At 41.6% G+C, this 230,686-nt stretch carries 182 protein-coding genes and 3 pseudogenes (1 of these 185 only partly in view); 72 read left to right on the top strand and 113 right to left on the bottom strand.

Annotated features, from left to right (window positions below):
- Nucleotides 1-5: 5 nt before the first annotated feature.
- The 13 genes from Bovatus_RS01310 to Bovatus_RS01250 all read right to left on the bottom strand — a co-directional run bounded on the left by Bovatus_RS01310 (nucleotide 6) and on the right by Bovatus_RS01250 (nucleotide 13,875).
- Entirely contained in the window at nucleotides 6-2,036 is a 2,031-nt protein-coding gene (locus Bovatus_RS01310) for a tetratricopeptide repeat protein (RefSeq protein ID WP_004297530.1), read from the bottom strand.
- 76 nt (nucleotides 2,037-2,112) lie between these two features.
- A complete protein-coding gene (gene def / locus Bovatus_RS01305; protein ID WP_004297529.1) occupies nucleotides 2,113-2,667 on the bottom strand; it encodes a peptide deformylase in 555 nt (184 codons plus the stop codon).
- A gap of 44 nt (nucleotides 2,668-2,711) precedes the next feature.
- Nucleotides 2,712-3,128 carry a Holliday junction resolvase RuvX gene (gene ruvX / locus Bovatus_RS01300; protein ID WP_004297528.1) on the bottom strand — a complete coding sequence of 139 codons (417 nt, stop codon included), beginning with the start codon at nucleotides 3,126-3,128 and terminating at the stop codon, nucleotides 2,712-2,714.
- 75 nt (nucleotides 3,129-3,203) lie between these two features.
- Nucleotides 3,204-4,343 (bottom strand): OmpA family protein, encoded by a 1,140-nt coding sequence (locus tag Bovatus_RS01295; protein WP_004297527.1) that lies wholly within the window; start codon nucleotides 4,341-4,343, stop codon nucleotides 3,204-3,206.
- Nucleotides 4,344-4,660: 317 nt separating this feature from the next.
- Entirely contained in the window at nucleotides 4,661-5,629 is a 969-nt protein-coding gene (locus tag Bovatus_RS01290; RefSeq protein ID WP_004297526.1) for a PCMD domain-containing protein, read from the bottom strand.
- 25 nt (nucleotides 5,630-5,654) lie between these two features.
- Nucleotides 5,655-6,761: a sulfotransferase family protein gene (locus Bovatus_RS01285; RefSeq protein WP_004297525.1), complete on the bottom strand. Its 1,107-nt coding sequence runs from the start codon at nucleotides 6,759-6,761 to the stop codon at nucleotides 5,655-5,657.
- A gap of 82 nt (nucleotides 6,762-6,843) precedes the next feature.
- Entirely contained in the window at nucleotides 6,844-8,304 is a 1,461-nt protein-coding gene (cysN, locus tag Bovatus_RS01280) for a sulfate adenylyltransferase subunit CysN (RefSeq protein ID WP_004297524.1), read from the bottom strand.
- Between the two features lie 12 nt (nucleotides 8,305-8,316).
- Nucleotides 8,317-9,225: a sulfate adenylyltransferase subunit CysD gene (cysD, locus tag Bovatus_RS01275; RefSeq protein WP_004297523.1), complete on the bottom strand. Its 909-nt coding sequence runs from the start codon at nucleotides 9,223-9,225 to the stop codon at nucleotides 8,317-8,319.
- Between the two features lie 7 nt (nucleotides 9,226-9,232).
- Nucleotides 9,233-9,841: an adenylyl-sulfate kinase gene (gene cysC, locus Bovatus_RS01270; protein WP_004297522.1), complete on the bottom strand. Its 609-nt coding sequence runs from the start codon at nucleotides 9,839-9,841 to the stop codon at nucleotides 9,233-9,235.
- A 12-nt stretch (nucleotides 9,842-9,853) separates the two neighbouring features.
- On the bottom strand, nucleotides 9,854-11,407 hold the full coding sequence (locus tag Bovatus_RS01265) for an SLC13 family permease (RefSeq protein WP_004297521.1): 1,554 nt from the start codon (nucleotides 11,405-11,407) through the stop codon (nucleotides 9,854-9,856).
- A gap of 11 nt (nucleotides 11,408-11,418) precedes the next feature.
- A complete protein-coding gene (cysQ, locus tag Bovatus_RS01260; RefSeq protein WP_004297520.1) occupies nucleotides 11,419-12,243 on the bottom strand; it encodes a 3'(2'),5'-bisphosphate nucleotidase CysQ in 825 nt (274 codons plus the stop codon).
- 251 nt (nucleotides 12,244-12,494) lie between these two features.
- Complete coding sequence (locus tag Bovatus_RS01255; protein ID WP_004313235.1) at nucleotides 12,495-12,989, bottom strand: SPOR domain-containing protein; 495 nt, start codon at nucleotides 12,987-12,989, stop codon at nucleotides 12,495-12,497.
- Between the two features lie 115 nt (nucleotides 12,990-13,104).
- Nucleotides 13,105-13,875, bottom strand: coding sequence for an SDR family oxidoreductase (locus Bovatus_RS01250; RefSeq protein WP_004297514.1), 771 nt, complete (start codon nucleotides 13,873-13,875; stop codon nucleotides 13,105-13,107).
- 200 nt (nucleotides 13,876-14,075) lie between these two features.
- On the opposite strand from Bovatus_RS01250, the gene Bovatus_RS01245 reads away from it, so the two are divergent.
- From Bovatus_RS01245 to Bovatus_RS01235, 3 genes are read left to right on the top strand one after another with little or no spacing between them, the layout of a single operon-like run.
- Nucleotides 14,076-14,285 (top strand): YtxH domain-containing protein, encoded by a 210-nt coding sequence (locus tag Bovatus_RS01245; protein WP_004297513.1) that lies wholly within the window; start codon nucleotides 14,076-14,078, stop codon nucleotides 14,283-14,285.
- A 32-nt stretch (nucleotides 14,286-14,317) separates the two neighbouring features.
- A complete protein-coding gene (locus Bovatus_RS01240) occupies nucleotides 14,318-14,680 on the top strand; it encodes a phage holin family protein (RefSeq protein WP_004297511.1) in 363 nt (120 codons plus the stop codon).
- A gap of 3 nt (nucleotides 14,681-14,683) precedes the next feature.
- A complete protein-coding gene (locus Bovatus_RS01235; protein ID WP_004297510.1) occupies nucleotides 14,684-14,941 on the top strand; it encodes a hypothetical protein in 258 nt (85 codons plus the stop codon).
- A gap of 21 nt (nucleotides 14,942-14,962) precedes the next feature.
- Here the strand turns inward: Bovatus_RS01235 and Bovatus_RS01230 are convergent, their stop codons facing one another.
- From Bovatus_RS01230 to Bovatus_RS01105, 26 genes and pseudogenes are all read right to left on the bottom strand, one after another.
- The gene (locus tag Bovatus_RS01230) at nucleotides 14,963-15,361 is read right to left on the bottom strand and encodes a HEPN domain-containing protein (protein WP_004297509.1); all 399 of its coding nucleotides are present in this window, start codon (nucleotides 15,359-15,361) and stop codon (nucleotides 14,963-14,965) included.
- Nucleotides 15,355-15,672, bottom strand: a complete 318-nt coding sequence (locus tag Bovatus_RS01225; protein WP_004297508.1) for a nucleotidyltransferase domain-containing protein — start codon at nucleotides 15,670-15,672, stop codon at nucleotides 15,355-15,357. Before Bovatus_RS01225 ends, Bovatus_RS01230 begins: the two co-directional genes overlap by 7 nt.
- 360 nt (nucleotides 15,673-16,032) lie before the next feature.
- Nucleotides 16,033-16,458: pseudogene (locus Bovatus_RS01220) on the bottom strand (GDP-mannose 4,6-dehydratase); the annotation flags it as partial.
- Nucleotides 16,459-16,515: 57 nt separating this feature from the next.
- Entirely contained in the window at nucleotides 16,516-17,250 is a 735-nt protein-coding gene (locus tag Bovatus_RS01215; protein WP_004297506.1) for a WecB/TagA/CpsF family glycosyltransferase, read from the bottom strand.
- Between the two features lie 20 nt (nucleotides 17,251-17,270).
- On the bottom strand, nucleotides 17,271-17,825 hold the full coding sequence (locus Bovatus_RS25805; RefSeq protein ID WP_081015853.1) for a glycosyltransferase family 4 protein: 555 nt from the start codon (nucleotides 17,823-17,825) through the stop codon (nucleotides 17,271-17,273).
- Between the two features lie 5 nt (nucleotides 17,826-17,830).
- On the bottom strand, nucleotides 17,831-18,346 hold the full coding sequence (locus tag Bovatus_RS25800; RefSeq protein WP_004297504.1) for a glycosyltransferase family protein: 516 nt from the start codon (nucleotides 18,344-18,346) through the stop codon (nucleotides 17,831-17,833).
- Between the two features lie 2 nt (nucleotides 18,347-18,348).
- Nucleotides 18,349-19,257: a hypothetical protein gene (locus Bovatus_RS01200; protein WP_004297502.1), complete on the bottom strand. Its 909-nt coding sequence runs from the start codon at nucleotides 19,255-19,257 to the stop codon at nucleotides 18,349-18,351.
- Nucleotides 19,258-19,263: 6 nt separating this feature from the next.
- Nucleotides 19,264-20,586, bottom strand: coding sequence for an MBOAT family O-acyltransferase (locus Bovatus_RS01195; protein ID WP_004297501.1), 1,323 nt, complete (start codon nucleotides 20,584-20,586; stop codon nucleotides 19,264-19,266).
- 470 nt (nucleotides 20,587-21,056) lie between these two features.
- Complete coding sequence (locus Bovatus_RS01190) at nucleotides 21,057-22,019, bottom strand: DUF6625 family protein (protein WP_004297500.1); 963 nt, start codon at nucleotides 22,017-22,019, stop codon at nucleotides 21,057-21,059.
- Between the two features lie 16 nt (nucleotides 22,020-22,035).
- Entirely contained in the window at nucleotides 22,036-23,004 is a 969-nt protein-coding gene (locus Bovatus_RS01185; protein ID WP_004297499.1) for a glycosyltransferase family 2 protein, read from the bottom strand.
- Between the two features lies 1 nt (nucleotide 23,005).
- A complete protein-coding gene (locus tag Bovatus_RS01180) occupies nucleotides 23,006-24,172 on the bottom strand; it encodes a glycosyltransferase family 4 protein (protein ID WP_004297498.1) in 1,167 nt (388 codons plus the stop codon).
- Nucleotides 24,173-24,238: 66 nt separating this feature from the next.
- Nucleotides 24,239-25,201 carry an acyltransferase family protein gene (locus Bovatus_RS01175; protein WP_004297497.1) on the bottom strand — a complete coding sequence of 321 codons (963 nt, stop codon included), beginning with the start codon at nucleotides 25,199-25,201 and terminating at the stop codon, nucleotides 24,239-24,241.
- Nucleotides 25,198-26,199 carry an acyltransferase family protein gene (locus tag Bovatus_RS01170; RefSeq protein ID WP_004297496.1) on the bottom strand — a complete coding sequence of 334 codons (1,002 nt, stop codon included), beginning with the start codon at nucleotides 26,197-26,199 and terminating at the stop codon, nucleotides 25,198-25,200. Before Bovatus_RS01170 ends, Bovatus_RS01175 begins: the two co-directional genes overlap by 4 nt.
- Nucleotides 26,177-27,382: an O-antigen ligase family protein gene (locus Bovatus_RS01165; protein ID WP_004297495.1), complete on the bottom strand. Its 1,206-nt coding sequence runs from the start codon at nucleotides 27,380-27,382 to the stop codon at nucleotides 26,177-26,179. Before Bovatus_RS01165 ends, Bovatus_RS01170 begins: the two co-directional genes overlap by 23 nt.
- 108 nt (nucleotides 27,383-27,490) lie before the next feature.
- Nucleotides 27,491-28,600: a glycosyltransferase family 4 protein gene (locus Bovatus_RS01160; RefSeq protein ID WP_004297494.1), complete on the bottom strand. Its 1,110-nt coding sequence runs from the start codon at nucleotides 28,598-28,600 to the stop codon at nucleotides 27,491-27,493.
- A 147-nt stretch (nucleotides 28,601-28,747) separates the two neighbouring features.
- A complete protein-coding gene (locus tag Bovatus_RS01155) occupies nucleotides 28,748-29,431 on the bottom strand; it encodes a glycosyltransferase family protein (protein ID WP_004297493.1) in 684 nt (227 codons plus the stop codon).
- Nucleotides 29,421-30,284 carry a phosphotransferase gene (locus tag Bovatus_RS01150; RefSeq protein WP_004297492.1) on the bottom strand — a complete coding sequence of 288 codons (864 nt, stop codon included), beginning with the start codon at nucleotides 30,282-30,284 and terminating at the stop codon, nucleotides 29,421-29,423. The genes Bovatus_RS01155 and Bovatus_RS01150 overlap by 11 nt, the downstream gene beginning before the upstream one ends.
- Entirely contained in the window at nucleotides 30,274-30,849 is a 576-nt protein-coding gene (locus Bovatus_RS01145) for an HAD family hydrolase (RefSeq protein WP_004297491.1), read from the bottom strand. The genes Bovatus_RS01150 and Bovatus_RS01145 overlap by 11 nt, the downstream gene beginning before the upstream one ends.
- Nucleotides 30,846-31,868, bottom strand: coding sequence for an acyltransferase family protein (locus Bovatus_RS01140; RefSeq protein ID WP_004297490.1), 1,023 nt, complete (start codon nucleotides 31,866-31,868; stop codon nucleotides 30,846-30,848). The genes Bovatus_RS01145 and Bovatus_RS01140 overlap by 4 nt, the downstream gene beginning before the upstream one ends.
- A complete protein-coding gene (locus Bovatus_RS01135; RefSeq protein WP_302850548.1) occupies nucleotides 31,865-32,569 on the bottom strand; it encodes a glycosyltransferase family 2 protein in 705 nt (234 codons plus the stop codon). The genes Bovatus_RS01140 and Bovatus_RS01135 overlap by 4 nt, the downstream gene beginning before the upstream one ends.
- A 39-nt stretch (nucleotides 32,570-32,608) precedes the next feature.
- Nucleotides 32,609-33,601: a putative nucleotide-diphospho-sugar transferase gene (locus Bovatus_RS01130; protein ID WP_052587882.1), complete on the bottom strand. Its 993-nt coding sequence runs from the start codon at nucleotides 33,599-33,601 to the stop codon at nucleotides 32,609-32,611.
- Between the two features lie 249 nt (nucleotides 33,602-33,850).
- Entirely contained in the window at nucleotides 33,851-35,398 is a 1,548-nt protein-coding gene (locus tag Bovatus_RS01125) for a lipopolysaccharide biosynthesis protein (protein WP_004297486.1), read from the bottom strand.
- A gap of 58 nt (nucleotides 35,399-35,456) precedes the next feature.
- A complete protein-coding gene (locus Bovatus_RS01120) occupies nucleotides 35,457-36,770 on the bottom strand; it encodes a UDP-glucose dehydrogenase family protein (RefSeq protein WP_004297485.1) in 1,314 nt (437 codons plus the stop codon).
- A gap of 27 nt (nucleotides 36,771-36,797) precedes the next feature.
- Nucleotides 36,798-39,221, bottom strand: coding sequence for a GumC family protein (locus Bovatus_RS01115; RefSeq protein ID WP_004297484.1), 2,424 nt, complete (start codon nucleotides 39,219-39,221; stop codon nucleotides 36,798-36,800).
- A 9-nt stretch (nucleotides 39,222-39,230) separates the two neighbouring features.
- Nucleotides 39,231-40,043 (bottom strand): polysaccharide biosynthesis/export family protein, encoded by an 813-nt coding sequence (locus Bovatus_RS01110; protein ID WP_081015841.1) that lies wholly within the window; start codon nucleotides 40,041-40,043, stop codon nucleotides 39,231-39,233.
- A gap of 58 nt (nucleotides 40,044-40,101) precedes the next feature.
- Complete coding sequence (locus tag Bovatus_RS01105; protein WP_004297481.1) at nucleotides 40,102-41,508, bottom strand: undecaprenyl-phosphate glucose phosphotransferase; 1,407 nt, start codon at nucleotides 41,506-41,508, stop codon at nucleotides 40,102-40,104.
- 451 nt (nucleotides 41,509-41,959) lie between these two features.
- Here Bovatus_RS01105 and Bovatus_RS01100 point away from each other — a divergent pair, with 451 nt between their 5' ends.
- Both Bovatus_RS01100 and Bovatus_RS01095 read left to right on the top strand, forming a co-directional pair.
- Nucleotides 41,960-42,589: a BT4734/BF3469 family protein gene (locus Bovatus_RS01100; RefSeq protein ID WP_004297477.1), complete on the top strand. Its 630-nt coding sequence runs from the start codon at nucleotides 41,960-41,962 to the stop codon at nucleotides 42,587-42,589.
- Nucleotides 42,590-42,618: 29 nt separating this feature from the next.
- Nucleotides 42,619-44,451, top strand: a complete 1,833-nt coding sequence (locus tag Bovatus_RS01095) for a DUF3987 domain-containing protein (RefSeq protein ID WP_004297476.1) — start codon at nucleotides 42,619-42,621, stop codon at nucleotides 44,449-44,451.
- 133 nt (nucleotides 44,452-44,584) lie between these two features.
- On the opposite strand, the gene Bovatus_RS01090 is transcribed toward Bovatus_RS01095, so the two are convergent.
- Complete coding sequence (locus Bovatus_RS01090; protein WP_004297475.1) at nucleotides 44,585-44,803, bottom strand: DUF4248 domain-containing protein; 219 nt, start codon at nucleotides 44,801-44,803, stop codon at nucleotides 44,585-44,587.
- 220 nt (nucleotides 44,804-45,023) lie between these two features.
- On the opposite strand from Bovatus_RS01090, the gene Bovatus_RS01085 reads away from it, so the two are divergent.
- The 3 genes from Bovatus_RS01085 to Bovatus_RS01080 are packed head-to-tail and all read left to right on the top strand — an operon-like array spanning nucleotide 45,024 to nucleotide 46,090.
- A complete protein-coding gene (locus Bovatus_RS01085; RefSeq protein WP_004297474.1) occupies nucleotides 45,024-45,512 on the top strand; it encodes an HU family DNA-binding protein in 489 nt (162 codons plus the stop codon).
- Between the two features lie 40 nt (nucleotides 45,513-45,552).
- Entirely contained in the window at nucleotides 45,553-45,660 is a 108-nt protein-coding gene (locus Bovatus_RS25385; RefSeq protein ID WP_004297473.1) for a smalltalk protein, read from the top strand.
- Between the two features lie 4 nt (nucleotides 45,661-45,664).
- Nucleotides 45,665-46,090, top strand: a complete 426-nt coding sequence (locus Bovatus_RS01080) for an N-acetylmuramoyl-L-alanine amidase (protein WP_004297471.1) — start codon at nucleotides 45,665-45,667, stop codon at nucleotides 46,088-46,090.
- Here the strand turns inward: Bovatus_RS01080 and Bovatus_RS01075 are convergent.
- The 4 genes from Bovatus_RS01075 to Bovatus_RS01060 all read right to left on the bottom strand — a co-directional run bounded on the left by Bovatus_RS01075 (nucleotide 46,083) and on the right by Bovatus_RS01060 (nucleotide 49,811).
- Entirely contained in the window at nucleotides 46,083-46,832 is a 750-nt protein-coding gene (locus Bovatus_RS01075) for a polysaccharide biosynthesis/export family protein (protein ID WP_004297470.1), read from the bottom strand. The genes Bovatus_RS01080 and Bovatus_RS01075 overlap by 8 nt on opposite strands.
- 27 nt (nucleotides 46,833-46,859) lie before the next feature.
- The gene (locus Bovatus_RS01070) at nucleotides 46,860-47,438 is read right to left on the bottom strand and encodes a UpxY family transcription antiterminator (RefSeq protein WP_004297469.1); all 579 of its coding nucleotides are present in this window, start codon (nucleotides 47,436-47,438) and stop codon (nucleotides 46,860-46,862) included.
- Nucleotides 47,439-47,772: 334 nt separating this feature from the next.
- Nucleotides 47,773-48,738 carry a tyrosine-type DNA invertase cluster 3b gene (locus tag Bovatus_RS01065; RefSeq protein ID WP_052587881.1) on the bottom strand — a complete coding sequence of 322 codons (966 nt, stop codon included), beginning with the start codon at nucleotides 48,736-48,738 and terminating at the stop codon, nucleotides 47,773-47,775.
- 101 nt (nucleotides 48,739-48,839) lie between these two features.
- Nucleotides 48,840-49,811 carry a type I phosphomannose isomerase catalytic subunit gene (locus Bovatus_RS01060; protein ID WP_004297466.1) on the bottom strand — a complete coding sequence of 324 codons (972 nt, stop codon included), beginning with the start codon at nucleotides 49,809-49,811 and terminating at the stop codon, nucleotides 48,840-48,842.
- A 259-nt stretch (nucleotides 49,812-50,070) separates the two neighbouring features.
- Between Bovatus_RS01060 and Bovatus_RS01055 the strand changes: the two genes are divergently transcribed.
- The 3 genes from Bovatus_RS01055 to galK are packed head-to-tail and all read left to right on the top strand — an operon-like array spanning nucleotide 50,071 to nucleotide 53,763.
- The gene (locus Bovatus_RS01055) at nucleotides 50,071-51,168 is read left to right on the top strand and encodes an aldose epimerase family protein (protein ID WP_004297465.1); all 1,098 of its coding nucleotides are present in this window, start codon (nucleotides 50,071-50,073) and stop codon (nucleotides 51,166-51,168) included.
- Nucleotides 51,169-51,220: 52 nt separating this feature from the next.
- Complete coding sequence (locus tag Bovatus_RS01050; RefSeq protein ID WP_004297464.1) at nucleotides 51,221-52,561, top strand: MFS transporter; 1,341 nt, start codon at nucleotides 51,221-51,223, stop codon at nucleotides 52,559-52,561.
- A gap of 47 nt (nucleotides 52,562-52,608) precedes the next feature.
- Entirely contained in the window at nucleotides 52,609-53,763 is a 1,155-nt protein-coding gene (galK, locus tag Bovatus_RS01045; RefSeq protein WP_004297463.1) for a galactokinase, read from the top strand.
- Between the two features lie 119 nt (nucleotides 53,764-53,882).
- Here galK and Bovatus_RS01040 read toward each other — a convergent pair whose 3' ends face one another.
- Nucleotides 53,883-55,865, bottom strand: coding sequence for an alpha-L-arabinofuranosidase C-terminal domain-containing protein (locus Bovatus_RS01040; RefSeq protein ID WP_004297462.1), 1,983 nt, complete (start codon nucleotides 55,863-55,865; stop codon nucleotides 53,883-53,885).
- A 375-nt stretch (nucleotides 55,866-56,240) separates the two neighbouring features.
- On the opposite strand from Bovatus_RS01040, the gene Bovatus_RS01035 reads away from it, so the two are divergent.
- The 12 genes from Bovatus_RS01035 to Bovatus_RS00980 all read left to right on the top strand — a co-directional run bounded on the left by Bovatus_RS01035 (nucleotide 56,241) and on the right by Bovatus_RS00980 (nucleotide 73,078).
- Nucleotides 56,241-57,380, top strand: coding sequence for an aldose epimerase family protein (locus tag Bovatus_RS01035; RefSeq protein ID WP_004297460.1), 1,140 nt, complete (start codon nucleotides 56,241-56,243; stop codon nucleotides 57,378-57,380).
- 25 nt (nucleotides 57,381-57,405) lie between these two features.
- Nucleotides 57,406-59,100 carry a sodium:solute symporter gene (locus tag Bovatus_RS01030; RefSeq protein WP_004297459.1) on the top strand — a complete coding sequence of 565 codons (1,695 nt, stop codon included), beginning with the start codon at nucleotides 57,406-57,408 and terminating at the stop codon, nucleotides 59,098-59,100.
- Nucleotides 59,101-59,236: 136 nt separating this feature from the next.
- On the top strand, nucleotides 59,237-59,953 hold the full coding sequence (locus tag Bovatus_RS01025; protein WP_050554628.1) for an NUDIX hydrolase: 717 nt from the start codon (nucleotides 59,237-59,239) through the stop codon (nucleotides 59,951-59,953).
- A 5-nt stretch (nucleotides 59,954-59,958) separates the two neighbouring features.
- Nucleotides 59,959-60,642 (top strand): L-ribulose-5-phosphate 4-epimerase, encoded by a 684-nt coding sequence (locus Bovatus_RS01020; RefSeq protein ID WP_004297457.1) that lies wholly within the window; start codon nucleotides 59,959-59,961, stop codon nucleotides 60,640-60,642.
- A gap of 41 nt (nucleotides 60,643-60,683) precedes the next feature.
- Nucleotides 60,684-62,210: an L-arabinose isomerase gene (gene araA, locus Bovatus_RS01015; protein WP_004297456.1), complete on the top strand. Its 1,527-nt coding sequence runs from the start codon at nucleotides 60,684-60,686 to the stop codon at nucleotides 62,208-62,210.
- A 102-nt stretch (nucleotides 62,211-62,312) separates the two neighbouring features.
- Complete coding sequence (locus Bovatus_RS01010) at nucleotides 62,313-63,908, top strand: xylulokinase (protein ID WP_004297455.1); 1,596 nt, start codon at nucleotides 62,313-62,315, stop codon at nucleotides 63,906-63,908.
- 141 nt (nucleotides 63,909-64,049) lie between these two features.
- Nucleotides 64,050-66,452 (top strand): beta-L-arabinofuranosidase, encoded by a 2,403-nt coding sequence (locus tag Bovatus_RS01005; protein WP_004297453.1) that lies wholly within the window; start codon nucleotides 64,050-64,052, stop codon nucleotides 66,450-66,452.
- A 131-nt stretch (nucleotides 66,453-66,583) separates the two neighbouring features.
- Entirely contained in the window at nucleotides 66,584-68,128 is a 1,545-nt protein-coding gene (locus tag Bovatus_RS01000; protein ID WP_004297450.1) for an intracellular exo-alpha-L-arabinofuranosidase, read from the top strand.
- A 142-nt stretch (nucleotides 68,129-68,270) separates the two neighbouring features.
- Complete coding sequence (locus tag Bovatus_RS00995) at nucleotides 68,271-70,280, top strand: transketolase family protein (RefSeq protein WP_004297449.1); 2,010 nt, start codon at nucleotides 68,271-68,273, stop codon at nucleotides 70,278-70,280.
- The gene (gene rpiB, locus Bovatus_RS00990) at nucleotides 70,280-70,714 is read left to right on the top strand and encodes a ribose 5-phosphate isomerase B (protein ID WP_004297448.1); all 435 of its coding nucleotides are present in this window, start codon (nucleotides 70,280-70,282) and stop codon (nucleotides 70,712-70,714) included. The genes Bovatus_RS00995 and rpiB overlap by 1 nt, the downstream gene beginning before the upstream one ends.
- 683 nt (nucleotides 70,715-71,397) lie before the next feature.
- Complete coding sequence (locus tag Bovatus_RS00985) at nucleotides 71,398-72,408, top strand: methylcobamide--CoM methyltransferase (protein ID WP_004297447.1); 1,011 nt, start codon at nucleotides 71,398-71,400, stop codon at nucleotides 72,406-72,408.
- A complete protein-coding gene (locus tag Bovatus_RS00980) occupies nucleotides 72,401-73,078 on the top strand; it encodes a vitamin B12 dependent-methionine synthase activation domain-containing protein (RefSeq protein WP_004297446.1) in 678 nt (225 codons plus the stop codon). Before Bovatus_RS00985 ends, Bovatus_RS00980 begins: the two co-directional genes overlap by 8 nt.
- Before the next feature lie 84 nt (nucleotides 73,079-73,162).
- On the opposite strand, the gene Bovatus_RS00975 is transcribed toward Bovatus_RS00980, so the two are convergent.
- From Bovatus_RS00975 to Bovatus_RS00950, 6 genes are all read right to left on the bottom strand, one after another.
- Nucleotides 73,163-74,164: an IS110 family transposase gene (locus Bovatus_RS00975; protein ID WP_004297445.1), complete on the bottom strand. Its 1,002-nt coding sequence runs from the start codon at nucleotides 74,162-74,164 to the stop codon at nucleotides 73,163-73,165.
- A 310-nt stretch (nucleotides 74,165-74,474) separates the two neighbouring features.
- On the bottom strand, nucleotides 74,475-76,046 hold the full coding sequence (locus Bovatus_RS00970; RefSeq protein WP_004297444.1) for a sodium:solute symporter: 1,572 nt from the start codon (nucleotides 76,044-76,046) through the stop codon (nucleotides 74,475-74,477).
- Between the two features lie 133 nt (nucleotides 76,047-76,179).
- Nucleotides 76,180-77,985: a corrinoid protein gene (locus Bovatus_RS00965; RefSeq protein ID WP_004297443.1), complete on the bottom strand. Its 1,806-nt coding sequence runs from the start codon at nucleotides 77,983-77,985 to the stop codon at nucleotides 76,180-76,182.
- Nucleotide 77,986: 1 nt separating this feature from the next.
- Nucleotides 77,987-80,266: a glycoside hydrolase family 31 protein gene (locus Bovatus_RS00960; protein WP_004297442.1), complete on the bottom strand. Its 2,280-nt coding sequence runs from the start codon at nucleotides 80,264-80,266 to the stop codon at nucleotides 77,987-77,989.
- A 152-nt stretch (nucleotides 80,267-80,418) separates the two neighbouring features.
- Nucleotides 80,419-82,278: a right-handed parallel beta-helix repeat-containing protein gene (locus tag Bovatus_RS00955; protein WP_004297441.1), complete on the bottom strand. Its 1,860-nt coding sequence runs from the start codon at nucleotides 82,276-82,278 to the stop codon at nucleotides 80,419-80,421.
- A gap of 111 nt (nucleotides 82,279-82,389) precedes the next feature.
- Nucleotides 82,390-82,869, bottom strand: coding sequence for a DUF456 domain-containing protein (locus tag Bovatus_RS00950; RefSeq protein WP_004297440.1), 480 nt, complete (start codon nucleotides 82,867-82,869; stop codon nucleotides 82,390-82,392).
- Nucleotides 82,870-83,121: 252 nt separating this feature from the next.
- On the opposite strand from Bovatus_RS00950, the gene Bovatus_RS00945 reads away from it, so the two are divergent.
- Together Bovatus_RS00945 and Bovatus_RS00940 are read left to right on the top strand one after the other, a co-directional pair.
- Complete coding sequence (locus Bovatus_RS00945; RefSeq protein ID WP_004319306.1) at nucleotides 83,122-84,879, top strand: AAA family ATPase; 1,758 nt, start codon at nucleotides 83,122-83,124, stop codon at nucleotides 84,877-84,879.
- 171 nt (nucleotides 84,880-85,050) lie between these two features.
- Nucleotides 85,051-85,488, top strand: coding sequence for a DUF6078 family protein (locus Bovatus_RS00940; RefSeq protein WP_004319314.1), 438 nt, complete (start codon nucleotides 85,051-85,053; stop codon nucleotides 85,486-85,488).
- Nucleotides 85,489-85,879: 391 nt separating this feature from the next.
- Here Bovatus_RS00940 and Bovatus_RS00935 read toward each other — a convergent pair.
- Nucleotides 85,880-86,053 (bottom strand): annotated as a pseudogene (locus tag Bovatus_RS00935) (DapH/DapD/GlmU-related protein); the annotation flags it as partial.
- Nucleotides 86,054-86,223: 170 nt separating this feature from the next.
- Here Bovatus_RS00935 and Bovatus_RS00930 point away from each other — a divergent pair.
- From Bovatus_RS00930 to Bovatus_RS00920, 3 genes are all read left to right on the top strand, one after another.
- Nucleotides 86,224-86,451: a DUF3791 domain-containing protein gene (locus Bovatus_RS00930; protein ID WP_004297431.1), complete on the top strand. Its 228-nt coding sequence runs from the start codon at nucleotides 86,224-86,226 to the stop codon at nucleotides 86,449-86,451.
- A complete protein-coding gene (locus Bovatus_RS00925; RefSeq protein ID WP_004297430.1) occupies nucleotides 86,448-86,861 on the top strand; it encodes a DUF3990 domain-containing protein in 414 nt (137 codons plus the stop codon). The genes Bovatus_RS00930 and Bovatus_RS00925 overlap by 4 nt, the downstream gene beginning before the upstream one ends.
- Nucleotides 86,862-86,923: 62 nt before the next feature.
- Nucleotides 86,924-87,145 (top strand): hypothetical protein, encoded by a 222-nt coding sequence (locus Bovatus_RS00920; RefSeq protein ID WP_004297428.1) that lies wholly within the window; start codon nucleotides 86,924-86,926, stop codon nucleotides 87,143-87,145.
- A 63-nt stretch (nucleotides 87,146-87,208) separates the two neighbouring features.
- Here the strand turns inward: Bovatus_RS00920 and Bovatus_RS25795 are convergent, their stop codons facing one another.
- From Bovatus_RS25795 to Bovatus_RS00890, 6 genes are all read right to left on the bottom strand, one after another.
- The gene (locus tag Bovatus_RS25795; RefSeq protein WP_004297427.1) at nucleotides 87,209-91,579 is read right to left on the bottom strand and encodes a GH92 family glycosyl hydrolase; all 4,371 of its coding nucleotides are present in this window, start codon (nucleotides 91,577-91,579) and stop codon (nucleotides 87,209-87,211) included.
- A gap of 123 nt (nucleotides 91,580-91,702) precedes the next feature.
- Nucleotides 91,703-93,409, bottom strand: a complete 1,707-nt coding sequence (locus tag Bovatus_RS00910; RefSeq protein ID WP_052587880.1) for a DUF4979 domain-containing protein — start codon at nucleotides 93,407-93,409, stop codon at nucleotides 91,703-91,705.
- Nucleotides 93,410-93,440: 31 nt separating this feature from the next.
- Nucleotides 93,441-95,258, bottom strand: coding sequence for a RagB/SusD family nutrient uptake outer membrane protein (locus Bovatus_RS00905; protein WP_004297425.1), 1,818 nt, complete (start codon nucleotides 95,256-95,258; stop codon nucleotides 93,441-93,443).
- A gap of 12 nt (nucleotides 95,259-95,270) precedes the next feature.
- Complete coding sequence (locus Bovatus_RS00900) at nucleotides 95,271-98,420, bottom strand: TonB-dependent receptor (RefSeq protein WP_224440798.1); 3,150 nt, start codon at nucleotides 98,418-98,420, stop codon at nucleotides 95,271-95,273.
- A 335-nt stretch (nucleotides 98,421-98,755) separates the two neighbouring features.
- Complete coding sequence (locus Bovatus_RS00895; protein WP_004297423.1) at nucleotides 98,756-99,733, bottom strand: FecR family protein; 978 nt, start codon at nucleotides 99,731-99,733, stop codon at nucleotides 98,756-98,758.
- 127 nt (nucleotides 99,734-99,860) lie between these two features.
- Nucleotides 99,861-100,409 carry an RNA polymerase sigma-70 factor gene (locus tag Bovatus_RS00890; protein WP_004297421.1) on the bottom strand — a complete coding sequence of 183 codons (549 nt, stop codon included), beginning with the start codon at nucleotides 100,407-100,409 and terminating at the stop codon, nucleotides 99,861-99,863.
- A 256-nt stretch (nucleotides 100,410-100,665) separates the two neighbouring features.
- Here Bovatus_RS00890 and Bovatus_RS00885 point away from each other — a divergent pair, with 256 nt between their 5' ends.
- From Bovatus_RS00885 to Bovatus_RS00790, 21 genes and pseudogenes are all read left to right on the top strand, one after another.
- Nucleotides 100,666-100,947, top strand: a complete 282-nt coding sequence (locus Bovatus_RS00885) for a tetratricopeptide repeat protein (protein WP_004297420.1) — start codon at nucleotides 100,666-100,668, stop codon at nucleotides 100,945-100,947.
- A 54-nt stretch (nucleotides 100,948-101,001) separates the two neighbouring features.
- Nucleotides 101,002-101,229, top strand: coding sequence for a 4Fe-4S dicluster domain-containing protein (locus Bovatus_RS00880; RefSeq protein WP_004297419.1), 228 nt, complete (start codon nucleotides 101,002-101,004; stop codon nucleotides 101,227-101,229).
- 11 nt (nucleotides 101,230-101,240) lie between these two features.
- Nucleotides 101,241-102,323, top strand: a complete 1,083-nt coding sequence (locus Bovatus_RS00875) for a 3-methyl-2-oxobutanoate dehydrogenase subunit VorB (protein WP_004297418.1) — start codon at nucleotides 101,241-101,243, stop codon at nucleotides 102,321-102,323.
- A 7-nt stretch (nucleotides 102,324-102,330) separates the two neighbouring features.
- A complete protein-coding gene (locus Bovatus_RS25120) occupies nucleotides 102,331-102,504 on the top strand; it encodes a hypothetical protein (protein WP_004297417.1) in 174 nt (57 codons plus the stop codon).
- 12 nt (nucleotides 102,505-102,516) lie between these two features.
- A complete protein-coding gene (locus Bovatus_RS00870; RefSeq protein ID WP_004297416.1) occupies nucleotides 102,517-103,281 on the top strand; it encodes a thiamine pyrophosphate-dependent enzyme in 765 nt (254 codons plus the stop codon).
- 20 nt (nucleotides 103,282-103,301) lie between these two features.
- The gene (locus Bovatus_RS00865; protein WP_004297415.1) at nucleotides 103,302-103,844 is read left to right on the top strand and encodes a 2-oxoacid:acceptor oxidoreductase family protein; all 543 of its coding nucleotides are present in this window, start codon (nucleotides 103,302-103,304) and stop codon (nucleotides 103,842-103,844) included.
- Nucleotides 103,845-103,964: 120 nt separating this feature from the next.
- Nucleotides 103,965-106,016, top strand: coding sequence for a putative porin (locus Bovatus_RS00860; RefSeq protein ID WP_004297414.1), 2,052 nt, complete (start codon nucleotides 103,965-103,967; stop codon nucleotides 106,014-106,016).
- Nucleotides 106,017-106,033: 17 nt separating this feature from the next.
- Nucleotides 106,034-106,873 (top strand): transporter substrate-binding domain-containing protein, encoded by an 840-nt coding sequence (locus tag Bovatus_RS00855; RefSeq protein WP_004297413.1) that lies wholly within the window; start codon nucleotides 106,034-106,036, stop codon nucleotides 106,871-106,873.
- Nucleotides 106,860-111,095 (top strand): hybrid sensor histidine kinase/response regulator transcription factor, encoded by a 4,236-nt coding sequence (locus Bovatus_RS00850; protein ID WP_004297412.1) that lies wholly within the window; start codon nucleotides 106,860-106,862, stop codon nucleotides 111,093-111,095. Before Bovatus_RS00855 ends, Bovatus_RS00850 begins: the two co-directional genes overlap by 14 nt.
- A gap of 166 nt (nucleotides 111,096-111,261) precedes the next feature.
- Nucleotides 111,262-112,521, top strand: coding sequence for a glycoside hydrolase family 88 protein (locus tag Bovatus_RS00845; protein ID WP_004297411.1), 1,260 nt, complete (start codon nucleotides 111,262-111,264; stop codon nucleotides 112,519-112,521).
- Between the two features lie 64 nt (nucleotides 112,522-112,585).
- Nucleotides 112,586-115,075: a glycoside hydrolase family 2 TIM barrel-domain containing protein gene (locus tag Bovatus_RS00840; protein WP_004297410.1), complete on the top strand. Its 2,490-nt coding sequence runs from the start codon at nucleotides 112,586-112,588 to the stop codon at nucleotides 115,073-115,075.
- Nucleotides 115,076-115,109: 34 nt separating this feature from the next.
- Nucleotides 115,110-116,279, top strand: a pseudogene (locus Bovatus_RS00835) (alginate lyase family protein).
- Between the two features lie 19 nt (nucleotides 116,280-116,298).
- Nucleotides 116,299-117,501 carry an alginate lyase family protein gene (locus tag Bovatus_RS00830; protein WP_004297406.1) on the top strand — a complete coding sequence of 401 codons (1,203 nt, stop codon included), beginning with the start codon at nucleotides 116,299-116,301 and terminating at the stop codon, nucleotides 117,499-117,501.
- A 23-nt stretch (nucleotides 117,502-117,524) separates the two neighbouring features.
- Nucleotides 117,525-120,641, top strand: a complete 3,117-nt coding sequence (locus Bovatus_RS00825; protein WP_004319325.1) for a SusC/RagA family TonB-linked outer membrane protein — start codon at nucleotides 117,525-117,527, stop codon at nucleotides 120,639-120,641.
- Between the two features lie 20 nt (nucleotides 120,642-120,661).
- The gene (locus Bovatus_RS00820; RefSeq protein WP_004297404.1) at nucleotides 120,662-122,143 is read left to right on the top strand and encodes a RagB/SusD family nutrient uptake outer membrane protein; all 1,482 of its coding nucleotides are present in this window, start codon (nucleotides 120,662-120,664) and stop codon (nucleotides 122,141-122,143) included.
- Between the two features lie 19 nt (nucleotides 122,144-122,162).
- A complete protein-coding gene (locus Bovatus_RS00815) occupies nucleotides 122,163-123,677 on the top strand; it encodes an IPT/TIG domain-containing protein (RefSeq protein WP_004297403.1) in 1,515 nt (504 codons plus the stop codon).
- Nucleotides 123,678-123,692: 15 nt separating this feature from the next.
- Nucleotides 123,693-125,117: a hypothetical protein gene (locus tag Bovatus_RS00810; protein ID WP_004297402.1), complete on the top strand. Its 1,425-nt coding sequence runs from the start codon at nucleotides 123,693-123,695 to the stop codon at nucleotides 125,115-125,117.
- A gap of 41 nt (nucleotides 125,118-125,158) precedes the next feature.
- Nucleotides 125,159-126,382, top strand: a complete 1,224-nt coding sequence (locus tag Bovatus_RS00805; protein WP_004297401.1) for an alginate lyase family protein — start codon at nucleotides 125,159-125,161, stop codon at nucleotides 126,380-126,382.
- Between the two features lie 457 nt (nucleotides 126,383-126,839).
- Nucleotides 126,840-127,826, top strand: coding sequence for a Gfo/Idh/MocA family protein (locus tag Bovatus_RS00800; RefSeq protein WP_004297399.1), 987 nt, complete (start codon nucleotides 126,840-126,842; stop codon nucleotides 127,824-127,826).
- 155 nt (nucleotides 127,827-127,981) lie between these two features.
- Nucleotides 127,982-128,452, top strand: coding sequence for a nucleoside deaminase (locus Bovatus_RS00795; RefSeq protein ID WP_004297398.1), 471 nt, complete (start codon nucleotides 127,982-127,984; stop codon nucleotides 128,450-128,452).
- A 40-nt stretch (nucleotides 128,453-128,492) separates the two neighbouring features.
- Complete coding sequence (locus Bovatus_RS00790) at nucleotides 128,493-129,299, top strand: fimbrillin family protein (protein WP_004297397.1); 807 nt, start codon at nucleotides 128,493-128,495, stop codon at nucleotides 129,297-129,299.
- Between the two features lie 120 nt (nucleotides 129,300-129,419).
- Here Bovatus_RS00790 and Bovatus_RS00785 read toward each other — a convergent pair whose 3' ends face one another.
- Both Bovatus_RS00785 and Bovatus_RS00780 read right to left on the bottom strand, forming a co-directional pair.
- On the bottom strand, nucleotides 129,420-131,015 hold the full coding sequence (locus Bovatus_RS00785) for a hypothetical protein (RefSeq protein ID WP_004319328.1): 1,596 nt from the start codon (nucleotides 131,013-131,015) through the stop codon (nucleotides 129,420-129,422).
- Between the two features lie 25 nt (nucleotides 131,016-131,040).
- Nucleotides 131,041-132,387 carry a hypothetical protein gene (locus tag Bovatus_RS00780; protein ID WP_004297394.1) on the bottom strand — a complete coding sequence of 449 codons (1,347 nt, stop codon included), beginning with the start codon at nucleotides 132,385-132,387 and terminating at the stop codon, nucleotides 131,041-131,043.
- 152 nt (nucleotides 132,388-132,539) lie between these two features.
- Here Bovatus_RS00780 and prmA point away from each other — a divergent pair, with 152 nt between their 5' ends.
- Nucleotides 132,540-133,388, top strand: coding sequence for a 50S ribosomal protein L11 methyltransferase (gene prmA, locus Bovatus_RS00775; protein ID WP_004297393.1), 849 nt, complete (start codon nucleotides 132,540-132,542; stop codon nucleotides 133,386-133,388).
- 136 nt (nucleotides 133,389-133,524) lie between these two features.
- Here the strand turns inward: prmA and Bovatus_RS00770 are convergent, their stop codons facing one another.
- The 11 genes from Bovatus_RS00770 to Bovatus_RS00720 all read right to left on the bottom strand — a co-directional run bounded on the left by Bovatus_RS00770 (nucleotide 133,525) and on the right by Bovatus_RS00720 (nucleotide 150,162).
- Nucleotides 133,525-134,031 carry a flavodoxin gene (locus Bovatus_RS00770; RefSeq protein WP_004297392.1) on the bottom strand — a complete coding sequence of 169 codons (507 nt, stop codon included), beginning with the start codon at nucleotides 134,029-134,031 and terminating at the stop codon, nucleotides 133,525-133,527.
- Nucleotides 134,032-134,043: 12 nt separating this feature from the next.
- The gene (locus Bovatus_RS00765) at nucleotides 134,044-136,080 is read right to left on the bottom strand and encodes an alpha-ketoacid dehydrogenase subunit alpha/beta (RefSeq protein ID WP_004319330.1); all 2,037 of its coding nucleotides are present in this window, start codon (nucleotides 136,078-136,080) and stop codon (nucleotides 134,044-134,046) included.
- A gap of 37 nt (nucleotides 136,081-136,117) precedes the next feature.
- A complete protein-coding gene (locus Bovatus_RS00760; protein WP_004297390.1) occupies nucleotides 136,118-137,431 on the bottom strand; it encodes a dihydrolipoamide acetyltransferase family protein in 1,314 nt (437 codons plus the stop codon).
- A gap of 108 nt (nucleotides 137,432-137,539) precedes the next feature.
- Nucleotides 137,540-138,262 carry a lipoate--protein ligase family protein gene (locus Bovatus_RS00755; RefSeq protein WP_004297389.1) on the bottom strand — a complete coding sequence of 241 codons (723 nt, stop codon included), beginning with the start codon at nucleotides 138,260-138,262 and terminating at the stop codon, nucleotides 137,540-137,542.
- A 19-nt stretch (nucleotides 138,263-138,281) separates the two neighbouring features.
- Complete coding sequence (gene lpdA / locus Bovatus_RS00750) at nucleotides 138,282-139,625, bottom strand: dihydrolipoyl dehydrogenase (RefSeq protein WP_004297388.1); 1,344 nt, start codon at nucleotides 139,623-139,625, stop codon at nucleotides 138,282-138,284.
- A gap of 74 nt (nucleotides 139,626-139,699) precedes the next feature.
- Nucleotides 139,700-140,593, bottom strand: coding sequence for a glycoside hydrolase family 25 protein (locus Bovatus_RS00745; protein ID WP_004297385.1), 894 nt, complete (start codon nucleotides 140,591-140,593; stop codon nucleotides 139,700-139,702).
- A 154-nt stretch (nucleotides 140,594-140,747) separates the two neighbouring features.
- Entirely contained in the window at nucleotides 140,748-142,394 is a 1,647-nt protein-coding gene (locus Bovatus_RS00740; protein WP_004297384.1) for a diphosphate--fructose-6-phosphate 1-phosphotransferase, read from the bottom strand.
- 207 nt (nucleotides 142,395-142,601) lie between these two features.
- Complete coding sequence (locus Bovatus_RS00735) at nucleotides 142,602-144,263, bottom strand: IS1182-like element ISBf3 family transposase (protein ID WP_004296258.1); 1,662 nt, start codon at nucleotides 144,261-144,263, stop codon at nucleotides 142,602-142,604.
- A gap of 155 nt (nucleotides 144,264-144,418) precedes the next feature.
- The gene (locus tag Bovatus_RS00730) at nucleotides 144,419-145,798 is read right to left on the bottom strand and encodes an efflux transporter outer membrane subunit (protein ID WP_004297381.1); all 1,380 of its coding nucleotides are present in this window, start codon (nucleotides 145,796-145,798) and stop codon (nucleotides 144,419-144,421) included.
- Nucleotides 145,798-148,902, bottom strand: a complete 3,105-nt coding sequence (locus Bovatus_RS00725) for an efflux RND transporter permease subunit (protein WP_004297380.1) — start codon at nucleotides 148,900-148,902, stop codon at nucleotides 145,798-145,800. The genes Bovatus_RS00730 and Bovatus_RS00725 overlap by 1 nt, the downstream gene beginning before the upstream one ends.
- Nucleotides 148,903-148,905: 3 nt before the next feature.
- Complete coding sequence (locus tag Bovatus_RS00720) at nucleotides 148,906-150,162, bottom strand: efflux RND transporter periplasmic adaptor subunit (protein ID WP_004297379.1); 1,257 nt, start codon at nucleotides 150,160-150,162, stop codon at nucleotides 148,906-148,908.
- Nucleotides 150,163-150,434: 272 nt separating this feature from the next.
- On the opposite strand from Bovatus_RS00720, the gene Bovatus_RS00715 reads away from it, so the two are divergent.
- The gene (locus tag Bovatus_RS00715; protein ID WP_004297378.1) at nucleotides 150,435-152,651 is read left to right on the top strand and encodes a patatin-like phospholipase family protein; all 2,217 of its coding nucleotides are present in this window, start codon (nucleotides 150,435-150,437) and stop codon (nucleotides 152,649-152,651) included.
- Nucleotides 152,652-153,005: 354 nt separating this feature from the next.
- On the opposite strand, the gene Bovatus_RS00710 is transcribed toward Bovatus_RS00715, so the two are convergent.
- The 4 genes from Bovatus_RS00710 to Bovatus_RS00695 form a co-directional block, all read right to left on the bottom strand.
- Nucleotides 153,006-154,469 carry a carboxypeptidase-like regulatory domain-containing protein gene (locus Bovatus_RS00710; RefSeq protein WP_004297377.1) on the bottom strand — a complete coding sequence of 488 codons (1,464 nt, stop codon included), beginning with the start codon at nucleotides 154,467-154,469 and terminating at the stop codon, nucleotides 153,006-153,008.
- A gap of 46 nt (nucleotides 154,470-154,515) precedes the next feature.
- Nucleotides 154,516-155,733 carry a hypothetical protein gene (locus Bovatus_RS00705; RefSeq protein WP_004297376.1) on the bottom strand — a complete coding sequence of 406 codons (1,218 nt, stop codon included), beginning with the start codon at nucleotides 155,731-155,733 and terminating at the stop codon, nucleotides 154,516-154,518.
- A 6-nt stretch (nucleotides 155,734-155,739) separates the two neighbouring features.
- Entirely contained in the window at nucleotides 155,740-156,489 is a 750-nt protein-coding gene (locus Bovatus_RS00700; RefSeq protein WP_004297375.1) for a YjbH domain-containing protein, read from the bottom strand.
- Nucleotides 156,490-156,903: 414 nt separating this feature from the next.
- Complete coding sequence (locus Bovatus_RS00695) at nucleotides 156,904-157,857, bottom strand: tyrosine-type DNA invertase cluster 3b (RefSeq protein ID WP_004312018.1); 954 nt, start codon at nucleotides 157,855-157,857, stop codon at nucleotides 156,904-156,906.
- Between the two features lie 860 nt (nucleotides 157,858-158,717).
- Here Bovatus_RS00695 and Bovatus_RS00690 point away from each other — a divergent pair.
- The 8 genes from Bovatus_RS00690 to Bovatus_RS00655 all read left to right on the top strand — a co-directional run bounded on the left by Bovatus_RS00690 (nucleotide 158,718) and on the right by Bovatus_RS00655 (nucleotide 168,258).
- Entirely contained in the window at nucleotides 158,718-158,987 is a 270-nt protein-coding gene (locus Bovatus_RS00690; protein WP_004306027.1) for a hypothetical protein, read from the top strand.
- A gap of 7 nt (nucleotides 158,988-158,994) precedes the next feature.
- The gene (locus tag Bovatus_RS00685; protein ID WP_004297371.1) at nucleotides 158,995-159,549 is read left to right on the top strand and encodes a 1-acyl-sn-glycerol-3-phosphate acyltransferase; all 555 of its coding nucleotides are present in this window, start codon (nucleotides 158,995-158,997) and stop codon (nucleotides 159,547-159,549) included.
- A gap of 101 nt (nucleotides 159,550-159,650) precedes the next feature.
- Nucleotides 159,651-160,427 carry an amidohydrolase gene (locus Bovatus_RS00680; RefSeq protein WP_004297370.1) on the top strand — a complete coding sequence of 259 codons (777 nt, stop codon included), beginning with the start codon at nucleotides 159,651-159,653 and terminating at the stop codon, nucleotides 160,425-160,427.
- A gap of 148 nt (nucleotides 160,428-160,575) precedes the next feature.
- Entirely contained in the window at nucleotides 160,576-162,567 is a 1,992-nt protein-coding gene (locus tag Bovatus_RS00675; RefSeq protein ID WP_004297369.1) for a glucosamine-6-phosphate deaminase, read from the top strand.
- 194 nt (nucleotides 162,568-162,761) lie between these two features.
- Nucleotides 162,762-165,671, top strand: a complete 2,910-nt coding sequence (locus Bovatus_RS00670; RefSeq protein ID WP_004297367.1) for a golvesin C-terminal-like domain-containing protein — start codon at nucleotides 162,762-162,764, stop codon at nucleotides 165,669-165,671.
- Nucleotides 165,672-165,750: 79 nt separating this feature from the next.
- Nucleotides 165,751-166,068, top strand: coding sequence for a hypothetical protein (locus Bovatus_RS00665; protein WP_004297365.1), 318 nt, complete (start codon nucleotides 165,751-165,753; stop codon nucleotides 166,066-166,068).
- Nucleotides 166,068-166,292 (top strand): sulfurtransferase TusA family protein, encoded by a 225-nt coding sequence (locus tag Bovatus_RS00660; RefSeq protein ID WP_004297364.1) that lies wholly within the window; start codon nucleotides 166,068-166,070, stop codon nucleotides 166,290-166,292. Before Bovatus_RS00665 ends, Bovatus_RS00660 begins: the two co-directional genes overlap by 1 nt.
- A 106-nt stretch (nucleotides 166,293-166,398) precedes the next feature.
- Nucleotides 166,399-168,258 carry a YgiQ family radical SAM protein gene (locus Bovatus_RS00655; protein WP_004297363.1) on the top strand — a complete coding sequence of 620 codons (1,860 nt, stop codon included), beginning with the start codon at nucleotides 166,399-166,401 and terminating at the stop codon, nucleotides 168,256-168,258.
- Nucleotides 168,259-168,262: 4 nt separating this feature from the next.
- Here the strand turns inward: Bovatus_RS00655 and Bovatus_RS00650 are convergent, their stop codons facing one another.
- The 3 genes from Bovatus_RS00650 to mfd form a co-directional block, all read right to left on the bottom strand.
- Nucleotides 168,263-168,559 (bottom strand): type II toxin-antitoxin system RelE/ParE family toxin, encoded by a 297-nt coding sequence (locus Bovatus_RS00650; protein WP_004297362.1) that lies wholly within the window; start codon nucleotides 168,557-168,559, stop codon nucleotides 168,263-168,265.
- A complete protein-coding gene (locus Bovatus_RS00645) occupies nucleotides 168,547-168,759 on the bottom strand; it encodes a hypothetical protein (protein ID WP_004297361.1) in 213 nt (70 codons plus the stop codon). The genes Bovatus_RS00650 and Bovatus_RS00645 overlap by 13 nt, the downstream gene beginning before the upstream one ends.
- Before the next feature lie 110 nt (nucleotides 168,760-168,869).
- Nucleotides 168,870-172,232 (bottom strand): transcription-repair coupling factor, encoded by a 3,363-nt coding sequence (mfd, locus tag Bovatus_RS00640; RefSeq protein ID WP_004297360.1) that lies wholly within the window; start codon nucleotides 172,230-172,232, stop codon nucleotides 168,870-168,872.
- 186 nt (nucleotides 172,233-172,418) lie between these two features.
- On the opposite strand from mfd, the gene Bovatus_RS00635 reads away from it, so the two are divergent.
- The 5 genes from Bovatus_RS00635 to Bovatus_RS25915 all read left to right on the top strand — a co-directional run bounded on the left by Bovatus_RS00635 (nucleotide 172,419) and on the right by Bovatus_RS25915 (nucleotide 176,592).
- Complete coding sequence (locus tag Bovatus_RS00635) at nucleotides 172,419-173,162, top strand: polyprenol monophosphomannose synthase (RefSeq protein WP_004297358.1); 744 nt, start codon at nucleotides 172,419-172,421, stop codon at nucleotides 173,160-173,162.
- On the top strand, nucleotides 173,159-174,496 hold the full coding sequence (locus Bovatus_RS00630; RefSeq protein WP_004297357.1) for a dihydroorotase: 1,338 nt from the start codon (nucleotides 173,159-173,161) through the stop codon (nucleotides 174,494-174,496). Before Bovatus_RS00635 ends, Bovatus_RS00630 begins: the two co-directional genes overlap by 4 nt.
- A gap of 25 nt (nucleotides 174,497-174,521) precedes the next feature.
- Nucleotides 174,522-175,430: a vitamin B12 dependent-methionine synthase activation domain-containing protein gene (locus Bovatus_RS00625; RefSeq protein WP_004297356.1), complete on the top strand. Its 909-nt coding sequence runs from the start codon at nucleotides 174,522-174,524 to the stop codon at nucleotides 175,428-175,430.
- Nucleotides 175,431-175,498: 68 nt separating this feature from the next.
- On the top strand, nucleotides 175,499-176,011 hold the full coding sequence (locus Bovatus_RS00620; RefSeq protein ID WP_004297355.1) for an RNA polymerase sigma factor: 513 nt from the start codon (nucleotides 175,499-175,501) through the stop codon (nucleotides 176,009-176,011).
- A 5-nt stretch (nucleotides 176,012-176,016) separates the two neighbouring features.
- Nucleotides 176,017-176,592, top strand: coding sequence for a hypothetical protein (locus Bovatus_RS25915; RefSeq protein ID WP_004297353.1), 576 nt, complete (start codon nucleotides 176,017-176,019; stop codon nucleotides 176,590-176,592).
- 45 nt (nucleotides 176,593-176,637) lie between these two features.
- Here Bovatus_RS25915 and Bovatus_RS00610 read toward each other — a convergent pair whose 3' ends face one another.
- Together Bovatus_RS00610 and Bovatus_RS00605 are read right to left on the bottom strand one after the other, a co-directional pair.
- Nucleotides 176,638-179,505: an AAA family ATPase gene (locus Bovatus_RS00610; RefSeq protein ID WP_004297352.1), complete on the bottom strand. Its 2,868-nt coding sequence runs from the start codon at nucleotides 179,503-179,505 to the stop codon at nucleotides 176,638-176,640.
- Nucleotides 179,502-180,755 carry an exonuclease SbcCD subunit D gene (locus Bovatus_RS00605; RefSeq protein WP_004297351.1) on the bottom strand — a complete coding sequence of 418 codons (1,254 nt, stop codon included), beginning with the start codon at nucleotides 180,753-180,755 and terminating at the stop codon, nucleotides 179,502-179,504. The genes Bovatus_RS00610 and Bovatus_RS00605 overlap by 4 nt, the downstream gene beginning before the upstream one ends.
- Before the next feature lie 120 nt (nucleotides 180,756-180,875).
- Here Bovatus_RS00605 and Bovatus_RS00600 point away from each other — a divergent pair, with 120 nt between their 5' ends.
- Entirely contained in the window at nucleotides 180,876-181,634 is a 759-nt protein-coding gene (locus Bovatus_RS00600; protein ID WP_004297350.1) for a lysophospholipid acyltransferase family protein, read from the top strand.
- Nucleotides 181,635-181,732: 98 nt separating this feature from the next.
- Here the strand turns inward: Bovatus_RS00600 and Bovatus_RS00595 are convergent, their stop codons facing one another.
- The 4 genes from Bovatus_RS00595 to Bovatus_RS00580 form a co-directional block, all read right to left on the bottom strand.
- Nucleotides 181,733-182,209, bottom strand: coding sequence for a hypothetical protein (locus Bovatus_RS00595; protein WP_004306016.1), 477 nt, complete (start codon nucleotides 182,207-182,209; stop codon nucleotides 181,733-181,735).
- A 165-nt stretch (nucleotides 182,210-182,374) separates the two neighbouring features.
- Complete coding sequence (locus Bovatus_RS00590) at nucleotides 182,375-183,724, bottom strand: hypothetical protein (protein WP_004297347.1); 1,350 nt, start codon at nucleotides 183,722-183,724, stop codon at nucleotides 182,375-182,377.
- A complete protein-coding gene (locus tag Bovatus_RS00585) occupies nucleotides 183,699-184,013 on the bottom strand; it encodes a hypothetical protein (protein ID WP_004312028.1) in 315 nt (104 codons plus the stop codon). Before Bovatus_RS00585 ends, Bovatus_RS00590 begins: the two co-directional genes overlap by 26 nt.
- 159 nt (nucleotides 184,014-184,172) lie before the next feature.
- Nucleotides 184,173-184,907 (bottom strand): DUF4369 domain-containing protein, encoded by a 735-nt coding sequence (locus Bovatus_RS00580; RefSeq protein WP_004297344.1) that lies wholly within the window; start codon nucleotides 184,905-184,907, stop codon nucleotides 184,173-184,175.
- 157 nt (nucleotides 184,908-185,064) lie between these two features.
- On the opposite strand from Bovatus_RS00580, the gene Bovatus_RS00575 reads away from it, so the two are divergent.
- Genes Bovatus_RS00575 through Bovatus_RS00565 form a run of 3 tightly spaced genes read left to right on the top strand, consistent with a single transcriptional unit; the run spans nucleotide 185,065 to nucleotide 190,658 of the window.
- The gene (locus Bovatus_RS00575; RefSeq protein ID WP_004297342.1) at nucleotides 185,065-186,309 is read left to right on the top strand and encodes an anaerobic sulfatase-maturation protein; all 1,245 of its coding nucleotides are present in this window, start codon (nucleotides 185,065-185,067) and stop codon (nucleotides 186,307-186,309) included.
- Nucleotides 186,310-186,341: 32 nt separating this feature from the next.
- On the top strand, nucleotides 186,342-188,501 hold the full coding sequence (locus Bovatus_RS00570) for a S46 family peptidase (protein WP_004297341.1): 2,160 nt from the start codon (nucleotides 186,342-186,344) through the stop codon (nucleotides 188,499-188,501).
- Complete coding sequence (locus Bovatus_RS00565; protein ID WP_004297340.1) at nucleotides 188,502-190,658, top strand: S46 family peptidase; 2,157 nt, start codon at nucleotides 188,502-188,504, stop codon at nucleotides 190,656-190,658.
- Nucleotides 190,659-190,744: 86 nt separating this feature from the next.
- Here Bovatus_RS00565 and Bovatus_RS00560 read toward each other — a convergent pair whose 3' ends face one another.
- Entirely contained in the window at nucleotides 190,745-190,927 is a 183-nt protein-coding gene (locus Bovatus_RS00560; protein WP_004297339.1) for a type II toxin-antitoxin system HicB family antitoxin, read from the bottom strand.
- Complete coding sequence (locus tag Bovatus_RS00555) at nucleotides 190,924-192,051, bottom strand: glycosyltransferase family protein (RefSeq protein WP_004297338.1); 1,128 nt, start codon at nucleotides 192,049-192,051, stop codon at nucleotides 190,924-190,926. The genes Bovatus_RS00560 and Bovatus_RS00555 overlap by 4 nt, the downstream gene beginning before the upstream one ends.
- A 168-nt stretch (nucleotides 192,052-192,219) precedes the next feature.
- Between Bovatus_RS00555 and trxA the strand changes: the two genes are divergently transcribed.
- Together trxA and Bovatus_RS00545 are read left to right on the top strand one after the other, a co-directional pair.
- A complete protein-coding gene (gene trxA / locus Bovatus_RS00550; protein ID WP_004297336.1) occupies nucleotides 192,220-192,519 on the top strand; it encodes a thioredoxin in 300 nt (99 codons plus the stop codon).
- Between the two features lie 17 nt (nucleotides 192,520-192,536).
- Entirely contained in the window at nucleotides 192,537-193,001 is a 465-nt protein-coding gene (locus tag Bovatus_RS00545; protein ID WP_004297335.1) for a thioredoxin domain-containing protein, read from the top strand.
- Between the two features lie 109 nt (nucleotides 193,002-193,110).
- On the opposite strand, the gene Bovatus_RS00540 is transcribed toward Bovatus_RS00545, so the two are convergent.
- The 12 genes from Bovatus_RS00540 to Bovatus_RS00485 form a co-directional block, all read right to left on the bottom strand.
- Nucleotides 193,111-193,746: a SagB/ThcOx family dehydrogenase gene (locus Bovatus_RS00540; RefSeq protein ID WP_004306006.1), complete on the bottom strand. Its 636-nt coding sequence runs from the start codon at nucleotides 193,744-193,746 to the stop codon at nucleotides 193,111-193,113.
- Nucleotides 193,747-193,840: 94 nt separating this feature from the next.
- Nucleotides 193,841-194,401: an NADH peroxidase gene (locus Bovatus_RS00535; protein WP_004297333.1), complete on the bottom strand. Its 561-nt coding sequence runs from the start codon at nucleotides 194,399-194,401 to the stop codon at nucleotides 193,841-193,843.
- 22 nt (nucleotides 194,402-194,423) lie between these two features.
- Complete coding sequence (locus Bovatus_RS00530; protein ID WP_004297332.1) at nucleotides 194,424-194,852, bottom strand: Fur family transcriptional regulator; 429 nt, start codon at nucleotides 194,850-194,852, stop codon at nucleotides 194,424-194,426.
- Nucleotides 194,853-195,055: 203 nt separating this feature from the next.
- Entirely contained in the window at nucleotides 195,056-195,550 is a 495-nt protein-coding gene (locus tag Bovatus_RS00525; protein ID WP_224440799.1) for a lipocalin family protein, read from the bottom strand.
- Nucleotides 195,551-195,571: 21 nt separating this feature from the next.
- On the bottom strand, nucleotides 195,572-196,330 hold the full coding sequence (locus Bovatus_RS00520) for a DUF1573 domain-containing protein (protein ID WP_004297329.1): 759 nt from the start codon (nucleotides 196,328-196,330) through the stop codon (nucleotides 195,572-195,574).
- 8 nt (nucleotides 196,331-196,338) lie between these two features.
- A complete protein-coding gene (locus Bovatus_RS00515) occupies nucleotides 196,339-198,408 on the bottom strand; it encodes a S8 family peptidase (protein WP_004297328.1) in 2,070 nt (689 codons plus the stop codon).
- A gap of 11 nt (nucleotides 198,409-198,419) precedes the next feature.
- Complete coding sequence (locus tag Bovatus_RS00510; RefSeq protein WP_004319524.1) at nucleotides 198,420-200,129, bottom strand: BACON domain-containing protein; 1,710 nt, start codon at nucleotides 200,127-200,129, stop codon at nucleotides 198,420-198,422.
- Nucleotides 200,130-200,159: 30 nt separating this feature from the next.
- A complete protein-coding gene (locus tag Bovatus_RS00505) occupies nucleotides 200,160-202,814 on the bottom strand; it encodes a DUF4458 domain-containing protein (RefSeq protein ID WP_004296897.1) in 2,655 nt (884 codons plus the stop codon).
- A 17-nt stretch (nucleotides 202,815-202,831) separates the two neighbouring features.
- A complete protein-coding gene (locus Bovatus_RS00500; protein ID WP_004296898.1) occupies nucleotides 202,832-204,394 on the bottom strand; it encodes a DUF5003 domain-containing protein in 1,563 nt (520 codons plus the stop codon).
- 19 nt (nucleotides 204,395-204,413) lie between these two features.
- Nucleotides 204,414-205,304: a DUF4984 domain-containing protein gene (locus Bovatus_RS00495; RefSeq protein WP_004296899.1), complete on the bottom strand. Its 891-nt coding sequence runs from the start codon at nucleotides 205,302-205,304 to the stop codon at nucleotides 204,414-204,416.
- Nucleotides 205,305-205,329: 25 nt separating this feature from the next.
- Nucleotides 205,330-206,850: a RagB/SusD family nutrient uptake outer membrane protein gene (locus Bovatus_RS00490; RefSeq protein ID WP_004296900.1), complete on the bottom strand. Its 1,521-nt coding sequence runs from the start codon at nucleotides 206,848-206,850 to the stop codon at nucleotides 205,330-205,332.
- A gap of 12 nt (nucleotides 206,851-206,862) precedes the next feature.
- Nucleotides 206,863-209,796 carry a SusC/RagA family TonB-linked outer membrane protein gene (locus Bovatus_RS00485; RefSeq protein ID WP_004296901.1) on the bottom strand — a complete coding sequence of 978 codons (2,934 nt, stop codon included), beginning with the start codon at nucleotides 209,794-209,796 and terminating at the stop codon, nucleotides 206,863-206,865.
- A 646-nt stretch (nucleotides 209,797-210,442) separates the two neighbouring features.
- Here Bovatus_RS00485 and Bovatus_RS00480 point away from each other — a divergent pair.
- The gene (locus tag Bovatus_RS00480) at nucleotides 210,443-212,368 is read left to right on the top strand and encodes an NAD(+) synthase (protein ID WP_004296903.1); all 1,926 of its coding nucleotides are present in this window, start codon (nucleotides 210,443-210,445) and stop codon (nucleotides 212,366-212,368) included.
- 117 nt (nucleotides 212,369-212,485) lie between these two features.
- Here the strand turns inward: Bovatus_RS00480 and Bovatus_RS00475 are convergent, their stop codons facing one another.
- From Bovatus_RS00475 to Bovatus_RS00440, 8 genes are all read right to left on the bottom strand, one after another.
- Nucleotides 212,486-213,046, bottom strand: coding sequence for a dual specificity protein phosphatase family protein (locus tag Bovatus_RS00475; protein WP_032852123.1), 561 nt, complete (start codon nucleotides 213,044-213,046; stop codon nucleotides 212,486-212,488).
- 29 nt (nucleotides 213,047-213,075) lie between these two features.
- Nucleotides 213,076-214,200 (bottom strand): bifunctional histidinol-phosphatase/imidazoleglycerol-phosphate dehydratase HisB, encoded by a 1,125-nt coding sequence (gene hisB / locus Bovatus_RS00470; RefSeq protein WP_004296905.1) that lies wholly within the window; start codon nucleotides 214,198-214,200, stop codon nucleotides 213,076-213,078.
- A 3-nt stretch (nucleotides 214,201-214,203) separates the two neighbouring features.
- Complete coding sequence (hisC, locus tag Bovatus_RS00465) at nucleotides 214,204-215,301, bottom strand: histidinol-phosphate transaminase (RefSeq protein ID WP_004296906.1); 1,098 nt, start codon at nucleotides 215,299-215,301, stop codon at nucleotides 214,204-214,206.
- Nucleotides 215,261-216,550 carry a histidinol dehydrogenase gene (gene hisD, locus Bovatus_RS00460; RefSeq protein ID WP_004296907.1) on the bottom strand — a complete coding sequence of 430 codons (1,290 nt, stop codon included), beginning with the start codon at nucleotides 216,548-216,550 and terminating at the stop codon, nucleotides 215,261-215,263. The genes hisC and hisD overlap by 41 nt, the downstream gene beginning before the upstream one ends.
- A gap of 41 nt (nucleotides 216,551-216,591) precedes the next feature.
- Nucleotides 216,592-217,443 (bottom strand): ATP phosphoribosyltransferase, encoded by an 852-nt coding sequence (hisG, locus tag Bovatus_RS00455; RefSeq protein ID WP_004296908.1) that lies wholly within the window; start codon nucleotides 217,441-217,443, stop codon nucleotides 216,592-216,594.
- 258 nt (nucleotides 217,444-217,701) lie between these two features.
- A complete protein-coding gene (locus tag Bovatus_RS00450) occupies nucleotides 217,702-218,193 on the bottom strand; it encodes a PaaI family thioesterase (protein WP_004296910.1) in 492 nt (163 codons plus the stop codon).
- 73 nt (nucleotides 218,194-218,266) lie between these two features.
- Complete coding sequence (locus Bovatus_RS00445) at nucleotides 218,267-220,171, bottom strand: fimbrillin family protein (RefSeq protein WP_032843764.1); 1,905 nt, start codon at nucleotides 220,169-220,171, stop codon at nucleotides 218,267-218,269.
- A 306-nt stretch (nucleotides 220,172-220,477) separates the two neighbouring features.
- Nucleotides 220,478-221,134: a DUF2490 domain-containing protein gene (locus Bovatus_RS00440; RefSeq protein WP_004296912.1), complete on the bottom strand. Its 657-nt coding sequence runs from the start codon at nucleotides 221,132-221,134 to the stop codon at nucleotides 220,478-220,480.
- Between the two features lie 154 nt (nucleotides 221,135-221,288).
- On the opposite strand from Bovatus_RS00440, the gene Bovatus_RS00435 reads away from it, so the two are divergent.
- Entirely contained in the window at nucleotides 221,289-222,854 is a 1,566-nt protein-coding gene (locus Bovatus_RS00435) for an ATP-binding protein (RefSeq protein WP_004296913.1), read from the top strand.
- A 132-nt stretch (nucleotides 222,855-222,986) separates the two neighbouring features.
- On the opposite strand, the gene Bovatus_RS00430 is transcribed toward Bovatus_RS00435, so the two are convergent.
- The 7 genes in view from Bovatus_RS00430 to Bovatus_RS00400 are tightly spaced (at most 27 nt apart) and all read right to left on the bottom strand, a layout consistent with a single transcriptional unit that may run on beyond the window.
- Entirely contained in the window at nucleotides 222,987-224,363 is a 1,377-nt protein-coding gene (locus Bovatus_RS00430) for an MFS transporter (RefSeq protein ID WP_004319539.1), read from the bottom strand.
- A gap of 12 nt (nucleotides 224,364-224,375) precedes the next feature.
- Nucleotides 224,376-225,275 (bottom strand): glycerophosphodiester phosphodiesterase family protein, encoded by a 900-nt coding sequence (locus tag Bovatus_RS00425; RefSeq protein WP_004319541.1) that lies wholly within the window; start codon nucleotides 225,273-225,275, stop codon nucleotides 224,376-224,378.
- A gap of 20 nt (nucleotides 225,276-225,295) precedes the next feature.
- Nucleotides 225,296-226,354 carry an MBL fold metallo-hydrolase gene (locus Bovatus_RS00420; protein WP_004319543.1) on the bottom strand — a complete coding sequence of 353 codons (1,059 nt, stop codon included), beginning with the start codon at nucleotides 226,352-226,354 and terminating at the stop codon, nucleotides 225,296-225,298.
- Nucleotide 226,355: 1 nt separating this feature from the next.
- Nucleotides 226,356-227,237 carry a sugar phosphate isomerase/epimerase family protein gene (locus Bovatus_RS00415; protein ID WP_004296918.1) on the bottom strand — a complete coding sequence of 294 codons (882 nt, stop codon included), beginning with the start codon at nucleotides 227,235-227,237 and terminating at the stop codon, nucleotides 226,356-226,358.
- 6 nt (nucleotides 227,238-227,243) lie between these two features.
- Nucleotides 227,244-229,208, bottom strand: coding sequence for an outer membrane protein assembly factor BamB family protein (locus Bovatus_RS00410; protein WP_004296919.1), 1,965 nt, complete (start codon nucleotides 229,206-229,208; stop codon nucleotides 227,244-227,246).
- 27 nt (nucleotides 229,209-229,235) lie between these two features.
- The gene (locus tag Bovatus_RS00405; protein ID WP_004296920.1) at nucleotides 229,236-230,627 is read right to left on the bottom strand and encodes a RagB/SusD family nutrient uptake outer membrane protein; all 1,392 of its coding nucleotides are present in this window, start codon (nucleotides 230,625-230,627) and stop codon (nucleotides 229,236-229,238) included.
- A 23-nt stretch (nucleotides 230,628-230,650) separates the two neighbouring features.
- Nucleotides 230,651-230,686: the final stretch of a TonB-dependent receptor gene (locus Bovatus_RS00400; protein ID WP_004296921.1), read on the bottom strand. 3,408 nt of this gene lie beyond the right edge of the window; 36 of the gene's 3,444 nt are visible here — the last part of the coding sequence; its start codon lies off the right edge, out of view; its stop codon occupies nucleotides 230,651-230,653.

The raw sequence follows: 230,686 nt of genomic DNA, 5'->3' as shown, positions 1-230,686 counted from the left end.
AAATGTTATTCCGATTGATCTGTAAAACGTTTGATAACATTATAAGCAGAAACAATCCCCAACTCACCGGCTTTACTCAAATCTGAAATACCCAGCTTATTATTTCCTAAGAAAATATGAGTCAGTCCACGGTTGAAATAAGCATCCGCAAAATCAGGATTTAGCTCGATCGCCTTATCGTAGTCGATAATTGCGGCACGGTAATCTTTCAACATGGCAGAAACATTAGCACGATTATAATATGCGTATACAAAGTCCGGAGCCAGATTAATCACCTTATCCAAGTCTTTTCTGACCACTTCATAATCTACTGCGGTAATCTCTTTACGCTTATTATCACCCGGAACAACATCTGTTTCGACAGCTTGTTCAGCCTTCTGATACTCCAACTGTTTACAACGGATCAGCGCACGCATAAAATATGCCGGGAAGAAATCACCATCCAGCAAGATCGTCTGGGTCAAATCGGAAACCGCACTCGAGAAGTCCTGCACCAGATAAAAATCAATCGCACGGGCAAAACGTTTCGAAGCATTCTTGTCATCTTCCACAATCGCCGATGTGTGCGTATCAATCAAGGCAAAATGCACCTTCACCTGTTCTTCCGTCAGCGGAGCTTCCATATTTGTGATACGAAGACGTTTCGGAAGTATACCCGTACGGTTCAAGTCTTCAATATATTTGTGGAAGTTCACCGAACGTTTCACGTCACTCATCTTCTCATAATAAGTCAAAGCGAACATCGGTTCCAGCGTTATATTTACGTTCTTATCCTGCACACGACCCCGATAATCACTTGTATAGCGTTGTTCGGCTTCAGAATCATCCGCAATCACTATCTTACGATAGTTATTCATATTCTTATCGGATTTCTTACGGGTCTTCTCTCCGCCTTCCTCATCATTTTCCTTATCCTTGTTCTGTGCTACATCCTTATTCGTCACACCGTTCTGCTTGTCGATCTGCGCCTTCATGACTTTAAATTCATCCTGCTCCGCACCCTTCTTATCTCCAATCTTTCTGCGAGCTTCCGAACGTTGATAATATCCAGCCAGGAAGTTCGGATACTGATTGATAACAGTTGTGTAATCTTGTATAGCTCCGCGATAATCACCCGTTTGCGCACGAAGCAAACCACGGTTAAAGACAGCCATCATATTATCCGGCTCCATCTTGATAACAAAGTCGAAGTCTTCGATAGCCCGGTTATCATCTCCTACCTGTGCACGTAACAATCCGCGATTATAATGACCGATAAAGTTATTCGGGTCAATATCCAATGCCAGATCATAATCGCTCATGGCACCTCTTAAATTATTCTGATGAAAACGTGCCAATGCACGGTTTATATAATTTCCTGCATTCTTAGCACTCAACGGAATAGCACGGTTGAAATCCGCTTCCGCTTCCGCATACTTAGCCTGTTGTAATTTAACAATCGCTCTTGCAGCCCAAGCATCCGGATCATATTTATCCAGTTCAAGCGCCTTATTGAAGTCATTCAAGGCAGCAATTGTATCTTTCTGTTGCAAAGACACCTCCCCCCTCATCAAATAAGCACGGGTATAACGTGGAGACACCTTCAACAAACTTTCCAAATCCTCTTTCGCAGCATCATAATCCTTCTTCTGGATATGAGATAATGTCAGATTATGCCATAAGGTAATATTCTCCGGATCATAATGCAACGCTTTCTTATAATCCTCAATCGCTCCATCAAATTTATTCTGACGAATCCTTGCCAAACCACGAATCTGATAAGCACCCACCACAAATGGATTACGCTGGATAGCTGCATCACAGTCTGCTTCAGCACCCTGAAAATCCTCCAGATTCAGTTTGGCCAATGCCCTGAAGAAATAAGGTTCATACAGATAAGGCTTAGCGTTAATAACCTGGTTAAAATACTGAATAGAAAGTACATAGTCCTCAAAATAAAGAGCGTTTCGGGCAATAGTCATCACCCGATCCGTATTTATTTGAGCACACACCAGCGTTGGGAACAGTAATAAAACTGTTAAGATTCTTTTTACCATTGATATTTTATGCTTGTAAACGAAGCAAAAATAATGCTTTTCGCTTACTTAACAGGGATATAAACGTTTTTTATCTTTATTTCACCTGTTTCATCTTATATGAACTGCGTGCTTTTCCCTTCAACATCGTATTCAGCTTTCCTTTAATCATCTGCTTACGAAGCGGTGAGATATGGTCAATGAACATCTTACCATCCAAATGATCGAACTCATGTTGCATCACCCGAGCCAGATAACCTTCCACCTCTTCTTCATGCTCCACAAAATTCTCGTCCATATATTTCACGCGAATTTTATCACCCCTTTTCACTGTTTCGTGAATACCGGGAAGGCTTAAGCATCCCTCTTCCATACTCACTTCTTCACCCCCTACTTCCAGAATGTGGGGATTGATATAAGCCTTATTAAAGTCTTTAAATTCAGGATATTCCTCCGAAAGCGGATCCAATGTAATCGTAACCACGCGAATAGGCAAACCGATCTGTGGAGCAGCCAATCCTACGCCGTCCGCATGTACCATTGTTTCGAACATGTTCTCAATCAACTCTTTCAGATTCGGATAATCCGGTGTTATGTCCTCTGCAACCTTTCTCAATACAGGTTGACCATATACATAAATAGGTAAAATCATACTTTTATACTCTACTAAAAAATTAAGTTATTCTATGTCCTATACTAAAAACGTTTACTCTCCAAATATGTTTGCAAAATAATAGTAGCACTTATTTCGTCCACCAATGCCTTGTTTTGGCGGTCTTTTTTCTTCAACCCTGCCTCCAGCATAGTACGGTGTGCAAGAACAGAAGTGAAACGTTCATCCACATATTCGACCGGAAGATCCGGATAGCGCTTTTTCAGCGAACGAACAAAAGGCTCTATATTCTTCATATTCTCCGAAAGCTCATTATTCATTTGCTTGGGCAATCCAATAATAATCCGTTCCACCGGTTCCTTAGCTATATATTCACCGATAAAGTTCAGAAGTTCATGCGTAGGCACCGTCGTCAATCCATTTGCAATCAGCTGCATTGTATCGCTCACAGCTATCCCAGTACGCTTTCTACCATAATCTATTGCTACTATTCTGCTCATGGGGTACAAAAATACAAAAAAAGACGCTTCCCGTGAAAGGAAACGTCTCTTTTATTCTATTATTTCAAATGTATATTATTCTTCAACAATAGCTACACGGCTTAACTTAGCATCATCATAGAACATGTTGCCTACACCACCCTTGTAATCAACCTTCAATTGAGAAGCAGGAACACCGAATTCATTAACCATCAGGTCACGAACAGCTTCAGCTCTCTTCTTACTCAACTTCATGTTGTATTCAGCAGAACCAGTACCCTTATCAGCATATCCTGTTATAGTAAATACTTTATCAGTTGCTTTGATGCCCTTAGCCATAGCTTCGATATTCATGTATTCTCTCTTGCTGATGTTACTCTTTCCAATATTGAATACAACAACCAGACGTGGAACGAATCCAGCTTCTTTCTTAACGATCACTTCAGGTTTCTTGTTACGAGCTTCAACCAAGTCACGTTTCAAAGATTCGTTTTCACCCTTCAAAGCGTTCACTCTGTCTCTCATGTCGTTCAACTGGCTTTCCGGAACCATTGGTACAGTAGGAACAGCATCCCAACCACGTTTCTTAAACTTGTAAGTAACACCTACAGTCAAACCAGCCAATCCTTCAGGACCTGAATTACCGAATGAGCCTTTCATCAAAAGTCCACGCAATTCAACGTTAAGATCCAAAGCAGAAGACAGACGGAAACGGTTGATTAAACCGGCATTGATACCCAGTTCGTCATAACCTGCGCCTTTTCCTGAATGTACGAATCCAGCTCCTACATAAGGAATGAATGAATACAGACGATCTTCTCTATAACCACAAATCATATTGGAAAGATTCAGCATTACATCTCCATGGAAGTTCATCACATTCCACTTTTCTTTGTAGTAGCCATTAGAATACTGTCCTCCGTCTACAAGCGGACCATTAGCATTAGGAGTAGCACCTTTAGCCTGAAGACCGTTGTAAGCTACACGTAATCCGATACCTGGAGTAAACCATTTACCTACAGCAATGTCAAGTGCCGGAGCAAGACGTTTTCCGAAGTCAGCTTTACCATCATTGTCGCCAAAATACATTTGCGCACCAACGCCACCACTAATAAACCAATTAGCACCAAAGCGGTTAGTTTCCACTCTATAACTCTTTGCTGCATTTTCTTTTTCTTGTGCAGGCAGACATACAGAGACTGCTGCCAATAAAATAAACAATAAACCCTTTTTCATCTCAATTTATTTTAGTAAATAATATATTTCAATTGTCTTACAGGCTAAATACACAACCCAAATGTTCCACACCTGATTAAGAGACAATAAACGTCATCCTTTCTTCTAAAATTAGTGCAAATATAGATATTTAATATAACACAAACAAAAAAACACGTAAATTTTCATTCATTCATAGAATTTTATAGAGCGATAAAAGTGTAATATAACTTCAGAAGGCATCTGAAGGGGGTTGTTGTGGAAGAATTAAAACAAAAAAAATAGCCAGTGATGAAATTAGATCACTGACTATTTCTATTCTTTGTCTATATGCTTTGTTAATATACCAGTTTTACATTGTCAATCCACAGAGTATTTCCCGGAGAACCGATATAGGCTCCTCCATGACTGGACGTGAACTGAAGACACATATGAGTCGGAACATCATTTTCATTTCCCCAGGCCACTTCATGAATAGGCACGCTTTCACCCTTACTGTTCACCGTATAACTTTCAGTCGCCTGCAAACGCATCATGTGCGACTTATATTCCGGACGATTCGTGATGTCACCGTACATAATCTCATAGGTCGCATTATTTTTCCAGTCCGTAGAATGATAGTAATAAGTCACCATAGTCCCTATCCGTTTTGCATACACATTTCCATTGGCATCTTCCCAACGTTTTTGCAGAAGCAGAATAGCTGCCGGATAATCTTTTCCGGGAACATCCGTAATCTTACTGAAACCGGTAGCGCGAATACGATTCTCCCGGTCGGACATCTTCACTTTATAGTCAAACTGAAGAGCCACCGGCTTTTTGGTAAACGGAATACCGGTCTGCAACATTTTCTGTGGATTTTTAGTACCCTTAATCGGTTCATGCACCGAACCGGTAAAGACAGAGCCAGCCGCCAACACCGTAATATTAACCAGTCCCAACACTTTCACACTCTCCATGCGCGTATCCAAACGGGCGCAATATCCATCTCCCCGCTTCTCCGGGAATACCGAAGTATTAGTTTTCGTAATACCGGCAACTTTCGCCATCACATTTGAAGTAGCCCAAGGCGATCCGCCCATATTCTTATAAACCTGATCCCCCTTAATTACCGTTGTCGGCCCTATCGCATATACATTCTTTGTATTCCCACCGATAATACTCGACTCCTTTATCTGACGGTCCACCCATTGATCCATGTCCCCAAAAGGAAGCATTTCAACTTTATGTTGCGCCATCAAAGACAAGGAAGAAATAAATGCAACGAAACCTGTCATCAACAGGCGATGAACGTTTTTCTGAATCATCAATACTTTTCCTTTCTTTTTCTTCTTATAAATTATAATCCCATTGTTTCAAAGCAAAATCCCAATTCTCTTCTACCAAACGAATCGTACGGTCATCATATTTATACTTATTCTTCTTATATCCCTTCTTTCCGCCCACATATTTTTCTATATCACTACGTGCTTCGGCAAATCCGGGGATAGAAAGAGACTGATAAATATTCTCCGTCATTCCCATCGCATCCGCTTCAAAATCTTCAAATTTCACTTCCATCAAGTTCCCTTCCGGAATAAATTTCTTATCCGATTCATACTTATGATAAAGTTTTGCATAAATAGAAATGATATTTTCCTCTAATTGTTCATTGCTGACATCCTGTAATTTCAACGGCTGAATCGTATTGGTAAAGAAACTGCGTGTAGATTCAAACACGGTATACGGGTTACGCATCAGGTAGATAAACTTAGCATTAGGGAACATCTTCACCAGTTCCTTCACCCTTCCGGTATGCGGAGGATTCTTGCTAAGGAATTGAGTTCCCTGGGTATTCCACAAAGAAATCTTAATCAACTTCGTGAATACCTCTTCAAACACCTTCAATTCGGCATCCGTTATATCATCAAACAAAAGATACTTATCGGCATACTCCTGCTGATATTTCGGCAAGAACCAGAAATTATAATATGTATAAGGCATCATGTTCGACAAAGCAAACTCCTCTTCCTGGGGAAGATCCACTGCCAGTTCCATATTATCCGTCGGACGCTTATCCGGCATCAGCCAACTCATATTCTTTTTGAAGAAAGGCTGTCCCCACATCATCAGATGAGGAAATACAGTCTGATAAGTAGTGTTATACCCAAAATGCTTGTCACAAGAGAACACATTATGTACAAATGTAGTTCCACTTCGCCAGTGTCCCAAAATGAACACCGGATCATGCTCCAACGGCTGATTAGCCAGCAACTTCTCGTAACGCCTGTCTTGTAATGACGCCAGTGGAGAAAGCAATCGGCACACAGCCTTCGTCAATCGGTATTTACCTTTGTAGGCTGCATCAATTTCACGCCCGGCGGTGATAGCCTTGAATGTCTTCCAGTCGGCACCTACCAATGTATTAATCGGAAGTTTATTAAATTCGAGTAATCCCACTTTATTAATTCGAAATTAAAAATTAAAAATTAAAGACGACAGGATACTGTCATTTTCAGTTTTCAATTTATTATTAAACAATCTATTTTATTAGTCGCACTGCAAGACCCTGACGTTCCAGTTCCTTCACAACTTTCTCTACCGCTTCATAATGTTCCGGAGCAATTCCCAGTTTTGCCATATCCAATACCGGAATATCCTCCGTGTCACTCATATCTTTCATTTCCACGCGGTCAATAATCATACCTACTGCCGAAGTATTATTAGTGATCGGGTCAATCAGTATAAATGAGCCACAAGATTTATTCTTCTTATAAGGATCAAAGAACAATTCCTTAGCCGTAGTCAGCACCACACGGGCAATCTGATTCAACTGCAAAGGCAACGTTTCTTTAGTCAGCTGACCATTCTCCAGAGACAGATGCTCCATCGTATTCACGTCCACCTTATACTTTATCGTATCAATACGCGTACGGCTCAAATTGGTAGTCTGCTTAATAAAGAAGGACTTATTTACATCCATCGGTTCTTCATCCATCCAGACCATCATCGCATCAAAGTTACGATCCACCGTCGGCAGATTGTCAGGATGCACCAACATTTCGCCGCGCGACACGTCAATCTCATCCTCCAATGTCAAGGTCACAGACTGCGGTGGGAAAGCGTAATCCAATTCCCCGTCATAAGTCACGATGCTCTTCACCTTAGATGTTTTTCCAGAAGGAAGTGCCATCACCGTATCGCCCTTGCGAACAATACCTGATGCAACTTTACCACAGAATCCCCTGAAATCCAGATTCGGACGAAGCACATACTGAACCGGGAAACGGAAATCCGTAAAATTATGGTCATTGTCAATATGAACCGTTTCAAGAAAATCGAGCAAAGAAATGCCCTTGTACCACGGAGTACGTTCAGACTTATCCACTACATTATCCCCATCCAATGCAGAAAGCGGAATACAGTTGACGTCAGGAATACCTAATGGAGCAACAAACTTCTTATAGTCAGCCACAATCTCGTTAAAACGCTCTTCCGAGAAATCCACCAGGTCCATCTTATTGACAGCCAATACCACATGTTTGATTCCCAACAAAGACACCAGGAAAGTGTGGCGACGAGTCTGGGTAATCACTCCGGTACGGGCATCCACCAGGATAATAGCCAAGTTAGCCGTAGATCCTCCGGTAATCATATTACGGGTATACTGTTCGTGTCCCGGAGTATCCGCGATGATAAACTTACGGCCATTAGTAGAAAAATAACGATAAGCCACGTCAATCGTAATACCCTGTTCACGTTCAGCCTTCAAACCATCCAGTAATAACGCATAATCAATATGCTCGCCTGCATTTCCTACACGCTTACTATCACGTTCCAGTGCATCCAGTTGATCCTCATACAATTTCTTACTGTCAAACAACAAGCGTCCGATCAACGTAGATTTTCCATCATCTACCGAACCCGCAGTCAACAATCTCAACAAGTCTTTCTGTTCATCCTTGTCCAGAAAAGCTTTTATATCTAATTTATTATCTGCCATTACTAGTTACAATTAAAAGTATCCTTCACGTTTCTTTTGTTCCATACTACCCTCCTGGTCAAAGTCAATCACACGGGTAGTACGTTCACTTTTCGTCGTAGTCATCATTTCCTCCACAATCTCTTCAATCGTAGCAGCTCCACTTTCCACCGCCCCAGTCAGAGGCCAGCAGCCCAACGTACGAAAACGAACCATCTTCATTTCAATCTGGTCACGGTATTTTTCAGGCAAACGGTCATCATCCGCCATAATAATATTGCCATCTAAATTAATCACCGGACGCTCCTTAGCATAATACAGCGGAACGATCGGAATATTCTCCAAGCGAATATACTGCCAAATATCCAATTCAGTCCAGTTGCTAATCGGAAATACGCGGATACTTTCCCCTTTATGTACGCGGGCATTATAAATATCCCACAATTCAGGACGCTGATTCTTCGGGTCCCATTGGTGAAACTTATCCCGGAAAGAGAAAATACGTTCCTTCGCACGTGACTTCTCCTCGTCACGACGAGCACCACCAAATGCAGCATCAAACTTATACTTATCCAACGCATGAAGCAAAGCCTGCGTCTTCATCAAGTCCGTATGCACCTTACTTCCATGCGTAAAAGGTCCTACCCCTGCATGAAAAGCCTCCATATTACTTTCAACGATCAGATTCCATCCGTACTTCTTCGCATATTCATCACGAAACTGAATCATCTCCTTGAACTTCCATTTCGAATCGATATGCATCAACGGGAATGGCACTTTACCCGGATAAAACGCTTTTTCAGCCAAGCGTACCATTACCGAAGAATCCTTTCCGATACTGTAAAGCATCACCGGATTCTCAAATTCCGCCGCCACCTCGCGGATGATATGAATAGACTCGGCTTCGAGCTCCTTCAAGTGGCTTAATTTATATTCTTCCATATTTATTTCATTTTATACACTTCACTTTTGGCAAAACAAGCTCCAACAAACGGTTCACCGACTCCTCCAAAGTCAATTTGGAAGTATCCAGTGACAAAGCCGGGTGTTCGGGAACCTCGAAAGGTGCGGAAATTCCTGTAAAATTCTGAATTTCCCCTTTCCGTGCCTTCGCATACAATCCTTTCACATCACGTTTCTCACATTCCTCCAACGGAGTACTAACGAAAACCTCCAGGAAATCATCCTTACCAATAATGTTTGCAGCCATTTCGCGAATATCATTATTAGGGCTGATAAATGCAGCAATCGTAATGATACCACTATCCAAGAACAGCTTAGACACTTCCGCTATGCGACGGATATTTTCCACCCGGTCCGTTTCAGAGAATCCCAGGTTATTATTAATTCCACTACGGATATTATCCCCATCCAGGATACGACAAAGCAATCCACGCTTATGAAGCTCACGTTCTAATGCGATGGCAATCGTGCTCTTTCCGGAACCACTCAATCCGGTAAACCAGATCATCACACTGTGTTGCCCCAAAAGCTCTTCTTTGTCCTGCCGCGTCATCATGCGGTCAAATATCGGATATATATGGTTCTTTTCTTCCATTTACAATTTTATTTAAAAGTTCCAGATCAACGGAACCAGAATAATAGAGATTAAGAAAGTGATAATATTAAGCGGCAACCCGATACGTACAAAATCCGTAAACTTATAGTTACCGATACCTTGCACAATCAAATTTGTCTGATAACCAATCGGTGTCGAGAAGCTGGCAGATGCAGCCATACAGATTACCACAAAGAAAGGCGTAGGGCTCACTCCTAATTGGGCAGAGATTGACAGTGCCAAAGGAAACGCCAAAGCCGCTGCCGCATTATTAGTAATCAATTCCGTAAACAAGTTCGTGATAATAAATACCATTGCAAGCAACACATGTGGGCCGTAATCATCACTCAATCCGATAATAAACTTCGCAACGCTATCCGCCACGCCGGAGTTCACCATCGCCTTACTGATAGCAAAGGCACAGGCAATCGTAATCAGAATATCCCACGAAATATATTTAGTATATTTACGGGCAGGGAACAGATTCGTCCATGCCATAATAATAGTAGTAATAGACACAAAGAAAAACATATCCAACTTGATATCCGGAAACATCTCCTTCGTTACCGGAAGCTCCCCTACCGTTGCACCCACAATCATCAGCACCAGCAACAACAAAGCAAACCAACGCTTCTTCTTCCCGCTAGTATCCGGTTCATTCCCGTTTGTCAACAAGACAAACACAGAAGATTCCCCCCACGTCGGGATAAAAGTATCATCAGCCATCACAACAAGCGTATCCCCTTCATGAAGTACCACATCGTCCAAGTTAGTGACGAAGCGCTGTCCGTTACGTGTCTTGATCTCTTTTACCTCTGCACCATAATGACGTTGGAAATTAAAATCCTTCAGTTTTTTATTGATACCGGGAAAACGGGCACCCAAAACAGCCTCTACCCGATGCAACTTCTCCCCTTCTTCTACTTCTTCATCCGGCACAGCCGTATCCGGACGTGCATCCGGCAAAAGACGTTTGGAGAAAAGAAATATATAAATGATTCCGGCAATAGCTATAAAAATACCCACCTTTCCGAGCTCGAACATAGAAAAGCCTTCAAATCCGGCCTCCAATATCATACCGTGCACCACCAGATTGGTAGAAGTACCGATCAAGGTACAGATACCTCCCAAAATAGTCACATAAGAAAGAGGAATCAAAAACTTCGTAGCCGGGAGATTCACCGACTTAGCCCAATGCTTGATAATCGGGGCAAAAATAACCACAACAGGCGTATTATTCAGAAAGGCAGAAATAAATGCCACCGAAGGTAAGATACGCAACTGTGCCTTAAATACTGTCGTCTTTCCTTGCGGAAGCAACTTCTTAATCACTTGTCCCAATGTGCCCGACTGGCGAATACCCTCACTCACCAGAAACAGCAGAGCAACGGTAATCATCCCTTTATTACTAAACCCTTCCAGCATCTCCTTAGGAGTCAGAATGCCGGCACACAGAAACAAAACCACTACCGAAAAAAGTATCATGCCCGGACGCATCTTATCTGCTATCAAAGCCGCTACCATTCCTAATAGGGATAATAGTACAAATACAATTTCAAATGTCATATAAACATTATTTAGTGTTCTCTTTTTGGCTCAACGATAAACCACGGATTCAATAAATCCCCCTTATTATATCGTAGAGGTTCTTCCTTTCCAGCCTGATATACTTCCATCCCCGCGGCACGAGCTATCGCATGCCCGGCAGCCGTATCCCACTCCATCGTCGGAGCGAAACGCGGATATACATCAGCCTTACCTTCAGCAACCAGACAGATTTTAATAGAACTTCCGCTCGAAATCAACTCCACACTGCCGTGTTTCTTCTTCAAATCTGCAATATATGATTCTGTTTCAGGCGACAGGTGCGAACGGGAAGCAACCACGATCAGATGATCGTGCACCTCCTTCAAAGGTATCCGTTCCGACTTCCCAATCAGCTGCCCCAATGCCACGCCGTCATCTTCCAAACTGACAATACCGGAACATTTATAAGCCCCCTCACCTTCGATCCCGAAATAAAGTTCTTTTTTAACAGGCACATAAATAACACCGAACACAGGTACAGAGTTCTGCACCAAAGCGATATTTACCGTAAATTCTCCATTGCGCTTAATAAACTCCTTCGTTCCATCCAGCGGATCTACAATCCATAAAGTATCCCATCCTCGACGGATCTCATACCCTAAATGCTTCCCTTCTTCACTAAGAACAGGAAAAGGAGTATCGTTCAGAATAGCCACAATCGCTTCATGCGCTTTTCTGTCTGCTATAGTTAGCGGAGAGTTGTCAGCCTTCCTCTCTATTTCAAAGTCCGATGCCGGATCATTATAAATAGAAAGAATCTTTCCACCTGCTTTTAGAGCCGCGTCGATAGCAGCCATTACATATTTTTGTTCCATTCAATCTCTAAATTAATGCCCTATTCACATTCAGGCAAAACATCCTCCAAATTAAGAGTTGACAAAAGTAAAAACTTTCTTTGCTATAAAAGTTTCCCCACTATCATTTATAACTTCTTTTAGTAGAAAGATAAAAATATCTAAACGAAAAAGCCACTCATTTTCAATAAAAAAGCAGTAACTTCCCAGTTACCGCCTTCTTATTCGGAAAAAAACGTTCGTTCTTTCCAATATATATTACCAAAAAGAAATCAATATACACGATACAGCAACCAAGCACCCTGGAAATCCGAACGGTTCGGGTATTTAGCCTTGAATGCGTCGCGAGCTTCAGCAGCAGCAGCCTTATCAGCAAATGAATTTACGATAACACGATACATTGCCTTGTCAGCATTAAATGCAATAGTAGAGTGATATCCTTGTCCATCCAACCAATCTTTCAGGCCTTCAGCATTCGCTTTCACACCAAAGCTACCTGCTACGATGCTATAATCTTTCAAACCCTCGTTGCCGGAAACCACTGTAACCTTCTCCTGACGAACGCCGGATGTATCTGCCACCTTAGTAGTTGTCACAGGAGCTGCAACCACCGGAGTTACCTCTACCGGAGCTTCCACCTGCGGTTCTGCCAATTCTTGCTGTTTTGCTTTCTCGTAAGCTTTTTTATAGGCACTTTCGCTGGATTTACAAGATGCAAATGCTAGCACCAAGCATACTCCCATTCCTAATACGACTAATTTTTTCATATTCCTATACGCTGTTTTAATTAATAATTCAATATTCTCGTCTATTATATTTAGTTTCGGGCAACAAAATAATAGAAATTTTATCATCCGGCAAAGAAATCCGTCAAAAAAACGTCTATTCCGTCTTCTTCTTATACGAAATAGTGCCTGTTGCCTGATAAGTAGGCATCAAAAGCACCTCCGCAATCTGAATATGTGCAGGAGCTGACGCGGCAAAATAAACCGTTTCCGCAATGTCATCTCCCGTCAACGGACGAATCCCTTTATAAAAATTATCGGCAGCTTCCTTATCCCCCCGATAACGCACCACTGTAAAGTTTGTCTCCACCATTCCCGGTTTGATATTTGTCACTCTCAACGGAGTGTCCACCAAATCGATCCGGAGACCGTCCGAAAGAGCCTTCACGGCAGCTTTCGTTGCGCAATACACGCTTCCACCCGGATAAGCGGCATCCCCCGCAATAGATCCTATGTTAATAATATGTCCGCGTCCACGTTCCACCATACCGGGCACCACCAAACGCGTCATAGCCAGCAATCCCCTTATATTCGTATCGATCATGATATCCCATTCATCCAGGCTACCTTCGAATTCCTTATCCACACCAATCACCAGTCCGGCGTTGTTCACCAACACATCAATCGCCTTCCATTCTTCGGGCAATGATTCCAAAGAGGCGGCAGCCAATTTCCGGTCGCGCACATCAAAAGGCAATGTATAAACCCGGACACCATGCGTCGCTTCCAGTTCAGTTTTCAGTTCTTCCAGTTTCGATACGGTACGGGCATTCAGAATCAGGTTCCATCCCTCCTTCGCAAATTTACGGGCACAACCTTCGCCAATTCCGCTACTGGCACCGGTTATAAAAACAATTTTAGCTTCCATTATGTTTTGATTTACAATATTCGAAAACAAAAGTACGCCTTAACCTTCAAAGGTTAGCTACGAAAGTCAGTTAAATAAGATTAAACCATAAAAGAAAAAAAGAATTATAAAACGTAGCAAAAAAATTCAGTTTTCACGAACAACCTTTTCATAAAAATGTTATATTTGTTGTATCATAATCATTTTAAACATTATACATTATGAAAGGATTGAATGTTTTAGCAGCTTTTCTGGGTGGTGCAGCCGTAGGCGCAGCCCTTGGTATTTTATTTGCTCCTGAAAAAGGAGAAGACACCCGTCACAAAATCGCAGAGATTCTTCGCAAAAAGGGAATCAAGCTGAATCGCAGCGAAATGGAAACTCTCGTTGATGAGATCGCTGCCGAGATGAAGGGAGAAATAGCAGAATAAGTGAGTAACCAAAGACTAAAAACAGAGCGACCATGTTTGCAGACGATAAAAGTATTGAGAATTTTCAGCAGTTGTTTTTCGAGTTCAAGAAATATCTGGAGCTTCAAAAAGAATATACCAAATTAGAATTGACGGAGAAGTTAACCATACTTTTTTCCACGTTAATTATGATATTAGTACTTATTATCCTTGGCATGGTTGCCCTGTTTTATCTGCTTTTTGCTCTTGCTTATATATTGGAGCCTTTAGTGGGCGGTCTGATGTCGAGTTTCGCCATCATAGCAGGCATCAATGTTGTTCTCATCGCCCTGGTTATTATTTTCCGCAAGCAGCTCATCATTTCTCCGATGGTGAACTTCCTCGCTAATTTATTTTTAACTGATTCAAATAAATAAATTATGAATGCGCAGACCCCGCAGAAATTTACATTAGAAGAGATTGCCGAACGTAAAAAGAAGCTTTTAAATGAGATCCATGCTCAAAAAAAAGCCATGACAGCTACTACACGCGAAATATTTGCCCCACTTGCTCCGGCAACCAACAAGGCGGATGCACTCATGCGTTCGTTCAATACCGGTATGGCTGTATTTGATGGCGTAGTGATGGGAATCAAGATTATGCGGAAGATACGGGCGTATTTTAGAAATTTGAGATAAAATAAGGGACTTCACTGTACCCTACTTAAAAGTCAACAAATCCTCCATTTTAGAAATAAACATTACAGTTTTATCAATAAGAGGAAGAATTTCTTCTTCTGTTGCGTCATACATATCATCATAATCACCCGATTGACGCATTTCAAACAACCGAGAAAACAAACGTCCATATTCTTTTTCCAATAATCCCTTGGTTACAAATTGAGCACCAATCAGATGGATAACTCCACTATGAGAACGTGCTGTTATTCCTTTATCCAACAACAGAGCAGAAGCCATATGAAAAGCAGCATAGTAAAGTCTATTTCCAGCTAAACTCCAAAAGCCCAATTTGATGACTTCCTTCGCTTCATTCAAACTTTCGTGAGACTTTTGTCTACGATAATTTACAATTGCTATTTTTTCCTCAGCACTTAACATAAGTCAATCCCCTCCCGTTCCACATTCTTATAAAATGGTGAAAAACTTCTTTCCATCCAGTCTTTAAAAGTATAAAGAATGGGGTGAATTTGTACATCAATATTCCATCCAAGTTCAAAAAAAGGATAAGAAATATAATCATGGTCATCTAATTCGACTTTATCTTTATTCAGTAAAATAAGAATATCCCAATCCGAATCCTCCTTAGCATCTCCACGAGCCTGTGATCCGAATAAAATAACTTTAGCGCCAGATGGTATTGTCTTAGCTATTGTTTCTTTGATCAATCGTAATATCTCTTCTTTTTGCATATTGAATACAATAAATAGTATCTTTACTACAAAGATAGCAAGTAAATCCGAAAATATATAATCAAATCTGATTATTTTTAATCAATAAGCATGCTATTAAAAAACAATATATCAACGATCTTCACAGACAGTTGATATATTTAGAATACATATCAGCATTTTGCCAATACGAGGGGACAGATCAGGAATATACCGCTGTATTTTTCCCAACCTGCAGAATGTAGGGGATTCATGTGTGTAGCATGAAGTTAGGGACCTACATATTTCGTTATTATTATATGCTATTTAGACTTGTATATACCTTCGTAATAGCTCTCATAAGCACCACTGGTGATAGTATCCATCCGTTCTTGATTATCCAGTCACAATAGTCGGCACACTATAAGTATCGTGAAAAGCGCGTACAAAGTGATCACTACCTGCTTTCGAAGCCGAGTAGGGCGACTCTGGTCTCTTTGAAGTTCAAAGAATATTCGTACGAGCAAAAGTAAACGGATCTCTGATACTACGGTCCACGTGACTTTCGGCAGCTAAATGAATGACTCCATCTACATGATATTGCGTGAAAATTTTCAGCATCATCTCAAAGTCACAAATATCTGCTTTTACAAAAGTGTAGTTTGGTTTATTCTCTATATCTTTCAGGTTAGTCAAATTCCCCGCATAAGTCAAATTATCCAAGTTAATAATATGGTAATCGGGATACTTGTTCACAAATAAACGTACCACATGGCTACCAATAAATCCGGCACCACCAGTAATAATAATATTTCTTCGAAAGTCCATATTCGATAATTAAAAATCAGCAATAAATAATGCCATTACTGGTTAAAGCCATGCCTCTCACCCCATTATATAACCATATTTTTCTTTACATATATTCCATAAAAACAACACATTACCCACCAGATATCTACGCCACATCCTTTTAGGTTCTTTTATCAGTCGGTAAAGCCATTCCAACGAATGTTGCTGCCACCATAACGGAGCCCGTTCAGTAGTACCTGCAAAGAAGTCGAACACTGCCCCTATAGTGCCCACATGGCAATGGATATTCAGTTTTTGCCAATTACTATAAATCCATTTTTCCTGCTTGGGAGCAGTCATGCCAATCCACAACAAATCTGGATTTGCCTCATTGATAGCCGCCACAATAGCTGCATTATCTTCCTGTGAAAATTCCGGCTTATAGGGAGGTGAATAAGTCACTACTTCTAGGTTCGGATAGTCTACTGCTGCACGTTGTTTTATCAATGCCAACACTTTCTCCGAACTACCCATAAACATACATCGCCCGCCTTTCTCATTAAGGCGATTCATTTCAAAAACAAAGAGATCCCAACCGGCTATTCGTTCCCGTGGTTGGCTTTGCATCTTTAACCATTTACAAACTTTTACAATACTTGCTCCGTCAGGGATAAGTACATCTCCTTTTATTAGCGCCTCGGCAAAAAGCGAATCCTTCAGTGCAGTGTTGTATGAGTGCGCATTTATGGTATTTATTAGGAGTTTACCCTGCGGCAATGTTTTTAATTCGTCTACGTTCTCTACAATAGGAAGTTCTTTCAACTTGATCATATGAATATCTACTCTAAATATTATACCAATTTCTTAAGAATGTCACACATACGTTCCTCAAAACGTTGCAGCGTGAACTCACATTCAAATTTCATCCTACCTTTGCGCCCCATCTCACGACACAGATCACGATGTTCCATACAATAAGCCACCTTCTCGGCCAAAGCCAATGCATCCTTCATGGGAACAATATATCCTGTCTCACCTTCATCAATAATATCCACTATTCCCCCTTCATGACTAGCAATGCAAGCCACACCATGTTGCATTGCTTCCAGCAAAACCAAAGGGAAACACTCATTGTAAGTAGGAAGTATAAAAAGGTCTGCCTGCATCCAGTACATCTCCTTATCATTACCATACTTCGCACCATGTGCAACCACTACATCCTCTAATCTATGCTTCTGCAAATAGGCGGCAAACTCCTCCTCGCCAATATCACTCCATTTTCCTACGAAATTGCACACAAAATCATATCCTCTATCTTTCAATATATGGCACGCATCTAGTAGCGTCCACACCCCTTTCTCCAACATCATGTTCGAGAGAAAGAAAATATTAAACCTGCTATCCATCCTCATTAGTTTATGTCAGGAATACCATTCGGACAAATCAGTACATTCTGCCTATCCACATATTTCTCCACATCCTTGTAGAGTGCTTCGGATAGTAGTATCACCTTCACCCCTTTAAAAAGCCGTGGATATATCCACCTATTAGGCCAGTGGTCTTGAAATATCCTCACTCCCTGATTATGAAAATGGATCACCACCTTACACCCCATCCCCTTCAACATTTGCACAATAACAAACTCTTTATAGAGTGCAATTCCGTGTGAATTTGGCGTAACATATACCAACAGTATTTTCATCTGTTTCACCATTTTACGTATAGATTTCAGCATTTCCAAAAACGAAATTAGCTTCTTCAGTCCAACTTTACCGATATCCTTAATATCCTTGGCAGTGGCCAGATTGATATAATGGCAGTCGAAAGTCTCATTTATCATTTTACTATCATGAATATATTTCCCCATCATGGCCGCGCCATGTACAGGCGGTGGCATATGAAGAATAAAAAGAATGGACGGTTTCATTATTAATTGAAATTATTTTTGAGTAGATGTGCTATTTCACGACTGAATTTATCTGCACCTGTAGAATTTAAATGGTCTGTGGTATGAAACAATTTCTGATTATCATAGGCAGCTTGATTCAAGAAAGAATAATAAGGTATATTATTTCGCTTGCATAGCGAGTCAGTAATAGCTAATGACTTCGTCTCCACCACATCGGCATACATAGGTGAAGTCACCATGGTAAGCATTATTTGCTTTGTTTTACACACCTCTATAATGTGTACCATTGCCTCCACTTTACGGTTGTCAATCGCAATACTATTTATATATTCCTTTTTCTCCTCTTTCCAAAATCCCTCTAAAGGCTGAAAACCATTCGCATGGAATATCCCACAATCTTTCAAATTCTTCACCATTTTAAAGAATTTCGAGTTATAAGGATAAATATTCGACCAACACTTGTACTTTTCCCAAGGACTCTTCATACTAATTACCTCTTGCCAAGAAGCATGATGTTGATAAGGCAACAATCCTGATAAGCGATCATAATCCCCTTCACCTACTGCCATGTCATAAGGTGTCACCTCTAATATAATCGCCTTCGGTGTATATCTATCCAACATTAGGTCCAACTGCGCCCGTTGATACACAAGAAAACAACCACTGCGTCCTGCATTATAGCAACTCATATCTAAAGAATCCTGCAATATCTCCGGATTGTAATGGTTACGAGCACGTGACGACCCTAATATTACCAAGTTTGCTGTTTGCTCATCCAACGCTTTAGTCGTATAATAAAAATCCTCACCCTTTTGGTTGAAATACATCCATTTCAAACTATACCCTATTCCTCTGTCTGCCACTAGTAACAGAACAAATAGCAAGAGTGCCTTACCTATATATCTTATACCCTGTTTACTTATATCCATTGTTGTTTAGAATTGAAAGTAGATAAACTGTCCACCATCAAAGACTCCTACACTTAGAATTATCATTGATAGAACCACATACGAAGCAAAGCGAATAGTTATCGAGTCATTCTCTAGTAACGGATGCTTTCCATTCTTCTCTTCAAGCATATCACACCCCATCAACACACCTACCCCCATCGTGCCATAGAGTAACACAGAAAGGTCGGGTTTATAAAGAACTCCTGCTGGTAGTACCATCTTGCTAATAGCTAATAATGCATCCTCCAATGTATGTGCTTTGAAAAAAGTCCATGTAACTGTCATTAGTACAAAAGTCAGTAAGATATTAAAAGCCTTTAGCCATATACTATCCTTTCTCAATCCACAACACAAACGCGTCTGTTCTTTGATAGGATTTATTACATTACCTATCACTTGAAAGAGCCCATTCAATCCACCCCAGATCACGAAGGTCCAGTTAGCTCCATGCCACAACCCACTCACTACAAAAGTTATCATTAGATTCATCCTTGTACGCCACTTGCTGCAACGGCTACCCCCCAAAGGAATATAGAGGTAATCCCTAAACCAAGTAGAAAGTGAAATATGCCACCTCCGCCAAAAGTCTTGTACGCTAGTTGCCATATAAGGTCGTGCAAAGTTCACAATCAATCGAAATCCCATAATACGTGCACACCCTAAAGCAATAAAAGAGTATCCAGCAAAGTCACAATAAATCTGAAAAGTGAAAAGCACAGCAGCTACTAATATCGACCCCCCTGTATGATGTGCTATGTTGCCAAACACAGCATCTGTATATAAAGCCAACCTATCCGCTACCACAACCTTCATAAAATAGCCCCACAACATCCAGCGTAATCCAGTAGTAATATCCTCTCTATTAAGATAGTGCTTTACCTTAAACTGCGGCAACAACTCCTTGCCTCTCCCAATAGGGCCAGCTGCAATTTGCGGAAAAAAAGAGATAAACAGTGCATATGTGCAAAAATTCCTCTCTACCATAATCTGCCGCCTGTAAACATCTATCATATATCCACACGCTTGAAAAGTGTAGAAAGAGATACCTACTGGTAATAGCAACTCTAAATGTGGCACTTCCATTCGAATACCCATCAGCGAAAATAGTCCCCAAAGCGAATCATTCAGAAAGTTGAGATATTTAAAAATAAATAATCCTGAAAAGCAAAGCAAAAGTGTACTAGCTAAGACAACCCTTCTTAGTTTATCATTCTCACTCTCACAAAACTTTTGAAGTATCTGTGCTCCTACATAACTTACCAAAGTGACAAATACAAGAAACAAGCTATACGTAGGACTCCAATTCATATAAAAGAAGTAGCTCACTACGAGTAAATATCCCTGTCTTATCTTATGTGGTAAAAGAAAAAGAATGTTGCTACTATTGGAAAGAATAGTAGAAAAGAGAAACTATTATAAAGCATTGGGAATAATAGATATTATTAATTTTTAATTTACATATCGCGTCATCAAAGAGTACGATATATTTCAGTGTTCAAACGCCATTCACAAATAGCACATAAAGAAAAATAGCCTATAAATCATCTATTTAGCACAACAACTATCGATTATTAAAGAAAATATCAAAATAAGGAACACTGTATAATATATACATGTCTATATTTCTAAAGAGTAACAATTAGTATAATTCATGAAATCCCTATTTCAGCAGTTATAAAGAATCTACTAATTAATATAAAAGCACATAAAAAACACATATAATATTTAACAGACATTCATGATAATAACATTTCAAACGAAACATATTCTATTACTGATTAGCCTGCTCTATCAATCTTCCTCCTCATACATTGAATTAGATTTCTATCCGCACGGTTTCCCCATAACCTATTGTACAGCCTATCCTTAAAGTTCTTCCATTTGAAGCTATTTCGCCAATATGCCCAAAAAATTCCTTTACCGACATGTTTAACAATCAAGTCTAATGTGATCGGCTCCATATTTATAAATTGATTGGGTACAATCAAAAAAGATTGAGGTATACCATTACAGGCTATTTCAATGGGGCGTTTCAAAAAGTGAATATATGCATATTCATTAGATACTATTTTATTTTCATATAAAGAATATCGCATAATACGTCCTTCTTCATAAGTAAACACACTCATCCTATTTCCTAGCTTATCATTAAGTACTTTCAACTCTTTCAACCTAGGCATGAAATCTAAAATAGGAAACGGATAAATCTTCTTTCCATGCTTTTCAAAAAGATAAGGGAACGCGTCTTCATCAAAAAATAAAGGACGATTAGTAGAGAAAGCTATTTTATATGCATCATTTTCCTTATATAACATCCTGTTTTCTTCCGTATTGCGGACTAATGATAAGTGACCAAATTTTCCTATTTTATCGTAACAACTCCAATCAGAAGGGATGAACTTCATAATATCTCCAAACAACATATCACAATCACTAAATCCCCAAAAATCATATCCTTCCAAATAATTTTGAAAAATTTCTCCGTATGCAGGCCTAAAATTACAAAACCGATAAGGAGTCTCCAATGATATTTTGAAATCATAAAGCAACTGAATTTCTTCACGAAGATGCACAAATGTATCATAGACAACCTTTACATTTTGAGGATAATTATATTTTGTCTTATCATCGGTTATTACAAGGAAGTCGATCGTATTATTGTAAGCGCATGATTGCAACCAAAATGTAAATAGTGAATCAAATTTCCCAAAGTAGGGAAGTATAATTATAACTTTAGGCATATTTATCTTCTATATTTTATCTATGATACTCTCTCCATCGCAACATATAAGCAAGACACCACCAAGTAAAAGCTGTATATTTAGCAATATTCATAAGTATACCTATTTTATCTTTTGGAAAGTGTTCTCCATAACATAACGCTTCTTTTCTTCCCAAACTAAAACGACCTGTAATTACATGACTATATACTAATACTCTAGATACTCTACCACGAACTTTTATATAGTTTTTCGCATCAACTTCGGTTATTCTTTTAATGATACGCTTCTCAAAATCAGCCATATCTGGTGATTTGCGTGCACGCTCAATATCCTTCTTCACATGTCCCTGCTTTTGTGTCACAATGCCACCATCACTTACATAAAGGATTTTAGGAATGAATCCCCACTTACCAAATGTTGATAAATAGAGCCAATATTCATAATCTTCTGTAATACGTAAGTCACGGCGCATTCCACCCGAAGCTTTCGCAACATCAGTTCGTATAGTAGTAGAGCATGTACCTGGCACACAGTGTTCCGCCCAATATGTAAAGAAATCATCTATAACAAAAGCCGAAATTTTCGAGTTATCATTGACGAAAGCAGGACAATAGCAAGGTGGATTACCAAACGAAATGGATTTACACCCGACCGATACAGCTACACATCTCACATGTTCTTCTAGAAACTGTACCGTTTGTTCTATATAGCCATCATTCCAATAATCATCAGCATCAATAAAAGCTACATATTTGCCTTTTGCTAACTCCATGCCTTTGTTTCGTGCAGCTGCAGGTCCTGCATTTGATTGTTGATGCAACACAATATTCCTTTCTGGTCTAGCTTTAATAACCTCTACCGAATTATCTGTACTACCATCATCCACCAATATCACTTCATAGGAATATTGTGTAGTTTGGATAAAGATAGAATTCAAGCAACGTTCTAACAATGGAACGGCATTATAAACAGGAATAATTATCGACAAATCAATCTGTAACATTTCATTTATTGTTTCTATTTAATACTTCCACGCAAGCAGCATAAATGTTATTAGCTGTTCGTTCATGATTATAATACTTCTCTATTTTTCTAGAATATTCTCCATACTTCTGTAAATCAACTCGGTGAAACGTATCCAATGCCTCAATAACCGTTTCTTGCTTTAACGGATCAAATAGCTTACCATTTTCACCTTCATGCACTAATTCCGGATAACATCCATTATAAATGGAGCAAGCAATCGGCAACCCACAAGCCATTGCTTCTGGCACCACTAAACTCCAATTATCTTCTAATGTTGGAATGATAAAAACATCGGATATTGCATAATACTTATATATATTATCATAATCAATACCATTTGTAAAATGGATACTAACTTCATCTCCAAATTTATCTACAAAACTATTATACAAGTCACCACCGCCGACAATTAATAAATTATCCTGATTATATTTTCGAATGTGTTTCTTCCAAGCATTTAAAAGATATATTACCCCCTTACGTTCAATAAGCTGCCCTACGTATATATAAACGATTCCACTATTATTTATATTTAATTTATTTCTAAAAGTAATACATTCTTCCACGGACATACTCTGTATAGCACTAACTAAGCCTTCACTATCTGCAGACATTCCTCCAACAAACAAATTATCTTTTTTTATCTTCATCTCATCAAAAAGATACTCTTTAGTAAGTTTTCCATTGCACAGATATCCAGAAACAAATTGATCCACTAATTTTCGATATATCATTCTCCATTTTGGACAGGATCTTTCTGTATGCTTAGTTCTTTCATATTCTATTAATAGAGGTTTTCTATGAAAAAAAACATACCGTACAGCTTGTGGAGTCCATTGAAAAAATCCTTCAGCAATCACAATATCTGCATCTATCTTTTTTATTCGTTTATATAATCCTTTTGTGATGGGAAAAGACATCCATTTATTAGACATTCCTTCTTTTTCTCCAAAGATTATTCTTTTCTCACCTTCAAAGCAGATCGCATTAACCCCAATGGCTTCTTGTATTTTTAGACAAATACGTTCCGATACACGTTTTTTAGAAAACAGTATATAAAAGTTTCCATCCGTCAATTCATATAATCGTTTATAAACAGGTATTCGATAATCTAAAAAAGACGGATTAACCCAAAGAATTTTCATTATTATACTATTAATATATTATAAACACTAATCCAATTATCTATACAAACATACTTATATTTCAGTCTATACATTCATTTTTATATCACTCCAGGATCTTGGGAGAAATATACTCCTCATTTTTTTTCGCTTGACTACCCATTTTACCAACCACAAGGATATTAACAAGGTTACCACAAGTCCAATCATCCCTCCCCAAAAATTATCTGGAAAAATTAAATAGGATATATTTGCCAGAAAGATATGTATCATATAAATACCCAAAGAGTTATCACCCAGTAATTTTAGCCAACGAAAATTCAAATAAGGTGCTATCCACAACAATCCCAGAAAAAAACATATAGGTAATAATTTATAAGAGTAAGACAAAAACGAATAATCTAGCCAATAATCTACTGAAAGCAATACAAAAAGAAATGCTCCTAAATATTTCATTCTTACAGATAAACGATTTACATAAAAAGAAAGCACACCGAAACCAAAATAGTAGATAGCTAGACCAATACCAAATGGTATTATACCTTTAAAATAATGGAACTGTGACCACGATAAACTCCAGGTAATCAAAGACAATACAGTCAATAATCTATAAAAATATTTGTATTTATTAGTAAACAAATATAGTATGTAAAAAGAACAATAAGTTGGAAGAAACCATGGAAATATAAAACCAAAGTTTTTTAGTAAAGGAGTTTGCGTTCCATTAACAAAAGCCCATACATGGCTCCAATCCCAATTAAACTCATGATTTACCACACTAGATATTACATAGCAAGCAATGCATATCCAAAAATATGGAATCCAGTTCCGTACCACTATATCACATAGACGTTTCACTGTTATCTCCTTTTTTATATCATAAAAAAATGGTAGAATAAAAAAACATATAACATGAAACAGATAAAGATAGTCAGCTCCTTTATTATCAGTTGAGCATAACACCTTATTATGCCCTATTACGATAAGAATTATCAATACACCTTTAATAACAGATGAAGTATCTCTATCTATATACAAATTCTGATTCATAATCTTCCGCCTGTTACAAGGTTATAGGTGACTAACGAAGTTTTAGCCCATAATTTTCCTATAACAATAATAATAAACATAGTTATAAGAGGTAATAAAATATAAGATAATAATGCCATCACATCATTTTCAAAGAATAAGGCACCTAATCCCTGTTTCATAACTTTTATCAAATACAAATGCATTACATAAATCAAAAAAGAATAACTAGACAATGTCAATAACTTCTCACTTTGTTTAGCTGTAAGCAAATTAACCAACTGCCAAAAAATGACCAAACCTAATATTGTATTAATCTTATGCAGATAAGTATTCTCAATAGGGATAAATCCGAATGAATATAACACCCACAAAAAAGCATATCCCATGATCATCTTGTAGGGCATTTGCATTTCCACTATTTTCTCATATTTTTGCAAAACTCCACCAAGAAAGAAAAAGAGCACACTTTCTGTTGAAATCCAATTGCCATCACTTGGCATCCAAAAATAAAATGACAACAGTACTATAATTAAATATAACCAACTCTTATTACACAAAAAAATCCATCCATATAAAGGCACTAATAGCATTAGTGTCATTAAATCCCTCACATACCACAATGGTCCATACCAATTACTCATAAATAACTGCTGAACACAATTAACTATTGAATCTCCTACTTGAGCCCGATTATACAAGCACAGTATCCCCCCTCCCACTATATTCCAAAAGATGAATGGAATTAATAATGTCTTCGCTTTTTTCTTAAGCATTTTGAAGTAATTATTTTTTTCGTAATAAGAAATCCGAAAAAAGAAAAAGCCTGATATGATAAAAAAATAAGGTACTGCTATCTCTGTCAACAGAGAGACGCCATCCTCAACAAACCCACTTATTCCGTGACCTGTCCATGAATTGAAAAAAGCTAAATAATTTAGGGAATGTCGGTATACCACCATCATGGTACATAATAAGCTTGCAATTTTAATCTTGCTACTCAACTCCATATCTATCATAATAATTCACTCTTGAATAAGTAAAGGATAATACAACTAAAGAGAAATAGATCACTGTAATAGAGCAAGCCTTGCCTGACAGAAAACCATAAGAATATCCATTGAGAATTGCACAACATGTCGCTGCAAAGATGCCTAAATATCCACACTTCATTCTTCTTTTAAAAGAATATAGTATAGTAGAAAGAAATTGAAATCCTAAAAAAGCGCATCCGATTATTCCCAAACTGCCATAAATTCCTAAATAATTATTGTGGGCATCACTTGCCATAAATCCTGTATTCGTTACAGCACGCTCAATACAAGCATATCCCCAACCAAGAAAAGGTTTTTGAGCAGCTAAATTCAATAAAACATCCCATAAAGCTTGCCTACCTGAAGCACTTGATACCGTTTCCAACGATTTACCAGGCATCACAAGGAACATTAATGTAGTAAGCAGATCTTGATTTAAATAAAGAAAAATACCTAAAGAAAAAAGTAATAACGAATAGAATACCTTTCTCGAAAAAAACAAAGCAATGGCAAAGCCACAAATTGCAGATACATTCGCACCACTACTAGTACTTATTACTAATACAATTAATGAAATAACAATAGTCCACTTTAAAAGAAATTTCCGCTCTTTATCCGGACGCTTCATAGCTAACAATTCTGCTATACAATAAGAAAAACACAAAGCTGCCGCTGAGCCACTTTGCAAAAAATGAAAAAACAAACTAAATCCTTCTAGAAAACGGACAGTAATAACCTCAAAAAGCATTGTAAAGACAGCAATCATTAAGAAGGACTTTTCCATTGTTTTAAAATCACGGAACTGCCCAAATACCCAAATCAAAACAAGAAGTAATGCCAAGTTCTGAAATGAAAGAAAAAAAGCGAATGTAGGTATCAAGGCCCAAGCCGTGCTGATAAGTGCATAAGTATATAGATACAACACTGATTGGATTGGTAAATTTGTTCTGTTATAAGCTATTGATATTAGATTCTTCCGATAGCTGATGGTTAAAAAAAACATTCCAAATAACGTTACTACTTGTAAAGTCTTCGCTAATCCTCCTCCATCAGCAGAGATAAAATCTACTCGATATAGCCACAAAATAAAGAGTATTAAAAGCCACCTATATTTACTCTTCAGAGCTATAAAGAATGCTTTCCATAAGGCTTTTAGAAAGTTTATCATCTAATTTATCGTTTGAAATACATTATAAAGCTAAAAATTCAAATAGCATATAAACCTAACAAATTATTGTTTGCTGTTTAAAGTATTGACACAAAATTACAAAATCGTTCACCGATTCATTTCTGTTAGTATTCTATCTACTACGACTTCCCATTTAAAGTTTTTCTCAACAAACTTCTGTCCCTTTAATCCCATCTCTTTTAATCTATATTTATCAGAGAGCGCATCTTTAAGAAGCCCTGCTAATTCATTGGGATTATCATTTTCACATAGGAATCCCCACTCTCCATAACCAGAAAACTCTGGAAATGCAAATCTATTTAACCCTACTATAGGAGATTTATTAGCTAATCCTTCTAAATATGTTATTCCATTAGGTTCACGAATTGCCGGCATCACATATAATGTAGATTCTTGAAAAAGCTTGACTGTAGTCTCACGAGGTTGATTATAATAACAAGTTACTCCCTCTATTCCATCACCTACATCTGTTCCCACCACTGCCAACTCTACATTCTTTATATCTTGGTAAAGTATCTTAAATGCATCCAGCAATAGATACAAACCTTTATACTCTTCTAAACCTTTACGAAGAACTATCAATAGCAAATTTCTAGAATAATCTTTTTCACCTATATAGGGCGTTAAGTTTACACCAAAATGCACATTAATGACCTTATCTGATGGAATTTGCAATTTATCAATAATACTCTGTCTTGTCCATTCATTTTGCGTAAAAATAAAATCACACCTATTATATTGCTCTTTCAGGTTCTCATTATATTGTTTCAAAAAACTTTTTACTCCCCATTTTTTTCTTTTATAGTAAGGTACTACATCAGCCAAGTAAATATCAGTATAATAAGCAAACTTTGCAAAATTTCTCATTGAATTTGTAATACAAAGATCACCACTACAAAAAAGAACGTAGTCATACTTATTAGATAAACATTTTATTTTCTTATTAATTGTACGTTTGCCTAAACAATATAATAACGGATCGCAAATCGCTCCCCATGTGAAAAAGAATTTGCTATATACTACGCAATACAAACTAAAAATTGGCTTAAAAATACTCCAATCCAAAATATCTATATTAAGTGAAGGTATATTAGTAAAAGCGTCGTATAAATTTCGGGGAGTTCCAGACCATAATATGGGATCTTTTACGTTTCCTCTTCCTGCTATGCAAATGCGCATATTCTTTTTTTTATCCATAAAACGATTTAAAGAATTCTATCACATATAATTACAAATTAACACACTTTCACTACTAATACCATCACCTATAAAAAATAATATAAAATACATAAATGATTAAGCGAGTATACTATCAATTAGTGTTCAGACAATAAATATCTTGTCTCAACAATTCTGGTTTCTAATATTAAAATCAATGTAACTTTTTGCTATAATAGGACGGAAGATATTACCCTGTAAAAGCATTTTATAGATGATGTGCGATAAATATAAAGTATCGTTACCCCTTAATGACTCAAAGCATTGACAGTAATCATCTGTACTTTCGAACACATATGCCCCAGCACAAAAATAATGGCTAATGATGCGCTTTTCAATGATATTGGTAACGTAAGACATATCGTCTACTGCTACATAGCTTTTATGTTGTGGGTCTACCCAATCCAGCTTCTCTAAAGGATAAACGGCCACACTATTTTCAGGCAGAACTTCACCCTCAAGATAACAATCAGCATCTTTCACCATAAAGCAGCCAGATATTCCGACTAGCTTAATAGTTTCATATACTGTTGCAGGTTGTGAATATGTATGATGCTCTAACTCCACTACCATAGCTTTTTCCAAACCTAATCGCTTAAACTGTGTCTCCAACAATTCTTTAAGAAAATAACGTTCACTATGTTTACGAAGAATAGTGAAATAAATATGGCTAAATATGGTTAAATCAATGCCCATGATAGCTCTTACACACCTCATTAGTCCTTCTTGAGTAAACAAAAATTCTTCAGGAATCTGTTTCTTATACTCCTTTTTGTTAGCGGCGATGGGTACAATCAAACTAAAACTCATACAATATAGATTTAATGACTTGCTTCAAATAAACGATAACTTGTTCCTCTTTGGCATATTGCAAAATACGCCAAAAATTCATCAACTGAAAAGGCTTATAGTAGGTACGGAACCAATCGTACTGTTCGAAATGAGCAGTAATGTCACGATCTATCTTTTCAGAAATTATATTCAACCTAGTTTGATCATACTCATGAATATACATTAGCTGTGACCACATATAGGCAGAGTCCTGACGTACCTTAACAATATCCATCAAAGGAGACTCTATAAACGAATCCAAAAAGTCTATCAAATAGTAGTTGTTGCCATTAAATAAAATATTGGAAAAAGTTAAATCACCATGACATATACCTATCGGAATCTTTATGCATTCTATCTTCTCAAATATTTGTAAGGAACTTTCAAATAATTCCTTTGTATCCTCATCACTGCATAATACAGAATTAATAATCAGTTTTTCGCCTACACTTTTAAATTTTTCGAGCAGCACTTGCTTATCTACTACTTGCATAGTTGACTCTTTTAATTCTTTTTCAATAAAGAGAATTAATGCTTTAATGAAATAGGAAATCTGTTCAAATCCTGCCGATTCAAAATAACCTATAAAGTTCTTCGAATAGATATATTCCATTTTCACAGATACTTTATTTTTCGACCTATCCACACAAAATATTTGCGGAATACGGGTATGTTGATACTCATACATGGAAGCCAGCCGCTGTTTTTCTGCTTGCTTTACCAAACGATCTAAATATTTAGGATCTTCGGAACATTTGTAAATAAAGAGTTTTTTACCTTCACGTACAATGTCTATATTACACCCCGAATGTCCCTTCACTTCAATTTCCATAAAATTCAGGATTAATCTTTATATATTTTAAACCAGCTTTCTCCGCCGCCCGAAAGCCGACCTCCGAATCTTCAAAAACTAGTGCTTGCGAAGCATCAACATGTGCCACCTCTAAAGCCTTGATATAAATATCTGGCGCAGGTTTTCCTCTTGCTACATCTACTCCACTTAAGATAAAATCAAAAAAGTCAGCAATTCCTAAATAGCGAAGCACATTAAGTAAATTTATGTTATGCGCAGTAGACGCAATAGCTATTTGTATACCCGACTGCTTGCATGACTTGAGAAAGTGTATCAACGCTAAATTCGGTTTCAATCTGTCAAAATAATGAGGATACACCTGCATTTTTTTTTCTTTAATACGATGACACACAGAAGAATCAGTAATACCAGCCTTCTCCATAAAAACTTCAAAACGCAAACCAAAACATTGCCGATAGAAGTCTACATGTAACTGTAGTCCACATGATACAAAGGCTTCTTGGTAAGCACACAAGTTGGCTTCAAAAGTATCTACAAGTGTACCATCGAAGTCAGTAATTATAAGTTTTATTTCTTCATTCATGATTTCTTTTTACCAATTAAAACTGGAGTAAATCGATTGAGGAGATAAGCGAATACACCACCCATTACAAACTGAAGAATAACTTTCAGAAAGGGAGACATCACCATAGAGGTAACCAATTCTAGCCTGTGCAAATTCCAACCCCATACGACCTCTGTAGCAAATAATGTGAATGTATTATTTGAAAGAAACTCTACTATTTTATTCCTTCCTATCTGTAGACTTAGATAAAAACTCACAAACAAGGATCCCACGATACCTACTAGTGACAAAAAAAATGTCTGATAAGATAGCCATATCGATGCACTATAATTGTGCCATCTCAAAATAGGATGGACAAATAAAAACAACAAAGCACCTAAAGCCACAAACAGAATTTGATAATAAATATTTATTCTACTATATTTTTCTTTGTGTGCAATGTAATATTGTGCACATATATTACCTAAGAGGAAATAAATACAAATTATGTAATAACGTTGAAAGTTCCAAGGCAACTCTTTAGGGAAAAAATATCCCCACACCGAACCCAATAACGGAACAAAAAACAAAAAAATCAGAAAATGATTATAACACCATGCTATCACTTTATCGGGTATAACCCTTACAGTAAGTGTACTCAACAATAAAGAGAATACAAACCATATACTTCCGTTATCACAAACTGACAAACCACGAACTACATCTTTAACAGGCACTAACACAAACACCTCTAAAAACGACCACATATCTGTATAATTGCAATGAGATATATTACGTGGGACATAGAGAGTTATATATGAGAAAAGTATAAAAAATAACGATGGAATAATCAAACCATCACGTAATTTACACAATTGTTCCCGCCATGGCATCTTCTTAAACAAGAACCCTGACACAAAGAAAAATAAGGGCATATGAAATGCATAAATTATATCTTGACATTCTCCTCCTATTGCACTTTTAGAATGACCTAAAAACACTAATACAATGGCTATAGCCTTACAATAGTCTATAAATATTAATCTTTCTCTTGTCATAAATATCTACCTAACTCCTCGGGAGTCCCATAAGAATAATACTCTTCTATCTCTGCTAATTGTACAGTCTCACCTTTTTGAAGTAGATAATTATACAACAACGATACATAAAACTCTGATTTGCTAAAATTCACTTCATTTAATAAATGATAAGCAGCTGATAAGAATCCTTCGGCTTTGGAGAAAAAATATGCTCCGCATAGCGCATGATTCGAAATAACCTCCTTCTCTGCTGTTCTCAACACATTATTGTTCTCATCTATTTGTGCATAACTGTATTTAGACATGTTCGATTGAAAAGAAACCAACGCACCTCCATCTACCTCTTCTATCGTCTTAGATAGTATCTCTTTAATTATAGCGACAAAATTTAGACTACGAAATTCTAAATCGCAATCCATCACAATAATGGCATCATCTTTATCAATACCTTGTTCAGCTAGCAGACATGTCTCTACTGCCCCCCTCGTAGTCTTCAAAACAGAGTATACATTAGCTACTGGTAAGTAATCTCTTATCATTTTATCAATATCATACTTATCAATATGCTCCTGACGAACAATAAAAGAGTATTTCATTTCTATATCACTTATATCCAAACTGTTAATAGCTCTTATAAAGAGGGGGTCACCATGAAGTTGTATCAAAGGCTTAGGTACCATCCATCCTTCTTTCAGGAAGCGGGATCCTTCGCCAGCCATGGGCATAATAATGTGTAAAGGTCTCATTTTACGATCTGATTATTTTAAGTTACTTTTAATATTACCTAAGTATTTAAGCATATTATTCAACAATCGAAACATACCCGGATATCGCCGATAGAGTTTTTTAATAACACGATATACATGTGTATAAAGCAAATCAGCCTCCGCACCTGCTACGATTTGCGTACGAGAGTTACAAACTCTCTTTGCGTCGGCAAGCAACTGATGCGTACGCTTACTAATAGCCCCCAACTCTTTCACCTCACGAAAAATATCACTATCTTCTAACACATAGATATAATCATCCTTACTTTTCAACCGTGAGGTAGCAAAATAATGCACCAGTTTTGCATCAGGCAAATAGAAAATACCACGTTCTAATATTTGACAGTTCCAAACGCCATTCAAAGGCACAATGGGATGGTTTAACAAGTGATTGGCCATTGCCAATGGAGGCTGATCATGATGCCGATGTAGTACTGTCACTGACTTTAGCCAGCATTCATGCCACATTTGATAGAATTGATGTGCAGTTGGTGTATCTTTTACATAAACAGCACCACTATTATAGTTATACTTATCGTTTTCATTATAACTCCACCCAAGCTGTTGGGCTATAGCGTGTAAACCACTTACACCTGGAAAATGATTCAAATCTATATGAAACTCTGGCACTACACCAATTTCCATTTCCATGTTGTCTAACTCATCTAAGGTATCAGTTACGACAGTATCAGTATCAATAAAAAGAAAATCTCCAACCACATGTTGCCGAGCTTTAGTCTTAATATATCGTGAACGCTGCACAGGTGTATATTCAATAGGTACATCTACCACCTTTATTTCGGTTACTAACTCACAAAACTTATTGCGCTTACCAACTAGTGAACGTTCTGTGTTATCATCCATCAACACCACTACATATGCTGTTGGATTATGAAGTCGTAAGGAATAAACTGAGAGCCAAGCTTGCTCCAAATAAAGGTCCTTCTCGTCACTTACCAATACATAAACGATTTTTGTTTTCATAAAAATATTTATTTGCCAATCATCCACTTATATTGGGGATGACACAGTCATTTTATACAGATAGAAATAAATACAAACAACGTAAAAGTCATAGTATATGTATATCACTATTAGAGAGGCATTGATATCGATTAATGGGTAGATAGATAACTCTAAAACAGGTTCTTGTATTTAAATAAAATATGACATTCCACCTACTGACAGTGTTTATAATACTTGTATCTAATAAGATTTTCAAAATTGACTATTTTAGCCAATTTTTCCAGGCAGTGGCCTATTGATTAATTGCTTTAACTTACTATTTAAGATATTACGCTCGTTCGAATTCAAACCAAAGATATAAATCAAGATAACAGTTATAACAAACGAAACAATTGCTGTAACAAAGAAATTTAGAAATGAAGTATCAAAACAATCTCTCACATATTGAGAAACAATAAAGCTAGCAAAAGCAATCAACACATTCCGGAGTACAATCGAAAATGAGAAAAACTTTAAGCTATATGCTGGAATCATTTTTTTTAAGATAATGAATCTAGCAAAAAGAGCTATTAATGTAATTAAAATAGTAGGATACATAGCTGTATAAGGAGCCCCACCCAATTTTAGAATTAAATAAGCACAAGGAAGTTCACACAACATAATTACACAAATCATAATTTGAAAAACTTTAATTTTCCCTGTCGCCTGAAGAGCTGTCACAATAGGATTTGCCATAGCTCCAATAAGAGAAGATATCATCACCAACCTAAGAAAAAGTCCTGTATACTCTGGAACACTACCTAGCCATATTTTTAATAAGTAGTCGATATTTATAAAAAATGGTATTGTAATTATAGATAATAAAAAAAACGAAAATCGACTACCTGTATAGACAAGTTTAACAGATTGTTCTGTTTTACCACTAGCATACTGTTTAGTAATTTGAGGATTTAAAGCCATGATAAAATTGCCTGCAAAATTACTAATAATACCATTTACTTGTTGAGCTATACCCCTTGCTGCATTAAGTGTTGTACCATAAAATAAATTCAATATAATATTTGACCCTTGATCTCTAAAAGTAAATCCAAAGTTGCCAATAATACTCCAACTGGTGAAAGCGAACATTTCTCTAAATAGTCTTTTATCCCCAATTACTGTTGTTCGGGATTCTTCAAAGTTATGCCTACAATATAACACATATATACAACTAGTTATAGTCGAAGTACATAACATTAAAATTGAATAGGTAATAAGCTTGTCTATCAGAACTATCAACAATACATAAACAATTAACAGCTTCAAGATCGCCTCTAATATACTAACATAGGCAAAAGCTTTCATTCGTTCATGAGCTACAATACAAGCATTAAATGGTACACTAACAATAGTTAATAAAAAGATACCGATAGAGCACTGATAAACCCAATTAGCAGCAATCATTCTATCTGCATTTATATTCAACTGAGTGTTCACAAACCATAAGCCAATAGTTTCTCCAATAATTAATATAATAACTGCCAACGTGCAATGTGCTATAATAGATGTCGCAAATACTTTTTTAAGTTTCTGGATATTGTTACAGCCTAATTCATAAGAAATAAAACGCTGAGAAGCACCTACCATCGCAGAGTTAAGAAAAGATAACATAGATACAATTCCTCCTACAAGGTTATAAATGCCATAATCTTCAACCCCCAACGTTTGGAGAATAACTCTACTTGTATATAATCCAATGATAATAACAACTATCATTCGTAAATATAAAAATAAAGTATTCTTAGCTATACGCTTATTATTAGAACTATTACTCATTTAAAATAATTATAAGATATAAAATCTACATTGTACTTGCAGATATTAAATGAAAAAATTATTTCTCCCCAATCCGAGTATAAACAAATCCCATCTCCTCCAGCTCCACACGATTCCAAATATTACGCCCATCTACAATATACTTACCGTTCATAACCTTCTGAATAACGTTCCACGTAGGCAGACGGAACTGGCGCCATTCAGTCATCAACAACAAAGCTTCAGCACCAACTGCACAATCGTAAAGGTTTTCAGTATAAATCACTACATCACCAATGCGACGCTTACACTCGGGCATTGCAATAGGGTCAAACACACGGACAGTTGCCCCGTTCTTCAGTAGTTTGTCTATTACTACTAAAGCTGGAGCTTCACGCATATCATCGGTTTCCGGCTTGAAAGCCAAGCCAAGCAAAGCAATAGTCTTTCCTTTTACATCACCCATCAAGATGGTAAGTTTATCGTAGACAATACTCTTCTGACGCTCGTTCACACGCTCTACAGCTTCAATCACCTCCATATGATAGTTGTTATCAATTCCAGTATGTACCAGAGCCTTTACATCTTTAGGAAAACAGCTACCACCGTACCCACAGCCTGCATATAAGAACTTTTGGCCAATACGTCCATCGGTTCCAATACCCCGACGCACATGATCTACGTTAGCCCCTACCCTTTCACATAGATTAGCTATGTCATTCATAAAGCTAATACGGGTAGCAAGCATAGCATTAGCTGCATACTTGGTCATCTCTGCGCTAGGAATATCCATAAAGATAACACGGAAATTTTGAAGTAAGAAAGGCTGATAGAGCTTAGTCATTACTTCCTTTGCTTTCTCGCTCTCCGTACCCACCACCACACGATCTGGACTCATAAAATCTTTGATAGCCGCACCTTCTTTTAAAAATTCAGGATTACTAGCTACATCGAAGAGTACATCTACTCCACGTTTGTTTAACTCCTCTTGAATAGCAGCTTTTACTTTTTGAGCAGTACCTACAGGTACTGTTGATTTAGTTACCAGAATGGTATACTTATTGATATTTTGTCCAAACTGACGAGCTACAGCAAGCACATATTTCAAGTCGGCACTACCATCTTCATCTGGCGGAGTTCCTACTGCAGAAAAAACGACTTCCACATTATCTAAAACATCTGTCAAATCCGTTGTAAATTTGAGTCGTCCATAGCTAACATTGCGTTTTACCAATTCCTCCAATCCTGGCTCATAGATAGGCATTTCACCTGCTTTCAGTTTATTAATTTTATTTGTGTCTACATCCACACAAGTTACAGTGGCACCCATTTCGGCAAAACAAGTACCAGACACCAAGCCAACATAGCCTGTGCCTACGATCGCTATATTCATATATTGTTATTGTTAAGTACTTACTTTTTATTCTTCCTTTACTTTATATTCCCCATAGCCATAACCATAGCCATAACGCTTACCATAGCCATAGTACTTGCCATATTTACCATAACCATAGTAATAGCCATACTTCTTTTTTTGAAGATCAAGACCATTAATAACGGTACAGATATTGGGAAGCTTATTATCAGCAGCCAACTCATTAATCAAGGTAAACTCTGCTTTCCGAGTATAATCAGCACGACATACATAAACGGATAAGTCAGCTACACGCCCTACAAGCAAAGTATCAGTCACCATACCAGCAGGGGCAGTATCCAAAATCACATAATCAAAGTTATTTTTCAATGTTTCAATCGCTTTATCTAAACCATCACGAGCCAGTAATTCCGTAGGATTAGGTGGTACTGTTCCACCAGGAAGAATATATAAATTCTTACTAACATCCGAAGGCTGAACGAAATCCATTAGATTCTTCTCCGGATTTGACAGGTATTGGGTAATTCCTTGCTCCTTTCGGGGGATATTAAAAATCTTATTCAAACCGGGTTTACGAATATCAAGCCCTACAATTACTACCCTCTTTCCTAATAAAGATAGACTAATCGCAAGATTTGAAGAAATAAAAGACTTACCTTCACCACTAACTGTCGAAGTCACCAGAATTACTTTCTGACCATTTTCAAGTATAAACTGTAGATTAGTACGGACATTACGAAAAGTTTCACTCATTAGAGTATTCTGATTCTCAAACACTGCAATAGAGCCTGTTTTTTCATCAGTCAAAGGTACATCACCGACAATAGGTAGACTCGTTAATTTCTCAACATCACCACGCCCTTCTATTTTGAACTTAGTCAGACCAAGTAAGAAAATAACACCAATAGGCAATCCCACTCCTACCACTAAAGCAATCATATAAATCATTTTAGGCTTTGGGGAAACCGGTCCACCTTCAGCTGCCGGCTCATCAATAATCTTAGCATTATTGGCAGTAGCAGCTAAAGTGATAGCATTCTCCTCACGTTTCTGCAAAAGCATCAGATAAAGTCCAGCCTTAATTTCTTGTTGACGCGCAATACTCACATATTGACGTTCTTGTCCCGGCGCATCACTGATACGGCGAGAAAAACGACTTGCTTCACGATCCAAATCAGCCTTCACAATAAGCAAACCTTGTAAAGTCCCATCAATAGCAGCTCGTACATTCGCCTTCATAGCACGAATACTCGTATCCAGATTTACAACCATCGGATTACTCTCCGTAGAAGTACGAAGTAAACGTTTGCGTTCAATAATCAACTCATTGTAACGATCAATTTGAATAGTTAAACCATTATCAGATAAACCAATATTACTAGGTAACACCTCATAGTCATTCGATGGATTATTTATATATTTACTGAGATCACGAACCAAGTTAATCTGTGTACCATTTTCTACACGTTTTTTTTCATATTCAGCATTTCCTTCAACTGCTAATTGAGCATCACTACCAATATTAGTTAAACCTGCATTTCTCTTAAATGATTCCAATTTATCCTCCGTACTTCCAAGTTCTTCATCAATAATCTTAATACGTTCATTGATAAATTCCTTTGTTTTTTCTGCAACTTCATTCTTATCATTATTCGTATTCCGATTATACATTTCCATTAACTTATTGATAAAGTCCTGTCCACGTTGTATATTCGTATCCATCAGAGAAACAACAGCGACAGAAGTCGTTTTAGAAGTAGGTTCTATATTTAATGCCCACTGATAGACTTTTGCCACTCTAAACGGCTGACTGATTATAGCATTAATATTTCGTACTACACCTTGTCCTTCAATCTTCCCATTCGACAAAGAATCTTTCAGTGTAAACCCAAATGTACCGACATCTGTTGGTAGCACTGCCGGAAGTTTTTCAAAATGTTCACTATATTCATTCAAACCTACTTTCAAATTGACTTCCAAATTACCTTCAGGAGTCAGTTTCATATCAACCAAAGCATCACTCGGCAGTTTATCCGCTTCCTGCGCCGTTAGATTAACGATTACTGGAGAAGTTTTATAAAGTTCCTTTTTAGGAAACTCATCCTCATCATAATAAGTAATATAAAGTTCGAGATTATTAATAACTTCTTTCAATATTGTCTTTGAACGTAGTACTTCTATCTCGTTATCAATACTCTGCGCAGAAGTAATCATTCCACCTAATCCCAAACTTTCTATATCAGCAGCATTTCCGCTCCCATTCTTTTTATCATCTTTAATCATGATAGAAGCAGAAACTTGATACACAGGAGTCTGAAAATGTAAATACATCCAAGCACCAACCAAACAAACTAAAACGGAAGCTACAAACCAAGGCCAATGAATTATATACTTAAAGAGAAGTTCTTGATAATTTACTTTTTCTTCATCTAGTTCATTCATATTATTATCGTACAATTTTTCTTTCATTATTGATCACTATTTTAATAAAATTACCAATATATTTGCTAGTGAAACCAGAATAGAAGTACTAGACAGCCATAATCCCGTATTGGTTCCTATATCCGAATTCTTAGCCTTAGTCTTATTAGGTGTCACATAAATTATATCATTCTGTTGTAGCTGATAATAAGGAGACAGTACCGTTTCAGCCTTATTCAAGTCCATAGTAATAATTTCCTGCTTGTTATCTTGCCCTGTCCGGATTAATTTCACATTATCACGCATACCATAAATGGTCAAATCACCTGCCATTGCAAGAGCTTCCAACAAATTAATCTTCTCGTTAGAGACTACAAAGCTGCCTGGCTTGTTGACCTCTCCCAATACCGAAATCCGATAATTAACAATACGCACAGTTACAAGCGGTGCCTCTTTCAAATAAACCTTCAACTTATCTATAATCAAGTTTTCTATCTCCAGTTTAGTCAATCCACCTACATGAATCTCACCCAATACTGGAAAGTTGATATTCCCCTGATTATCTACCAAATATTGCTGTAGAGCAGATGATGCAGTTCCTTGTCCTACCGTCTTTCCCTCTATTCCACTAGCAGTACCCGAATTTTCCAGATTGAAAGGTGCAGCCAGTTCCGGAGTAGAACAAGACACGGCAATCGTCAACAAATCCTTTGGCATTACCTTCACACCTGTCTGAAGAACACTCTGTTCTGTATCATTCACAAAAGCCGTATCCTGCAAATAAGGCACTTTCTTATATGATTGGCAGGACACCAGCAAAAAAGCAAGTAACGCACCCAAAGTCAATCGTTTCAATTTTCTCATAACCACCTACTCATGTAATTTTACAACTATTGATTTAATTTTTACTCAATTTCCAATTCCTCACCTAATAAGCCTCTTTATCCCCACGGATTACGTTATACACAGTCTTATACATGATATATAAGTCCAATATGAACGTCCAATGCTCAATATACCAGATGTCACGTTGCACACGTCCTTCCATCTGCCAAAGCTCCTTCGTTTCTCCACGAAAACCTGTCACCTGCGCCCACCCTGTAATACCCGGTTTAACAAAATGACGAACCATATATTTATTTATCAAATGGGAATATTCTTCTGTGTGCTTCAACATGTGCGGACGGGGACCCACTAAAGACATATCCCCTTTCAGTACATTAATAAATTGAGGAAGTTCATCCACATTCGTCTTACGAATCAGATCACCGATTCGGGTTTTACGAGGATCATGTTCTGTAGCCTGAAGTGTATCACATTGAGCATTCACCCGCATCGAACGAAACTTATAGCACCAAAATTCACGACCATCCTCACCGCTTCGTTTCTGTTTGAAAAAGACAGGTCCAGGAGAACTTATCTTTATAGCCAGTCCCACAATGATATATATAATCGGGAAAAGGGTACAAAGGAACAGTAGCGAGCAAATAATATCAAAGCCACGTTTCACAATACGATTTTCCAATAACTCAAGCGGCTCACGACGGATAGAAAGTACCGGAACATTACCTAACATTTCAAAATACATTCTCCGTTTCAGATAGTTCCGGACATTGGGAACGCTGAAAAAACGAATCAGATGATTCTCACAATAGTTGATAATCGGCACAATTTCAGCACTACGGGCGGAAGGAAGACTACAATAGAGCTGATCTACCTTTCCTGCATTACGGGTCAAATAATCAACAGCTTCGCACGGCTGTCCCAAATATGCTATATTCATAGGATAGCGGTCCGATGGGAAATCTTCAAAATATCCCAATACACGATATCCGGATGTCGGATCATCTGTCATGGAATGATAAAGTTCCTGCATATTTTCATGGCTACCCACCAACACTACCTTTCGAACATTTTTTCCACTTTTGCGATAAAGCTCCAGAATAGATCGGAACGTCAGACGATAAGAAATGATAACGATAATGAGAACTACGTAAAATATCCCCAACTGACGCAGATTGACACACTCAAAATGGAAAATGTATGAAAGCCCAAAGACTATCAATACAAAAGGAATCATGTTCCGTGCCACCCGAAGCATGATTTGCTCCGGACGAACCACCGGACGGTGAAGGATCACTCCGGAACGAATGTTGCAAACCAGATAACATAAAGTCATCAAAGCCATGTTCTGGAAAAGAGATACGGAATACTCAAAAGGAGAACGGTTTTCCCAAAGAGAACCGAACACCCACAACAGTAAGTTCAGTAAGATGATGTCCCCTGAAAGGACAAAAGATTTTAGGACTTTATTAAAACGTTGGACTTCCTGCACAATTTTATTTTTTTCTTAATCAAATTTCCTCCTATTATCCGTGTTTTTTCCTATACTTGATATAGAACTCCACACATTCATTTGCTTTTTTCCGAAACTCTTCTTCAGTAGAAACGTCATAGAAAAAGTTTAAAAGACGGATATAATGACTCACGACCTTATCGTCGCCTTTTTTAATTGTTCATAGGTGTCCGAACTCATATGTATCTCCTTAAGCATATCTCTCACAGTTACACCTGTATTCTTAAGCAACCTCCCCATTACAAAACCGAGTATACAATGATGCCATTTTCTTTTCATTTTCCGATTCTTATTAATTGTTAAAATATTAAATTATATATTATTTTCATTCGCTGGGTTTCAGATATGTCTGAAACCTCTATTTCCAGTTTTTCCTACTTTCGCACCGCGTTTTGAAAATTCAAGGCGATAACTTCAAATAATAAACATTATGACAAACGATTTCAGAATGTCTTATTTCATGCCTCCCATTGCTCCCATCAAAAATGAACTGGGGCGGATTGTTACTCCTGCAACACTTATTCCCTCCTGCGAAGTCTCCGTAGAACAAGTTTTTCAAATGATAACCTGCAACGAGAATCTCAAAATTCTGACCGAGCAAGTACGCAATTCCGGAGATATACGGACAGCAAAGGCATCACTATTGCCTTATGTGACTCCCTGTGGTACGTTCTCGCGTCGAAACAGCAAATGTTTCGTAGCTTCTTCACATCTGGTGGTGGTAGATATCGACCATCTCGACTCCTATCAGGAGGCAGTAGAAATGCGCAACACATTGTTTAATGACCACCTTCTGCGTCCTGTACTCACGTTTATCAGTCCCAGCGGACGGGGTGTGAAAGCATTCGTACCCTACGATCATTTACCCATGGCTAACGACACAAACAGTATCATCGAAAATATGAAGCTGGCAATGATGTTCACCGTGCTGCTCTATGGTACGGAAGCACCTCCCCCATTCGGAGAAAAACGCAAAGGGGTAGACTTTTCCGGCAAGGACATTGTAAGGTCTTGCTTTCTTAGTCATGATCCGGGAGCATTGTTTAGAAACAGCAAATAATTAGATATTAAAAACTATAAATTAAAATTATGGACGAAATTGAATCATTATGCCGCCTCTGTGAGGCGGTTGAAACTGCAGGAGCGGATATTGCCCCTACGTATGCTGAATATGTACAACTGGCGTTCGCCATCGCAACGGATTGCGGAGAAGCGGGACGCGAGTTTTTCCATCGGTTGTGCCGGGTGTCTGCCAAGTACGAACGGGAACATGCCGAACGGATATTCTCTAACGCACTTACTACCCGGCATGGAGATGTCCATCTGGGCACTGCATTCCATCTTGCTGAAAGGGCGGGTGTAACTCTCTGCAAAGAGGAAATGATGAACCACCGGAAAAATGCAAAAAATGCAGGAAATGCACCGTCCAAAAACCTCACACACACGCACGTATATAATAAGGTGGACAATGAAGAACCGGACGAATCCGAAGAGCTGCAGGACGGGAGTGACCCGAACCAACCATTGCCTTCTTTCACCGAAGCGGACTGGCCGAAAATCCTGCTGCTTATCATGAGTTATGCCACCAGCCCCACACAACGCGATGTCATGCTGCTCGGAGCATTGACCGCCATAGGTGCCAGCATGGAGCGATATGTGAGATGTCCATACGCCGGCAAACTCCAGTCTCCTTGCCTGCAAAGTTTTATTGTAGCTCCTTCCGCCTCGGGTAAGGGAATTCTTTCGTTCATCCGTCTGCTTGTAGAGCCTATTCATGACGAGATCCGCCAACAAGTAGCGGAAGAGGTCAAGGCCTACAAAAAAGAGAAAGCCGCCTATGATACCATGGGAAAGGAGCGCTGCAAAATGGAAGCTCCTCAAATGCCCAAGAATAAAATGTTCCTCATCTCGGGCAATAACACCGGAACGGGTATTCTGCAAAATATCATGGATGCCAACGGCACAGGACTTATCTGCGAAACCGAAGCGGATACCATCTCCGCTGCTATCGGTTCTGAATACGGACACTGGAGCGATACGCTCCGCAAAGCATTCGACCACGACCGTCTGTCGTACAACCGGCGCACCGACCAGGAATACCGGGAAGTAAAGAAAAGCTATCTTTCCGTCCTGCTTTCCGGTACACCCGCGCAAGTAAAACCACTCATTCCCTCGACAGAGAACGGTCTTTTCTCGCGCCAGCTGTTTTATTATATGCACGGTATATGGACATGGATCAACCAGTTTGAAAGTGGCGAAACCGATCTGGAAGCCATCTTCACAAGCATAGGTCTGGAATGGAAAAAGCAACTGGACCAGATGAAAACACACGGACTTCATACGCTCCGGCTCACTGATGAACAAAAGCAAGAGTTCAATGCCCTCTTTGCCGATCTTTTTTTCCGTTCGGGACTTGCCAACGATAACGAAATGAGTAGTTCCATAGCCCGTCTGGCTGTCAATACGTGCCGTATCATGGCAGAAATAGCTATGATACGTGCACTGGAATGCGACCAGCCTTATCAGTTCAAGGGTTCTTCCGCCCCTCTGCTGACTCCTGACAAGGAGATTGCCGCCGATAATATCAAAGACGGCATTATCACCCGTTGGGATGTGACAATCACCGCTGAAGATTTCCATGCGGTGCTGGAGCTTGTAACTCCGCTCTATCGTCATGCCACACATATCTTATCTTTTCTTCCTTCCACAGAGGTCAAACATAGAGCCAATGCCGACCGGGATGCACTTTTTGAAATAATGGGCAACCAGTTCACCCGTGCACAGTTGTTGGAGCAGGCTGAAAAGATGAAAATCAAACCTAACACTGCTCTTAGTTGGCTGAACCGTCTGATAAAAAAAGGATTGCTTATCAATACAGACGATAAAGGCGTTTATACGCGCACGCATGTGTGCGTGTGTTAGGGAACCCTCGGAAAAAGTGCATTTTTTGCATTTATATAACAACAAGACGTTTCATGAATCCTAAAGCGGCGCTTTAGAGGTGGTAAAGCATAGCTTTACGATTGCTAAAGCGGTGCTTTACTTCTCCGCTCTTCTAAGGTTCTCCCAAGGCATCTACAATCACTCTCACCTCCAATGGGGTGAATGAGCGGCGCTTTGATTCGTAGCCTAAGTCGTACAGGCGTTGCAGAAGTCCGGGACATAAAGAGATCCATTTCTTCATCTTTCGATATGCAGCAATGTCAGTTAGTTCCGGAGAATAAAGTTGAGCCAGTTCCATGCGGCCATAGGCGCGTATTTTGAATTCGTTCATGATGAATAAGTTTCTGATTTACAGTTACAAAAATAACAAAACATATTCACATATCCTACGTTTTTCCATTGAATAACCGACCGTTACTGCGCATAATTGACAACAATCGCGTGCAACTGTAGACTATTGATTTCTGCGGGTTTCAGGGTTGTATCTTTGTATCGTCGAAAGGGAAAAGAATCCCTCGGACACAATGTTTAACCCTTTAATTTATTGTTTTATGATTCGTTACAAAATTTATCAAAACCAACAGCAAAAAGGCCTGAATGCAGGCAAGTGGTTCGCCCGCGCTGTAAGCGACGAGACGTTTGATTTGGCCAAGCTTGCCGAACACATGTCGAAACACAATTCACCTTATTCCGGTGGTGTCATCAAAGGTGTGCTTTCCGACATGGTAGACTGCATCAAGGAACTGCTGCTCGACGGCAAATGTGTGAAAATCGACGACCTTGCCATCTTTGGTGTGGGCATCCGCAGTAAGGCGGCTGATACGCTGGAAGATTTCTCATTGGAGAAAAACATCACTGGTATGCGTCTGAAAGCCCGTGCTACCGGTAATTTGTCAACCACCAACCTGAAACTCAACAGCCAGCTGAAACAGCAGGCCGAATATCAGAAACCGACAACTGCCGGAGGAGGTTCTGATTCAGGTGATACCCCTGATCCGAAACCGGATGGTGGCGGTGAAGCGCCTGATCCGGCTGCTTAATCCTAAATCCTTTATTTTTAATCTTTAAAAAAGTAACATCATGAGTAATTCATCTTCTCCCCGCTCCGTATGGAGCTTCATCATCAAAGTGATTATCACCGTTGCCACCGCTATCGGAGGCTTGATCGGAGTACAGAGTTGTATGTAGCCCTATGCGTACCATCACTCTGATTATCATTCATTGCAGTGCCACGCCGGAAGGAAAGTCCCTTTCGGCGGAGGCTTGCCGTCAAGATCATATCCTTCACCGGAGATTCCGTGACATCGGCTATCATTTCTACATCACCCGGGACGGAGAAATCTGTCAGGGCCGTCCTCTGGAAAAGGTCGGGGCACACTGCCGTGACCATAACACCCATTCGATAGGTATTTGTTACGAAGGAGGACTGGATATGGCGGGACGTCCCAAAGACACGCGCACATTGGCACAACGGGCTTCTTTGCTCGGTCTGCTCCGCGAATTGAGGAAAATATTTCCTAAGACGTTGATTGTAGGCCATCATGATTTGAATCCGATGAAGGAGTGTCCGTGTTTTAATTGTACGGAGGAGTACCGGGAATTAGATGGTATTATCTAAGTATATTGACCAGCAAACTGGCAATAGATACCAGGATGGAAAATCCCGAAACCCACATCGTCGTACTTGTTCCGATGTCTGCGCTCTGCGCTTTGGTTTTATTAGGAGTGACATACAGGATGTCATTCTGTTGCAACTGATAGTAAGGAGACAATAACAAATCCGCGTCGTTCAGATTGAGTGTAACAAACTGTTTATGCCCATTCCTGTCTTCGCGGATTAGTTTTACATTATCACGAACACCATAAATAGTCAAATCTCCTGCCATGGCAAGGGCCTCGAGCACATTGATCTGTTCATTCACCACCGGATAAACACCGGGAGAGGCCACTTCACCCAAAACTGAAACTTTAAAGCCGGACATACGAACTACTACCGTAGGTCTTTCTTTCACGTAAGATTTCAGTCGCTCCGTTATCAGGTTTTCAGCTTCACGGCTTGTTAAACCGTTCAAAGGAAGTTTACCTAAAACCGGATAATTGATATTTCCCTGATCGTCCAATAGAAACGTACTGCCTTGCGCATTGAAAGGCTGCGAAACAACCGGATCGGAAGTGGAAACAAGAATGGAAACTTCATCACCTGGTATCAGCCTTGCGTCCTGAACAGGCGCAACTTGCGTATTCGCCTGTTTCAAAATCTCCGCATCCTGCAAGTAAGGCACTTTCTTATAGGACTGGCAAGCCGAGAGAAAGAAGAAAAAGAATATCAGTGCAAAAGCACCGGATAATTTCGTATTCATGTAAATGGTGGATAAATGATGACGGGATTAGTTTTTCTCGCAGACAGCCTCGACATAACCAATAGGCATATTGACGCAAGCGCATCCCAGCATATTCAGCCGGACGGCAATCTTGCTTTTACCATCGACATTGACCAGTTCACCAACCAGCCCGGTCAGAGGTCCTTTCACAACACGGACTTTCTCACCACGTGCCAAAGGAGAGCTGTTCATACAAATAGCTTCCTCGGAATAGTCGAGCATGAAACGGAAACGAGCCATCTGCTCATCTGGAATCACCGCCGGAGAGCTCTCACCACGCATCACCATATAACGGCTAACTGTAGAAAAACCCAGAACTTCTTTGCGTTCTTTCGGATTTACGTGTACAAACACCATCATTGGAAGAAGGACAGACTCAACTACCTTGCGCCGGTCACTCCACTGATGAATTTCTTGTTGGACAGGAACGAAATTCTCGATCCCCATTTTGTCTAAACGTTCGGCTACTTTCTTCTCGTGGTGCATACGAACCAGAGCAACATACCAGCGTTTAGAGTGTGCTACGCCTTCCCCTGTCCCATCGCTAGGCCCAGCACTAATTGATTTTGGTTTTGTTAAAATCATGTTTTTTTACCCCATGTTATTCCGTTACTTCTTAGGTAACGGACAATACACACACAAGGCGCGCGTCTCTATAAAAATGGAAATCACATATAGGAATAGGGCACAAGAAAGGAACTGCCTAATACTCAACAGGAAAAATCCAGAGATTAGGCAATAAAAAGTTTAGAGCATGAAAATAAAGTTATTTCATGTTCGGATAGTTTTTTTCCTATATTTCAGATAAAACGAAAAAAAGTGGAAGAATATTTGCTTACTATTTATGTTTTTGTCTATCTTTGCGTCAAATTTAAGTTCCGTTACCTAAGAAGTAACACACATACTTTAGTTCTGAATACTAACACTTTGCACTTTTCACCCTGCCTACACAACAGTTTTTAATGTAAGATAAATTCCCTTTATTTACCTCTGTACGTTCTTTAAGTCCAAAGCCTTTCAAATAGATTTGTGTGGTTTTTATAGATTTATGGCCCAATGATTCACTAATCATTTCAATAGGTACTCCCCGATACTTCGCTGTCGTTGCCCAAGAATGGCGAAGTGTGTAGGAAGTGACTGGAGATTGCAAATGCAAGGCTCTTGCCAAGTCCTTCAAACAATTATTGAATTGGCGAAGAGCGGACTGATATTCCCGGTACCCTCTTTCATCCAGACGTTTTTGATCGCCGCTAAGGATGTCAAACAGATAATCCGGACAATCGGGTTGTGCATCTTCCCTATTGCGAAGCTGGTTAATCATTTCACTGGCTGTATCAAGTACTTCCACACTCATCGGGGTTTTAGTTTTGATACGGTTGTATCGCAACACATTCTGTACCAAAGCCGATTTCTCCAGGTGAGCCAGATCAGCGAACGACATTCCACAAAACTGGAACATCAGGGCAGCAATAGCCTGTGTACGACGCAAACGCTCCGATTTGGGGTCCTCATACAGAAGCTTATGCAATTCGACAGCAGGCAGGGCCTTCTTCTGGCGAACATCGACACCGGTATAAACATCATGAAACAGTCGCGGCACATAAGGCGCAATGCCCGCTTCTACTCCCCGGTTATAAATACTACGAAGCATACGCATATACGTAGAGATCGTGTTGGGTTTCAAGCCACACTCGTAAAGATACTGCCCGTAGCGTCGTAAACTTTCCCGGGTGACTTGTCTGAACGACACATTGAGCGTGCCGCAAAACTTGCTGAAAGAGAAGAGGGCATTCTTGTAGACATGCGCCGTAGAATAGCGTCCCTCCTTTCGCAAACGGCCGATGTAGAACTCTGCACATCGGCTAAATCCATTTTTGTTCCTCATTACATCACTAGTTATTTTATATATTTCAAAAAAGTCATCCGGCTTTGCCCATCATGAGGATGAAACAAAGTCGGATGACCTTCATTTTGTACGCTATTATCTTATACGTATGTTTCCAGCAATTTCACACTTCCTCCTTCGGGAGTGATAGTGACATCTTGCGTGGTAGCAGGCAACAGGATAGATTCTCCTGCACTAACAGTCAACTCATTACCTTCATTGTCTCTCATCTTGCAAGATCCTTCCATACAGATAAAGATCACGAATGAATCGAGTTCGGAATAGTCGCAACTGATTTCTTCAGTCATGTCATACAGAGAAGTCGTGAAGTAGGTGCAGGCAACCAGTTCTACCGGTTCGTCCTTCAGTGGTTCGTATTTAGTACGATAGTCATCCAACACTTCGTAGTTGATGGCTTCACGGGCTAAATCGGTGTGAAGTTCGCGGGTTTTACCATTCGCATCTTTACGGTTGAAATCGTAGATACGATAAGTTATATCAGAAGTTTGCTGAATCTCGGCGATGAAAGAACCTGCCCCGATGCTGTGCACGCGTCCGGCAGGAAGGAAGAATACATCACCCGGATGAATTTCATATTCCTGCAATACGTCGGTAATCGTATTGTTCAACACGCGTTCTTTATATTCTTTCGGGGTAATCTGTTCAGAGAATCCTGAACGCAATTTAGCTCCTTTGTCGGCATCTACCACATACCACATCTCGGTTTTTCCCATTGAATTGTGACGTTTCTTCGCCAACTCATCTGTTGGGTGTACCTGGATTGACAAATCCTGTTTGGCGTCGATGAACTTAATGAGCAGTGGGAATTTATTGCCGAAACGGGCATAATTCGCTTCACCAACCAGTTCCTCACGATACTTTCTTACCATATCGGCCAAGGTTAAACCTTTATCCGGGCCATTAGCCACTACGGATTCATTGTTCTCAACACCGGAAATCTCCCAGCTTTCTCCTACTCCTTTCAAGTCTGAATTCAAATGCTTGAACGGAATAATTTTGTCGCCCCCCCAAAGCGTCTGCTTCAGAATAGGTTCGAATTTTAATGGATACATTTTTGTTTTTCTTGTTATAAACTTAGATTAAATTCGCTCGGATTGTTACAATCCGGGAACAAACATACAAAAAATAGTTCAGTTTTTAAGAAAAGGAGGATGAAAATTCATTTAAGAAATCATCTTTTGTCCTTGCATCCAAAGAAGATGAAGTAATAAAGCTAAACTTTCCTAAAGCACCTGTCATATTTAGTCGGAATAATTTGTGAGTAAGAAAGAATTTCCCTTTATTTGCAGGAAATTTTTAATAATACCAGACATGAATAACACATTCCCAACAGAAGGGAATCTATCAGGGCTCAGCCGGAAAGATTTCCAAAAGGATATAAATGATAAGAAAACTGATTTATTTATCCTCAAAAACACAAAGGGAATGGAAGTAGCTGTAACCAATTACGGATGCGCCATTCTTTCTATCATGGTACCGGACAAAAACGGTAAGTATGCTAATGTAATCCTCGGACACGACAGCATCGACCACGTCATCAACAGCCCGGAACCTTTCCTAAGCACTACTATCGGACGCTACGGCAACCGTATCGCGAAAGGAAAATTCACCTTGTTCGGCGAAGAACATGAACTCACGATTAACAACGGACCTAACTCTCTGCATGGTGGACCTACCGGTTTCCACGCCCGTGTTTGGGATGCTGTCCAGATTGATGAGAGCACAGTGCAATTCAACTATGTTTCTGCTGACGGCGAAGAGGGATTCCCCGGCAATCTGGAAGTGGAAATGACTTACCGCCTGGAAAATGAAGTAAATGCACTGACTATCGAATACCGCGCTACCACCGACAAAGCTACAGTCGTTAACTTGACTAACCACGGTTTCTTCAACCTCGCCGGTATTTCCAACCCTACTCCTACCGTTAACAACCACATCGTTACGATCAACGCTGATTTCTATACGCCTATCGACGAAGTTTCTATCCCTACCGGTGAAATTGCCAAAGTAGAGGGTACTCCGATGGATTTCCGTGCTCCACACACTGTAGGCGAACGTATCGACGACAAATTCCAGCAACTGATTTTCGGTGCAGGATATGACCACTGTTATGTACTGAACAAGATGGAAAGCGGTTCGCTCGACCTGGCTGCCACTTGCAAGGACCCGGAAAGCGGACGTATCATGGAAGTATATACCACCGAAGCGGGTGTACAACTCTATACGGGCAACTGGCTCAACGGATTTGAAGGTGCACACGGAGCTACATTCCCTGCCAGAAGCGCTATCTGCTTTGAAGCACAGTGTTTCCCGGATACCCCGAACAAACCGCATTTCCCATCGGCTACTTTGCTGCCGGGTGATGAATACCAACAGATCACTGTCTACAAGTTTGCAGTAGAAGAATAAGATTTGAAAAAATAACTAACCTAATTTTATAAACTAACATTTTTTTTGAACCATGACACAAGAAAAAAAGAACGGTAATCTCGTCGCAATTATCACGATGTTCTTCATCTTTGCGATGATCTCTTTCGTAACAAACCTCGCTGCTCCATTCGGAACAATCTGGAGAAATGAATATGCGGGTTCGAACACTTTAGGTATGATGGGAAATATGATGAACTTCCTGGCTTACCTGTTTATGGGAATTCCTGCCGGTAACATGCTCGTTAAGATCGGTTACAAGAAGACTGCTTTGATTGCAATGGCAGTAGGTTTCCTCGGTTTGTTCACACAGTATCTTTCCAGCTTATTCGGAGCAGGTGCTGAAGTATTCGCATTCGGTGAGTATGTTATCAAATTAAACTTTGTAATCTATCTGCTTGGTGCATTTATCTGCGGTTTCTGCGTTTGTATGCTTAACACAGTGGTAAACCCGATGTTGAACCTTCTCGGTGGCGGTGGTAACAAAGGTAACCAGTTGATTCAAACTGGTGGAGCTCTTAATTCTTTGTCTGGTACATTGACTCCGCTTTTCGTAGGTGCTTTGATCGGTACTGTTACTTCAAGTACTGCTATGTCTGACGTTGCTCCTCTGCTCTTCGTTGCTATGGGTGTATTCGTTGCTGCATTTATCGTTATCTCATTTGTTGCTATTCCTGAACCACACCTTCAGAAAGGTGGAGTGAAGAAAGAAAAATTCTCTCACAGTCCATGGAGCTTCCGTCACACTTTACTGGGTGTAATCGGTATCTTTATTTATGTAGGTATTGAAATTGGTATCCCGGGTACACTGAACTTCTATCTTGCCGATTCAAGCGATAAAGGTGCCGGTATCATGATGAACGGTGCTGCTATCGGTGGTGCTATCGCTGCTATCTATTGGTTGCTGATGCTTGTGGGACGTACTGCAAGTAGTGCTATCAGTGGTAAGGTTTCCAGCCGTGCACAGTTGATCGTTGTTTCTGCTACTGCTATCATTTTCGTATTGATCGCTATCTTCACTCCGAAAGATGTAACGGTTTCAATGCCGGGTTATACTGTAGGTGAAGGCTTTATGATGGCACAGGTTCCTGTGAGCGCCTTGTTCCTTGTACTTTGTGGTCTTTGTACTTCTGTAATGTGGGGTGGTATCTTCAACCTTGCAGTAGAAGGCTTAGGAAAATATACAGCACAGGCTTCCGGTATCTTTATGATGATGGTTGTTGGTGGTGGTGTATTGCCGTTGATCCAACAAAGCATCTCTGACTCTGTAGGTTATATGGCTAGCTACTGGTTGATTATCGCTGCTCTGGCTTACCTGTTGTTCTACGGTTTGGTAGGTTGCAAGAATGTAAATAAGGATATTCCTGTGGAATAATCACATAGAATAGAATTCAATTTATTCACCTTTAAAATATAAATATCATGGATACAGAATACGTAAGAAGTCGATTCATTAAACACTTTGACGGAACTACTGGATTTTTATATGCTTCTCCGGGCCGTATCAACCTGATCGGTGAACACACTGACTACAACGGTGGATTCGTTTTTCCGGGAGCGGTAGACAAAGGGATGATTGCTGAAATCAAACCTAACGGTACTGACAAAGTAAAGGCTTACTCTATCGACTTGAAGGATTATGTAGAATTTGGTTTGAATGAAGAAGATGCTCCACGCGCCAGCTGGGCAAGATATATTTTCGGTGTATGCCGTGAAATGATTAAACGTGGCGTTGATGTGAAGGGATTCAATACTGCTTTCGCAGGTGATGTGCCTCTGGGTGCAGGTATGTCTTCTTCTGCCGCTTTGGAAAGTACGTATGCTTTCGCACTGAACGAACTGTTCGGTGAAAACAAAATAGATAAATTTGAATTGGCTAAAGTTGGCCAGGCTACAGAACATAATTACTGTGGTGTGAACTGCGGTATTATGGACCAGTTTGCTTCCGTATTCGGTAAAGCTGGTAGCTTGATCCGTCTGGATTGCCGTTCACTGGAGTATCAGTATTTCCCATTCCATCCGGAAGGTTATCGTCTGGTTCTGATGGATTCAGTTGTGAAACACGAATTGGCTTCTTCTGCTTATAACAAGCGTCGCCAAAGCTGTGAAGCTGCTGTTGCCGCTATCCAGAAAAAACATCCGCACGTAGAATTCCTGCGCGACTGTACAATGGCTATGCTAGAAGAAGCGAAAGCTGATATCAGCGCTGAAGACTATATGCGTGCAGAATATGTAATCGAAGAAATCCAACGTGTACTCGATGTTTGCGAGGCATTGGAAAAGGATGATTACGAAACTGTAGGTAAGAAGATGTACGAAACTCATCACGGCATGAGCAAGCTGTACGAAGTAAGCTGCGAAGAACTCGACTTCCTGAATGACTGCGCTAAAGAGTACGGTGTAACCGGTTCACGCGTAATGGGTGGCGGCTTCGGTGGTTGTACAATCAACCTTGTTAAAGATGAGTTGTATGACAACTTCGTTGAAAAAACAAAAGCTGCTTTCAAAGCTAAATTCGGCAGAAGCCCGAAAGTGTATGACGTAGTAATCGGTGACGGTTCTCGTAGACTGGAATAAGAATTTATTCGAAATTAAATAAATAAGAAGGGCGGCTTCCGTGATGGAAGCCGCCCTTACTTTTTACAATTAACAAAAATCTAAAACCTATTGGTCTAATAACATTTAATTAGTTCTACTTATTTCTTCGTGAATTTATATACCGCGAACGTAGTGGGTTCCAGTTCGGTAGTAAACACGTTGCCTTCAATAGATACCGGAGTTTCCTGTGGAACGATGGCAAAAGGTTGCTCAAGTGTATTATCCTTATCCAAATCGAGCGAACGAAGTTTGATACAACGGCCATTAGACAATACATCTTGTTTCTTCAATCCTTCAAAATTCAAGGAAATTGGCTGTATTGTGGCGGAAGTATTGGCAACCTTTACAATCAGTTCATTCTTACCCTTATCGTAAACAGCACTGGCAAAGAGTCCGTTCTGTCCTTCGGCTCCCGTTACATTTTTCTTGTTCATGGTAAGGGGAAGAACATTTGTTCCTTTATTCTGCGCATACAGTTGTTGTACATAATAGCTAGTGGTACGCACAGAGTTCAGGTTATCGAACCAAATCATATCAGGACGCCATTGCCATCCTTCCACATGAGCGAAAAGCGGAGCATAGGTAGCCATGTGAACGATGTCAGCATTACGTTCCAATCCGGTCATAAAAGCAGCCTCTAGCAAAGCAGCATGGTAATGATTCCATTTCTTTCCTTTTCCATGGCAGGCATATTCACCGGCAAATACTTTCGGACCTTTACGGTCGTAGTTGTCATAGCGGGCGCCTTGAGCCAGAAACCAGCTTTCAGGACGATAGAAATGTTCGTCCACCAAATCAACTTTCAGGCGTTTCATTTCAGGCCACAGATAATCAAAATCTTTTCCTTCGGAATTCGGACCGGAGCTACCTACTATTTTAATTTCCGGGTGAGCTTTACGAATGGCTTTGATAAACGGTTCGAGACGTTCGGGATATTCTTTCCCCCATTGTTCGTTACCGATACCGATAAACTTCAGGTTAAACGGAGCAGGATGTCCCATATCGGCACGTACCTTTCCCCATGTGGTATTCACGTTTCCATTAGCAAACTCAATCAGGTCGAGTGCATCCTGAATATAGTTATCCAAATCACAAACGGCTACGTGAGCTTTCGGATCATTATTCTGATATTGGCAGGAAAGTCCGCAATTCAGAATCGGCAGAGGTGCCGCACCCATTTCTTCAGACAGCAGGAAATATTCGTAGAATCCCAATCCATAGCTTTGGTAATAATCAGGGAAAAATCGGTGAGTAAAAGTATATTGCCAACGATTTTCATTTAAGGGACGGTTTTCTACCGGACCAACTGATTTTTTCCAGTCGTAACGAGTTTCCAAGTCGGTACCTTCTACGATGCAACCACCGGGAAAGCGGAAGACTCCGGGATGAATATCCGCCAATGCTTGTGCTAAATCTTTACGAAGCCCATTTTCATGTCCTTTCCAGGTATCAACCGGAAAAAGGGAGACGTGCTCCAAATCTACTGTTCCTTTGGAGGTAAGGAAAATACGGAGTACGGATTTCGGATGAGTACTGCCGGGCTTCAAGATCATCTGGTATTTTTTCCAGTCCTTAGAATCAATCGTAAGATTCCCTGCAACAAGTGCCTGACGTTCGCCCATTGATTGGGTATCTACAAGTTCGATTCTCAATGTTTCTTTCGTACTTCCTTGCGGCAAACGCGCCCAAACAGAGAAACGATACTCCTCTCCCTTCTTGACACCGATGCCGAAGAAACCTTCGTTATCCAATCCGGTATGCTTATGTGCGTGTCCGGGGTCGGAAAGGCGCACATAATGCGGATTACGCTCAAAAGGACCATCGTTCATTAATGACACTTTTCCATACGTTTTCCATCCCATCAGGTGTTGTGGAAACTCAAAGGAACGATTCTTCACCAGTTCGGCATAAAGTCCGCCGTCGGCAGCGTAGTTGATGTCCTCAAAAAAGAGTCCATACATAGTAGGTTGGATTTCTGCACCCAGCTTCTTCGTCTGTATCACCAACTCATTGGTTTGAGCATGAAGGGCAAGGTTAGTAGACAAGGCTAATACTGCCAATAAATTTGCGTATCTTCTCATGGTTCTCAATAAAAAATTATATATAGTTAAAATGCAAAGATAATCAGATTCTCTATTTTCTCCGTACCCAAATTTATCATTAATAGGTGTTTATCGGTCAAAAAGGATCAAATTCCATTCATTTGCACAATTTTCCATCCGCATCTGATATTTATAATACGAAACCAGATTAAAAAGCACCTATTTGCACGCTCTATTATATGAAAAACAAACGGATGGAAAGCGTACATTTATATATAATAAGGTGTATGGAAAATCATAAAATACACCATTTATGCTGCACAACATATAAGAGTGTATTTGATACACCAAACGAAAGTGTTACTTTTACACCCAAAATAAGATAAGCATCTCATTTACATTAAAAATAAAACCATGAAAAAACATTTTCTACTTGCAGGATTTGCCGCGCTGATGCTGGCTGCGTGCAATAACAAGCCGGCTTCCGAGCTGACCTTGTCCGGTCTCGACCCGGTAAAATTTCAAACAGAAGTGAACAATGCCCAAACAGCTCTTTATACCTTAAAGAACAAGGCAGGTATGGAAGTATGCATCACTAACTTCGGAGGACGTATCGTGTCTGTCATGGTACCCGATAAGAACGGTAAGATGCAGGATGTAGTTTTAGGTTTTGACAGCATTGCTGACTATATTAATGTACCCAGCGACTTTGGTGCTTCTATCGGACGCTATGCAAACCGTATCAATCAGGGTCGTTTCGCATTGGACGGTGATACCATCCAACTGCCGCAAAACAATTTCGGCCACTGCCTGCATGGAGGTCCGAAAGGTTGGCAATACAAAGTTTATGAAGCTAATCTGATTGATCCGACAACGTTGGAACTGACACTTGTCTCACCGGACGGAGACGAAAACTTCCCGGGAAATGTAACAGCTAAAGTGACCTATAAACTAACTGAAGACAACGCTATCGACATTAAATATAGCGCAACTACCGATAAAAAGACGATCATCAATATGACCAACCATTCTTACTTCAACCTGGCTGGTGATCCGTCAAAAGCTTCAACTGACAACATACTGTATGTGAACGCAGACTATTATACTCCGGTAGACAGTACTTTTATGACTACAGGCGAAATCGCTCCGGTAAAAGACACTCCGATGGACTTCACCACTCCGAAAGCGGTAGGTAAAGAGATCAACAATTATGATTTCGTTCAACTGAAGAACGGAAAAGGGTATGACCACAACTGGGTGCTCAACACTAAGGGAGATCTTTCTCAAGTAGCAGCCAAACTAACTTCACCTGAAAGCGGCATCACTCTGGAAGTATATACCAACGAACCGGGTGTACAGGTTTACACAGGAAACTTCCTTGATGGAACCGTAACCGGAAAGAAAGGTATCGTTTACAACCAACGTGCTTCTGTCTGCCTGGAAACACAACACTATCCAGATAGCCCCAACAAGGCAGACTGGCCTTCTGTTGTACTGGAACCGGGACAAACTTATAATAGCGAATGTATTTTCAAATTCTCTGTAGAGAAATAATATTAACTTATAAATCATATTTATTGTGGAAGCATTAGATTGGCTAGTAATCGGAGTCTTTTTTCTGGCTCTGATCGGTATTATTGTTTGGGTAGTCAGACAAAAACAAAATGACTCGGCGGATTATTTTTTGGGTGGACGCGACGCAACATGGCTTGCAATCGGTGCCTCTATCTTTGCATCAAACATTGGTTCGGAACATTTGATCGGACTGGCAGGAGCCGGAGCATCCAGTGGTATGGCTATGGCACACTGGGAAATCCAGGGATGGATGATCTTGATTTTGGGATGGGTATTCGTTCCTTTCTATACACGAAGCATGGTATATACAATGCCGGAATTTCTGGAGCGTCGTTATAATCCTCAATCACGTACTATTTTATCTGTTATTTCTCTTGTAAGTTATGTATTGACCAAAGTAGCCGTAACTGTTTATGCCGGTGGCCTCGTATTCCAACAAGTATTCGGTATAAAAGAGCTTTGGGGAATTGATTTCTTCTGGATTGCAGCTATCGGTCTGGTAGTGTTAACTGCGCTTTATACTATCTTCGGTGGTATGAAATCAGTTCTTTACACTTCTGTTCTTCAAACCCCTATCCTACTGCTAGGATCATTAATAATTCTAGTGCTCGGTTTCAAAGAATTAGGTGGATGGGACGAAATGATGAGAGTCTGCGGCGCTGTTACTGTAAATGATTACGGTGATACAATGACTAACCTGATTCGTAGCAACGATGATGCAAACTTCCCTTGGTTGGGTGCTTTGATCGGTTCGGCTATTATCGGTTTCTGGTACTGGTGTACCGACCAGTTCATCGTACAACGTGTACTTTCAGGTAAAAATGAAATGGAAGCTCGTCGTGGTACTATTTTCGGTGCTTATCTGAAACTGCTACCCGTATTCCTTTTCTTGATTCCTGGTATGATTGCATTTGCATTACATCAAAAATATATCGGTGCCGGTGGTGAAGGTTTCTTACCGATGCTGGCTAACGGAACAGCAAATGCTGATGCCGCCTTCCCGACATTAGTAGCCAAATTACTTCCTGCGGGCGTGAAAGGTTTGGTAGTATGTGGTATTCTTGCCGCTTTGATGAGTTCCCTTGCATCTCTGTTTAACTCATCAGCCATGTTGTTTACTATCGACTTTTACAAACGTTTCAAACCGGAAACTCCGGAAAAGAAGCTGGTGGGTATCGGTCAGATTGCAACAATCGTAATCGTTGTTTTAGGTATTCTTTGGATTCCTATCATGCGTAGTGTAGGTGATGTACTTTATACTTACTTGCAGGATGTTCAGTCTGTATTGGCACCAGGTATCGCTGCCGCTTTCTTACTGGGGATCTGCTGGAAACGTACTTCCGCCCAGGGTGGTATGTGGGGATTGATCTCCGGCATGGTAATCGGGTTGACCCGCCTCGGCGCAAAAGTATATTATAGCAACGCAGGTGAAGTAGCTGATTCTACATTCAAATATTTGTTCTATGACATGAACTGGTTATTCTTCTGTGGATGGATGTTCCTGTTCTGTATTATTGTAGTAATCGTAGTCAGTCTGGCAACAGAAGCTCCAACTGCAGAAAAGATTCAGGGACTAGTATTCGGTACGGCTACTAAGGAACAAAAAGCCGCTACACGTGCAAGCTGGAATCACTGGGATATTATTCATACGGTAATTATTCTGGCCATTACTGCTGCTTTCTACTGGTATTTCTGGTAAAAATAAGCTTCTCTTTCAACCCTCCTCTTAGGGAAGGGTTAAAAGAGAAGCCTGAAAATAGCCTTATCTACGGAAAGACTGTTTTATTATAACTAAAATCACAATCTAAATGGATAAAGATAATTCACAAGAGCCAATGATAACCTCTAATTCCCCCTCTTTGGAAAAGGGGCGGGAAAAGGTTTATTATAGCTCGAATCCGGCCTTCTATGTCGGCATAGACTGTATCATTTTCGGTTTCTACGAAGGGGAAATCAGCCTGTTATTGTTAAAGAGAAACTTCGAGCCGGCAATGGGTGAATGGTCACTGATGGGAGGATTTGTACAAAACAATGAAAGTGTGGATGATGCCGCTAAACGTGTATTGCATGAGCTTACCGGACTAGAAAACGTTTACATGGAACAGGTGGGAGCTTTTGGAGCTATCGATCGCGATCCGGGTGAACGGGTTATCTCCGTGGCTTATTATGCATTGATTAACATCAATGAGTATGACCGGAAACAGGTTCAGAAACACAATGCTTACTGGGTGAATATAAATGAACTTCCCCCGCTTATCTTCGACCATCCTGAAATGGTAGAAAAAGCACGGGAACTGATGAAACAGAAAGCATCTGTAGAGCCCATCGGTTTCAATCTATTGCCGAAGCTATTTACATTATCCCAATTACAAAGTTTATATGAAGCCATTTACGGTGAAACAATGGATAAACGGAATTTCCGTAAAAGAGTAGCTGAAATGGATTATATAGAAAAGACTGATAAAATTGATAAACTGGGTTCGAAACGTGGTGCTGCCTTGTATAAGTTCAATAGCAAGGCTTACCGCAAAGACCCGAAATTTAAAATCTAATCATTATGCTGGAAGAACTAAAAGAAAAAGTATTTCATGCCAATCTCGAATTGGTAAAGCATGGATTAGTCATCTTTACCTGGGGCAATGTTTCTGCCATCGACCGTGAAAGCGGGCTGGTAGTAATCAAGCCCAGTGGTGTAAGTTATGATGACATGAAAGCCGAAGATATGGTAGTAGTGGATTTGGATGGCAAGGTCGTTGAAGGACGACTGAAGCCATCCTCGGATACTCCTACTCACGTAGTACTTTACAAAGCATTTCCGGAGATTGGCGGAGTGGTTCATACTCACTCTACTTATGCTACTGCCTGGGCACAGGCGGGATGCGACATTCCGAACATCGGAACGACTCATGCGGATTATTTCCATGATGCCATTCCCTGCACAGCGGATATGACAGAAGCGGAAGTGAAAGGTGCTTACGAGCTGGAAACCGGTAATGTGATAGTGAAACGTTTTGAAGGATTGAATCCTGTACATACACCGGGAGTATTGGTAAAAAATCACGGTCCTTTCTCTTGGGGAAAAGACGCGCATGATGCCGTACACAATGCTGTGGTTATGGAACAGGTGGCTAAAATGGCAAGTATCGCTTATGCGGTAAATCCCAATTTAACAATGAATCCGCTGCTGATAGAGAAACATTTCAGCCGCAAGCATGGTCCGAATGCTTATTATGGACAATAATCAATTAAAAAGTAACAATTAAAAATTAAAGCAATAACATTATGAACGCATTTGATCAATATGAAGTATGGTTCGTAACAGGAGCACAGCTTTTGTACGGAGGTGACGCAGTAATCGCAGTAGACGCACACTCTAATGAAATGGTTAACGGATTGAACGAATCCGGTAAACTCCCTGTAAAGGTGGTATACAAAGGAACAGCTAATTCTTCTAAAGAAGTGGAAGCTGTTTTCAAAGCAGCCAATAATGACGAAAAGTGTGTCGGTGTTATCACTTGGATGCATACGTTCTCTCCTGCTAAAATGTGGATTCACGGCTTGCAACAGTTGAAGAAGCCTTTGTTGCACCTGCATACTCAATTCAACAAGGAAATTCCTTGGGATACAATGGACATGGATTTCATGAACCTGAACCAGTCTGCTCACGGTGACCGCGAATTCGGACATATCTGTACCCGTATGCGTATCCGTCGTAAAGTAGTGGTAGGCTACTGGAAAGAGGAAGAGACTTTGCATAAGATTGCCGTTTGGATGCGTGTTTGTGCCGGTTGGGCAGATTCACAGGATATGCTGATTATCCGTTTCGGCGACCAGATGAACAACGTAGCTGTAACCGATGGTGATAAAGTGGAAGCTGAACAACGTATGGGTTACCACGTAGATTACTGTCCGGTAAGCGAATTGATGGAATATCACAAGGATATCAAAAATGAAGAGGTAGATGCATTGGTAGCTACTTACTTCAAGGAATACGATCACGATGCTTCTCTGGAAGATAAATCAACTGAAGCTTACCAGAAAGTATGGAATGCTGCTAAGGCTGAACTGGCTATACGTGCTATCCTGAAAGCCAAAGGTGCCAAAGGATTTACTACCAACTTCGACGATTTGGGCGACATTGAATACAATGGTTTCGATCAAATCCCGGGTCTTGCTTCACAACGTCTGATGGCGGAAGGTTACGGATTCGGTGCTGAAGGTGACTGGAAATCGGCTGCTCTTTACCGTACTGTATGGGTGATGAATCAAGGTCTCCCTAAAGGCTGTTCATTCCTGGAAGATTACACACTGAACTTCGACGGTGCTAACAGCTCTATCCTTCAGTCACACATGTTGGAAGTCTGCCCGCTTATCGCCGCCAACAAACCTCGCCTGGAAGTACACTTCCTCGGTATAGGTATCCGCAAGAGTCAGACTGCACGTTTGGTCTTCACTTCAAAAGTAGGTACAGGCTGCACTGCTACTATTGTAGATATGGGTAACCGTTTCCGTCTGATCGTGAACGACGTAGAATGTATCGAGCCGAAACCGCTGCCTAAGTTGCCGGTTGCTTCTGCTCTCTGGATTCCGATGCCAAACCTTGAAGTAGGTGCAGGTGCATGGATTCTGGCTGGTGGAACTCACCACTCTTGCTTCTCTTACGACCTGACAGCAGAATATTGGGAAGATTATGCTGAAATCGCAGGTATCGAAATGGTACATATCAACAAGGATACTACGATCAGCTGCTTCAAGAAAGAACTGCGCATGAACGAAGTTTATTACATGTTGAATAAAGCACTTTGCTAAAAACAATTATTCAAGTTTCGCATGGCTTAATTATTTCGTTAAGTTTTTGCGAAACTTGATTTTTTTATAATGATCGTTATACCTTAAAATATTGATTTCAACATGAAATTAGATGCAAAATCAACCATCGAGGCAGGTAAAGCAATTCTTGGTATAGAACTCGGTTCTACACGAATAAAAGCTGTCTTGATCGACCAGGAAAACAAGCCTATTGCTCAAGGTAGCCACACTTGGGAAAACCAGTTAGTTGACGGACTTTGGACGTATAGCATTGAAGCTATCTGGTCAGGGCTGCAAGATTGCTATGCCGATCTTCGTACTAACGTAAAGAATGCATACGACATAGAGATCGAGACTCTGGCTGCCATCGGTGTCAGCGCTATGATGCATGGTTATATGCCATTCAACAAAAAAGAAGAAATCCTCGTGCCTTTCCGCACTTGGAGAAACACCAATACAGGCCGCGCAGCGGCTGCTTTGTCCGAACTATTTGTCTATAATATCCCTCTGCGTTGGAGCATTTCCCACTTGTATCAGGCTATTCTGGACAACGAAGCACACGTTAATAAAATCGACTTCCTGACCACTCTGGCAGGTTACGTGCATTGGCAGATCACAGGCGAAAAGGTGCTGGGAATAGGTGATGCATCAGGTATGCTTCCTATAGATCCAACTACTAACAACTATTCTGCTGAAATGGTGGCTAAGTTCGACAAACTGATTGCTCCGAAAGAATATAACTGGAAACTGGAAGATATTCTGCCTAAAGTATTGTCGGCAGGTGAAAATGCTGGTGTCCTCACTCCGGAAGGAAGTAAAAAGCTCGATGCATCGGGTCATTTGAAGGCAGGAATACCGGTTTGTCCACCGGAAGGAGACGCAGGTACCGGAATGGTGGCAACCAATGCAGTCAAACAACGCACCGGAAATGTGTCGGCAGGTACTTCTTCATTCTCTATGATTGTATTGGAGAAAGATTTGTCGAAGCCATACGAAATGATTGACATGGTGACCACTCCTGACGGAAGTCTGGTAGCTATGGTGCATTGCAACAACTGTACTTCTGATCTCAACGCATGGGTCAACCTGTTCAAGGAATATCAGGAGCTTCTGGGCATACCTGTAAATATGGATGAAATCTATAGCAAACTTTACAATATTGCGCTCACCGGTGATACCGATTGCGGAGGTTTGCTTTCATACAATTATATTTCAGGCGAACCTGTAACAGGATTTGCTGATGGAAGACCTTTGTTTGTACGTTCGGCAAATGACAAGTTCAACCTGGCAAACTTTATGCGGACTCACTTGTATGCTTCAGTAGGAGTGCTCAAGATTGGTAACGATATCCTGTTCAACGAAGAAAAAATCAAAGTGGACAGAATTACTGGTCACGGAGGATTATTCAGAACCAAAGGAGTAGGTCAAAGAATACTTGCTGCAGCTATCAACTCGCCTATTTCTGTGATGGAAACAGCCGGCGAAGGTGGTGCCTGGGGTATTGCCCTGTTAGGTTCTTACCTCGTGAACAATGAAAAGAAACAATCTCTTGCCGATTTTCTGGATGAAAGCGTATTTGTCGGTGACGCGGGTATCGAGGTATCACCTACGCCCGAAGATGTAGCCGGCTTCAATACATACATCGAAAACTATAAGGCAGGATTGCCTATCGAAGAGGCAGCAGTCAAATTTAAATAATTGACAGTCGGCAATCCATTGTTGTTCATCAAAGATTGTCGATAAATCGCTGTTTATCAAGAGTCAATTCTAACTAAGTACAAACATTAATTATCTCCACCCCTCTCCTCTTTTGGAGAGGGAGATGGGGAAACTATTATCATGAAAACCACCTCGTTCATACTTGCACTTGTCCTGTCCACTTCACTGGGCAAAGCTCAAAACGCCCCACAAGTGTCTTACTTCCCTTTACAGAATGTGAAACTATTGGATAGTCCGTTTCTGCAAGCTCAACAGACTGATTTACATTACATACTTGCATTAGACCCCGATCGTCTGCTCGCTCCTTTTCTCCGCGAAGCAGGGTTACAGCCTAAAGCCCCCAGCTACACCAATTGGGAAAATACCGGACTGGACGGGCATATCGGCGGACATTATTTATCCGCACTTTCCATGATGTATGCCGCCACCGGAGATACCGCAGTCTATAATCGCCTCAACTACATGCTGAATGAGTTGAACCGGGCACAACAAACTGTCGGCACAGGATTCATCGGAGGAACTCCGGGAAGCCTTCAACTTTGGAAAGATATAAAAGCAGGAAAAATCCGTGCCGGAGGTTTCGACCTTAACGGTAAATGGGTGCCTCTATACAATATACATAAGACTTACGCCGGATTGCGGGATGCATATCTCTATGCAGGAAGCGACCTTGCACGCCAAATGCTTATCGCTTTTACAGATTGGATGATCGATATCACTTCCGGCTTGAGCGACGAACAAATGCAGGATATGCTTCGTAGCGAACATGGCGGATTAAACGAAACGTTCGCTGACGTGGCCGAAATCACAGGCGACAAGAAGTATCTGGAACTGGCACGCCGTTTCTCTCACAACCTTATCCTCGACCCGCTTATCAAAGAGGAAGACAAATTGACGGGGATGCACGCCAACACACAGATTCCGAAAGTGATCGGCTACAAGCGAATAGCCGAACTTTCACAAGACGACAAGAATTGGAATCATGCTGCAGAGTGGGATCATGCCGCCCGTTTTTTCTGGAACACGGTAGTCAATCACCGTTCTGTCTGCATCGGAGGAAATAGTGTACGCGAACATTTCCATCCGTCGGATAACTTCACGTCCATGCTGAACGACGTTCAAGGACCGGAGACCTGTAATACTTACAACATGCTCCGTCTTACCAAAATGCTTTATCAGAATTCTCATAATCCGAATCAAACAAACGAACCTGATCCCAACTACGTAAACTATTACGAACGTGCGCTTTACAATCATATTCTAGCGTCACAAGAGCCGGATAAAGGTGGATTTGTCTACTTCACTCCTATGCGTCCGGGACATTATCGCGTGTACTCACAACCGGAAACATCAATGTGGTGCTGTGTAGGTTCAGGCTTGGAGAATCATACCAAATACGGTGAATTTATCTATGCGTATCGGAAAGACACTCTTTATGTCAATCTCTTCATTCCTTCACAACTGACCTGGAAAGAGCAAGGCATTATTTTGACACAGGAAACCCGTTTCCCCGATGACGGCAAGGTAACTTTGCGAATAAATGAAGCGCCTAAGAAAAAACGTACTTTAATGATACGTATTCCGGAATGGGCGAACCAATCCAAAGGATATAGCGTCAGCATCAATGGAAAAAGAAAAATGTTCGTTATGGCAAAAGGTAACCAGTATCTTCCTCTCTCCCGCAAATGGGAAAAAGGGGATGTCATTACTTTCCACTTGCCTATGAAAGTCAGCGTAGAACAAATTCCCGACAAGAAAGATTATTATGCTTTCTTATATGGTCCGATCGTTCTTGCAGCTTCCACAGGCACTGAACATCTTGACGGTTTATATGCCGATGACAGTCGTGGCGGACATATCGCTCATGGCAAACAAATTCCTCTGCAAGAAGTTCCGATGCTGATAGGAAATCCAGATTCAATCTGCAAGTCTCTTCAGAAAGAACAGAATAGCCGGATTACTTTCAGCTATAACGGAGAGGTTTATCCTGCACAAGACAAGGCATTGGAACTCGTTCCGTTCTTCCGCCTGCATAATTCCCGTTATGCCGTTTATTTCCGGCAGGCAAGCGAAGAGCAGTTTAAAGCGATTCAGGAAGAGATGGCAACGGCTGAACGAAAAGCAACGGAATTGGCTAATCAAACCATTGACCTTATCTTCCCTGGCGAACAGCAACCGGAGTCTGACCATGGCATCCAGTATGAACAGGCAGAAACAGGGACGAATAAAGACCGGCATTTCCGACGTGCCAAAGGTTGGTTCGGCTATCAATTGAAGGTAAAAGAGGAAGCAAGCCGCCTCCTGATTACGGTACGGAAAGATGACCGCAATAAAGTGGCTATTCTTTTGAATAACGAAAAGTTGGCTGTTCATCCGACTGTCAGTGAAGCGGATAAAGACGGTTTCATAACCCTTTCATACGTTCTGCCTCAAAAACTGAATACGGGTAGTTGTCTGATACGTTTTATCCCTGACGGGACGGAATGGACCTCTGCCGTTTATGAAGTTCGTTTACTAAAATAGAAGTCACCACAGATTACACGGATTAACACAGATTATTTATGGGTTATAACATGATAGCAGTCAGAATAAAATCAATCTGTGATAATCTGCGTAATCTGTGGTAAAAAATAATCATTAAACAAATACCATTTATGAAAGCAAAACTATTAGTCAGCACGGCTTTTCTGGCAGCATCTGTATCTCTTTCTGCACAAAAGAGTGCTACCATAACCGTACATGCCGACCAAGGCAAAGAAATCATACCGAAGGAAATTTACGGCCAGTTTGCCGAACACTTGGGTTCATGTATCTACGGCGGTCTTTGGGTAGGCGAAAACTCGGATATTCCTAATATCAAGGGATATCGCACAGACGTATTCAATGCACTGAAAGACTTGTCCGTTCCCGTTCTTCGCTGGCCGGGCGGATGCTTTGCCGATGAATACCACTGGATGGATGGCATTGGTCCGAAAGAGAACCGTCCGAAGATGGTGAACAACAACTGGGGCGGTACCATTGAAGACAACAGTTTCGGAACGCACGAGTTTTTGAATCTTTGCGAAATGCTGGGTTGCGAACCATACGTGAGTGGAAATGTAGGTAGCGGCACAGTGGAAGAGCTTGCCAAATGGGTGGAATATATGACTTCTGACGGAGACTCGCCTATGGCCAACCTTCGCCGTAAGAATGGTCGCGACAAAGCATGGAAATTGAAATATCTCGGCGTAGGAAATGAAAGCTGGGGGTGCGGTGGCAGCATGCGTCCGGAATATTACGCAGACTTATATCGTCGTTATTCTACTTATTGCCGCAATTATGACGGCAACCGTCTGTTCAAGATTGCCAGTGGCGCAAGTGACTATGATTACAAATGGACAGATGTATTGATGAATCGTGTAGGACACCGGATGGACGGTCTTTCTCTGCACTATTATACCGTAACCGGATGGAGTGGCAGCAAAGGATCAGCCACTCAATTCAACAAGGATGATTATTACTGGACGATGGGCAAATGTCTGGAAGTGGAAGATGTACTCAAGAAACATTGTACCATCATGGACAAATATGACAAGGACAAGAAAATCGCTCTCTTACTGGACGAATGGGGAACCTGGTGGGATGAGGAACCGGGAACCATCAAAGGACATCTGTATCAGCAGAACACATTGCGTGATGCTTTCGTGGCTTCTTTAAGTCTTGATGTATTCCATAAATATACAGACCGCCTGAAAATGGCAAATATCGCGCAGATTGTCAATGTACTTCAATCGATGATTCTGACAAAAGACAAAGAAATGGTGTTGACGCCTACTTATTATGTCTTCAAGATGTATAAAGTACACCAGGATGCCACTTATCTTCCTATCGACCTGACTTGCGAAAAGATGAGTGTACGTGATAACCGCACCGTTCCGATGGTAAGCGCCACAGCTTCCAAAAATAAAGATGGGGTGATCCATATTTCTCTTTCCAATGTAGATGCTGATGAAGCGCAGGAAATCACCATCAATCTGGGTGATACGAAAGCCAAGAAAGCTATCGGAGAGATTCTGACCGCTTCCAAACTGACCGATTACAATTCTTTTGAAAAACCTAATATTGTAAAACCGGCACCTTTCAAAGAGGTAAAAATCAATAAAGGTACAATGAAGGTAAAACTTCCTGCTAAGTCCATTGTTACTTTAGAGTTACAGTAATTTTAGAGTAATTACTTATTGTATCACAAACAAGAAGACCGTAAAATTGTCGATAAAAAAGATAGCTCTTTTGGATTGTTAAATCCACATAAAGAGTTATCTTTGCGAACAATCTGACAGAAATCAATTAAATTTTAATGATATGAACGATAACAAACTTATGAATCGTGCAGCGGATAACATCCGTATTCTTGCTGCTTCAATGGTTGAGAAAGCCAATTCCGGTCACCCGGGTGGCGCCATGGGTGGTGCTGATTTTGTAAATGTACTCTTCTCTGAGTTTCTAGTATACGATCCTGAAAATCCCCGTTGGGAAGGACGTGACCGCTTCTTCCTCGACCCGGGCCACATGTCTCCGATGCTTTATTCTACGTTGGCATTGACAGGAAAATTCACGCTGGACGAGCTGAAAGAATTCCGTCAATGGGGAAGCCCTACTCCGGGACATCCTGAAGTGGACATCATGCGTGGCATCGAAAATACTTCTGGTCCGTTGGGACAGGGACATACTTTTGCAGTAGGTGCTGCTATCGCTGCCAAATTCTTGAAAGCCCGTTTCGACGAGGTGATGAATCAGACCATTTACGCTTACATCTCTGACGGTGGTATCCAGGAAGAAATCTCTCAAGGTTCCGGACGTATTGCCGGTGCATTGGGATTGGACAACCTGATTATGTTCTATGACTCCAACGATATTCAGCTTTCTACAGAAACGAAAGATGTAACCGTTGAAGATACTGCCATGAAATATGAAGCATGGGGATGGAACGTACTTAGTATCAACGGTAATGATCCTGACGAAATCCGTGCGGCAATCAAAGAAGCACAGGCTGAAAAAGAACGCCCGACGCTGATTATCGGTAAAACCGTAATGGGTAAAGGTGCACGCAAGGCAGACGGCAGCAGCTATGAAGCTAACTGCGCTACACACGGTGCTCCTCTCGGCGGCGACGCATACGTAAATACAATCAAGAATCTGGGTGGTGATCCTACTAACCCGTTCGTTATATTCCCGGAAGTAGCCGAACTGTATGCAAAACGTGCAGAAGAACTGAAGAAAATTGTAGCTGAAAAATATGCTGCAAAAGCTGCATGGGCGAAAGCAAACCCGGAACTGGCTGCAAAACTGGAACTCTTCTTCTCGGGCAAAGCTCCGAAAGTTGACTGGGCTGCTATCGAACAGAAAGCAGGTAGCGCTACTCGTGCTGCATCTGCAACCGTATTGGGCGCACTTGCTACACAGGTAGAAAACATGATCGTTGCTTCGGCCGACCTTTCTAACTCTGACAAGACTGACGGTTTCCTGAAAAAGACTCATTCTTTCAAGAAAGGTGATTTCAGCGGAGCATTCTTCCAGGCAGGTGTATCTGAACTGTCAATGGCTTGTATCTGTATCGGTATGTCTCTCCACGGTGGTGTGATCGCTGCTTGCGGTACCTTCTTCGTATTCTCCGACTACATGAAACCTGCCGTACGTATGGCTGCTTTGATGGAACAACCAGTGAAATTCATCTGGACACACGACGCATTCCGCGTAGGTGAAGACGGTCCTACTCACGAACCGGTAGAACAGGAAGCTCAAATCCGCCTGATGGAAAAACTGAAAAATCATAAGGGACACAACTCTATGTTGGTACTTCGTCCGGCTGATGCAGAAGAGACAACCATCGCTTGGAAACTTGCTATGGAAAATATGTCTACTCCGACAGGATTGATCTTTTCTCGTCAGAATATTGCCAATTTACCGACAGGAACAGATTACGAACAGGCAGCCAAGGGTGCTTATATCGTAGCAGGTTCCGACGAAAATCCGGATGTTATCCTAGTGGCTTCAGGTTCTGAAGTAGCTACATTGGTAGCCGGCACAGAGTTGCTTCGCAAAGATGGCGTGAAGGTACGCATTGTATCTGCTCCGTCTGAAGGTCTGTTCCGCAACCAACCGAAAGAATATCAGGAAGCTATTCTTCCGGCAGATGCGAAGATTTTCGGTATGACTGCCGGTCTGCCTGTCACTCTTCAAGGTCTGGTAGGTTGCCACGGTAAAGTTTGGGGATTGGAATCTTTCGGTTTCTCTGCTCCTTACACAGTGTTGGATGAGAAACTTGGATTTACTGCCGAGAACGTATATAACCAAGTAAAAGCAATGCTCTAATGAAAACAATCGGATTAGCATGCGACCATGCCGGTTTTGAACTGAAAGAATATGTTCGCGGCTGGCTGGAAGCAAAAGGCTGGGCTTACAAGGATTTCGGAACTAACTCTACCGCAAGCGTAGACTATCCGGATTATGCTCATCCGCTGGCTCTTGCAGTGGAATCGGGAGAATGTTATCCCGGTATCGCTATCTGTGGCAGTGGAAACGGAATCAATATGACGCTGAACAAGCACCAAGGGGTTCGTGCTGCTCTCTGCTGGAATGCAGAAATCGCACACCTGGCTCGTCAGCACAATGACGCTAATGTACTGGTTATGCCGGGACGCTTCATCAGCACTGAAGAAGCGGACATGATTTTGACAGAGTTCTTCTCTACCAAATTTGACGGCGGACGCCATCAGAACCGTATTGATAAGATTCCGGTAAAATAAAGCCTCAAAAGATAAAAACAAATAAGGCAGCTATTATTATTCGGGGGATAACCTCAAATAAAATAGCTGCCTTTATTTTCCTGAATAACTGAATCGTACATCCAGGAAATATGTATCCAATATTTACCATTCAAACATTCTAAAACCATTCACTCGTATTCTCACCTTCGCAATCCATTGAAAATAGTTTATCCTTTTTACACAAACTCTTTTTAAGTTTATAATAAAAACGTTTATAGTTTATTATAAACGGGTCTACAGTTTATTATAAACTCTTATTGGACATTTCAGTAGTTTATATTTGAATTTATACAACAAAAAAGGCTACAAAACCCGTAAGAGTTTGCAGCCTTAAGCTTTTAAATGGATTAGTTATGCCCTAAATTACACAAGTATCATCCATGGAATTTGTTATAATATTACACTTTATCGTAGCTGAATATAGACGCTTATATGGATTACTTTCTTTCATTTTCAAATTTTAATTTATAGTTTTACTGCACGTTTCGTCTACAAATATACAACATAAAAATGCGTTTGTCAAGTCCTTCGGGGTAGTTAAGCGTTCATTTCCGTACATTTATGAATTAACTCCGCCAATGGATATTTTTAAGTGAATTCCAAGATTACAAAAAAGCGGTTGGTTCGTCTTTATAGAAGACGAAATAATAAAAACTGAAATTATGGGCAAACTGAATATGAAAGAATGGATCAGCCAAACGATCCAACGTAAGGAAACGATAGCAATTCCGATCATGACACATCCGGGTATCGAGTTTATAGGGAAAACGGTGCATGATGCAGTGACAAACGGGCAGGTTCATTATGAGGCTATCAAAGCTCTTTGTGACAAGTATCCGGCTGCGGCAGCAACCGTTATCATGGATCTGACGGTAGAAGCGGAAGCTTTCGGGGCAGAGATTATCTTTCCGAAAAATGAGGTGCCCAGTGTGTCCGGCCGTTTACTGGCGGATGAAGCTGCTATTGAAAAGCTGGAAGTTCCGGCGTTGAATAAAGGAAGAATCCCGGAATATCTTAAAGCAAATATGCTGACAGCCAGAAATGTTACAGACCGTCCGGTTTTTGCCGGTTGCATCGGTCCTTATTCGCTGGCCGGACGTTTGTATGATATGTCGGAAATCATGATGCTGATTTATATTAATCCCGATGCAGCCAATACGTTATTAAGAAAATGCAGTGACTTCATCACCCGCTATTGCATGGCATTGAAAGCAACCGGTGTGAACGGTGTAATCATGGCTGAACCTGCTGCAGGACTGTTATCCAACGAAGATTGCCTGCAATATTCTTCTTTATTTGTGAAAGAAATAATAGAGAAGGTACAGGATGAGCACTTTGCCGTAGTGCTTCATAATTGCGGAAACACAGGGAATTGCACGCAAGCGATGGTTTATACCGGTGCAGCCGCTTACCACTTCGGGAATAAAATTAAGATGGAGGAAGCGTTGAAAGAGGTTCCGACCGATGCACTGGCAATGGGAAATCTGGACCCGGTGAGCCTTTTCAAGATGGCAGGCCCGGAGACTATGAAGGAAGCGACTTTGCAACTATTGGAGACTACCCGTGCATATCCTAATTTCGTATTGTCAAGTGGTTGTGATATTCCGCCACATACGTCTTCTATTAATATAGACGCATTTTATACCGCATTGGAAGAGTTCAATAATGGTTGAACAGGAGCTTACTTATCAAAAACTGCAAATCCCATCATCTGATATTTACGAGGCGATGGGATATAAAGATTCTATGCCGGATGGAATGGTTATAGAAGAAATAAATACGTTACTTGACCGTATCACTCCCCTTCTTCGTCCCCGTTTTTTCTTTTTCCTCACTGACGGACTGCTTGACACTGAAAAAGCAACACTGACTGTAAAAGATACGGTTCTCTCAATCGGTAAAACCATTGCCCGCCAATTACGGGGTTCGGAAGCTTTTGCCTTTTTTACCGCAACTGCCGGAGTTGAATTTGAGGAGTTCCAACATCTCCTCCAGCAAGAGGACGACATGGTGAAAGTATATATAGCAGACTCATTGGGGAGCATCATTGCAGAAAAGGCTGCTGATTGCATGGAAGAGGAGTTGGCTGCATTTATCGAAAAGAGAGGTTGGAAGCACACTAACAGATACAGCCCCGGTTATTGCGGATGGCACGTATCGGAACAACAAAAACTATTCTCCTTATTTCCGGTCGCTTCGCCCTGTGGTATTCAGTTGACAGATTCCAGTCTAATGATTCCCATCAAATCTGTAAGTGGTATTATTGGAGTGGGTTCTCATGTCCGTAAGCTGGAATATACTTGCGGGCTGTGTACGTATGAGAATTGTTTTCGCAGAAAATAGTTTCACCACAGAATTCTAAGACCTATGCAAATAATAGGCCTATAAAAAACAGTTAAAGAAGTTAAACGGGCTATTTCAGTCCGTTTACTTTTTGTAAGTCATTAACTCCACAAAGGGTGTTCCCCTTTTGACCACAGCAAACATTCTTCCTACTAGTTTAAACTTGACTGCATTTAGCACTACTCCATAAGCTTTCCCTTCCTTCCTTTTCCTTTCATAATACTCTTTCATTTCCTTATCCCATACAATCGCTGAATTAGCAGCTTGTGAAAGATCCGCTTTCAATAGTTTTGCTCCCGTGGGATAAACCCTTGTTTTACCTTTAATACTTGTTCCCGAAGAATGCTCAAAAGGAGCAATACCTAAATAACATGCATATTGACGTGCCGTTTCAAATGCCTGAAAATTATTAGTATGTATGATTGTATTCATCGCATTGATCGTCCCAATACCTTTAATACTGTTTAAGAGCTCATAATTTCGGAGAATAGATGGGTCTGAATTGATAATTTGCAGCATTTCTTCTTCAACACTTGCAATTTCTTCATCCAGTATCTTTACCATATGGGCAGCGCGCTCAATGGTAGAAGTCATTTCACAATCTTTTCTATCAGTGAGAAAACCTTTGTATTCAGCTTGCTGCTTTACAAAACGTTTTCTCTCTGCAGCAAAGTCACGCAAACGGATAATTGAACTCCCTGACAGCTTAGAGTAAGATAGTTCATCCCGATGAAGATAAGCAAAATAGGCTATTCTTTCGGCATCTACACGGTCATTTTTCCCACGTACCAAACCTAAGGAACGTTTTAAATGAAGAGGATTGAAAGAACAGTAATCGATGGATGCGGCTTCTAGAAAAAGGCATAAGTCAAAACTGTAAATACCCGTATTTTCCATACTAATGACCAGCCTTTTCTTTGCCATGTTCTTCTTTTTCAACCAACAAAGAAGAGACTTGTAGCCCTCTTCTTTGTTTAAGAAGCGTTCATAATTTGTTTCGTCCGCATGTTTCTTTGTAGGAACGTAAATAACAACATCCAAAGTTTTTTTTGAGATGTCAATGCCAATAAACCATTTCTTTTCCATATTTTTGCACTATTAAAGGGTTAACCATAGGTTGAACAAACTATATCCTTTAATAGGCCAACGACCTAAAATTCTAATTGGATCTGTTCAACTGATAAGGAAAGAAGGACTAATTCCGTGGATAGGGCTTCTGCCTAGAGAACACAATGGGTCACCTGCTTTCCTTGGTTAACTTGTTTTAACCACAAAGGTAATATTTCAACCTTTATTTTTCACAGTGCAAATCTAAAGGAGAACGCAGAGGACACAGAGATTATTATCTAATAATAAAAGACTCTGTGTCCTCTGCGTTCTCTGTGGTGAATAAAAATTAGTGGCCATTGAAGAAGATGTAAAGCCCAATCATGGTCACAATAAGTAATCCCCATAGGATAAGAACAATTCGTGCAGGTTTGTCCTCTATCTTTTCCATATTCAAGATGCCCAATTGCGGAGACTTATCCCACAGGCTGACTACTATCATGCCTATTCCGATGATAACGAATAAGTAGAAGGAAAGCAGCATAAAATGAGGCCATGCATCATATTGTTCTGCCGGAAACACCCATAAATACAAGATTCCTACTCCGATACTGAACACTGTTCCCAATGTTAGAGCCATATTAGCAGCCAGAGTAGTGGTGCGTTTCCAGAACACGCCAAAGAGAAATACAGCTGCCATCGGAGGAGCTATAAATCCCAGTACAGACTGGAAAACATTAAACAGATTCAGTCCCTTGATGCTGTCGATCGCTATGGTTATTATCACAGAGATCAGTGCACCAACTACCGTAACCACTTGTCCCACTCTGATAATCTCTTTCTGCTTGGCCTGCGGTCGGATTTTCTTCACATAGATATCCATCGTGAATACCGTACTTAATGCATTCAAAGCAGAGCCGACAGTACTTACCAATGCTGCTGTCAATACAGCCAATACCAAGCCAACCATTCCTGTCGGGAACAGATGAGTCACCATTGTCATGTAAGCCTCATCGGGATTCTCCAATTGTGGGAATAAAGCGAGGCAGATAATGCCGGGAAGAATGTAAAGAGGTACATCTAATATTTTCAACCATCCGGTAAAGTTGGTTCCCATCTGTCCTTCTTTCAGATTCCTGGCAGCAAGAACCGGTTGCACCATCGACTGATCCGTACACCAAAACCAAACTCCCATAATAGGATAACCCAGGATAATAGGTAGCCAAGGAAAAGCCGGGTCATCATTTGGATGGAAAAGATTCCAGTAATCCGCTGGAACGGCGTCCACCAGTGCTCCTACACCACCCACTTTATAGATTCCCATGATAGCCAGTGTGGCTGATACTACAATCAACAGTATCATTTGATATACATTCGTGTAGGCCACAGCTTTCAGTCCGCCAAGCATTGTGAAGAAAGCGGAGATGACAAGTAACAGCAATGCCGATTGCCACATAGGAATATCGAAGACCTGACGGATCAGGACTCCACCGGCAAATAAAGTCAATGCAAGCCATGAAATAAGAATGGTAATAATGGTATACCAGGCAAGGATGTTACGGGTAGATTGTCCGAAACGTTTTCCCATAAATTCGGGCAATGTCGTGATGCGACTACCCAAATATCGGGGAGCAAAGACAAAAGCAAGCAGACATATAAAGACAAATGCATACCAGGCATAATTCCCCGAAACAATACCAGTAGTAAATCCGGCACTTGCGGAAGCTATCAACATGGAAGGTCCGACATTCGTCCCCCACATGGAGAAGCCGATATGATACCATCTCAACGAATTCTCCGCAAGGAAAAGACTACTCCCCTTTTTTCGTTTTGAACTTGCCCATATACCAATAGCTATCAAAATCAGGAAGTAGGCAATCAGAATACTCCAATCTAATGTCTCTAAAAATTTCACATGCATAATTCAAGTATTAAATAAGTAACGTAAGTTTAAATCTAATTTTCTTTCAGGCAAGGATTACATGGATTTCACGGTTTTAATAGGCTATGTAATTAAGAGCCGTGTTGATCCGTGTAATCCGTGCCTTTTTATTCTATTTTTTATTTCCAATCAGTTCTTTGGCAACTGCTACAGCTGTATTCGCATTGTCACTATATCCGTCCGCACCGATTTCGTCAGCAAACCCCTGACTGACGGGTGCTCCGCCAATCATCACTTTCACTTGATTACGAATACCGGCCTCTTCCAATGCCTGAATAACCTCTTTCATATACGTCATGGTAGTAGTCAGCAATGCGCTCATGCACAAGATGTCAGCATGGTTTTCCTTCACAGCTTCCACAAACTTGTCACAAGTCACATCAATACCAATATTAATGACTTCAAAGCCGCAACCCTCCAGCATGGAAGCCACTAGGTTTTTACCAATATCATGGAGATCTCCTTTCACTGTACCGATGACAATCTTACCGATTGTAGTGGAAGCACTTCCTGCCAATAAAGGTTTCAGTAGCTCCAAAGCCCCTTTCATAGCACGTCCTGCCATCAACAGTTGGGGAACAAAAGCTTTTCCATCCTGGAAACGTTGTCCCACTTCGCCCATTGCTTTAATCATATAATTATTGATAATCATTTGGGGAGCTACTCCTTCCGCAATGGCTTGCCGGGTGATTTCAACCGCAGGTTCCAGTTTCCCGGCAACAATGGCTTCATACAGAGGTTTCAGTTTATCCTCTTCCAGGTGTTGTTCTTCCCGTATACAAATACGTTCCTGTCCGGTAGCTGCCAAGTCGGCATCCTGTTGATGTTCATTGGTATTTACAGAAGTAGAAGAACCGGTATATTCTTCAACAATCCGCATGGCCTGTTCCACTTCCTTTTCGTTATGGAAATCCATTTCCAAATGTATACCGTCCACGCCGATATGATCCAATAGGGGTTTTAGTTCGTCTAATGTCACCCAGCAAGCCATCACGCTCTTTCCTCCTGCCAGAATCTTCTTATACAGATCGTACCATTTGGGAGATCCTCCTTGTGGTTCGCCCACTCCGGGGGTCCATTGAATCGCATTCAATTCTTCAATTTCAAGCAAGGCAGGCAGGTGATGCATGGCTCCCACTCCATCCAGATGATAAAGGGTATAATCAATCTTCTGACATTGTTCACGAATAAAAGGTTGCACAAACCGGCGATAATCATCCTGACTAATCATGGTTGAAATATCACTTTGCAGTTTACTCATCTTTCCGGGAGCCCAAGACGAGAAATAACAGAAAGCCATCTCGTCGCCTTCACGGATGATGTCGTATAGTTCATCAAATACTTTGAAGTAGATGTCGTTAATTTGCTGCATCTGTTGTTCCAGGATTTCGGGCTGCATCACTGTGTCCAATAATACCCTATCCGTTCCTTTCAGTGCGGCCAGGACATCCAGTCCTTCCATCAGGTCGGGCATACCGACAAAGTAGTGTCCGTTGGCTTTCGCTTTACAGGCTTTCAGGAGTTCTTTATGAAGAATCCAGTTCGGGTGTTCGGGGTTAAAGACTATTTCATCGGTGAAATCCGGGTTGGGATGAATCCAAATGGTATCTTCCCCACCTTCAAACACTCCGCCTAAGATGGCGGCCAGTGAGCCGGGGCCCAGTTGGGTATTCGCAACCGGAAGAATATCCGCTTTCAGACTGCTGTGCGCTACGTACCAGTCCAGATATTCAGCTCTCCATTGAGGGTCGAACCACTTTTGCGACAAATCTTTTGCCAGTGCGGGAGGTGTTATCTCTGCATGTGGTTGCACTCCTTCCTGGAAGTGCTCCCACATATTGAGAATGATTCCTTTATGGTTCCACCAATTTATATAACGTTGTTTTGTTTCTTCTAAATTACTCTTCCATGTTTTCATACTATACTAAATTAATTAATTTTCTACCACAATCTATCATAGTCCAAAATCCTTTATAATCATTATCTATGCGTAAAGCCATGCTCTTGCTTAAATCCATTTCATCCGTACAGTCCACGTCTTCCGGATAGATGGGTATCACGGCATTTGCACGCACATATACGGGCATTTCTTCCAATGGAACGTATACGTCTTTCAGCCAGCATGCTCCTTCCAGACGTTCTCCCGTAAAGAAGTTCACCCATTTTCCTTCGGGAAGATAGATATCCCGACGGTTCTCGCTGTTCATCACCGGAGCTACCAGGAAATCATTGCCGAAATAGTATTCATCATCCACATGCCAACAAAGTTTATCTTCCGGATGATGCAGAATGAGTGCCTGCAAGAGCGGATAGCCGCTTTCTATGGCTAGTTTACTTTGTTCTATGATGTATGGAATGAGCGAATAACGCAATTTCCACCACTTTTTCACCAACGGAGCTATGGCCGGATAGTGCCAGGGTTCACGCTTATTGGTTCCGTGATAACGGATATGCGATGTGAATACGCCGAATTGAGTCCAACGCATGTACACATCATCTGCTACTACCGAGTTCATAAAATTGGGCAATGTATGGAAGCCGGGAACATCATGGCTCCAAAAAGCAAATCCCGACAGACCGAAATGCAGACCACCTTTCAGAGAACCTGCCATTCCATCCCAAGAACTACAGGAATCGCCTCCCCAATGCAAAGGATAACGCTGGCATCCCGCCCATGCGGAACGTGCCCAGACAATGCCGTCACCTGTCACTTCTTTCGTAATTTCGTAAGCAGCCTTTTGATAAAGCAGGGCATACAGGTTGTTCAACAATTCCGGCTTCATACCTTTATAGAGGGCGTCCATGTGAATGTTTTCACCGAAATCGGTTTTGATACAGGTTACTCCCATATTCAGGAGTTGTTTCAATAGTCCTTTGTACCATTCGGTTGCTTTCGGATAAGTAAAGTCGATTGTTCCGGCATAATCCAGGGCGGAGAAGTTGGAACCATCGGTCGCTTGTTGTTTGGTCAATGGGGCTATATAATCATTGGCTCTGGCTTCATCAATCTGCTCTGCATTTTCCGCAACGTATGGAAGTTGCCATAAAGAGACACGATAGCCGTTCTTTTTCAACCGCCCGATGAATCCTTTCGGATCGGGGAACCGTTCTTCATTGAATTTCCATTCGCAGAGCCAATCGGTACGGAACCAGCCCGTATCCAGATGAATTACATCACAGGGATAGTGTTCGGCACGCATACGGTCGCATATTTCGTCTACTTCATCGGCACTGAAATAAGTCATACGGCTCATCCAAACGCCAAAACTCCAAAGAGGAGGCATAGACGGATAGCCGGTCAGGTCACGATAACCGCGAAGAATATCTTCCATCGTATCACCGCCTATTACAAATACATCCAGCAATGCCTGGTCGCTTAGAAACTGTACGGAACGGGTGGAATGTCCGGCCAGCGAGAGCTTGCTATGAGCACATGTATGGTAGAATGTTCCATACATGCGGCTAGATAGATAGAAGGGGATATTCTTATAAGTACGCCGGTTATTGACTCCTTGCCCGTCCTGGTTTTTCAGGAAGAAAGTCTGTCCGCTTAAGTCCATTTTAAAGAAACGTTCTCCGGTTCCGGCAAAACATTCATCGGGCTTACATTCAAAAGAAAGCGTTGCACGTTCTTTCCGACCGTCGCGTTTGCAAAAAGCAACAGGTAACGCATCGTAGCGGGGAGGCGAAAAATGGTCGTAGGCTGACAAGCGGATTTCACGCTTTCCGTCAGGGTATAAAGTGATATCAAGCGTTTCTTGAGGGTCGGGAAGCAATTCGCTCCATCGGTCTAATAGAGGCTCTTCCACATTGATAACGGCACGCTTCGTTCCGTCCTCCGTCGAAAGAATCCATTTTCCTTTTTGTTCTTTTATAAACAGGGGCACTTTCTGAATCCGGTCACTGAATTGCAGCATTTCCGACTCATCTGTCAGTACATAATCACCGAAGCCAAGAAACAGGCGGGTGATACCGATGTTATACTGACGGATGATTAACGTATATTCCTCCTGGGGAACATCGGTATCCGCCATCATATCGTTAGCCAGCTTTTGCTTCTGAAAGGGAACTGTTACGTAAATATCTCCTTCCTTTTCATAAACAGCCGTTGGCTTGTATGCTTTCCAAAGCGACTCATTCCTTGATAACTCGGTATCGAAATCAAGGAAATCAAATAAGTGATAGTTCGTTGGTTTCATCTATTTTATTGATTAAATATCGTTTATTGATTACTATAATTATCAGATTAGTTTGAATGATTACCATACTAGTTTAGCTCTAATGATTATTACATTAGTTTATTGATTGCTATACTAGTACATTGATGACTATGTTAATCCATTGATTTGTTTCAATCTTGCTTTATTCTTCCGGCTTTGTATTTAATACTGTCCGCCACTTGAGGCCCGTTATTCTTCCACACGTTCTTTTTCCCGGGGCGGTTCGAATCAAAACGTTCAGCGGGACACCAGTTGTTTTCCATTGTATATCCGTCCGTAGCTTCATCCAGATAGATATAAAAAGCACGGTCATTCGTAGCGTAGGGGGCTTCGATTAAATGTTCGATCCGATTATTTCGCATGACGGAACCCGGCTGGTTGGAAAGAGTATACAGACCGCCTGCATCGTATAGCCGACGGGCAAAGTGATGTACATAGTTTGCTTCTATCCGGTTGTTGCACATTCCGCTCTCCAGCGATGTCCATCCCCAGCCTACACAAATCCCTGAATAGTTCAGATGGCAGACTTCATTATGAGAAATATCCATGTTTCTGACATATCCGGCGCCGATACCTACACATCCCCAGTCTTCATTAGTCACATTACTGATGAAATTGTTTCTGATAGTAATATGGGAACATAATTCCCGTACGTCAGCAGGAATAAAAGGAATGTGCGTCTCAAATCCTCCGTCCGGAAATGCACCGACCAGTAAAGCCGTTCCTCCAATATCCGTAAATTGACAATCTTCGACGCTCGATGCTGTAACGGCCCATTCATAATCCAGTCCGGTGGACGATAAATGACGGAAGGTGCAATGCTTGAAATCAATATGCTCGGCACCTCTTACACGTATCGCTGTTTCGGGACGGGTGATCCAGGCTTGGTTCTCCAGTTCCGCTTTTTCCGGAAGCCCCGGTTCTTGTAGTTTATAGGCATCCAATAAAGGAAATCCCCCTTGCAAGGTGACGTGTCCCTGAAAAGAAGGACGCATCCAGGAGGTATGCGCAAAAGTAATTCCGTTAAATTGTATATGCTTTACCGGACGGGACAATGTACCGTCTATGGTCACTAAAGTTTCCAAGGCAGGGATAATCACTTCAGCTGTTTCCATATTTTCGCCTGCCTGCGGATAATAGTAAATCGTGCCGGAAGGATATTCCTGAAACCATTCACCGGGTTGGTCCAGCAATTCCAGTGCATTGGTCAGGCAAAAGGAAGAATTTCCTTTCTCTCCTCCGATGACGGGTTGCGGCCAGGGATGCGCAAACTCTAGGTGACTTTCAGGTTCATGGAAGCGAACTACAGCCTGTCCGTCTTTCGCGTCTATACTTTTCACACGCAAAATAGCAATTGCCCAGCGTTGATGGACAATCATTTCCAGTTGACCGGCATTTTGAAGTCTTTCCGGATTTACACTTTGAGAAACGGGGATCGTAATTGTCTGCTCTTCCGGATTGAAGTCAATCATTCGTTCCAATCCTCCGTCAGGAAATTGCGCAGCTCTTTGAACTTTATGACCGTTCACCCACATTTGCCGGGTTTCTACTCTTCTATTTCCTATTAGGGGAGCCTCTGCCGACCATATCTTCTGCTTTAGCTTTTCAGGAACTGCCGGATGATTACATCCACGCTTCCACCCCGTAACAGCAACTCCACCACTAATCACAGGATGAGCCCCATCTACTGCACAAATCACTGTTGGAGAATCGGGTGTCCCACTATCTTCCGGACGAAGAAACAGAGAATTGCGCTGGGCATAAACACCCTCTTCCAAACGAATATAAATTCCTCCGGCTACTTCCGGCCAATTTAGTCTACGCCATTCACGAGCCTGCTTGATTGCCCGGTTTAATGTATTAAACGGGGCTTCCTTTGTCCCGGGATTCTTATCATTCCCCTGCAGGGATACATAAATTTCTCCCGCAAAAAGCGAGGGAAACCACCCCAAGAAAATGATAAAAGAAAGATAAGTAAAAGTCTTTTTCATGGTACTACCTCAATGTGCTACTTCAATAAAGACGAACACACATCGATTTAGTACTCTATGTAAAGGCAATAGATAGGTTATTCTTACGAATGTTTTACAACATCAAATAGGTTACCGAATAAGACCTATGATAAATTGATAGCAAAAATAACCGCAGACAACGAACTTCAGTAAAGTTCCGAATATAAATCCGAGTAAAGAGCCCACACCTGATTTGAGTGCCTGCGAGAACTCTTTATTTCCTAATAGTTCACCAATCACCGCTCCTAGAAACGGACCGAGAATAATCCCCCAAGGCAAGAAAAGAAGACCGACAAGAGTTCCTATGATACATCCCCAATTCCCCCATTTACTACCGCCACTATATTTACTTCCCAGCATCGGAGTGAAATAATCCAATACCTGCAAAACAGCTACAATCAATAACCATACGATTAATTGTGTCGTAGAATATTGTACCTTATCCGTGAAGTGCAGAATGATCAACCCCACATAAGCAATAGGCGGACCGGGAAGAAACGGCAGAATACAACCTGCTAACCCGGCTATCATACAAAGGGCACTAATTACAATCAAAATAATGTCCAACATAGTCTGTTCTTTTTTTAGTTCTGCACAAAAATACAGTATCTTTCAATATATACAAGCTAACCTCGAGAATTATTTCCGCCACTTCACTGCTGTTTCAGAATAGCTTTGTCAGGGCTGTAGTTCTTTGTGTGAATGAGTTTTTCCAATACTTTTTTGAGGATGCCTCGTACCCAACAAGAACTTTTACTATCTTTGTGTCGTTAACGCTAAAGAAGCAAGTTGTTAAATAAGAAATCAGCAGGAGGACAGAAGATGGATCCAATGGAATATATAGTACCCAACAGAAAGCGTTTGCCTTACGGTATGATGAACTTCGCAGTCATCCGCCGCGAAGACTATTATTATGTAGACAAAACCCGCTTCATTCCTATGATAGAGCAGGCAGACCGGTTCTTTTTCTTCATCCGTCCCCGCCGCTTCGGCAAAAGCCTCACGCTGAACGTACTGCAACACTACTACGATGTGCGTACCCGCGATAAGTTCAACGACTTATTCGGCGACCTCTACATTGGGAAGCATCCCACAGCAAACCGCAACAGCTATCTGGTGCTTTACCTCAACTTTTCAGGTATCACCGGCGAACTGAACGATTATCGAAAAGGACTGGATGCACATTGCCAAATCCGCTTCGACTTCTTCTGTGAAGTCTATTCTGACCTCCTGCCACAAGGTATCAGAGAACGATTGGACGAAAAGGACGGGGCTGTCAACCAACTGGACTATTTGGTTTCGGAGTGCGAACGTGCCGGACAGAAAATGTATCTCTTCATCGACGAATACGACCACTTCACCAACGCCATCCTTTCCGATGCGGAAAGTTTGCACCGCTACACTGATGAAACGCATGGCGAAGGTTATCTGCGTGCTTTCTTCAATAAGGTGAAGGCAGGAACTTATTCCAGCATAGAGCGTTGTTTCATCACCGGCGTAAGCCCCGTAACGATGGATGACCTGACGAGTGGCTTCAACATCGGCACAAACTACTCACTTACCCCTCAATTTAACCAAATGATGGGGTTCACCGAAGAAGAAGTGCGCGAAATGCTGACTTACTATTCAACGAACAGTCCTTTCCGCCATACTGTTGACGAATTGATAGAAATAATGAAACCATGGTACGACAATTATTGCTTCGCGCAGGATTGTTACGGTGAAACTACCATGTACAACTCCAACATGGTGCTCTACTTCGTGAAGAATTACATAGATAACGGCAAAGCGCCACGAGAAATGATAGAAGATAATATACGTATCGACTATGAAAAGCTGCGTATGCTCATTCGAAAGGATAAGGAGTTTGCACACGATGCTTCCGTCATTCAAACTTTAGTGAGTCAAGGTTATATCACCGGTGAACTGAAGAAGGGTTTCCCTGCCCTCAACATCACCAATCCGGACAATTTTATAAGCCTGCTCTACTATTTCGGAATGTTAACCATTAGCGGAATAGATAAAGGCAAGACCAAACTGACCATTCCGAACCTGGTGGTTCAAGAGCAGCTCTACACTTATTTGCTGAATACCTACAACGACGCAGACTTAAATTTCAGCAGCTACGAAAAGAGCGAACTTTCAAGTCAGCTCGCCTATGATGGCAATTGGCAAGCCTATTTCAGTTACATTGCCGACTGCCTGAAACGTTATGCATCCCAGCGTGACAAGCAAAAGGGCGAATTCTTCGTTCACGGCTTCACCTTGGCCATGACTGCGCAAAACCGCTTCTACCGTCCTATCTCCGAGCAAGATACACAAGCGGGTTACGTCGATATTTTCCTCTGTCCCATGTTGGACATATATTCTGACATGAAGCACAGCTACATCGTTGAGTTGAAGTACGCCAAATATCGCGATTCTGAAAACCGTGTGGAGGAATTGCGTCAGGAAGCCATCGCCCAGGCCAACCGCTATGCCGACACGGACACGGTGAAACAAGCTATTGGCTCCACGCAACTACACAAGATTGTAGTGGTATATAAAGGTATGGAAATGCGGGTATGCGAAGAGTTATAATGAACAATCTCTTCACCCTTCACTTTTCCTTGTATTATCCTATCTATAAGCAGTTTATAGGTGAAGGGTGTTCCCTTCACCCATCCTTTCACGTTTTTTCTTTTTCAAATTGTACCTTTCCACAATAAAAGCACTACCTTTGTCAATCATGTATGTAATATACAATATAAAATGAACGACAATAAATTAAAAAACAAAACAGTCCCTTTCAACTACGCCCGCTGCTACAACGAGCAATGTCCGAAAGCTTGTAACTGCCTGCGTCGGGTGGCTGCACTTCTCACTACCGCTGACACGTCCTACATCAGCATCGTAAACCCAATGTGTATTCCGGCCACCGGCATTGACTGTCCTCACTTCCAAAACGCAGAAAAGATACATGTGGCATGGGGTATCAGCCACCTGCTGGACAACGTACCTTATAAGGACGGAACAAACATCAAGCAACAACTGATCGGGCATTTCGGAAAAACTCTTTACTATCGCTTTTATCGCGAAGAACGCTTCCTAAGCCCCGCGGACCAAAACTATATCCGCCAACTTTTTCGCCGGAAAGGTATCACCGAAGAACCAGTCTTTGACAGTTACACGGATGAGTATAATTGGTAAAGCTGCGTTCTAACTAGTTTCCAGCCTGCTGAAACTTTTTGTTTCCAGCGCTAGAAACTAAAAGTTTCATACGGTGAAACGATTCGTTTCTCACCGAGAAACAAACTGTTTCACTATGGGAAACCATTCGTTTCAAAGTATGAAACAAAAAATGGAACTAGTTGAAAACAAAAGAAACCCTGATGAAAAGGCAGGTGAAGCTTAGGCCTTCACCCGCTATCACCGATGAACAAAGCGATGCAGAAGATGTTGAAGAGGTGAGAGGAATTTGAAGAGAAAAAGATAAGATATTTATTTCAACTACCTTACCTTCATTAGAGTTAGAACGCACCTTTATTAATTACAGTTTCTTCAGGTATAATTCCTATCTCATCAGGAAACAGCCATTATATTATTCGCTTGTTTCTATCTTTTTGATGATTCGTGCCGGATTGCCGGCTACGATTGTCATCGCCGGAACATCTTTAGTTACCACGCTACCGGCTCCCACTATCGCTCCATAGCCAATCCTTACACCTGGAAGTATGGTCGAATTTATGCCAATCCAAACATTGTCCTCAATCACAAAAGGAATCATACGGTCGTAGAGGTCAAGTGATTATTTTTAGTGTTATAGTTAAAATTTATCTACTACACTTGCAAGTTCTCTCATTAATTTGTTTCTTTGTCTTTAAGGATTGAATAAAGCCTCATATAAGGCTAACAAATTTATTCATCACCTATAATGAAAGAATTATGAGTAACAGAGAACTATCTAACAGAATTGAATATTTTGTGGGATGTATAGGAGCTTTCGCTGAAAAATATTCCTTAAGTAACAGTCAGGCATACAAATACCTGAAGCGTTTTTCCGGCTTGGATTTCTTAGAAGAATTCTATGATATCGAACATACATTCTCCATAGAGGAAGCTGTGGATGATTTAACGAAAATCTGTCAACGAAATGGAGGAGCTTTAGCATGATTCTTTACCACGGTTCAAATATAGAAATATCCCAAATAGATATTGATAAAGGAAGAAAAGGCAAAGACTTCGGAAAAGGGTTTTATCTGAGTGAAGATATTAAACAAGCCGAAAAGATGGCAAGTTTAACGACATTCAGACAAGGAAAAGGGGTTCCTGTTGTTTCTAAGTTTATGTTTGATGAATCTATTCTAAATGGTAAAAGTGATATTAAAATCAAACAGTTTGGCGGATATACCATAGAATGGGCTGAATTTATTCTATTAAATAGAAACAATAATACCAATATTCAAGCCCATGATTATGATATTGTAATAGGTCCCATTGCTGATGATACTGTAGGTCTCCAATTAAGACGATTTATTCAGGGATATATAAACATATCACAATTAGTGAATGAATTATCATAATATCCGCCCTACTATACAATATTTCTTTGGAACTCCCGCTGCAATTAATTTACTAAAAAGTTATGAATAAGGAAAAACAATTTTTAGTTGAATCTTTAGGAAAAGAACTGATAGAAATGCTTATGAGCGACTACGGATGGGATTTGCAAAAATCTATGGATGTACTGTATTCTTCTGAAACTTTCGCAAAATTAGAAGACGAACGTTCCGGCTTATATTATCAAGGAGCCATATATGTCTACAGTTTTTTAAAACAGGAAATAGAAAAGGGGACTATTGATTAAAATCAAATACTCCCCCATAATACAGACAGCCGATATGTGTGCATGAGAGCTAATCGAAAACACTCAATATTTATCGGTCATTACAAATACCAACTCCCCTCCCTTCATAATTTCCGAATGATGTATCCTGAAATTCTCAACGGGTTTGCCATTCCACGTTACCGACTTCACATACTTATTCTCATGCGACAATCCTTTTGCTTGCATCGTGAACGTTTTATCATTCGGTAATGAAATAGTAACTTCTTCCACCTGTGGTGCTCCCAATATATATTCTCCCCCAATCGGATTTACCGGATAGAATCCCATTGCAGAGAATATATACCATGCTGACATTTGTCCGCAATCATCATTTCCGCATAATCCATCCGGTTTGGGGAGGTAAAAACGGTCAAAAATTTCACGAATGAGTTGTTGGGTTTTATAAGGTTGTCCGGCATAGTTATACAAATAAGCTACATGATGACTAGGTTCATTGCCATGTGCATATTGTCCGATAAGTCCGGTCACGTCTTGCGTAAACCCTGTATTTTCCGCGGATGATTCTAAAAAGAATAAAGAATCCAGTTTGTTAGCGAACTTCTCTTTGCCCCCGAATAAATCGATTAATCCTTCCACGTCGTGTTGCACGTGCCAAGTATATTGCCAGGCATTTCCTTCTGTATAATCTCCGCCGGAAGTAGCGGCATGAGACAATAAGAATGTATTAAAAGGTGTACGCCATTTTCCTTTCGAATCCTTTCCCCGCATCATAGTCGTTGAGGGATCCAACAGATTCTTATAGTAGGAAGCCCGGCGGGAGAAATAAGCATAATCTTTCTCTTTTCCTAAAGATTTCGCCATGCGGGCTACACAATAATCATCATAGGTGGACTCCAATGTACGGGAAACCGACTCTTTGGGGATGATGTCGAAAGGATAATATCCATAACGATCATAAACCTCCCAGTCCGAATGTTGATGGCTTACGGTAGAACTTCCACGAATAGCGGCATACGCCTCTTCCACGTCAAATCCTCGGAATCCTTTCAGATAGGCGTCCACGATGACAGGGATAGCATGATTGCCTATCATGCAATGTGCCTCTTTTCCCCACAATGCCCAGATAGGAAGATACCCCATCGTGCGATAGTGTTCGAGCATACTCTGTATCATTCCGTCCACCCGCTCCGGGGAGAGAATGGTGTACAAGGGATGAGCTGCACGATAGGTGTCCCAAAGAGAAAGCGTGGAATAATAAGAGCCCGTCTTCGAGGTATACACTTTATCGTCAGCACCCCGATAACGTCCGTCCGTGTCCGCCATGTCGTTGGGCTGAATAAACAGGTGATAGAGCGAAGTATAGAAATTCTTTTTCTGTTCGTCACTACCCGTCACCTTTACCCGATCAAACAAATTGTTCCATTGCCGGCAGGCCTCCATACGAATCTTGTCGAAGTCCCATCCCGGATTCTCTTTCGCTAACGCCGCTTTCGCGCCTTCCAAGCAAACGGAAGAGAGCGCTATTTTCACTTGTAGCGTATCACCTTCAGCAAGGTCGAAATCAAGAATAAGTCGTTTCGCCTTCTCCCCTCTTGCCGATGAAAGCACTTCACGTACAACATACGGTTTGTCAAAAGAGATCACATAATAGTATTGTCGCTTTACCCAATTTTCTACCACTTGATGACCTGTGATGGTATGATTATCGGGCATATCCATTTCAGCAGACAAGACATGTGTTTTCAGCCGTTCTTTATCCCAAACGATCCCGTTCTGGAGGTCTACCAGTAAGTGGGCAGGAGCAGTGGAATGATAAACGTAACGATGAAAAGAGGTACGCTGCGTGGAGGTCAATTCCACGTCAACAGCAGCATCCGTCAGTCGGACGGCATAGTATCCGGGAGACGCCTTTTCGGATTTTTTATCAAACTTGCTTCTATAGACTCCGTCTTTCACTTCCCCACTGAAAGGCAATAGAAGAACGTCTCCCAGATCGGGACACCCCGTCCCACTCAAATGCGTTTGGGCGAAACCGATAAGGGAATCATCCGCAAAGTTATATCCGCTACAATACTTCCATTCGTCATTACCCGTTTCGGGGCTTGCTTGAATGAAACCGAAAGGTACGCAGGCTCCGGGAAAGGTATGTCCGTTGTCGGAAGTACCAACGAATGGATCAGCATATCGAATATAATCATCATCCATGTCCGTCCGGAAGAACAATGTTCCATAGCCGGGGCCATCACACCATTTGGAAGCACCCTCTGCTGACATCTTGGAGAGAACCCGGCGAGTATACGGCATATCCAATCCCTTGCGGGTGACGTAATGATTGTATACGATCTCATAGATAGGTCGAAACACTCCCCGTAATTTGTCCGAAATTGTTTGCCAGTTGCAATATCGGCCCGAAATATCAGTCCACGTAGTAAAGGGAACGGATTCTCCCAAGTTATATTTCGCTGTATATTCGTAACCGGTCAACAGACGGTTGTCAAAAGCGGCGTACATCTTCTCATCCCCCTGGTTGTAAGCGGTTTCGCAGGCTTCTGCCAAATTACCCAAGCCGAACATTACGTGGTCTTGGTCGCGACCGCTCTCTTGACACTGTCCGTTCTCGCCGATATAATTCTTAATCGTTCCGTTGTCGTGCCCGTTGTAATAGAAGTGAACTGCCTGATTGTAGAGAGCCTCATCTTCCAGGAAAATACCAAAGGCCATATATGCTTTGGTAGCAGCAGCCCCCCAGTTGCCGTTTGTATATGGCTTCGCCTTGAAGAAGGTGTCCAATACAGGAATGAATACCGTTCGCAACATCTTCTCCCAGCCGGCAATCTCCGCCGGAGTGACTTTGGAATAGGTATGTTTAATTAGTTCTGCCGCGTTCGCCAACATACTGCCTTGTAGAGAGGCGCACAGTGGGTCGTCATTGTCGTTCGGACCTATTAATTTCAGCATGGCGCTGTAAGCATTCAATATCTCTATCGACTTGCGGGCATGGGCTTCATCTCCGGTGAGGGTCCACATCAAGGCGTTGAGATAAGCCGCCTTATGATCGTCTTCGCTAGGGCGTTTGGTATGTTTGTTCACTCCCAAGCGAGCTATCACTTCAAAAGGGCCTTGCATCTGATAAGTGGACGAAGCACAAGAATCAGCTTCGAGCAATCGGTAAGAACTGTAAGCCGGCTCTATCCGATGTTCTATGTAATATTTCATCCTCTCCAGGCTCTCTTTCGTATGGAGAATACCCGGATGCATGAACTTGTTCGCTTCGGACAAAGATTGTCCGGCACGTATCTTCTTCCATCTCATGAGCGCTTCAATGTAATAATAATCAGCATAGATAATAGAGGCATCTATCTCATCGTCGGCTGGATAGTGTCCGGTAGAGTGCAGCAGAAGAGCAGGATTCTTATCACGGCTTTGATACTTCTTCGTAGAAAGGTTGCGGAGCATCTTCTCTGCCAATTTATAATATTTATCTGCCCGCTCCTTATCGTCTTCCAGCGTCGACAGTTCCAACAAAGCTGAAGCGACAACCGCTGCTGCCGAAGCATCTCTGGGAGCGGTTGGGATATCGGGAGCATCGAAGTCCCAATAAGGAATCAAGTCGGCAGGCAGACGACGGATGTAGAGGTCTGCCACTTTTTCGGCAAAGCGAAGATATTCTTTGTCACGTGTTTCACGATAGACCATCGTATATCCGTAGACAGCCCACGCCTGTCCGCGCGCCCACATCGAGGCGTCGTTATATCCTTGATGAGTGATTCCTTTGATGAGTTTTCCTGTAATAGTATCGTAGACAGCTACATGATAGCAAGAACCGTCTGTACGGAAATGGTTAGCTTTCGTCACACGAGCATGAGACAAAGCGATATCATAGAGCCTCTTCCCTCCTCCATGCTTGGCAGCCCAGAAAAGAAGTTCCAGATTCATCATGTTGTCGATAATCGTGTTATGAGGCCAATTGCTTTCTTTCACTTTCCAAGGCCACGATAAGAGGGTGCCTACACGGGGATTGTAAAGTTTTGCCAGTTCGTCCGCACTTTTCAGCAGGGTATCTTTGTAATAGTTCTCTTTCGTAAGGCGATAGGCATGACCGTAGCTACAAAACATTTGAAATCCTATATCGTGACTGGTAACTTTACTCGACAGAGACTCTAACAATTTTGTAAAATGAACAGCTTTTACCTTTATCTCCGGTTCATGGCTGTATTCGTAATCATACCACAGGACTCCCGGAAAAAATCCGCTTGTCCAGTCGTGGGGACTCACCATATCCCACGATGACTTGCCGGCTTCAATAGCTCTCGGAAGTTTCGAAGAAGTTCCTAGAGCTTTCAATGTTTTATGTATTTGCCGATTACAGTAAGCCAGTTCTTTTTCTTGGGCACCGGCTATACAGATAACGCATAAACTTATCCACAAAGAGAGTATTCTTTTCTTTATCATTTACCTATATTTTTATGATGTATATAATAACAAGAGGGTGTATCGAAAGTCTACAGTAACTCAAGACACACCCTCCCTTTATCCTCTTTTTACCTATTTTTTTACCTTATAATTGGAAGGTGATTAGTTTTCTTCCAAATATTTAATCAGTTCCGCTTCGTTTCTAAAGGATTTCATCCATTTAACGGTATAAGGCGATACGCCGTCCGGATATTCAAGATCAGCAATCTTCAACTTGAGAGACATATTAAATGATTGATCCGTAGGTATCGGCTTACCTAACGTGTAACTTGCTCCCGTCACCAAATCCCAGTAATAAACAGTACCATACTCCTTCTCAACGGTAGAATAAGTGCCATGTCCGTGCTGGTTACCTTTATCATTTATTAAAGATCCATATTCGGGAGAGTCAAATGTTATCGCTTTCTTCGCTGGAAGACCTTCTATAACTACCGCTACAATAGGATAATTACCTACGTGGAAGGTTGACTTTCTCTCTATATCACCTCTATATTTTCCATTGCTTTGCAAAGCAGGTGTCACCACCAAATTATCTCCGTCTGCTGCAGTCGTTGCATTGGCCGTAGCGACCTTCCATTCGGTTCCTTTCGCATCAATAGCTCCTTCGCTCGGCGGCATACCCGATTCCGTACGGAACAGTAGTGTCCCATATCCCGGATGGTCACACCACATTGCGTCCCCTTCCGGAGAGATTCTTGAGATAACCTGTTGCGTATACGGCATTTCCAGACCTTTGCGAGTTACGTAATGATTGTAAGCAATCTCAAATACCGGTCGGAATTTTCCTCTATCGTCATCAGAGATATTATTCCATCTCACTCCTGTCACATCCGTGAAAGGTTCAAAAGGCACATCGTACCCGAGATTATACTTAGCTGTATATTCATACCCTTTCATAAGTCTGTTTTCCGATGCGCTCCAAAGCGTTTCGTTACCCTGATTATAAGCAATTTCGCAGGCTTCTGCCAGATGTCCTATCCCCAGCATCGTGTGGTTTTGGTCACGTCCGCTTTCCTGACACTGTCCGCTCTCCATAATATAGTTCGTCAAACTTCCGTTGTCGTGCCCCTCATAGAAAAACGTCACCGCTTCGTTATAGAAACTTTCGTCATCCAAAAAGATACCGAACGCCATAAAGGCCTTGATAGCAGCGGTTCCCCAGTTGCCGTTTGCATAAGGAGATTTGGCAAAGAAGTTTCTCAATACCGGAATAAATACGTTACGGAACATATTCTCCCAAGATTTGACATCCGTATCTGATACCGAAGGATAAGTATGTCTCATCAGTTCAGCGGCATTGGCAAGAAGAAATCCCTGCAAAGCAGCGCACAAGGGAGCGTCATTATCACTCATGTCTATCTCACGCAATGTGCCGGCATAAGCATTCAATATCTCAATCGACTTTTGAGCATGCGCTTCATTTTTGGTGATATTCCACATAAGAGCATTCAGATAGGCAGCTTTGTGATCCTCCTCGCTCTTAGTTTTGGTAGGATGAGGAGTCATATCTGGATTAAAACGAGCAATAGTTGTGAAAGGACCTTGAATTATATATGAAGCAGAGGCCAAAGAATTCTGCTGCAACAGTCTGTAACAGTCCACCGCTGGAGAAACATTCCCATTCACAAAGTTCTGCATTCGGGTAATGGAAGCTGTCGTGTGTAGAATACCGGGATGAACAAACTCCATAGAAGGTCCCACTTCCGTATAGTTGGGGTTCGGATTGGGCGGCGGAGGCGTATTATCTTCCTGACACGAAACAAACGTAAACAACAAGCATAATATCGGTAGTATATATTTCATTTTCATATGAATATCATTTTAAAGGTTCAAAATTCGATTACCAACCCGGATTGTTACCCAATTCGTGACCATTGGACAAAGAGTTCAGCCACTGCAAAGGAATCGGACGCAATTTAAACTTATTCTCAAACGACTCTTGCGTCAAGGTAGTCTTGATTGTCCCACCATAGATGTTGGATACATCCCAGTTGTACTTCAATACACGTTCAGCCAGTTTGCCGGTGCGTTGCAAGTCGTTCCAGCGTGATCCTTCACCAAGGAGTTCTTTGGCTCTTTCGTCCAAAATATTATCTATCGTGACATTGGAATAACGAGAAAGCCCACCCTGCGGAGAATGTTTTTCTGCACGGGAAACAACGTAGTTAATATATTTTTCGGCATTAGCCTGATCGTTGTTATTCATCACTGCCGCTTCCGCCGCAATCAGACAAGTTTCCGCCAAACGGAAGAGATAGATATCACGCGTTCCCGAACCGGATTCGTCTTCCCTATACTCCGCGTTTCCATCTTTGAATTTCCAGATAGGAAGACAGGTACGAGAAGTTGAGTTCGTTGTCTGATAAGCGCGTTTGTAGTAATCATCATTCGCCCAATTTGTGTCATCTCCCATCGGATAGTTGAACACTTTGTATCTTACTCCATTCTTGTCCGTTTCAGCCCAATACTTATATTCAGGATCGGTAGGTACCGGGAAATAGATAATCTTATCGCCTTTGGCGAACACTCCATCTACAGGAGTAGTACACTGGAACCAGTTCTTGCCTGCATCCTTTCCGTCTGTGGAACTGCTCGCATTACCATTCAAAGGACTCATAAAGGTCACAGAAGGACGTCTGTCTTTCTGCCAGTCATACATCATATAAGCAAATTTAGTAGGAATCGCCTCCACATGCATACTCGCATTACCATAATAACTGTCTTTGCCCAATCCCAGCCATCCGCCAATAGCATAAGGCATCATATACCACTGATTCCAGATATTGGTGTTGTAGTTAGCTCCGTCAGCAAAACCGATAGGGAAAATAATTTCATCGTTTATCTCATTCGACTGACGATGAACCATCGCATAGTCGTCCAACAGCTTATGTCCGGAATTAAGATACACATCTTCCGCATCCTTGAATGCGTTTTCAAAATCCTTCGGATCGGCATACTCTTCATAACCACGTGTCAGATAAGCCAACGCACGGATATGTTTCGCAGCAGCTTTGGACATGCGTCCGTAGTTGGAACCCATTTGACGCCAGGGAAGAACACGAATGGCTTCTTCCAAATCTGTAAAAATCTGCTGGTAGAAAGCGGCGCCATTCGAATACTCGACAGTATAGCTCGGCTCTTTAGACTCGTTGATTTTCAACGGTCCCTGTCCCCAGTTCCTCACAATCTCAAACAAATACCAGGCTCTCAACGCTTTGGCTTCAGCCACAAGTTGCGTCAACGCACTGGGTTCTATTCCATCAGGGTCGTCTGTCTTCAAAATGACACTCTTCGAACGATCGATAGCAGCATTTACATTGTTCAACGCATTGAAATAAGAACTCCACATCGCATAAATCGTACCGTTATTTGACTGATAAGTAGTGGTATACTGATTCATTGCCGCTACTTCCGTCGGATAATTCTGTGTGAAGACATCCGTACCTTGTTGTGTAAATATCTGATAAGTAGTCGTATTATAGATATTTTTCAAGTTTGAGTAGCAACCTACAATCAGACTCTCATATCCACCCTTTGTCTGATAGTATTTGTCCGCTGACTGGCTGGAATGGTTCACTTCGTCCAGAAAATCAGAACAAGCAGTCATTCCAAAAGTAAATAACAGAAGCGTATACTTCAAATATCTTTTGTTTATCATAGATCTGTTTTTTTAAAATGAAATATTAACACCAAGTAAAGCATTCATAGTCATACCGTCCGTATCTCCAATGTTAGTAAGATCAGGCTGTTCGGGATCAAGACCTCTGAACTTCGTAAGAATGAAAGGATTCTGTACAGTCACATAGATGCGGGCGTTATCCAGTCCCCATTTTGACATCAGTCTCTTGTTTAAAGTATATCCCAACGTGATATAGGAAACTTTCAGGAAGTCTGTTCTTTCATAGGCGATATTACCTCTGGAACCCATTTGTGAGGGACGTCCCATGGTATTCGAAGGATTCTCCGGCGTCCAATAATTAGTCCGCAGATTGTTGAAGTTCTGGCTGTTCCATTCTAATGCGAAGTTCTCAAAGAAACGGTCGTACTGTGTGGCTCCCGCCTGGAAATACATGTGGAATGAAAAGTCGAAATCATAGATTTTGAACATATTTGTCATACCTCCTGTCCAGTCCGGTGTTCTCTTGCCGTCAATGATATAGTCATCGTCCGTCAGCTTGCCGTCATTGTTATAGTCTTTAATCTTGAAGTTTCCCGGTACACAACCATATTTTGCAGCCTCTTCTTCTTCTCCCAACTGCCATACGCCAATTGTATTTTGAGTCCAGTTCGTATCTACCGGTTTACCAATAAAACGCTTGTCAGAATAGCGTCCTCTCATGCCTTGCAGATGAATGGAATAATTGCTAAGATCTTCTTCGTCAGCCAGACTTACGATTTCGTTTTTGTTGTAAGCCAGGTTGATGGTCGTATTCCAGGCAAAGTTCTTGGTCATGATATTCGCGGTATTCAACTGCAACTCAAATCCGCTGTTTCTTACGGAACCTACATTCGAAGTAACCGACGAATAACCCAAATGAACAGGAATATTACGTTTCATCAACAGGTCATTGGTAGTACGATTGTAGTACTCAATGTTACCCGAAATTCGTTGGTTTAAGAAACCGAAATCAAGACCTACGTTATATTCTGAAGTACGCTCCCAAGTCAGCATCGGATTGGCAATGTTGGCAGGAAGATTTCCCACGGAAGTAGACGTTCCGAACGGATAATATACAGACCCCGAAATGGTACCTTCGGATGCATAAGGGGACACAGAGTTGGTATTACCCGCCTGACCATAACTGAAACGCAGTTTCAGGTTAGACAACCAATCCAGATTCTTGGCAAAGTCTTCTTCAGTGATTCTCCACGCAATAGCTGCGGAAGGGAAAAGCGCCCATTTATTTCCTTCGGACAAACGTGAAGAACCATCATAACGTAAGCTAGCCGTAAGCAAATATCTATCCATCAGCCCATAGTTGATTCTACCTACATAAGACATCATCGTCCACTGGCTGAAATTGGAGCTCAAGCTCTCGATAGCTCCCCCATTCAGGTTATACCAAAGTGAATTGAAAGACAAATCTTTGCTTGCACCATACAATCTGTCGTACTGATATTTTTGAGCGGAGAACACTCCGGTCGCAGTAATAGAATGAACGGACTTCTTCCAAGTATAGTTTACAATGTTATCCCAAATCCAACTCAATGAATTATCTTTTGTCGCATTCGCCTTAGCACCTTTGGCAGTTCCCTGCTGTGCCTTTGTCCACACTCCGATATAATCCCCCATGGAAGTCTGTGTAAAGTAGGGAGAAAATGAAGAAGTAAGCTCTAAATTTTCAATAGGTGTTATTTTAAGATAAATATTGCTTTGCAGGTTGAGGCTCTTCACTTGCGAGCGCTGATTTTTGGAAGTAACCAACGGATTGAAAAGATTATTGCCGGAATATTTCCATATCTCCTCACCTGTCACCAGGCTATTGGGATGTTGAGTAGGACGCATACGGAACACATCACGCAACAAGTCCCAGTTACCTTTTTCACGAATACTGTGAACCGCATACATACTTCCTCCGAAAGAAACATGCTTATTAATAGTGATATCTATTACCGAACGCAAGTTGTAGCGTGTATATTCTTGCGGCTGAATCATACCATCTTCGAAATAATAGCCGCCAGAGAAACCGTATTTCACAGCTTCCGTGCCACCAATCGCCGACAAGCTATGGTTTGTCATAAAGGCAGGACTGGACACAGCATCCAACCAATCGAAATACTTACCTTCTTTCACTGCCTGCAATTCGGACGGGTCGGTAAAAATTTGCTCGTCTCTCTTATAAATATAGTTGGGCGATCCGCCACGGGTAGCCTCTCTTGCCAACTGCACATATTCGTCACCGGACATCATGTCGGGCAAGTTTGTATAAGATCTCACACCAACATAACCGTTATAGGAAATTTTCGGCTTACCAGTCTGTCCTCTTTTGGTCGTTACAATGATTACACCGTTTGCACCACTGGAACCATAAATAGCTGTTGCCGAAGCATCCTTCAGGACGTCAATCTTTTCAATATCGTCCGGATTGACAAAATCCAGATTACCGCCGGGAACTCCGTCAATGACAATCAAAGGAGACGAAGAGGCAGTGATAGAGTTGATACCACGAATCTTTATATCATACCCTCCACCCGGTTTGTTATTCGAACGTGTGATGGTCACACCGGACAACTCTCCTTGCAACGCACCTGCAGAGTTCGTTTTTCCACCTCTAAGCAGAGTTGTATTGGAGACAGAAGCGACAGAACCAGTCAGGTCGGACTTCTTCACAGAGCCGTAACCTACCACCACTACTTCGTTCAATGACTTCGCATCTTCACGCAATACAACATTCAGAAAGCTTTGAGCGGATATTTTTATTTTTTGTGTCGTGTAACCAAGATAAGAGATTTCAACTTCATCGCCTGCTACTACTTCCAAAGAAAAATTACCGTTCATATCCGTTATCACTCCCTTTTTTGTTTGGGGAACAATCACATTAGCACCCACCACAGGAAGGTCTGCTTCATCTTTCACGATACCTGTTATCTTCTTCTCCGAACCGCTTGCGCGTCCGTCTTTGTTTGCAGAAGAGACGTTAGGCTTTTTAGCCAAAATGATATGACGTCCTTTAATGGTATATGACAAGTTGGTCTTACTAGCAACCGCATCCAGGACATCTTTCAAGGAACTGTTCGTTTGATTAATTGTGATTCGTTGTTGCTTGTTGATTTCGTCCGAATCATAGAAAAACAAATAGTTGGTCTGCTTTTCTACCATTCGTAACACAGTCTCGAGTTTCTCATTTTTTACTGATATCGATATTTTCTTTTCCTGCGCATACACGTTACCAACTATGCCCTGCAGAATAAATAACAACAAAACAGCAAAGGTTATTTTTGTATTTTTTATGCTTCTTTTTAGGGCAAACCCATAGACAATAGGCTGTTTATTCATACATTTGTAAGTTTTAAGATTAAATACTATTCCGTTCGAAGGAAGTTTAATTTAGGAGATGCATGCATCTCTCGGAGAGAAGAGGATTCGCCAAAATCTTCTTCTCTTTTTTTAAGGCTAACTACTGTTCATAATAATGTTTTATTAGATTATACGGCTCAATTAATTGTCACTTGCCGATTATTAATACTGTATCGAATAGGGATTGAAATATTAATTATGTCCAAAATGTCTTTGATGCTTTGCCCCCGATAGAAAGTTCCGGTAAATCGGCGTTCTTTCAACTTATCAGACTGTATCCGGAAACTGACACCGTATATATTTCCCAATCGGGCTAATATACCCTCTAAATTCTCTTCATGGAAATAGTAATAACCGGAAATCCATGAGGTGTAAAGAGCCGCATCTACTTGAGCCACTTTATAAGTACCTTTGTTTTTGTGATATATATATTGTTGATTCGGAGTTAAAACGGTTGAAGAACTGACCCTCTCACTAACCAAACGAATGGAACCTTCCAATAATGTGGTGGTTACCACGGAATCAGACGGATAAGCGTCAACATTAAATTTCGTCCCTAAAGCTTCTATTTCCTGCCCGTTCACAACTACGATAAAAGGCTTGTCTTTCTGCTTGGCTACATTAAAGAAGGCTTCTCCTTCCAGATAAACAACACGCTTATCTTTTCCATATTGCGGATCATAGCGGAAATTAGTCTGACTACCCATGCTGATTTCTGTGCCGTCGGGCAAAACAACTTTATCGGCTACGATTCCATCGCCACCAACATATCGGGCAACAGGTACGGAAGAAGTATCACCCAACCACCAAAAGAGAACGGAAGTAAAAGCAACAGCTATCACCGCCACCGCTGCATAAGCCTGAACTTTTCGGAAGAGAGTGTATATTTTCCTCGGCGCCTGTTTCTGTTTCTTTTCCAGTAACCGCTGCCAGCTCTTATCCATATCAATATTACTTCCTTTAGACAAGCAAGCGTCATAGACCATCTTTGCCTCAAAAAAGATCTGTTTATTTTCAGGCGTTTCATTCACCCAATCATAAAACTGATTGATCTCTTTCTCATTCAACGAGCCTTTCAAAAATCCTATTATTAAATCTGAAGTCATGCTTTCCATATATAAATAGATACTATTTTCCTGTTTTTATATATGTAACGAGCAATCAGCAGGAATTACTCACCGACTTCTTTATTTTTTTTGAATTTTATTTTCCGAGACTGTGAGGAATAGAAATAAATCAGCACTAAACGAACATGAATAAATAAACGAAAGCAGTCTGAAGCTCTTTCCGTAAGAAAAGTAAGGTTCTGTATAATTGGTTTTCCACTGTCCGGGTGGATAAGTTTAATCTCTCGGCAATTTCCGCCGCTTTAAGCCCTTCCATATAAGATAACAGGAAGATTTCACGTCTCTTTTCGGGCAGTTCATTTATTTTTGCCATCACATGTGCCATTAAGTCTTTCCTCATAAACAATTCATCAGCACCGTCATAAAAACTCAACTCATCTAATTTGAGCTGGATAGCACGCTTATCGGCAAATTCCTGTTCCAAACTAATACGACGCAAATGATCTATACAAGCATTTCGGACAGCAACAAACAATATATTTTTAACCTCTGATTCTGATAACAGAAACACTTGTTTGTCCCATATTTTAAGAAATACATCATGGACAATATCTTCCGCAAAGAAAGGAGAAATAAACTTTCCGGCAAAACGCAACAACATAGGTGCATATTGCATATACAGTTTCTGATAATTATTTATATCATTCACATGTTCATCTTTCATTTTAGTATTCTACAAGGCCAAAGTCTATTAATAATCCATTATCAGAGAAAATAGGATTCATCTTATTGTTGGCGACAAAAATAGATATATTCTTGTTATAAACAAAAAAAGATGAGAATCGTTTTTCTTTTCCCCTGACTATATATTCATAGAATATGCAATAAACTCAAAACGTTGCAAATTTCCGTCCTCATTTGCCCTGTTTACATAAATAAAAACTATCTTTGCGTTTCAGAATCCCGAAAGACGAAAAGAAATGGAGCAAATAGACAACCTAAAAGAGCTTATCAATCAGGGGGATGTGGACACAGCGATTAAGCAATTGGACCAGCTTCTCCAGGACAGTTCTGTCGAAAAAGAGAAAGATACTCTTTACTATTTACGGGGAAATGCCTACCGAAAGAAAGGAGATTGGAAGCAGGCACTGGACAACTACCAGTATGCCATCGAGATCAATCCGGACAGTCCTGCCGTTCAGGCCAGGAAGATGGTAATAGATATCCTCAACTTCTACCACAAGGATATGTTCAATCAATAAAAGAGATGTATAATCAATAACCGTACTCAAAGATAACGTAATAAAATAAAGATTATGGCAAAAATCAAAGGAGCAATCGTAGTCGACACGGAGCGTTGCAAAGGATGCAACCTGTGTGTAGTGGCGTGTCCGCTCGATGTAATCGCCCTCAATAAAGAGGTAAACATGAAAGGCTATAACTATGCCTGGCAAGTGAAGGAAGATACCTGTAACGGATGCAGCTCGTGTGCAACGGTTTGTCCGGACGGATGTATTTCAGTGTATAAAGTAAAAGTAGAATAAAAGAAAAGAATATGGCAGAAGAAGTTGTATTAATGAAAGGAAACGAAGCCATCGCCCACGCAGCTATCCGTTGCGGTGCCGACGGTTACTTCGGTTATCCTATTACTCCCCAATCGGAAGTGTTGGAAACGCTTGCCGAACTGAAACCGTGGGAAACAACCGGCATGGTAGTACTCCAGGCGGAAAGTGAAGTGGCAGCTATCAATATGGTATATGGAGGTGCAGGTAGCGGAAAGAAGGTAATGACCTCCTCTTCAAGTCCGGGCGTGAGCTTGAAACAAGAGGGAATCTCTTATTTGGCCGGTGCCGAACTTCCTTGTCTGATTGTGAATGTAATGCGTGGCGGTCCCGGATTGGGAACTATCCAACCCAGCCAGGCTGACTACTTCCAGACAGTAAAAGGTGGTGGTCATGGAGACTACAAACTGATTGCCCTCGCTCCGGCATCCGTACAAGAAATGGCGGATTTCGTAGCATTAGGATTCGAACTGGCCTTCAAATACCGTAATCCGGCTATTATCCTTGCCGACGGTGTGATCGGTCAGATGATGGAAAAGGTTGTTCTTCCTGCACAAAAGCCACGCCGCACGGAAGCAGAAGTAATTGAACAATGTCCATGGGCTGCTACCGGAAAAGCAAAAGACCGCAAACCGAATATTATCACTTCCCTCGAATTGAAACCGGAAGCCATGGAAATCAACAACCTCCGTTTTCAAGCTAAATATCGTGAAATTGAAGAAAATGAAGTACGCTTCGAAGAGATCAACTGCGAAGATGCAGAGTATTTGATTATCGCTTTCGGTTCAATGGCACGCATTGGCCAGAAAGCAATGGAACTAGCCCGTGAAAAAGGAATTAAAGTAGGTATCCTTCGCCCGATTACACTGTGGCCGTTCCCAACCAAAGCGATTGCTGCATACGCTGATAAAGTAAAAGGTATGCTCGTTACGGAACTAAATGCCGGACAGATGATTGAAGATGTCCGTCTCGCTGTTAACGGTAAAGTAAAGGTAGAACATTTCGGACGTCTAGGTGGCATCGTTCCCGATCCGGATGAAATTGTAACTGCCTTGAAAGAAAAAATAATCAAATAACGAAACAATGAATCCCGATAAAATAAGAAACGTACTGAACATCCTATTTATGATATTGGCTGTTGCAGCCATCATCACCTACTTTGTAGCAAAAGATGATTTCAAAATGTTTATCTACGTATGCGGCGCGGCAATCTTTGTCAAGCTGATGGAGTTTTTTATACGGTTCACCAACAGATAAGGAGATGAAGTTATGACTAAAGAAGAAATAATCAAACCCGAGAATCTGGTTTACAAAAAACCGACTCTGATGAACGATAACGCCATGCACTACTGCCCGGGTTGCAGTCACGGTGTGGTACACAAACTCATTGCCGAAGTCATTGAGGAAATGGGTATGGAAGATAAAACTGTGGGAATCTCTCCGGTGGGATGTGCAGTGTTTGCCTACAACTATCTCGATATTGACTGGCAGGAAGCAGCACACGGACGTGCTCCTGCTGTGGCGACTGCTGTGAAACGCCTGTGGCCGGACCGCCTTGTTTTCACTTATCAGGGCGACGGTGACTTGGCTTGTATCGGTACAGCCGAAACAATCCACGCTTTGAACCGTGGTGAGAATATCACGATTATCTTTATCAATAATGCGATCTATGGTATGACAGGCGGCCAGATGGCTCCGACTACACTAGTAGGCATGAAGAGTTCGACTTGTCCTTACGGACGTGACGTTGAACTTCACGGTTACCCATTGAAGATTACTGAAATCGCAGCCCAACTGGAAGGAACTGCTTACGTAACCCGTCAGTCCGTACAATCCGTACCGGCTATCCGCAAGGCTAAGAAGGCAATCCGCAAGGCTTTTGAGAACTCCATGAACGGTAAAGGTTCCAATTTGGTAGAAATCGTTTCCACTTGTAGTTCAGGCTGGAAGATGACTCCGGAGAAGGCGAACAAATGGATGGAAGAACACATGTTCCCATTCTATCCACTGGGTGATTTAAAAGATAAAGAATAACGCTAAAAGTCAACAGAACAATGAAAGAAGAAATAATTATAGCAGGATTCGGTGGACAAGGCGTATTGTCTATGGGTAAGATTCTGGCATATTCCGGTTTGATGGAAGGCAAAGAAGTGACCTGGATGCCCGCTTATGGCCCCGAACAACGAGGTGGAACAGCCAACGTTACAGTTATTGTAAGTGATGACAAAATATCCTCACCGATTCTTAGTAAATACGACGCTGCCATCATTCTGAATCAGCCTTCACTCGAAAAGTTTGAAAGCAAAGTGAAACCCGGCGGTATCCTGATTTATGACGGTTACGGAATTATCAACCCTCCTACCCGTAAGGATATTAAGGTATATCGTATCGACGCAATGGATGCAGCCAACGAAATGAATAATGCCAAAGCATTCAACATGATCGTACTTGGCGGATTATTGAAGCTTCGCCCCATCGTAACGTTGGAGAATGTTATCAAAGGACTTAAGAAAACCCTGCCGGAACGTCACCATCACTTGATTCCTATGAACGAGGAAGCTATCAAGAAAGGGATGGAGTTAATCCGTGAGGTTTAATAAATTAAAAATTGAGAATTGAGAATTAAGAAATAATTGCTCGCCAAGTAAAGGATGCAACATATTTTTCAATTCTCAATTCTCAATTCTCAATTAAAGTAAGTATCTTTGCCTCCAATTATGAGACGAATCTTACTATTATATATATTACTTTCCGTTATAGGTTTGACGACTGTTCACGCACAGTTCGATAATGGTCGCCAGAGAGTAGACGAAAACGGATACGACCAATACGGAAATCAGGTAGACCCTGCCATGATTCCGGACAGATTGGATAGTGCAAATGTCGAAGTACAGGGCTTGCCTCCAAAGTTGTATATGTGGCGTATCAAGAACCAGTTGGGCGACCGGACTATCATCCCGGCAGATACAGCCTTTCATCATTTCCAGAATTCAAACCTGACTGAAGGACTTACCGGACATTATAATTATCTGGCCAATATGGGTTCTCCCCGTATGTCACGCATCTTCTTTGACCGCCGTGACCCAGAGCCGACTATTTTCATGGAGCCTTTCTCCAGTTTCTTCATTCGTCCTACGGAATTTAATTTCACTAACAGTAACGTACCTTATACGAATCTGACGTATCACAAAGCCGGTAATAAAGTGAATGGGGAAGAGCGTTTCAAATCTTACTTCTCTGTCAATGTAAACAAGAAACTGGCTTTCGGATTTAATGTAGACTACCTATACGGACGAGGATATTACAATAATCAGAATACGGCGTACTTTAATGCAGCAGTTTTCGGTAGCTATATCGGCGACAAATATCAGATGCAGGCTATATACAGCAATAATTACCTGAAAACAAATGAAAACGGAGGTATTGAGGACGACCGCTATATCACTGCACCGGAAGAAATGGCGCAAGGTCAAAGAGAATATGAATCAACCAATATTCCTACCGTACTAAGTGCAACGACCAACCGCAACCATGACTTTTATGTCTTCCTGACCCAACGATATAATCTCGGATTCAGTCGTGACATACCACAGGCTGAAAATGACACCACTCCCGTCAAACAGGAGTTTGTCCCCGTTACCAGTTTTATACACACCATCCAAGTGGAACGGGCACGGCATAGCTTTAATTCTAATGACGACATGCGTGAAAAAAATTATTATCAGAATACTTACTTTGATACGGATAATCCTAATGTCAGAGACAGTACCACCTACGTTGGAATCAAAAACACCATAGGTATTGCGTTACTTGAGGGATTCAATAAATATGCCAAAGCCGGATTGACTGCATTTGCTTCCTATAAAATCAGCAAGTATACACTGATGAATATGGAAGGAAATCCGTTGCCTGATAAATACAACGAAAATGAAATATTTGTTGGAGGCGAATTATCCAAACGTGAAGGGAATGTGCTTCATTACCACGCTATCGGTGAAGTGGGATTGGCAGGAAAAGCAATCGGACAATTCAATGTAAAAGGAGATATTGACCTGAACTTCCCGTTGTGGAAAGACACCGTCAGTCTTATAGCCCGTGGTGAAGTCAGCAATAAACTTGCTCCTTTCTATATGCGCCATTATCATTCCAAGCATTTCATGTGGGACGACGATATGGACAAGGAATTCCGTACCCGTATTGAAGGGGAATTGAGCATTGCACGTTGGAGAACACGTCTGAAAGCAGGAGTTGAAAATATCAAGAACTATACTTACTTCAACCAGGAAGCAAAACCGGAACAGAACAGCGGAAGTATACAGGTATTATCTGCTAGCCTTAATCAGGACTTCAAGCTAGGAATCTTCCATCTGGACAATGAGGTGACCTGGCAGAAATCCAGTGACCAGATTGTACTTCCTTTACCTGATCTCTCGCTATATCATAACTTCTATATGCAGTTCAAACTGGCGAAGAAAGTACTTAGTGTGCAATTGGGAGCCGACGTGCGTTATTTCAGCAAATACAATGCACCTGCCTATATGCCGGCCATTCAGAATTTCCACCTGCAACCGACAGACGATCAGGTACAGATAGGAGGTTATCCGATTGTGAATGTATATGCAAACTTACATTTAAAGCGTACACGTTTCTATGTAATGATGTATCACGTGAACCAGGGCATGAGCAGTCCGAATTACTTTCTGTCTCCTCACTACCCCATCAACCCACGTGTGCTGAAATTCGGTCTTTCATGGAATTTCTATGATTAACAAAAACTATACGACTTATGGTATCACGCCCCAAATTGAGACTGTTCAGATATTTAGTGCCAGTGATTATTGTATTGGCATTTATCTTCTCTTTCCGTCAATGCGGTAAGCAAGAAAAACCTGCGGGACATCCGCGTGATTATGCTGCCATTGCCAAGGAGGGTATCATACGTGTAGCTACCGAATATAATTCCATCAGTTTTTATGTAGACAGTGACACCGTTTCCGGTTTTCATTACGAACTGATACAGGCATTCGCCCGGGACAAAGGACTCAAAACCGAAATAACACCTATTATGAGTTTCGAAGAGCGGTTGGAAGGATTAAGCGAGGGACGTTATGACGTGATTGCTTATGGCATATTAGCCACCAGCAAGTTAAAAGACTCTCTGCTTCTCACCTCTCCCATTTTCCTCAACAAGCAAGTGCTGGTGCAACGCAAAGAAATTGGAGAGAATGATTCACTCTATATCCGCACCCAACTGGATTTAGCCCAGCGAACACTTCATGTCGTAAAAGGCTCCCCCTCTATTTTGCGTATTCAGAATCTAGGCAATGAGATCGGAGATACTATCTACATCAAGGAGATTGATAAATACGGTTCCGAACAATTGATATCAATGGTAGCGCATGGAGACATCGACTATGCCGTTTGCGACGAAAGCATTGCACTGGCAGCAGCAGATTCGTTGCCGCAAATAGATATTAATACAGCTATCAGCTTCACGCAGTTCTACTCATGGGCAGTCAGTAAACAATCCCCCGCCTTACTCGATAGTTTGAATACATGGCTGGATAAATTCCAAAAGGAAAAGGAATACCAAAAGATTTATAAGAAATACTATGATAAAGAATAACCTTATTTCTATTACACTAAAACTTCTATTCCATACACGTTCATTTTCTTTTATTGCTTTCTTGATTTTCCTGTCTATCTGCTTTCCACGGGCTTATGCCACAGAAAGCGGAATATTCAATTTCTCGAATATCAATCTCAAGAATGGCTTGTCGCAACTATCAGTCCTTGCCATTGCACAAGACTCCAAAGGTTATATCTGGTTTGCAACCCGCAATGGATTAAACAAATACGACGGAGAGAAATTTACTATATATAAGCATGATAACGATGATCCTCATTCATTGTCGGACAATCATATCACTTGCCTGTTGCCGGACGATGCAAACGAGGGATTGTGGGTAGGTACTAATAACGGGCTTAACTATATCAATCTCAAAACCAATCAGATTACCAAATATCAGACGGACGATTATCCAAACATGCCAGGAAACAACATTGCCGTTCTTCAATTTGACCAGTCCGGTAATCTATGGGTTGGTACCCGAACAGGGTTATGTATATGGCAACCTCGTTCCGGGGAATTCAAGAAGAAATATTCCGACCATGTCCCGGAGAATGAAGCAATCATGCAGCTTTATATTGATGCAGAAAAACGGCTTTATATTGGTACTCATCGTCACGGATTATTTATCTGTACACCTGAAATGGAGTTGATTCAGCAACTCAATAAAAGCACACAGCCTGCCCTGTCGGACGATGCAATCAGTTGTATTTTCGAAGACTCCCAACATCAGGTATGGATAGGAACAGAAACCAGGGGACTGAATAAATGGAACCCGAAGACCAAAGACTTATCTATCTACAATCAGAAAAACAGCGGACTGACAAATGACTATATCCGTTGCATCACCGAGCAGGACCAGAAATTGATTATCGGGACGTTCGACGGACTTAGTATTCTGGATTTAAGAAACGATGATATATCCAAGTACAACCGGTTCGATGCTAATCAGAACAGTCTAAGTCATTTTTCCGTCCGCAGTATCTACATCGACCGGGAGAAAACGCTCTGGGTAGGTACTTATTCCGGTGGTGTGAACTACTATAACCCGCTCAATAACCGGTTCATCTTCTACCATCCGGTAGAAAATAACAACCAGAAGTTATATAATATCTTTGGTACAATGGTGTATGATTCCACTTCATTGTGGATTGCAACAGAGGGAGGAGGACTGATGCAGTTCAATCCTATCACCAAGGAATATACCAACTTCCTGATTGAGCAGACATCCAAAGGATTGTTCAACAAGAACATCATCAAATCCCTTTTACTGGACGGAGACTATATCTGGTGTGGCACAAGTACCGGAGGAGTCTATAAATTCCATATTCCTTCCAAAAAATTCACATTAGTATATTCATTCGGCCGGGAAAAAAACTTTGCCATCTATACTTTTTATAAAGATGCAGAGAATAATCTATGGATAGGGACGACAGCCGACAAAGGACTGGTTAAACTGTCTCCGGACGGAAAAATCACCAATCAGTTCCCGTATGGCAAAGAGAAAAAGGAATTCGTCAACTTCACCAGCCTACGGAGCTTCCTGGCACTGAATGCTCACACCTTTCTGATAGGAACCCGCTCGTTCGGACTTTACGAATATGATATGCAAAAGGGAACGGTGCTCCGTTGCAACATGTCAGAGACAAATCCCAATCAGAAACTCGAAAATAACTACATCACTTCCATGGTGCGCAAAGCGAACGGAGAAATCTGGTTCAGCACTTTCGGAGGAGGAATATACCTGTATAAACAAGGAACAGGTGTCGTCAAACATATTGGCAAGAAAGAGGGACTACCCAATAATGAGGTATATGCCATGGTGGAGCACAACAACAACTTATGGATTAGTGTCGATAAGGAAATAGCCGAACTTAATACCAAGACCGGGCAGATACGCAGTTATGACTGTTTTGTCGGTTCCGAAACGTTGGAGTTTACACCGCAGGGAGTCATTAGTCTGCCCCACGGTGAGGTCTACTTTAGTGGAAGTAATGGTTTCCTTTCTTTTACTCCCGGCTCTCTTCTAAAGAATAATACCATGCCACCGGTAGTACTTACCCAACTGACCGTAAACAATAAGGTAATCACACCGAATGATGATACTCATTTGCTGGATAGTGCCCCGGACGATACGCAAACATTGGTTCTTGCCTACAATCAGAATAATTTTTCCATTGCGTACAGTGCCTTGAACTATATTCTGCACGAACAGAACCAATATGCCTATAAACTCTCCGGTCACGACGAAGACTGGAATTACGTAGGTAGTCGTAAAGAAGCATTCTATACCAACATCGCTCCAGGAAAATATACATTCCAGGTCATAGCATCCAACAATGACGGCGTATGGAATGAAACCGGAAAGAAAATGGAAATCATCATTCGTTCTCCGTGGTGGGGAACGCCGCTGGCCTATATCCTTTATGTCCTATCCGCATTGGGAATCATGTTTACTATCGGCTATTATATGTACAGTAAGCATAAACTGGAACTAGACCTGCGCATGAAGCAAATGGAGAAACAACGCATGGAAGAATTCCATCAGACAAAGCTACACCTGTTCACCAACTTCTCGCATGAGCTACGTACTCCGCTGACACTTATTATCAGCCCGCTGGAAGAGTTGATGAAACGGGCAGAAGTTCCCCAGTTTATCAGAACACAACTGGACATGATTCTGAAAAATGCCCGCCGATTATTACTTCTCGTCAATCAATTGATGGATTTACAGAAGAACCAGAGTGGTAATCTCACCCTCCAACTGTCTCAAAGCGACCTGAATGCTTTCCTGCTCGAAATATTCTACACATTCAGGCAGATTGCCGAAAGCAAACAGATTCGTTTCGAATATCAGGCTCCTCAAGGCGAGGTGACAGCCTGCTTCGATCAGGGCTTACTCGAAAAAGCCGTTTTCAATTTATTGTCGAATGCTTTTAAATTCACAGTACCGGGAGATACAATCACGCTGCGTTTACTGCTGATTACAGATATAGACACTCTCCGCCAGGAACATAGCGACTGGCTATCGGAACATTCTCCGCTTATCACCACCCATCAGGGAAGTTATTTAGTGATTCAGGTAGCAGATACGGGAAAAGGAATTCCAGAAGATGAACGTACCCAAATCTTCACTCCTTTCTACCAGGTCGGTCACACGACAGGTAGCGAGAATATGAATGGCACAGGTATCGGATTAAGCCTGACTCAATCTGTCGTTCATCTGCATCACGGAGAAATTGGAGTCACAGCCAATACTCCCAAGGGAAGCGTATTCACTATCCTATTACCGAACCACACCATGACAGAAGAAGAGGTGGCGAATACTGCCGTTCTCTCGGGAAAAAACAATGAACAAGTAGAAAAGGGTATGTCCGGAACCATTGATTCCGAAAACACCATTTCCGGAACCACTCCATCCCTACCCGGCAAAACGGTTCTATTAGTAGAAGACAATGAAGAGATACGAAGTTACGTAAAAGGACACCTGGAACAATATTACAACGTATTGGAAGCCGACAACGGTTCGGATGCTTTTGAAATTGTCCTGAAAGAATTTCCCGACCTGGTAGTGACGGACATTATGATGCCCGGTATCGACGGACTGGAACTTTGCGCACTTATCAAGAACAATCTGCAGACGGGACACATTCCCGTTATTCTACTCACTGCCCGCACGATGGTGATGCACGTCAAAGAGGGATTCTTGTCGGGAGCAGACGATTATGTGGTTAAACCATTTAATATTGATGTTCTGCTGGTACGTATCTACAATCTTCTGGCACAGCGGGAAAAGCTAAAATCCGTATATAGCAAAAACTTCTCCCTGCAATCCATGGGAATTGAAGTGGAAACGACCTCCGCCGATGAGAAATTCATGCAGAAACTATTTAAAATCATTGAAAAGTATCTCACCGACCCCGATTTGAAAGTAGACAAAATCTGTGAAGAGATGGGATTCAGCCGGAGCAATCTTTACCGGAAACTGAAAGCTATCACCGACCTGCCGTTGAATGACCTTATCCGTCATAAACGTTTGGAGATAGCTACACAAATGCTGAAGCAAACAGAAATGAACATTACCGAAATTGCAACGGCCACGGGATTCAGTACTCTCGCCTACTTCACGAAATGTTTCAAATCAGCTTACGGTGTTTCTCCATCGGAATATCAAAAGTCATATTCAGGCCATACAGATATTGATACCATCCGGGAATAGCCGATTTACAAAATCGTCCCAAACAATAAAAAATGTCCCAACAAGGCTTACAGTGCGGATTTTTTTATTTGTTTGGGATGAAAATGCAAACATCTGGCATCATTAGACAAACCGATTCTACTCTGTTTCCATACATTTGCAATGTTGTTCTACTTAATATAATCATATGGAAACAAAGATTAAAAACTACTTGTTAGTCTTCGGACTTGGAATTATCACACTTACCAGTTGTAATCACTCTAAAGAGCAAGATATCGTTGCTTCTAACTTCGCATTTGCCGAACAGCAATTAAAATACGCACTGACTCAAATAGACGAGGCACGTGCCAATGAATCACAAGAGAGTAGAGAAAAGAGAGAAAGTAAGGGCTGGGGGGAATTAACCAATCCCCGCAGTATCAAACCGGACGGTTCACTGGAACTGGTTGTTTCTAAAGACTGGACCAGTGGATTCTTCCCCGGTGAGCTTTGGTATCTATATGAGTACACGCACAATCCATATTGGAAAGAGCAGGCGCAGAAACATACAGAAATTCTGGAACGCGAAAAAAATAACGGAAAGACACACGACATGGGCTTCAAGATGTATTGCAGCTATGGAAACGGTTATCGTCTGACCGGAGATTCCACTTATAAAGATATTCTGTTGCAATCCGCACGCACCCTGATTACCCGTTACAAACCGGTAATCGGCTGTATCCGTTCCTGGGACCACCATGCAGACAAATGGCAATTCCCCGTTATCATCGATAATATGCTGAATCTTGAACTTCTGTTCTGGGCATTCCGCGAAACGAACGACTCCACCTATTATAATATAGCAGTCAACCATGCACTCACTACCATGAAGAATCACTTCCGTGAAGACAACAGCTGTTATCATGTAGTAGAATACGATACCATTAACGGAACGGTACGCAGCAAAATGACGCATCAAGGATATTCCGACGAATCAGCATGGGCACGCGGACAAGCATGGGCCTTATACGGATACACCATGTGCTATCGTGAAACCGGCAGACCCGAATTCCTGCAACAGGCGGAGAAAGTGGAGAAATACATCTTCAACAATCCGACCCTGCCGGCAGACCTGATTCCTTATTGGGACTTTAACGCACCCGGAATACCAAACGAACCCCGTGATGCATCCGCTGCATCCTGTATGGCATCCGCCCTTTATGAACTAAGCACATACGTTCCAGAAAAGAAAGAACAATACAAGCAGGAAGCCGATAAGATTCTCCAGAATCTGACGCATAGCTATCGTGCGCAACTAAACGGAGATAAAGGATTCTTGTTGCTGCACAGCACAGGTTCCAAACCACACGACAGCGAAATAGATGTCCCGCTTTCATACGCCGACTATTATTTCCTGGAAGCCTTGCTCCGCAAAGCAAAATTAGAAAAGGAAGAAAGTCTTTTCTAAATCTTCCGGCAACTCTCACGATAACATCACTTTACTATTTATCCTTATTAGTACATTACTAATTATGAAAAGATTATCTTCTATATTCATCCTGTTCATTCTGCTGATACTCCCGTTGAATGCCACGATTCCGACTCAACAAAGAATCCGGCTGACAGACTCATGGGAATACCTGAAAGGTGACCTTGGAAGCATTTGGGAAGCAGTACGTCCCGCCGCTCCCGGTTCTTCCGAAGCAGTGCCTATCTGGCAACAGGTTACCCTACCCCACTGTTTCAATGCAGAAGATGCAGTAGACCCGGATATCAATTATTATCAGGGCGCAGGATGGTATCGCACGCAGCTTTCTATCAAGAATCCATATCTCAATGGACGCGTCATACTGGAGTTTGAGGGAGCAGGACAAAAAACGGAAGTGTATGTCTATACGTATAAAGTAGCCAGTCACACAGGAGGCTACGACGGTTGGAGTGTCGATATCACCGAAGCCGTTCAACAAGCCCTTGCCAACCCGGATTGCGCTAAACGCTTCAATGGCAGAATTCCATTGTCCGTTCGTTGCGATAATACCAGAGATACGGAGATGATTCCGTCCGACCTGTCAGATTTCAACTTATACGGCGGCCTTTATCGCTACGTGAATCTGATTTACCAGCCCGAAGTGTCTTTCAGCAATATACAGATAAATACCCCTGTAGAGAAAGATATGAAAAACGCTTCTCTAAAGATACAAGGAACATTCCATAACCCGAATGATATTCGCCAGGCAAGCATTCACCTTTTATTAAAGGCGCCTAATGGAGAAAAGGTATGGGAACAGACAACGACGGTTCTTCCGTTGGGAACAAATCCCCTGTTCGAGACAACGATTAAGAATCCGATTCTGTGGAGTCCCGACCAGCCTCAACTCTATACCTGCGAACTGACATTGACTACTCCTCAAAGTAAACAGACTATTACAGAATCCATCGGATTCCGTCACTTTGAATTCATTGAAAACGGACCTTTCCAGTTGAATGGAGAACGTCTGCTGTTAAGAGGAACCCATCGGCATGAAGACCATGCCGGAGTAGGCGCCGCTATGACAGAAGAACAAATGGAAGCGGAAATGAAACTGATTAAAGAGATGGGAGTCAACTTTATCCGTTTGGGACATTACCAACAATCGGACATCATCCTCCGTTTATGCGATCAGTTAGGCATTTTGGTATGGGAAGAAATACCCTGGTGCAGAGGTGGACTGGGAGGAGAGAAATATCAGGCACAAGCGCGCCGGATGCTGACCAACATGATTACCCAGCATCGCAATCATCCCTCCGTCATCCTTTGGGGATTGGGAAATGAAAATGACTGGCCCAATGATTTTTCAACATTCGAGCAATCGGCCATCCGCGCTTTCATGAAAGAGTTGAATGACTTGTCACACCAACTCGATCCGTCACGTATGACTTCCATCCGCAGATGTGATTTCTGCAATGATATTGTAGATGTCTATTCTCCCTCCATTTGGGCAGGCTGGTATCGCGGACAATTTACAGACTACAAGAGTATTTCGGAGAAAGAGATGAAACGGGTGAAACATTTCCTGCATGTAGAATGGGGAGGTGACTCACATGCCGGACGTCATTCCGAATATCCTTTCAACCCGCTACAAGCAATTATGGGTGGAAACAGTGCCGACGAACGGGCAGGCGACTTCGCCCTGCAAGGCGGAGATCCCCGTGCTTCCAGAGATGGAGACTGGTCGGAAACGTATATCGTAAAACTATTCGACTGGCACCTGAAAGAGCAAGAAACAATGCCTTGGCTGACAGGAACCGCCTTTTGGGTATTCAAAGATTTCTCCACCCCTCTCCGCCCCGATAATCCGGTGCCATACGTCAATCAGAAAGGAGTGGTAGAACGGGATCTTACTAAAAAAGAAGCCTACTACGTCTTCCAGTCTTACTGGACTAAACAGCCTATGATTCATATTTACGGTCATAACTGGCGGACCCGATGGGGCAAAGTGAACGAAGAAAAAGAGATTCTGGTATATTCCAACTGTGCAGCAGTAGAGCTGTTCGTGAACGGCGTCAGTCAGGGAGTCAAGCAACGCAACAGCCAGGATTTTCCGGCAGCGGGACTTCACTGGAACTGCATACTGAAAGCAGGAGAAAATAACATAAAAGCGGTTGCAGTGAAAGGACTCGGTAAAGGTAACATGAAAGCAGCCATTACGGATGAAATAAGTTTCAACTACCAGACAGAAGAATGGAGCAATCCGAAACAGCTGAAGTTGAAGACATACCCCGATAAAGGTTCTATCGTATGGGTGGAAGCCCAGCTGACAGACAACAAAGGGATCCCCTGCCTGGACGCGGCAAATGTAATCTCATTTGAAGCTGCGGGAGACGGAAAACTGATTCAGAACTTAGGAACATCCACCGGCTCCCGGAGAGTACAGGCTTATAATGGCAGAGCTGCAATTCGCATTGACTTGAACGGCACATGCCAGGTAGCTGTAAAATCACCGGGCATTCAAACTGCTTTCATCGAAGTGAAAGCCGAATAGAAGTGAAAGCTGAATAAGAAAGGAGAAAAGCACCATGAGAAAGACAATAATTTCAATAGGTTTCATTATATTCTTTGGCACTGCTACGGCAGTTGCCGGAGAAGACACAGCCGAACAGATTCGTCACCTTTTAGAAAAAGAAACGATACAACGGGCAGATGCCGCACTTCATGAGGAACCGGTCACTGTGACCGCTACCCGTGCGACAAGAAGTGCCGGAGGTATTCATGACTTCTATTCGGAGGGTGATTACTGGTGGCCGAATCCGGAAGCTCCCGACGGTCCTTATATCCGCCGGGACGGAGAAACCAATCCGGAGAATTTCACAGCACATCGGCAGGCCATGATTCGCATGAGCCAACTGGTAGGCGACCTTACTTCCGCCTGGATACTTACGGGTAAACAAGTATATTCCGATGCAGCCATGCAACATATCCGGGCATGGTTTGTCAACCCGGACACACAGATGAATCCCAATCTGCTGTATGCACAGGCCATCAAGGGAGTAGTAACAGGACGAGGGATAGGAATCATCGATACGATTCACCTGATCGAAGTGGTGCAGTCGCTCCGCCTTATGGAAGCGAAAAGGATGATTGACAAGGAAGAACTGGGGACTATCAAACAATGGTTCTCCGATTATCTAACCTGGATGTCCACGCACCGTTACGGAATCAAAGAAATGGAAGCGAAAAACAATCATGGCACCTGCTGGGTCATGCAAGCCGCTGCCTTTGCCTTGTTCACGGACAACCGGGAAATGATTCGTTTTTGCACGGAACGTTATAAAACAGTACTTTTACCCAATCAAATGGCTGCAGACGGCAGTTTCCCTTTAGAACTGGAACGCACCAAGCCCTACGGTTATTCTCTTTTCAACCTTGACGCAATGGCCACTATCTGCCAACTGCTCACTACTGGAGAAGAAGATATATGGAATTACACTACACCGGACGGCAAAAACATCGATAAGGGTATCGCCTAGCTTTATCCATACGTAAAAGACAAAAGTAGCTGGAAGAGACAACCCGACATTATGTTTTGGGAAGAATGGCCGGTGGCGCAACCGTTCCTGTTATTCGGCACATTACATCATTTCAATAAAGAATTTTTCAACACATGGATGCAACTGGAACATTTCCCCACCAACGAAGAGGTGGTACGTAATCTTCCCATCCGTCACCCGTTATTATGGATTCAATAAACTATAAAATCAATAGAATATGAAAAACTTATTAGTATGCACATTATTGTTCGCCTATGCTTTCACACTGAACGCACAGGTAGCCAACACCCGCATCTATGCTGCGGAAAAATTAGCCAAAGTAAAAGAAAAAGCCGATTCACCTCTATATGCCCCTGCCGTCAAAACTCTTTTAAGAGATGCCGACAAGGCTTTGAAGATGACTCCGCCGTCCGTAATGGACAAAACAATGACAGCAGATAGCGGAGACAAACACGATTATATGAGCATGGGCCCTTACTGGTGGCCGGATCCATCCAAACCGGACGGTTTGCCCTATATCCGTAAAGACGGACAAAGAAATCCGGAATTGGATAAGCTCGACCGCAACAAACTGGGAGATATGTCGAAAGCAGTCACCACACTGGGACTTGCCTATTACTTCTCCGGTGATGAGAAATATGCGCAAAAAGCCGTAGACTTCCTGAATGTCTGGTTTCTGGACGCCAAGACGAAGATGAATCCGCACCTCACTTACGGACAAACCATTCCCGGAAAGAATAAAGGCATGGGACGTGGTGCAGGTATGATCGATATTTACTCGTTCACGGAAATGATTGACGCCATGACATTAATGGAGAACTCGAAAGCATTTACTCCCAAAGTAAAGAAAGGGATGAAAGAATGGTTCACGCAACTAGTGGAATGGATGCAGACCAGTCCCGTAGCTGCCGAAGAACAGAGAGCAAAGAACAATCACGGTCTGGCTTATGACGTGCAACTGACAGCTTATGCTCTATATACAGGCAATCAAGACCTTGCCATGAAAACCATTCAGGAGTTTCCCGAAAAGCGTTTGTTCGCACAGATAGAACCAGACGGCAAACAACCGTTGGAACTTGCACGCACTACTGCCCTGGGATATACGATCTTCAATCTGGGACACATGCTCGATATGTGTTCAATCGCCTCCACGCTGGGACAAGATATTTACAACGCTACCAGCCAGGACGGACGTTCCATCACGGCAGCACTGAAATTTCTGATTCCATATATCGGCAAACCACAGAGCGAATGGCCTTACCAACAAATCAAGGAATGGGACAAGAAACAGGAAGAAGCCTGCTGGATTCTTCGCCGTGCATCGTTCTTTGATCCGAAAGCCGGATATGAAGCCATCGGCGCTCAATTCCGCGAGACACCCGCTAACAAAAGAATTCATTTAATCTATAGTTTAGAATAAGAAACACTTAAAATACTAATCAGATGAGGAACAAATTTATTCATTACTCTTTGGTAATGGCATGGATGCTGTTATTCTGTGTTCCGTGCGTTACCGTCACTTATGCACAGTCGTTTACCGTCACCGGAACAGTGACCGACAGTCAGGGTGGAATCCCCGGAGCGAATGTGAAAGTAAAAGGTGGTACCGCAGGTACAATCACCAACATGGACGGTCAGTTTACGTTGAGTGTCCCCTCTTCCAAGTCTATCCTGGTGGTTTCATACATCGGATACACCCCACAGGAAGTTGCCATCAACGGTAAAAACAAATTGGATATTCACCTGCTGGAAGATACAAAGACACTAGATGAAGTGGTAGTCGTAGGTTATGGTGTGCAGAAAAAGTCTCACCTGACGGGATCTGTGTCCAAGATGGATATCAACAACCTGACAGATATTCCCGTGACCCAGGTAGACCAGTTATTACAAGGTAAAATTGCCGGTGTCAATATACAGAACTCTACTTCCGAAGCGGGAGCCGCCCCGCAAATCCGTGTGCGTGGTATGGGTTCTATCAGTGCCGACAGTTCTCCGCTGATCGTCATCGACGGTTATCCCACACCGGACGGTCTTTCCACACTCGATATGGCGGATATTTCTTCCATCGAAGTATTGAAAGATGCCGCTTCGGCAGCCATCTACGGTTCACGTGCAGCCAATGGCGTTATCCTGGTTACTACCAAGACAGGAAAAGCCAGTAAACCGAAATACAGCGTGAAAGCTTCCACCGGTTTGAAATGGGCTTATAAGTTACATCCCATCATGAGTTCACAAGATTATTGCAGCATGATCGGATACGAATCGGTATTGAAAAATAAAACAATGTCACAGACAGAGGAGGCTTTCGGTCTCATTGATAACTACACCGACTGGCAGAAAGAAGGATTGAACAGCAGTCCGCAGATTCACCAGGTGCAGCTCTCCGTATCAGGTGGCAAGAATGACATCACTTATTATATTTCGGGCAACTATGCACAGGAAGACGGTATCATGCTCAACAGCAACTATACCCGCCTGAACCTGCGTTCACGCATCAATGCAAAACTATCCAAACGGGTAGACTTCAGTTTGAATCTGGCACCGTCGTACACCAAGACAGAAACTCCTGCCACCAACTTCATGGATTTCTATCGTACGCCCTCTTTCATGCCTGTACGCCATACTGCTGCCACTTCTGCGCTGACCGGCAAACCTATCGGTTCGTATGCACGAGGCAGTGACTTCAGCAATGTTACCTATACCCGTGAGGACGGAACAACTTTCACCCCGTCCAGCAGTCCTTTCGGTTCGAGCAATAACAATCCGCGTTCACTGATGGATACGGAAGAACGTTTCCGCGAGGACTACAACCTGCAGGCAAATGCCTCTTTCAATGTCCAACTGATGAAAGGACTGGTATTCACCACTTCCAACGGTTTCTTTATCAAGTATCGCCAGAACAATCAATATCGTGATTATGCTGCCAAGAAAGATGAAGAATCAGCTATGGGTACTTATACCAACCGTCTGTATATCGACTTATTGAGCGAGAACACGTTAAACTATACCGGAAAGACAGGGAAGCATGACTACTCCGTACTGGCCGGCTATACAGCGCAGACTACTTCTGAAAGAACTGCCGGTATCGTCGGACTGGGCTTCCCCACCGACTATATCCATACGCTGAACGCTGCAACTTCTTTCGACCTCGACGGAACTTATACCCAGAAATACCGTACGGCAATGATGTCCCTATTGGCACGTGCCACATACAGTTATGATGAGAAATACCTGCTTTCTGCCAGCATCCGTACAGATGGAAGTTCTCTGTTTGCCGACGGTCATCAATGGGGTTACTTCCCCTCGGTATCTGTGGGATGGCGTGCTTCGGAAGAATCTTTCCTGAAACAATTCGGTTGGCTGAACCTGCTGAAAGTCCGTGCCAGTTTCGGTGTGACAGGTAATAACAGCATTCCTGCCAATTCATACTATGACCTGCTCTATCCCAACAATTACGCATTGGGAGAGGGAAATGGCAATCTGATCTCCGGACTCGCCAAGACCAGCGAAACCAAAGGTAACAACCGCATCACTTGGGAACAGACTTACGAATACAATGCCGGATTCGACTTGAGCATCCTGAACAACCGTATCAACCTGACAGTGGACGGATACTACTCCATCACCAAACAGTTATTATTCAAACAGCCGGTTCTTTCTTTCACCGGATTCAATAATTACTGGAATAATATCGGACGTATCCGCAACAGTGGTATTGAGGTGGAACTGAATACCCATAATATCCGCACCAAGAATTTTGAATGGGAAAGCTCATTCAATATCTCTTCCAACTTCAACAAGTTACTGGAACTTTCGGGAGAAGAACGACTGATCTCTACGGGTGAACGTAACGAAACATATCTGGCACAGGTAGGCAAGAGAGCCATTTCTTTCTTCGGCTACAAGACAGACGGTATTTACAAAAGTCAGGAAGAAGTGGACGCTGTTCCCCACTTGGCCAGTGCCGTACCAGGCAGTCTCCGGATTGTAGATATCAACGACGACGGAGTGATTAATGACAAAGACCGTACAGAAATCGGCAACCCATTCCCGACAGCAACATGGGGATTCACCAATACACTGACCTGGAAAGGCTTCGACCTCTACGTTATGATTCAGGGAGTTCACGGACTGGATGTATTCAACGGTGACGGTTACTTTACCGAAACCAAGAAGTTCAACCGCAACTACGTGAAAAACCGCTGGATCAGTGCAGACTATCCGGGCGACGGAAAAACTCCCTCTTTCGCAGCAAATGGCGGTGTCGCCTGGGAATTTACGGATTACCTGATTGAAGACGGCTCGTATGTAGCATTGCGCAATGTGACTTTAGGCTATAAGTTCAATAAGAAGCAGTTGAAGAAGATCGGTATCAGTTCACTCCGTCTTTATGCTTCAGGACAGAACCTGTTCTATATCTGGTCCAAGGACTACCGTGGTATTAATCCGGAAGCACGTAAGACGAGTGGTTCTTACAGTTCTCCTCTTATCAACGGTTACCAGTCAGGTGGGTTCCCCCTGCAATCGACAGTCACTTTCGGATTCGAACTTAATTTCTAACTCCTTAAAGACAAATAACAATGAAACTAAAACATACATTCATCGGTATTCTCTCAACCTGTGCGTTGGGACTCGCCTCCTGCGACCTGAACATCACGCCGGACTCTTACATAGCCGATATCAACTTCTACCAAAATGAAGCGGAAGTGAACACAGCCGTCATCGGTTGTTACGGAGGCATACACGCTCCACTGAATATAGAATGGGCGTTGACGGAACTTCGCTCGGACAACACTCGCATGAACGGCACCCGTTCCAGCAACGACGCATTCATGCAACTGCTGGCACTGGACCTTGGAACAATGGACGCCAGCAACCCGAATATCCGCACCTACTGGGAAGCTACCTATCAGAATATCAATAACTGCAACTCAATACTGAAACCCGAAGTGCTGGCCGTAGTGGAGAACGAAAAGAAACGTGCACAATTCGAGGGTGAAGCTCTCTTTATCCGTGCCTATCATTATTTCAATCTGGTACGTCTCTTCGGCCCTACCTTTCTGGTGACAGAAGAGATCAGTATCGCAGAATCACTAAAGAAAGACCGCAGTTCGGTGCAGGCCACTTATGCGCAAATCATCGACGATCTGAAACGTTCCGTTACGGATTTACAGGACATCACATACAGCTCTAATGATCTGGGACGTGCCACAGTACTGGCAGCCAAATCTCTACTGGCTAAAGTGTATCTTACCCTCGGACGGTATGAAGATGCCAAACCGTTATTAAGCGATGTAGTGACTGCCAAAGGCGAGACACTGAATGTCAAATATGCCGACGTGTTTGATACAACCAAAGAGATGAACGATGATATTATCTTCACTGTACGCTATAAAAGTGGTAGTCTGGGAATCGGTTCTCCGTTTGCCAATACATTTGCACCGCAAAACAGTGGCGCGAACGTAATCACGGGTAGCGGTGACGGTAAGAATTATCCTACGAAAGAAATATCCGCCGCTTACAGCAAAGAGGATTTGAGAAAGGACGTCAGCATGGCAGACAGTTATTATGATAAGAGTAAAGACGTGGAAGCACAAGTGGCTTATGTAAAGAAATTCCTTTCGGAAGTATCCATACGATACGATGCTGAAAATGACTGGCCTGTCATTCGTTATGCAGATGTACTACTGATGTATGCGGAAGTATTGAACGAAGTAGACGGTCCCTCTGCCGGGTTGAAATACCTGAATCTGGTACGTGAACGTGCCGGACTAAGCAAAATCGAGAGTGATGCAGTGACTACCCGTAACGTATTCCGCACCTATCTTGAGAAAGAACGTCGTCTGGAACTGGCTTTCGAAAATCAACGCTGGTTCGACCTCTTGCGTTGGGGCAAGGCCATAGAGGTAATCAACAAGCATATTCAGGAAACCGAATGGGATTTCTATGCAGGCTACACCCAACAGATCAACAAGTTAAAGGATTATCAGTTGATACTTCCGATTCCACAAAGCGTAATCGACAATAATCCGGGCGTCATCACACAGAACCCTAACTATTAATACTAAACGACACTGAATCATGAAAAATAAATTCTATAACCTATTCATCTTCTTCGTTCTCACTGCGCTGGCAGGCTGCAACGAAAAAGAATCGACTGATGTCATCGAGCAGGGTGATCCTCAAATTATAGAGTTCACCCCGACAAGCGGTAAGTTCGGACAGGAAATCACTATCAAAGGAGAATTCCTGCGCGATATACAAAAGGCAACGATTGGTGGCGTAGAAGCTACGATACGCTATAAGCTCTCTCAACAGGAGATTGTTATTGTAGTTCCCGCCAATGCCGGAAACGGGAAAATCGTTCTTAGTACGAAAGAAAAAAAGACGGAAAGCGAGCAGTCATTTACGATTGTATATCCGGTTCCCCAAGTGAAGAATGTTCCTGCCGGAGCGCACGTGGGAGATCAGATTGAAATACAGGGTGAGAATCTGGACATCGTGTCCAAAGTTTGTTTCGGTGATAAAGAGGCTTCTATCTCCTATCAGTCCGAAAGAGAAATTGTAGCAACCATTCCTTTCGTCATCACGGATGCCGCTCCTATCTCCCTCTATTATCTTGACTCTACAGGAGAGCAGTTCACTCAACCGGAGGGTCCTGCTTTTGAGATCATCAAAGATATTCCGACCATTGACGCAATGGCAGAACGGGTGACCGAGGGAAGTCTGATTACCCTCAACGGAACTTTCCTGAATTTGATTGAAAGCATCCATTTCGGGGATGAAGTGAAAGTGACTAACTTCGTTGAGAAGACTGCCAACAGCATTGTATTCCGTGTTCCGGAATTGCCGGAGAGTGCTACTGTGGATGTTCTGGCCAAATATTATGAGGGAACAGGCAGTCTGACACTACGGAATGACTGTTATGTATTTATTCCGAGAGTATTCAGCTATCCGAATCTGAAGATGGGCGCACACCGCAATGAAGATTTCGGTAATATGATTAACGGAACTACCGGACAGGTTTCCACCACTTGTATCCTGAAAGATGTGGATTCCCGTGCCCTGATTGATTTTGCAGCGGTACACAACAGTAATAATGACTTTGCATTGAACGGTCCGCAGAACATAAAAGCTAATTTGAGAAACTACTGGTGTAACGGTACTCCATTGCCTCCATTGAAAAGTTCTTCTACCGAAGCCGAAGTCAACGAAAACTTTGGTGAGTTTACTTCTACTGTCACCAAACTTCTTGTACTTCAGGAAAGCAAAGGATATGGCGAACTGATTAGAAACATTAAAGAAGGAAACATCGAAGAAATATCTCCTACCGACGAGATTACCAAAGCATTATTCAATATTGATATGGATGCGGAAGGTTCCAACTCGGTACGCAGCCGTCAGAAAACGGAAGCAGAGGATAAAGAAGCATCGAATATATACAAGGCAGGCAGTGTCGTTGTGTTCAAGAATCTGAAGAAGAATAAATTCGGTATCATGATTATCCGTTCTGTCAATGTAGATTTTGACGCTGTTAAGGCGACGAATGATGCCAATGCAACGATTACTTTCGACCTGTATTATCAACGTTACTAAAAAAGACGAAAGACAATGAAAAGACAATATAAATTTACCGCATTATCGGCAGTCTTGTTCTGTCTGATAGGTTTGTTGTACGGATGTACCCGTGACAATGAAATTATAATTCCGGAAACGTCTGTCAATCCACTGGCTACGGATTATTCCGTAGCAATCGGTGACGAGGTTACCTTTACCGGGCAGAATATGCATCTGATCTCTAAAGTGGCTTTTGACAATCAGGTGGTCAACATCACCACCGAGCCATCCAACCGTTCACAAACCACGCTGATAGTGGCGGTGCCCGATAATTTTGAAGTGACACAGCATATCTCTGTCGTTGCCACTTACAATTCGGTACACAAACTGACTTTGAGTGATGCATTCGAAGTGGTAGTGCCGGGTGTCACCACTGATGTAAGTTCTGCTACTATCGGAGATAAGATCACACTTACAGGAAAGAATATGCACCTGATTACTAAGGTAAACTTCGGAGATCAAGTGGTATCTTTCGATCCCAATCCGGACCGTTCGCATACTTCACTTATGGTAACCGTACCCTCAACTTTCGATGTAACTAAAAAAGTCCAGTTGAGCGTTACGTATACCACCAATACCGTGAATGTATCTAATGATTTTGAAGTAATCGTGCCACCGGTTATTCCTACTGTCACCACTGTTCTGGAAGGAGAAGTGGGCACAGGAGCCATTATTACGCTGGCCGGAACCAACCTGAATATTATCAAGAAACTAATCGTAAACGGTCAATCTTACGAGTTTACAGCTACCGCTACCAGCCTTTCTTTCAATGCTCCCGAAGACATTACCGAAAATTTAGTAATCGACAACGTAGTATTAGTGTATGACAACGTGTTGGGAGATAATCAGGAACTAGCCGTATCGGGAAGCGTAACTGTGAAACCGACACCTACCCTGCCATACGTCCTTTGGGAGGATATCGAACTGGGAAGTCATGGAACGGAGAATGCTTTCTTTGATGTTACGAATGGACGGACGATGACTCCATGCGATGTAGTCGAACATAAAGAATGGGTTACTTTCGCAATGGATAATACTAGCGGTGCACCCACAGCGCGTCTGTTGAACCCGGCCAATATCGGAACCAATCTTCTGAACAGTCAGTTTTGCAATGGTACAGCTTTGAATCTGAATGATTATGCCATCTGGAAAGAATCCACACAGACAACTCCATTCAAGAAAGTCACAGATGACGCACTGATTACCAAAGTGACAAACGGTGAAATCACCAATATCCGGGATGACATCGGAGATGTGAAAGCGTCTGATATCAAAACAAATACTCCGACTGTTGCAGCAGGAGAAGTGTATTACTTCTATCATAAGGAGAAATTCGGATTGATTTGGGTGAAACAGCTGAATATTCAAACAGACAGAAAACTGAACACCATCATTATGAATGTATATTACGAGAAATAGACAATACAATAAAACGAGTACCCAAAAAGTTATATTATCCCATGAATCTACGAGCGAACTACTCCAAGAGAATCCGTTTGTCACTGGCTTTCAGCATTGTTGCAATGACTGTTTGCGCCCAGAGCATCTGGAATGCGGAACATCTGGAACAAGTGAAAAAGTCTCTCAATCAACCCGCATACAACGCCACTTATCTGAACTTACTAAAGCAGGCAGACAAGGCTTTGAACGCCCACTATCTTTCTGTTATGATGAAAGATAAAACGCCACCAAGCGGAGACAAACACGACTACTTGAGCCAGGCACGCTATTTCTGGCCGGACCCGACCAAGCCGGACGGTAAACCTTATATCAGCCGCGATGGTGTATCCAATCCGGAACTGGATAAACTGGACCGTAACCGCTTGGGAGAGATGGCAAATAATGTCACGACACTCGCACTTGCGTGGTATTTCAGTGGCAAAGAACAGTATGCACTGAAAGCAACCAAACAGATTCGTGTCTGGTTTCTGGATAAGAAAACCTGCATGAACCCACATCTGAAATATGCGCAGGTTGCGCCCGGACATAATAATGATCTTGGCCGTTGCTATGGTGTGATAGATACTTATTCGTTAGTGGAAATGCTGGATGCCGTTCAGCTTCTTGAAAAATCCCGTTCGTTCACCTCGAAAGATTCAGAGCAGCTAAAAAAATGGTTCGGGCAATTACTGGACTGGATTCTGACTAGTGAACAAGGAAAAGAAGAAGCCAGCCGCCCCAACAATCATAGTACTGCTTATGATGCACAAGCCATTGCATTTGCACTCTATACAGGCAATCATAAAGTAGCCGAACGGATACTTCGGGAAGTTCCCAAGAAGCGGGTATTCAAACAGATTGAACCGGACGGCAAACAGCCCGAAGAATTACGCCGGACATTGGCTTTCGGATATTCAGAATTTAATCTGCAACATCTGATAGATATTGCGACTATGGGAGAAAAAGCCCATGTACCTGTTCTTTCTGTCAGTTCTGCTGACGGACGAAGCATTTACAAAGCTGCCGATTTTCTGAAGCCATATCTCGGCAAAGGAGTCAAAGAATGGCCTTACAAGCAAATCAGCGAATGGAACGGTAAACAACAGGAATTATGTAAAGACCTGTATCGACTGTATCTGCTAGATTCCACTCGTACCGATTATTTAAAGGCATATCAGCAGTTCCGGAAAAGCAATCCGAAAGATCTTTTTAATCTTCTTTTCCTGAAAGAGGAAAGTAAATAAACTCTCAAAGACTTGACTTTCGATTCCGAATGTCGTATCTTTACAGAGTTAATGATAAAGTAGTTTCAATTAAACTGCACGTAAAGAGGTTGTGTCAAAACGTTGGCACAACCTCTTTCTTTTTATATATCAAAGAAAAAATCATATTCATAGAGAGGAAAGTTCCCCCACCCCGGCTTTCCTTTCAGTTTTGCCCGGTGTTCATTCTCCTTTAACCCGGTGCATAGCGATCTTCACCTTGCTTCTTACCGGAATTAGAGTGTGCGTTGCCATCTTTTAGAGGCTCTGTTCTCTCCTAACAGACCGTCTGTTCAGGTAAAACAGAGCCTCTATTGAAATAAAACGTAATGTCTGTTTTCCCACTGTCTCTGCCAAGTTAATAATCAATAAAGTTGCTCTTGACAAAAAATAGCTTTATCTTTGGGGTTTGTTAAAGCAGACACAATAGGTATATATTATGAGTGAAAAGATTATCAAATGGGGCTTCATTGGTTGTGGAGAAGTAACCAAGACCAAAAGCGGTCCCGCTTTCCAGAAAGTAGAACATTCGGAAGTCGTAGCCGTGATGAGTCGTGACGGTGCGAAAGCGAAAGCGTATGCCAAAGAGAGAGGAATCAAAAAATGGTATGACGATGCACAAGAACTGATCGATGATCCGGAAGTAAATGCCATCTACATTGCCACTCCTCCTTCCTCACATGCTACGTATGCCATTATGTCCATGAAAGCAGGCAAACCTGCCTATATTGAGAAACCAATGGCTGTGACGTACGAAGAATGTACGCGCATCAACCGCATATCCAATGAAACGGGAGTTCCCTGTTTCGTTGCTTACTATCGCCGTTATCTCCCCTATTTCCAGAAAGTAAAGGAACTGGTAGAGAACGGTACTATCGGTAATATTATCAATGTGCAAATTCGTTTTGCCCAGCCGCCACGCGATCTGGATTACAATCGTGACAACCTTCCCTGGCGTGTGCAGGCTGACATTGCCGGAGGTGGCTACTTCTACGACCTTGCTCCGCATCAAATTGATTTGTTGCAGGATATGTTCGGTTGTATCCTCGAAGCAAGCGGTTATAAGAGCAATCGAGGTGGACTTTATCCTGCTGAAGATACATTAAGCGCCTGTTTCCAATTTGATAGCGGATTGGTTGGTAGCGGTTCCTGGTGTTTCGTAGCCCATGACTCTGCCCGCGAAGACCGTATTGAAATTATCGGTGACAAGGGAATGATTTGTTTCTCTGTCTTTACTTATGAGCCTATCGGCTTACATACCGAAAAAGGACGGGAAGAAATCTGTATCGGTAACCCGGAACATGTGCAACAACCTCTTATTCAGGCAGTGGTCGATCACTTGTTAGGTAAGTCCGTTTGCTCCTGCGACGGAGAAAGTGCAACGCTCACTAACTGGGTAATGGACAAGATATTAGGTAAACTATAACCCGAAAAAAAGCAAAAAAAAGTATCATTTTCTTGCGAAGTTTACTGATACTGTTAAAAAATTAATAGGAATATTCCATTGTATATTGTTAGTTTTTTCTATCTTTGTAAAAAGAAGCAAAGGGAAAATGAAACTAACAATATATTTTTTGTGCCATGACTAGAGAAGACTTAATGCGGAAAGCAATCGAGCTCTCCAAAGAAAATGTTGAAAATGGTGGAGGCCCTTTCGGTGCTGTGATTGCCACGAAAGAGGGGGAAATAGTTGCAACAGGAGTAAATCGTGTTACGGCATCTTGTGACCCAACTGCTCATGCCGAAGTGAGTGCGATACGTGCCGCAGCTGCCAAACTCGGTACTTTTAATCTTAGCGGATACGAAATCTATACTTCCTGCGAACCTTGTCCCATGTGTCTCGGTGCGATTTACTGGGCGCGATTGGATAAAATGTACTATGGAAACAATAAGACCGATGCCAAGAATATTGGCTTCGACGACTCTTTTATCTATGACGAACTGGAACTGAAGCCTGAAGACAGAAAGCTTCCTTCCGAAATCTTATTGCATAATGAAGCCCTTACTGCCTTCAAAGCCTGGGCGGCCAAAGAAGACAGAGTAGAATATTAAAAAACCTCTCACTATTATTAACCTATTAATTACCCCTCAAATGAAAAGAAAAAGCCTTTTATTTGTTATGGCATCAGTATGCCTGTTCAGTTGTCAACAGCAAGAAGAACTGCAAGATCCCAGTAAAGAAGGTATCAACTTTCTTACTACTGTCGACAATGAAAGTATCACTGACGCTGTTACTCGTAGCAGCAGTAACCTGTCACTCCCTTTAAAAAGTAGTTTTTCAGCTGGAGACGTCATTTCAATGTCCGTTTCCGAGCAGGAATATCAGCCTTTTACTTTGGGAGTAGATAACCAAAATTGGAGCGAGACAGCTACAGATTCGGAAGCTGTAACTTTCTATGCTCATTATCCCGAATTGTCCGGTGATGTAACGACTAGATCCCTCTTTAGTCGCTACCGTGACATCAAAGGCGGTTTAGAATATTTGTTTGGCACAGCCCAAGCCAGCAAAGGTTCTAGCAATGTAGCCCTTACATTCAAGCGAATGACTGCGCCCGTTATTCTACTTGATGAAAAAGGCAACCCGTACGAAGGTAAAGCAATCGTTAAACTTTTCTTGAAGAACAAAGGTGTGCAGGATCTTTTCAACGGTAAAATCGAAGCTGACAAGAATGCAACCCCGGAATATATCAGTATCCGGAAAATTTCCGAAGGTATCCTGACTAACTTGATTCCACAGATAATCAAGGCTGGTGAGAAGATTGGTTCTGTAATTGTAGACGATAAGGAAGAACCTATCATCGCAGATCAGGATATTACCATAGAAGCCGGAAGTCCTGTTACGATGAGACTTTACGGAGGCCGCGGAATTATTGATGAACGGACTCCGTTACGCAGATAAAACAAAAGAATAAAAGTGATACTAATAAAAATCCCCGGAACCGCTGTAGACACTCAGCATTCCAGGGATTTTTTACACACAAAAGTTATTATTGAAATTGAAAACTGTCTCTTTATTAGATTAGAAGCGCATACCTACGGTAAGAACCACCTTATGATTATTATTGGTTACCTTTGTTCCTGGTAATTCTAAACTATCAAAAGCATAGAATGTTTCTTTATAAGTGTTATACAAATATGCCATATCCACATAGAAACTTTCACCACGATAACCACAACCGAATGTATAATTATTAGTAGCACCCGGATTAGAGAACTCCGTATCAGTACGCATTGAGTTTACAGGAAGATACTTAAAAGCGTCTGATTTCAAAGGAGCAGTTATATGATTATATCCCAAACGGAATGAAAATTCCGGTGCTAGCTTAAATTCAGCTCCAACACGAAGTGTATGAACAGGCTTCATCATCGCTTTAATGTCTTCCGTCTGACCTAATTCATATCCGTCCGGATCTTTCATTTTAGCTTTAGTACGGTCTGAATATTCATACTCAACTCCCAATGCGACGGAAGAACCGATAGTATATCCCATACTTGCATTGAATTTCCACGGAGTAACTAATTTATATTCATATTCTCCTTCAGTATCATTTCCACGAGCATCATAAGGTCTAGTAATATCATTTAACTCTTCACTCAAGTCGAAACGAAGATAAGCAGTATTCCGCTCCTTCAAACTAAAAAAAGTCGGAGTATGTACAGCTGCACCAATACGGAATGAGGATGACTCAAAAGGACGAAGAATAAAACCTAGTTTAAAATCAACCCCACTACCATCTACCCAAAAGTCATTTCCTAAGGTATATCCTCCATGGCCATTTCCATCCTTATCTGTAAAGTCTTCATTATATTCGCTGGTTCTATCATAGTTCACACTATAAAGTCCTAACGTAGCTCCAACATAAAAACGATCATAAAAATTCAATGCACCATTCAAATCAAAAGAATGAATACCTCCACTTTCTTTCGAACGATAAGACTGACTCACAGCATCTCCTGCTCGAAAATAGGGTTCATATCCCTCAAAAGGAGGTTCTGCATCTGGATTATCAGGATCAACTTCCCCGTAAACAGGATTCACTAAATGAGCATTATATCCCATAATACCCAACCAAGGCAATTCCGGATTTTGGAAAGCATCATCGCTCCTCAAAGCTGCTTCTGTAAATGGATCAAAACCTCCGTATGAATCAAAGTTCACCATATTTGCCATCTGCACTGTTTGAGAGGTATTGAATACTCCACTCATCAGCATACTTCTATTGAATGACTTCATTTTGCGATAATTGAAACCAAAGTTGGCAAATCTCAACGCTGTTGTATTCCCTATTTTTGTAGAGAACACAAATCCGGCATTATCGAATGAACCATGAAACTTGTCAAGACTCGCTCCATTAGCTTTTGTTCCTGTATTATCAAAACCAAATGACACCATAAAATCATTGCTGCGATAAATTCCGATACCGGCAGGATTGGTTCCCATAGTAGTAATATCTCCACCCAAGGCTCCCATAGCACCACCCATACCTACAAAACGAGCAGTTCCATTTAAATCACTTCCCATCCATCGGTTTGCATCATAGATAGTTGTTTGAGCATTTAGAAATCCTACACCTATCAAAAGAATACAAATCGCTAATATTCTATTACTTTTCATAATCAATCTCTTTTGAAATTATAAATTATCTTCTATAGCTACCGCCAGAACTACGTGAAGAGCCACCACCGCCACTACTACGTGAAGAACTGCCACTGCTACCAGAACTGCGAGAATAACTACCACTGCTACCTGATGAGTAGCTACTTCCACTACTTCTTGAATAGCTACCTGAATTGGAAGAGCGGGATGATGATCTATCAGGTGTATAGCTTCGTGATGTAGAAGTTGAACTTCCGCGTGAGTAGCTACTACCGCTACTGCGACTAGTACTTGTTCTGGAATTTCCCGTTGAACTGTTACTTCTAGTATAGGAAGAACCAGAATTACGTGTGCTAGTACCGGAACTACGTGTACTGCTTGGGCGTGTGTATGTTTCCGTATTCCTACGAGAATATGAACTTCCCGAACGAACAGAACCATTACTACTGCTACGAGTATAATCACGTGTTCCTACTACTCTGCTATTTGCACCTGTAGTGGTACCGGAACGACGAACACTTTGTCCAACTGAAGAATTAGTAGGCCGTGTAGTTGATGAACCTGTTCCTCTTCTATAAGAAGTAGAATTATAATTTCTCGAACCTGAATAATAGGAACGGTTATTTCCATTTATCACACTACGTCCGGCATAATAAGGTCTTCCACCTCCGCCCCAGCCCCAGCTAGGACCACCGTGCCAGTGGTGGTGATGTCCCCAATAACCGCCGCCATACCAGCCACCCCAGTAGCCGCCATACCAGCCGCCCCAATAACCCGGAGAATATCCCCAAGCGTAGTAAGGACGATTCCATCCCCAGCCATAGTTCCATCCCCAGCCGTAAGAGCCATAACGCCAATCCCACCAAAGTGGATTACTGAATGTCGGGAACGCATAAGCATACATACCGTCGGTATATACGTTCCAGTCCCATGAATTCGGACCGTAAACTACATCCCAATACAACGGGCTGCTGATGCTGATAGCAAAACGCGGATTGCGGAAACGGATGATACGTTCAGCGTATTCATAGTCGTCTTCCGTACCATTGAATTCGCCTGTCACCCATTCTCCGTCCAAATCCGGATTAGATTTTTCTTTTATATATAAGGTATCATTATCCATTACGAATTCATTATCACGTGCATCGTAACGGCGGTTATATTCATCCACATCCCGTGTTCTTCCCTTACGGTCCTGAACCACTACTGTAGTACCCGGTGAAGTATAGATGTTGGTCACCTGTTTCTTCGTTTCCTTCTTAACCGGAGTTTCTTTCTTCTCCTGTTTGTCTTTTGAAGGAATGAAGTAAAGGTCGTCATCAACGCTTTGTGCCATCAAGCCTATCGGGAGGCACAAGGCAAATAGCAAGAAATAAACAATCTTTTTCATATCATCTCGGTTTATGTAATTACTTAAACTTATTCATGTTACAAAGATAAGGAAGAGATTTTTCGTCCGAGGGAGATTTTCCCCAAAGGATAATAGGGAAATCCCTATTTCTAACTATCTTTGTCCATTATTCACCAGAATTAAAAACAACTATGAAGTATTTTGAGTTCACATTCCGCACCCACCCTTGCACAGAAATCGTCACTGACGTACTAGCTGCCGTACTGGGTGAAGTCGGGTTTGAAAGTTTTGTTGAGTGTGAAGGCGGACTGACCGCATATATCCAACAGACAATCTGTGATGAAAACGCCATCAAGATTGCCATCACCGAGTTCCCCCTACCCGATACGGATATTACTTATACATACACCGAAGCAGAAGATAAGGACTGGAATGAAGAATGGGAAAAGAATTTCTTTCAACCCATCATTATCGGAAACCGATGTGTGATTCACAGCACTTTCCACCAAGATGTTCCCAAAGCGGAATATGACATTGTCATCAATCCTCAAATGGCCTTCGGAACAGGACATCACGAGACTACCAGCCTCATTATTGAAGAATTGTTGGACAGTGAACTGAAAGATAAATCTCTGCTCGATATGGGCTGCGGAACTTCGATTCTTGCCATCCTCGCACGTATGCGGGGCGCACGCCCCTGTACAGCCATCGACATTGATGAATGGTGTGTACGAAACTCCATCGAAAATATCGAATTGAACCACGTAGACGATATTGCCGTTTCACAAGGAGATGCCTCGTCGCTTACAGGAAAAGGACCTTTCGACGTTATCATCGCCAACATCAACCGGAATATATTACTGAATGATATGAAGCAATATGTTGCCTGCATGCATACGGATTCCGAACTCTATATGAGTGGATTTTATGTAGACGATATTGCCGCCATCCGCGAAGAAGCGGAAAAGAACGGATTGACTTTCGTTCATTATAAAGAGAAGAATCGCTGGGCAGAGGTGAAGTTTGTTTATAAAGGATAAGAGTCGGCGGAAGACTCCTGATTGATACAGAAAAAATAGTGACGGTATACGTGCGGGATAGTGACGCTATCCATAGCATATACCGTCACTATTTGTATCGGATAGCGTCACTATCTTATAAAGAGAAACAAAACTGTTACGCAAACTCTTTCTTTACCTGTTGGCACCATGCTTTGATTTTCTTTTCCGCCTGCTCGGACTGATTATCCAAATCGACAACCAACCCGCACCACTGCTCGCCACGCAAGCCTTTTGAACGTTCGAAAGTGTAACCTTCGGAAGAAGTAAAACCGACCAAAGTAGCCCCATCCCCTTCAAAGACTTCTGCCAGCAGACCGATTCCATCTGCAAAATTCTCTGGATAGCGTATCTGATCTCCCAAACCGAAGATAGCCACCTTCTTACCTTTTAATTTCATTGTCCGGAGCTCCGGCAACAGTTCGTCCCAATAAGTAGGAAGTTCCCCGTCAAACCAAGTGGAAGCACCCACAATGAAGCAGTCATAAGCAGCAAAATCATTTTGCCAAGCCTGCTCGATAGGCACCACTTCTATCTTGTCTTCACCAAACTCTTTCTGTATTTTCTCTGCCACCCAACTCGTTCTTTCGGCTTTGGTAGCATAAAATAAACCTATCTTTTTCATAATCCACACTATTTAATATTCCAATAATCTCCGGGCAGCCTCGTATATCTTGGCCTCATCCGGCAGAATTTCCTTTTCCAAAATCGGATTAAAACCGACAGGAGTAAAAGTAGAACCGACACGCTGCACCGGTCCATCGAGATAGCGGAACATCTCTCCACTAATCATAGCAGCAAGCTCCGCACCAAAACCGGAGAATACTTTATCTTCATGAACCACCAATGCCTTGCTCGTTTTCTTGACCGATTCGAATATCGCCTCTTTATCCAACGGAATCAAGGAGCGAATATCAATGACTTCCACTTTCCAGCCACCTTCTTTTTCCAATCGTTCTGCTGCGTGCAGACAGAAATGGGTGGTATTGCCATAGGTAATAATGCTTAAATCTGATCCCTCACGACGAATACGTGCTTTTCCGAAAGGTACTTCAAAATCTTCCGGCACTACTGCCGCTGCTTCTACCGAATTATACAATGCTTTCGGTTCGAGGAACAGCGTGAAGCCTTTGGATCGCATACTGGTACGAAGTAATCCGGCAGCATCATCCGCAAAAGATGGGCAGACAATACGTGCCCCCGGTAAAGTGGTCAAAGCTCCCTCCAGGTTTTGAGAATGATACAAGCCTCCACCGATATAGCCACCGGAAGCCAGACGCAGAGTTATATTCGGAGCGAATTTCCCATTGCTACGCCAGTACTCATGTGTACACTCCACATATTGTTCTACGGCAGGCCAGAAATAATCGGCAAACTCCGCTCCCTCAATCACCACATGAATTTTAGGATCAAAGCGACTCATTCCATTGGCGGTGCCTACAATATAATCTTCCGCAATCGGTGCACTGAATACACGGGCTTCGCCGAATTCCTGCTGCATACCTTTGGTTACATTAAACACGCCTCCTTTTTCCCTGTTTGCCACATCCTGTCCCCAAATAAAGGTATCGGGATTATAGCGGAATTCAGCTTTCAATGTTTCATTAATGGCATTGACTAGAAAAGTCTTCTCCCCTTCCGCCTCATGTGTACCATCTTTATATTTCTGTGGCTGATAAGGTTCGGGCATTACAAAATCATAAATGCTTTTAGGATCGGGATCGGGAGCAGCCAAAGCCTTCCGGTTGGCAGCAGACAATTCTTTCTTTGCATCAGTTTCTATTTGTTGCAGTTCTTCCTCGGTCAGACGTTTATAACGCAGCAGCATCCGGCGGAACTTCATCAAGGGATCAGCATCTTTCACATATTCCAATTCATTCTCATCCCGATACAAGGTGTGCTTATCTGAATTGGAGTGCGAACCGATCCGGACACAATTCGCCTGCACAATAACCGGATTACGGGTACTGATAGCATATTCTCGCGCTTCGGTCATAGCATTCATCGAATCGAATACATCCTTTCCGTTACAATAGATAATTTTCAGGTTCTTGAAGCCCGAGAAGTTCTCGGCTACTTTACGGTTGGCAGTCTGTTCCGATTTGGGTACGGAAATACCATACCCATTATCTTGTATTACAAAAATCACAGGAAGACGTTCGAGGCTGGCACCATTGATAGCTTCATAAACGAATCCTTCGGAAGTAGCCGACTCTCCGTGAGAAGTAATAGCTACGCCTTTATGTCCATAATATACCATTGCTCTGGCCACACCTGCTGCGTGAAGGTCGTGTGTACCAGTAGCAGAGGAGATGTTTTCAATGTGCCATTCCGGTTTGGCGAAATGGTTCGACATGTGACGTCCTCCGCTACCTGGGTCCGTTGCTTTGGAAATACCGTTCAGGATAACTTCTTCAGCGGTCATTCCGGCGGAAAGCACGGTTAACATATCCCGGTAGTATGGAAACAGGAAATCTTCACCGAGAGTGAATACCTGACCGACAGCAAGTTGAATACCATCATGCCCTGCATAGGGAGCATGATAAGACCAACCCAAAGATTGCAACAGGTAAGACGGTGCCTTTTCGTCCAAGGCACGCCCCAATGTCATCAGATGATACCACTTTTTCAGGGTTTCTACATCTGTAGTCTTTATATCATATTTCTTTTTCATGAGTAATGAAGTTCTTAATGAATGAAACAATCAGTTATCAGCCTTTCCAATTTTCGAGATAGTCGGCTATAAAATGCAGGAAGTTACCTCCCAACATTCCGTCTACTACCCGATGATCGTAAGACAAAGACAAGTACATTTTATGCCGGATTGCAATCGTATCACCCTCCGGAGTTTCTACAACAGCAGGTTTCTTCTCAATATACCCTACTCCCAAGATAGCAACTTGCGGCTGATTAATGATTGGCGTACCGAACAGGCTCTTGAATGTACCAAAATTGGTTATCGTAAATGTACCCCCATCAATATCTTCCGGCATTAATTTGTTATCCCTTGCTTTCAAGGCCAAAGAATCGATGGCAACAGCCAACCCGTTCAGATTCAGATGATCGGCATCATGCACCACAGGAACAATCAGATTTCCATCATTCAAAGAGACGGCAATACCGACATTAATATGCTTTTTGAAAAGAATATTGTATCCATCTACCGATACATTCACCTGTGGATAGGCAGCCAATGCTTTTGCCACGGCTTCCGTTATCACAGGCATATAAGTCAGTTTCACTCCTTCGCGACGGAAGAAAGCGTCTTTATTCTTTTCACGCCAACGTACCAATTTGGTAACGTCTACTTCTACTACATTGGTCACGTGAGGAGATACTTTCTTAGACATAACCATGTGGTCGGCAATAATCCGGCGGACACGATCCATCTCTTTTACTTCGACTCCAGGCATTGCTACAGGAGCAACCTTCGGACTTGCCTGTTCAGAAGAAACAGCAACTGATGGTTTGCTTGCGGCCGGAGCAGCAACAACAGATGCCGGCTTCGGTTCAACACTACCTCCTCTTTTCTTCTTTTCAATATAATCTTTTATATCTTTCTTACTCAATCGCCCTTCATAACCAGTTCCTTGTATAGCATCCAGCTCTTCTTTCGGAATTTTAGCTTCCCGCGCCAACTGAATCACAACAGGAGAGTACCAACGTTCTTCCTCTACAACAACAGGTTTCGATGCAGTATTCGCTGATTCGTTCCTAGCAGTTTCCGCTAACGATGGTGATGTTTCAGAAACATTTATCGGCTCCGTTCCTGAAGATTCTTCTCCATCCAAATCAATTATAGCGACTACTGTTCCTACAGCAACCGTATCGCCCTCCTTATATAAAATCTCCACCACTTTTCCCGCTACGGGAGAAGGGATCTCCGCACTTACTTTGGCAGTATTCACTTCAAAAAGCACATCGTCTTCCTGAATCATATCACCTACCTTTACAGACCAAGAGACGATTGTCCCTTCGGTTATACTCTCGCCCAACTTAGGCATTTTTATTTCGAATTTTGACATAGACAGTAAATTTATTATTCAACCTTGATATATTACAACAACGGGCTGAAATAGAAAGTTTTAAGTTAAGTAAATTTTAACCGGATGCTGACAAAGCCAGCCCGGACATCAACGACTATATATCCACTCTTTCTGAATATATTTCCCTTCCCGGAGCTGATTAACAGCCTCTATTTCCTTCCCGGTAAAAGCACTGACAGATTGGGACTTACTGAAATACTGAAAAGCCTTCTCTTTAAAATCAGTTACAGTTCCCTCCGGTAAATAACTCCGAATATTGGTTACCTCACTCCGAACGGAAGGAACGGCATATACTGACGATAAAGTTTCATCATCAACCATCAGTTCCGGATTCAAAGCTTTATGCAATGCTGTCAGATCCGTATCATACAATAAAGTGCAATGATACAACACCCGATTCTTATGTACGCATTGCGCACTCCCTGATATTTTCAATCCATTCAGATAAATCCCCAGTCGTTCGCCTCCTTTTGCCATCAGGCCTATAGAGTTCAGGAAATCCAATGTCCGTTGCAAGTACGTAACAAATTCCGGCAATCGGGGAGCCGTTTCTATAAAAGTCAGATTGATATTGCCCAAATCATGGTACACCGCTCCCCCACCCGAAAAACGACGGGCAATATGTACTCGTTCCTGTTCCGCCCATTTCTTATCGACTTCCGACCGCAACCGCTGATGCTTACCTATTACCACAGAAGGAGTATCCTGCCAAAGCATGAAAATATCTTCATTTCCCTGCTTCAACAGATACTCTTCTGCTGCCAAGTGAAAGTAAATATCAGTAAACGGACTATAGATACATCGAATCATAGATCAAGCGGAATAAGAGTTAAAACATAATTTCGTGATAGATCTCTCCAACCGTAGGATGTGGAAACACAGTCTTCTGGAATTCCTCCACCGTGTACCCTCTCTGAATAGCAATACCTGCTATCACAATAAGTTCTGATGCCGGATTTCCCAACATGTGACAACCGATAATCTTCCCATCTTCATCCTGAATCAGCTTACAGAGCCCGTTTCCCTGTTCATTCTCCGCAACGAAGCGTCCGGAATAAGCCATCGGTAATTTCGAAATACGGTAAGGAATTCCTGATTTTACCAGTTCTTCTTCCGTCTTTCCCACTCCCGCCACTTCAGGGTTGGTATAAACGACTCCCGGAACACAATCGTAATTCATCCGGTCTTCCACTCCTAAAATATGATTGATGGCGACTTCCGCTTCACGGATAGCAGTATGCGCCAATAAAGAGTAGCCTGTAATATCACCACACGCATATACACGAGGATGCGAAGTCAACAGATGTTCGTCTACTTTCACTCCATTCCGATGCAGTTCTATATTCAGCTTGTCCAGTCCCACCTTGGATAGATTTGCCTTACGTCCTACACTAAGCAAGATCTTCTCCGCTTCAATAGCAGACATCTTGCCTTCTTTTTCTATCACAACTCCATGAGGATTTACTTCCACCACTTTCGTATTCAAATAGAAAGTGACTCCCCGTTTGGCATATTCGGCACGAAGCATACCACTGGTTTCCTTATCCATCGCTCCCAGAATCTCCGGCATCATTTCTACAACATGTACTTTCACGCCCATACTGTTGAAGAAAGAAGCAAACTCCATCCCGATCACCCCGCCACCAATAATGACCAGTGTCTTAGGGAGTTCCTTTATCTCCAAGGCCTCCTTGGAAGTCCAATAACTGATTTCTGACAGTCCCGGTATAGGAGGAATCACTGTATCAGAGCCGGTACATACCAGCAAATATTTCACGGAATAGGTTTCTCCGTCACAAGTGATTTGTATTTTCCCCTCTTTCTCTCCTTCTATCAGAGCTTCCTTTTCTATAATAGTCACTCCGTAAGAACTCACAGTCATCTTCACACCGCCCGTCAACATTTTTACTGTTTTATCTTTACGGCTCATAATCTTGGATAAATCGAACGAAGGAGATTCGGCAGAAACGCCGTATTTGGAAGCACTCTTGATGCTATCCAGTATTTTAGCAGAATATAACAAAGTTTTAGTAGGAATACACCCCTCATTGAGACATACTCCCCCCATTGCCTTTTTCTCAAAAAGAACAGTTTTTAATCCGTTGGCCCCTGCCCGTTCGGCAGCTGTGTACCCGGCCGGACCACCACCAATAATAGCTATATCAAAGTTCATAATCGTATTTTTTAGTAATAATACGATTATAACAAATATGAGAAGAGATAAGTTGTAGGGAAAAGAAATACCCGTTACTTAATTGTCAACTTTTTAAGTTCCTCTAACGAGCCATTAAACACATTCAAATCTACGTCTTCTTTAATGCCGGGAACACTTCCTACATCCGTATGTTGCCAAAAGTGCCATTTCCCCTGATACCGCACAGAGTCCACATAATAATGGGCAATCCAATAAGGGTATGCATTGAAGATAGAGTCGTCCAGGTAACGGGTTTTAAATTTATAAGAAGTGTATAGAATAGGCTTCACTCCATAATGAGATTCCACCCGGTCCAGCCAGCGTTTGATGCCTTGCTGTAATTCCTTTTTTTCCTTCCGCCCGGTCACTTCCACATCAAGTACGGGAGGTAAATCACCGGAAACAAGTTTTACCGTGCGAATAAAGAAGTCCGCCTGTTTCAAAGCATCCGTGCTCGGAATATAAAAATGATAAGCGCCACGGATAAATCCATGATTACGGGCATTGGCAAAATTTGCCTCAAATGTGGTATCGTTATGATCTCCTCCTTCTGTGGCCTTCATAAAGACGAAATGTAAAGGAGTAGCCGTCTCCTTATTCTGCAACAGCTTCTTCCAGTCAATCTTTCCCTGATAGTGAGAAATGTCAATACCATGAATATCATATCCGTCAGGGATGCAGACACCATATTCCTTTAAGCCATGGCAAGGTTTCCATCGATAAGCATAAGGGCGGATAAAGAAATAATAGAAAGCGACGGAGAAACAACCGACAATCATCACTGCCAGAATATTACGAAGCCAGGTAGGCATCACAGTTCGATGCTTCACCTGTTCCTTTTTTGAAGTACGGGAAGTCTTGGAAGAAGAGGTCGTTCCCTTTCTTTTAGTGGTGGAAACAGTTCTTTTCTTCTGTACGGCAGACATCGGGTTGTTGCGTTGTGGCATTTACTTTAAACGATCAATGTTTTTAGAGATAGGCACGGATTACACGGAATACAGGGTTATAAGAAATAACTAAAAACCGTATTAATCCGCGTAATCCGTGCCTGAAAGAACCCTTCATTGCAGCTGTTGTATTAACAACTACTTTGAAATGTATTTATTTAGCTTGTTCCAGTTGCAAAGTCTTAGTTGCCTGGTCGCAAACTTCTGTAGGACCGAAGTATTGGATCGGACCCGGATATACATAATCCGTTTCGATAGCCCAACGTTCGCGTTGTGCAGCAAATGCTTTGAAAGGAGCACCATCCAGTTTTACCAATGCTTTCTGGATAACCGGCTTCATTTCACCGTGACGACGTTCCATGTTCATCATCATGGTAATAGGCACACCACCAGCAATCCATTCAGCAGCAGGAGCTGTTGTGTTACGTACAGAAGACATATAACCAGTCTTACCGTTAGCAATCAACATAGAAGCTGTGTAACCCAAAGAGTAGCAATAGTCAGCGTCAAAATTTGACGGAGCAGCACAACGTCCTTCATAACCGAAGAAGTGGTGTTGAGCAGCAAATTTACCAACATACTTGCCTTCTTCTTTCCATGCAGCCAACTTAGTAGCTACCATTTCAGACAACAGTTTTTCAGTTTCGATCAATGATACCTGAACGTTTCCGTGCGGGTCACGATCCAAAGTCAACTGACGGGCAACACCTTCCGGCAGACTAGCATAAATAGCAGAGTTTTCCGGAGAAAGTTTGCGGATGATATAATCACGTTGGTGAGATTTCTTAATCTGACCGAATTCTTCAGCATTAGCAGCCAGGAAGTCATTCAATTCAGCAATCAGACGTTTCATGGCAGGAATGAACTCTACCAATCCTTCCGGAATCAAAACTGTACCGAAGTTGTGTCCTTGTGCTGCACGGTCTGCTACCACTTTAGCGATAGATGTTACTACATCGTCCAAAGACATATCTTTTGCTTCCACTTCTTCTGAAATGATACATACGTTAGGCTGTACTTGCAAAGCACATTCCAGTGCGATGTGAGAAGCCGAACGACCCATCAATTTGATGAAGTGCCAGTATTTACGTGCAGAGTTACAGTCACGTTGGATGTTACCGATTACTTCAGCATAAGTCTTACAAGCTGTATCGAAACCGAAAGAAGTTTCAATCATATCGTTCTTCAAGTCACCGTCGATTGTTTTCGGGCAACCGATTACCTGTACACCATACTTCTTAGCAGCATAGTATTCAGCCAATACACAAGCATTTGTATTAGAGTCGTCCCCACCAATAATAACCAGTGCCTTGATGCCCAGTTGTTTGATGATTTCAAGTCCTTTTTCAAACTGGCTTTCAGCTTCCAGCTTCGTACGTCCGGAACCGATGATATCGAAACCACCTGTGTTACGGTATTCGTCGATGATATCAGCAGTCAGCTCCATATAGTTGTGATCTACCAGACCACCAGGACCCAGAATAAAACCATATAATTTGTTTTCCGGGTTCAATTTCTTGATACCATCGAACAAACCGGAGATTACATTGTGTCCGCCCGGAGCCTGACCACCGGAAAGAATTACACCTACATTCATAGCAGGAAGAGCAACAGCTTCACCAGCTTCGAATGTAATCAACGGCATTCCATACGTGTTCGGGAATAATGCTTTGATAGCTTCCTGATCGGCTACAGATTGAGTAGCAGCACCTGCTACAGCCTTAACAGCTCCTGATGCCAATGCTTTCGGAAGTTTGGGCTGGTAAGCAGCCCTTGCGATTTGCAATGCACTTTTAGTCATTTTCTTTAATTTTTTATTTAAAGGTGTTAGTAAGTTTCTTGTCAAACTTGAAAAGCGTTGCAAATTTCGCATTTTTTTCCGAATTATAAAAATTCTTCTTCTGTTGTTTTTAAGACAAAAGAAAGAAGAAAGAAAAATTAAGAGGTTGTGTCAAAACGTTGGCACAACCTCTTTTATATTTTACAGTTCTGCTATATTTTCTTTTGGCTATGCTGCTTTTTCCTCATGCATTTGGCAACAAGTTGCTATATTCCAATTATATCGGGTTATAAATAGTCCCATAAACATATATTTGGCAACTGTAATGAGCCCCTTTCCTTCTTTTATCAGTTTAGCACACATTTTTTTGATATTAAAGGCTATAGCAAAGAAAGCAAAGTCCATTGTAACCTTGTCTTCTCCCACATGCCGGAATCTTCTGTATGCCATGTTGTATTTCATTTGTCCAAACACAGCCTCTGGTTCTATACACCTCCTGCCTCTATGCTTGATACCTTCTTCTGAGAGCAACCTTTCCCGTGCCTGCCGTTTGTATTGATTTAATCGGTGGTTGACTTCTATAATACGGTTCCCCCGAGCTTTAAAACAACTGCCACGCAAAGGGCAACCTTCGCATCTTTTTGCTTTATACCGGGCACTTTCGATGATGTATCCGCTCGCTGTCTTGTCACGTTTGGTTCCTATACGGTTCATGTGCTGTCCCATAGGACAAACGTAATAATCCTCTTGGGCATTGTAATGGAGACTTTCGGCATGGAATGGGTTGGGAGTATAACGAGGACGCTGTTCTTTATGGAAGTAATTATACTTGATGAAGGCTTCTATCCCATTCTCCTGCATGAACCGGTAATTTTCTTCCGAACCGTAACCGGAGTCTGCCACACAGATATTCGGTAAACGGTTATAGCGGTACTGGAAAGAGTGGAAAAAAGGTATGAGGGTCAGTGTATCGGTAGGGTTGGGAAACAGACGGAAGTCTGTGATGAATTGGTTTTCAGTACCTATTTGCAGATTATATCCGGGTTTGGTCTGCCCGTTCTTCATGGCATCTTCTTTCATGCGCATGAATGTGGCACCAGGATCGGTCTTGGAATAGGAGTTACGTTCTCCAAGGGTATCAAGGTGATTGTCGTATTCTATCAGCTTGTCACGATACCCTTCAAGTTCCATGACCTGCTTCTTCTTTTTGCGCAGGGCTTTCTTTTCTTCCTTATCCTTTGTTGCAGGCTGGCGTTCCAGGGCTTCTTTAAGTTCATCCACTATGTCAGAGAGCCTGCAGGGAGTAAACTCCACGGATGTGTCTTTTATAGAGTTCTCCTGTGCAATGGCTTCATCCACCTGTTCCAAGAGAATACGGATTTTATCCATTAGTCTCGTACGGTTCCGTTCGACTGTCTTGCGCCAGACAAAAGTATATTTGTTGGCTTTGGATTCAATCTTGGTGCCGTCGATATACTCCACATCAAGGCTGATGAAACCTTTATCGGCAAGGACAAGAACCAACTGGGTAAATACATTATTTATTTCCTCCTTTACACGGTTACGAAAACGGTTGATCGTGATAAAATCCGGATGCTCATTACCGGCAAGCCAAATATAATGAATGTCACGAAGGAGGTGCTTCTCTATTTTACGGCAAGAATAGATATTATTCATGTAGGCGTAGATTATCACCTTAAGCATCATTTTAGGATGATAAGGACAACGGCCCGTTTCCTTATAAAGCTTCTTGAAACTCTCAAGATTGAGATTGTCAATAACAGCATTCACGATGCGGACCGGGTCGGTCGCAGCTATGTTTTCATCAATTCTTTGTGGAAAAAGAACGGTTTGGTTGGGAATGTAAGGACGAAAATGTAACTTTGCCATAACGAAAAACTTTATACCTAAAGATACGAAAACTTTGGGTAATAACAAAGCCCGGGCTTGAGAAAGTCTGGGCTTTGCGCATAAAAAAAGGCTGTGTCAGCGTTTTGACACAACCTCTTTACGTTTTCTTCAGCGAGCTAATTTATAATATAATTCTAGGGATTCTGCTCCCAGCCTCCGCCAAGAGCCTTATAAAGTTGAACCACCGCAATCAACTCGTCACGAATGGCATTACTCAATCCGATTTGGGCATCAAAGTATCCACGTTGGGCATCCAACACATCCAGATAGTTGATGACTCCATTGATGTACTGCAATTGTGCCAAGTCCATGTAGCTCTTGGCCGAACGTTCCAGATTGGCACGAAGTTCGTACACTTCCTTAATCTTGTTGAAGTTGACAATCGCATTACGTGTTTCCTTGAAAGCTTCCAGTACGGATTTCTCATAACTATGTACTTCAGCCTCATAAGCAGCCTTTTTCGCTTTCAATGCCGCACGGTTCTTTCCCCAACCAAAGATAGGAGTTAATAAAGCTCCTTCCATAACTGCATAGGGAGATTTCAAGAGTTCCGACAAAGAAGTACTTTCACTACCGAAACCACCTGTCAGGGCAAGACGCGGGAACATATTCGTATAGGCCACTCCTACTTTTGCATTGGCAGCAATCAATTTCTGCTCTGCCTGACGAATGTCGGGACGGCGTTCCAACAAAGTAGACGGCAACCCTACAGGAAGTGTTTCCGGAGAATTAAACTCCTGAAGCAAACGGGAACGGGCTATCTTATTAGGATATTCACCCGCAAGATAAGCAATATCGTTCTCTTTCAGGGAGATTTTACGTTCCAAGTCAGGAACCAAAGTGGCCGTACGTGCCAACTCCACTTGTGCCTGTCGATAGGAAGTCTCGGAAGTCAATCCACCGGCAAACCGGATACGCGCCAGGCGCACCCCTTCTTCACGGGCTTTCAATGTCTGTTTGACAATATCAAGCTCTGTATCCAAAGCTACCAGTTCATAGTAAGCCTGTGCCACTTCAGCCACAATCGTCATCTGCAATGCACGTTGTGCTTCAATAGATTGCAGATACTCGGCAATGCTGGCCGAACGCGCCCAACGCAGATTTCCCCAAAGATCGACTTCCCACGAAACGAGGAATTGTGCTTCAAAGGTATCCGATCTCTTGAAAGCATCTCCTCCATGATTCTCGAGTTCGCGTTCCCCTGTCACTTTTCCTTTAATATCCGGAAGCAATGCAGCCGTAGAAATTCGTTTCTGCGCAGCCATTTCTTTCACACGGGCAGCAGCAATCAGCATATCTTTATTATGATCCAATGCACGCTCTATCAGACTTCTCAATGTAGCATCTGTATAAATATCCCTCCAGTCCTGGTCACCGAAGCTAACCGAATCCTGTGATCTTTCCAAGCTGTCGGGTAAATGAAGATCAGGACGGACATAGCTTTTCCCTACCTTGCAGGAAGTCAGTACTCCGGCAAGTAACAGGATAGCAATATATAGTTTCTTTCGTTTCATTATTTCTTATGTTTTAAGATTTTCGACTTTGTTTTATACACCATCACAAAGAAGAACGGCACAAGAATGATACCAAATACGATGGCAAATATCATTCCGAAAAATACACCTGTACCGATTGCCTGCCGGCTTGCCGAACCCGGACCACTTGCCAGTACCATCGGAAGCATACCGAGCACAAAGGCAAGAGAGGTCATCAGAATCGGACGGAAACGCAATTTGGCTGCGTATATGGCCGATTGCACCAAGTCTTCACCTTTATCTACCTGCACCTTTGCGAACTCTACAATCAAAATTGCATTCTTAGCGGCAAGTCCGACCAACATAACCAAGCCAATCTGGAAATAGACATCGTTTTCCAATCCGCAAACCCATACTCCCAAATAGGCTCCCAAAGCAGCCACAGGTAAAGAAAGCAACACAGCAATAGGCACTGTCCAACTTTCGTATTGTGCAGCAAGGAAGAGGAAAACGAACAAGAATACCAGTGCCATCACCATACCCGTCTGACCTCCCGCCTGCTTCTCCTGATAGGAAAGGCCGCTCCATTCCAGTCCGATATTATCGGGAAGATGATCGCGGGCAATCTGTTCCATGATCTCCATCGCCTGTCCGGAACTATATCCTTGCGCAGCTGCTCCACGAATAACGGCCGTAGTAAACATATTGAAACGTTTGATACTTCCCGGTCCTGTGGTATATGATGCATTTCCCAGAGAAGTCAATGGTACCATCGCTCCATTGGAGGCTTTCACAAAAAACAAATTAATATTGTCTTTGTGTTCGCGATAAGGAGCTTCTGCCTGAATATAAACCTTATATATACGGTTGAACATATTAAAGTCGTTCACATAAACCGAACCGGTATAAGCCTTCATGGTAGAAAACACATCAGCCAAAGGTACACCCAGCATCTTCACTTTGTCTCGATCCACATCAAAATAGAGTTGTGGGATTTCCGACTGCAAAGAAGATGACAAGCCCGCCAACTCTTTGCGTTTGGATGCGTAGTACATTAATGTATCTGTCGCGTCTACCAAATTATCAAAAGTGGCTTCTCCACGAGCTTCCAGCTGCATCTCAAAACCTCCCGAACTACCGAGCCCCGGAATAACCGGAGGAGTGGACAGATAGACTTTACATTCCGGATATTCCTCAAGATGTTTCTCTACCGTATGCATGATCTTCTCAATAGTGGTACTCTTCCGTTCCTCCCAAGGTTTCAGGATCACCGTCAGTTCTGCACGTCCCTGGTTACTTCCGACACGAGGACTACTTCCCGTTACATTCTGTATATACTCAATGTACGGGTTCTTTTCCAGATAAGCAATGGCACGCTCTGTCACGATACGGGTACGTTCCAGAGTAGCCCCTTCCGGCAGTTCCAATTCAATCTTGAAATATCCCTGATCTTCCACAGGTAAGAAACTGGTCGGAATAATGCGATGAATCAACATGATAGCAATCAACACCATACCAAAAGCACTCAAAACTCGACGAGGATGCTTAATTGTACGAGTTACGGCAGCTACATACTTATTACTACCGATACCCAGCCATTCATTAATCTTCCGGAAAACGATATTCTTTTTCTTCCCGCTATCCGGTTTCAGAATCAGCGAACACATCACCGGACTCAATGTCAGAGCCACGACCGTAGAAATAAGCACGGATACTACAATTGTCACCGTAAACTGGCGATACAACTGTCCTGTAATCCCACTTAAAAAGCTAACCGGGACGAACACAGCCGCCAATACCAGCGAAGTGGCAATCAAAGCACTGGCAAGTCCGTTCATCGCTTTTTTCGTAGCTTCATAAGGACTTAGGTGCTCCGTTTCCATGATATGTTCCACACCTTCCACCACCACAATCGCATCATCCACCACAATACCGATCGCAAGGATCAATCCGAGCAATGTCAGGATATTCAATGAGAAACCGAAAATCAACATGAATCCGAAAGTACCGATCAATGAAATAGGCACCGCCACTACCGGAATCAACGTTGCACGCCAGCTCTGCAAGGATAAATAAACTACCAGAACCACCAATACCAACGCTTCAAACAACGTCTTATATACTTCATGGATAGATTCGGAAATATAAGTCGTCATATCGAACGGAATCTCATAGCTCAATCCCTCCGGAAAGTTCTTACTAATCTCATCCATTGCCTCTTTTACTCTCTCGGCCACTTCCATCGCATTAGCACCCGGTAACATATAAATACCAAGCACGGCAGCATTTTCACCGTTGATACCACTCTCTGTATTATACGAAGAAGCTTCCAGCGATACACGTGCCACATCTTTCAATCGAATGATAGAACCATTCGCATTGGCACGTACTACGATATCTTCAAATTGTCCTACAGTGGAAAGACGTCCCTGTGTCGTGATAGGAATCGTGATATCCAATCCTTGTACAGGCTGTTGTCCCAGCACACCCGCTGCTGATTCACGATTCTGATCTTTCAATGCATTCTGCAAATCCTGTACGGTCAGTCCGAAGTTTGCCAGCTTATCCGGCTGCGCCCATATCTGCATGGCATAATAACGGCTACCGATATTGGATACACGTCCCACTCCGGGAATACGGCGAATCACATCGAGCACATTGATGGTAGCAAAGTTACTCAAGTAAATCTCATCGAACTTTGGGTCGGTAGAAGTCAAACAAAGCGTCATCAACTGACTGGGAGCCTGTTTTTCTACCGAAATACCATTCTGAATCACTTCCGCCGGCAAACGGGATTCTGCCAGTTTCACACGATTCTGAATCTCAACAGCTGCCAAATCCGGATCAGCAGATACATCAAAAGTAACTGTTGCCGAAAAACCTCCGGAGTTAGAACTATTTGATTCCATATAAAGCATCCCCGGAGTACCATTGATTTCCTGCTCAATCGGGGTAGCTACTGCCTGTGATACAGTAAGTGCACTCGCACCCGGATAAGAAGCACTAATCTTCACCACCGGAGGAGTAATCTGCGGGTATTGATCCACCGGAAGCATCGTCAGACCAATAATACCGACAATCACAATCACGATGGAGATTACAGCCGAAAAGACCGGCCTATCTATAAAAAAAGTAACTTTCATCGTTTATTCTCCTTTCGCGTTATCCTTCGTTCCGGTAACATTTTCTTTCGCCCCGGCCACTTCATTTTTTGTCGCAGTTATACTATCCTGGGCTTCTGCATCCGGTTGGCTCACCCGTACTTTCATACCCGGAGTCAACTTATGGAACCCTTCTACAACTACCATTTCTCCTTCTGCCAATCCTCTTTCTACCACCACATTATTCCCGACTTCCGGTCCTAATTCGATAAAACGTTTCTCTACTGCATTATCCCTGCGCATGGTATAAATATATGCTCCACCCTTTTCGATGGTAACGGCTTTCATTGGAACAACGAGTGCTCCTTCACGAACATCCAGCAACAATTTCACCTTTGTAAACTGTCCCGGCAACAATACTTGTTTCGGATTAGGCATTTCTGCACGTACAGAGAAAGTGCCGGTTTGAGGATCCACCTGGGGTTCGGCAAAATCCACGTATCCTTTGAATGGATAGACTGTGTTATCTGCCAATGTTATGGTAATATTGGGCTGCCAGGAACGGGTAGAATCCTGCTGTCCCAAATTAATATTTCTTTCTTTACTCTTCAGATAATCGAGTGCCGTCATACTAAAATCAACCAACACCGTATCACTCTTCACAATAGTAGCAAGCAATGATTTTCCCCCGGGTCCCACTAACGTACCCAAATCCACATTTCTTTCACTAATGTGTCCCGACAAAGGCGAACGGACAATGGTGTAGCCCAGCTCCAATTCAGCCTGTGCCAAATCCGCCTCACTCATGGCTACCGTTGCCTCAGCACTTTCATAAGCAGCTTCCGCATTATCCAAATCCAACTGGCTTGCAGCATTCTGCTCAAACAACGGACGGATACGTTTTAAATCACGCTCCGCCTTCAAAGCCTGCGCTTCGTCTTTTTTCAACTGCGCTCTGGCCTTATCAGCTTTGGCACGATACTGGTCCTGATTAATGACAAACAAAACCTGATTCTTATTGACATATGTACCTTCGGCAAAAAGCATATTTTCCAGATAGCCTTCCACCCGGGCACGGACTTCGACGAACTGTTGGGCACGAATACGCCCTACATACTCCCCGTATATCTCTACATCATCTTTCACTACCGGTTCTACAATGACTGTCGGCATTTCCGGCGCAGCCTTCTGAGGTCGGGTCAGTATCCAATACACACCCAACACAAGTACCACACATATAATAGCAGCAATGGTTCTCTTTCTCCTCAGTTTCAACTCATGTTTCGAAAAGAATAATCTCATATCGAATCTTATTATTTAATTTAACTTATGTTTGTTCTATACTCTTTCTTGCAATTAGTATGCCAAAATTCATTACACCTATTATTTACTGGTATTCAGTCTATTATATTTTGCCTTAAGAAATGTAGAAATGTAGAATCCACCAGATAAAATGTAGAAATTATCCACATTTCCGACTTTTGGAACATTTTTTTTAATTCCCATTTCAACAACTAAACAAATTATGCTCTACATTTGTATTATATTAAACATCAATACTAGACCATGTCCTAATGAAAAAACAAATCTTTTCAACATTAGTTTTATCAATTGGCATCTTATTGCCTTTTTCTTTGCATTCTCAGGAACAAAGAAAAAAGGTAGGTGTCGTTCTAAGCGGCGGCGGTGCTAAAGGAATGGCACACATCAAAGCACTGCAAGTGATCGAAGAAGCCGGAATTCCTATTGATTATATAGCCGGCACCAGCATGGGAGCTATCGTAGGCGGTCTTTATGCCATCGGTTATACTCCGGAACAATTGGATAGCATGGTACGAAAACAAGATTGGACATTCCTATTGAGTGACCGTATCAAAAGAAGTGCCATGTCATTAACAGATCGTGAGCGATCTGAAAAATATACAGTCTCTATTCCTTTCACCAAAACTCCCAAAGATGCCGCTACCGGAGGAATCATGAAAGGACAGAATCTGGCTAATCTATTTTCAGACCTTACCGTAGGGTATCATGACTCTATCGACTTTAATAAACTTCCCATTCCTTTTGCCTGTGTAGCAGCCAATGTTGTTAATGGAGAACAAATTGTATTCCATGACGGAATACTCTCTACTGCCATGCGTGCCAGTATGGCTATCCCCGGTGTATTTACTCCGGTACGGCAAGACAGTATGGTATTAGTGGACGGTGGCATTGTAAACAACTATCCGGCAGATGTTGTGAAAGCCATGGGGGCCGATATTATTATCGGAGTAGACGTACAGAATGCTCTGAAGAAGGCTGACAAGCTCAATAGCGTCCCCGACATTCTGGGACAAATTGTAGATATCACCTGTCAGTCTAACCATGAAAAAAATGTAGATCTCACAGATACCTATATCCGTGTCAATGTAGATGGATATTCATCCGCCAGTTTTACTCCAGCCGCCATTGATACCCTGATGCGTAGAGGCGAAGAAGCAGCAAAAGCCCAATGGGGTTCATTGCTTGCTTTGAAAAAGAAAATAGGAATAGCCGAAGATTATACCCCGAAACAACATGGTCCTTATTCTTCTCTTTCTAATGCGCGTACGGTTTATGTGACGGACATCTCATTTTCCGGTGTAGAGGTGGATGATAAAAAATGGTTGATGAAGAAATGTAATCTGAAAGAAAACAGCGATATTTCCACTCAACAAATAGAACAGGCCCTGTATCAGTTACGTGGCAGTCAGTCCTACTCCAGTGCCAGTTATACGTTGAAAGAGACACCTGAAGGTTATCACCTCAACTTCCTGTTACAGGAAAAATATGAAAGAAGAATCAACCTGGGCATCCGTTTCGATTCGGAAGAGATCGCATCTTTGTTGGTCAATGCAACAGCAGACCTCAAAACTCGTATTCCTTCCCGCCTGGCTCTTACCGGTCGGTTGGGTAAACGATATGCTGCCCGCATAGACTATACGCTGGAACCAATGCAACAGCGTAATTTCAACTTCTCGTATATGTTCCAATACAATGATATCAATATTTACGAGGAAGGCGACCGTGCCTATAATACAACTTACAAATATCATCTGGCCGAATTCGGCTTCTCTGATGTATGGTACAAGAATTTCCGTTTCGGACTCGGTCTTCGTTTTGAATATTACAAATACAAAGATTTCTTGTTCAAGAAACCTGAAATTTCCGACCTGAAAGTAGAATCCGAACACTTTCTAAGTTATTTTGCCCAAGTGCAATATAATACCTATGATAAAGGACGTTTCCCTTCTAAAGGAAGTGACTTCAGAGCCGCCTATTCACTCTATACGGATAATATGGCACAATACAACGAACACGCTCCATTTTCAGCACTGAATGCTTCGTGGGCAAGCGTCATTCCTGTAACCCGCCGTTTCTCTATCATTCCTTCCATTTATGGACGTATCCTGATCGGAAGAGATTTTCCCTACCCGCTGCAAAATGCCATTGGCGGTGACGTACCTGGTTTCTATATTCCACAGCAATTACCATTTGCCGGGGTTACCAATCTGGAATTGATGGATAACACCATTATGATTGCATCTATTAAGTTCAGACAACGCATGGGAGCCATTCATTATCTTACACTGACGGGTAACTACGGACTAACAGATAGTAATTTCTTCGATATATTGAAAGGCAAGCAATTATTCGGTATCAGTGCAGGCTATGGAATGGACAGTATCTTCGGGCCATTGGAAATATCATTGGGATATTCCAATCAGACGGACAAAGGAAGTTGCTTTGTGAATTTAGGGTATTACTTCTAATGTAATACAGTATTTTCGAAAAGCAAAAGAGGAGACCGCTTCACAGTGACCTCCTCCTTCTATACTCTATATGAACATGCCCCAAAGGGTTTATTGGAAAAGGAGCATATTCAAAAGGGTTTTATCTTAAAATGAATAATTAAAAACTTATTATACTGCCATCAACTTGACAAACGGTATCAAAGTCATATCAACGATCTTCACAGACAGTTGATATTTGGGGAAATGTGCATCAAAATAAAATCTGATGCATGGGGCCAATTAGGTAAAGAAGTACCTCTGTACTTTTTTCTAATCGACTAAGGCAGGGATTCAATGCTACAAATGAATCTAAGCCCCTTACTATAAAACATCTTAGATACTACCACCCTTACCACCGCTATGTGTCGGATTATAAGTAACCGTTTTATATTGATGGTCCGTACCGGTATAACGAGTTGCTGTAATCGAAACAGACTTTGCAGTACCCTTAAACTTTACATTAGCCGTCAACGTGGTAGTACGGACTTTTGCATAGCAAGTATAACTCATGGTAGTATATCCGTTTACATTTACAGTGTTATAAACACGTTCAGTTTCCGTAATGCCAGATACCGATCCCATTAATGAGAACATACGAGTTTTCATAAAAGCAACCATTGCATTCACCGTTTTTGTATCTTCAGCACTAGCACCAGCTCCTAATTGCGATTTAACTTCAGCAACAAGACCAGCATCATTCTTATCATAGTCCCAACCAGACTTTTCCTTATATTTCAGTTCAATGCCAGCCACCGCTTTAGCATTCTCGCTATTATCACGACTAGCTTGTCCTAGAATATTAGTTGTCACAGTTTCATTACTAATCTTGCTATATACTTTATTCTCTATAGCATAAGCAGAGAAGTGATCGACTTCGGCTGTATATGCAGTGACAGCTCCACTTTCTGTAGTAGAAGATATATTTTTAATTACATTTCCATTATTATCTTTTGCATCCCCCCATTCTCCTGTATTTGGATTCTGATAAGTAAGTATCATATCAGCATCAGCGAATGTTATTCCAGGGATAGGATTAGGAATAGAAATCGTAACAGACTTCTTAAATTTCAAACCAGACGGTTCAAATTTAGCAGCAGCTAAAGGTATGCTTTTAGGTACATCTCTATTCACGTCCTCTGCCTTTACTTCAGTAGTTACTTCTTCAGGAGCAGGAACAAAGGTTGTCACACTAATGTTGACTTTACCATCTTCAACAATTCCTGCTTGTTGTTGAGATGCCTCAATTGCATCTTCCGGTATTGTCAGTTCGACTTTCACGAGCGGTTTATCCTCTACCACTTCTTCCGGAGCAACTTCTCCCGGCTTTTCAATTGCCTGATTCGATTCACTATTATCCTCTACTTTAGTTTCTCCTGTAGCCTCTATTGACACAGCAGTTTTCGGACTCTCCTTTGTCAAAGCCAGAGCTACCGTTACCACACTACGATTCTCTGCATTATTTGCAATGACAACTGACGTTTTCTGTGAAAGATATCCATTAGAAGACGCTTCAATACTATAAGTACCTGTAGCACTTTCTGTAACAGAGAACTTACCATTCGAGTCGGTTGTGTAATTTTTACTACCCACTTTTACCTTTGCCCCATCCATTGCTGCTCCTCCGGAAGTCACCGTCCCCATAATGTAATACTCTACAACCGGTTTCGGAGTTTCAACAACTTCCCCTTCTGCCGGTTTCGGATCGTCATCATCATCGTGACAGGCTACTGTCGCAAAAGTTAACATACCCAAGGCTATCGCCATGGCACCCACATAAAACCATTTTACACTTTTCATAATGTTCAAATTTGTTAAAAATACTAGTTTAAATATCAATCATGTTTCACTTCTCACTCGTTCTAATCAAATAATATCGAATATAATCCGGCTGCCAGAAGTGTGAATTCTCTGCCGACTTAGGTTCAACACTATAACTTTCGCCCAATGAACGATGAGCGTATTCATTCCCGCTACGCATATCATACTGAAAAGCAAAATATTCGGGAAGCATCACCCGTAGCAGATGTCGCCTGCGTTTCTTTCCCGGTAATGGAATAGAGAAATTAAACCCTGCATTCGTTGCTCCATCTGTGTACATACCATATATACCTACAATATATTCGCCGAAATAGCGTGAAAGAGTTCCGCGTACTCCATAATCTCCATAAATAAAGCGGGCCCCTTCTACTTTCACCAAGGTATTCACTTCCGGCACATAATATCCTACGCTAATCTGTCCATTGACTCTTTTCCACTTACTCATTTTCCAGTCACTGCCATAGAAATGGGAAGAACCGGTAATTCCTCCTCCACCTTCTACCGTCCACCTGCCGTTTGCTGAAAAATAGCCGATTCCTGCAGCAAGTCCCTGACGGTCATTAGAGAAACTACCGCCAGTGAGGTATCCTTTCCAATGGTTAGCCAAGCGAAAATCCTGACGCAAAGCCATGAATCCCAAGCGAACGCAGTTCCACTTACCATCTTCATTACTTACAATAGGCAAAGAAACCTGCATCCGTAGCGAAGCTCCTTTCCATAATTGCATTTCCAGGGCAGGTTGCAACTCGAGTGCCGCCTTATACAACTTATAAGTTACATTATTGACTAACATCACGTTGGGATATATCACAAAATCTACCTTACCGAAAGAACTTTCTTTTCGTTTTACACCTTTCAGCTGACGCACAGCAGTTCCGGTAGAAGTAGTCATCCCCATCTTACGATACACTTCATCCAACGTACATTCACCGGACTGACATTTTTGAATCAAATCTGCAGGGATAGTTATACATAATTGTGGTAGGGCATTATCTAATATAAGTAGCTGCAAAGTCGGTATTTCCGGTATAACAACCAAATGGCGTATAGCAATACCGATTCCATTATAAATACCTCTATAGGCAGAGGTCTCAAAAGCCGCAGTTATCGTGTCCCTTTTCTCCACAACTGAAATATTCTCCATTTCCAATTCTTTCAGTGTCTCACTCACACGAACTGGCTGTGCCTGTAACAAAGAAATACCACAGAGAAAAACAGCAGTCACACTAACAATCCTTTTCATCTTCTTTTAATGTATTAATGTACATTCATACCGCAGACCAGCGGAAACACACGTAAATTCACGAGTAAACACATTGACGGACAAATGCTTCCAAAAGCGCATGGCAGCCCCCATATTCCATCCATGCGTATCATATTCCACCATCAATTTCAATTCTTTGCAAAAAGAAGGCGTGTAACGGACACCTCCGAAAGGTCCTTTATTAAATACCCGGCAATCGCCTTGATGAATATACCATCCGGCTGTGACAGCCAATTGATCTCCTGAACGAAATCCGATAGTCTTTGTCAACACACCATAATAAGCTCCCCAATATGGAGTCTTCTTCTCAGTCAAAAGATCATCTCCACCAATCACAACAGCCGGAAAATAGCGGCTTTCTTTTATTGGACGAATGCGAATCGTATTAGAACGGTCCTGATTATGATAACCCGTTCTGCCTGTGCCGGTTGTCATTTTGAGTAATGTCATCCGATAAGTGAATTCGATAAAAGAGAAAAGAGTCATATCTACAAAATAGTTCATGGTAGGGAAACTGAAAACCGATGGAGTAACCTGTTCTGGTAAGAAATTGACTCCTCCCGTAAATGTACCGGTCTCTTGCATTTCAGCGGTAGGTATCATCAACTGCCCCGTTGTTCCCATGGAATATTGCGCATGAATCAGACCGCTCATCGGAATGAGTATCAGAAATAGAATACTACCTTTTAACGAAATAAATGGCTTATTCCTAAAAGCCGCTTTAGTTTGTTTCATCTTTATTTGTATGTTATACTTTTAAATAGAGATATTCTCAAAACTTTTTTGATTAATCCACTATTTTTACCTTATATAATTCTGTTACTTCTTAGGTAACAGTAAACACACAATCGAGACCAACCGGAATGAGAACAGAGAAAAACATCGACAATTACAGTGAGAGAAGAGCTTTTGCCTTTAGCGAAGGGGAAAATTCTTTTTAAAACAGGACATATAAATCATTGGGCATGAAGATATAATTATTTCATGTTCGGATTTTTTTTTGCCGTATGCATCAGATAAAACGAAAAAAAATGGGAGAATATTTGTTTGCTATTTATATTTTTGTCTATCTTTGCGTCATATTTGATTCCGTTACCTAAGAAGTAACAGATACATTTAAATGCTGATTATTAAAGTTTTGTCTATATATCACCTGCCTGCATTGCAATCTCTAACGTAAGATAAATTCTTTCTATTTACTTCTGTACGTTCTCTTAATCCAAAGCCTTTCAGATATATTTGTGTGGTTTTAATAGATTTGTGCCCCAACGATTCACTTATCATTTCAATAGAAACTCCGCGGTATTTGGCAGTAGTGGCCCAAGAATGTCGGAAAGTATATGAAGTGACAGGCGAATTTAAGCGCAACGCTCTCGCCAAATCCTTCAAACAATTATTAAATCTACGAAGAGCAGACTGATATTCCTTATATGCTTTTTCATCTTTTCGCTTCTTATCACTATGTAAAATATCGAATAAATAGTCGGGACAATCAGGAAGAGCAGGTTTATTGCTTCGAAGCTGATTCATCATCTCCTTTGCACTTTCGAGAATTTCCAGGCTCATTGGTGTTTTAGTCTTGATACGATTATATTGAAGCACATTCCGGTCTAAAGCCGACTTCTCTAAATGCGCCAAATCTGCGAATGACATTCCACAAAACTGAAACATTAAAGCGGCAATCGTCTGCGTACGACGCAAACGTTCGGATTTCGGATCCTCATATAGAAGTTTGTGTAACTCGGTCACAGACAATGCTTTCTTTTGCCGGATATCCACGCCTGTATAAACATCATGAAACAACCGGGGAACATAAGGGGCACTTCCCGCTTCTACTCCCCGATTGTAGATACTACGAAGCATACGCATATAAGTAGAAATCGTATTGAGCTTTAATCCGGACTCGTAAAGATGCTGTCCATAGCAACGTAAACATTCTCGCGTGACTTGCCTGAACGATATGTTCAATGTTCCACAAAACTTACTAAAAGAAAAAAGAGCATTCTTATAAACATGAGCGGTAGAATATCGCCCTTCTTTCCGCAAACGCTCAATGTACGCTCCGGCACATTGGCTAAATCCATTTTTATTAATTTTTTGCATCATTAGTTATTTTAGATTATACAATAAATTAAGAGAAAGAACAAAAATAACCTACTTTATGATTGCAGCTATTATAAAAAAGAAAAATAAGAGAAACACCGTCATTCACGTGAAAGTTATTCTTGTACTTCGGTGAGAAAACAAGTGAAACCGATACAAAAACGAGGGTATCCAAAGAGGGCTGTACAAAGCGCTGAAACGCCTGCCAGTAAAGGGGGAAAAGCCAACGAAAACCAGTAGAGTAAAGTAGAGAAGAGAAAAGTATTATTTCTGTTATAAATAATAGCAATAATATAGGGCAGAGAAAATGGCTTTGGTTGCTACCGCTGTCGGTCCGGATCACTTTGTCGGTGCCGTTTCTATTCCCGTGTCCCTCATGAGTTGTTCGTCCGGCAGATGACCGACTCTCGTCCGGCAGGTTGTTGATGCTCGTCCGGTGGGTAACGGATATTCACACGGTAGATAACGTACGTTTGTCCGTTAGGTAAATTCTATATTATTTCTCGGGCTACCGCTTCACTAAAAATAACATTTGGCTCATACATAACCAACATTGGTTAAGTAAGTGACTTACCCTATCAACTGTTGAACTAAATAAATTACTCATTAGTGATCCGAAATGAACTAAATAGGAATTTATTGAAACGCAGATTAACAAGTAAATCATATAAATACTATTCAGGATCACAATCAAACCGTTATTCCATCAATAATAGCCTGTGAAATTATTTAAATGAAGAGATAGAGTTAAGAAGATGAAGGCCTGAATAATGTTTTTCCCTATATTATTCGCTAGAATCAAAGAAAGTGCCTATCTTTACCGCAAGTATTTTTATTATTCACCATTAAATGTAAAGATTATGGCAAGTAGAAGAGAACTCAAAAAGAACGTAAACTATATCGCAGGAGAATTATTCACCGAGTGTTTAATCAACAGTATGTTTATCCCTGGCACAGACAAGGTAAAAGCAGATGAACTGATGGCAGAGGTACTGAAGATGCAGGATGAGTTTGTCACTCGCATCAGCCACACAGAACCGGGCAACGTGAAAGGTTTTTATAAGAAATTCCGTGCTGATTTTAATGCAAAGGTAAACGAGATTATTGAAGCTATAGGGAAATTGAACTAACAACAGAATGAAAAAAGCAATTTATAGCTTTATCTATTACCGCCTGTTAGGATGGAAGACAAACGTTACGGTGCCTAATTATGATAAATGCGTGATATGTGCCGCTCCACACACAACAAACCTTGATTTATTTATTGGAAAACTATTTTATGGTGCTATAGGCCGTAAGACAAGTTTCATGATGAAAAAAGAATGGTTTTTCTTTCCACTTGGAGTTTTTTTCAAAGCAGTTGGCGGAATTCCCGTCAACCGTAGCCGAAAAACTTCGCTAGTAGATCAGATGGTTCATAATTTTGCTAAATATAAAAAGTTTAATTTGGCTATCACTCCCGAAGGAACCCGCAAAGCGAATCCAAACTGGAAAAAAGGTTTTTATTTTATAGCTTTGAAAGCACAGGTTCCTATCGTCCTGATTGGTATTGATTACAGCAAGAAAACGATTTCGGCAACGAAAGCTATCATGCCGTCAGGAGATATTAATAAGGACATGAGAGAAATCAAACTTTATTTCAAGGATTTCAAAGGAAAACATCCGGAGAATTTTGCTCTTGGAGAAATATGATTTAAGTATTAGGTATTAAGTATTAATCGTAGCTTTTGATATACTTATCCGCACGGCTTAATACTTAATACTTAATACTTATTACTTAATACTTAGTTATCATGGAGTCTATCCGTATTTCTATCATACAAACCGATATTGTTTGGGAAAATAAACAAGAAAATCTCCGTTTGCTCCACGAAAAGCTGCAAAGTCTTCGTGGAATAACGGAGATTGTTGTTTTACCGGAGATGTTTTCCACCGGATTCAGCATGCAGAGTAAAATGCTGGCAGAGCCGAACTCCGGAGCAACCATTACAATACTCAAACAATGGGCTGCCCAATTTCAGCTAGCCATTTGTGGAAGTTATATAGCAACTGAAAACGACCAGTTCTATAATCGGGCCTTCTTCCTGACACCGGAAGGAGAAGAATTCTATTATGACAAACGTCACCTGTTTCGTATGGGAAGGGAAGCCGAACATTTTTCGGTCGGTGACAAACGACTTATCATCCCCTATCGTGGATGGAATATCTGCCTGTTGGTTTGCTATGATCTCCGTTTTCCTGTATGGAGCCGGAACGTAAACAACGAGTACGACCTTTTAATATATGTAGCCAACTGGCCTATCCCCCGCCGTCTGGTTTGGGACACTCTGCTCCGGGCGCGTGCTTTGGAAAATCAATGCTATGTATGCGGTGTCAACAGGGTGGGTATAGACGGATATCAGCTTACATATAATGGAGGAAGTAGAGTTTATTCTGCTTTCGGAGAAGAAATCGGCTCATTTCCAGATGAAAAGGAAGGAATAGCTACTGTGAGTCTTAATCTGAACACTCTCAACCAATTCAGAGAGAAGTTCCCGGTATGGAAAGATGCAGACGAATTCCATCTGTAACATTGGCAAAATAACAAATGTTAAAAACAGATTCTTGCAGCAACAATACCTAGAACTCGGTAGTTAATTATATAGACTTCTTTTGTATCTTTGTCGTGAAAATACAGTCGTAAGGACGCTAATCTTACATAACTTAATTAACAACTTTATGAAAACAAATCTTAGTTCTCAAATCAGTCTCCACCGGGTCTCCCCCAGATACTACAGACCGGAGAATGCATTTGAAAAATCAGTCTTGACAAGACTCGAAAAAATCCCTACGGACATCTACGAATCCGTAGAAGAAGGTGCTAACTATATTGCGCGCGAAATAGCACAAACCATCCGCGAGAAACAAAAGGCAGGACGTTTCTGTGTATTGGCTCTTCCCGGAGGAGATTCACCCAGCCACGTATATACCGAGCTTATCCGTATGCATAAGGAAGAGGGACTTAGCTTCCGCAATGTGATCGTATTTAATATGTATGAGTATTATCCGTTGTCTCCCGATGCAATCAACAGTAACTTCAATGCTTTGAAGAGTATGCTGCTGGATCACATCGACATTGACAAGCAGAATATATTCACTCCCGATGGAAGCATTGCCAAAGATACCATCTTCGAATATTGCCGTCTGTATGAACAACGCATTGAAAGCTTCGGAGGTATTGATATTGCTTTGTTAGGGATTGGTCGTGTAGGTAACATTGCGTTCAACGAACCGGGTTCCCGACTGAATTCTACCACTCGTCTGATTTTGTTAGATAATGCATCACGAAACGAGGCATCCAAGATTTTCGGAACGCTGGATAATACGCCGATCAGCTCCATTACAATGGGAGTAGCTACTATTCTTGGCGCAAAGAAAGTTTATCTGCTTGCATGGGGTGAAAACAAAGCAGCTATGATTAAAGAGTGTGTGGAAGGTCCGATCACTGACACAATTCCTGCTTCTTATCTGCAAACTCACAATAATGCACATGTAGCTCTTGATCTTTCAGCCGCTATGAACCTGACACGTATCCAACGTCCATGGTTAGTCACTTCTTGCGAATGGAATGATAAATTAATCCGCAGTGCAATCGTTTGGTTGTGTCAGTTGACCGGCAAACCGATTTTGAAGTTGACAAATAAAGACTATAACGAAAACGGTTTGAGTGAACTTCTAGCACTTTACGGTTCTGCGTACAATGTAAATATCAAAATCTTCAATGATTTGCAGCACACCATTACCGGATGGCCGGGCGGTAAGCCTAATGCTGATGATACCTATCGTCCGGAACGCGCAAAACCGTATCCGAAACGTGTGGTCATCTTCTCTCCGCATCCGGATGATGATGTTATTTCAATGGGTGGTACGCTTCGCCGTTTGGTAGAACAAAAGCACGAAGTACACGTAGCTTACGAAACTTCCGGTAATATCGCCGTAGGTGACGAAGAAGTAGTTCGTTTCATGCATTTTATCAATGGATTCAATCAGCTCTTCAATAATAGCGAAGATTTGGTTATCAATGAAAAATATATAGAAATACGCAATTTCCTGAAGGAGAAGAAAGACGGTGATATGGACAGTCGTGATATTCTGACTATCAAAGGTCTGATTCGTCGTGGTGAAGCCCGTACAGCTTGTACTTATAATAATATACCGCTGGAACGTTGCCACTTCCTCGATCTGCCATTCTATGAAACAGGTAAGATTCAGAAAAACCCAATCAGTGAAGCAGACGTAGAAATTGTACGCAACTTGCTCCGTGAAATAAAACCTCACCAGATTTTTGTTGCTGGTGATTTAGCCGACCCACATGGAACTCACCGTGTATGTACAGACGCTGTATTTGCTGCTGTCGATCTTGAAAAAGAAGAAGGTGCCAAATGGCTAAAAGACTGTCGTATCTGGATGTACCGTGGTGCGTGGGCTGAATGGGAAATCGAGAATATTGAAATGGCAGTGCCTATCAGTCCGGAAGAACTTCGTGCAAAACGTAACTCTATCCTGAAACATCAGTCGCAAATGGAAAGTGCTCCGTTCCTGGGTAACGACGAACGTTTGTTCTGGCAACGTAGCGAAGATCGTAACCGTGGTACAGCTACTTTGTACGATCAATTGGGATTGGCTTCTTACGAAGCAATGGAAGCATTTGTAGAATATGTTCCATTATAAGAGTAATCATTCTTAATTAAGAGAATATAAAACAATGAAAGAAGAGTGGGAAGTTTCGATACTTCTCGCTCTTTTTTGTTTATTTTTGCGGGGAGAATTAAACGCGGATTAACGCAGATTTTCGCAAAGAAAAATAGAATAAAACAATCTGCGATAATCCGTGATAATCTGCATTTAGCAAAAAAGCAACAAGTATGAAGAAAATAATAGTATTTTTTCTAGGCCTTACATTCTGTGCAACTTTTCTTTTTGCGCAGGATATTGAAAGAAATGTAAAAGAGCGGCTGACGGATTACTTCAACCAATATACCGCAACAGCCAAAATCAGCACTCCTAAACTGAATAGCTTCGATATTAATTACGACCGTAAGACGATTGCAATCTATGCATCGGAGAGTTTCGCCTACCAGCCTTTCCGTCCGGAAACTGTAGAAAACATTTATAATCAAGTTAAAGAATTGCTTCCGGGTCCCGTTCATTATTACCAACTCACCATTTATGCGGATGGGAAACCCATTGAAGATTTGGTACCTAATTTCTACCAGAATAAGAAAAAGGATAAGGAGCGGTTATCCTTAAATGTAGATTATAAAGGAGCTCCCTGGGTGAAAAACACTTCACGTCCTAATGAAATCTCACGCGGACTACAAGACCGCCACATTGCAATCTGGCAAAGCCACGGCAACTATTTCAAAAATGATAAAAACGAATGGGGATGGCAACGTCCCCGATTATTCTGCACCACAGAAGACATGTTCACTCAATCTTTTGTCCTTCCTTATGTAATTCCAATGCTGGAAAATGCAGGAGCGATTGTCTATACTCCCCGCGAACGAGATACACAAAAGAATGAAATCATTGTAGATAATGATACCCCCAATGCTTCCCTTTATTTGGAAATGGGGGGTAAAAAGATTAATTGGGCAAATGCTCCGGTAAAAGGATTTGCTCAGAAGAAAACAATCTATAAAGATGGAGAAAATCCTTTCACTGACGGAACCTGTCGTTTTATTCCGACAGAGAGAAAGAAAAAGAAGAATAAAGACCAGGTATTTGCCGAATGGGTGCCTACTCTGCCGGCAACAGGCAAGTATGCTGTTTATGTTTCCTACCAAACATTGCCCAACAGTGTAAGCGACGCCAAATATCTGGTATTCCATAACGGAGGAGTAACCGAATTTAAAGTTAATCAGAAAATAGGTGGAGGCACATGGGTTTACCTCGGAACTTTTGAATTCGATAAAGGGAGCAACGACTACGGCATGGTGGTACTTAGTAACGAGAGCAGCGAACATGGGGTTGTATGCGCCGATGCAGTACGTTTTGGAGGGGGAATGGGAAACATTGCCCGTGGAGGAAAAATCAGCGGGCTACCGCGTTACTTGGAAGGAGCACGCTACTCTGCTCAATGGGCGGGAATGCCATACGAAGTATATGCCGGACGAAAAGGTGAAAACGACTATACAGACGATATCAACACACGCTCTAACGTTATCAATTATTTATCGGGCAGTTCCGTCTATAACCCACAACAGTCGGGTCTGGGCGTACCTTTGGAAATGACGATGGCATTGCACAGTGACGCCGGATGCAGCAAAACAGACGAACTGATCGGATCACTCGGCATTTACACCACCGATTTCAATAATGGCAAACTGAATGCAGGAACAGACCGGTATGCCTCACGTGATCTGGCAGACATTCTGCTGACACAGATTCAGAAAGATATTTATTCAAGCTACAGCTTGCCGTGGACACGCCGCAGCATGTGGAACCGGAATTATAGCGAAACACGTCTTCCGGCTACGCCTTCTACGATTATTGAACTACTCTCCCACCAGAACTTCGCAGATATGCAGTTAGGACATGATCCGAACTTTAAATTTACAGTGGGACGTGCCATCTACAAAGGAATTTTGCAGTTCATTACCAACCAGCACGATAAAGAATACATTGTTCAGCCTCTGCCTGTGAGCAATTTCGCCATTCAATTTGGAAAGAAAAAGAATACATTAGAACTTTCATGGAAAGGCGAAGACGATCCGCAAGAACCGACTGCACGACCACGGGAATACATTGTATATACCCGCATCGGTTATGGAGGTTTTGACAATGGCACTTTAGTCAGCAAAACGTCCCACACCGTTAAAATAGAACCGGGACTTGTTTATTCATTCAAAGTAACTGCTGTAAACCGGGGTGGGGAAAGTTTTCCTTCTGAAATCCTTTCTGCCTATAAAGCCAAACGTGAACAGGGAAAAGTAATCATCATCAATGGCTTTGACAGAATCAGCGGTCCGGCGGTCGTTAACACTTCTGATAAAGCTGGATTCGATCTAATGCAAGATCCCGGCGTTCCGTATATATCGAATATTTCATTTTGCGGAGCACAAACCGGCTTCGACCGTACACAAGCCGGTAAAGAAGGAAAAGGAAGTCTGGGACATAGCGGAAACGAATTAGAAGGAATGAAAATTGCAGGAAACACGTTCGACTATCCTTTTATTCACGGAAAAGCAATTCAGGCAGCCGGAAAATATAGTTTCGTATCATGCAGCGACGAAGCAGTAGAGAACGGATTGGTTACATTAGAAGATTATCCGGTGGTAGATTATATTTTGGGACTGGAAAAAGAAGATCCTGCAAGTAAAGCATATTACAAGACATTCTCTTCGGCTATGCAACGGATTATGACCAGTTATTGCCAAGCGGGAGGTAACCTGTTTGTCAGTGGTGCTTATGTAGGAAGTGATATGAGTGGAACACAAGGAAACCGGGAGTTTACGGAGAAAATACTGAAATATGGTTATCAAGGTAGCCTGACGGATAAGAGTTCGAATCAGATTAAAGGATTGGGCCGTACTATTACAATCCCACGTCTGCCTAATGAAAGCAGTTATGCTGTACCTGCTGCCGATTGTATTGTTCCCGTAGATACTGCTTTCCCCGTATTTACGTATGCACCCGGCAATCAGAGTGCAGGTATTGCCTACAAAGGAAACTACCGTACTTTTGTATTGGGCTTTCCTTTTGAAAGTATCCAGTCCGAAGCAGACCGGGCAACCATTATGGCAGGCATTCTGGGATTCTTTACTCAAAAATAAAAAATATCCTTTTTTTTAATCCGTTTCTCATTTTAAATTCTATCTTTGCTACTATAATAACCTTTAAAACTAAAAAACAATGTATACTATACAAGCAAATCCCAGCGGTACACGCAGCATAGAAGTATCTAATGAAAACTTGAGAACAATTGAGAAATATGCTCTGTTCCGTCATCTTATCGACAGTACCGGTATTGTAGATGAAGCAGTTCTGGATAAGTTGAAACTTAATATCCGCTCCCTTATCGCCAGTCAGGAGGAAGACAGTAAAGACTTGTTGGACCTTTGTATTGACGTGATTTATCACAATAATATGAAGGCATTCGGCTTGCAACAGCTCATCAAGCTTTATCTTACCTGGCTCTCCAGTCCGGAAGCGGAAGAAGAGGAGGAATAATGATTACGGTAGATACCTGCGGAATAACAGCATACAGTCCGCTGATTCCTGCAATAAAAGCGATGTGCACTGCCACTCCGGGTGAAACGATAGAGATTATCATGAACCATGCTGATGCGTTTCAGGATCTAAAGGAATATCTGTCCGAGCAAGGTATCGGCTTCCGTGAAATCTATGACGGAGAACAAATGACATTACAGTTCACAATCAACGGGAAGTTTTAAGAAAACACTCCAATGATTGGAAGAAAACATCCTGATGATTGAAGTTAAACATCTCAATGAATAAAAAAATCATTGGGATGTTTTTTATTATCCGTATCTTTGCAGCATGAAAGAATATCGATTGACCGACTGGTTACCCACTACCAAAAAAGAAGTTGAACTTCGCGGATGGAATGAATTGGATGTCGTTCTATTCAGTGCTGATGCTTATGTGGATCATCCTTCTTTTGGTGCTGCCGTTATCGGACGCATTCTCGAAGCGGAAGGTTTGAAAATAGCCATCGTTCCCCAACCTAACTGGCGTGACGACCTACGCGACTTCAAGAAGTTGGGACGTCCACGGCTATTCTTCGGTATTTCCGGCGGATGCATGGACTCAATGGTTAATAAATATACCGCCAACAAACGCCTACGCAGTGAAGATGCTTATACTCCGGACGGCCGACCGGATATGCGCCCGGACTATCCTTCTACAGTTTACAGCCAGATACTAAAGAAACTTTTTCCGGATGTTCCGGTAGTCATTGGAGGAATCGAAGCTAGCTTAAGGCGATTGAGTCATTACGATTATTGGCAGGACAAAGTACAAAAGAGTATTTTGTGCGACAGCGGAGCAGATCTGCTCATCTACGGAATGGGAGAAAAGCCTCTTGCAGACCTGGTGAAAAATATGAAAAGCCTGCTCACCACTGAAGAACCTGTACTGACAAGCAGCAAATTTAGAACAATTATCGGATCTGTGCCCCAGACAGCCTATCTTTGTCGTGCAACAGAATGGACATCTGCCGAAGATGACCTTCAACTTTATTCACACGAAGAATGTTTGGCAGATAAAAAGAAACAGGCTAGTAACTTCCGACATATCGAAGAAGAATCCAACAAATATTCGGCTTCACGAATCACACAAGCAGTAGGGAATAAGATAGTCGTAGTCAATCCTCCCTATCCTCCGATGAGCCAGAAAGACCTCGATCATTCGTTTGATTTACCATATACCCGCCTGCCTCATCCAAAATACAAAGGGAAACGGATTCCGGCATACGATATGATTAAATTTTCCATCAACATTCACCGGGGATGTTTCGGCGGCTGTGCATTCTGTACCATTTCCGCCCATCAGGGAAAGTTTATTGTCAGCCGAAGCAAAGAGTCTATACTGAAAGAGGTAAAAGAAGTTATTCAGTTACCCGATTTCAAGGGATATTTAAGTGATTTGGGAGGTCCTTCCGCTAATATGTATCAGATGAAAGGGAAAGATGAAGCTATTTGCAAAAAATGCAAACGACCGTCATGTATTCACCCGAAAGTTTGTCCGAATTTGAATACCGATCACCGCCCTTTACTGGATATTTACCATGCCGTGGATACCTTGCCCGGAATCAAAAAATCGTTTATCGGTAGCGGTGTACGCTATGACCTGTTACTTCATCAAAGCAAAGATGAAGCTATCAACCGTAGCACTGCCGAATATACCCGTGAATTGATAGTCAATCATGTGAGTGGCCGGTTAAAAGTAGCTCCGGAGCATACCAGTGACCGGGTATTATCCGTAATGCGCAAACCTTCTTTTGAGCAATTTGAAACATTCAAAAAGATATTCGACCGCATCAACCGGGAAGAAAATCTGCGTCAACAACTGATTCCGTATTTTATCTCTTCGCATCCCGGATGCAATGAAGAAGACATGGCGGAACTTGCCGTTATCACCAAACGTCTGGACTTCCACCTGGAACAAGTGCAGGACTTCACTCCTACTCCGATGACAGTGGCTACCGAAGCCTGGTATAGCGGATTCCATCCATACACGCTAGAACCGATATTCAGTGCCAAAACCCAACGGGAGAAACTTGCACAACGCCAATTCTTTTTCTGGTACAAACCGGAAGAACGAAAAAACATCATCAATGAGTTGAGACGTATCGGACGTTCAGATTTGATAGACAAGTTATACGGAAAGAAAAGATAAATTCTTAAAAAGGGGCTTTATCAGGATCTTGGCGAGTATCAAAAATAGCTTCCACAAGAATATATTCTTCAAGCACTCTATAATATACCTTAAAGTAATCACAATGAAAAACACGTATATTAGGCACAGAAGTAGCTTTGTATATATATGGATATTTGGCAACTAACTTCAGAACATCGTTTATCATTGTATAGATAGAACGACTATATTTGGAATTTCCGTTTCTTACACGATAGAAAGTCAAAATCCGCCGCAAAACAATTGTAGCAGTTTCTGTCCACACAATCTTTAATCTAGCCATTGTTTCACCTGCTTATCGACCTCTTCTTGAGTATACAACCGACCTTCTTCATAATCCTTTTCCGAACGCATGATAATCTCTCTTTCATATTCCGTAGGGATATAAAGACTCATATCAGAAGCTGTCCTTTGATAAGCAGCTATCGGTTCATTAACCTGTTCCGGCATCTCATTTTCCTGTGGTTCATATTTTGCAGCCATATCTGTAATACCTAAATTATTATGAGTTCAAAGATAAACAGACTTATGTAATAAAACAAACTTATTCTTTTGAATCTCATTAAAAAACACCAATTATCAGAGTCCACTTATCATTGCAAAGCCACAATCTCCTGCAACACACTGACCGCCGTTTCCACATTAGTAACATCCTTAATCAGCATACTCCGTCTGCCGTTCTGTTCACGCAAATCACAACGACGAGTATATTTCATCATATAGTCTATCACTTTACCAAAAGCCTTACTTTGATAGAACGGACTATCCGGATTGGAAACAAAAAACAAGGTCATCCGCCCACCTTTCAGGAAGATTTTCTCTGCACCCAAACGGGCTGCAAGACGGCGTAGAGGCACAATACGGAGTAGTTCTTCCGTTTCCCGGGGAACCGGTCCGAAGCGGTCTTCCAGACGAGCACGGAAAGCTTCCACATCTTTGTCCAATGTCAGTCCATCCAGTTCGCGATAGAGCAACATACGTTCGCTGCTGCCTGTTACGTAGTTGGCAGGCAACAATAGTTCGAGGTCGCTTTCTACCTGACACTCGTCTACAAACTCTTCTCCACTAATTTGTCCTTCGCCCTTGATTTCATCCGCATACAGTTCTGCAAACTCGTCTGTCTTTAACTCATGGACAGCTTCAGTAAGAATTTTCTGATATGTCTCATATCCCAAATCGGCAACAAATCCGCTTTGTTCGGCTCCAAGCAGATTTCCGGCTCCACGAATATCCAAATCCTGCATGGCGATATGAATGCCACTTCCCAAATCACTAAAGTTTTCAATTGCTTGAAGACGTCGCCTTCCTTCGGCTGTCAAACTACCTAACGGAGGAGCCAGCAGATAACAAAAAGCTTTTTTATTACTACGCCCTACCCGTCCACGCATCTGATGGAGATCACTCAATCCAAAGTTTTGCGCCTGATTGATAATGATAGTGTTGGCATTCGGAATATCAATACCACTTTCGATGATTGTAGTTGCCAAGAGTACATCATAGTCGTAGTTGACAAAATCCAGAATAATCTTCTCCAGCTCTGTCGGTTCCATCTGTCCATGTCCAATCGCTACACGGCAATCCGGGATATGACGTTCGATCATCGCTTTCAATTCCGGCAAGTTCGCAATCCGGTTATTGACAAAGAAGACTTGACCGTTGCGGCTCATCTCAAAATTGATGGCATCCGTTATCACTTCTTCATTAAAAGTATGCACTTCGGTCTGAATCGGATAGCGGTTGGGTGGCGGAGTAGAAATCACACTCAAGTCGCGTGCACCCATCAATGAAAATTGAAGGGTACGGGGAATTGGAGTAGCAGTCATAGTCAGTGTATCCACATTCACTTTCAACTGGCGCAGCTTTTCTTTGACAGAGACACCGAATTTCTGTTCTTCGTCCACAATCAACAATCCCAAGTCTTTAAACTGGACATCTTTTCCCAAGATACGGTGGGTACCTATCAGAATACCGACATCTCCATCTTTCAATCCCTTCAATACAGCTTTGGTCTGTGCGGCAGTACGTGCGCGGCTTAAATATTCCACCCGACACGGCAAGCCTTTCAGACGTTCACGGAAAGTCTGAAAATGCTGGTAAGCAAGTACTGTTGTCGGAACCAGAACGGCTACTTGTTTATTATCGGCAACAGCTTTGAAAGCCGCACGAATCGCAACTTCTGTTTTTCCAAATCCTACATCGCCACAGACTAGACGGTCCATCGGGCGGTCACTTTCCATATCTGCCTTGACATCAATCGTCGCCTTACTCTGATCCGGTGTATCTTCATAAATAAAGGATGCTTCCAGCTCACGCTGCAAGAAACTATCGGGACTGTAAGAGAAACCTTTTTCCTGACGACGCTGCGAATACAATTTTATCAAATCGCGGGCAATGTCCTTGATTTTACTCTTCGTACGTTCTTTCAGTTTCTCCCATGCACCTGTACCTAATTTGTTAAGCCGGGGAGCCTCTCCTTCTTTACCTTTATATTTGGAAACCTTATGCAGGGAATGAATAGAGACGAACACCACATCTTCATTTTGAAACACCAGTTTCAAAACCTCTTGCGTAGTGTCACCATTCGGAATACGTACCAAGCCGGAAAAACGTCCGATACCATGATCCGTATGCACCACATAGTCTCCCGGAGTGAACTGATTCAGTTCTTTCAAGGATAGTGCCACTTTTCCCGAACGGGCTTTATCACTTTTCAGATTATATTTATGAAAACGATCAAACAACTGATGGTCTGTGAAGATACAGAGCCGCAGTGTGTTATCTACAAAACCTTCGTGAATGGTACGTTCTACGGGAGTAAAATTAATCTTATCACCCCGATCTTCAAAAATAGCTTTGATACGATCTGTTTGCTTCATGCTGTCACTGCAGATATAAAGCGAATAGCCTTTTTCCAGATAATCCTTAAAAGAAGAAGCTACCAGATCGAAATTCTTATGAAAGATAGGCTGGGCAGATGTATTGAAAGTAACGCTGGCATTGGGCGTTCCGGTCGGTTTATTACCAAATTCCAACCGGCGGAAATCGAGTGCCCGTACAGTAAACTCGCTGCCGTCTATCAATTTCCCTTCCAATGTAATGCCACCATTCTCTTCGGCCTCCTGAACGGCTATTGCCTGTGGAGTCAGCGCCTCATCGTGTACCACCTGGATTCGCTCGCGCAACCAAAGAAAATCGCGCATCGCCAAGGTAGTCTCTTTCGGGATAAAATCCAGAAAAGAAGTCGCTACATCTCCTGTCACCGCCAAATCGGGAACGATAGACACTCCATCTTTCTTCTCACGGGATAATTGAGACTCCACTTCAAAGGTACGAACACTTTCCACTTCATCACCAAAGAAATCGATGCGATAAGGATATTCCGAAGCAAAAGAGAAAACGTCGATAATACTACCGCGAACAGCATATTGTCCCGGCTCATATACGTAGTCTACATATTCAAAACCATAACTATGCAACACATCGGTGATGAAAGTGGTATCCACTTTCTCTCCTACATTCAGCTTCAGCGTTTTATTACTCAATTCCTTGCGCGACACCACTTTCTCCGCCAATGCATCCGGGTACGTAACGATACATAATCCCTCTTCCCCCTTTTGCAAGCGGCTAAGTACTTCTGTACGCAAAATCTCATTGGCCGCATCTTTTTGTCCATACTTGATGGAGCGACGGAATGAAGATGGAAAGAACAATACTCTTTCCGTACCCAATATCTGCGTCAAGTCGTGATAGAAATATCCGGCTTCTTCAAGATCACCTAAAATAAATACAAACGGGCAACCACCCTCTTGCACCAGTACAGAAGAAAAAAGAGAAGCGGCGGATGCACACAGTCCTCCGCAAAAAACAGTCTGAACGGAAGTGTCCTTCAACAAGCGCTTCATTACTGCCATATTGGGATGGGCAGCATATTGTTGTTGCAACTCAGTTATTGTCATACCTATAAAATTTCCCCGCAAAATTACAAAAAAGATTGGGAGTATACACCCAAAGAACAGAAGTATTATAATAAGGTATCTGCCGTCTTATTCCGCATGGGGCATGAAACACGTTAAATTTTCCTTAGTTCAGCTATAACTAAAGGAAAAAGAACTACTTTTGTTTCTAAATTTTATAGTATCTATATGCAGACATCGGATAGCATTGTAATTATCCCCACCTATAATGAACGGGAGAACATAGAAAATATCATCCGTGCCGTTTTCGGCCTTCCCCAAGTATTCCATATTCTGGTCATAGAAGACGGCTCTCCGGACGGAACGGCAACCATCGTAAGAAAACTGCAACAAGAATTTCCCGAACAGCTTTTTATGATAGAACGTAAAGGAAAACTAGGACTGGGTACTGCCTACATTACCGGATTTAAATGGGCACTGGAACACGCATACGAGTATATTTTTGAAATGGATGCAGACTTCAGTCATAATCCGAATGATTTACCCCGTTTGTATCAGGCTTGTTCGGAACAAGGAGGAGATGTATCCATCGGTTCCCGTTATGTCAGCGGAGTGAATGTAGTGAATTGGCCGATGGGACGGGTATTGATGTCATACTTTGCCTCTAAATATGTGCGGTTTATCACCGGAATACCTGTACATGACACCACTGCCGGATTTGTTTGCTACCGCCGCCAGGTGTTGGAAACAATCGATTTAGATCATATTCGCTTCAAAGGATATGCCTTTCAGATTGAAATGAAATTCACTGCTTATAAGTGTGGTTTCAAAATTATCGAGGTTCCCGTTATCTTTATTAATCGTGAATTAGGGACTTCTAAAATGAATAGCAGCATCTTTGGAGAAGCCATATTTGGTGTGATAAAATTAAAAGTAAATAGTTGGTTCCATAAATTCCCACAAAAGAAATGAAACGTACACTGATTCAAAACGCCGTTGTTGTCAACGAAGGAAGAAAAGTTCTGGGTTCAGTAGTAATCGAGAATGAAAAGATAGCCGAAATATTGGTTGGTGAAGAAAACGCAACTGCCCCCTGCGACGAGATAATAGACGCAACCGGGTGTTATCTTTTGCCGGGTGCTATCGACGAACATGTGCATTTCCGCGATCCCGGACTGACTCATAAGGCAGATATCACCACAGAAAGTCGTGCTGCGGCAGCAGGAGGTGTCACCTCTATCATGGATATGCCCAATACCAATCCGCAAACTACCACATTGGAGGCTTTGGAGGAAAAATTTGTTCTGTTGGGTGAAAAGTCAGCAGTCAACTATTCCTGCTATTTCGGAGCAACGAATAATAACTATACCCAGTTTGCACAACTGGATAAACACCGGGTTTGTGGAGTGAAGTTATTTATGGGTTCAAGCACCGGCAATATGCTGGTAGACCGGATGGCCAGTCTGCGTAATATATTCGGTGGAACCGATCTGCTCATCGCTGCTCATTGCGAAGATCAGGGAATTATCAAAGAAAACACGGATAAATATAAGAAAGAATACGGAGACGACGTACCTTTGGCTCTTCATCCGCTCCTTCGTTCGGAAGAAGCTTGCTATCGTTCATCCGAACTGGCAGTGCAGTTGGCACGTGAGACAAACGCCCGCCTGCACATCATGCATATTTCCACAGCTAAAGAGTTGAGCCTGTTTTCTAATGTACCTTTGGTACAAAAAAAGATCACGGCAGAAGCCTGTGTTTCTCATCTGCTCTTTACGGAAGAGGACTATCAGACACTGGGTGCCCGCATCAAATGCAACCCTGCCATTAAGACAGCGCAAGACCGGAAAGCTTTGCGAGAGGCTGTCAATAGCGGTTTGATTGATGCTATTGCCACAGATCATGCCCCACATTTACTTAGCGAAAAAGAAGGCGGTGCCTTAAAAGCAATGTCCGGAATGCCGATGATTCAGTTCTCACTCGTCAGCATGTTGGAGTTGACAGAAAAAGGAGTGTTTACTATCGAAAAAGTAGTAGAAAAGATGGCTCATGCTCCTGCGCAGATGTATGAGATACAAAACAGAGGATTCATTCGCAAAGGCTATCAGGCTGACCTGGTATTAGTCCGTCCCGGAAGCGAATGGACTGTAACAACCGATTGTATTCTAAGCAAATGTAAATGGAGCCCATTAGAGGGACACACATTCGACTGGAAAGTAGAGAAAACATTTGTAAACGGACATCTGTTATATAACAACGGAGAAATAGACGAGACTTATCGCGGACAGGAATTAAGATTCAGATAAACAGCAGCTCGCTTTCAACAAGCCTATGAGTACCATTTTGTCTTATAAAATACATACAGTCACTCCCTACATCAACTGGATTTACTTTTTCCACGCATGGGGGTTCCAGCCACGTTTTGCAGCCATCGCCAACATTCACGGATGTGATGCCTGCCGTGCTTCGTGGCTGACAACTTTCCCGGAAGAAGAACGTAATAAAGCTTCCGAAGCAATGCAGCTATTCAAAGAGGCCAACCGGATGCTCGATCTGCTTGACCGGGATTATGAAGTAAAGACCATCTTTAAGCTTTGCAAGGCAAACTCTGACGGGGATAACCTGATTATTGAGAAAGAAAAAGACCGGTTCATCACTTTTCCTTTACTGCGCCAGCAAACGCCGAAAAGAGACGGTAGTCCTTTTCTTTGTCTCAGTGACTTTATCCGCCCGATCTCTTCCGGCATCCCGGATACCATCGGTGCTTTTGCCTCTTCCATTGATGCGGACATGGAAGGATTGTACGAACAGGACCCTTATAAACACCTGCTTGTCCAAACCCTCTCCGACCGACTGGCAGAAGCAGCAACAGAAAAGATGCATGAATATGTGCGCAAAGAAGCGTGGGGATATGCCAAAGACGAGAATTTAGGCATAGCGGACTTACTGGTCGAAAAGTATCAGGGCATTCGTCCTGCTGTCGGCTACCCGTCTTTACCGGATCAATCTGTCAACTTCCTGTTGGATGAACTGTTGGACATGAAGCAGATAGGCATTTCGCTGACCGAAAACGGAGCTATGTACCCGCACGCTTCTGTTTGCGGACTTATGTTTTCACATCCGGCTTCCGAATACTTCTCCGTCGGAAAGATTGGAGAAGACCAACTTGAAGATTATGCCCGCCGTCGGGGAAAAAGTATCGAAGAAATGTGTAAGTTTCTGGCAGCTAATCTCCAATAGTCCTTATTCCCCTGTGATTTTTCTCCTTTTCTCACGACTAACTAACCAGAAAAGTAATCATAGATTCCATGAGAGAACAAACAGCAGAGGTTAGCGCCCCTATTGAACAAGAGTTTTTGTCGGTGATCCGCGAATATGAACGGGTGATCTACAAGGTATGCTATCTGTATGCCAATCCCAATGCTCCTCTCAATGATCTGTATCAGGATGTGGTACTGAATCTTTGGAAAGCCTATCCCAAATTCAGAAAAGAATGTAAGGTTTCCACCTGGATTTACCGTATTGCCCTCAACACCTGTATCAGCTTCTATCGTAAAGAAAAGAATGTGCCGGAAATAGTCAGCCTCACCAGAGATACCGACTGGGCCATAGAAGCACACGACCCGATCAACGAAATGTTGAAACAGCTTTATCAGATGATTAACCAACTGGGACAACTCGACAAATCAATTATCCTGCTTTATCTCGAAGACAAAAGTTACGAGGAAATAGCAGAAATCACCGGACTGACGGTTACCAATGTAGCGACCAAACTAAGTCGCATCAAAGACAAACTTAAAAGAATGAAAAAGGAGGAATAAGATATATGGAACTGGAAGAACTTAAAAAATCTTGGAATGCCCTGGATGAACACTTGAAAGACAAAGAGTTCATCAAAGAAGAAGAGCTTGAAAAGCTGATAAGGCATGCGGACAAAGGTATCCATGCCATTGCCAGACTGAACATCAAGCTTATTCTGATTTCTCTGCCGATACTGATCTTATTTTTAGCGGAGGTACTGTTGCACAACAGATTAAACCCGATCTATATCATTATCATTTTCGCATGGATTCCTGCCCTTTGCTGGGATATCGTCACCACCCGTTTCCTCCAACGGACACAAATAGACGAGATGCCTTTGGTAGAAGTAATCAGCCGCGTAAACCGTATCCATCGATGGACCATCAGGGAACGATTGATTGCTATTGCCTTTCTCCTAGTCCTGGCTATACTTTCATTTATCTACTGGCAAGTGTGGCAATATGGAATGGGCATGATTGCTTTCTTCATCCTGTTATGGGGCGGAGGACTGGGATTGATCTTATGGATTTATCGCAAGAAGTTCTTAAATCGTATCCACGAAATCAAAAAGAATTTAAGCGAACTGAACGAATTAATGTAAAAGAATCCAACCTGAATAATTCATACTAAGTAGTAAGGAGTGTGCTTACCCCACCACGGTAAGCACACTTTTTCCATTCACTTTCTTATGTACCTGCACCTGAACAGAAATCCGTTCACTCATCTCCTGCACATGAGAGATTACTCCTATTTTCCGCCCCTGCATCTGTAATTGTTCCAATGCTTCCATCGCTGTACGCAAACTTTCCGCATCCAAAGAGCCGAAACCTTCATCAATAAAAAGAGATTCAACTTTCAGATTATTACTTGACAAGGAAGACAAACCTAAAGCCAGTGCCAAAGAAATCAGGAACGATTCACCTCCTGAAAGAGAGTACACGGTCCGTATTTCATCACACATATCGCAATCTATTACCTGAAGTGCCAACGTATCGGGTACCTGTTGCAGCTTATAGCGTTTAGAGAGATAGGATAAATGTTTATTGGCATGAAGCAACAACAAATTCAAAGTATAACTTTGAGCAATCACTTTAAATTTCGCTCCATCCGCACTGCCAATCAGTTTATTCAATTTTGCCCAACGTTCGGCAACAGTTTGTTTCTCTGCCAGTTCCTTCGCAATCTGTTCCACAGTCAGTTTATTCTTTGCTTGTTGTAGCAGGCGGGCTTCCATAGTAGAAAGGGCACGTTCTATATTCAGGTTTTCTTCCTGTTGCTTCTTTATTATTTCGGGAAGCAGTTCGGGAGACTCTATCTTTTTATACTGTTCCTGCAACTCTCCTATAGCCAGTGCAATTTGCTTCATCTCTCCTTGCAAACCGGAAAGCCGGTTGTGTACCGCCTCTACTTCTTTACGTGCTTTCTCCAAAGCGAGATTCAGTTCTTTCTCTCTTTTTGCTACGGCAGCTTCCGCTTCATCCGCACTTTTTCCTTTCAATAGCTGCGAACGTTCCTGACGAAGCACATTCAGCGCTTTCTCTATCACTTCAAATCTCTTTAGTTCGGCCGAAGCAGCATTCTGTAAGATTACCAGCTGTTCTTTGGCAGACGATACTTTCTGCATAGCCAAACGACAGAGAGAAACATTCTCACGGAGGGCTTCACAATGTGCACGCATCTTTTTAATTTCTTCATCGCTGCGCTGCCATTCTGCATAAAGATTGCGATATTCCAAAATACGTATTGCCAGTTCCGCCAAACGGTGTTGTATTTGCTCTTCGTTTCCGGCTTCAATCCCTGCTTTATATAATGCTGCCAACTGTTCCGCGATCTGTCCGTCCACCGTTTTTTGATGCGCCAAATCACGTTGCAGAGCAATGCTCCGGTTATTCATCTGCTGATAGTTGGTTGATGCTACATTATACTCCTGCTCTATACTCCGGAAAAGAGTATCTACCACCTCCTGTTCCTGATGATAAGGATGCGCTGTGCTACCGCAAACCGGACAAGCCTCCCCTTCCTGTAATTGCCGGCGCAATGCTTTCACATCTTTTCCCACTGCCATACGTGCATTTTCGTAAAGACGTTGAGTAACTTTCAATGCAGTTTCTTGCTCCGTCAATTGTTTCAGACAATTGGCCACTTCTTTCTCCAGTCTTTCTATTTCCGTCTTTGCTTTCGTCTGCGTTTCCGTTAATTGCCGGATATTCTGCTGACGAGTCAACTCTTTTTGCAACTTCACCTGTTCTTCGGCCAATAACGGATATCCGAAAGAATTTAAGCGCAACAAACGTTCCTCATTCGTACTTGTAGCGGCAGCCAGTTTGTTTTCTTCTTGCCGTAGAATCTCTTCCACCTGTTCAAGTTGCAGTGCTTCTTCTATCCCTACATGGCTTAATAAGCGGTTCAGAGAAGAATAAGACACCTGTAATTGTTCCGCAGCCACTCGCATTTTTTGTTCCTGCTCCGCCACCTGCCTGTTAGCCGCTTGTAAAATCTGCTGCGACTGTATATAGCTGCTTTGTTGAGACTGTATCTGTACATCCAATTGACGTGCTTTCTTCAAGTCCGGCTGTATGGCCTCCCATTGTGCCTTAAAATGCACCAATCCTTCCTCTTGGGAAGTCAATGCACCCTGCAGAACTTTCTCCCTAGCCTGTTCCTCCTGTTCTTCCTGCTGCTTTTTCTTACAAAGTTCTTCCTGTATTTTTAATGAACGAACCACATTCAGTTGTTCATTCTGTTCTGCCAGCAGTTTAATCCCTGCCGCACGCTTTTCAGTCGATAGTTCTTTCTCTTTTTGCAGAGCAAGCAGCTCTTCTTCCGGCATCAATTCGATCACATTCATCCGATTCTGAATCAAGGTCACCTCTTCTTGTGCCGCCTTATTCCGGGCATAGACCTCTTGAGAAATCCGGGAATACACACCGGTTCCTGTCAACTTCTCCAGTAATTCTGCTTTTGCCGCCCCTTTTGATTTCAGAAATGTAGCAAAATCATTTTGTGCCAATAATACTGTACGGGTGAACTGTTCATACGTCAGGCCAACCAACTCCACCAACTGAATCAACAACTCTTTCTTGGTACCTTGAAATTCTTTCTCCGTATCCAGTTCTTTCACTTCCAGCGTTTGTGGCTGCAAAGAACCGTTTATCTTGTTTCTTGTCCGCCTCACCGACCAACGAGAACGGTAACGCCGTCCGTCAATACCTAAAAAATCGACTTCCGCATAACCATCACTTGTCCCCCGGCGCAGCAAATTTCTAACATCAGACTGATTAATCTGATTGTCTCCCACATCTGCCAGGTTCACATTTTCCACTGAAGTAGCAAAGCGGGGAGCCTTATCATACAATGCCAGGCATAAGGCATCTAATAAAGTAGACTTACCTGCACCGGTAGGTCCTGAAATGGCAAAGATACCTGCAGAATGTAATGGTTCTGCCATAAAATCCACTTCTACCGTTCCTTCTATCGAGGTCAGATTCTTCAATCGTATAGCTAGTATTTTCATTCTTCTTCCTCCTCTTCTTTACGGGTAGCAGCCAAATAGGCCTCTTCAAACAAACCTGTCAGTTCTACAGGCATTTCCACCTGATAAATCTTCTCAAAGGCAGACTGTGCAATCTGCAAGGGAGACATTTCCTGCAACCCCCTCTTCCAGTTTTCATTTTCTTTCGTCGTATTTCCAGTTTCAGTGCGATAGGTAGAAACAATACGCGCCAACCGATAGTTTTTATCTGCCAGTGCATCTTCAATCTCCTGCCGAAGCATGGGTTCCGGTTCCTCCAACAATACCTTTACTTCCAGATATGGGGCTACGGCTTCTGTCTCGGGTAGTTCCTTCAAGGCTTCCAAGACGGCTTCCGGTGAAACAGGTTCTCCGTTCGGGACACTCAACAAAGGTATTAATTTCGGGCATTCCAACCGTTCAATGTCCACCGCACAACCTCCGTCGAAAGTCACCATCACGACTCCATGATGATAATGTTTCTCGGCAAAAGACATCGGAATGGGACTTCCGGCATACCGCACATTCTCTCTTCCGGACACTCGCTGCGCTTTATGTATATGTCCCAATGCCGTATAAGCTATCTGTTCGGAAAAAGTTTCCGGAGATACGCACTCCAGCCCACCAATCACGGTACGCTCGCTATAATCCTTCTCTGCAATTTCCGATCCTGTAGCCTGCAAATGACCGATGGCAAGAATCGCCTGATTCTCCGTCCTTCGCTTCCATAGCCTTTGCAAAAGTTGTGCATAAAGTTCGCGAACTCCCTCCGCATACGGATTGCCTTCCGTTTGCACGGCCGGATAATCTCCCTGACGCAGAAAAGGAACTGCCATGCAAAGCAATTCCACTTCCCCTTTCCGGTTCTTCAGTTCCACAGTCAAATGGTCATAATCGATTTCTCCGCCTTCGAGCTTGCGAACTACCCCTCTGACTTCCGTCCGCATAGCTTGCAACAGAGGCAAAGGAGCCTCCAGGCGTGCTGCCGAATCATGATTGCCGGCAACAATGACAATCTGCAAATACGGATTCTCTGCTGTCACCCGATAAATAAACTGATAATACATGCTTTGGGATGCTGCGGAAGGGTTGGAAACATCAAAAACATCTCCGGCTATAATCAATGCATCAATCTCTTTCTGACGAATTTCTTCTGCCAGCCAATTCAGGAATACTCCATGTTCTTCCGTGCGATCATAACCAAAAAAGGTTTGTCCCAGATGCCAGTCGGCAGTATGTAATATACGTATCATAATTTTGTAACTATCTCTAATAACAAGAGGCAAAAATAACACAATCAAAAAGATTATATCACATCTGCCTCTCTTTTTTACCAATAATCATGTATATTTGCAGGATAAAAATCCAACCCTATGAAGATACTGTATTATATTTATCAGATTTGCATCGCTTTGCCTATTTTATTAGTGTTGACCATCCTCACGGCAATCGTCACTATTGTAGGTTCTCTCTTGGGAGGAGCCCACATCTGGGGATATTATCCGGGGAAGATTTGGTCACAATTAATTTGTCTGTTTCTATTGATTCCCGTGAAGATTGAGGGACGTGAAAAGTTGCATGACAAGACTTCCTATATTTTCGTACCTAACCATCAGGGTTCATTTGATATTTTCCTTATTTACGGCTTCATCGGAAGAAACTTTAAGTGGATGATGAAAAAAAGCCTGCGCAAACTGCCGTTTGTAGGAAAAGCCTGTGAAAGTGCAGGACATATCTTTGTAGACAGATCTGGTCCTAAAAAAGTATTGGAAACAATCCGGCAGGCAAAAGACTCATTGAAAGACGGGGTTTCTCTCGTAGTCTTTCCTGAAGGAGCGCGTACATTTACAGGACACATGGGATACTTTAAGAAAGGCGCTTTCCAGTTGGCTGATGATTTACAGTTGGCGGTTGTACCCGTCACCATTGACGGCTCATTCGAGATTCTGCCACGCACAGGCAAATGGATACACCGTCATCGCATGATTCTGACTATTCACGAGCCTATTCCTCCCAAAGGGAAAGGAATGGAAAATATCAAGGCAACCATGGCAGAGGCCTACGCTGCGGTTGAAAGCGCCCTGCCGGAACAATACAAGGGAATGGTGAAAAACGAAGATCAAGACCGATAGTCAGTACATAATCTTATATAAATATGGGGATGCTCACGCACCCCCATATTCCTAACCAGTTTTATGCATCAAACTATTAAATTAAGAAATTCAGATATTTAGATGTTTTGCAAGGTTATGGTTTGGTTTGACATCATTTGTAATTCTTGAAAAGTCAAATTAAAACTTTTATAAATTTCCTTTTCTAAATTCTCTAATGAGAAAGATTCATTTCTGACACCATTAATCTTCCCTCTAAACCGATTGTTATAATGCTTGCGGAATGTATCCGGAGTAACCAGACCTCCCAAGCCATAATCACCCACTACAATCACCGGCTTTCGGCGCAATACCCCTTCGTAAGCGGTAATCCCCGCACCAATAATCAAGTCGGCTTCTTCAATCAGTTTACCGATCTCACTCTCGGAGGATATATAATCCACCTGATACTCTGAATATTTACTTAATAGAATTCCTATCCGTAACCTGGTGCGAGAATTTGCTATTCCGACAACAATGCTGGCTTTTTGTTCTATTAACTGCAATTCGTCACCTCTCAAAGAAGAGGCGGCAGATAATTCATTAGGATTTTTCATATAGCTATTTGGTTTTTGTTGTGTCAAAAGTACAGCATGCATCCGAAAACACAAAAAAAGTCACCCGGACAAAATCAGTGCGCCTGATTTTTCGTAAACACTTACATTTCAATCAAATACAGATTAGCGTTCTATTAATGACCCGGACAATTCATTTTTTATTTATCAAAAATCCCTTAAAAACACATTCAAATCTTCTTGTGGAGAAATGCCTAATCGACCTTTCAGCCTTCCTTTTGCTTTGGTAACAGAATCGGAAGAGGTCTGAAAAATACGCGCCAGTTCTTCATTGGTCAGTCCAAATTTAAGAAAGCAACAGATCTCAAGATCATGTTTAGTTAATAAAGGAGTTTTGTCAAGCAACCGGGTAACGTAATTAGAATAGAGTAAATCAAACAGGCTAAACAATTTATAGCGTTCTCCATTAGACAATTTACCTCTTAATGTTCCCTCTTTGATAGCAAGCAGCAGACGAAAAGCGGATATGTACTGTTCAGAAGAGGGTCCGACAGTTAATTCTCCTCCCAGTTCTTTCAACAGTCCCGATAAGGTTTTGTTCTGCATACTTAGAAGTACAATCTTTCCATTCAACTCGCCTACCTTCATTCGATTTTCTTCCAGTATGCGGTTCTCTTCCAGTACTTGATCTTTCAACTCCTGGATTTCTTCCATCTCCTGCTGGTATCGCTTTATCTCCTCTTCATTATCTCTAATCTGGGATTCGATTTCGGCAATCTTCTTCCTGTGATTTTTACTTTTGTAGTAGTAATAACACATATAGAAGGCCACAATCAGGAAAATAACCGTACCGCAAAATATAAAAACTGTACGGTCCACTTTCAGTTGTAGATTATCATTCCGGAGTTTCTCGTTCTCGTACTGCTTTTGCAGTTCTGTTATCAACTCCTGCGAATCGACTTCATCCAATACATTCACGATAGAGTCCGCTTTTTCATGGTAGATAATCGCTTCTTCAAAATTATCAATATCTTTTTCAAGAAAGTATAAATTGTTATATGCGTCAATACGGGTATATTCTTTAGAAGAATAGATACTCATCTTAAAATATTTCCGGGCATTCTCTGCATCGCCCATCTGTATATACAAATAGCCGAGAGACATACACTCCACGTATTTCCTTTCTTCATCCGTTTCTTTTTCATAAGCAGCAAGAAAATAGCGTTCTGACTTTTTCAGTTCTCCCATGGAACGGTACAGTATCCCCAACTCATGTAAAATGGAAACTTCAGACGGATATTGCTTTTCCCTGGCTAGTTCTAAAGCGTAAGTATAATAGAAATAGCAGCTATCCCATTTATTCTGAAACAAATAAGCCCGGCCTATATTTTGCCCGGCTCTGACAAGACTCAAAGAATCTTTCAACTCTTCATAGATCGTATATGACTCCCGAAAATTCTTCAACGACTCCTGATACAATTTCTTTTTCCGGTTAATCATCCCTATCTCATCAGTAGCCATTGCAAACATCTTACAACATTGAATATTCCCGAACATTTCCTTTTGCCGAAGATAAAAACGTCAAAGCCTCTTCATCTTTGCCCAATTCACGCAGCACTCTTCCATAATAATACTGCGCTTTAGCACGCGTAACAGAGTCACCACGCTCTACAGTATAGTAATTCAGCGCCAGTGCAATCAATGAGTCAGAAGTAAACTTCACATAGTTCTGATCCATCGCCTGCGTCAATAAAAGTGCATAATCCGCCTGCAACTTTCCACGCAATTTTTCAGTATGAGGTATTGACTTTAATAGATACAGAGCTGTATCCGGAAGAGATTCCATGCACATTTCAATCCTCTGGAATGCCGCATCAGGGGCCTCCGAATCTCTATGACAAGAAACTGATAAGACTAAAATAAAAAAGAAAGCGGCGTATACCGAAACAGTAGTCGTTTTCACTTTACTTGAGTTTTGTGCAAAAATACACAAAAAACTCAAGTATTACTTATTTGTTGAAGCATTTTGTTCCAATCGTTGATGTTCTTCTATCAACTTCATGTTTTCTCTTGCTTTAGACAGGAATTCTCTTACCAGCTTATTATCTTTAAAAGAGTAAGGAGCATCCTTTATAATATCATCTATCTGCGGAGTCATAATAGGATAGGGCAAAGAGCTGCAAAGCATCATAAATACACTGGGTCCCAATACATTTTCGTAATTGTCGGAAATGAACGTTTTCACATACTGATTCATCGCTTGCATCAGTGAATCACCTTCCACCACCAGCTGACTGTGAATTTCATCCAAATCCCCTCCATCCAATACCATACGGGTTTCTTTCTGCTCCAGTTCGCTGATACTTTCTTCTAATTGGTTTCTTTTGCTGATAAACTCGTACAACGCATTATTTAAAGAAGTTCCCACTGCCTTCAAGTCCGTATTGCTGATAGTAACTGTTATTTTTCCACTTTCTAGAACGATCGGCATAATGCTTTCTTCATCCATATAAAGCGTCACCATCTGTACGGAATCTATTTTCCCTTTCATTGAAAACAGACCATGCACCACTTCAGCAGAATCCAGCTTCACCCACTCGCCATCACGCAGAGATTTAAGATACAGCATCTTTCCATCCAGACTATTCACTGAAGATGTTCCTTCAATCTTGTACTTACTGGTACAGGAAGCCAGAAACGGAAGCAAAAGCAAAAAAGGCAAAATTTTATTCACGTTCATCTATTCATTAAATTCTGGGTACAAAGGTACAACTGATTCAGAATTCAAAGAAACATTTTATCAATATTTAAATCTTGTAAGACTCTTTTCTTTAATAATCCTTATAAACATAGGTATAAGGCTATTTTTTTCATTTAGTTTATCTAATTTTGCGGTCATGAAAACATCAACATTTGCCCCTTTTGCCAAACCGCTTTATGTAATGGTAAAGCCTGTAGGTGCCGTATGTAATCTAGCATGCGATTATTGCTACTATTTGGAAAAGGCCAACCTATACAAAGACAATCTGAAACACGTAATGAGCGATGAACTTCTGGAAAAGTTTATCGACGAGTACATTAACTCACAAACCATGCCGCAGGTGCTTTTCACCTGGCACGGAGGAGAAACGCTGATGCGACCGCTCTCCTTCTATAAAAAGGCGATGGAACTACAAAAAAAGTATGCCCGCGGACGAACGATCGACAACTGCATCCAAACCAACGGAACCATGCTCACCGACGAATGGTGCGAGTTCTTCCGTGAAAATAATTGGCTGGTAGGAGTCTCTATCGATGGTCCCCAGGAGTTTCATGACGAGTATCGCAAAAATAAAATGGGAAAACCCTCTTTTGTGAAAGTGATGCAAGGCATCAATCTTTTGAAAAAACATGGGGTGGAATGGAATGCGATGGCAGTTATTAATGACTTCAATGCCGACTATCCACTAGACTTTTATCGTTTCTTCAAAGAAATCGGTTGTCAGTATATCCAGTTCGCTCCTATCGTTGAACGTATTCTCTCACATGAGGACGGTCGTCACCTCGCTTCTCTTGCAGAAAATAAAGCCGGAACTCTTGCCGATTTTTCGATCACTCCGGAGCAATGGGGCAACTTCCTTTGTGCTCTTTTCGACGAATGGGTGAAAGAAGATGTAGGCAAGTACTATGTACAAATATTCGATTCGACTCTGGCGAACTGGATGGGCGAACAGCCTGGTATATGCACAATGGCAAAGACCTGCGGTCATGCCGGTGTGATGGAATTCAACGGAGATGTTTATTCGTGCGACCATTTTGTATTTCCCGAATATAAATTAGGTAACATTTATAGTAAAACTCTGGTGGAAATGATGCATAGCGAGCGTCAGCACAATTTCGGGAACATGAAATATCAGTCTCTCCCTACTCAATGCAAGGAATGTGAGTTCCTGTTTGCCTGCAACGGAGAATGCCCGAAAAATCGTTTCAGCCAAACGGCAGAAGGCGAACCGGGATTGAATTACTTATGCAAAGGCTATTACCAGTTCTTTAAGCATGTAGCTCCTTATATGGACTTTATGAAAAACGAACTGATGAATCAACGTCCGCCTGCTAATATCATGGAAGCACTGAAGAACGGAGATTTGAAAATTGAATACTAACCAATCATATATTTTAATTTTATCATTAAATAATGAACAGACTAAGACTTTATCTATTAGCGCTGGCTGCGCTTTTTGTATGTTCCGTTAAAGCGGATGAGGGTATGTGGCTATTGCAACTGATGCAACAGCAACACTCCATAGACATGATGAAAAAACAAGGATTAAAACTGGAAGCACAGGACCTATATAATCCGAATGGAATTTCTCTTAAAGATGCCGTAGGTATATTCGGAGGCGGATGTACCGGAGAAATTATCTCACCCGAAGGTTTGATTCTGACCAATCACCATTGTGGCTACGCCTCCATCCAGCAACATAGTAGTGTTGAGCACGATTATCTGACTGATGGTTTCTGGGCTACTTCCAAAGACAAAGAACTCCCTACTCCGGGATTGCAATTCACATTTATCGAACGTATCGAAGATATTACGGATATTGTCAATGCCAAGATCGCGGCGAAAGAAATCACCGAATCCGAATCATTCAGCAATATATTCCTTCAAAAGCTGGCTCATGATCTTTATTTTAAAAGTGACCTGGCAGACAAAAAGGGAATTGTTCCGCAAGCTCTTCCGTTCTATGCCGGAAATAAATTCTATCTTTTCTATAAGAAAATATATCCGGATGTACGTATGGTAGCCGCTCCACCCTCTTCTATCGGTAAGTTTGGTGGTGAAACAGACAACTGGATGTGGCCGCGTCATACCGGTGACTTTTCCATGTTCCGTATTTATGCAGATGCAAATGGTGAACCTGCAGAATACAGCGAGAGTAACGTCCCACTGAAAACCAAGAAACATTTGTCTATCTCTATCAAAGGATTGAAAGAAGGAGATTATGCAATGATTATGGGATTCCCCGGAAGTACGAGCCGCTACCTGACCGTATCAGAAGTAAAAGAATGTATGGAATCGGAAAACGATCCACGTATCCGTATTCGTGGTGCACGTTTGGCTGTCCTGAAAGAGGTAATGAATGCCAGTGACAAAATCCGTATTCAATATGCTAACAAGTATGCGGGTTCCAGCAACTATTGGAAAAACTCCATCGGCATGAATAAGGCCATCATCGATAATGATGTATTGGGAACAAAAGCTGCACAAGAAGCCAAATTCGCAGAGTTTGCAAAAGCACAAAACAATGCTGAATATGCAGCGGTAGTGAAGAACATTGATGACCTGGTAGCTAAGACAACTCCTCTCAACTATCAGTACACCTGTTTGAGAGAGACTTTCTTCGGAGCTATCGAATTTGGCAATGTGATGTTGACTAAAACACGCGAAGCATTGCTTGAGAAAAACGATTCTGTAATCGAAGCACGCATGAAAGCCTTGGAAAGCACTTACGAAAGCATCCATAACAAAGATTACGATCATGAAGTAGACCGCAAGGTAGCGAAAGCCTTGTTCCCCTTATATGCTGAAATGATTCCGGCAAACCAACGTCCTTCTATTTATAAGGTTATTGAGCAGAAATATAAAGGCGATTATAACAAATTCGTTGATGATATGTATGACAACTCTATTTTTGCCAACCGGGCAAACTTCGAGAAGTTTACAAAGAAGCCTTCAGTGAAAGCGATTGACAATGATCTGGCACTGCAATACTGCCAGTCTAAATACGACTTAATGGATACACTGGCTTCCCAACTCAAGGATATGGATCGGGAACTAGCTTTGCTGCACAAAACTTATATCCGTGGTCTAGGTGAAATGAAGTTGCCTGTACCTTCTTATCCGGATGCAAACTTCACCATTCGTCTGACCTATGGTAACGTGAAACCTTATGATCCGAAAGACGGCGTACACTACAACTACTATACGACCACTAAAGGTATTCTTGAAAAAGAAAATCCGGAAGACCGTGAATTCGTTGTACCTGCCAAACTGAAAGAACTGATTGAAAAGAAAGATTATGGCCGTTATGCTTTGCCAAATGGTGATATGCCTGTCTGCTTCCTGTCGACCAACGACATCACCGGTGGTAACTCCGGCAGCCCGGTATTGAATGAAAACGGAGAACTGATCGGTTGTGCTTTTGATGGCAACTGGGAATCATTAAGCGGTGACATCAATTTCGACAACAACCTACAACGTTGTATTAACCTGGATATCCGTTATGTCCTGTTCATTCTGGAAAAGTTAGGAAACTGCGGACACCTAATCAATGAAATGACAATCGTAGAATAAATGAGAAAACAAATCCTATTTGTCCTATTTTCACTGGCCACTCTTAGCATCCACGCCGACGAAGGCATGTGGATGCTAACCGATCTGAAAACCCAGAACGCAGTTTCCATGCGCGAACTTGGCCTCGAAATTCCGATAGAGGAAGTATACAACGCAAATGGTCTTTCTCTAAAAGACGCTGTTGTACACTTCGGAGGAGGATGTACGGGAGAAGTTATCTCTTCCGAAGGACTGGTACTGACTAACCATCACTGTGGTTATGGAGCTATCCAGCAACATAGTAATGTAGAACATGACTATCTGACAGATGGTTTCTGGGCTATGAACCGTGATGCGGAACTCCCTACTCCGGGATTAACCGTCACTTTTATCGACCGGATTCTCGATGTGACGGATTACGTCAACGAACAACTGAAAAAAGATCCGGACCCGGATGGTGTTAATTATCTATCTCCAAGTTATCTTGGCAACGTAGCAGAACGTTTTGCCAAAGCCGAGAATATAGAAATAACTCCTGCAACAAAGTTGGAGCTCAAGGCTTTTTATGGAGGAAACAAATATTATCTGTTCATCAAAACAGTATACAGTGATATTCGTATGGTAGGGGCTCCTCCTTCTTCCATCGGTAAATTCGGAGCTGATACCGACAACTGGATGTGGCCTCGTCACACAGGCGACTTTTCTCTCTTCCGTATTTACGCGGACAAGAATGGAAAACCGGCAGAATATTCTAAAGACAACGTTCCTCTGCAAGTGAAAAAACATCTGAAGATCAGCCTCGCCGGAGTTCAGGAAGGAGATTTCACCTTTGTCATGGGATTCCCCGGACGTAACTGGCGGTATATGATTGCCGACGAAGTGGAAGAACGGATGCAAACGACCAATTTCATGCGCCAGCATGTACGCGGAGCCCGTCAGAAAGTACTTATGGAGCAAATGCTGAAAGATCCGGCAGTGCGTATTCATTATGCAAGCAAATATGCTTCTTCGGCCAATTATTGGAAAAATGCAATCGGCATGAATGAAGGACTGATACGCCTCAATGTACTGGATACCAAACGTGCACAGCAAGAAGAACTATTAGCCCGCGGCCGTGAAAAGGGAGATGATTCGTATCAGAAAGCCTTTGATGAGATTCGCTCTATTGTATCTCACCGACGCGATGCGCTATATCATCAGCAGGCTATCAATGAAGCATTGGTCACCGCCCTTGATTTTATGCGTATCCCTTCCACGACAGAATTGGTTACCGCTCTGAAATCGAAAGATAAAGAACAGATAAAAGAAGCAAAACTAAAACTGAAGAAAGAAGGTGATAAGTATTTTGCTTCTGTCCCTTTCCCCGACGTGGAACGGATGGTAGCGAAAGAAATGCTGAAGACTTATGCCAACTACATTCCTGCAGAACAACGAATCAACATCTTCGAAATCATCAATTCTCGTTTCAAGGGAAGTATTGACGCCTTCGTTGATGCCTGTTTCGAACAGTCCATTTTCGGCAATCCTAAAAACTTTGAGAAGTTTATCAAGAAACCAAGTTTGTATAAAATAGGATATGACTGGATGGTATTATTCAAATATTCTGTTACCGACGGAATTCTGAAAACAGCCATTGCCATGAAAGAAGCCAATCAGAACTATGACGCAGCTCATAAAGTATGGGTGAAAGGCATGATGGACATGAGACAGGAAAAAGGAACGCCGATTTATCCGGATGCGAACTCTACTTTACGATTGACATACGGCCAGGTGCTTTCTTATGAACCGGCTGACGGTGTGGTATATGATGCTCATACCACCCTCAAAGGTGTGATGGAAAAAGAAGATCAGGGAAACTGGGAATTCGTAGTGCCTCAAAAGCTAAAAGAGTTATATAAATCCCAGGATTATGGACGTTATGGCAAAAACGGTGAAATGCCTGTCTGCTTTATCGTAAACACCGATAATACAGGAGGAAACTCCGGCAGCCCAGTATTTAACAGCAAAGGTCAGCTGGTTGGAACTGCTTTCGACCGCAACTTTGAAGGCTTAACAGGAGACATTGCTTTCCGTCCTTCATCGCAGCGAGCCGCTTGTGTTGACATCCGCTATACCTTGTTTATCATCGATAAATACGCAGGAGCCTCTCATATCATCGACGAACTTAGCATTGAGTAAATTGAGAGTTGAGAATTAAAAATTGAGAAATAAAAGTTATGCCATCTGGCATTATATTTCTCAATTTTTAATTCTCTATTTTCAATTTATATAAACTCTTCCACCATATACATCTCGTCAATCATCTCATTCATTATATTCTGTAAATTCTGAACTGCTTCTTCAGGAGATTCCCCATAAGCATTACATTGCATATTTACAGTCAACCAGGCATAGTAGCCACCATCTGATGCGCGTTCAAGCACATAATCCGTTCTGTTTAGTTTCATATTGGTAAATAATTAGTGAATGTTGGTATTGAAGTTATTTCTGAATGTGAAGCTGCCAGTTTCTCCAGTTCACGGATCATCCGACGTTCACAGCTACGAACCCAATAAACGAAATGACGGTTCGGAGTATATTCTCCTGCAAAACGAAGCAACGGCTGCAAATCAAAGGAATCACTGATTATTCCTGCCCCCGCTTTCATTGCATCATAGGCATTGCAGTCTTGTTCAATATGTGCTGGAACCATTAATACAGGTTTTCCAAGATACATTGCTTCGCAAATAGACTCGAAGCCTGCCGTACTGGCATAAGCCTTACAACCCGCCATAGCATTAAGAAACTTCACATCATCTATTTGATGGAAACTCAATGTTTCGTCAATCCGTGTCACCTCTTCAGCATCCGATCTATCCCAGAAAAAAGTTAAAGGAACTTCCGGATGTTTCGCATGAAAACTCTCCACGCTATCAGCAAACCCGGAATTAACCATATATCCATGAATATAATCACCCTTTTCCGGACGGATAGCGGTCACTTCCTGACGAATCAATGGAGGAACGGTCACTATTTGATTCATATCATCCTGTTCCATTTCCAGGAAAGACAAAGCCAGTTTCTTCGAAGATCTTAGAGCGGTCATCCGGGTAAAGAAACGCAGCATCCATAACTGGCACGAATTTTTATCCGGAAACTCGAAATCACGATGTAAAAACAGATACTGATGCCCAACACAAATATACGGAACGGAGGGACGGAAGAGTGCATAGGTAAGTCCGGTTAAAAGCTCGTAGAAGTTGATGACAACTTCCGCCCCTGTCTCCCTGATCCGCTGATTTATATAATACATGCTACGAAGATACTCCGGTAATCTTAATAAATTGTATGCAAAGCTTTTCGTCAGGTTCGCCCGTTTATTATCTGCCGTAGGCAGAAAGTTCGGACTAATGAATCGCTTCACCGGTGCATGAATACTCCGATTGAAAAATCCCGGCAAAGTACGTGTCGAGCTTTTCCCGACTAAGACTTCCACTACTTCATGCCCATTGCGCAATAACATTTCTTCGAGAGTGATTGCCTGTGTAAAATGCCCTCTCCCCTCACCTTGAACAATAAATAAAAATTTCATAGTTCCATTATTTTTAGATACGCAAAATTCCCTCTTTCACATTACAAGATGATGACTCTATGATTACTATTTCATGAACAAAATCAGCTTTTTCTCGTTATATAATAAAATAGAAATTATATTTGCGGTCTTCAAAGACTGCTTTTTAACTCTAAGAAAGAAAAGATTATGGAAAAATTTGAAGATTTAATACAGTCACCAGTGCCCGTTTTAGTTGATTTCTTTGCAGGATGGTGTGGACCTTGCAAAGCAATGAAACCGGTTTTAGAAGAACTAAAACTTATTGTGGGAGATAAAGCACGTATTGCAAAGATAGACGTTGACCAGCATGAAGACCTGGCTACTAAATATCGCATACAAGCTGTACCGACCTTTATACTGTTCAAGAATGGAGAGGCTGTCTGGAGACATTCCGGCATAATCCATAGTAGCGAACTGCAAGGGGTTATCGAGAAGCATTATACATAAAAAGATAATAATAACGAATGAAGAAAGTATTAGTAATGGTAGCCCTCGTCATGGCAAGTGTAATTGTATACGCATTCAATGACAGTAGGGAAACTAATCAAGGTAAAAAAGAGGTAACAGGTAACGGTGAAGTCGTCGTAATGGACAAAGATATGTTTCTGAAAGACGTCTTCGATTATGAGAAATCAAAGGAGTGGAATTATAAAGGTAATAAGCCCGCCATCATCGACTTATATGCAGATTGGTGCGGACCATGTCGCCAAACAGCTCCTATCATGAAAGAATTGGCAAAGGAATATGCCGGAAAAATTGTCATCTACAAAGTCAATGTAGATAAACAAAAAGAACTGGCAGCTTTATTTAATGCAACAAGTATTCCATTGTTTGTATTCATTCCCATGAAAGGAGATCCACAGCTTTTCCGTGGAGCTGCTGACAAGGCAACTTACAAAAAAGCGATTGATGAATTTCTCTTGAAGTAAAGAAGAAAATATAGTGACGCTATCCGGTCGGGATAGTAACGCTATAATAGGAAAAGAGTGACGGTATCCTTGCGGGATACCGTCACTCTTTTGTATATCTTGCCAATCCTTATTTGAAGTATCCCACAGGATGATTCATCATTGGCATTTGGCTATCTTTCAATTTCAAAACTTTCTTCAATTGTTCATTGTCCATCGAAGCGCGTGGCACTGTTGCTATGTTAGCAGCGGAACAGAATATTGAAATATTTTGAGAAACGATGCCGGAATCCATAGCCCCCATCAACTGGCTGCGTGCACTCTTCGCATCTCCAAATCTGGAAAGATCACTGATTAACACCAAGGACACCGGAGCTGTTTTCACAAATGCCTGTCCACCGGCTACTGCTCCACGATGATCTCCTTCAGCAACCAGAGTCAACTGATGATTTTTAGCATCATACAGATAACTTCCTTCAGGTAATACTACATATACATCCACATCCTGCTTATTCAACGCCGACGGAGCTGTTCTCATTCCGGATTCCTTACGGTTTATCCCATTAGCAGCCCATAACAAATCAGACAGATCCGACAGACTCAATGATTTAGAAGCATACTCGCGAGTTGAATGTCGTTCAGACAATGCCTTCATCACCGCACCGGTACGGTTTAAATTAGGCTTCGGCAATTTAATCACTTTGTCAGCAGCAAAAGCAGCCACCGAAAGCATTAAACAAACTAACAATAGTTGTACTTTTCTCATAACTGTGGTATTTAAAAATTGATAGACAAATATAAATAAAAAAGGTCTGTATTCGTTGCAGAATACAGACCTTTTAAGAGTTTATTAGGCTTAATTATTTCTTATCACCGAAATAACGGTTGTACAATCCTTCAAAACCTTTACCGTGACGAGCTTCGTCTTTGCACATTTCGTGTACAGTGTCATGGATAGCATCCAGATTCAGAGCTTTAGCACGAGTTGCGATACGTTTTTTGTCTTCGCATGCACCTTGTTCAGCATCTTTACGTTTCTGCAGGTTCGTTTTAGTATCCCATACGCAGTCGCCCAACAATTCCGCAAACTTAGCAGCATGTTCAGCTTCTTCCCAAGCGTAACGTTTGAAAGCTTCAGCTACTTCAGGATAACCTTCACGGTCTGCCTGACGGCTCATAGCCAAATACATACCAACTTCAGTACATTCTCCCATGAAGTGATTGTTCAGGTCCTTAATCATTTCTTCGTCACAACCTTTTGCCACACCAATAACGTGTTCGTCAGCAAAAGACAATGCGCCACCTTCTACCTCAACAACTTCTACGAATTTGCTGGCAGGAGCTTTACACAATGGGCATTTTTCAGGAGCTGCGTCACCTTCATGAACGTAACCGCATACAGTACATCTAAATTTTTTCATTTTCTTCTCAATTTTAAATTAATTAGTCAATACGTGTTTCTTTATCTTTACTTAAGCAATTCTTGCAAATACCTTTATAATAATAATGAACTTCTGATACCTGGTGACCATCCATGTCTATATTCTCCACTTTCTTTATGGCTTCCGGGCATTTCAGATCATAAATGTGTCCACAACGCTTGCACAAAAAATGAGAATGTACGGAAGTATCTGCGTCAAAGTTCGTATTCTTCTCATCAATTGTAAGCATCAAGGCTGCTCCTTGCTCCGAAAACAATTTCAATGTATTATAAACCGTAGTTTTTGAAAGTGTCGGCATCGAGGGAGATAGTGCAGTATATATATCATCAGCTGATGGATGAATCGGATTATCCATCAGATATTCCATGATAGCGATACGCTGCATGGACGGCTTGATATTATGTTCTAATAATCGATCGTATGGCTTCATTATCTTCCCTTTCTTTCAAAGTTGTATTCATTACAATTATAAATTCAATGCAAAGATAAAGAGTTTCAATATTATTTCCAAATAAATCTTCGTTTTTTTATATATAATCTGTACTACTGAAGATTAATACAAAAACAAAACCGTTTAAGTGCAAGAAACTGACTTAAACGGTTTTATTATAAAAGATACTAAAAGTATCAAGATTAGAATGAAGTTCGTGTTCCGGTTAAGATATCTGATGGTATATCCTCACATCGAGTATAAACTTTTATTTCCCCCATATCCTCTTTAGCAGTCCATACCATTGAAATATCAGTTAACCCCGAAACGATATATGAATATTCCCATTCATCGTCCGTATCAAGCTGGTAATAATAAGTACCGCTAATAACATCTCCGTAATCCTCCTCTTTATTCAGAGTAAAGGAGCCGGGAATTTGCTGGGACGTAGCACTGTTGAGGTTTGTATAAATGGTATAAGAACGTTTTCCGTCTTTCTCTTTCCGGTCAAACTTGATATAATAGTATCGTGTATCACCGTCTATCTTTTCTCCATTCCATTCACTCAATCGCCAAGTCCCTGCAATATTCGCATAATTTACATCCTTCGTATCAGGAAGCTTCACTTCATCGTCGTCTCCACATGACATAAATAATGCCATAGTGAGCAGTAACATCATTTTGAATATATTTTTCATATACATATTTTATAATAATTATTATTGTAACAATAGTTTCACCTGTATTCTCCTTTCGCAAGGCCGGACAGGAATACCATCCAACATAAAATGAAATGTAATTTCATTCTTTTGAGGTAGTAAGCCCTTATCAATAGAAAGAACCATATCAGCTTCTATTCCCGGAGAAATAATTTCCGGTTCTGTATGGAAGTGAATGTATTCCGGTAACAACAAGGCTGATAACCTCAAAGGCTGTTTCCCTGTATTAACGCATACAAATCTTTCCACTTGCCTCCCTTCTCGGGAAAGTATCCTGACTTGCCAATCCTTTCTTTTCAGCCGTAATGTGTTCCCTATATATACAGGATAGTCCCTCCATCGGTCAGCGGTAGGCAATACCTTACCGACGAGTGCCAACTTAGCTGTAGGATGCTCCTTCGAAAGATCGGTATAAACAAACGCTTCCCTATACAAATCACCAGCCTGATCCATTGGATGAAAGACCAATATGATTTCTCCCTGCTCTCCCGGTTGCACTACCTTTTTATCATATTTGGCTACCGTACAACCACAGGAAGTAGTTAACTTGGAAAGGTATATAGGCTTCTTGCTTACATTATGATATTTAAAATGATACATTGCCGGATCATCGTCTTCTGATAAAGTTCCTATATTCATTACTGTATGTTCAAACTGCAAGACTTGTTCGACTGTTTCCTGCGCAAAGCTATGCACAGGAAACAGGTAAATAAGAAGGAACAGCCCAAGTTCGATGGTTTCGGCAAGATATCGTTTCATAATAGAGTTTACATCCAACTATCGTTCTTACGAACAGTGATGAAAAAATCTTGCTTGGTGCCGTCACTCGCCTTGACTGTAGCTTTTGTAGAACCAACTTTCAAGCCTTTCAAAGTGAAAGTAATGTTGTTCTCTGTCGTAAGGGTAGCAATTGAGTTATCATCAACTGTACAGGTAAAGGTCATATTCTCTCCATTTTTGAAATAACGGGAATAATTGATTTTACTTGTAGCTTCGACGGCCACATACATATTAGGTACAGTCATCTCCACACCACCTCCTTCAACTGCTTTCAACAGCTTATAGGCATCAATCAACCCTGTTCCCATATTGCCCGCATAAGCGGCAGGCTCCATTTGTCCGGCAGCTATTTGTCCGAACGAAGCATTTGTGTACCAATAAACTTTCGTTTCTTTAAAATAGGGTTCCACCGGATTGACAGACTCCAATATCATTTTACGGAATTCATCTGCACGGAAATGACGATGTAATTCAGCTGCATAAGAAAGTCCCAATGCCGCTACTCCCGAAATATGTGGACAAGCCTGCGATGTTCCTTCCATATATCCGTAATGAGAATTTTCCCCACCATCTTCATTGGCAGAAGGAGGTAATGTGGAATATATTTTTCCTTTCGAGCTCTGATGATAATCACTGTCACCACCCGGAGCTGCAATAGAAACGCCCATCGCATAGTTGGAGTAACAGGAAGGAGTCCCGTCGGCAGCCAAAGCGGCTACAGATATATAATCAGGATAAGCTCCCGGATATCCGGCCATAGCTGCATATTCATTACCTGCGGCAAATACAATGATACCTCCGTCTATGACATCGTTTGGCGAACCGGCATTATGAAGAAAATAATCGAAGGCTTCTTTTTCCAACGGAGCAGCATCGACCCAATCTTTATCAGAAGTAAACCCCGGGGTATACCCACTAATAGGATTGGAAAGCCCCGAATTATATCCCCAACTACACTGCAAAATAACGGCACCGTTATCTGCTGCATATTTCACAGCTTTCGCTTCCTGATACAAGTCACATCCTTTAGAACCGGAAAAGACCTGACAACTCATGATTTTTACACCACCTCTATTATTGGCTTTATCCCCTCCTGCAATGCCACTAATACCTTCACCATTATTCCTCACTGCACTGATAATCCCGGCCACATGAGTCCCATGTCCGGTATCATTCGGGTCGTCATAAGAGATATAGCCTTTATCATCTGTGAAGTTGTAGCCATAGCGGTCACCGGCATAACCATTTCCATCAGCATCTTCCTTTGAAGCAAATGTTTCATCCTCATTCACCCATATATTTCCTTCCAAGTCAGGATGGTCGTACATCACACCTTCATCAAGCACAGCAACAACAATGGAAGGATTACCCGTACAAAGCTTCCAGGCTTCCCCACAATTTACATCAACACCCATTACAGCAGGTACTACATTATCTCCTTTATCATTTTTTTCTCCATTCTGAAGAATAGAACCATCATTCTTACATCCCCATTGTAGATTAAAAAAAGGATCGTTCGCATCGGTATTCACAGCACGAGTTGTATGCACCACACGGGTCATTGCCTGCTTGGTGAGTACAGTTGCCCGCACATTCGGATCATAAGAACGCTGAATAGCGCGGGTGAACTGGACTTTTGCCACGTCTGCTACTTGTGACAAGTCTTTGGCTACCTGCTCCAAATCCGTATCTTTATCAAAATGGATAATATACCAAAGATTCAATCCCGCCTTGCGAGTACGCTCTTCCGTACGATTGTCCACCGGAAAAATACGTTCCAGTTTAGAAGTGCCGATTCGCTGCAGAACGGCATCCATATCCGAAATTCCTGAACGAGTCAAAGCAGCCCCGACAGAGCGGGTGGTAGCAGCATCCAAAAAGGATGCCGCTTCCGGTTTAAATTTCACCAATATTCTACCTTGAGTAGCTCCTTCAGGTAAATCAATGATAGGAGCTACTTGTCCGGCATCAGGTTTCACTGTATCTATCTCCTGATCGGAACAGGATACAAAAGTGATTGCTATAGTAGCTATTAGAACTAAATATATTCTTTTCATAATTAAAAAAATCAATTATCGGTTAATGTAGGTCTGGCTTTCGGATAACGTTCATAGAACCATTCCAAGTTTGACGGTTCATTCTTAAAGCCAGGAATATTGCCCTTCATATCTTTACCTGAATCTTGCGTATAAATCAAGGTGAATGGATCAAAACGTGCAAAACGTGGGTGATAGAGTAACCAATCCGGCAAATCATCACCAGTCAAGAAATTCAAGTTAATAGAGAACAATTCGGCATTAGGCAAAATTTTCGGAATTGTTTTTAGTTTTGCTTTAACCTCATCGCTAGCACTCATTAATGTATCGTTTTTCAGGATATCCTCATCTGTGTAAGCAGATACACCATATTCAAGACTACCATTATAGCTATTAATAAATGTTGGTAGTTGACCATAAATCAAATTATATGATAATGACAAAGATTTCAGCTTTTCCCACTTCAATAAATTCTTAAATGAAGAAGAAGAAGCATCTATACGTAACCCTGGATTGTCGCGCGTTTCAGTACTCAAATCAGTAATTGAACTATATCGACGATTCCCCGTTAAACTTAAGTTAAGTAGTTCCGGATAATTAGTAGGAGTCAAATCATACGGAATACTCGTAAAATTATTGCCGCTTACATCCAAAGTCCTTAAAACCTTGCAAGGTTCTTTTAATTCATTTTTATCAATAGTTGTAATGCCCAATGCACTTATTGTCAGATTTTTCAGATACTTTAATTCAGCCAATGCATTTCCTATACGATAAGGAGAAGGAAGTAAACTAGTGTTCGTATTGCCATAGATAACCAATGTCTCCAGATACTTAATTTTACCGATTTCAACAGGCAACACTTCTTTTGTATTCAGCAATCTGAATTCAACAGAACGTACACGTCCAATTTTTTCGGGTGTTACGTCTTTATCTGTTCTTTCCCAAACTGTCACCCCTAACCAGTAGTCAAGACGTTCGCTGGCATCCCAATTCATCATTGAGCGCATCTTTGTACTTGCAATGACAATAGCAATAGAATCACCTCGTCTATCATCTGTTATTTCAGGTGCAGCTTCCTGCTTTACAGTCAATGTCACTTCTTTTTCCAATTCATCTTCCGCGTTTACCGGAAGGAATTTTATAGAAGCTATTCTCTCTTGCGGGTCAGTATTCATGTCCCATTTGAATCGCATTTTAAGAGTACGGGGACGAGCTCCATAATCCAAAAAAACATCAGGTGTTCTATTATTAGTAGTAACCCAAGATCCTATCGCCTGTGAATACTCCACTTTGAACTTTACATTCGTAGTCACGGATATATCAAAATACCTTTTATCATCGTTGGCCATGTTGGCAACTTCGACTTCATATTTATCCAGTCCGATCATTTTTCCATATCCGGTCTGATGTATCTTCAATTCCTGTTTCGGTTGTCCTTCCGGCACAAATGTCACGACAGCGTGCCGCACATCATTAGAAAGTGTAGAATCTACTACAATTTCGCAATTAGTACTTCCTACACCGTTAGCAGGCATCACCTTCACCCAAGGTTGGTTTACCTTTGCTACCCATTTGGTGCCTGAAGCCACTTTAACCGGCTCCATTCCTCCTATAGCACCTAATGTGACTTCTTGGGTATCAATGGTGAAACCAGTAATCCCCTCTTCATCCGAATCATTACAAGCTGCAATAAAGAGCAAACCTGCAAAGAGGTATAAATATATTTTAAACAATGGTTTCATATAGATTCTTTTTTATTATTTATCCGTTTCTTATTTCACATAATCACATCCGCGAATATCCTGCTCCGGGTCATAAATAAGTAGATATGCTCCCGCCTTAATCATATTGCAGACATTGGAAAGATTAAGAGAGATATTCGGATTATCCTTTATCTCAAAGACTATAATATACGATGAAATCGTATCAGTAATCTTTCGCAAATCATTTCCACCTATGCAGAACTGTCGCAAACTTGGACATAAAGATATATTAGACGGCCATTTTCTTAACAAACGGTTACCATTCTCATCGCGCTGACTACGGACAGCATACACTGTTAATGTAGCTGCATCCATCGGTCCGGTAGGAACTTCCGTAAAACGATTGTTACTTACATCCACTCCATAAAGGAAAGGCATATTTCTACCATTAAAATCATCCGGTAACTTTGACAGCTTATTATAAGTCAAGTCAAGCGTTTTCATCATATACGAATATTTTGAAGCACTAAATGTACCCTTCGGAATCTCTTCTATACCGTTACCATTCAATCCTAAAGCAGACACTTGTGAATTGGTTTTGAATAGTATAGTCGGGAATTTCTTCAGTTTATTACCGCCTATGGCAATCGTATTGGCATTCACGCCCTTGAATGTGCCGTCTTCTTCACCTTCAAATCCATCTATCTCATTGAATGAAAAATTAACCGAAGACATAACATATACAGATTGTGAGCTAAATATATTCGGGAACTTTTTCAATTTATTATAAGCAAAAGAGAATGACTCCACATCGGCATATCCACAGAAGCTACCGTTTTCATCACGTGGCAATTCTTCAATCAGATTATGGTCCATTGATAATTGCACCAAGTTCACATCTCTACCAAATGCTTTCTCAATCGTTTTAATTTTGTTGTACGCACAATCCAGTTTACCTAGTTTTTTCACCATCGACATATCCGGTAAAACAGTCAGGTTATTGAAAGTTAAATAGAAGATCTGTAACGTTTTGCTTATATTTTCGCTAGCCACAAACTCACCTAAATCCTCATGAAAATCTCCCAAATTCGGATTGCTCGCTAAATTGAATGATTGAAGGTTGGGTAATTGTTGCAGCTCTTCCGGAAGTTTCTTCATAGACGGACAATTGTAAATTTCAAGGTCTGTCAAGTTTTCCAATTTGCCAAGATCAGTCCCTTCTTCAAATCCCTCAAATTTACCGTTGGCAATATATAAGTATTGCAAGTTCTTTAGATTTCCAATGGTAACTGGAATTTTATGTATTCCATTGGTCAATCGGTTAGCCGGTACATCTTTTAAAGAAGGACGACTCGCCTTATCGTTTACAACAGATGGTGAGAAAGTTGTAGGTATTCCCTCTTTCTGCCATTTCAAGGCAGCTTGTATAGGTTCAGAAAAGTACAATGCAATATCATTCTTTACAAACTTATTATAGAAATCGCTCCGTACAGAATTCTTCTGCGCTTCCGTCAGTTCAAGTCCCATTGTTTCCTCAATGATATTATCACCTACCTGATCGGAATGGTTACCTAATGACAGAGTTCTAAGTTCCGTCAAGTCTCCTAAGGATTCGGGAATATCGCCTTCAGGAGCAAATGCTCCGATAGAAAGTCCCACGACACGTCCTTTGGCATCCAATTCGACACCTGGTTGATCGCCCCATAAATCAATATCCTTATCAAAGTTCCAGTTAGTTCCTAAAGGATATGTAACACCTGAATAACGCCATCCTTTTTGGTTCTTTTCAGGTATTGCCGGACCTCCCAAGGCTTCCCAAATTTCTTTCAAAACAAGATAATCTTTGATACTACCAGTAGTTTTGCTGAAATTAACCGGAATCTTAACTTCTGTAGTCACATTATCCGAAACTTCAAAATCAGCCCCATTCACCTCTCCATATTCCAAAGAACCTTTATTCTTCTTTATAGTCGTATAATTCTTGACTTTATACTTACCCGCAGAAAGTCGAAAAATTGAATCACTGACGGCTACGGAAATTTTCGTTCCATTGCCATCCAGTTTCTCTGTATATTCTACGGCAACATTAGAAAAAGTCGTATCTTTTTTCGTAAATTGCTCCTGCACTGTTACATTAATATACTTGATATCAGAGAAAAGATAATCCTCTCCTAATGCAGCACGAGTGGATGGTAGAAAATTCTTGGTCACAGTAAATTTCACCATACCCCGCTTAACTACTTTCACATGTATATCTTGTACAGCTAATCCGCCATTGATTACAGTAATAATCGTCTTTTCATCCGGTTCTCCGGAAAGAATTTGTTTCAAATCCTGTGTAGTCCCATCTGCCTTATATAGATAGAACCCGACAATCTGATAAGTACCTGCCATCAACTGAAGTTTTTCACTTCGCAGACCAAATTCACTATCGTCTCCCATTGCCTCAAGACCTACAGTCTGCACAACTTCAGTACCGTCTTCCTGGTTGATGAGCACAATCTTCATTTTTTGCGCATCACGCAAATAGTTCAGTTCATTCGTACTAGCACGCGTCACTTTCGTTTCTGCCAAACAGCTCTTATAGAGTTTGAACTGAGCATATCCATATCCTGCCTGAAGTACAGCATCGTCGTCGTCAGAGCAACTTCCTACTGTAAACCCTAAAGTAAACAGCATACAGGAAAGGACAAACATTCTTATAAATAATATCTTCGTTTTCATATTAATATATTTCTCTATCAGTCACTATAGCGTGTCTCAATTAATAATACAGCATATGGCTCTGTTCCATTCTTAATCGTTATACACATTTCATCTCCATTTGCTTCTGAATTCATACCATAAATATTGATTCCCATTTGTCCAGATGAATTCTGTCCTGGTTCTAAGCTAATTCCAGACCATGCAGTATTTTTTCCGTTCAATATAGTAGTAGCTTGCAAGTTAGATCCAGTATATCCATTAGGTAAAACAAATATTTGAGTATAAGACATTCCTAAAGTGAACGAATAGACTGTATAAACATTAGAAGTACCATACTTTTCAATCAATTCATTCTCTGTCATTTCGCCAGCATAGGGTTCTGCCTGTATTGCATTTCCAGCACCATCATATAACGGTCTAAATGTATATGAGTCCATAATTGAAAGTCCTGAAGTAGCAACAAATGCATCTTGTTCTATAAGTGCTCCAATATAATTACTATATTCTCCTACAATGCCTTCCTTCGAAAATACTTTATTTTCAAAATCATTTTCGACTTCAGCATATACCAAATTTGGAAATACCATCAAATATGCGCTACGAGAAGCACCATCATTACTTTTTGCTGCGATCATCAAATTCCCTTCACTATCATCCTCTATCCACAACCAATTTTTAAAGCCTGTAAGTAACTTAAAACTCCATTCTTCATTCCAACCTGTCTCTGGTCCCATAGTTGATGTATATTCTACACAAACATAAGTATACTCATCATTTCTGGCGATGACTGTTAAAGGTACTCCTTCAGCCTCATAAGACTGATTCTTAAATGTATATGATTCGCCATCTACAGAAGCTTTAATCTTATTCGAATAAATATTATCATTGCTAAATTCTATTTTATCGGCAGGAATTCCATCGTAATGAACCGGTAATTTTGAAATTACTTCCCCTTTCCTATTCTTAAAAATAAGTTCCTGTGTCCAAGCTGTTTTACGATTTTCAGTACCTTGTTTCAAAAGCGGAGTAATTTTCACATTATTACCTGCTTCTCCAGAAATATTCGTTTTACTTAAATCTAAGCTCTCCGAACTTTCTACAATCCAATCAGCGTTTGAGCTAACCCAAAAGTATGCTTTACCACCATAATCTTGCACATAAGGATTTTCCGCTGTATATTCTATAGTTTGTTCAGCATCGAATGCATGCAACTCATAACCTGTAGACGGACGTGTCACTTCTGCTATTACCTGCCGACTTCCCGCCATCGTCATTGTCAACTCCGCCTTATAGGATTTCATCAGTTCCGTAGCATCATCACTAATATGAATGGTGACAGTCTGTTCGCCAACACCACCTGAACAAGTGAAGGTCTGTTCACCATCTTGTTCAAAATAGCACCACAACGACGACGAAATCAATATCCAGTTATCAGTAGCTTCAAAAGTCAGTGTCTTGGTATCTCCGACTGCACATTCTATTTTCTGCAAATCCGGAAACACAGGTGTTACAGTCTCATCATCATCACTACAAGCAGACGTGAAGAGACAGAACATCAACACAATCAATTGCAAATAATATTTTATTATATCTTTCATATTTATTTCCGATTATAGTTTAGAGTCCTTCCTCTTTTTTATACTGCTCCGCTTCTTCATCACTAATCCACTCCAGAATATTCACATAAGTACCTACCGTACCTTTACCCACCACATAAATAGTGCTATATAAGAATACAAATTTCTGGCATACATTATAATAAGAATCGTACGCAACAGGCTGAGTACACATCAGCTTTCCATTACCGTAAATGGTTCCGAAGGCTTCTGCCGTACTACCTATAATTTGATCATCAAACTCTACAAATGGTTTCAACGGATCGGAAGGATCATACTTAATTTTAAGATCATAATTCTTATAGAAGAAATCATGTAATATTATAGTATTATCTTCAGTCTTGTCTCTTTCCGCTTGTAATAACCGATGTTCCGTATTCGTCATATATGCACTAAAGAAAGAGGAAGTCAATAGACAATAGCCTTCAAATGTACTAAGTTCGAAAGGACATGCTTTTTGCATTTGAACACGAGTACGGGTACCGTACAAATCCCATACATTTTCATCTTTGGCAAGCAAATTGAACGTAACCGACAAAGAATCCGTTTTATCAATGTTCTCATAAATACCCTTCATCCGAAACTTTGCTACCCGTTCCCCTGCTTTAATGGTTACCGTATTTGATTCAACCACATATTGCTTTTTTTCAATTGCATTACTAGCCTTATCGTCTACTTCTACGCCAAAAGAACGGTCATAATCGCATATATTTGTAGCTACTACCGGAATTTCAAACCATTTCTCGCTGTCCTGCACCGGATACATAGATAATGTATCGGAGAACATCACGTAGTCGGAACCGCTGTAAGTCGTTCGGGAGAGATCATTACATCCCCAGAATCCGACAGCCAGCGTTATCAGTGCTACGATCCCTGTTATTAATAGTTTCATTGTTTCTCTATATTATCTTTATACATTATTTATTGCTTTCATTAGGCATTAAATCCACACCTGGAGCATCCAACTCATGTTGCGGGATAGGCCATACAAAACGCGGATCGTCTTTCTCTAACTTCAGCGTATTGCCCGGAGAGACAGTCGAGGTTTGTTCTTTACGTTCAAATCCCTCATGCCAACGTTTCAAGTCATTAAGGCGGAAACCTTCCATAAAGAGTTCTTTCATACGTTCTTCACTGACAGTCTTAAACCAGTTCTCTTCTGTTAGTGTGGTAGAACCACCGTAGGAAGAATAACGAGCCATACGTAAAGTAGAAATATCAATTCCGGCTTTTCCATAATAAGCTGTTCCCATCCGGCAATAAGCCTCTGCACGAATTAAATATTGCTCTGCCAACCGAAACGGCTTCGGCATGGAAACACATAATACTCTTTGGCTTATAAAATCCTGATTACCCATATATTTGATCAAAAGCGGCCAGGTTAACGCATGGGAGAAGCCGGTTGTTACCGAACCAAAATAGGCATTGTAGCGTAAATCAGCATTAGCATAGGCATCCAATACCCATTTAGCCGGTACATAATCCGGTTTATAAGATGTATAATCATAATTGAGGAATACGGTACCCAATGCGCCTCCATAGGAATTTACCTCAAACATTACTTTCCAGATGATTTCAGTAGAATTATCATACTGCCACATATACGCAAAATCATTGTAAGTAACCGAATAACTGTTCTTTGTAGCATCAGCTAATGCATACTTCTTACTATCTATCACTTTAGTGGCATACTCAACGGCCTTCTCCCACTTCTGCATATACAGGTACATACGAGCATACAAAGCATTGACTGTACCAACCGTGAAATATGCAGAATTATAGATAACCGCAGTATCATCATCATCCGCAGCCAGATATTCAGCAGCTTTAGCCAAATCATCCAAAACAAACTGATAGGAATCTTTTAAAGAAGCACGTTTTACAGGTCCCGGATTAACGTAACTGGACTGTAATACAACTCCCAGTTCATTGGCAGCCTCTTCATCACTGTCATAAGCTTTACAGAAACACTTCAGCAGTTCCGAATAAGCCAGCGCACGGGCAAAATAAATATGTCCCTTGTAGTTATCCAACTTATCCAGTTGTTCGTCATCGGAAGTAGCCGCTTCTACGGCAGCCATGTTATCAAGAACGAAATTACAACGTCCGATAACGGCATACAAACCACCATACACATATTCCACCTGTTTATTGATAGCTAATATCTCATTACGCCATACATCACCATAGACATTCGTATATCCTTTAACAGCGTAAACCTGATCTGTCTGAATATCAGGTAACAAGGTCAAGTAACCGCTATATAGGCTGCTGTTTTTAAACTGCGCATAAATACCGATCAAAGCTTGACGCACATCGCTCACTGTCTTAATAGCATCATCTTGCGGAATAGCATCTTGCGGATATTTGTCAAGACAGGAAGATGCCGAAAGCAATACCGCAACCAAAGCTATATATAATTTTATTTTTCTTATCATCACTGATTTATTTTAGAATGAAACTTCCAGTCCGAATGTGAACTGACGTGACATCGGATATTGGGCCTTGTACACATTGGACGTAGACTCCGGATCCATACCCGTGAAATTTGTAAATGTCAACAAATTCTGTCCCTGCGCATAAATACGGGCACTATTCAAAAAGCTAGTCCGCTTCAACCATTTCTGTGGGAACGTATAGCTGAGCATCAAATTCTTTAGACGCAGGAAAGATGCATCTTCAAGGAATCGTGAATCCAGTTGGGGAGTTACTCCATAACGGGGAATATCAGTCACATCTCCCGGTTTTTTCCATCGGTCGTAAAGCATACGTTTTGACTGGTTATAGGCACTGAACAGTCCGTTACTCTCCTGAAAGACTCTGTCGTTATTAAGCATCCAGCGATCAGCCACCCATGTGAACTGTGCGGAAAGTGAAAATCCCTTCCAGGAAAGTGTAGTACCAAAACCACCTTGCCAGGGAGCTTCATGTGTTTTGCCCAGCATCACCTTGTCGCTTTCATTATATTCCATAGTAATTTCACCGTCTTTGGTATACCATAAAGCATCTCCATTAATCGGATTAACTCCCGCATAACGGTTCAGATAAAATTCTCCTAACGGATGACCTACCGCAACCATTCTACCGGTATCGGAAGCTACATATTCTGTCACCCCATTATAGAGCTCGGTTATTTCATTTTTATTATAGGATACATTGGCATTCACATTCCATTTAAAGTCTTTGATGCGGAGTACATCTGCGCCGACATTAATTTCTACACCACGATTCCGCATGGCTCCCACATTATCCCAACGGGTCCCAAAACCGGTAGATGTATAAGAAATAGGAACCGCCATCAACATATTGGTCGTTTTCTTATTATAAAACTCCACATCCAAATTGATACGATCAATAAAACCTAAATGCAACGCCACATTAGTAGCCCATGTAGACTCCCAACTCAATTCTTCATTTCCTAACTGGGAAATTGCAATACCTGATTCGTTATCATACTTATATCCACCGGAAACTAAAGCCAGATGCTCATAGTTATTAATAGAAGAATTACCGGATGTACCTGTATTAACCGCAATTTGCGCATTAGTAAGCCAATCATATTTTTGCATGAACTTCTCCTTACGAAGGTTCCACATAAAACCGACTGACCAGAAAGCTCCCCAATGGTTATCGGTACCAAAACGTGAAGATCCATCCCCACGAATCGAGAAATCAGCATAGTAACGGTCATCATAATTGTATTCGCCCCGGGCAAAGAAAGAGAGAAAAGAATATTCTGTGACAGGATCTGACCATGATGAAGCAGTTGAGCCTGAAGCTAAGTTTGTCAAAATATCATTTGTCTGTCCCCGAGTAGTTAACTGGAAACCTTCATAATGATAGTTTTCACCTTCCTGACCAACCATAAAATTGAATGAATGAACATCATTCAACATAAAACGGTAGTTTGCCGTATTTGTAATCATCAGGTTAAGCATATCAAACGAGCTACGCTGCGCACCTCCATAATTATTATTTGGCTTGTAACTGGGGAAACTTTGATAAAAAGAGGTAGTATGACCATAATCAGCACTTAGCTGTGAACGGATTGTCAGATTCTTTACCGGAGTAACCTCGGCATAAAAAGTGGATAAAAGTTTGTATTTCTTATTCGACAACGGATTATTTGCCATCCATGCCAACGGATTTTCTGTCGTTCCCTTCCAACTCCCGTCATCCTGAAGTGCCAGACTTCCATCTTCCTTATAAGGGTTCCAGTAAGGCAACATAAAAAAAGACGCGGAAATAGGAGCCCATAACGCATACTCTCCATCATCACTCTGTTCAACTTCCTGATAGGCAAACATTGAATTTGTTCCTATCTTCAACCATTTATTAGCTTTTGCCTCTACATTGGCGCGAAAACCGACACGTTCGAATGTAGACCCTACTGCAATGCCATCTTGATCGTAATAACTTCCTGAAACATAATAATTCAATTTCTCCGTGCCTCCGTTTACAGATAACTCGTAATTCTGCAAAGGGGCAGTATCATTGTACACTTTATCCAGCCAGTTGATATTTGTCTTACTCAACTTTTCATAATCTTGTCCTTTATCCAGTCCAACTTCTTTCTCAAATTGAATGCGTTCATCCGTATTCATCTGATCCCAATCTTTTGAGGCTAGTTGAGAAAATCCGAGCTGTGTACGGAAAGTAACCTTAGCCGCTTCCCCCATACGCCCGCGCTTGGATGTAATAACGACCACACCATTGGAAGCACGTGCCCCATAAATAGAAGTAGAAGAAGCATCTTTTAATACTGAAATACTTTCAATATCATTAGGACTAATTGTATTGAAATCCGAACTTGAAATAGCTACTCCATCCAATATAAAAAGAGGATCTTTTCCCGAATTAATTGAATTTGTTCCGCGAATACGAAAAGTGGCTGCCTTACTGGGTTCACCAGAATCAGAAAGCACCATTAATCCTGGCGCCTGTCCTTGCAGTGCCTGGTCGAAACTCGGAGCAGGAACATCTTCCATCTTTTCAGCTTTTACCGTAGATACAGAACCTGCGATTGTTCCTTTCTTACGTACACCATACGCGACAACTACCACTTCTTCCACCATCTGTGCATCGTTTTCCATTGTCAAATTTATACGAGTAGAAGCAGTCACCTGCTTATCTATCGTTTTCATACCGACATAAGAGAACTGCAAAGTAGCAGGAGACTTCGTCACTGTGATACTGTAATTACCATTCATATCGGTAATTACTCCGTTCGTCGTACCCTTCTCCAAAACAGACACACCAATCATCGGCTGATTATCTTCCGCCGAGATAATATGTCCGGTTACCTGATATCCACCCTGCGCAAAAAGCAACAGGGGGATACTTGTCAGAGTAAAGAGTACAAACAAGAGAATTGATTTTCTCATCTTTGATACTTGAATTAAAATTAATGAAATTGATTTATTTTTATAGATTTATCTACAATGAGGAATACGCTTATCTTTGCGTAGGAAATAACAATACACCCCTTCCCCAAAAATCGGTTTTAAGCATATTCTGCACCGACCCGGGATAGGCTATTATTATCTATAAATATAGAATAGGAATAGACTAACTTGGCAAATTCTTAATATTGCGCCAAATATCCAAATAGACTTTTCGTGTTGTTGCTGTGTGAATTAAAGGTTTGACCATCTGCTCTCTTAAGTTATAAATTAAACACTAATATCACTTGTTCTGTTTAGGTGTACTTCAATATCGTTTTATTTTGTCTACAAAGATATATATTATATTTAAATAAATGAAACTATATGTCGCATATTTTATACCATATTTCCACTAATGTCTTTTTGCTACATATTTAAGTACATATAGTCCATTAAAGAAGTAAATCCATAGTATATTTCAAGGATAATTAAATATTAACGTTCATTTTAATAGCTGTTTTAATTGTTTAAACAACAATATCGTAACTCATACCAAATAGCTTATTGAGAGGATTCAACACAGAAAAGATAATTATTCAAAACTATTTCCTATTTTTGCACCCATTATATATAAATAAGGTATAAGATGAACTACGGATTTGTAAAAGTAGCCGCAGCTGTGCCACACGTAAAAGTGGCCGACTGCAAATTCAATGTAGAGAAGATAGAAAGTCTGATTGCAGTAGCCGAAGGAAAAGGAGTGCAGATCATTATTTTTCCGGAAATGAGTATTACCGGATATACTTGCGGTGACTTATTCGGACAACAACTTTTACTGGAAGAAGCAGAAATGGGACTGATGCAAATCCTGAATAACACCCGCCAATTAGACATTATTTCTATTGTTGGCATGCCTGTGGTGGTCAACTCGACAGTGATTAATGCAGCTGCAGTGATTCAAAAAGGAAAAGTGTTAGGAGTTACCGCTAAAACCTATCTCCCGAATTATAAAGAATTCTACGAACAACGTTGGTTTACCTCGGCGCTTCAGTTGACAACAAATAATGTACGTCTCTGTGGACAAATCGTTCCGATAGGTTCTAATCTGCTTTTTGAGACTTCAGATACGACTTTTGGCATCGAGATATGCGAGGACCTTTGGTCTACTATACCTCCGAGTTCTTCATTAGCACTGCAAGGTGCAGAAATTCTTTTCAATATGTCTGCTGATAATGAAGGTATTGGAAAGAATAATTATCTTTGTTCTCTCATCAGCCAACAATCTGCACGTTGTATTGCCGGATATGTATTCTCGTCTTGTGGCTTTGGAGAATCTACTACCGATGTAGTTTTTGCCGGTAACGGGTTCATTTATGAAAACGGTTCACTGCTTGCACACAGCGAACGTTTCAGCATGAAAGAACAGCTGATTATCAGCGAAATTGATGTGGAACGTATCCGGGCAGAACGCAGGATAAATACAACCTTTGCAGCTAATCAAGCAAACTTAGGGGATAAAAAGGCGGTTTCTATTGCGACTGAATTTGTCAACAGCAAAGAGCTAACCTTAACCCGGAAGTTTAATTCTCATCCTTTTGTACCGCAAGGAATAGAGCTAAATGAACATTGTGAAGAAGTGTTCTCCATACAGGTAGCGGGATTGGCACAAAGGCTTGTCCATACAGGAGCTAAAACTGCTGTAATCGGTATCTCTGGCGGGTTGGATTCAACATTGGCATTACTTGTATGTGTGAAGACTTTTGATAAGTTGGGATTGTCCAGAAAGGATATTCTCGGCATTACGATGCCAGGATTCGGAACGACCGACCGTACTTATCATAATGCCATCGATCTAATGAAATCGCTGGGTATCTCTATTCGTGAAATCAGTATCAAAGATGCTTGCATTCAACATTTTAAGGATATAGACCATAATATTAATGTACACGATGTCACATACGAAAATTCTCAAGCACGCGAACGTACACAAATATTGATGGATGTGGCGAACCAGACTTGGGGAATGGTTATTGGTACAGGAGATTTATCAGAACTTGCACTAGGATGGGCAACATATAATGGCGATCATATGTCCATGTATGGAGTGAATGCGAGTGTCCCTAAAACTCTCGTAAAATACTTGGTACAATGGGTGGCAGTAAATGGCATGGATGAAAATTCGAAAGCGACTTTACTCGATATTGTAGATACTCCCATCAGTCCGGAACTGATTCCGGCAGATGAAAACGGAGAAATTAAACAGAAAACAGAAGATTTGGTGGGTCCTTATGAACTACATGACTTCTTCCTATATTATTTCTTACGTTTCGGTTTCCGGCCTTCCAAGATATTCTATCTGGCAAATATTGCATTCAAAGATATGTATGATGAAAAAACCATCAAGAAATGGCTTTCTACCTTCTTCCGTCGTTTCTTTAATCAACAGTTCAAGCGTTCTTGCTTGCCGGACGGTCCTAAAGTAGGAAGTATTTCTATCAGCCCGAGAGGAGATTGGAGAATGCCGAGCGATGCCAGTTCAGCCATGTGGCTTAAAGAAATAGAGGCCTTGTAAGGACGTCCTATCAATAGGCTTGTGCCACCGCATTGGCACAACTGTGCCAGCATGATGGCATGGTTGTGACAATACGGTGGCACAGCTGTGACAGAGCGATGGTAAAGATATGGCATATTATAACTCTCCACCTTCCATTACTTCTTTTCTTATTTGCTCCACATTTGCTTCCTTGATTCTTCTAATAATATTCTTATAAATTCGATGAAAGCCATAGCCTCCTTCAGTCATTTCATGGATTGCATCTTCTTTTGAAACATTCTGAAAAATGATACGATAAAACGCACAAACAGCCCCTGTACGGTCAGAGCCGTGGTGACAATGGAAAACAATAGGCGCTTTACGATTTTTAATAATGCGTAATGCCTGTATCAATTGCTTTTCACTAATCGAATGTGCTTTAGTTTTTACCCGGTGAAGTTTTATACTTGTTCCTTTTGCTTCGTCATCATCACTATGTCTGTTTCGTAGATTAAGTACTTCTCCAATACCATACTTTTCTAAAGCTTTAAAGCCCTCTTTTGAAGGTTGCTCCGAACGATATACGCCCGAATCTATTTGATACAAATTTGTCAAATCACTATCAGACAGAATAATCTTATCCGCTTTCAGATTTTGACCGAAAAGAGAGACGGATAAGACTATCGCCAATAAGCATAGTGGGATTTGCTTTTGCATAAGCAATATGGATATGATTCTAAAAAACATTAAAGCACACCCTTACTAGATGGAAGTTCAAAATGATAGATATCTCTTTTAATTGCCATTTTCAAAGCACGGGCAAGGGCTTTAAAAATTCCTTCTATCTTATGATGTTCATTCTGTCCTTCCGCTTTGATGTTCAAATTCATCTTTGCCGCGTCACTTAGTGACTTAAAGAAATGAAGGAACATTTCCGTCGGCATCTCTCCTATCTTCTCACGCTTGAATTCAGCATCCCAAACTAACCAGGGACGACCACCGAAGTCCAGACAAACCTGACAAAGACAATCATCCATCGGTAAGGCATAGCCATAACGTTCAATCCCTCGTTTGCTACCTAAAGCCTGATAGATACATTCGCCCAGTGCGATAGCAGTGTCTTCGATCGTATGATGTTCATCTACTTCCAAATCTCCTTTAACACGGATGGTTAAGTCCATGCCAGAATGTTTTCCAATCTGCTCAAGCATGTGATCGAAAAAGCCAAGACCGGTAAAAATGTCACAAGTTCCATTTCCATCAAGATTCAAAGCAACATAAATATCTGTTTCTTTTGTAGTACGACGTACTTCCGCTTTCCGTTCTCCGGCAAAAAGGAATTCGGCTATCCGATCCCAATCAGTAGTTGCAAGAACACAGACTTCTTCTAATCCTTTTTCTTTCAGAGCTTCGGTCGAGTCTTGCAAATAAATTGCCCGGCAACCGATATTTTTGGCAAGTTCCACATCTGTGGGACGATCGCCTATTACAAAACTTCCGGCAAGATCGTATTCCGGATTATCCAGATACTTCGTCAACATTCCGGTACGCGGTTTGCGGGTGGGCGCATTATCTTCAGGAAAACTACGGTCTATCAGAATCTCATCAAAAGTAATCCCCTCCCCTTCCAATGTTTTAAGCATCAAGTTATGGGCAGGCCAGAATGTTTCTTCCGGAAAAGAAGGTGTACCCAATCCATCCTGGTTAGTGACCATCACAAATTCAAAATCGAGCTTACTGCGGATAAAGCCCAAATTACGGAATACTTTCGGATAGAATTCCAGTTTTTCCAATGAGTCGAGTTGGTAATCTACAGGAGGTTCGATCACCAACGTGCCGTCTCTATCTATAAATAATACTTTCTTCTTCATAAATTATCCTTGATAGTTTTTAAGAGCTGCCAATAGGGTATTATTTTCGACACGAGTACCGACAGTCACACGCAAACAGTTGCAGCAAAGTGAAATGTTATGGCGATTACGCACTATTATTCCTTCCCCTACCAAATAATTATAGATTTTCACGGCATCCGTCACTTTTGCCAAAAAGAAATTCGCATCGGACGGGAACAGTTTAATGGTACATGGAAGTTTTTCAAATTCCGCTTCCAGATAATCACGCTCTTCCTTCAACGTTTTCACCCAACGTTCTATCTCATAGTGCTTATGCAACATAGAAATAGCTTGTTGTTGAGTCAACTGATTGACATTATAGGGATATTTGATTTTACTAAGAATGTCTATAATTTCTTTGGAAGCAAAAGCCATTCCCAAGCGAATTGCAGCACATCCCCAAGCCTTGGAGAATGTTTGGAATACGACAAGGTTGGGATATTTATCCAGCTCTTCGAGGAAAGACGGAGCCTGGGAAAAATCATTGTAAGCCTCATCCAACATCACCAATCCTTCGAACTGACAAAGTACCTTTACAATTTCAGAACGGAGCAAGTCATTTCCTGTTGGATTATTAGGCGAGCAAAGGAAAATCAATTTGGTGTGTTCGTCGGTAGCCGACAGCAGTTTATCGGCAGAGAACTGGAAGTCATCATCCAGTAATACTTTCCGGTATTCCACATCGTTCACATCGGCACAAACCTGATACATACCATAAGTAGGGTCGATGGCTACGACATTATCTTTTCCCGGTTCGCAGAATGCACGAAAAACCAAGTCGATGGCTTCATCGCTACCGTTTCCAAGAAAAATATGCTTGGGAGATACTTTTTTGATTTTCGACAACAACGTCTTCAGTTCGCACTGCATAGGATCCGGATAGCGATTATGAGGCGTATTGTAAGGGTTTTCGTTTGCATCCAGGAAAACAGAGGCTGTAACTCCTTTATATTCATCTCGTGCCGAAGAGTAGGGTTTTAATTTCCAGATATTCGGTCGGGTTAGTTCTTGTAACGTTTTCACTTCTTTAAGTTTTAAATTATGAATTTTGAATTGCTTTGAGACGAACTGTGACGGCATTTTTATGTGCATCCAGCTGTTCATTAGCCGCCATCTCTTCAATAGCAGGACCGATAGCTTTTATTCCTTCCGGGAGGATTTCCTGAAATGTAATCTTACGGATAAAACTATCCAGACTTACACCGCTATAGGCTTTGGCATAACCGTTGGTCGGCAGGGTGTGATTCGTTCCGGAAGCATAGTCGCCGGCACTCTCGGGAGTTAATGAACCTAAGAAGACAGAACCTGCATTTATCACACGTTCGGCCACTTCCATATAGTTCTCCGTTTCTATGATTAGATGTTCCGGAGCATACGCGTTAGTCAGTTCCAATGCTTCATCCAGATCCTTCACTAAAATCAATTTACTATTCTCCAGTGATTTCGCCGCAATTTCACGACGGGGAAGTTCTGCTAATTGACGCTCCACTTCTTCCATCACCTCTGTTTGAAGTTTCTCGGAAGTGGTAATCAATATAGCCTGGCTATCTATTCCGTGTTCTGCCTGTGACAAAAGATCTGCTGCTACAAAAACCGGATTGGCAGATGCATCAGCCAAGACTTCCACTTCTGAAGGACCGGCAGGCATATCAATAGCTACATCACGCAGGCTTACCAACTGTTTGGCAGCTGTCACATATTGATTGCCGGGGCCAAATATCTTATATACTTTGGGGACACTCTCCGTTCCATAGGCCATAGCGGCAATAGCCTGCACACCACCAGCCTTGAATATTTTGCTGACACCTGCCAATTGCGCAGCAAAAAGGATAGCCGGATGAATATTTCCATTTTTATCGGGAGGCGTACAAAGTACGATTTCCTTGCATCCTGCAATTTTAGCCGGAACAGCCAACATTAATACAGTTGAGAAAAGCGGTGCTGTTCCACCCGGAATATATAAGCCGACCTTTTCGATTCCCACTGATTTTTGCCAGCAAGTTACCCCATTCATTGTCTCTACCTTCTTCCCGACAAAACGCTGGGAAGAGTGGAATGTTTCAATGTTTTGTTTAGCTAAAGAAATGGCAGCCTTTAGTTCATCGTTTACTAATGTCCCGGCGGCTTGAACCTCTTCAGGAGTCACAGCAAGTGCGGACAAGGTTACTTTATCAAAAGCAGCCTCATATTCCAATACTGCTTTATCGCCTTCTGTCCTTACCTTATTTATAATAGAACGAACAGTATCGAACAAACTTTCCGTATTTAGTGCCGGACGTTTCAAAAGTTCTGTCCATTGCTCTTTTGAGGGATATTTAATCAATTTCATGGTTCATATTTTATCAGGAACGAATTTTCGTTCCTATCTATTTATACAATCATCTTTTCAATCGGCAGTACCAAAATACCTTCTGCTCCCAGTCCTTTCAATTTTCCGATAATTTCCCAAAAACGTTTTTCATCAAGTACTGTATGAACAGAACACCAGCCTTCCTGTGCCAATGGCATCACTGTAGGACTCTTCATACCGGGCAATACAGCTATGATTTCTTCCAGTTTGTCTTTTGGAGCATTCATCAATACATATTTTTTATCTTCAGCTGTTTTTACTGCGTTCATACGGAACAGCAATTCTTCGAGCACTTCTTTTTTCTCTTCGCTCATGTTCTTGTTGCCAATCAACAATGCTTCCGACTTCATTACAACTTCCACTTCTTTCAAGCGGTTGCTGACCAAAGTAGAACCGGAACTTACAATATCAAAAATGGCATCAGCCAATCCAATACCCGGAGACACCTCTACCGAACCGGTTATCACATGTATTTCGGCATTTACGCTATTTTTTTTCAGGAAGTTACGAAGAATAACCGGATAAGAGGTAGCAATCTTCTTGCCTTCAAACCATGACAAACCGGGATATTCAATATCCTTCGGCATAGCCAGTGACAGACGACATTTGCTGAATCCCAGACGTTTGACAATTTCCGCATCTTCCTCCTTTTCCATAAACTCGTTCTCACCAACAATTCCCAAATCAGCTACCCCGGTAGCTACCGTTTGCGGAATATCATCATCACGAAGAAATAGAACTTCGATAGGAAAGTTAGAAGACTGTACCAACAAGGTACGTTTAGTAGTGCTTAACTTGATATCTGACTCTTCTAAAAGTGCCATTGTCTCTTCGAAGAGACGTCCTTTGGCTTGTACTGCGATTCTTAACATGACTTTATTTAATTACTAATTATTAATTACAAATACAATCTGCGTTGAAAAACAAAAAAGGCTTACCGCATTCGGTAAGCCTTCGTTATCGTTTATATAGTTATACACAATATCATCCACGCCCACCGATTATTCGTTAGGAAAATGATGATGATGATGTGTAGCTGTATATTTCATATTTCTTTTATTAACTGCGACAAAAGTAAAGTATTTGTTTGATACTACCAAACATTTATCACAAAAACTTAAGTTTTTATTTCAAATTAATGGTAATATCTCTTCCGATTCTACATCACATTTCGAAAAATGCATTTCATCTTTCGACTTTTCTTTCGAGAAAGTAAAGTAAGTACAAACTGATTCTGTACAGACTTCTCCATCCTTATTATATAACTTTGCTTCAACAATAACGATGTTCCGCTTTACCTCTTTAATAGACGCGCGTAATACGATATGAGAATCTTTGGTATCAATCGATTTTCGGTAACGAGTTTCCATCTTCGACGTCACCCCCGTGGTTTGTAGTTTACGAAGTATAACCCAGGCACAGATTTCATCCATCAAGACAGCTTGAATACCGCCATGCAAGGTATCAATCCAGCCTTGATATTCGGGACGTGGTTTCCAAATGCTTACCACTTCGTCACCATCTTCGTAAAATTCCATTTTTAATCCGGCTTCATTATTGGAAGCACAACCAAAGCAGTTGTACCCTTCCAAACCTTTCCAGGGATTTATTATCTTCTTCATAGTTCTCTCTTTTAGTTAGTTTTACTTCCCAAATATAAGCAATTTATGGAAAAGAGAAGCCTTTTTCGTCGATTTACTTTCTGATGCAACGAATGGCAAAGGCTTTTGTATCAACACCTGCATTAGATTCTTCAATGATATCCGTATCACTTTTCAGATAGAAAACCTTGATATCGATAGCGGCATTTGCATTATCCAGTGTCCAATATGCCAGATGTTTTTTCTCGTAATCAGTTTGAAAAGCCCCCACATACATTCCTACAGGTATTCCATTAAAACCGGATAAATTAGTTGCAGGCTGTACCTGTTCTCCCGCTTTCAAAGGTAACCAAGTACCTGATTTCAGCAAAGAAGCCTCTCCATTCAGATAGTCTTTTAAAATGTTCCAGTCTTTCCAATCCGGTATACTCCAATGAGCAGGCAGAATTTTATTAGAAAGTACTACATTAGCTGTATAAAAATAGTGTTCCGTAGTAGATTGCAGATATCCGACAACATTCGCTGTCACTGCATCCAGTCTGGGAAGTGCTTCACCGCCAACATACGAAGATGCCTCCAGATTATCCCGCATCCAATATTGTGTTCCAATCTTCACTAACGGATAATTATGAATGATTCCTCCACGTACATCACGAACGATATCTTCCAAAGCCAAAACAGATAGTACGTCATCTGCTGTCGTAACAGATAAAGAAACGGTTCCGTTTGCCATCACATATACATTATTACGAATCGGCAAAATTCCGTCAACATAGGCCAATGAGTAATCTTCCATATTCCATGATACGCTTCCTCCATTCACTTTTCCGGATTTCCCTAGCAACTGTGCTACAACACCTTGAGATAAGTCCACACTACCATCTTTTTTCATCGGATAGGCAACGATTGCCTGCGAAGAAAATTCCGGAGTAACAAGATACTCCTTACATATTTCAGCTACTTGCTTTCCCGAATGTAACACTTTATACACATTCGACTTTTCAAAAGTTAACTTCGAAACATCTATGTATTTATGAAGCGTGACTGATTCTGTATGATCTATTTCGGTTCCGTCCCAATCTCCGATTTCCCCATTCACTTTGCTCATTAATACATCTTCGGCTGATACAAACTTTATTTCCAATTCGCGCTGCTTTCCACTTTTTAATTGTAAAGTAGATGGTAATGGGCTTATATATAGCTTTCCTGCAGCTTCCAACGTTATGTATTGGTATCCCGGAGTCGCCTCCTGCGGTATCAAAATAAATTCCTTTCCTATCAGTCGTCCGTCTTTTATCTCCCATTCTCCTGCAGGAATAATATCTTTCTCTTCGGAATAACCAGAGAAAGTCTTTTTCTGAAAATCATAACTTGTTTTAGTATAAAAGCCACTCACCGAAAGCGTAGGCTTAACGGATAACATATCTTCCAAATTCTCCCCCTCTCCAGGAATAAGAACAATTTTCAGACGAAAAAACTGATGATTATAGGTCAGAGCGACCGCCTCCTTACTGGCTAAGACCTCTTCTTTAGAAGCAATTAGGAAATCAGAATGTGAATAATCGTCAGGAATATTTTGAGTCGTTGAAACCGCCACCTGCATGGTGCTCTCCCCTATCCCCACGCCACTCTTTTGATAAGGATAATAACTGATTAAATTCAATGTAACTCCATCATCCGGATAGTATACCGACTCGTTAGATTCAAACTCACCATTGGATGAACGTATGAAATGAAGATTATCCACATAACGTTCTTCTTGCATTGTAGTGGTTCCGGCAAGAGCAAACAGACCGACTTCATCCCCTTCAGCAAAGTTATTATTTGCCATACGGGTACCAACTGATTCACGAATATCGGCAATAAATTTCAATGGAATATCTCCATTATTAACACTATCCTCCTCTTCCTCCGAAATATGGTTCACACAAGCACTAAGCAAGATAGTACAAAAAACAAGTAAACCCACGCCCCTTTGTAGGTTATAAAATAGTTTCATCATATTTATTTTTTAATTTTCCAATAGAAACTTTTGATTGAACAGAAAGAATAGCATAAGAGGAAGTATTCGCTTTCGGTTATGGGATACTGAACAACACGTCTGTTGTACTGAGGAATCATCAATTTCAAGATATCATTTTGATGTCTTGAAAGCAAAAGTATATAATTATATTAAGTCGGAGTATAGTTTCTATAGGAAAATTTCACATTTTCATCTATAACGCAAACAATCAACAAGTTACAAACGACTAGTCAGGAACAAAGAATTAAACTCTCACATTATTATATTAAGAGCCTGCTAATTTCAGAAAGAATATCCCACTTCTATTCCGGCAATGTGTCTGCCTTGCGAAGATGCATATTGATAACAATAGAATGCATCCAACGACCAACGTTTGGCCAAAGCTATTTCTACTCCGGGACGATAACGCATACGATCGGCTCTCCAAAAAGAAACGTCATCCAAACTCTGATAGATTTCAACAGAGAAATAGGGAGAAACAATTCCTTTTGTAGGAGCATAAGATAATTTCAAGCGGGAACGCAAACGAGTTTCAGAGTTGCCACGATCAAAAGTCTGCTGAAATCTTTCCCTTACAGCTACTTTCAACCATTGATAACGAAAACTGACAGTAGCAGTTATATGATAGCGATGCCTGAACTTCCAGTCCGAGTCACCCAAATTCCGAAGATGGGTTTCATAGCCAACCCCCAGATTCAAAAATGAATAGGGTCGGTAACTTCCGCCAACAGTCAGCCCCCAACGATCCAATTTACTCACATCATCTTTCATGCGCAATTCCAAATCACCTGAAACTGAAAACCGGGAATCTATCTTATGGTTTACCTTGAATTTAGTCCATGTATTAAAATCGTCACTTTGTGCCCATGCAGAAAGTGATATTCCAAGCAACAGCACAAATAATAGCCAAGTCTTAGTATTTAATAATATTCTACTCATTGATTTTCGGGTTAAAGTTACAAAGATAACAAATTATCTCCGGCAAAAGAAAGGCACAATACTGAATTTATTCTGAAAAGATTATGTTCGTCTTCTGCCTAAATTCTCATTTGCATATTGTATCTTTGCCTAAGAAACTCTAAAATCATCGGATATGGACAACTTGATGCGTAAACTTCCTATTGGAATACAGACATTCGAAGGGATACGGAAGGATAATTATCTTTATGTGGATAAAACAGCACTTATATGGCGTATGGCTAACCTAGGAAAGCCATATTTTCTAAGCAGGCCGCGTCGCTTTGGTAAAAGCTTATTAATTTCTACATTCGATGCTTATTTTCAAGGAAAAAAAGAGCTATTCGATGGTTTGGCTATTGAACAACTGGAGACGAAATGGGAACAACATCCTGTTTTACATCTTGATCTGAATGCCAAAAAATATGAAACGGCAGCAGATTTAATTGCAATGCTAAACCAATATTTAGAAAAATGGGAAGCTATTTACGGCAATGAGAAAAAAGACCGTAGCCCTGAGGAGCGCTTTAGTTATGTAATCGAACAAGCTTCCTTGAAAACAGGAAAAGGTGTCGTCGTATTGGTGGACGAATACGACAAACCGCTTTTGCAGGCTATTACCCGTCCGAAATTATTCGAAGACTATCGTCAGACATTAAAAGCCTTTTATGGAGTACTAAAAAGCGCCGACGCATATCTCCGTTTTGTTTTCCTGACCGGAGTTACGAAGTTCTCACAAGTCAGCGTATTCAGCGATTTGAATCAGTTGAATGATATTAGTCTCGACTATTCTTACGCCACACTTTGCGGCATCACCCGTGAAGAACTAAAGAGTACTTTCGAACCCGAAATTGAAGTTTTCGGGCACAAAAATCATCAGACTCCAGAAGAGGTAGTCACAGCAATGGAACGCAACTATGACGGCTATCATTTTCATCCGGATGGTGCAGGAGTATTCAATCCGTTCAGTGTGTTGAATGCTTTCAGCAAACTGGAGTTGGGTAGCTATTGGTTCCAGACTGGCACACCGACATTTTTGGTTGAACTACTGCAAAAAAGTGAGTATGATCTCCGTACTTTATTAAATGGCATAGAAGCACCTACATCTTCTTTTGCAGAATACAGAATGGATGCTAATAATCCCGTACCGCTGATTTATCAAAGTGGATATTTGACTATTAAGGATTACGACAGACGGTTTAATAATTATTTACTTGACTTTCCTAACGATGAGGTACGTTACGGATTCATTAACTTTCTTGTGCCATTCTACACTCCGATGAAGAACAATGATCAGGGATTTTATATTGGAAAATTCATTGATGAATTGGAGAAAGGTGATTACGAATCTTTCCTCACCCGTCTGGAAGCTTTCTTTGCCGATATTCCGTATGAATTGAATGACCAGACTGAACGCCACTATCAGGTTATCTTCTATCTCGTATTCAAATTGATGGGACAATTCACGGAAGCGGAAGTGCGCAGCACCCGTGGACGTGCCGATGCTATGGTTAAAACGCCGAAATATGTCTATGTGTTTGAGTTCAAATTAAATGGAACAGCAGAAGAAGCGATGAAGCAAATTGACGAGAAAGGATATCTGATTCCTTATCAGAAAGACCATCGGGAAATAATAAAAATCGGAGTGGAATTTAGTGCGGAAACTCGCAATATCAATCGTTGGCTGGTAGAGACGAGGTAAATATGATAAAACATTTCGGGAAGAATCGTAGCTACGAACTTCCCGAAATAAAAACCGATACCATTGAAAATAAACACTTGTTATCCTCTTTTGGAAACAAGTGTTTTTCAATCTAACCTAATATACCTGAAACTAATCTGACTCTTTTGATTTTGCATTCCAAACCAATAATGCAAAGAATACCGACAGCAGAGCCGCTCCTATCCAGAACCAATTGATATAAGTGAAATCATAAACATCGACTCCATTCTGAACCGTCTTCTGCCCCTCTATCAGAACACCACTCATTACATCCTGTAATCCGGCCCCAATATAACTGGCAATGCCGACTACCCCCAATGCTGCTCCCGACGCATTGCGAGGAGCAATATCGACTGCCATCAGGCCACCTAAAAAACAAATGAGAACTCCGATACCCAAACCGAAAAGAACCATGGCCAACACATCTATCCAGAAGTGTACGCCGGGAACCAACAAGAACAGGCTAAGTGCAAGAACATTCATCAATCCGAAAATCAGGGCGGGAACATTTCGACAACCGCCAAATAACTTGTCAGAAATAACACCCGAAAATATGGTACCTACGATACCACAGACTGGACAAATGGAAATAATGAAGCTGGCATCCAACGTGGAATATCCTTTTTGCGCTTCTAGATAAAAAACACCCCAGCTATTGATAGCATAGCGACTGATATACATAAAAGCACTCGAAAGAGCCAGTATCCAGATGGCAGGCATCATCAATACCTGGCGTTGGGCTTTATTAAAGTCTGTCGTTTCCACCACACTCATCTCCTCTTTCTGTTTGGGAACATTTACAGGAGGAAAGCCCTGACTCTCGGGAGTGTCATGGAAGAACTTCCACACAATTAAAGCACCAAGCAAACCAACAATACCGGCACCGAAGAAACCGTATCTCCACCCCAATACACTAACGATAGACGCAACAATTAGGAAGGTCAACGCCTCACCGATATTGTGGCTGGCAGACCAAAATCCGTAATAGGAACCTCGTTCTTTGTCCGTGAACCAACGGGAAAGTCCCACTACACAAGAAGCAGCACCCATAGACTGAAACCAGCCACTAATCCCCCAAAGGAGAGCAAACAGAATAAAAGAATGGGTAAAACCCAGGCACAGGTTCACTAAAGCAGTTACCAGTAAACCGGTAGTCATAAAGCGGTTGATATTGCTACGGTCGGCCAGAAAACCATTCGTAAATTTTCCAAGGGCGTAAGTAAAGAACAATACCGAACCGATAATTCCCAGTTCTGTTTCGGAGAAAATTCCTTCATCTACGATGGGCTTCTTCACGACATTCAGGCTAAGACGACAAACATAGTACATGCCGTAACCGAAAGTGGCTGAAAGAAAAGTAGACCATTTCAGGTATTTCAGACGACGGGCATCGGAATGAAGATGTTGTGAGCCGGATGAAGACAAAGCTTCCCCGTTACAAGGTCTCGGTGAAGAGACCTTGTAAAAGTTTATAAGTTGTTTCAACATGAAAAAGTCTATTTAGTCGTGAAGTTTCTTTTTGCGCAGATACTCCAATAAGAGGGCAGGACGGTCAGTTTGAATTAATTTGGCTCCCTGATTAATGATCCATCCCCAGCTTTCATCCGGTTGATGAAGTTCTACTGCACGGTCGTCATCATGACCACCACATAATTCGGGCCAAAGAGAGTTTATAAACAACTTAGAACCCGTATCACGCACTTTTTTTATCAGGTTAAGCACCTCAGGACTATCATTATCAAACACTAACTCATAAGCAGCAGGCTTCATGTGAATCTTGTAACTGTCAATAATAGCTTCGGCTCCTTTTTTATGCAACTGTACAATAGGCATAAAAATCACTTTATCCAATACAGCACCGTTTTCGGCTTTCACTTGTTCATAAGGAAGGCCGGCTTTGATAACACACTGGTCAACCGTTCCCGTCTTTTCGAGTACAATATAAGCTTCCTGAAAATAATCATACCCCTTATCAATATTTACCATGATCTTACCTTTGCAGAGCAACATCACTTCTTCCAATGTAGGAATCTGATGTCTTGTCTTACAAGCTACTCCATTTTTAAGACGCATTGCTTTCAATTCGGCCAATGTATAATCTTCCACCAGTCCTTTTCCAGACATGGTACGATTGATCGTTTTATCATGCATCACTACTAAATGTCCGTCTTTGGTTCGTTTCAAATCGATCTCCACCATATCGACACCCATATCAATGCAATTCTGTATACCTTGCAATGAGTTTTCCGGGGCATTACGCCAGTCAGCCCGGTGGGATACAACCAATATTTTATCTGGATGATTTCCCAGCAGATTTTCTCTGATTTCAGCTATTCTATTTTGAGCAACAGCCAGTTGCACCAAACACAGAAGAAGTATGAAGTTACATATCCGTTTCATAAGTTCAAGCATTAAGAATTTTAATTCAGTTTATTGTTTTTCCAGACTAGTTTTTCTCCCCACATTGGTACATAAGTCTGTTCACAGTTAATCTTCGAAGCCCGTTCGAGTGCCATATCCAATGACCATCTTGATTCATCAACACCTGCATGAGCCAGTTCCAAGATATGTGATAACAAGACATAATCGGGCTCCACCTGTCCCGCACCTGAACCCAGAATATTATTTTCGGTCAGAGCATTGGGAGCATAACGCGGTATCAAAACATTCACATGAGAAGCCAGATTCGTATATTGTTCCGGTTTATAGTTAGAGTCTCCTACATGCATAAAAACGAAATTACCGGTATCTTCCCCACAATCGATTGAAAACACAGTCACAAAATTAGATAACCCGGCATTGTTATGGTCAGTGATACAGGTTTTAATCTTGAATTTTCCAATTTCATAATCTTTATCCCCCTTTGCAGTATAAGGATATGTCGTGTCTTTCAAATAGTTGGATAACACCGGTTTACCTAAATCAAACATAGCCTGGATAAGATCATTACTATAATGATCGGAGTGCTTGTGTGTAACACAGAGAAAATCAATATAAGGTGCCAGCTCTTTCGCCCAACGATGAGAAATGTCAATAGCAAAACATCCTGACGGAGTTTTTACCACATACCCCATATTATAGAGTAACCAGATCGCTGCCGTACCATTTTCTACTTTTGAGTTTTTAATTCCATCCATTACACGATCAAATGCACTCCGATAAAAATAGATAATCGGATCACACTTTTCCATACTCGTACTTGCCTGATCGAAGCCATTCAGATAACTGATGAAATAATCATCTTTACACTTATCCGCATATCCCTGGATCTTGGTCAAAGTAGTGGTACGTCCGGTATTGACAATCAAAGGAGAAGAACTCCACAACTGTTGTGCAGTGGCATCTACTTCCTCTGCCAATTGCGTAAGAATTCCTTCATGACCAGTTTCGGTACTGTTGTTGTCATCATCATCACAAGCAACAAAACCTATTGCCAAAAGACAAAACAGTAAATATTGTATTTTTCTTATTATATCCATCTTATTTCTGATTTTTATAGTCATTAATTATTTTATTGAAAGTCTCAACCACCCGTTCCGGTGTCGGACGCGTATTGTCGTTTTCATGGTCTTTGGTAGCTTCATACATGAAAACCCCTTCATAGCCGATTCCTTCGAGTGCATGCATTAACTTTCCCCATTGAATGTCACCTTGTGTAGGAAGCCAATGACACTCGTTGACAAAATCAAAGTCCGAAGCGTGTATAGTACCTATACGTTCACCAACAGTTTCTACAAAATGCCCTGTCGTCCCTTTAGTATAATGATTGGTATCAAAACAAACCTTCACACCCGGAATATCTTTGATCATCTCCAAAAGCTCTTCAGGAGTATTACCCAGGCAAGTTCTCGGCAGATTTTCGATGCACAACTGTGCTCCTATTTGATCCGCATATTTTTTCAGATAAGCGATAGACCTGGAAGCGTTAGTTATTCTTTGTGCCCGAATACTGTCAGTAATAGGCTCAGAACTAGGATGCAATACCAAACATTTCGGCTGAAATTGAGCACACTGTCCAATCATCTCCGCCATAAAATCTACATTTTCTTTCCTTTTCTTTTCATCCAGCACCGATATGTCCAACATGCGTGAGAAAGGAAGATGTATAGACCAGACCTTGATACCGGCACTATCAATTTTTGCTTTCATATCCCGGATACGAGGAACAACTTCATCTGCCGGAACTCCTCTATAACACTGGTTAAATGCTACTTCCACATACTCTACCCCCACAGACCGAGCTTGAGAAAAGTCTGTGGAAGCAGGTACTTTCCACAAAGCTGTAGTCGTACCTACTTTATATTTCTGTGCATATAAACCCATTGTCATCGCCATAAATAAGATAAAAACAGGAACTCTCATTATCGCTTACTTTTGACGGTTTGTACCTTGAATATCACCACCACGAATACTCCAGGAGTCTGTTGCTAATGTCTTATTGACAGCAAAAGCCTTTATCGAACCGATATTATTAGATCCGATCGTTCCGCAATAAAGCCGTCTGTCCGGACCAATGCTAACAGCTGCCATGACCTGTTGTCCCACAGTCTCTTCAAAAACAATGTTTCCATTAGTGATGTCAAGTCCCAGCACTTTGTTATTCGATTGGGTACCTATATAAAGAATACCATCCGTACTCAAAGCACCTCCACTGTAGTTCAAATTGTTACCCACATTTTTCTCCCAGATTTTAGATCCGCTGGCATTTACTGCATGAACAGTCTGCGATCCTTTTTCAGTAAAATAGACATTGCCATTTTTATCAGCAATCGGGAAATAAGCATCTCCTTTTGTAGTCGGATACGTCCATTTCTTTGTTCCGTTTGTCATATCAACAGCAACGAGTCCTCCGTTTTTCAAAGTCGCATAAAGTACCTGATCCTTCAAAGCAAACGTAGCCTGTTCTGTCACATTCACTTCTTCCAATTTCCAATTCTGCTCTTTATTCGGTTTAAAAGAATAAATGGCTGCACTTGTACCTGCATAAACATTTCCGGCTTTATCAATAGCCACAGCACTACCGGTTGCTCCGTCAAGCGATTGTTGCCATTTAATAGCACCACTGGATGCATCCAGCGCATACAACGTACTCTTATTGGTGAGACAGTAAAGAACACCATCGGCCGACAATGCAGGGAAAGCTCCTATCGCAGCATCCAATTTTACTGCCCACTTTTGAGTTCCGTTCGGATTAATAGCATATACATTATTAATAGTGGCATTTCTTACACACTGATAGATTGTACCATCAGGAGCCACCAACGCACCTCCGCCATAAGTTATCTGACTGATAGCAAACACCCACTTGAATTCACCGCTCACTACGTCAATAGCAAATAAATGACCCGCAGGAGTAGATGTCGGGATATACATTGTTTTTCCATCCGGAGAGAACACCGGATTGGAGGTCTTTACATATCCGGTAAGTCCACCGAAGTTCAAATCGACAGAATTCCATTTATAATTGCCGACCGTGACAGTCAGACTGCCCGACTCGGTGGTATTATTAACATAAGTCACCGTTACAGCCACTGTATAAGTACCGGTAGTAGTAAAAGCATGCACCGGATTGTTTTCTCCCGATGTCGTACCATCACCAAAATCCCAACTTACCGATTTCACTTCACCAGCCATGAAATACATATCGTTATAAGCAAAGGTAGAAGGCTCCCACACAACCAGTTCCGTACTAGCGAGAATAGGATAGATCAATCCGGGAGTAGCAGAAGTTTCCACCGCAATAGAATTGCCTGTAGGATAAACACAGACTACATTGAATGTATATTCCTGATCGTTAGTCAAACCATCAACGATGTATTCTTCCAATGAAGTATCATCCAGATTGATAATCTGATTACCGGGATTCACGGTAACCTGATAGCGAGTGAAACGTTCACTTGCAGGTTTCGTCCATCTCAAACGCACTCTTTCATTGCCGGCTGCTGCCGTCAGATCAGAAATCGGATATCTTGCATTCTTCGGTGTACAGGCAGCAGTAGTTTTACTGGCCAATCCTCCCGCATAACGAGGTTGCACAGAAAAAGTGTAAGCAACATCGTTCACCAGATTATTGATAGTGGCAGTCATTGTTTTTGCATCCACAGTCATCTCGCCTCCTTCCGCTTCTGATGATCCGGAAGTCCAAAGAATCAAATATTCATTCGGACGGGCATTCTCGTATGCTTCCCAGGAAAGAGTCACATTCATATCTCCGGCTGTTGCCGTTAGTGACTTCAGTTCATATAAATCGAAACTTGCCTTTGGCAGATCTTCTTCACAAGCAGTAAAGACTACCGTGAAAATAAACAACAAGCTATATAGTATTTTTTTCATCGTTTGATTTCTTTTAGTTTAATCCTATTAATATCCCGTATTCTGCCACAACAGTTCTGTGTTGTTTATTCTTTCCAACTCTGTTTTTGGAATAGGATACAGGAATTGATAGTCCTGAATAATATGTCCTTCTGCTTTCATAGCCTCCTTAGCACCTCCCATACGTACCAAATCAAACCAACGCTGTCCTTCATAAGGAAACTCCTGTTGACGTTCCAACATAATCGCTTTACGGAAGCTATCCTGATCGGGCAGCTCTGTTATCTGAAGCGGAGACAATCCGGCACGAGTATGCACAGCATTCAAAGCAACCATAGCTTCTGAATTCTGCAAATTACTATAACTGATTTCATTCAAAGCTTCAGCGTACATTAACAGCACATCGGCATAACGGAGAATAATCTGGTCATTACCGACTGTATTATAGGTCGCACTTTTGACATCCTTAAATTTATTCATCACGCATACTTTATCTTCCACCTTTACATAGGTAATCAGATTCTTGCGCTTATCCCCATCTTTGTAGCACTCTTTCAGAGACTTTGTCTGATTGGTATCATCAGTCAGATTAATAATAGAGAACCAATATCCATGTCCTTCTCCTTCAACATCCTTATTAAAGCGAACAGCAAAAATAATCTCATCGTTCATTTTATTGTTCACGTCAAACACCTGTTCGGGGGTAGTCATTAAAGAATACCGACCCACTAGTTGAGATAGCACATTGCGAGCCTCCGTCCATTTATGGAAAGTCAGGTAAATCTTGCCGAGCAATGCCATTGCAGCACCGGAAGTCACTCGTCCCATATCGGCACTTATATAAGAAGACGGCAACATATTTTCATTAATAACCTGATTCAAATCACCGACAAGAAAATCATAAACCTGTTGATCGGAACTGCGCCCGATTTTAAGAGCTTCAGCCACCGTCACCACTTTATTAGTCATCGGTATCCCTCCCCATAAACGATACATATTAAAATAAGTAAGGGCACGGATAAAAAGAGCTTCGCCTTTATATTGTTTTTTCAGAGTTGCGTCGAAGTTGGCCTCATCAATTCTATCTAATACAAGATTGCAACGATAGACTCCATTATTAAAGTTCGCCCAGGCATCTTCCAAAATTCCGTTAGAGGCTTTATCTGCAAACTGATCGATATCATAACGATCTTGTGTTCCGGCAGTGGGCGCACTCAATGTCAAATTATCACTCCGATATTCGCAACACTCTGTAAAATAGGAAACTTGTGTCTGCAATTTGGAGTAACATCCTATCACAGCTACATTAAAATCTTCCGCTGTCTTATATACCTTGTCGGTAGGCACACTGCTACTCGGTTCCAAATCGAAGAAACTATCTGTACAAGCAACTGATAACAAGGCAGTTGATAGGAATAGTATTAGTTTATATTTTTTCATATAACGTGTATTTTAAAGGATGATTAAAGTGTTATGTTTAGCCCAAACAAGAATGTTTT

The organism is Bacteroides ovatus (assembly GCF_001314995.1).
Classification (GTDB): domain Bacteria; phylum Bacteroidota; class Bacteroidia; order Bacteroidales; family Bacteroidaceae; genus Bacteroides; species Bacteroides ovatus.
The sequence above is the reverse complement of the archived record's forward strand: the minus strand, read 5'-3'. Positions and strand labels throughout refer to the sequence as shown.

Excerpts from the sequence above, each read along its gene's own strand:
- Bovatus_RS01310 (WP_004297530.1), bottom strand. The coding sequence starts at position 2,036 with ATGGTAAAAAGAATCTTAACAGTTTTATTACTGTTCCCAACGCTGGTG.
- def (WP_004297529.1), bottom strand. The coding sequence starts at position 2,667 with ATGATTTTACCTATTTATGTATATGGTCAACCTGTATTGAGAAAGGTT.
- ruvX (WP_004297528.1), bottom strand. The coding sequence starts at position 3,128 with ATGAGCAGAATAGTAGCAATAGATTATGGTAGAAAGCGTACTGGGATA.
- Bovatus_RS01295 (WP_004297527.1), bottom strand. The coding sequence starts at position 4,343 with ATGAAAAAGGGTTTATTGTTTATTTTATTGGCAGCAGTCTCTGTATGT.
- Bovatus_RS01290 (WP_004297526.1), bottom strand. The coding sequence starts at position 5,629 with ATGATTCAGAAAAACGTTCATCGCCTGTTGATGACAGGTTTCGTTGCA.
- cysN (WP_004297524.1), bottom strand. The coding sequence starts at position 8,304 with ATGGCAGATAATAAATTAGATATAAAAGCTTTTCTGGACAAGGATGAA.
- cysD (WP_004297523.1), bottom strand. The coding sequence starts at position 9,225 with ATGGAAGAATATAAATTAAGCCACTTGAAGGAGCTCGAAGCCGAGTCT.
- cysC (WP_004297522.1), bottom strand. The coding sequence starts at position 9,841 with ATGGAAGAAAAGAACCATATATATCCGATATTTGACCGCATGATGACG.
- Bovatus_RS01265 (WP_004297521.1), bottom strand. The coding sequence starts at position 11,407 with ATGACATTTGAAATTGTATTTGTACTATTATCCCTATTAGGAATGGTA.
- cysQ (WP_004297520.1), bottom strand. The coding sequence starts at position 12,243 with ATGGAACAAAAATATGTAATGGCTGCTATCGACGCGGCTCTAAAAGCA.
- Bovatus_RS01255 (WP_004313235.1), bottom strand. The coding sequence starts at position 12,989 with ATGAAAAAATTAGTCGTATTAGGAATGGGAGTATGCTTGGTGCTAGCA.
- Bovatus_RS01250 (WP_004297514.1), bottom strand. The coding sequence starts at position 13,875 with ATGGAAGCTAAAATTGTTTTTATAACCGGTGCCAGTAGCGGAATTGGC.
- Bovatus_RS01245 (WP_004297513.1), top strand. The coding sequence starts at position 14,076 with ATGAAAGGATTGAATGTTTTAGCAGCTTTTCTGGGTGGTGCAGCCGTA.
- Bovatus_RS01240 (WP_004297511.1), top strand. The coding sequence starts at position 14,318 with ATGTTTGCAGACGATAAAAGTATTGAGAATTTTCAGCAGTTGTTTTTC.
- Bovatus_RS01235 (WP_004297510.1), top strand. The coding sequence starts at position 14,684 with ATGAATGCGCAGACCCCGCAGAAATTTACATTAGAAGAGATTGCCGAA.
- Bovatus_RS01230 (WP_004297509.1), bottom strand. The coding sequence starts at position 15,361 with ATGTTAAGTGCTGAGGAAAAAATAGCAATTGTAAATTATCGTAGACAA.
- Bovatus_RS01225 (WP_004297508.1), bottom strand. The coding sequence starts at position 15,672 with ATGCAAAAAGAAGAGATATTACGATTGATCAAAGAAACAATAGCTAAG.
- Bovatus_RS01215 (WP_004297506.1), bottom strand. The coding sequence starts at position 17,250 with ATGATCAAGTTGAAAGAACTTCCTATTGTAGAGAACGTAGACGAATTA.
- Bovatus_RS25805 (WP_081015853.1), bottom strand. The coding sequence starts at position 17,825 with ATGGATAGCAGGTTTAATATTTTCTTTCTCTCGAACATGATGTTGGAG.
- Bovatus_RS25800 (WP_004297504.1), bottom strand. The coding sequence starts at position 18,346 with ATGAAACCGTCCATTCTTTTTATTCTTCATATGCCACCGCCTGTACAT.
- Bovatus_RS01200 (WP_004297502.1), bottom strand. The coding sequence starts at position 19,257 with ATGGATATAAGTAAACAGGGTATAAGATATATAGGTAAGGCACTCTTG.
- Bovatus_RS01195 (WP_004297501.1), bottom strand. The coding sequence starts at position 20,586 with ATGAATTGGAGTCCTACGTATAGCTTGTTTCTTGTATTTGTCACTTTG.
- Bovatus_RS01190 (WP_004297500.1), bottom strand. The coding sequence starts at position 22,019 with ATGCCTAAAGTTATAATTATACTTCCCTACTTTGGGAAATTTGATTCA.
- Bovatus_RS01185 (WP_004297499.1), bottom strand. The coding sequence starts at position 23,004 with ATGTTACAGATTGATTTGTCGATAATTATTCCTGTTTATAATGCCGTT.
- Bovatus_RS01180 (WP_004297498.1), bottom strand. The coding sequence starts at position 24,172 with ATGAAAATTCTTTGGGTTAATCCGTCTTTTTTAGATTATCGAATACCT.
- Bovatus_RS01175 (WP_004297497.1), bottom strand. The coding sequence starts at position 25,201 with ATGAATCAGAATTTGTATATAGATAGAGATACTTCATCTGTTATTAAA.
- Bovatus_RS01170 (WP_004297496.1), bottom strand. The coding sequence starts at position 26,199 with ATGATAGATATGGAGTTGAGTAGCAAGATTAAAATTGCAAGCTTATTA.
- Bovatus_RS01165 (WP_004297495.1), bottom strand. The coding sequence starts at position 27,382 with ATGATAAACTTTCTAAAAGCCTTATGGAAAGCATTCTTTATAGCTCTG.
- Bovatus_RS01160 (WP_004297494.1), bottom strand. The coding sequence starts at position 28,600 with ATGGATAAAAAAAAGAATATGCGCATTTGCATAGCAGGAAGAGGAAAC.
- Bovatus_RS01155 (WP_004297493.1), bottom strand. The coding sequence starts at position 29,431 with ATGAGTTTTAGTTTGATTGTACCCATCGCCGCTAACAAAAAGGAGTAT.
- Bovatus_RS01150 (WP_004297492.1), bottom strand. The coding sequence starts at position 30,284 with ATGGAAATTGAAGTGAAGGGACATTCGGGGTGTAATATAGACATTGTA.
- Bovatus_RS01145 (WP_004297491.1), bottom strand. The coding sequence starts at position 30,849 with ATGAATGAAGAAATAAAACTTATAATTACTGACTTCGATGGTACACTT.
- Bovatus_RS01140 (WP_004297490.1), bottom strand. The coding sequence starts at position 31,868 with ATGACAAGAGAAAGATTAATATTTATAGACTATTGTAAGGCTATAGCC.
- Bovatus_RS01135 (WP_302850548.1), bottom strand. The coding sequence starts at position 32,569 with ATGGCTGGCGAAGGATCCCGCTTCCTGAAAGAAGGATGGATGGTACCT.
- Bovatus_RS01130 (WP_052587882.1), bottom strand. The coding sequence starts at position 33,601 with ATGAAAACAAAAATCGTTTATGTATTGGTAAGTGACGAGAAGGACCTT.
- Bovatus_RS01125 (WP_004297486.1), bottom strand. The coding sequence starts at position 35,398 with ATGAGTAATAGTTCTAATAATAAGCGTATAGCTAAGAATACTTTATTT.
- Bovatus_RS01120 (WP_004297485.1), bottom strand. The coding sequence starts at position 36,770 with ATGAATATAGCGATCGTAGGCACAGGCTATGTTGGCTTGGTGTCTGGT.
- Bovatus_RS01115 (WP_004297484.1), bottom strand. The coding sequence starts at position 39,221 with ATGAAAGAAAAATTGTACGATAATAATATGAATGAACTAGATGAAGAA.
- Bovatus_RS01100 (WP_004297477.1), top strand. The coding sequence starts at position 41,960 with ATGACAAACGATTTCAGAATGTCTTATTTCATGCCTCCCATTGCTCCC.
- Bovatus_RS01095 (WP_004297476.1), top strand. The coding sequence starts at position 42,619 with ATGGACGAAATTGAATCATTATGCCGCCTCTGTGAGGCGGTTGAAACT.
- Bovatus_RS01090 (WP_004297475.1), bottom strand. The coding sequence starts at position 44,803 with ATGAACGAATTCAAAATACGCGCCTATGGCCGCATGGAACTGGCTCAA.
- Bovatus_RS01085 (WP_004297474.1), top strand. The coding sequence starts at position 45,024 with ATGATTCGTTACAAAATTTATCAAAACCAACAGCAAAAAGGCCTGAAT.
- Bovatus_RS25385 (WP_004297473.1), top strand. The coding sequence starts at position 45,553 with ATGAGTAATTCATCTTCTCCCCGCTCCGTATGGAGCTTCATCATCAAA.
- Bovatus_RS01080 (WP_004297471.1), top strand. The coding sequence starts at position 45,665 with ATGCGTACCATCACTCTGATTATCATTCATTGCAGTGCCACGCCGGAA.
- Bovatus_RS01075 (WP_004297470.1), bottom strand. The coding sequence starts at position 46,832 with ATGAATACGAAATTATCCGGTGCTTTTGCACTGATATTCTTTTTCTTC.
- Bovatus_RS01070 (WP_004297469.1), bottom strand. The coding sequence starts at position 47,438 with ATGATTTTAACAAAACCAAAATCAATTAGTGCTGGGCCTAGCGATGGG.
- Bovatus_RS01065 (WP_052587881.1), bottom strand. The coding sequence starts at position 48,738 with ATGAGGAACAAAAATGGATTTAGCCGATGTGCAGAGTTCTACATCGGC.
- Bovatus_RS01060 (WP_004297466.1), bottom strand. The coding sequence starts at position 49,811 with ATGTATCCATTAAAATTCGAACCTATTCTGAAGCAGACGCTTTGGGGG.
- Bovatus_RS01055 (WP_004297465.1), top strand. The coding sequence starts at position 50,071 with ATGAATAACACATTCCCAACAGAAGGGAATCTATCAGGGCTCAGCCGG.
- Bovatus_RS01050 (WP_004297464.1), top strand. The coding sequence starts at position 51,221 with ATGACACAAGAAAAAAAGAACGGTAATCTCGTCGCAATTATCACGATG.
- galK (WP_004297463.1), top strand. The coding sequence starts at position 52,609 with ATGGATACAGAATACGTAAGAAGTCGATTCATTAAACACTTTGACGGA.
- Bovatus_RS01040 (WP_004297462.1), bottom strand. The coding sequence starts at position 55,865 with ATGAGAAGATACGCAAATTTATTGGCAGTATTAGCCTTGTCTACTAAC.
- Bovatus_RS01035 (WP_004297460.1), top strand. The coding sequence starts at position 56,241 with ATGAAAAAACATTTTCTACTTGCAGGATTTGCCGCGCTGATGCTGGCT.
- Bovatus_RS01025 (WP_050554628.1), top strand. The coding sequence starts at position 59,237 with ATGATAACCTCTAATTCCCCCTCTTTGGAAAAGGGGCGGGAAAAGGTT.
- Bovatus_RS01020 (WP_004297457.1), top strand. The coding sequence starts at position 59,959 with ATGCTGGAAGAACTAAAAGAAAAAGTATTTCATGCCAATCTCGAATTG.
- araA (WP_004297456.1), top strand. The coding sequence starts at position 60,684 with ATGAACGCATTTGATCAATATGAAGTATGGTTCGTAACAGGAGCACAG.
- Bovatus_RS01010 (WP_004297455.1), top strand. The coding sequence starts at position 62,313 with ATGAAATTAGATGCAAAATCAACCATCGAGGCAGGTAAAGCAATTCTT.
- Bovatus_RS01005 (WP_004297453.1), top strand. The coding sequence starts at position 64,050 with ATGAAAACCACCTCGTTCATACTTGCACTTGTCCTGTCCACTTCACTG.
- Bovatus_RS01000 (WP_004297450.1), top strand. The coding sequence starts at position 66,584 with ATGAAAGCAAAACTATTAGTCAGCACGGCTTTTCTGGCAGCATCTGTA.
- Bovatus_RS00995 (WP_004297449.1), top strand. The coding sequence starts at position 68,271 with ATGAACGATAACAAACTTATGAATCGTGCAGCGGATAACATCCGTATT.
- rpiB (WP_004297448.1), top strand. The coding sequence starts at position 70,280 with ATGAAAACAATCGGATTAGCATGCGACCATGCCGGTTTTGAACTGAAA.
- Bovatus_RS00985 (WP_004297447.1), top strand. The coding sequence starts at position 71,398 with ATGGGCAAACTGAATATGAAAGAATGGATCAGCCAAACGATCCAACGT.
- Bovatus_RS00980 (WP_004297446.1), top strand. The coding sequence starts at position 72,401 with ATGGTTGAACAGGAGCTTACTTATCAAAAACTGCAAATCCCATCATCT.
- Bovatus_RS00975 (WP_004297445.1), bottom strand. The coding sequence starts at position 74,164 with ATGGAAAAGAAATGGTTTATTGGCATTGACATCTCAAAAAAAACTTTG.
- Bovatus_RS00970 (WP_004297444.1), bottom strand. The coding sequence starts at position 76,046 with ATGCATGTGAAATTTTTAGAGACATTAGATTGGAGTATTCTGATTGCC.
- Bovatus_RS00965 (WP_004297443.1), bottom strand. The coding sequence starts at position 77,985 with ATGAAAACATGGAAGAGTAATTTAGAAGAAACAAAACAACGTTATATA.
- Bovatus_RS00960 (WP_004297442.1), bottom strand. The coding sequence starts at position 80,266 with ATGAAACCAACGAACTATCACTTATTTGATTTCCTTGATTTCGATACC.
- Bovatus_RS00955 (WP_004297441.1), bottom strand. The coding sequence starts at position 82,278 with ATGAAAAAGACTTTTACTTATCTTTCTTTTATCATTTTCTTGGGGTGG.
- Bovatus_RS00950 (WP_004297440.1), bottom strand. The coding sequence starts at position 82,869 with ATGTTGGACATTATTTTGATTGTAATTAGTGCCCTTTGTATGATAGCC.
- Bovatus_RS00945 (WP_004319306.1), top strand. The coding sequence starts at position 83,122 with ATGGATCCAATGGAATATATAGTACCCAACAGAAAGCGTTTGCCTTAC.
- Bovatus_RS00940 (WP_004319314.1), top strand. The coding sequence starts at position 85,051 with ATGAACGACAATAAATTAAAAAACAAAACAGTCCCTTTCAACTACGCC.
- Bovatus_RS00930 (WP_004297431.1), top strand. The coding sequence starts at position 86,224 with ATGAGTAACAGAGAACTATCTAACAGAATTGAATATTTTGTGGGATGT.
- Bovatus_RS00925 (WP_004297430.1), top strand. The coding sequence starts at position 86,448 with ATGATTCTTTACCACGGTTCAAATATAGAAATATCCCAAATAGATATT.
- Bovatus_RS00920 (WP_004297428.1), top strand. The coding sequence starts at position 86,924 with ATGAATAAGGAAAAACAATTTTTAGTTGAATCTTTAGGAAAAGAACTG.
- Bovatus_RS25795 (WP_004297427.1), bottom strand. The coding sequence starts at position 91,579 with ATGATAAAGAAAAGAATACTCTCTTTGTGGATAAGTTTATGCGTTATC.
- Bovatus_RS00910 (WP_052587880.1), bottom strand. The coding sequence starts at position 93,409 with ATGAAAATGAAATATATACTACCGATATTATGCTTGTTGTTTACGTTT.
- Bovatus_RS00905 (WP_004297425.1), bottom strand. The coding sequence starts at position 95,258 with ATGATAAACAAAAGATATTTGAAGTATACGCTTCTGTTATTTACTTTT.
- Bovatus_RS00900 (WP_224440798.1), bottom strand. The coding sequence starts at position 98,420 with ATGGTAGAAAAGCAGACCAACTATTTGTTTTTCTATGATTCGGACGAA.
- Bovatus_RS00895 (WP_004297423.1), bottom strand. The coding sequence starts at position 99,733 with ATGGAAAGCATGACTTCAGATTTAATAATAGGATTTTTGAAAGGCTCG.
- Bovatus_RS00890 (WP_004297421.1), bottom strand. The coding sequence starts at position 100,409 with ATGAAAGATGAACATGTGAATGATATAAATAATTATCAGAAACTGTAT.
- Bovatus_RS00885 (WP_004297420.1), top strand. The coding sequence starts at position 100,666 with ATGGAGCAAATAGACAACCTAAAAGAGCTTATCAATCAGGGGGATGTG.
- Bovatus_RS00880 (WP_004297419.1), top strand. The coding sequence starts at position 101,002 with ATGGCAAAAATCAAAGGAGCAATCGTAGTCGACACGGAGCGTTGCAAA.
- Bovatus_RS00875 (WP_004297418.1), top strand. The coding sequence starts at position 101,241 with ATGGCAGAAGAAGTTGTATTAATGAAAGGAAACGAAGCCATCGCCCAC.
- Bovatus_RS25120 (WP_004297417.1), top strand. The coding sequence starts at position 102,331 with ATGAATCCCGATAAAATAAGAAACGTACTGAACATCCTATTTATGATA.
- Bovatus_RS00870 (WP_004297416.1), top strand. The coding sequence starts at position 102,517 with ATGACTAAAGAAGAAATAATCAAACCCGAGAATCTGGTTTACAAAAAA.
- Bovatus_RS00865 (WP_004297415.1), top strand. The coding sequence starts at position 103,302 with ATGAAAGAAGAAATAATTATAGCAGGATTCGGTGGACAAGGCGTATTG.
- Bovatus_RS00860 (WP_004297414.1), top strand. The coding sequence starts at position 103,965 with ATGAGACGAATCTTACTATTATATATATTACTTTCCGTTATAGGTTTG.
- Bovatus_RS00855 (WP_004297413.1), top strand. The coding sequence starts at position 106,034 with ATGGTATCACGCCCCAAATTGAGACTGTTCAGATATTTAGTGCCAGTG.
- Bovatus_RS00850 (WP_004297412.1), top strand. The coding sequence starts at position 106,860 with ATGATAAAGAATAACCTTATTTCTATTACACTAAAACTTCTATTCCAT.
- Bovatus_RS00845 (WP_004297411.1), top strand. The coding sequence starts at position 111,262 with ATGGAAACAAAGATTAAAAACTACTTGTTAGTCTTCGGACTTGGAATT.
- Bovatus_RS00840 (WP_004297410.1), top strand. The coding sequence starts at position 112,586 with ATGAAAAGATTATCTTCTATATTCATCCTGTTCATTCTGCTGATACTC.
- Bovatus_RS00830 (WP_004297406.1), top strand. The coding sequence starts at position 116,299 with ATGAAAAACTTATTAGTATGCACATTATTGTTCGCCTATGCTTTCACA.
- Bovatus_RS00825 (WP_004319325.1), top strand. The coding sequence starts at position 117,525 with ATGAGGAACAAATTTATTCATTACTCTTTGGTAATGGCATGGATGCTG.
- Bovatus_RS00820 (WP_004297404.1), top strand. The coding sequence starts at position 120,662 with ATGAAACTAAAACATACATTCATCGGTATTCTCTCAACCTGTGCGTTG.
- Bovatus_RS00815 (WP_004297403.1), top strand. The coding sequence starts at position 122,163 with ATGAAAAATAAATTCTATAACCTATTCATCTTCTTCGTTCTCACTGCG.
- Bovatus_RS00810 (WP_004297402.1), top strand. The coding sequence starts at position 123,693 with ATGAAAAGACAATATAAATTTACCGCATTATCGGCAGTCTTGTTCTGT.
- Bovatus_RS00805 (WP_004297401.1), top strand. The coding sequence starts at position 125,159 with ATGAATCTACGAGCGAACTACTCCAAGAGAATCCGTTTGTCACTGGCT.
- Bovatus_RS00800 (WP_004297399.1), top strand. The coding sequence starts at position 126,840 with ATGAGTGAAAAGATTATCAAATGGGGCTTCATTGGTTGTGGAGAAGTA.
- Bovatus_RS00795 (WP_004297398.1), top strand. The coding sequence starts at position 127,982 with ATGACTAGAGAAGACTTAATGCGGAAAGCAATCGAGCTCTCCAAAGAA.
- Bovatus_RS00790 (WP_004297397.1), top strand. The coding sequence starts at position 128,493 with ATGAAAAGAAAAAGCCTTTTATTTGTTATGGCATCAGTATGCCTGTTC.
- Bovatus_RS00785 (WP_004319328.1), bottom strand. The coding sequence starts at position 131,015 with ATGAAAAGTAATAGAATATTAGCGATTTGTATTCTTTTGATAGGTGTA.
- Bovatus_RS00780 (WP_004297394.1), bottom strand. The coding sequence starts at position 132,387 with ATGAAAAAGATTGTTTATTTCTTGCTATTTGCCTTGTGCCTCCCGATA.
- prmA (WP_004297393.1), top strand. The coding sequence starts at position 132,540 with ATGAAGTATTTTGAGTTCACATTCCGCACCCACCCTTGCACAGAAATC.
- Bovatus_RS00770 (WP_004297392.1), bottom strand. The coding sequence starts at position 134,031 with ATGAAAAAGATAGGTTTATTTTATGCTACCAAAGCCGAAAGAACGAGT.
- Bovatus_RS00765 (WP_004319330.1), bottom strand. The coding sequence starts at position 136,080 with ATGAAAAAGAAATATGATATAAAGACTACAGATGTAGAAACCCTGAAA.
- Bovatus_RS00760 (WP_004297390.1), bottom strand. The coding sequence starts at position 137,431 with ATGTCAAAATTCGAAATAAAAATGCCTAAGTTGGGCGAGAGTATAACC.
- Bovatus_RS00755 (WP_004297389.1), bottom strand. The coding sequence starts at position 138,262 with ATGATTCGATGTATCTATAGTCCGTTTACTGATATTTACTTTCACTTG.
- lpdA (WP_004297388.1), bottom strand. The coding sequence starts at position 139,625 with ATGAACTTTGATATAGCTATTATTGGTGGTGGTCCGGCCGGGTACACA.
- Bovatus_RS00745 (WP_004297385.1), bottom strand. The coding sequence starts at position 140,593 with ATGCCACAACGCAACAACCCGATGTCTGCCGTACAGAAGAAAAGAACT.
- Bovatus_RS00740 (WP_004297384.1), bottom strand. The coding sequence starts at position 142,394 with ATGACTAAAAGTGCATTGCAAATCGCAAGGGCTGCTTACCAGCCCAAA.
- Bovatus_RS00735 (WP_004296258.1), bottom strand. The coding sequence starts at position 144,263 with ATGGCAAAGTTACATTTTCGTCCTTACATTCCCAACCAAACCGTTCTT.
- Bovatus_RS00730 (WP_004297381.1), bottom strand. The coding sequence starts at position 145,798 with ATGAAACGAAAGAAACTATATATTGCTATCCTGTTACTTGCCGGAGTA.
- Bovatus_RS00725 (WP_004297380.1), bottom strand. The coding sequence starts at position 148,902 with ATGAAAGTTACTTTTTTTATAGATAGGCCGGTCTTTTCGGCTGTAATC.
- Bovatus_RS00720 (WP_004297379.1), bottom strand. The coding sequence starts at position 150,162 with ATGAGATTATTCTTTTCGAAACATGAGTTGAAACTGAGGAGAAAGAGA.
- Bovatus_RS00715 (WP_004297378.1), top strand. The coding sequence starts at position 150,435 with ATGAAAAAACAAATCTTTTCAACATTAGTTTTATCAATTGGCATCTTA.
- Bovatus_RS00710 (WP_004297377.1), bottom strand. The coding sequence starts at position 154,469 with ATGAAAAGTGTAAAATGGTTTTATGTGGGTGCCATGGCGATAGCCTTG.
- Bovatus_RS00705 (WP_004297376.1), bottom strand. The coding sequence starts at position 155,733 with ATGAAAAGGATTGTTAGTGTGACTGCTGTTTTTCTCTGTGGTATTTCT.
- Bovatus_RS00700 (WP_004297375.1), bottom strand. The coding sequence starts at position 156,489 with ATGAAACAAACTAAAGCGGCTTTTAGGAATAAGCCATTTATTTCGTTA.
- Bovatus_RS00695 (WP_004312018.1), bottom strand. The coding sequence starts at position 157,857 with ATGCAAAAAATTAATAAAAATGGATTTAGCCAATGTGCCGGAGCGTAC.
- Bovatus_RS00690 (WP_004306027.1), top strand. The coding sequence starts at position 158,718 with ATGGCAAGTAGAAGAGAACTCAAAAAGAACGTAAACTATATCGCAGGA.
- Bovatus_RS00685 (WP_004297371.1), top strand. The coding sequence starts at position 158,995 with ATGAAAAAAGCAATTTATAGCTTTATCTATTACCGCCTGTTAGGATGG.
- Bovatus_RS00680 (WP_004297370.1), top strand. The coding sequence starts at position 159,651 with ATGGAGTCTATCCGTATTTCTATCATACAAACCGATATTGTTTGGGAA.
- Bovatus_RS00675 (WP_004297369.1), top strand. The coding sequence starts at position 160,576 with ATGAAAACAAATCTTAGTTCTCAAATCAGTCTCCACCGGGTCTCCCCC.
- Bovatus_RS00670 (WP_004297367.1), top strand. The coding sequence starts at position 162,762 with ATGAAGAAAATAATAGTATTTTTTCTAGGCCTTACATTCTGTGCAACT.
- Bovatus_RS00665 (WP_004297365.1), top strand. The coding sequence starts at position 165,751 with ATGTATACTATACAAGCAAATCCCAGCGGTACACGCAGCATAGAAGTA.
- Bovatus_RS00660 (WP_004297364.1), top strand. The coding sequence starts at position 166,068 with ATGATTACGGTAGATACCTGCGGAATAACAGCATACAGTCCGCTGATT.
- Bovatus_RS00655 (WP_004297363.1), top strand. The coding sequence starts at position 166,399 with ATGAAAGAATATCGATTGACCGACTGGTTACCCACTACCAAAAAAGAA.
- Bovatus_RS00650 (WP_004297362.1), bottom strand. The coding sequence starts at position 168,559 with ATGGCTAGATTAAAGATTGTGTGGACAGAAACTGCTACAATTGTTTTG.
- Bovatus_RS00645 (WP_004297361.1), bottom strand. The coding sequence starts at position 168,759 with ATGGCTGCAAAATATGAACCACAGGAAAATGAGATGCCGGAACAGGTT.
- mfd (WP_004297360.1), bottom strand. The coding sequence starts at position 172,232 with ATGACAATAACTGAGTTGCAACAACAATATGCTGCCCATCCCAATATG.
- Bovatus_RS00635 (WP_004297358.1), top strand. The coding sequence starts at position 172,419 with ATGCAGACATCGGATAGCATTGTAATTATCCCCACCTATAATGAACGG.
- Bovatus_RS00630 (WP_004297357.1), top strand. The coding sequence starts at position 173,159 with ATGAAACGTACACTGATTCAAAACGCCGTTGTTGTCAACGAAGGAAGA.
- Bovatus_RS00625 (WP_004297356.1), top strand. The coding sequence starts at position 174,522 with ATGAGTACCATTTTGTCTTATAAAATACATACAGTCACTCCCTACATC.
- Bovatus_RS00620 (WP_004297355.1), top strand. The coding sequence starts at position 175,499 with ATGAGAGAACAAACAGCAGAGGTTAGCGCCCCTATTGAACAAGAGTTT.
- Bovatus_RS25915 (WP_004297353.1), top strand. The coding sequence starts at position 176,017 with ATGGAACTGGAAGAACTTAAAAAATCTTGGAATGCCCTGGATGAACAC.
- Bovatus_RS00610 (WP_004297352.1), bottom strand. The coding sequence starts at position 179,505 with ATGAAAATACTAGCTATACGATTGAAGAATCTGACCTCGATAGAAGGA.
- Bovatus_RS00605 (WP_004297351.1), bottom strand. The coding sequence starts at position 180,755 with ATGATACGTATATTACATACTGCCGACTGGCATCTGGGACAAACCTTT.
- Bovatus_RS00600 (WP_004297350.1), top strand. The coding sequence starts at position 180,876 with ATGAAGATACTGTATTATATTTATCAGATTTGCATCGCTTTGCCTATT.
- Bovatus_RS00595 (WP_004306016.1), bottom strand. The coding sequence starts at position 182,209 with ATGAAAAATCCTAATGAATTATCTGCCGCCTCTTCTTTGAGAGGTGAC.
- Bovatus_RS00590 (WP_004297347.1), bottom strand. The coding sequence starts at position 183,724 with ATGTTCGGGAATATTCAATGTTGTAAGATGTTTGCAATGGCTACTGAT.
- Bovatus_RS00585 (WP_004312028.1), bottom strand. The coding sequence starts at position 184,013 with ATGGAATCTCTTCCGGATACAGCTCTGTATCTATTAAAGTCAATACCT.
- Bovatus_RS00580 (WP_004297344.1), bottom strand. The coding sequence starts at position 184,907 with ATGAACGTGAATAAAATTTTGCCTTTTTTGCTTTTGCTTCCGTTTCTG.
- Bovatus_RS00575 (WP_004297342.1), top strand. The coding sequence starts at position 185,065 with ATGAAAACATCAACATTTGCCCCTTTTGCCAAACCGCTTTATGTAATG.
- Bovatus_RS00570 (WP_004297341.1), top strand. The coding sequence starts at position 186,342 with ATGAACAGACTAAGACTTTATCTATTAGCGCTGGCTGCGCTTTTTGTA.
- Bovatus_RS00565 (WP_004297340.1), top strand. The coding sequence starts at position 188,502 with ATGAGAAAACAAATCCTATTTGTCCTATTTTCACTGGCCACTCTTAGC.
- Bovatus_RS00560 (WP_004297339.1), bottom strand. The coding sequence starts at position 190,927 with ATGAAACTAAACAGAACGGATTATGTGCTTGAACGCGCATCAGATGGT.
- Bovatus_RS00555 (WP_004297338.1), bottom strand. The coding sequence starts at position 192,051 with ATGAAATTTTTATTTATTGTTCAAGGTGAGGGGAGAGGGCATTTTACA.
- trxA (WP_004297336.1), top strand. The coding sequence starts at position 192,220 with ATGGAAAAATTTGAAGATTTAATACAGTCACCAGTGCCCGTTTTAGTT.
- Bovatus_RS00545 (WP_004297335.1), top strand. The coding sequence starts at position 192,537 with ATGAAGAAAGTATTAGTAATGGTAGCCCTCGTCATGGCAAGTGTAATT.
- Bovatus_RS00540 (WP_004306006.1), bottom strand. The coding sequence starts at position 193,746 with ATGAGAAAAGTACAACTATTGTTAGTTTGTTTAATGCTTTCGGTGGCT.
- Bovatus_RS00535 (WP_004297333.1), bottom strand. The coding sequence starts at position 194,401 with ATGAAAAAATTTAGATGTACTGTATGCGGTTACGTTCATGAAGGTGAC.
- Bovatus_RS00530 (WP_004297332.1), bottom strand. The coding sequence starts at position 194,852 with ATGAAGCCATACGATCGATTATTAGAACATAATATCAAGCCGTCCATG.
- Bovatus_RS00525 (WP_224440799.1), bottom strand. The coding sequence starts at position 195,550 with ATGAAAAATATATTCAAAATGATGTTACTGCTCACTATGGCATTATTT.
- Bovatus_RS00520 (WP_004297329.1), bottom strand. The coding sequence starts at position 196,330 with ATGAAACGATATCTTGCCGAAACCATCGAACTTGGGCTGTTCCTTCTT.
- Bovatus_RS00515 (WP_004297328.1), bottom strand. The coding sequence starts at position 198,408 with ATGAAAAGAATATATTTAGTTCTAATAGCTACTATAGCAATCACTTTT.
- Bovatus_RS00510 (WP_004319524.1), bottom strand. The coding sequence starts at position 200,129 with ATGAAACCATTGTTTAAAATATATTTATACCTCTTTGCAGGTTTGCTC.
- Bovatus_RS00505 (WP_004296897.1), bottom strand. The coding sequence starts at position 202,814 with ATGAAAACGAAGATATTATTTATAAGAATGTTTGTCCTTTCCTGTATG.
- Bovatus_RS00500 (WP_004296898.1), bottom strand. The coding sequence starts at position 204,394 with ATGAAAGATATAATAAAATATTATTTGCAATTGATTGTGTTGATGTTC.
- Bovatus_RS00495 (WP_004296899.1), bottom strand. The coding sequence starts at position 205,304 with ATGAAACTATTAATAACAGGGATCGTAGCACTGATAACGCTGGCTGTC.
- Bovatus_RS00490 (WP_004296900.1), bottom strand. The coding sequence starts at position 206,850 with ATGATAAGAAAAATAAAATTATATATAGCTTTGGTTGCGGTATTGCTT.
- Bovatus_RS00485 (WP_004296901.1), bottom strand. The coding sequence starts at position 209,796 with ATGAGAAAATCAATTCTCTTGTTTGTACTCTTTACTCTGACAAGTATC.
- Bovatus_RS00480 (WP_004296903.1), top strand. The coding sequence starts at position 210,443 with ATGAACTACGGATTTGTAAAAGTAGCCGCAGCTGTGCCACACGTAAAA.
- Bovatus_RS00475 (WP_032852123.1), bottom strand. The coding sequence starts at position 213,046 with ATGCAAAAGCAAATCCCACTATGCTTATTGGCGATAGTCTTATCCGTC.
- hisB (WP_004296905.1), bottom strand. The coding sequence starts at position 214,200 with ATGAAGAAGAAAGTATTATTTATAGATAGAGACGGCACGTTGGTGATC.
- hisC (WP_004296906.1), bottom strand. The coding sequence starts at position 215,301 with ATGCCGTCACAGTTCGTCTCAAAGCAATTCAAAATTCATAATTTAAAA.
- hisD (WP_004296907.1), bottom strand. The coding sequence starts at position 216,550 with ATGAAATTGATTAAATATCCCTCAAAAGAGCAATGGACAGAACTTTTG.
- hisG (WP_004296908.1), bottom strand. The coding sequence starts at position 217,443 with ATGTTAAGAATCGCAGTACAAGCCAAAGGACGTCTCTTCGAAGAGACA.
- Bovatus_RS00450 (WP_004296910.1), bottom strand. The coding sequence starts at position 218,193 with ATGAAGAAGATAATAAATCCCTGGAAAGGTTTGGAAGGGTACAACTGC.
- Bovatus_RS00445 (WP_032843764.1), bottom strand. The coding sequence starts at position 220,171 with ATGAAACTATTTTATAACCTACAAAGGGGCGTGGGTTTACTTGTTTTT.
- Bovatus_RS00440 (WP_004296912.1), bottom strand. The coding sequence starts at position 221,134 with ATGAGTAGAATATTATTAAATACTAAGACTTGGCTATTATTTGTGCTG.
- Bovatus_RS00435 (WP_004296913.1), top strand. The coding sequence starts at position 221,289 with ATGGACAACTTGATGCGTAAACTTCCTATTGGAATACAGACATTCGAA.
- Bovatus_RS00430 (WP_004319539.1), bottom strand. The coding sequence starts at position 224,363 with ATGTTGAAACAACTTATAAACTTTTACAAGGTCTCTTCACCGAGACCT.
- Bovatus_RS00425 (WP_004319541.1), bottom strand. The coding sequence starts at position 225,275 with ATGAAACGGATATGTAACTTCATACTTCTTCTGTGTTTGGTGCAACTG.
- Bovatus_RS00420 (WP_004319543.1), bottom strand. The coding sequence starts at position 226,354 with ATGGATATAATAAGAAAAATACAATATTTACTGTTTTGTCTTTTGGCA.
- Bovatus_RS00415 (WP_004296918.1), bottom strand. The coding sequence starts at position 227,237 with ATGAGAGTTCCTGTTTTTATCTTATTTATGGCGATGACAATGGGTTTA.
- Bovatus_RS00410 (WP_004296919.1), bottom strand. The coding sequence starts at position 229,208 with ATGAAAAAAATACTATATAGCTTGTTGTTTATTTTCACGGTAGTCTTT.
- Bovatus_RS00405 (WP_004296920.1), bottom strand. The coding sequence starts at position 230,627 with ATGAAAAAATATAAACTAATACTATTCCTATCAACTGCCTTGTTATCA.